We start from the raw sequence: 193,285 nt of genomic DNA on the forward strand, positions 1-193,285 counted from the left end.
ACCACCCACAATTTGCCGCTGACGTTTCTTATGCAGCAGCTGCGTGAGGATATCCCACAAATCACGTTTGTCGGCATTCAGCCGGACGTCGTCGCGTTTTATTACCCGATGAGCGACGCCGTGGAACAGGCCGTCATCCGTTTGCATCAGCTGTTACCGGCGCTGGAACAGGGCATGGGCATCGCGCCTTTTCAGGCCGAAACCGCCTGACCTTGCTGTCGACATAACTGTCGATGTGGTGACGACGCGGACATGACGTCAGTGACACGTGTCGTCACCGGCAGGCAAGGCAACCATTAACTCATTGAAATGCAGATATAAAAATTAAAATCTAAAACTGGCATGGTTTATGTATTACCTGTTCAGCAATGTCGTCAGGCCGGTGTCATCCGGCCCCATAAGAAAATCCGGAATCAGGAGATTTACATGAACCGGTTCATCATCGCCGACCCTAAAAAATGCATCGGCTGCCGTACCTGTGAAATTGCCTGCGTCATGGCGCACTGCGATTCTCAGGATATCTCGCTGCTGAATGCCGCCACGTTCGCCCCGCGCCTGCACGTCATTAAAGGCGTGAACCTCAGTACGCCGGTGATGTGCCGCCAGTGCGAAGACGCGCCCTGCGCCAACGTCTGCCCGAATGGCGCGATCCTGCGCACCGGCGACCATGTTCAGGTGATGCAGGAACGCTGCATCGGCTGCAAAACCTGCGTCGTCGCCTGCCCGTATGGCGCGATGGAAGTGGTCACCAAACCGATTTTCCGCCAGAACGGTGCCGCAATGGTCGCCACGTCGGACAAAGCCGAAGCGCATAAATGCGACCTGTGCCACTCCCGCGCAGAAGGCCCGGCCTGCATGGAAATCTGCCCGACCAAGGCGCTTTACGCCATCGACCGTAATCACTTACAGGAAATGAACGCAGAAAAACGCCGCCGCGCTGCGCTCGACAGCACATCTCCCTTGCTGTTTTAACTCCGGATAGAGGAAGTAATCACATGAAAAAAGTCACCACTGTCTGCCCGTATTGCGGGGCTGGCTGTAAATTGAATCTGGTTGTGGATAACGGAAAAATCATTCGCGCCGAAGCCGCCAACGGCGTCACCAACCAGGGCGAACTCTGTCTGAAAGGCTATTACGGCTGGGATTTCCTGAACGATACCAAACTGCTGACCCCGCGCCTGACGCAGCCAATGATCCGCCGTCAGAAAGGCGGAAAATTTGAAGCCGTCAGCTGGGATGAAGCCATTCGCTATACCGCGCAGCGCCTGAAAGAAATCAAACAAAAACATGGCCCGCGCGCCATCATGCACACCGGTTCTTCCCGCGGTACCGGCAACGAAACCAACTATGTGATGCAGAAATTTGCCCGTGCGGTCATCGGCACCAACAACGTCGACTGCTGCGCCCGCGTGTGTCATGGCCCGTCCGTCGCCGGTTTGCAGGCGACGCTCGGTAACGGCGCGATGAGTAACTCCATCGGCGATATCGAGAATTCAAAATGCCTGCTGGTGATCGGCTATAACTGTGCGGACTCCCACCCGATCGTCGCGCGCCGCGTGATCAAAGCCAAAGAAAAAGGCGCACAGATTATTGTCTGTGACCCGCGCCGCATCGAAACCGCGCGCATTGCCGATCAGCATCTGCAAATCAAAAATGGCTGCAACATGGCGCTGGTGAATGCATTCGCCCATGTGCTGATCGAAGAAAACCTGTATGACCACGACTACGTGGCGAAATACACGGAAGGCTTCGAGGAATACCGCAAAAACGTTGCTGATTATTCACCGGAAGCGGTCGCCGAACAGACCGGCGTTTCTGCACAGCAAATCCGTCAGGCGATGCGCACTTACGCCGCCGCCCCTTCTGCCACCATCATGTGGGGCATGGGCGTGACTCAGTTTGGTCAGGCCGTAGACGTGGTGAAAGGGCTGGCCGGACTGGCGCTGCTGACCGGTAATCTGGGCCGCGCCAACGTCGGTGTAGGGCCGGTTCGCGGACAGAACAATGTGCAGGGTGCCTGCGACATGGGCGTTCTGCCGAATGAATTCCCCGGCTATCAGGCCGTCACCGACGCAAAAGTTCGTGCGAAATTCGCCGATGCGTGGGGCATTGACGTTAACCAGATGGACGCTGAAGTCGGCCACCGCATCACCGAAATCCCGCATCTGGCGATTGAAGGTCACGTGAAAGCCTACTACATCATGGGCGAAGATCCGTTGCAGACTGAGGCCGATTTGGGTCTGGTGCGCAAAGGCTTCGAGGCGCTGGAATTTGTGGTTGTGCAGGACATTTTCATGACCAAAACGGCGGAACAGGCCGACGTGATTCTGCCTGCCACGTCATGGGGCGAACACGGCGGCGTGTTCTCTTGTGCCGACCGCGGCTTCCAGCGTTTTGAGAAAGCCATCGAACCGAAGTACAACGTCAAACGCGACTGGGAAATCATCAGCCTGCTGGCGACAGAACTCGGTTATCCGATGCATTACAACGATAACCAGGAAATCTGGGACGAAATGCGTGAGCTGTGCCCGCTGTTCTATGGCGCAACCTACGAAAAAATGGGCGAACTCGGGCACGTTCAGTGGCCTTGTACCACCCTCGAAAGCCCGGGGACGCAGTACCTTTACGCCGATAATCGGTTTGATACACCCACCGGCAAAGGCCAGCTGTTTGCCGCACCGTGGCGCGCACCGGCAGAAGTGCCGGATGACAGTTATCCGCTGGTGCTGTGTACCGTTCGCGAAGTCGGCCACTATTCCTGCCGCTCAATGACCGGCAACTGCGCCGCTTTGCAAACGCTGGCCGACGAACCGGGCTTTGTGCAGATGCACCCGCAGGACGCCGAAGCGCTCGGCATCCGCGACCAGCAACTGGTCTGGGTCGCCTCACGCCGTGGCAAAGTCATTTCACGCGCCAACTTCAATGAACGTATCAATATCGGCGCTGTGTACATGACCTATCAATGGTGGATTGGTGCCTGTAACGAACTGACGCAGGATAATCTGGATCCGGTCTCAAAAACGCCGGAAACCAAGTATTGCGCCGTTAACGTTCAGCAGATTGCCGATCAGCGCTGGGCGGAAAACTACGCACAGCAAACCTACAGCGACATGAAAGCGCGCCTGCGCAGTGCCGTTGAGGATGTGATCCCGGTGGTAGAAGTTTAGTTTTTTTAGCGCCTCCCCCTGCGAAGGGGGAGGAGCACACCCAAAATTTCATGAGGCTGTATGTTTGATTCTCACGTGATCCGCATCTGCGGCAAGGTTCAGGGCGTCGGTTTCCGGCCTTTTATCTGGCAACTGGCGGACCGGATGCAGCTTCGCGGCGAAGTGTGTAATGACAGCGCGGGCGTGGAAATCAGACTTTTTCAGCCGGTGGATATCGACGCATTTATCGCTCAGCTAAAACACGAATGTCCGCCACTGGCGCGCATCGACAGCGTCAGCGTGGGTCGTTTCGACTGGCAAACTCCCCCGCCCAATTTCTCCATCACAAACAGCCGACGCCAGCAGATGAGTACCCAGGTGGTCCCCGACGCGGCGACCTGTCCGGAATGTCTGAAGGAAATCACCCGCAGCGGCGACCGCCGTTTCGGCTATGCCTTTACCAACTGTACGCATTGCGGCCCGAGGTTCACCATTATCCGCGCGATGCCTTATGACCGCCCTTCCACCAGCATGGCGGAATTCATGCTGTGCCCGGCATGTTTGCAGGAATATCAAAACCCGGCCGACCGGCGCTTCCACGCACAGCCGGTCGCCTGCCCGGACTGCGGGCCACAAGTGCGCGCCACGCGGCAAAACGGCGAAGCGCTGGCGCAGGGGAATGCGGCGCTCAGCTATGCCGTTGACGCGTTGCAGGCAGGTGAAATTGTTGCGCTCAAAGGGCTTGGCGGTTTCCATCTGGCATGCGATGCCACTCAACAGAATGCAGTTATGCGGCTGCGGGAACGCAAAAACCGCCCGTCAAAACCGCTGGCGGTAATGCTGCCGGATATGAGCTGGCTGGCGCAATGCAGCGATGACAGCCCGCAGTTTGCGTTACGCGAACTGCTGAGTTCGCCTGCCGCGCCGATTGTGCTGACGGCAAAAAGCGCCACGTCACCTTTGTGCGCAGCGGTTGCGCCTGAGCTGGATGAAGTCGGGCTGATGCTGCCGTTTACGCCGTTGCATCATTTGCTGATGCAGGCCTGCGGCATGCCGCTGGTGATGACGTCGGGGAATGCGGCGGGACGTGCGCCGGTTTTAAATAATGACGATGCACTTCGTCAGCTCGGCAAAATTGCCGACGTCTTCCTGTTGCATAACCGCGACATCGTTCAGCGCGCCGACGATTCGCTGGTTCGCCTGACATCGCAGGGCACCGAAGTTCTGCGCCGTGCGCGAGGTTTTGTGCCGGACGCGCTGCCGCTGCCCGCCGGTTTCAACACCCAGCCGCCGGTGCTGGCGCTGGGTGGCGACCTCAAAAATACGTTCTGTCTGGTGCGCGGCAATCAGGCCATTCTCAGCGCGCATTTCGGATCGCTGGCTGACGATGATATTGCCCGCCAGCAACAGCAGGCCATTGAGCATTTCCAGCAGCTTTATGAATGCACGCCGGTGGCGATTGCCCGCGATGCGCACCCGGCTTATATCAGCCACGTTCAGGCCGAAAGCCACGGAATACGGGTCGTTGACGTATTTCATCATCACGCGCATCTCGCGGCGTGCCTGGCAGAAAACGGCTGGCCGCTGGCCGGCGGAAAAGTCATCGGGCTGGCGCTGGACGGGTTGGGTTACGGCATTCCGGCAGGCAAAAGCGGCGCGCTGTGGGGCGGTGAATGTTTGCAGGTGGATTATCTGCATTGCGAACATTTAGGGGGTTTACCCGCCGTCGCGCTGCCCGGCGGCGACCGCGCGGCGCGTGAACCTTGGCGCAATTTGCTGGCGCAGTGGCAGGCTTTCGTGCCCGGCTGGCAGTCGCTGCCCGAAGCGCGCGTGCTGGATGAACCCCCGTGGCTGCCGCTGTCGAAAGCCATCGCCGCCGGAGTGAATTCGCCGCTGGCGTCTTCCTGCGGGCGACTGTTTGATGCCGTCGCAGCCGCCCTCGGCTGCGCACCGGCGCAACTGAGCTGGGAAGGTGAAGCCGCCTGCCGGCTTGAAGCACTGGCTCACCGCGCGGAAGGCATTTCGCATCCGGTTACGCTCCCGCTGTGCCATACATCCGGCGGCGTTTTTCTGGATTTAGCCACTTTCTGGCAGCAGTGGCTCGCCTGGCAGGCACCGCCTGCCGCACGGGCTTTCGCTTTTCATGACGCACTGGCGCAGGGTTTTGCCGCCCTCGCCCGTTTTCATTGTGCCCGCACCGGTATCCGTACCGTCGCGCTCGGCGGCGGTGTTTTGCATAACCGCCTGTTGAGCCAGCGTTTGCACCATCATCTGTCGCCCTTGCGGGTGCTGATGCCGCAAAACATTCCGCCCGGTGACGGCGGGCTGGCGCTGGGTCAGGCCGTGGTCGCCTGTGCGCGCCTTCAGTTCTCTTCTTTAATTTCTGCTTCTGTTTCAGCTTCTGTTGCAACTTCTTTATCAAACAATAAGGATCCCCATGATTAGCCGTGACATTTTCCACACACACCGCCGCGCTTCCTGGCTTTTAACCGGTCTGGTGGCTATTAATTTACTGGCCTGGGCCTGGGCATTTCTGGTGTTTCGCCATCATGCGGCACTGATGGCGGCGGCGTTGCTGGCTTACGGCTATGGTCTGCGGCACGCGGTCGATGCGGATCACATCGCGGCTATCGATAACGTGACCCGCAAGCTGATGCAGCAGGGTCAGCGGCCGGTGGCGGTCGGGGCGTTTTTCTCACTCGGGCATTCCAGCATTGTGGTGCTGGCCTGCGTGGCGATCGCCGCCACATCACTGGTTTTCGGCAATAAAATCGGCTGGCTGCATGATTATGGCAGCACCATCGGCACGCTGGTTTCTGCACTGTTTTTACTGATGATGGCGCTGCTGAATGCACTGATTCTGCGGGACGTATATCGCCGTTTTCAGAAAGTAAAACAGGGGCAAACTTTCACGGATAAAGAAGAGCTGAATCAGGTTCAGGGCGGTATCATGAGCCGGATTTTCAGTTTCGCGTTTAATCTGGTGAATAAAAGCTGGCAGATGTATCTGGTCGGATTTTTGTTCGGGCTGGGGTTTGATACCGCCACGGAAATCGGTCTGCTGGGCATTTCCGCAGCGGGCGCGTCTTCCGGTATGTCCGTCTGGAGTATTTTAATTTTCCCGGCGCTGTTCGCCAGCGGCATGGCGCTCATCGACTCGCTCGACAATTTTGTCATGGTGGGCGCGTACGGCTGGGCGTTTGATAAACCGGTTCGCAAGCTCTATTACAATATGACCATTACGGCCACCAGCGTATTTATTGCCCTGTTTATCGGCGGCCTGGAAGCGCTCGGGCTGATGGCGGACAAGCTGGATTTGCACGGCGCATTCTGGCGCGTTGTCGGAGAACTCAATGACAATATGGGCAGCGTCGGGTATGCCGCCGTGGCAATTTTTGTGGTGTTCTGGGGCATTTCCGCCCTCAATTATCGCCGCAAAGGCTACGACAGTCTGGCGGTCTGACCCGTTTAAACGCCGTCTGCTTTATACGTTAACGGCTATGCGTCATTGGGCAGCGTCAGCTGTTTTTCCAGCCGCAGTTTATCGCCGTCCGTCACCGTAATCATGATTTGCGTTTTCCCGCCGGGTCTGACGGCAAAACGCATTTGCCCGAGCGGCTGCGCCTGGCTGGCGGAGAGATTCATGTTCTGGCTCTGGCGGCTGGTGCTGGTTCCGGCGGTGCTTTCCTGCGAAACGGACACCGCCACCTGACAGGCGCAGGCTTTAGTGAGGCTGACCATCGGCGTTACGGTGTAGGTTTGGGCGTCATTATGGGTGTCGAACCAGAGCTGGTTTGACATTACGGCGGCAATCAGAAGTAAGTGCATGACATTTATCCTCTGGATCCAGTCGAAAAAAAACAGGGCTCGTGCCCTGTTTTTATAGCACCTCCCCCGTGAAAGAGGGAGGTGACGATCAGTTCTGGTTGGCGTAAGCCAGGTTACCCGTACCAGACTGAGTAATGCTGGTCAAAGCACCGTTAGCACCTTGTGAAGCCTGAGCGTAGTTGCCAGTCCCACTCTGGGAAACCAGAATTTTACTGGCGTTAGCGCTCTGAGATGCATTGGTGGTGTTGTAATCACCTTTCTGCACGACGCTGAGCAGGCTGCCATCACCCGTCTGAGTTGTGTTCGCGGTGTTTCTGTAACCATTCTGGTCAATACTGGTCAGTGATTTTTGCGCGCCAGACTGAGTGGCGTTTGCCAGGTTAGACGTCCCCTGCTGGTAAATCTGAATTTCAGAATTCCACTGGGTGGCCGTGAATGTCGGCACCGTTGATGGTGGATTTGACGGAGGTGGATTGCCATGGTCATTACCACCACCATGGCTATTACCTGCAAATGCACTGCCACTGACGACTAAAGCGGAGACTGCCACAATTTTCCAAAGTTTCATGATGCTACCCCATTGGTTTAATATCGGATGTCATGTCATAAGAACGTATGTTTGTTAATGCTGTGTCACTCTAATCGCCATTCCTGACGAGTTTTGTACGACACCGCTGCTCTGGTTCGTACCATTCTGGCGAATTTCCGTCACACTCCGGCCTTTTTGCAGAATGTAAGCCGTATTGCCAAAATTTTGTTGCGTAATGGATGCATCCCCGCCGCCGCTTTGCGATATGTAGGCAAAATTATCGCTGCCGCTTTGGGAAATATCAGCGTTATTCCCATTACCTCTCTGATTTACCACTGCGGTATTTTCTGTACCTATCTGACGAATAACGCTTGAACTGCCGGAACCCGTCTGATTCGTATAGGCCGCATTACTGTTACCGTTCTGGTAAATCGTTGATGAATTCCCTGATGAATTTCTCGCGCCAGCAAAATACTGATCCGGACTGTCAGAATTTAAATCTGAGTAACCCATGTCAGATTGTTGTGCGTGAACGACCCAGGATATGGAAAGTAACGCCAGGGTCAGTAATGTCTTCTTCATTTCGTCACCTTTTTAAACCCGACGCCGGATAATTAGCTCGCCGGTTTTATTGCTGCTGACGAATTGATTATGGAGTTTCATCCGAATAAGAAACTCACCCGCACGTCGTATTTTAATTATCAGCTTCATCAAAAAGTATGAGGATGCACTTCTCATGCGGATTGACCAGAATATTTCAGTAAAAGGTCAGCGTGGCTAATCTACCCCATGGCATTAATCCTAAAGTGCTAAAAAATAGCCGTTCAAATAATCACACAAATGCAACTATTCTTAATAAAATACTGACACGCATTCGGCCATAAAGGAGATCTTTCGCACATTTCCACCCCTTAACATTGCCGGTCTGCCCCCTTTCCACCACGCGTCACACCGTTTTCCCTGCCTGTAAAAGGGCTTTAGTGAAGCCTCACCTAAGCTAAATCGAATGTATGAGAGGCTGATATTGGCTTTATTTACGATGAATCATGCAGACCATTGCTGTTTCCGGAAGGATATTTGCGTTAAGTAATCCTTAAATTCGCAGTCTTAACAAGGGTGAACGTTAAGATTATGTAAGTGCCTTACTTAAATTCCCTTTAAGCTGGGCGCGGGTAAATTAACGCAATACATTAAGAAAACTTTATACATTTTGAGTTACATTTTGAAACATAAATAAGCCTTGCGTAAGGGAAACCAAAAGCTAAATTGAGTCTGTACCGCACATAAAACGACCTGAAATATTATGTGCCTCAGGTTGCGTATATTTGCAGTTTTCAGATATACACAGCAAACATACAGCTATAGATTTAGCAAAATAAAATCACAGTCTATTTCCTGCCTGTTTTAATTATCAGGCATTGGCCGACTGTGGCGATAATAAATCAGGGCAGGGTTTCATTATGAGTAATGAAGCAGCAATCAATAATAATATTCTTTTATTAGTGACCAAACCATCATTACAAGCCAGTGCTTTATTGCAGCAATTAAAACAACAACTTTACGTTAATACCCGGTTGCACAATATTCATAAGTCTCTGGAGGATCAGTATCTTCAGGAGACGTTAATTCTCTTCGATATGATGGAGGCGGACCGCCGGACCATTGAATCCTGGCAGTCCGCCATTAACCGGTATCACAGCAGCGTGAAGTTATTGCTGCTGAATACGCCCGATAATTATCATTTCCGTGAAATCGAAACCTGGCCACGGATCAGCGCCGTTTTTTATCTTTCGACCGATGAAGAGCATCTGGTGGAAGGTATCCGAAGCGTGATCCGCGGGGAATGCTACTTCTCTCAGGGGTTCGCCAGCTATCTGATCAATCAGTCCGGCGCTTTCCGCCATCTTCACAGTGAAGACACCGGCCTGACCCACCGTGAAAAAGAGATCCTAAATAAGTTACGTGTTGGCGCGTCGAACACGGAAATCGCACGTCTGCTGTTTATCAGCGAGAACACCGTCAAAACGCATCTTTATAATTTATTTAGGAAAATTTCCGTCAAGAACCGTACTCAGGCGGCTTCCTGGGCTAACGACAATCTCAAGCGCTGACATCATGACTCCTTGTATGAAATCGTTCTGGCTCTGGCTGGCGCTGCTTTGTGCTACCTGCGTGCATGTCCAGGCCGCTGATGTACGGGATCCGGGGTTGATTACCGACCGCACGGTGACGTCGGTGGGCCACGATTTTTACCGTGGTTTTACCGACCGCTGGGATCAGAACTACCCGGAAACGATCACTATTTCAGAAAGACCCAGCGCCCGCTGGGGCAGTTGGATCACCATAAAAATAGGTCAGGACACCTTGTATCAGACTCTGCTGTTTCCGAACCGTCGCAATTTTAATAAGGACATCGATACCGCCATTGCCGGGGTCACGGAAGCCTTATCACGGCGGCAGCTAGACAAAGCACTACTTGGTACCGGGGATCTTGCCCATGACGAATTTTAATGCACAGCCTCTTTTAAGGAGAGCATCGTGAATATTCCAGTCTCTGTCCCGCGTTCGGTGATGCTGCTGGCATTGCTGACGGCGTCCCCGTTGTCCTGGGGCGGCAATATGGTTTTCCAGTTCATCAACCCGAATTTCGGCGGTAACCCGAATAATGGCGCGTTTCTGCTCAATGAGGCGCAGGCGCAAAACTCGTATAAAGACCCCGATGCGTATGATTTCGGCACGTCCAGTACTTCCGCGCTGGATAACTTTACCGCGTCTATCCAGTCGCAATTACTGGGCAGTCTGATGGGTAACGTGAATCAGGGGAAACCGGGGCGGCTGGTGACACAGGACTTTATTGTGGATATCCAGAATACCGACGGGCAGCTGGTGATGAATGTCACCGACCGCAAAACCGGCAAAATTTCCACTATTCAGGTTCAGGGTTTGTCTGCAACGACTAACTGATTCCGATGACCAATAAAAACAGGAACAACATCATGCGCAGCTATTTATTACTCATCGCAGTTTTTGTGCTGAGCGGGTGCCTCACAGCAGCACCGAAAGAAGCCGCCAAACCTACGTTATTGCCGAGAGCACAAAGTTATACGGATCTGACACATCTCCCGTCACCACAAGGGCGAATTTTTGTCTCGGTTTACAATATTCAGGATGAAACGGGCCAGTTCAAACCATATCCGGCAAGTAACTTCTCGACGGCGGTGCCGCAGAGCGCCACGGCGATGCTGGTTTCCGCATTGAAAGATTCGAAATGGTTTATTCCTCTGGAACGTCAGGGCCTGCAAAACCTGCTTAATGAACGCAAAATTATCCGTGCCGCACAGGATAACGGCAGCGTCGCCATCAATAACCAGCGCCCGCTGTCCTCTCTGGTGGCCGCGAATATCCTGATTGAAGGCTCGATCATTGGTTATGAAAGCAATGTGAAATCAGGCGGGATCGGGGCACGTTATTTCGGTATCGGCGCCAGCACGCAATATCAGCTGGATCAGATTGCGGTGAACCTGCGCGCGGTCGACGTCAATACCGGGGAAGTGTTGTCATCAGTAAATACCAGCAAAACGATTCTGTCCTATGAAGTGCAGGCCGGGGTGTTCCGCTTTATCGATTACCAGCGCCTGCTGGAAGGCGAACTCGGTTACACCACCAACGAACCGGTGATGCTGTGCCTGATGTCGGCCATTGAGTCGGGTGTGATTTATCTGGTGAATGACGGTATCGACCGCAATCTGTGGCAGTTGCAGAATCCTTCGGATATCAATTCTCCGATCCTGCAACGCTACAAAAACAGCGTTGTCCCTACCGATTCCTGATGTCGGTGGTTGGCGAAGGGAAGTGGCTGGTTGAAGCCACTTCCCTTCTTTTTTAAGATGCTTCAGCTTTCACTGTCTGCCGGTAATTGCTGACGCGCTTTTTGTCCTCAAGATTAAAGTCCGGATCCAGATAAATACTGACCCGTTTTATCAGCAAATCCTCGAACACAAACACCGTGCAGAAATGATGGCGCCCCGCTTCGGACGTCGGCCAGCGGTCGCCGTTTTGCATCACGCCGCGCATCTGTCCTTCCAGCACAATCGTGTCGCCATCACTCAGAAAGGCGAAAGCATCCTGAATATGCTGAATTTTGTCTATCTCCAGCGCAAAGCGTTTACCCAGTTCTCCCAATGACGATTTACCCTGGGCGGTACCAAATTTCGGGAAGAACAGCACGACGTCTTCGGCAAAGAGATCTAACAATGAAGCATCAGCCTGATCCAGTTTGGCGTAGAAATTCTTAACGATTTCAATGCGTTTTTCTTTCAGTTCGTGTTCAGCCATTTTCACCTCGAAATTCTCCATCCAATATTTAAGCCTAGTGACTGCCGCTGATTTTGCCAGTTATGCGGTGAAGCTCACAAAATTGCCGGCACCGTCCGGAGAAGAGTTTTCTGCACTCAGCCGCGGAATTCTCTACACTGACAAGAATTTTCTGATCATGTCCCCTTACACTTTGGAGAGTCACGGATGCCTCAGTTCAACCGGGCAGGCAGCGCAATGCCCCCTGTTCCTTCGCCCGCACGGGCTTTTATCATGGCGATATGCCTGTTGCAGGGCCTGCTGCTGTATTTCTTTTTCTCTGCCCCTGAAACGCCCGCGCTAATTCGCTTTACGCATAATATCTACGGGCAAACTATGGCACTGGTATTACCGGTGCTGATTTCGCTGTCGGTCACGCGGCTGAAAGACGGCCGGTTCTGGGCAAGCGTTATCGTCTTTACCCTGCTGCTGGCCGGGCTGGCGGCGTGGGCAAAAAGTAATATTTTTGGAAATATGACGGACAGCATTCTTGTTCCGTTCCAGCTGTCACTGGGGTTGCTGACGTTCTTTATTTTGCCGTGGCTTCAGGTTCAGGCTTTCCCGCCGGAGACGCGCTACCGCTACATCCATCTGGCGGCCTGTTACAGCCAGAATATTCTGTGCGTGATGTTAACCGTGTTGCTGATGCTGCTGGCCGTTGCGGTGGTCGCGCTGTGGGCGGCGCTGTTCCGGCTGATTGGCATCGAGTACTTCCACCAGCTGTTTTACGATACGCCGCTGGTCGGCTGGCTGCTTTACGGCGTGCTGCTGGGCATCAGTATTGTCACCTGCCGCACCCAGCCTTCGCTGATGAACACGACGCGCAACATCATCCGTTTTATCCTGAAAGGTCTGTTGCCGCTGGTGGCGTTTATCGCGCTGATTTTCCTGTTTGCGCTGCCGTTTACCGGCCTGAACGCGCTGTCTCAGGCGTGGTCGGCGGCAAGTCTGCTGACCACCATGGCGCTGAGCGTGCTGATCCTGGTGAATGTGGTGCGGGAAACGGACAGTCCGGTGAAGCCGTATCCGCGCGCCATCCGCCTGATGGTCAACGCCGCGATTTTGCTGCTGCCGGTGTATGCCGCGCTGGCGCTGTACGCCACCGGTCTGCGCGTCACGCAGTACGGCTGGACGCCGTCGCGGATCTGGGCGATGCAGATTATTGCCGTCACGCTAATTGCGTCGGTTTGCTACAGTTTTTCCGTTATCGATAAGCGCCCGGACTGGCTGCCGCGCATTACGCAGTTCAACAAACCGCTGTCGCTGCTGGTGGTTTTGCTGGTGATTGCCTGTAACAGTCCGCTGCTGGATCCTTACCGCATCAGCGTGAATAGCCAGATTGCGCGGCTGGACAGCGGGAAAACGCAGGCTAAAGATCTCTCGCTGAATCTGCTGCGTTTCGACACTGGTCGCCGGGGGAATGAGGCGCTGGAGAAGCTCCGGGAGAATCCGGCATTCACCAGCGATCCGCGTTTGCAGGCGTCATTGAAAAACATGCTGGCGCAAACTTCCCGCTGGGGTGCTTACAGCGTTAAAGAGGCTGAGAACGCCGCGAAAAACTACCGCATTGAAGACGCGAAAAAACAGATCCTGCTGGCCAAAGGCGCATCGCAGCCGGATGACTCCTGGTGGAAAAGCCTGCCAGAGCTGGAGAATTACCGCAGTACGCTGCGCGATTGTCTGATTTTAGAAGGCGCATGTATCATCAATACGCTGGATCTGAACAACGATAAGCAGAAAGAAATTTTCTTCTGTAATACGTTTGATGCGCCGTCCATCAACTGCCGGATTTTCGCCCGTCAGGCCGGAAAATGGGCACAAACCGGAGAGCTTTATCTGTATGAAGGGAAGGATAAAGACACGCTGATTCAGGCGCTGCGCAACGGTGAGGTCAGGCCCGTACAACGGAAATTGGCAGACGTGCAGATCGACGGCAAGCGTCGGGTGATCCACTACAACAGCGATAACGACTGATTGATTTCTTCACCGGCAGACGCCCTGCCGGTGAAGCTTCCCGCCTCAGAATTCCCCCGGACTATTTCCCCGGCAACATCCGCGTAAAGGTATCGTCTTTACGAAAATAGTGATGATAAATCGCCGCCACCGCGTGTAAGCCAATCAGGTAATACCCGCAGTTCGCCAGGAATTCATGGGCCGTGCGCACCGTGCGGCGCGCGGAAGGATCCGGCGAGATAAACTGCGGCACCTGCCAGCCAAATAAAACCCAGTCGCGCCCGCCAAATTCCAGCGTCAGCACGCCGAGTACCGGCAGCGAAAGAAACAGCAGATACAAAACACCGTGAACGGCGTGGGACGTCGCAATCTGCCATCGCGGCAGCGGCGGCGTGATGGCCGGTGTGGTATTTCGCGTGCGCAGAAAAATGCGCACCCACATCAGAAGCCAGACACAAATCCCGAAGTTGAAATGCAGCAATCGCACCAGCGGCTGATTATCTTCCGGGAAATAATCACGGGTCAGCATGGCGGCGTAAGTCAGAATAATCATGAGTAACGTCGCCCAGTGCAGGCTTATCTGGGAAAGCGAGTAACGGGTTTTCATAAATCGTTTCCTATCCGGAGATAAGTTTCAGGGAACCATCAGCACGAAAAATGAGTATAGGAAATAAATACGCAGACTTTATGAAGACCGCAGGACTCACCCTTCCGGTCATTATGACGGGAAAAGTGAATAATCTGACGGGATATGTCATTCTGCCGGAAGCACATCGCGATAGAATCTCTCCATACCCCAGTCCAACGACATGCAGAGGATTTTCCAATGAAATTGATCAGTCAGAATTTTGAGAACGGCGCACCGATGCCGGGCGAACTGGCATTTGCCGTTCAGGATGCACAAAACCACCTGGCGCTTTCCTCCAACCGTAACCCGCATTTAGCCTGGAGCGACGTACCGGAAAACACCCGTTCGTTTGCGCTGGTTTGTGTGGATCCGCATGTGCCGAGCCGTCCGGACGACGTCAATCAGGAAGGCAAAGTGGTTTCCGCATCATTGCCGCGTATCGATCTGTTCCACTGGCTGCTGGTGAATATTCCTGCTGATACCCGTGAGATTGCCGAAGGCAGCCACAGCGACAGCGTGACGCCAAAAGGTAAACCGGCGTTGCCCGCTGAAGCCGGAATGCGTCACGGCATCAACGGTTATACCGCGTGGTTTGGCGACGACGAAAATATGGGCGGCGATTATTACGGTTACGACGGTGCCTGCCCGCCGTGGAATGATGAAATTGCGCACGACTACGTGTTTACGCTGTATGCGCTGGATATTCCTTCACTGGAATTGCAGGATAAATTCTACGGCCCGGATGTGCTGGCCGCCATTGAAGGCCACGTTCTGGCGCAGGCCAGCCTGACCGGGACTTACACCTTAAATCCGGACGTGAAGTAAAGCCCGGCGGCAGGAGACACTATGCCCTCTGAAGGTCGCAGCAATGCAGGAAATCTTCTGCCAAACCAACTGCCGGTCATCCACGACCGGCTTTTTTCGCTGGCGCAGCCTTATCTGCAACAGCCGCATCAGGTGTCCAGTTTCCGGTTTTTCGAGCCATCGCTGCTGCGGGTGAATTCCGGGCAACTGACGCTGAGTCATGAGCACGACGCGCCGGTGAAGCTGGGGAACACGCCCCATCTGATGGTGATTTCGCAACATACGCAGGCGCACGTCAGCAAAACCGTCAGTGCGGAAAGCGGGATTTTCTCGTCGCTGTTTCTCGGGTTTTCGCCTGCGCTGATCGCCGGGTTTTACCGCGATAACGCCCCGCTTCTGTCGCCGCTCACGCCGCTTAACGGCTTTCAGATCGTACCGCTGGACGATGAATTACAGGAAACGCTGGATTATTGTCTGCACGGTCTGAAAAATCCGGCCAGCACGGCGGTACAGCAAAACCGTCTGACCGGCGTGCTGATCGCGCTGGCGGAGCGCGGAATTTTATTCATGCCGCGCGCCGGTGAACCGCTGGGCACCCGGCTGACCACGCTGCTGGCTTCCGCGCCGGAATTTGCCTGGACCGCCGCCAGCGCCAGCCAGCAACTGGCCATGAGTGAAGCTACGCTGCGGCGGCGGCTGGTGGAAGAGCAAATCAGCTTCCGGACATTGTTGCAGGATATCCGCATGCATCACGCCATGACCCTGCTGCAAACCACGCGCTGGAGCCTGTCACAAATCGCCGATGCGTGCGGCTATCGCGCCAGTTCGCGGTTTTCCCTGCGTTTTCGCGAGCGGTTTGGCTGTTCACCTGCTGACATCCGTTAAACAAAGAGTCGTGAATAAAAACCAGTGAATAAAAAAAGCCAGTCACCTCAGATGACTGGCTTTGATGTTTTTCGCTTTTAACGCGTCCGAAAATTATTCAGATTCAGCCGGCGGTTCGTTACCGGATTTTTTCGGTGCCAGCAGGCCATCGGCGCGGAACATCGCTTTAATGCCGCGCACCGCCTGACGGATGCGATCCTGATTTTCGATTAACGCGAAACGCACATGGGTATCGCCGTAATCACCGAAACCAATGCCCGGCGACACGCAGACTTTCGCATCCGCCAGCAGGCGTTTGGCGAATTCCAGCGAGCCTAAATGGGCATACGCAGGCGGGATTTTCGCCCAGACGTACATCGAGGCTTTCGGATTTTCCACCATCCAGCCCGCCTCGTGCAGCCCGCGCACCAGCACGTTTCGGCGCTGACGATACTGTTCGGCAATGTCTTTCACGCACTGCTGATCGCCTTCCAGCGCCGCAATCGCCGCCACCTGCAACGGGGTAAATGTGCCGTAATCGTGATAACTCTTGATACGCGCCAGCGCGCTGACCAGCTCAGGATTGCCGACCATAAAGCCGATACGCCAGCCCGCCATGTTGTAGCTTTTGGACAGCGTGAAGAATTCCACCGCGATATCTTTTGCGCCCGGTACCTGCATGATCGACGGCGCTTTCCAGCCGTCATACACGATATCGGCATACGCCAGATCGTGTATCACCAGTACGTTGTATTGTTTTGCCAGCGCCACCACGCGCTCGAAGAAATCCAGTTCCACGCATTGCGCCGTCGGGTTCGACGGGAAACCGAGGATCATCATTTTCGGACGCGGAATGGTTTCGCGAATGGCTTTTTCCAGCTCGGCAAAGAAATCCACACCTTCCGCCAGCGGCACGGAGCGCACCTGCGCACCGGCAATCACTGCGCCGTAGATATGGATCGGATAACTTGGGTTTGGCACCAGAACGGTATCACCGTGATCGAGCGTTGCCAGCATCAGATGCGCCAGCCCTTCTTTCGACCCGATGGTGACGATCGCTTCGCTTTCCGGATCGATTTCAACCTGATAGCGGTCTGCATACCAGCGGGAAATCGCCCGGCGAAGACGCGGAATGCCGCGGGATGTCGAGTAACCGTGCGTGTCTTCACGCTGCGCCACCTGCACCAGTTTTTCCACGATGTGTGGCGGTGTCGGGCCGTCAGGATTCCCCATACTGAAATCGATAATGTCCTCGCCACGATGGCGTGCGGCCATTTTCAGCTCAGCAGTAATGTTGAAAACATAAGGGGGAAGACGATCAATACGCGAAAAACGACGGGGTGAACTGGAATCAGCCATAATTTCCTCTGGGATACGTAAGCGCCCGGACCGTCCGAGCGACGCTGGCCGCGTTGCGGCCTTCAACGAACATATCGCAGAGGAAAAAATCTGTCGAGAGATTGAGCAACATTTTTTTAACTACGGGGATTTATCACTCAGCGCGCGTATCGCTGGCTAGCAGCCCCAGCAGCCAGTCGTTTTTCCATTCGTCGCCAATGCGGTAGCTGTCACGCAGCCGCCCTTCATACTGAAAACCGCATTTCTCCAGCACGCGTCGCGATGCGTCGTTACCTTCCAGCACGTTGGCCTGCAAACGGTGGAATCCGCACTGGTCGAAAGCAAAATTTAACACTTCGCGTAATGACTCGACCGCATAGCCTTTGCGCTGATGTTCCGGTGCCAGAATAAAGCCCACTTCCGCCTGCTGATATGGGCGCCAGTCGGGGAAAAATCCGGTCAGCCCCACCGCCGCGCCGGTTTCTTTTTCGCGGATCAGCAGGCAGAGCCAGAAATCGCAGTAGCGATCCCAGTTGCCAAGACGCTGCTCAAAACGGCTGTGAACCTGCGCGGGCGTTTCGATATCGCCGATAAAACGCATGACTTCCGGCGTCTGGTACAACCGCAAAAAGAACGCCCAGTCGTCAGTCTGGATTGGCTGCATGATAAGCCGCGGCGTTGATAACGAGATCATTTCTGGCTGTTCTCCATTTTTAGTTAGCATTCTGGACCTGAACCGGACCGCATTCCGTCCTTTGGTGGTGAATCTCTGACCTTTTATTTATAATAACGGCTGAATCCATTTGGCACAGATATGTATTACTGTGCAGAGAAATCACCATGCCTCACATGTTTGATATGCTGCTGGCGGTCTTTGACCGTGCGGCGCTGATGCTCATCTGTCTGTTCTTCCTCACGCGTACCCCGCTGTTCCGTAAATTGCTGCACAAAGAAAATGATAACCATACGGCGCTGGAACTGGCGGCGGTGACAGCGATTTTCTCGCTGTTTGCGATTTTCGGCACACTCTCGGGGATTAACGTTGAAGGCTCGCTGATTAACGTGCGGACTATCGCCATTATGTCCGGCGGCATTCTGTTCGGGCCGTGGGTCGGTATTATTACCGGCGTGATTTCGGGTACTCACCGTTTTCTTATCGACATTCACGGGCCGACGTCCATTCCGTGTCTGATCACCAGTATTACCGCCGGTTTTCTTTCTGGCTATATCAATAAAAAAGTCAAAAAAGCGCTGCACTGGAAAGTCGGTATTGTGGCCGGCATGCTGTGCGAAACGCTGACCATGATCCTGATTTTGCTGATGGCCCGCCCGTTTTCACTCGGGCTGGATATCGTGATGAATATCGCCGCGCCGCTGATCCTTGGTGCCAGCTCGATTGGTCTTATCGTGATTCTGGTGCAAAGCGTCGAGGATGAAAAAGAGGTGATTGCCGCCCGGCAGGCGCGGCTGGCGCTGGATATCGCCAATAAAACGCTGCCCTACTTCAGGAATATCAATGCTGAATCGTTAGACAGCATCTGCCGGATTATCCGCGATGATATCGACGCCGATGCCGTCGCCATTACCGATACCAGAAACATTCTTGCGTACGTCGGCACGGGCGCGGAAGAATACAATATCGGCCACGAAGCGCTCAGCGAGATGACCAAGGCCACGCTGGAAAGCGGCCAGATTACCGTCAAAAATAACGACGAGATGCACCGCACGCCACAAATTCACTCGCTGATTATCATCCCGCTGTGGGAAAAAGGCGAAGTGACCGGTTCACTGAAAATCTATTATTGCGATCCGCACCGCATAACCTATTCGCTGAAAGTCATGGCGATCGGGCTTTCGCAAATTATGTCGACGCAGATGGAAGTTTCGCGCACCGAGCAGCTGCGTGAAATGGCGAATAAAGCTGAAATGCGCGCCCTGCAAAGCAAAATTAACCCGCACTTTCTGTTTAATGCGCTGAATGCCATTTCGTCTTCAATCCGTGCCCGCCCTGACGTCGCGCGGCAGCTGATCATCAATCTTTCCCGTTATTTGCGTTATAACCTGGAACTGAATGATGAGCTGATTGATCTGCGCAAGGAACTGCATCAGGTGCAGGATTACATCGCCATCGAGCAGGCGCGGTTTGGCAGCAAGCTGACGGTGATTTATGACATTGATGACGATATTTCGGTGAAAATCCCCAGCCTGCTGATCCAGCCGCTGGTGGAGAATGCTATCGTCCACGGGATCCAGAAGTGCAGCGGGAAAGGTGTGGTGGTGATTTCAGTGAAACATCAGCCCGACGGCGTGGAGGTTTCAGTGAAAGACACCGGCCACGGCATCAATCAGGAAACCATTGACCGCGTTGAGCGCAACGAAATGCCGGGCAATAAAATCGGCCTGCTGAATGTGCATCACCGCGTTTCGTTGTTGTACGGTCAGGGGCTGACAATCCGCCGCCTTGAACCGGGGACGGATATTTCATTTTTAATTACCAGGGCCTCTTCCCCTGTGGCAAATGCCCCTGAGAGCAAAATAGCCTGAAGCGGAAGAACCGTGCAGTCACTGTTCGCTAATTATCATTTTTTTGAAGCATTTAACCTGCCGCCCGCGTTTCGGGCGAATGCATCGGGGAATATTCCATGAAAGCCATTATCGTCGAAGATGAAATACCGGCTCAGGAAGAACTGAGTTATCTGATTAACACGCACAGCAACATCAAAATTGAAGCGATATTCGATGACGGGCTGGATGTGCTGAAATATCTGCAAACCCATGAAGTCGATGCGATTTTCCTCGATATCAGCATTCCTTCGCTCGACGGCGTGTTGCTGGCGCAAAATATCAGTAAGTTTGCGCATAAACCTTACATTGTGTTTATCACCGCCTACAAAGAACACGCCGCGGAAGCCTTTGAAATCGAAGCGTTTGACTACATTCTCAAGCCTTATCACGAATCCCGCATCGTCACGATGCTGCAAAAACTCGAATCGCATTTCCAGCGCGACAGCCAGGATAAGCAGGAAGCTTCCGCGCCCGCGCCGAGTAACGCGCCGCGCGTCAGCCACAGCATTAATCTCATCAAAGATGAGCGCATTATCGTGACGGACATTAACGATATTTATTACGCGGCCGCGCAGGAAAAGGTGACGCAGGTGTATACCCGCAAAGAAGAATTCACCATGCCGATGAATATCACCGAACTGTGCAACCGCCTGCCGGAGGAGCATTTTTTCCGCTGCCACCGTTCGTATTGCGTGAATTTGTCGAAGATCCGCGAGATCGTGCCGTGGTTTAACAACACCTACATTTTGCGGTTAAGTGATCTGGATTTCGAAGTGCCGGTCAGCCGGAGCAAGGTAAAGGAATTCAGGCAGTTAATGCGTTTCTGATGCAGGACAGGGCATTTTTGAGGCGGAAAAAGTGCTCTGTCACTCTCTGAATCTGAATTATTACAAAAATGTCATCAACCCGTCATCTTGGGGTTAGTCAGTAAAAAGTAGACTTTGTTTCGTCAAGGCAGAGGATATTTTGTACTTTCTCATGTCTGTGATGAGGAAAACAAAAAATATAATTCTGCAAAATATTCTGCGTTATTAACAAATAACCTTGAGTTCAAAAGGACGAACATATGTTTAAAAAGAAAATATTACTCGCCGGTATAATCAATGCCCTGTGTCTGACATCTGCTTTTGCAGCAAATCCTCTCAGCGTCCATGTTTTAAACCTGCAAAACGGCCTGCCATCAGAAGGCGTAAGCGTATCTCTCGAGAAGCAGGAAGGTAACAAATGGGTGCAGTTAAGCAGCGGGGTAACTAATGAACAGGGAAGAATTCCTGCACTGTATCCCAATGAAAATGTGATGGAAAAAGGCAATTATAGGGTGACGTTTAAAACCGGAGAATGGTTTGAAAAGCATCATACCGCTTCTTTTTTCCCGGAGATCCCTGTTATTTTTAAAGCGGATGGCTCAGTGCCTCACTATCACATTCCTCTGCTTGTCAGTCCTTACGGTTTCTCGACTTATCGCGGGAATTAATAACAGAAAAGAAATAACGATTATCCAGGCTCTCCCTTCACAAGGGAGAGCCTGGATAGCATTAAATCGTCAAACCAATCGACTGACGAAGATAGGCACCCGCGCCCAGTAATCCCGGCTGATCGTGGGTGATCAGAAACACCGGAATATCCATCAGATAATCTTTGAAACGCCCTTTATCTTCAAACGCTGCACGGAAACCGGAGGCTTTGAAGAATTCCAGGAAGCGCGGCACAATCCCGCCCGCGATATATACCCCGCCAAACGTCCCCATATTCAGCGCCAGATTGCCGCCAAAACGCCCCATGATGACGCAGAATAATGACAGCGCGCGGCGGCAGTCGACGTTTTCGTCCGACAGCGCCAGCTCGGTGACATCTTTAGGTTTGAAGTTTTCCGGCACGCGGTTATCGGATTTCACAATGGCGCGGTACAGATTCACCAGCCCCGGCCCTGACAGAATGCGTTCCGCAGAAACGTGGCCCATTTCGGTGCGCAGCTGTTCCAGAATAATGTCTTCTTCTTCGCTGTTTGGTGCGAAATCAACATGACCGCCCTCGCCCGGCAAACTCACCCACTGTTTGTTGGCGTGGATCAGATGCGCAACCCCCAGACCGGTGCCCGCGCCGTAAATCACCGCCGGTTTGCCGTCCTGCGCTTTTTTGCCGCCAAACTGTAGCAAATCCGCCTCTTTGAGCATCGGGATCGCCATGGAAACGGCGGTGAAATCGTTAATCACTTCCAGATGTTTCAACCCGAGGCTTTTCTTCATTTCCGCAATGGAGAAGGCCCAGGTGTGGTTTGTCATCGCAACCCAGTCGCCGGTAATCGGGCAGGCAATCGCGATACATGCATCCTCAACTTCCTGCTGCTGCTGCGAAAGATACTCACGAACCGTGGCTTCGAGGCTGTCATATTCCAGCCCGGAGAAGGTCTTCGACTGAGAAATCTCACCGCTGTCCAAAGCGCAAAGCGCCAGGCGGCAGTTGGTGCCCCCGACATCGCCCACCAGGGAGTATTTGGTCATGTTATTCTCCACAAAAGTAAATTCGTTATGCTGCGCACCCGCGCAAAAGCTGCTGTGCTAAAGAGTACGCTGCCGGGCGCGCTGATGTAAGCTGCACATCACTTAACGACCGGCGAAAGCCTGCCAGCGGGGCAAAGCTTACAGATTCGTGTGGGCAAAATAGCGGTAATTGCTATACGCTGCAACGCAGTTTTGAACCAACGCACATTTATGCGGCATGTCACACAAAATAATGTCGACCGCCGGTAAACAGACCTTGCTGAGTTTCATCTAAGCTATTAGGGCAAACAAAACTATAAAATAAGGAAATACTTGCATGTTTCATCCCCGCGCCAGACTCATGCTGGCCTTTGCGTTGCCTGCGATCATTATCGGCGTGCTGTCGAGCCTGATTCTGGTCGCCATTATGATGCTTGCCGGTGCGTTACAAACTTTGCTTTGGCAAAACATTCCCGCGGTTTTAAATGTGAATACTCAGTCCGCCAGCTGGACGCTGTTTATGCTGACGCTGACCGGGATCGGCGTGGGCGCATTAATTAAATATATGCCGGGCCACGCGGGGCCAGATCCGGCGACCGAATCGCTGATTGGCGCGCCGGTTGCAGTCAGTTCACTGACCGGTCTGGCGTTAGCCTTAATGCTGGGGCTGGCCGGGGGCGTCAGTCTCGGCCCTGAATATCCGATTACCGTGATTAACATTGCGCTGGCCGCCGCGTTTGGCGCGCGGTTTATGCCGAAAGTACCGACCACCGACTGGGTGATTCTGGCTGCCGCGGGAACCATCGGTGCGTTGTTTGGTACGCCGATTGCCGCCGCGCTGATTTTCTCGCAAACGCTGGGCACCAATAAAGATGTGCCGCTGTGGGACCGGCTTTTCGCGCCGCTGCTCGCCGCGGGTGCGGGGGCGATTACCACCGATCAGTTTTTCCAGCCTGACTTCTCGCTGACCATTCCGCCTTATGACAGCTCGCGGCTGATTGATATTTTCAGCGGTTCGGTGGTGGTGTTAATTGCGATTGCGCTGGGGATGCTCGCCGTCTGGCTCTTTCCGCATATGCACCGGTTGTTTAACAGCATTCAGAATCCTGTGCTGCGGCTGGGTCTCGGCGGGTTTGTGCTCGGGCTGCTGGCGCTGATTGGCGGAGAGATCACGCTGTTCAAAGGGCTTGATGAGATGAAGGAGCTGGCGCATTCAAATCAGCTGTTTGAGATGGGGCCGCTGCTGGCGATCACACTTACCAAGCTGGCGGCGTTAGTGGTCGCGGCGGCCTGCGGTTTTCGTGGCGGGCGTATTTTCCCGGCAGTGTTCGTCGGGGTTTCACTGGGCCTGATGTTGCATCAGTACGCCCCGGATGTGCCGGCGGCGGTCACCGTTTCCTGCGCCGTGATGGGCATGGTTTTGGTGGTCACGCGCGACGGCTGGCTCAGCCTATTTATGGCGGCCGCCGTGGTACCGGGGCTTAAATTACTGCCGCTGCTGTGTATCGTGATGTTACCGGCCTGGCTGATGCTGGCCGGTAAGCCACTGATGCTGGTGGCGAAACAGCCATTACGCCGTCAGGATCCTGACGCTGATTAATGGTCTTTCAGGGCGAACTCGGCCGCTACCAGCGCGTGAATGGCGGTGGTGTCGAAAACGGGAACGCCCGCGTCTTCAGCGCCGACCAGCAGGGTGATTTCGGTGCAACCGAAAATAATACCTTCGACGCCCTGCTGTTCCAGGCTGGCAATAATCCGCCGGTATTCCTCACGTGATTCGTCCCGGATAATCCCCAGACAGAGCTCTTCGTAGATAATCCGATGGATGATTTCGCGGTCACCGGCGTCCGGCGTCACGACATCAATCTGATGCTGTTCCTGTAAGCGCCCGCGGTAAAAATCCTGTTCCATGGTGAAACGCGTGCCCAGCAGGCCAATTTTCTTCAGCCCCTGCGCTTTGATTTTTCCGGCGGTGGCATCAGCAATGTGCAGCAACGGCAGGCCGCCAATCCGCTCAATATCCCCGGCCACTTTGTGCATCGTATTCGTGCAGACCACAATGACATCAGCCCCGGCGCGCGCCAGCGAGTGGGCCGCGTTGCCAAGAAGTTCGCCCGCCTGCTGCCAGTCACCTGCCATTTGCAGCTTTTCAATTTCGTAGAAATCGACGCTGTAGAGAAACAGTTTGGCCGAGTGTAATCCACCCAGCTGTTGTTTCACGTGTTCGTTAATCATCCGGTAATACGGCACGGTGGATTCCCAGCTCATGCCGCCAATCAGCCCTAACATTTTCATTTTTTATTCCCTTTTGTCTGCGTGACAAAACCATAACCGACAAAAAGCCCGCAAACAAAGAAAATGTCTGCGGGCTTTTTTCGGGCGAAGGCCAGCGGGAATTAATGCCTTGTCGGGCAATCCTGAACCATTTCGCGGCGCTGCATCCAGCGCTGGCGCAGCGTGTCGTACAGCCAGTTATACGCCACGGTGTACGGAAGGAAGAACAGGAAGAACCCGATTTCCAGCATAAACGCGTCGAGCAGGCCGATACCCAGCCACAGCGCGGCAATCGGCAGACCAATCAGAATGAACCCGCCCTCGAAACCCAGCGCGTGAGCAATACGGATTTTCAGCGTTCGCACCACGCGGGTCACCGGCCAGAATTTGTCGAAGAAGGTGTTGTAAATAATGTTCCACACCATCGCCGTCGTCGACAACATGATAGCCAGCGCGCCCATTTCCCAGATCGGTTTATTCAGCGCCCATGCGGCGACCGGGGCGGAGATCAGGACGGCCAGCGTCTCGAAGCCGACGGCATGAAAGATGCGCTCGCCCAATGTTTTCTGAGATGAATTGCGTGTTTGCTTAGACATAAAAACCTGCCTGATTCCTGATAATTAATGGGTGACGGTTGTCACAGGCGGGCATTATCATCACTAAATGAGATGGATAAAAGATAGTAAGTATCGATAAAATAGATGGATTAAAATCACAGGAGAGTTGCTTATGCGCTATTCACCGGAAGCCCTGACGGCGTTTGTGGAGGCGGCCGACGCCGGATCTTTCTCCGCCGCCGCGCGCAAATTGCGCAAAAGCCAGTCGACGGTCAGCACGGCGATTGCCAATCTGGAAGTGGATTTAGGCGTGACGCTGTTTGACCGCCAGAGCCGCCATCCGGTGCTGACGCCCGCCGGACAGCGCGTTCTGAGCCACGTTCAGGCCATTCTGGCCGCCAGCGAGCGCCTCGATGAGCTGGCCGTGCGGTTATCCACGCAGCCTGAAACCCGCCTGACGTTTGTGCTTTCCGATACCTACCAGCCGACCCATCACGAAGCGCTGCTGCGCCGGTTTGAGCAGCGTTATCCGGATATCGAATTTGAATGTCAGATTGCCGAAGATCAGGACGTCATCGAGCTGTTGCAGTCAGGTCGCGCGCATATCGGCATGGTGGAAGCGCAGGCAAGTTATCCGCCGGATATTGGCGCGGCGCGTCTGCCCGAGCAGACGGATATGTCGATTTTTTGCAGCCGTGAACACCCGCTGGCGAAAATGGAGAGCCTGCAACCCGAGCAGTTACACACGTTTCGCGAGCTGTGTTTGCAGCCATACAGCCGTCGCGAAATGCCGCGCGCGCAGGGTCAGGTGTGGTCAGCGCCCAGTTATCTGATGCTTTTGGAAATGGCGGAACAGGGATTTGGCTGGGCGACGCTGCCGCACTGGCTGGTGAAACAGTTCGGGCATGACAAACTGGTGACGCTGCCGTTGCGCGGCTGGCCGAAGAAGATTTCCGTGGATGCGGTGTGGAGTAAAAATAATCAGCCCGGCCCGGCGGGAAGCTGGTTCATCGACCAGCTGATTGACCCGCCGGAAACGGACGACGATTTATTGCCCTGAGTTACGTTTCGCCAGCGATTTTGTCACCGAACTTAACAGTTCGGGGATGTCCATTTTCGGCAGAACCACTTCAATCCAGGCCATCTGGCGATGCGCACCGGCTTTCTCTATCGCCTCTTTCAGCGCCTGCGGAGAATCGGCCCGCGCGGTGAAAACATCTTTGCCGCCAAATGCCGACGGGAACTGCGTCCAGTTCCACTGCGCGATGTCGTTGTAGCGCTGCGTTTCGCCGTGGATCGCCCGCTCAACCGTGTAGCCGTCATTATTAATGACGAAAATCACCGGCGGTAAACCATAGCGGATCGCCGCGCCCAGCCCCTGCAAGGTCAGTTGTGCAGAACCGTCGCCGATGAGCAACACCACCCGGCGCGCGGGAGCCGCAATCTGTACGCCAAACGCGGCGGGCAGCGTGAAACCAATCGAGCCCCACAACGGCTGGACGACAAACTGGCAATCTTCCGGCAGGTTCAGCGCCGCCGCGCCGAAACATGCGGTGCCCTGCTCGGCGACCAGAATATCGCCCGGTTGCAGGAAATCCTGAATCTGCTGCCAGAATTCGTATTGCCCGAAATGTCCTTCGTGCGAGGCAGGCAGCGCCGTGCGTTTCACCGGGTAGGGTTGCCAGCCGGAAGCCAGTTCCGCGGTCAGACGATGCAGGACGCTGACGGTTTTAGCCATCGGTAACTGGTGGAAAATCTGATCGCCCACGCGGGCAGAAAATGGCTGGAGATCAATGCATTTGCCGTCGGGGAGTTGCTGGGTAAATCCGGCGGTGATCGTGTCGGTAAATTTCACCCCGACGTTAATCACCACATCCGCGCCTTCGATGGCCTCGCGGGTTGACGCCGCACTGCCTGCACCGGAATAGGTTCCGGCGAAATTCGTTTGCTGCTCGTTAAACAGCCCTTTGCCCATCAGCAAGGTGGCGTGCGGCAGCGGCACTTCTTCCATCCACTCTTCCAGCGCGGCTTTGACGTCAAAGCGGTCGGCAAGGAAATCCGCAAGCAGCGAAACGCGTCTTGCATCGCGCAACTGAATTTCAGCGGCGGCAACAAAAGCTTCCAGGGAAGATGGCGAAAATGGCGGCTGACGCGCCGGGAGCGCGTGGGCTCTGGTGCTGACCGGCAACGCAGCAACGTCGCTGGGCAGCAAAATATAGCCCGGACGCGAGTGGTAGATCACTTCTTCAATCACGCGGTCGATTTCAGACAGCGCATTTTCCGGCGTCAGCGCGGCTTGTGCGACGCTCACCGGTTGCGACATCCGCATGAAGTGGCCGAAATTGCCGTCGCCCAGCGTGTGGTGCATCAGTTCGCCTTTGCGCTGCGAGGCCAGCGCCGGTGATCCGACAATGTGGATCACCGGAACATATTCGGCAAAACTGCCCGCAACGCCGTTGAGCGCGCTCAGTTCACCCACGCCAAAGGTCGTCAGCAGCGCGCCGATTTTTTTGGTACGCGCATATCCGTCTGCGCCATACGCGGCGTTAAGTTCATTAGTGCAGCCCACCCAGGTGATTTGCTGATGATTAATCACGCTGTCGAGGAATTTCAGGTTGTAATCCCCCGGCACGCCAAACAGTTCGGAGATCCCGCTAAATGATAAGCGGTCTAAGAGATAGTCACCTACGGTATAGATATTATCCATGACGATCCTCTGTTAAAAATAGAGTAAACAGTTAATCCCACTAGACTAAGTATTACTCCAAACAGGGGAATAGGATATTTATTATTCGAAATAGGATGTGGAAACGCAGAGTTACAGCATTGCACTGAGATCACGCAGGCGTCTTTGTTCAGCAGTTACGGTAATAGATAAAAAATTCGGGAATTACGCCGCTGCGCCTTTATTCATGCAAACAAGCGCTACGTAAACAGGAAATAAGGATTGTTCCGGATGTGATCTGAATATCTGGAAATGCTTGTGAAAGCGCATACACTAAAAGGGCTTTTTACCTCATTCTTACATGATTCATACAATTTAAAAGAAAGGTCTCTATGCCGTATTTAGCGAGTCCCAACCGTTACGAGAAAATGGAATACCGCCGCTGTGGCCAGAGCGGGCTAAGACTCCCTGTCGTTTCCCTTGGCCTCTGGCACAATTTCGGGGATAACGCCCATTTTGAGAATGGCCGGAAGCTTATCCGCCATGCTTTCGACCACGGGATCACCCACTTTGACCTTGCCAATAACTACGGCCCGCCTCCGGGTTCTGCCGAACAGCATTTTGGCCGTATTTTGCAGGAAGATTTGCTGCCGTATCGCGACGAGCTGATCATCTCTTCCAAAGCCGGTTACACCATGTGGGACGGCCCTTACGGCGACTGGGGCTCGAAAAAATATCTGGTTGCCAGCCTGAATCAAAGCCTGAAACGTATGGGGCTGGATTACGTGGATATCTTCTATCATCACCGCCCGGATCCGGACACGCCGCTGGAAGAAACCATGGCGGCGCTGGATTTGATCGTGCGTCAGGGCAAAGCACTGTACGTCGGCTTATCCAATTATCCGGCAGACCGCGCCAAAGAAGCGTTTGATATCCTCAAACAGCTCGGTACGCCGTGCCTGATCCATCAGCCAAAATACTCGATGTTCGAACGCTGGGTGGAAGCCGATTTGCTCGATACGCTGGCGGATAACGGCGTGGGTTCGATTGCCTTCTCGCCACTGGCGGGCGGCGTGCTGACGGACCGTTATCTGGCGGGCATTCCTGAAGATTCCCGCGCGGCCAGCGACAGTAAATTCCTGACCGCCGACCAGCTGACGGAAGAGAAACTGGCGAAAGTGCGTAAGCTGAATGACATTGCGCAGGCGCGCGGGCAGAAACTTTCCCAGATGGCGCTGGCCTGGGTGCTGCGCGGCGACCGCGTGACGTCCGTGCTGATTGGCGCCAGCAAAACCGGGCAAATTGATGATGCGGTTGGCATGATTGCTAACCGTCATTTCAGCCCGGCAGAACTGGCAGCCATCGAAGCAATTCTAGTGTAAACGGTTACCCAATTACCCCCAAAATCATACGAATTGCGTCAAGGCGGCAATTGAAAGAATCCCGGGAGCTTACACTGGTAAGTGACCGGGGTGAATGAAAGCGGCCAACGCAGGGGCAGCTCGTATGATGACGGGGGAGGTTACGTAAGGTTTCCGTTAAGGCAGGTAAATCAATCAAAACAGGATTGTAAGCAATAGAACCCGCTCCCTCTTCCCCTTATAACTGTCAGCATAAATTATAAGGAATCTGGGGCCGTCTATGATTAAGCCAATACTTCTCGGAACATTGCTGTTCGCTTTGCTGCCTGCCGCCGCGCCTGCTGTACAGGCCAGCAACTTCAGCCTCAATACACCCGGTCTTTCCATCAGCATTGGCGACCGTGACCGTCGCGGTTATTACTGGGATGGGTACGACTGGCGCAACCCGAGCTGGTGGAACAGTTACCGTGGCCACAATTACGGTCATCGTGGCCCGCGCGGGGATTACTGGGACGGCTACCGCTGGCGCGATCAGGGCTGGTGGAATCATCGCCATCCGCCACGTCGTCCGATGCCGCCGCCGCGTTATTACCATGGCGACCACGGACGTCCGCATTATGACCACGGGCGTGGTCCGGACAGAGGTCGCGGCCATGACCGCGGACATGGGCACGATCGCGGGCATGACGGCCATCATCACTGATTCAGCGAATAGCAGAAACAAAAACGGGACAGCGCAACCTGTCCCGTTTTTTATGGCCTGAATCTTTCAGCCGGAAATTATTTCAGCATACCGATCAGCAGATAAAGGTTGAGGCTGACGACAATCAGCACAATGATGCGCCCCGCCCACTGCACGGTTTTGGTATTCACCATTTCGCCCATCAGGCTGCGGTTACCGGTAAACGCCAGCAGCGGCAACAGCGCCAGCGCAATCCCGAAGCTCAGCAGCACCTGGCTCATGACCAGAATTCGTGTGGCATCCAGCCCCATCAGAATCACGATAAAAGATGGCATCATGGTGACCGTACGGCGCACCCACAGCGGAATGTAGAATTTCACAAAGCCCTGCATCACCACCTGACCGGCCAGTGTACCGACCACGGTGGAAGATAAACCGGCGGCGACAAGGCTCAGGCCAAATGTCGTCGCGGCGGCGTGGCCGAGCAGCGGTTGCAGCGTCAGATAAGCTTCATCAAGTTCACTGATCCCGCTGTGTCCGCTGAAATGAAACGCGGCGGCGGCGGTCGCCATCATTGCCAGATTAACAAAACCGGCGATGGTCATTGCGATACCGACATCGAGTTTTGTCGCGGAATAGCGCTGTTCTTTCGATGCCTTACCGCCGCGCTGAGTCAGCGAAGAGTGAAGATAAATGACGTGCGGCATGATGGTCGCGCCCAGCACACCGGCGGCCAGATAGACGGAATCGCTGGTGGGCAGCGCAGGGATCAGCATGCCTTTGCCCAGCGCCACCATGCTTGGCTGCGAGAAGAACAGCTCAACGATATAGGCGGCGGCCACGAACAGCAGCAAACCGGCGATAACCAGTTCCAGCGGTTTTTGCCCGCGTTTTTGCAGCCCGAGGATAATAAAGGTGGCAATCCCGGTGAGCACGGCGCCCTGAAGCAGCGTAACCCCGAGAAGTAATTTGAAGCCGATCGCCGCACCGATAAATTCGGCGAGATCGGTCGCCATCGCGATGATTTCTGCCTGCACCCAGTAAGCCCAGACGGCAGGACGCGGGAAACGGTCACGGATGTGTTCGGCGAGGTTTTTTCCGGTGGCGATACCCAGTTTGGCAGACAAGAGCTGGATCAACATCGCCATGACGTTGGCCCAGACCACCACCCACAGCAACTGGTAACCATACGAGGCACCGGCCTGAATGTTAGTCGCAAAGTTGCCCGGATCGATGTAACCGATGGCGGCAATAAACGCCGGCCCCATCAGTGAAAGCTTCATCTTTCTGGCTGCGCGGCCTGAAGATTCGGCCCGGCTGTTCAGCATAGTCAGTTAACCCTTACGTTTGTTACGCTTACATAAATCATAGCTAATTGATAATGATTATCAAGTGCATTTAGAATGATCTGAGTAATTACTCTGATAGGCAGTAGCGTAAGCGGCAAAGTGTGAACTGAGTGGTTAATCATTCTGTGAGCTTTCAGAAAGACTTACAGAACGCTTTTTCCTAAAACAGACATTTACTGGCCAGATTCAGAACGCATTACGGCACATGATAAAACTAGCACAAGAATGCTAACTGTGCTTAGTTTTATTAACATCTTGATTTTTTGTGTGATAGGCCTCGATTTGTTGCAATTCGTGTCTGTAATTTCTATATTTGCAAGCGACTTCACGTTTTAAATGTACGCGTTACATAGAATGTCCGTCGAAATATAGCCTGCCTCTAATTTGGAGCACCCATGTCCCGAATATTGCACTTTGTATTAGCGTTGGCCGTTGTCGCTGCACTCGCTTTACTGGTGAGCCGTGACCGGAAGAATATCCGTTTACGTTTCATTGTTCAGCTGTTGGTCATCGAAGTCTTATTAGCCTATTTCTTCCTGAACTCTTCAATCGGTTTAGGTTTTGTGAAAGGCTTCTCAGACTTGTTTGAGAAATTATTAGGATTCGCTGCGGAAGGGACCGGCTTCGTATTTGGAGGCATGAGCGATAAAGGATTAGCGTTCTTCTTCTTGAAAGTCTTGTGTCCGATCGTGTTTATTTCCGCACTGATCGGTATTTTACAACACATTCGCGTACTGCCTTTCGTCATCCGTATCATCGGTACGGTCTTGTCGAAAATTAATGGCATGGGAAAACTGGAATCTTTCAACGCCATCAGCTCCCTGATTTTGGGTCAGTCAGAAAACTTTATCGCGTATAAAGATATTCTGAGCAAAATGTCTGAAAAACGTATGTACACCATGGCAGCCACAGCTATGTCGACCGTTTCTATGTCGATTGTGGGTGCGTACATGACCATGCTGGAACCGCGCTTCGTTGTTGCTGCGCTGGTGCTCAACATGTTCAGTACCTTCATCGTACTGTCGTTAATCAACCCTTATAAAGTTGATTCAGAAGAAGACCTGCAAATCGGTAACACGCATCAGGGTCAGAGCTTCTTTGAAATGCTGGGTGAATACATCCTGGCCGGTTTCAAAGTTGCGATCATCGTTGCAGCCATGTTGATTGGTTTCATCGCACTGATTTCCTGCCTGAATGCGCTGTTTGACGTAGTGTTCGGTATCACCTTCCAGGGCGTGCTGGGTTATGTCTTCTATCCATTCGCATGGATGATGGGCGTGCCAAGCCACGAAGCCTTGCAGGTCGGCAGCATCATGGCAACCAAACTGGTTTCCAATGAATTCGTTGCGATGCTGGATCTGCAAAAAGTCGCGACCGAACTGTCACCACGCGGCGTGGGCATCTTGTCCGTGTTCCTGGTGTCTTTCGCGAACTTCTCGTCTATCGGTATCGTTGCTGGCGCTATCAAAGGCCTGAACGAACACCAGGGCAACGTGGTTTCACGCTTCGGCCTGAAACTGCTGTACGGCTCAACGCTGGTCAGCGTGTTGTCAGCTTCTATCGCAGGTCTGGTACTGGCGTAAGTAAGCAGCAACAGAACGACAAAGAAAGGCGCTCCGGCGCCTTTTTTTATGTCTGCAATTCAGGGAACAGAAAGGGGCAGGACCGAAAGGGATAGAACAGAAAGCAAAAAACCCGCCGAAGCGGGTTTCTTTAATATTTGGTGGAGATAAGCGGGATCGAACCGCTGACCTCTTGCATGCCATGCAAGCGCTCTCCCAGCTGAGCTATACCCCCACACGAGGTCGTCCACATTGTACTTCTTGTGTTCCCTTTTGAGGAACAAACCAACTGACTCTGGTAAGAAAGTTGGTGGAGATAAGCGGGATCGAACCGCTGACCTCTTGCATGCCATGCAAGCGCTCTCCCAGCTGAGCTATACCCCCAATTCAGACCCGTAAAAACGAGTGAACGGGGCGCATAATATGAAACGCAGTCTGGCCTGTCAACGGCTAAATCCGTTTCTGGAATCAAGCGCTGAAAAAGCCGCCAAATCTCGCATTTCACAGGGAAAAAAGCCCTGCCCTTACGGAAATTTCCCGCAGGATGCATTGTTTTACAATTTGCCCGCCAGCCCGCATTCCGACTAGCTTTTTGATCTGCATAAGCATTTTCTTAACATCTATGTCCGAATGATTAATGGAATGTTAGCAGACTATGAAAATCGTCTTGTTTTGAGAGAAATCTCAGAATAGACTGCTCGCGCAATAATCATAACTTACACCATTCGAGCTATCTCATGTCCTTGTATTCACCTAAAGAAATCGCATCCATCGCTGTCACGGCGGGCGTTAATAAAAGCCATGCCTCCGTGTTGAATTTGTTAATTTTGGGCTTCCTGGCTGGCGCCTTCATCGCCACCGGTTTCCTGCTGGATCTGCACGTAATAGGGACGTTACCTGCATCCTGGGGTTCATTCAGTAACTTGCTGGGCGCTGCCGTATTCCCGGTGGGTATCATTCTGACCGTTTTAGCAGGGGGAGAACTGCTGACCGGTAACATGATGACCTTACCGATCGCCTGGTTTGCGCGTCAGATCAGCCTCTACGCCGTTCTGCGCAACTGGTTCTGGGTGACGCTCGCTAACCTGCTGGGCAGCCTGGCCGTGGCCTATTTCTTCGGTCACGTTCTCGGTCTGACCGAAGGTGCGTTCCTGAGCAAAACTGTCGCCACCGCCACCGCAAAAGTGAATGCAGACTTTATGCACGCCTTCATTTCCGGTATCGGCTGCAACTGGCTGGTGTGTCTGGCAATCTGGCTGGCCTTCGCCAGTAAAGAAGTCGGCGGCAAAGTGATCGGGATGTGGTTCCCGGTGATGGCGTTCGTGGCTATCGGCTTCCAGCACGTCGTTGCAAACATGTTCATCGTGCCTGCGGCAATTTTTGCCGGTGCGCTGAGCTGGTCACAGTACTTCCCGAACTTCGCGGCCGTATTCCTCGGCAACGCGGTCGGCGGCGCAGGCTTCGTGGGTCTGATGTATTTCCTGGCCTACCGCCCAACCGTTGCAGCACCTGCGACTGAACAACGTTAATTCGCTCTGACGTTTTTTACGCATTAAAAAAGCCAGCCGGTTTCCCGCGCTGGCTTTTTTTACTTCATCACTCTTGAGAGTGAATCAAAAGAAAACTTACTGCTGTTGGGTTTCACGCTCAGCGATAAAGGCTAACGCCATATCGATACGCGCCAGCACGCGGCTCTGGCCGATAGCGTGAACCGTGACGTCAACGCCCGGAGACTGACCGGCACCGGTAACAGCAACGCGCAGTGGCATCCCGACTTTACCCATCCCGACTTCCAGCTCATCCGCCGTGCCCTGAATCGCATGGTGAATATTTTCAGCCGTCCAGTCAGTAATCGCAGCCAGTTTCGCGCGAACCACTTCCAGCGGCTGACGAGCCACAGGACGCAGGTGTTTCTTCGCCGCATCGGCATCGAATTCTGCGAAATCTTCATAGAAGTAACGGCAGGACTCCGCCATTTCTTTCAGGGTTTTGCAACGTTCGCCCAGCAAGGTCACGATTTCAAACAGCTGCGGGCCGTTACGGGTTTCGATACCGGCCTGCTCAACGTGCCATAACAGGTGCGTCGCGACGTAATGCGGATCCATAGTATTGATGTAGTGATGGTTCAGCCATTGCAGTTTCTCAGTGTTGAACGCACTGGCAGATTTGCTGACGTTTTCCAGAGAGAACAGCGCTTTCATTTCGTCGCGACTGAAGATTTCCTGATCGCCATGGGACCAGCCCAGACGCACCAGATAGTTCAGCAGCGCTTCCGGCAGATAACCGTCATCGCGATATTGCATCACGCCGACCGCACCATGACGTTTGGACAGTTTCTTGCCATCGTCACCCAGAATCATGGAAACGTGCGCGTAAACCGGTACCGGTGCGCCCAGCGCTTTCAGGATGTTGATCTGACGCGGGGTGTTATTGATATGGTCTTCGCCACGGATTACGTGGGTGATTTCCATATCCCAGTCATCTACCACCACGCAGAAGTTGTAAGTCGGAGAACCGTCGGTACGGCGGATGATCAGATCATCAAGCTCGTCGTTACTGAATTCGATCGGGCCGCGGATCTGGTCGTCGAAAATAACAGAACCTTCCTGCGGGTTACGGAAACGCACCACGCAAGGCTCATCAGCGGCGTGATGTTCGTGGCTGTCGCGGCAACGACCGTCATAACGCGGCTTTTCGTTATTGGCCATCTGATGTTCACGCAGCGCTTCCAGACGCTCTTTAGAGCAATAGCATTTATACGCCGTGCCGTTTTCCAGCATTTCATCAATCACCGCGTTATAACGGTCAAAGCGTTTGGTCTGGAAATACGGGCCTTCATCCCAGTCCAGATTCAGCCAGTTCATGCCATCCATAATCGCGTCGATCGCTTCCTGAGTGGAACGTTCGAGATCGGTGTCTTCGATACGCAGCACAAACTCACCGCCAAGGTTGCGGGCAAAGAGCCAGGAATAGAGCGCGGTACGGGCGCCACCGACGTGCAGGTAGCCGGTCGGGCTTGGGGCAAAACGGGTTTTGATTTTCATCTGGGTGCAACCTTAATAACGCAACGCTGAATAACGTCGCTATCAATTAACAAAAAGTGGCTGACATTCTACCACTCTGCCCTGATTCCTCAACGCTGATACAGGGGCAGTGACCTTGTTTAAGGCCATGAATGCGTAAAGAATCGACTACGCGGGCGAGAAACGCGCCAGGTTGACTAAAAATAAGCCGAACGATCATTTTTGTTTTTAAAAAGCGTTGACGTTATTTCAAGTATCCCTATAATGCGACTCCATCACGACGGGGGCGATTAGCTCAGTTGGTAGAGCATCTCCTTTACACGGAGGGGGTCGGCGGTTCGAGCCCGTCATCGCCCACCACTCTTTAAGAGTGCCGCGTTGTGATAAGTAGGAAGAATTGAGAAATGGGCGATTAGCTCAGTTGGTAGAGCATCTCCTTTACACGGAGGGGGTCGGCGGTTCGAGCCCGTCATCGCCCACCATTTCTCAGCAAGTTTCTTCTTACATGGGGAAGTACCCAGAAGTGGGCGATTAGCTCAGTTGGTAGAGCATCTCCTTTACACGGAGGGGGTCGGCGGTTCGAGCCCGTCATCGCCCACCACTTCTGCGGGCCGTTAGCTCAGTTGGTAGAGCAGTTGACTTTTAATCAATTGGTCGCTGGTTCGAATCCAGCACGGCCCACCAATTCAGAGAAAAGCGCCTTTAGGCGCTTTTTTCGTTTCTGCGTTTTATGTTTCTAAACTCCCGCCTGTATTTCCAAAATTTCTCCCACTATTCCAGTTTAAACATCGGCACGACTTTATTGTGCAGCGCGGGATTATCGCTTTCATCTTTCAGATTCACCCCGGACAACTGGCGGTGGAACGATTGTTCGAGCAGCCACGCGAGTTTAAATGCCGCCTGCGGGTAGTTCAGCCCCTCCGGACGCACGTTTGAAATGCAATTGCGTTCTGATTCCAGCCTTTTGGTGTGCGGCCCCCAGGTCATGTAAATCCCGAGACTGTCCGGTGACGATAAACCCGGACGTTCTCCAATCAGAATCGCCACCGCTTTGGCTTTCATCACCTGCGCAATGTCATCACCCAGCGCCACACGCGACTGATGCGCCAGCACCACCGGTCCCGGCTTCAGCTCAAGCGTCTGTAAATACGGCAACAGTGCAGCGATAAGCGGCACAGCCTGTCGATGCACGGCCTTGGACGACAAACCGTCGGCGACGACCAGCACAATATCAGCCGGTTCATCCGCCCTTTCCTGCAATGCCTGACGGCTGCTTTGCGAAAGTTTACGCCCCAGATCTGGCCGGCACAGATACATTGCCCTGTCAGGCGCGGCGCTGGCGACGGTCAGCGTTTGCAGCCCCAGCGCTTCGAGTTCGGGTTCCAGCTGCTGGCTGTCAAAAGGCTGATGTACAGCGTCACGCGCCTGCGCATGCGCTAAACCAAAGCGCAGCAGTTCATCGGTGGGCAAACTTGAGCCTGTGCGCCCCAGCGCGATACGCGCCGCAGTAAACTGCCGCAGCGTTTCCCACGGGTTGTTATGCACCAGCGGCGAGAGTTCCTGCCCTTTTTCTTTACTCATCACAACGGGCCTCAGATTAATTGCGGTAACTGGCGCAGCAGCGGATGCGATGCGCGGGTGTCCTGCAATGCGCCCTGCGGATCAATAATTTTCATTTTCTCCAGCCAGACGGCAAATTCCGGTGCGTGTTTCAGCCCCAGCAGTTCGCGGATATACAGCGCGTCGTGGAAAGAGGTGCTTTGATAATTGAGCATGATGTCATCCGCGCCCGGCACGCCAATCAGGAACGTCAGCCCGGCGGTACCCAGCAACGTCAGCAGCGTATCCATATCGTCCTGATCGGCTTCGGCGTGGTTGGTGTAACACACGTCGCAGCCGAGCGGCACGCCCAGCAATTTTCCGCAGAAATGGTCTTCCAGACCGGCGCGGATAATTTGCTTGCCGTCATACAGATATTCCGGCCCGATAAAGCCGACCACCGTATTAATCAGCAGCGGCGAAAAATGGCGCGCGATGGCATACGCACGCGCTTCGCAGGTTTGCTGATCCACACCGAAATGCGCATTCGCCGACAGACAACTGCCCTGCCCGGTTTCGAAATACATGACGTTATCGCCCAGCGTGCCGCGTTTCAGACTGAGCGCCGCCTGCTGCGCTTCCGCCAGCAGCGCCAGATTAATACCGAAACCGCTGTTCGCCGCTTCGGTTCCCGCGATCGACTGAAAGACCAGATCGACCGGCGCACCGCGTTCGACCAGCTTGATGGTATTGGTGACGTGCGTCAGTACGCAGGATTGCGTCGGGATCTCGAACCGCGAAATGATGTCATCGAGCATGTAATTGAGATTTTCCAGCAACGGCAAACTGTCACTGGCAGGGTTAATGCCAATCACCGCGTCGCCAGAACCGTAAAGCAGACCGTCGAGCATGCTCGCAGCAATGCCCTGCAAATTATCGGTGGGATGATTGGGTTGCAGGCGCACGCTCATGTGCCCCGGCAATCCGATCGTGTTGCGGAACCGGGTAATCACCCGGCATTTTTTGGCGACCAGAATCAGATCCTGATTACGCATCAGCTTGCTGACCGCCGCCGCCATTTCCGGCGTAATGCCTCTTGCTACAGCGGCCAGCGTGAAGCTGTCGGTTTTTTCGCTGAGCAGCCAGTCGCGAAAATCCCCCACGGTCAGATGGGAAATCGCGGCAAACGCCGCGACATCATGCGTATCAACAATCAGCCGGGTGACTTCGTCCTCTTCATAAGGCACCAGCAGCTGTTGCAGGAAGGTCTTGAGCGGAACCTCCGCCAGCGCCATTTTTGCCGCCATACGCTCTTCCGCGCTGGCGGCCGCCACTTCGGCCAGATAATCCCCCGACCGTGCGGGGGACGCTTTCGCCATCAGCTCGCGTAAATCCGTAAACTGATAGCGGCGATGGCTCAATGTCGTCTGAAACATAGCACTCCTTAGCAGGCCGGATTATTTGCCACTTTTGGCCGGAACCGGCTGTAGCCCGCGTAATTGCAGATCTTCAGCGGCATCGGCACGAGCCTGATGGGTCAGGCGGAACCAGGCGTAAGCCAGCAACATCATGGCGGCGAAGATCATAAACAGTAAGGTGTTGTAGTAGATCATAGCGATAAGACAGACTACTGCCAGAACCAGCGCCAGTGCAGGCGCAAAAGGATAGAGTGGCGCACGGAACGGGCGGATCAGGTTCGGTTCGCTGCGACGCAGTTTGAACAACGCCGCCATCGAAATGATGTACATCACAATCGCGCCAAACACCGACATTGTCACGATATTTGCCGTCAGCGGTTGCCCGCCAATCACAATCAGGGAATCAGAGAAAATCGCCGCAATCCCGACCACACCACCGGCAATAATGCCCAGATGCGGCGTCTGGAAACGCGCATTCACACTCGACAGCCGTTTAGGCAGATAACCCGCCCGCGCCAGCGCAAAAATCTGTCGTGAATACCCCATGATGATGCCGTGGAATGACGCGATCAGGCCGAACAGCCCCAGCCAGACCAGCATGTGTAACCAGCCACTGTTGCTGCCGACAATCAGTTTCATCGCCTGCGGTAACGGGTCGTTGATGTTCGAAAGTTTGGTCCAGTCGCCCACGCCACCGGCAAACAGCATGACGCCCAGCGCGAGAACGGTCAGGGTCAGGATCCCGCCAATAAACGCTTTCGGAATGGTGCGCTGCGGATCTTTGGCTTCTTCTGCGGCCATCGACGCGCCTTCAATGGCCAGGAAGAACCAGATAGCGAAAGGAATGGCGGCGAAGATGCCGGAGAATGCTGCCGGGCTGAAGGTATCGCTGCCCGCCCAGCCGCCGTGTACAAAGTTCGACATCTCAAAGCCCGGCGCAACGACGCCCATAAAGACCAGCAATTCGAATATCGCCAGTAACGTCACCAGCAATTCGAACGTTGCCGCAATGCTGACGCCCAGTATGTTGAGCACCATAAAGACAATGTACGCGCCGACCGCCACCCATTTCGGTTCAATCGCCGGAAACTGCACGTTGAGATAGGCCCCAATCGCCATGGCTATCGCGGGCGGCGCAAATACAAATTCCACCAGCGTGGCAAATCCGGCGACAAACCCGCCCGTCGGGCCGAATGCGCGGTAAGCGTAAGCGAAAGGCCCGCCCGCATGCGGAATCGATGTGGTGAGTTCAGTGAAACTAAAGATAAAGGCGCAATACATGGCGGCAATCACCAGCGCGGTAATAAGAAATCCCAGCGTGCCCGCCTGCGCCCATCCGTAACTCCAGCCAAAATATTCGCCGGAAATAACCAGCCCGACGGCAATGCCCCAAAGTTTAAAACTGCCCAGCGTACGCTTTAAAACAGGTGTGACTTTCGTGGTTTGCATATGAGATCCCCTGCCCGGTGATAATGCAATTATTGTTCGAAGAGTATTTCAGCTGTCTTGCCCGCAGGGGATATTGCAAAGGCTGTACCACTTAAGAAAGGCAGAGCCCGCGCGGCCTGTAGCCTGGCCACGGGGCGGCTTGCTTCATTTTGGCGCGCCGAAGTAAAGGACATTGCCCGAAACGGTGCGTGGGAAAATGTCATCCACAGACGCTACACTTTGAGCTCAACAAAACGGGAGGTTTCGCGTGACGGAAATGGAACAACAAATTACAACCTGGCTGGCAGAGGAGCCGCTGCACCTGAAAGCGCTTTTGCAGGTCAGGGAGCTGGAACTCAATGATGCGTGGCTGGCGGCGGGGTTCGTCCGCAATTTGGTCTGGGACCGGCTGCATGGCTACGCGCAGGCCACGCCGCTCAATGACATCGACGTGGTGTATTTCAATCGCGAAGATTGCAGCGCGCAGGCCGACGAACGTTACGAACAGCGTCTGATGAAAGGCTCGCCCGAATTACCCTGGTCGGTGAAAAATCAGGCGCGCATGCATGAGCGCCACGGGCACGCGCCCTATTCTTCCAGCGCAGAGGCGATGAGCCATTGGGTGGAAGTGGAAACCGCCATCGGCGCGAGAATTAATGCCGGCGGGCAAATTGAACTGAACGCGCCACTAGGGCTGGAGGCGCTGTTTGCCTTTAGTATCACGCCGAATCCGCGCCACGCGATCCCGGCAGTTTTCGCGCAACGCGTGAATGGTAAAGGCTGGCTGGCGTTATGGCCTGAGCTGAAAGTGCAAGAAATACGTTAACACTGTAAGGAATATGAAAACTCAATAAAGCCGCGCTGCTGGCTGCCGATACCTGTTAAGCACTCTTACGTGCAAAATTTTATGGCAGCAAAGTTATGACAACACAGTGAGGTATTATGACTACTATCAGCGCCACCAGCAGTTCGGTGAGCACGGCGTCCACCAGTGACTCCGGCAGCTCAAGCCAGATTGCTCAGTTAACCAAACAGATTGCAAAGCTGACTGAACAGGTCAAAAACCTGAGCAGCTCAGGCGGCAGCACTGAAGACGTTCAGCAACAACAGGAACTTCTGCAACAACAGATCGAATTGCTGCAACAGCAAATTGCGCAAATCGAACAGCAGCAAGCTCAGAAAGCGCTTCAGCAGCAACAGCAGCAACAATCCGCCGCTGAAACGAAGAAAGAAGGCGTGAACAAACCGTCCGACACGAACGCCATTGATATCTACGTCTGATCGCAGTAAATATCCAAACAGCCAGCAAGGCGTCAGAAACCGAAAATGCCCTGCTGGCTGCGTTTTTCCCTCAGTAAATCCGCCTGTTCTTTCACGACCTGCCAGATGGCCTGCGCCGCCGGCGAGAGCGACCGGTTTTTGCGTTTCACCAGCATCAGTACGCGGTTAATTTCCGGCACCAGCGGTTTTATGACCAGACGGCTGCCCTCCGGCATCGGAAGCGCCAGTGCGGGCAACACGCTGATCCCAATCCCCGCTTCAACCATCGGAAATAACGTGGCCGGATGACCAATTTCCTGCGCGATTTCCGCCTTCACTTTCTGCGCTTTCAGCGCGCCGTCGATGAGTATCCGGCTGCCTGACGCGTAATCCTGCAACACCAGTTTGCAGCCGTTGAGCGAAGGCCAGCTGACAGCCGGTTGCGCAGCAAAAGGATGATCCTCGCGGCACAGAAGCAAAAAAGGCTCATGTAAGATCGGTTCACAGTCGAGATCCGTACTCTCACCGGGGTCGATCACAATGCCGAAATCCACTTCCGCATTTCTCACGCTGCTTAGCACCAGTTGCTGCGCTTGATCACGCAGCAAAATGCGAATATCGGGATATTGTGCCTGCCCGCTGGCGATACATTGCGGCATCAGTTGCGCGGAAATGGTCTGGCTGGAAGCGATTCTGACGCGGCCATTGTGCTGTGTTCCGAAGCTTCGGGTATCGAGCAGCATCGCGTGCAGTTCGTCGAGTAACGGCTCCACCCGCTTTGACAAACTCAGCCCCGCGCTGGTCAGCACAACTTCCCGCGTTGTGCGGTCCAGCAACCGGACACCCATTTCGGCTTCCAGCTCTTTCATACTGTGGCTGACGGCAGACTGTGAAAGACCGATCGCTTCCCCTGCCCGGCTAAAGCTGCCATAGCGCGCTACCGCAACAAAAACCCGAAGCTGCCTGAGAGAGTAATTCATGAATTTTCCACATCAATGGATTAAATAAATCAATTTTTTAATTGTATCGCAAACGCCCAAAATAGCGGAATTCCATTACGACTTCTCAGAGAATCCGCATGCGCTTCTTACCCGATCGTTTCACCTTAACCCTGATCGCCACCGTTTTACTCGCCACATTCTTTCCTGCCAGCGGGATGTTTGTCGCCTTTTTCAACAATCTGACCATTTTCGCCATCGGCCTGCTGTTCTTTATGCATGGCGCCAAGCTGTCGCGAGAAGCCATTTTTCAGGGCAGCAATAACTGGCGGCTGCATTTATGGGTGATGTTCAGCACGTTTATTCTGTTCCCGATCCTCGGCCTGCTGTTCCAGTGGTGGCATCCGGTTGACGTCAGCCCGCAGATTTACAGCGGATTCGTGTATCTGTGTATTTTGCCGGCGACCGTTCAGTCAGCAATCGCATTTACCTCTCTGGCGGGCGGAAACGTCGCGGCGGCAGTGTGCAGCGCCTCCGCGTCCAGCCTGCTGGGCATTTTTGTTTCGCCGCTGCTGGTCAGTTTGCTGATGCATGTTCAGGGGGAAACAGGCAACGGTCTGGAGCAGGTCGGGCACATTGTGCTGCAACTGCTGGTACCGTTTATCGCCGGTCATTTGCTGCGTCCGCTGATTGGCGGTTTTGTGGAGCGTCACCGTAAGATGATCGGCAAAACCGACCAGACGTCGATCCTTCTGGTGGTATATTCCGCGTTCAGTGAAGCCGTCACGCAGGGGATCTGGCATCAGGTGGGCATCGGTTCCCTGCTGTTTATCGTGGCTTTCAGTCTGGTGCTGCTGGCCTTTGTTCTGGTGATCAATACCTACGCCGCACGCTGGCTGGGATTCAGTAAACCGGATGAAATTACCATTGTGTTCTGCGGTTCCAAAAAGAGCCTGGCAAACGGTATTCCGATGGCCAATATCCTCTTCCCGGTCAGTGCGATTGGCATGATGGTTCTGCCACTGATGATTTTCCATCAGGTGCAGCTGATGACCTGTGCAGTGCTGGCGAAACGCTATCAGAAAAAACAGAAGGAAGTGGCGCCCAGACAGGCGCAGGTGACCGAGTAATGTCAAAAATAAAGGCGCTGAAATCAGCGCCTTTAGTCTCAGAATGAAACGTTGTTATTCGTCCGTGCCGCCCAAACCCGGCCCGTTACGGCGCAGCGGATTAATCAGGCTTTGCAGCCCTTCGCTTTTAATCGCCAGCGTCAGTTGCATCAGTTCGCCGAGTTTGCCCTCGGGAAATTCATCTTTGCGGGCAAACCACAGCAGATATTCCTCAGGCAAATCAATCAGCACCCTTCCGGCATATTTGCCAAAAGGCATCACCGTATTGGCGATTTTAATCAGATCTTCTTTTTCCATTTCAGTCGCCCAGCAGGCGGATCATCTCCGCTTCGTCGATGACTTCAATGCCCAGTTCCTGCGCTTTCGCCAGTTTTGATCCCGCCGCTTCACCGGCGATCACCAGATCGGTTTTCTTCGACACGCTGCCGGACACTTTTGCCCCCAGCGCAGTCAGACGATCTTTCGCTTCATCGCGCGACAAAATAGACAACGATCCGGTCAGCACCACGGTTTTACCGGCAAACGGGCTGTCGATTTCTTCCGGCACAATGACCTGAACTTCCGGCCAGTGAATATTAATTTCCGGGCTCAACAATTCGTCGATCACCTGCTGGTTATGTTCTTCTGACAGGAAATTCACAACGTGCTTCGCCACAACATCACCGACGTCCGGCACGGTTTTCAGCGATTCAATATCCGCGGCTTTCAGTGCGTCGACGGAGCCGTAATGCGCTGCCAGATTGGCCGCCGTGGCTTCGCCCACTTCACGGATGCCGAGCGCGTACAGGAACCGCGCCAGCGTGGTTTCTTTGGATTTTTCCAGCGCATTCACCACATTTTGGGCTGATTTCGGCCCCATTCGATCCAGCCCGGTGAGCTTGCCTGCGGTCAGACGGAACAGGTCCGCCGGATTTTTGACGTACTCTTTTTCCACCAGCTGATCGATAATTTTGTCGCCCATACCGTCGACGTCCAGCGCGCGGCGGGAAACAAAATGCTTCAGCGCTTCTTTACGCTGTGCGCCACAAATCAGGCCAGCGGTACAACGGGCGACGGCTTCGCCTTCGACGCGCTCAACGTCTGAATGACAGACCGGGCAATGCGTCGGGAAAACCACTTCACGGGCATCCTCCGGGCGTTCATCCAGCACGACACCCACCACCTGCGGGATAACATCACCGGCACGACGGACAATCACAGTATCGCCAATACGCAGGCCGAGGCGCTCAATTTCATCCGCATTGTGCAGCGTCGCATTGCTGACCATTACGCCTGCAACCAGCACCGGCTCCAGGCGTGCAACCGGTGTAATTGCGCCGGTACGTCCAACCTGAAACTCGACGTCTTTCACCAGCGTAATCTGTTCCTGCGCCGGGAATTTAAACGCCGTTGCCCAGCGCGGTGCGCGCGCCACAAAGCCCAGCGTTTCCTGAATATCCAGAGAATCAATTTTGACCACCACGCCGTCGATATCAAAACCGAGCGACGGGCGATCGGCTTCAACCTGACGGTAAAACGCCAGTACGTCGTCGCTGCCGGTACACACACGGACGCGGTCGCTGACCGGCAATCCCCAGGCTTTAAGTTGTTGCAGACGATCATAATGACTGCGCGGCAGTTCGCCGCCTTCCAGCAGCCCGACACCGTAGCAGAAGAAGGTCAGCGGGCGTTTAGCCGTGATACGCGGATCGAGCTGGCGCAAAGAACCTGCCGCCGCATTACGCGGGTTCGCGAACACTTTCCCGCCGGTGCGTCGTGCATCTTCATTCATCGCTTCAAAGCCCGGCTGCGGCATAAAGACTTCGCCACGCACTTCCAGACGCTCAGGAATATTGTCACCGTGCAGACGCAGCGGAATGGCGCGGATAGTGCGCACATTGGCCGTGATGTTCTCGCCGGTTGTGCCGTCACCGCGCGTTGCCGCCTGCACCAGTTCGCCATTTTCATACAGCAAACTGACCGCCAGACCGTCGAGCTTCAGCTCACAGCAGAATGTCAGCGGTTCAGTGGTTTTCAGCCGGTCCTGAACGCGCTTATAAAACGCCAGATAGCTTTCTTCATCGAAAACGTTGTCCAGCGACAGCATCGGCACACGGTGTTTCACCTGCTCAAAAGCCGATAGCGGCGCGGCGCCCACGCGCTGAGTCGGTGAGTCAGCGGTAATCAGCTCAGGATGCGCGGTTTCAAGTTCGCGCAGTTCACGCATTAAGCGGTCATATTCGGCATCCGGCACTTCCGGGGCATCCAGAACGTGATACTGATATTCGTGATGACGCAGCTGAGTGCGTAAATGATTGATCTGTTCTTCGATAGTGGCCATGACTCACCGTGGAGATAAAAAACCCCCGGCAAGCGGGGGTTAGGGGAATGGGTGTTTCACGAACGCCAGAATCAGGCGGTCGCCTCGAGGACCTCACGGATCCGCGCTTTGTACGTTTCCAGCTTCTGCGGCGTAATCATACGACGCTCATCATCAAGCACCATCGCACCGACATCATCGGCAATACGCTGGGCTGACTGCAGCAGCAATTTAAAGTTCTGATGCGCATCGCCGTAGCAAGGCACCATCATGAACAACGTAACGCCAGGGGTGGAGAAGTCGGACATATTGTCAGGATCAAACGACCCCGGTTTGACCATATTGGCCAGACTGAACAATACCGGACCGCTGCCAGCAGGGCTGACGTGACGATGGAAAATATTCATAGCGCCAAACTGGAAGCCGGACTGAAGCACGCTGTTAAGCAACACTTCGCCGCCAATCACACCGCCCTGATGCGCTGCAACGTGCAGAACCAGAACGGTTTCTTTCAGTTTAGCTTTCTCTGCCGGCGCTTCTTCAGCAGGCGCAAAAGGCGCTGGCTGAGGTTCTGCTTTCGCAGCCGGTGCGGCCTCGGCATGAATCTCCTGCGGTGGAACCGGCGCGTGCGGTTTTACCTCAGGGGTAAAATCAGCGACAGGTTCGCGACGCGGTGCCTCAGGTTCAGCGGCGGAATAGCCACTGAGCAACGGGTCTTCCTGCACAGCATGTTGCTGCGGGCGAACCGGTTGTTGAGGACGGGCAACAGGCGCTGGCTGCACAGGTGGAACCTGCGGCTGACGTGGCGGTGCAGACTGTTCCGGCTCGTCGTCATACTGACCGAAAGTCGGTTCATCCTGAGGATAAGCAGGACGCACGCGCACTTCACCCACTCCATCGACAAAATCGTCAGACGGAGATTGCTCCCGTTCTTTTTTCACACGTTTAGCTGGGCGATCACGAAAAAGCGAAGAGCGTTCTTTACGGCTGGTCCACAAACCGTGTAACAACAACGCTATTATGGCGATCGCGCCAACAACGATTAATATCAGACGCAAATCCTGCATCATTGCTATCTCTGTTGTTCTAATTCATTGCCACCACGGCAAACATTCACAATATTAACTCTATTTGCCCACGTAGATAAGTGCAAGTCTCGACTCTACTTTCTGCTAATAAATAGGGTAGTTGCACCTTTTTTTGCTGTTTTTTCAGCCAATCCACCGCTAGCCAGTGGAAAATCATACCGATATGATAGCCCATGTCATTCAACTCAGAGAGAAAATTTCGTTTATGACTTCATCGCAAAGCGCCAGACAAGAAAACGGCGTGCATTATTTCAAACAGGGCTGGACGCTCATTTCCTTACCCGGGATACGACGTTTTGTGATTTTACCGCTGGCCGTGAACGTTGTCCTGATGGGCGGCGCGTTCTGGTGGCTGTTTACCAAACTGGGAGAGTGGATCCCGGCGATGATGAGTAAAATCCCGGCCTGGCTCAGCTGGCTCGATTATCTGGTCTGGCCGATCGTCGTGCTTTCGGTGCTGCTGGTGTTCAGCTACTTCTTCAGCACGATTGCTAACTGGATAGCCGCGCCGTTCAGCGGATTACTCGCGGAGCAGCTCGAAGCGCGCCTGACCGGCAAACCACTCCCTGACAGCGGTATCTGGGACATCATGAAAGATCTGCCGCGCATCATGAAACGCGAATGGCAGAAACTGGCGTATTACCTGCCCCGCGCCGTGCTGTTGTTTGCATTGTATTTCATTCCGGTGATTGGCCAGACCATCGCGCCGGTGCTGTGGTTCTTCTTCAGCGCGTGGATGGTGGTGATTCAGTATTGCGATTACCCGTTCGATAACCACAAAGTCAGCTTTGCCGATATGCGCCGCTCGCTCGGCAGCAACAAAATCGACAACATGCAGTTTGGCTCGCTGGTCAGCCTGTTCACCCTGATTCCGGTGCTGAATCTGGTGATCCTGCCCGTCGCCGTTTGCGGAGCCACTGCCATGTGGTGCGACCGTTACCGCGCGGTGTATGTGAAAAATAATATCGACGTTAATACCACGCGAAAATAGTGGCACAATCTGCATTCAAACTGCATTTTTTTCTCAACAGCCGCCTCAGTGCGGCTGTTTGCTATGCTTGACTTTTTTATCCCAAACTTATTTCTTAATAACGGATCGGTATAGCAAATACCAAAACCTTACTTCACTCGGAAAGCCGTTCGCGTATGCTTTTCTGATTCCCACTAATTTCATAGTGTTGAAAGCTTCACACCGTGAATATTTCATACAGTTAAAGGACGGGTTATGAGCAAGATCTATGAAGACAATTCATTAACAATTGGCCATACGCCACTGGTTCGCCTGAACCGTATCGGTAATGGCCGGATTCTGGCTAAGGTCGAGTCACGTAACCCGAGCTTCAGCGTGAAATGTCGCATCGGCGCGAACATGATTTGGGATGCTGAAAAACGCGGCATACTGACCAAAGATATCGAACTGGTTGAACCGACCAGCGGGAACACCGGGATTGCGCTGGCGTACGTTGCAGCCGCGCGCGGTTATAAACTCACGCTGACCATGCCGGAAACCATGAGCGTTGAACGCCGTAAGCTGCTGAAAGCTCTGGGTGCAAACCTGGTTCTGACAGAAGGCGCGAAAGGCATGAAAGGCGCGATTGCGAAAGCCGAAGAAATTCAGGCCAGCGATCCGGATCGTTACCTCATCCTTCAGCAGTTCAGCAACCCGGCAAACCCGGCGATCCACGAACAAACCACCGGCCCGGAAATCTGGGAAGATACCGATGGCGCGGTTGACGTGCTGATTGCAGGCGTCGGCACCGGCGGCACCATCACAGGAACTGGCCGTTATCTGAAAAGTAAAAAAAGCAGCGTCACGCTGGTAGCCGTTGAGCCAACCGATTCTCCGGTAATTACTCAAACGCTGAATGGCGAAGAAGTGAAACCAGGCCCGCACAAAATTCAGGGTATCGGTGCCGGTTTTATTCCGGGCAACCTGGATCTGGAACTGCTGGATCGCGTCACGCTGATCACTAATGACGAATCTATTCAGATGGCACGTCGACTGATGGAAGAAGAAGGCATTCTGGCGGGGATTTCTTCCGGTGCAGCTGTTGAAGCCGCCGTGAAATTGTCAAAAGAACCGGAATTTGCCGATAAGACTATCGTCGTTATCCTGCCGTCCTCCGGCGAACGCTATCTGAGTACTGCATTGTTTGCAGATTTGTTTACGGAAAAAGAATTGCAACAATAATGCCACATCCTTAAAAGCGATTAAAAAAGCACCTTTCGGGGTGCTTTTTTGTGGGCTACGTCAAAGTTTATACCACTCCATCATTGATTTTACGCGCCAGGTTTAGTATTTAACCGGACAATTATTTCGCTGCGTGAAATTAATCGCTTCCATGACGCCGCCCGCTGAATCGATTTACCGATTTGTTACATGAGGGAAAAAAACGGCATAATGGCGGAATAACAGGAAAGCTTGGATCTAGGGCAAAGTGTTTTATCGCTGAGTGCGCTATTTTCTCTTTTCTGTTGCATCTGAACCTGCCCCTGAACCATAGTCAGGCGCTAATCTCTACAGGCTAAAGTGAAGCCTATAAGCTAAACTTTAGTCCCACAACATTACTTTAATAAGTTGGGGAAACAACAATGTTCCAGCAAGAAGTTACTATTACCGCTCCTAATGGTCTGCACACTCGCCCTGCTGCACAGTTCGTGAAAGAAGCCAAAGGTTTTGCTTCTGACATCACCGTGACTTCAAACGGTAAAAGCGCCAGTGCTAAAAGCCTGTTCAAACTGCAAACTCTGGGCCTGACCCAAGGTACCGTTGTGACCCTCTCAGCTGAAGGTGAAGACGAGCAAAAAGCCGTTGAACACTTGGTAAAACTGATGGCAGAGCTCGAGTAACAACAGCCGCTCTTATATAGTTTAAACCAGTCAAGAGAAAGGTAGGGTTATGATTTCAGGCATTTTAGTATCTCCCGGTATCGCTTTCGGCAAAGCTCTTCTGTTGAAAGAAGATGAAATTGTCATCAACCGGAAAAAAATCTCTCCTGATCAGGTTGATCAGGAAGTTGAACGTTTCCTTGCTGGCCGTGCGAAAGCATCAGCCCAGCTGGAAGTGATCAAGACCAAAGCCGGTGAGACCTTCGGTGAAGAGAAAGAAGCCATCTTCGAAGGCCACATCATGTTGTTGGAAGACGAAGAGCTTGAACAGGAAATCATAGCCCTCATCAAAGACGAGCACGCCTCTGCGGATGCGGCTGCTTTCTCTGTGATTGAAGGCCAGGCGAAAGCCCTGGAAGAGCTTGACGATGAATACCTGAAAGAACGTGCGGCTGACGTACGTGATATCGGTAAACGTCTGCTGCGCAACATTCTGGACATGGCTATCGTTGATCTGAGCTCAATCCAGGACGAAGTTATCCTGGTTGCAACCGATCTGACGCCATCAGAAACCGCACAGCTGAACCTGAACAAGGTTCTGGGCTTCATTACTGATTTGGGTGGCCGTACTTCTCACACCTCTATCATGGCCCGTTCACTGGAACTGCCTGCTATCGTCGGCACCAGTGATGTGACCAAACAAGTCAAAAATGATGACTATCTGATCCTCGACGCTGTAAACAATAAAATCTACGTCAACCCGACGGCAGACGTTATTGATGAGCTGAAAGCGGTTCAGAACCAGTACATCTCTGAAAAAGACGAACTGACCAAACTGAAAGATCTGCCGGCGATTACGCTGGACGGCCATCAGGTGGAAGTTTGTGCCAACATCGGTACCGTGCGCGACGTCGCCGGTGCAGAGCGCAATGGCGCTGAAGGTGTCGGCCTGTATCGTACAGAATTCCTGTTCATGGACCGTGACAGCCTCCCTACCGAAGAAGAGCAATTCCAGGCATATAAAGCCGTTGCTGAAGCGATGGGCTCACAGGCGGTTATCGTACGTACCATGGACATCGGCGGTGATAAAGACCTGCCGTACATGAACCTGCCAAAAGAAGAAAACCCATTCCTGGGCTGGCGTGCAATCCGTATCTGTCTGGACCGTAAAGAAATTCTTCACGACCAGCTGAAAGGTATTCTTCGCGCTTCTGCGTTCGGCAAACTGCGCATCATGTTCCCGATGATCATCTCTGTTGAAGAAGTGCGTGAACTGAAAGCAGAACTCGAAATGCTGAAAGTTGAGCTGCGCGAAAAAGGCCAGGCATTCGATGAAACAATCGAAGTCGGCGTGATGGTTGAGACTCCAGCGGCTGCTGTGATTGCTCATCATCTGGCGAAAGAAGTCGATTTCTTCAGTATTGGTACAAACGATCTTACCCAGTATACTTTGGCTGTGGATCGCGGTAATGAGCTGATTTCTCATCTGTACAACCCAATGTCTCCGTCTGTACTTGGTTTAATTAAACAAGTTATTGACGCATCTCATGCTGCCGGTAAATGGACAGGGATGTGTGGCGAGCTAGCCGGTGACGAACGTGCTACACTTCTTCTATTGGGCATGGGGTTAGATGAGTTCAGCATGAGTGCTATCTCTATCCCACGCATCAAGAAAATTATTCGCAATACAAACTTCGAAGATGTGAAAGCGCTGGCAGATCAGGCCCTGGCCCAACCTACGGCGCAAGAGTTGATGAACCTGGTTAACAAGTTCATTGAAGAAAAAACACTCTGCTAATTGCGCGATGCTGTAAAGCTGCCCAAATTAATGCTTAGGAGAAGATCATGGGTTTGTTCGATAAACTGAAATCATTGGTTTCGGATGATAAAAAAGACGTTGGCATCATTGAAATCGTGGCGCCGCTGTCTGGTGAAATTGTCAACATTGAAGACGTGCCTGACGTTGTTTTCGCTGAGAAAATCGTAGGCGACGGTATTGCTATCAAACCAGCGGGCAACAAAATGGTTGCTCCGGTTGACGGGACTATCGGTAAAATCTTCGAAACTAACCATGCTTTCTCAATCGAATCCGACAGTGGCATCGAACTGTTTGTTCACTTCGGTATCGACACCGTTGAACTGAAAGGCGAAGGCTTCAAACGTATCGCCGAAGAAGGTCAGCGCGTTAAGAAAGGCGATTTGGTAATCGAATTTGATCTGGCCCTGCTGGAAGAGAAAGCGAAGTCTACCCTGACTCCGGTTGTTATCTCTAACATGGACGAGATCAAAGAGCTGATTAAACTGACCGGTAGCGTGACTGTGGGCGAAACCCCAATCATCCGCATCAAGAAGTAATCAGCCCGAAGAACTAAGAAGTCAAAAAACGGCGCCTTGTGCGCCGTTTTTTATTGCCTGAATCTTTTGTAAGACGGGTAAGACTGAACGTTTAAATCTTCCAGTGCGGCACCATCAGGCTGATCACCAATCCGTGGGGTTGCGCGTTACGGGCATCAACTTTGCCATCATGTGCCAGCATCACTTTGCGGGTAATCGCCAGTCCCAGGCCGTAACCTTTGCCAGACAACGGCGATTTCACGCGCACAAACGGGTCAAAGATACTCGACAGCTTATCCTCTTCCACGCCCGGCCCCTGATCGGCCACTTCAATCTGTAAAAACTCTTCAACCTGCGCCAGAGAAACGCTGATGGTCTGCCCCCGGGCGGAAAAGCGCAGCGCGTTACGCACCACATTATCGACCGCGCGGCGCATCAGCTCAGCATTGCCTTTCACGGTGTAATCCATTTCGTCCGGCACTTCCGGGTGCATCGTGATATTCACGCCCGGCAGCTGTGCTTCGTAGCGGGCATCATTGACGACCGCTTCCACCAGCCCGTACAGATCAAAATACTCTTCGTCCGGGATTTCGCTGTTTTCCGTTCGCGACAGCGCAAGCAATTCGCCGATCATCTTATCCAGACGCCCCGCTTCGTGTTCAATACGGCTGAGAGAGGTTTCAACGTTAGACGGGTTTTGCCGCGCCAGACCAATCGCCAGCTGCAAACGGGCCAGAGGAGAACGCAGCTCATGCGAAACGTCGTGCAACAGCTCTTCACGCGCTTTCACCAGCACCTGCAAGCGTTCCGCCATTGAGTCGAAATCACGCGCCACCTCGGACAGCTCATCGTGCCGTTTGCCCATACTGGAAAACAGACGCACCGATAAATCGCCCTGCGCAACCCGCCCGAACGCTTTACGCATTTGCAGCATCGGCCTTGTCAGGTTCCAGGCCAGAACCAGACTGAATAGCAGACCGCCCAACCCGCCAAGCCAGAGCAACGGCGGCGGCATGTTCAGTAATTCCCGGTGTCTTCTTGGGCGGTACTCGTCCATCAGCCCGGCGACATCGTAACGAAGCCGGTAACCCTGCCCGTCCGGCCCCTGCACGAACTCCACCACTTCATGCGGTATCTTGCCCGGTTCCAGATCCTGCATCGTGCTGCCCTGTGCAGGAAGCAGTGAAGGCGCTACCGAGAAGAACTGACGATCATCTTCCGGCCAGTCGGCCATCATGGCATTCAGCGCGGGCAGACCACCGGAATGAAGCGTGGAAACCGCCGAGGTGATCTGGAGTTTCACAAAACGCCGGGCAATGCCACTTTCCGGCGGTTCATGCGGATTATAAAACGCAAAAACCACCCAGAGCCCCTGAGTGATTGCCACGAAGGTAAACCAGAATCCCAGCAGGATTTTCCAGAACAACCTTCCGCGCAGACGTTTAGCGGATTCGATAGCCAATGCTGCGCACCGTTTCAATAGTCAGAATATCGCCACCTTCCAGTGACCCCAGTTTCTGACGGATATTACTGATGTGCACATCAATACTGCGGTCGTAAGCTTCACGCGGACGCCCCAGGCCTTTTTCCGACAGCTCATCTTTTGACACCACGCGTTCAGGCGAACGCAGCAGCAGTTCCAGCAAATTGAATTCTGAAGCCGTCAGGTCAAACGGAACACCGCGCCATTCGCTGCTGCGGGTCGCCGGATTCAACGTCAGGTCGCCGTAATTAACCGATGAGGAATCAGAATGCGATTCCTGCTGCTCTTCCACACGACGCAGCACCGCACGCAGGCGCGCCACCAGTTCACGCGGATAACATGGTTTTGGCATGTAATCGTCAGCGCCCATTTCCAGGCCGATCACGCGGTCAATATTGTCGCCTTTGGCCGTCAGCATGATAATCGGCAGACGGCTGTTTTTGCGCACCTGACGCAGTACATCAATACCGCTCATGTCCGGCAGCATAATGTCGAGGATCATTGCGGTGTATTCGCCAGACATCGCGCCTTCCACGCCCGCTTTACCGGTCAGCACCAGAGAGGCGTCAAAACCTTCTGCGATCAGGTATTCACTGAGCATGGTGCCTAATTCAAGATCGTCATCGACTAACAAAATTTTCATTCTTTATTTCCGCCTGGCTAAAATTTTGGTCATTTTTACCACTAAGCCTGCATTACGCAGCCGCTTTTACTCTTTTTTTACACAGTCTCTGACAGAATTTCATCCCGCAGAAACCCGAGTGTAAGGAATAAAGGTAACGTGTTTTACGCTATCACTATTATAGAAGATTAAAATCAATCTGTTAGCGTTTAACAGAAAGCAAAAGGCAGGCGCAAAGGCCTGCCTGTTAAATGTGACCACGCTTTACGTCAGGAGTTCTTAGTCAGAGAAAACGCCCGTCGAGAGATAACGGTCGCCGCGATCGCAGATAATCGCGACCACCACGCTGCCCGGATGGCTTCTGGCAACGCGCAGCGCGCCTGCGACAGCGCCGCCGGAACTCACGCCGCAAAAGAGCCCTTCCTCACGCGCCAGTGCGCGCATCGTGTCTTCTGCTTCGCCCTGCCCCATGTCCATCACTTCATCCACCAGCTCAGGATTGAAAATGCCGGGCAGATACGCCTGCGGCCAGCGGCGGATGCCCGGAATACTGCTGCCTTCTGCCGGTTGCAGACCAATAATCTGCACGCCCGCATGCTGGCTGCGCAAAAAGCGGCTGACCCCGGTGATTGTGCCCGTGGTGCCCATACTGGAAACAAAATGCGTGACGCGCCCGTGTGTTTGTTGCCAGATTTCAGGGCCGGTGGTGGTGAAATGCGCCAGCGGGTTGTCCGGATTATTAAACTGATCCAGCACTTTACCCAGCCCCTGTTTTTCCATATCCAGCGCCAGATCGCGTGCGCCTTCCATGCCCTGTGCGCGGCTGACCAGCAAAAGCTCAGCGCCGTAAGCGCGCATCGACGCCTGCCGTTCCAGGCTCATATTCTCCGGCATCAGCAATTTCAGCTTATAACCTTTGAGCGCGGCAATCATGGCCAGCGCGATCCCGGTATTTCCGCTGGTCGCTTCAATCAGCGTATCGCCCGGTCGGATTTCACCGCGCTTTTCCGCCTGTTCAATCATAAACAGCGCAGCGCGATCCTTGACCGAACCGGCAGGATTATTGCCTTCCAGCTTGACCCAAATTTCACTGTCCAGATCTTTGGGCAATCGCTGTAATCTCACCAGCGGTGTATTACCGATGTAATGTTCGAGCGTACTCACGGGGCTTGCCTTATATCAAAACGAACTATGGACTGATAAAAATTACATAAAGAGATATCAGACGATAAAAAGGGCGGCTCAGAGACCGCCCGGAGAAACCTGCTGATTAAAAAATATCAGGCGCTCTTCGCTAACGCAACGGGTTGTAGCGGCTGATCGCCCGCATACAGGCGTCCGTTCAGCCCGCCGACATAAAAACGATCGCCGCGCTGCGGAGCCGCATTGCCGTGAGTATCAGAAAGCACCACGGAAAGCGGTTCGTCATGCCAGCCTTCGGCCTGCACAATCAGCTGCCAGAAGTGACCACGCGGGCTGACTTCCAGCACTTTCACCGGCAGCGGGCAACGTGGCGTACTCTGGGCGGTAATTTCCATTTCCCACGGACGCAGGAACAAATCCACCGCGCCCTGATGCAGCGGCGGGTTCTCCAGCGGCCAGTGATGCGCGCCCACATAAAGCTGTGAGCCACGAATGTCGCCGCTGATTTTATTCACTTCGCCCATGAATTCCAGCACGAAGCGGGTTGCCGGTTCACGCCAGATTTCCTGCGGCGCGCCGACCTGCTCAATATTGCCCTGACTCATCACCACGACGCGATCCGCCACTTCCATGGCTTCTTCCTGGTCGTGAGTCACGAACACGCTGGTGAATTTCAGCTCTTCATGCAACTGACGCAGCCAGCGGCGCAGTTCCTTACGCACCTGCGCATCGAGCGCGCCAAACGGTTCATCGAGCAGCAGAATTTGCGGTTCCACGGCCAGCGCACGCGCCAGCGCGACACGCTGTTTCTGACCACCGGAGAGCTGCGCCGGATAGCGGTTTGCCAGATGGCTTAACTGCACCATCTCCAGCAATTTTGAGACTTTCTGCTTAATCGCTTCGGCGTTCGGACGCTCGCGACGCGGCAAAACGGTCAGTCCGAAGGCGATATTGTCGAACACCGTCATGTGGCGGAACAGCGCATAATGCTGGAACACAAAGCCGACCTGGCGATCGCGGGCATGCACGCGGGTCACGTCTTTATCATGGAAACTCAGGCGACCGGCGCTCTGGTTCTCCAGACCGGCGATAATGCGCAGCAACGTCGTTTTGCCGGAGCCGGAAGGCCCGAGCAGCGCAACCATCTCACCGGAAGCAATATCGAGCGAAATATCATTGAGCACCTTCGTGCGGCCAAAGTATTTGTTGATACCGTTAATTTCAATGCTCATGATTTTCCTCCCGCTCAAGACGGTCGTTGTGGCGCTTCAGACGCCATTGCAGGCCGCTTTTCAGAAACAATGTGACAATCGCCATCAGGGTCAGCAGCGCGGCGGCAGTAAACGCGCCCGCGGTGTTGTAGTCCTGATGCAGTAATTCAACCTGTAGAGGCAGCGTGTAGGTTTCGCCACGGATAGAACCGGACACCACCGACACGGCACCGAACTCGCCAATCGCACGGGCATTGGTCAGCACCACGCCGTACAGCAAAGCCCAGCGGATATTGGGTAACGTCACGCGGCGGAACATCTGCCAGCCGGACGCCCCGAGCAACACCGCGGCCTCATCTTCGTGGCTGCCCTGGCTCAGCATCACCGGCACCAGCTCACGGATCACAAACGGGCAGGTCACGAAAATCGTTACCATCACCATGCCCGGCCACGCGAACATAAACTGAATGTTGTGCGCATCAAGCCAGCCGCCGAGCGGGCCGTTAGTGCCGTAGAACAGCAGATACAGCAAACCGGCCACCACCGGCGAGACGGCAAACGGGATGTCGATCAGCGTCAGAAGCAGCTGACGCCCCGGGAAGTTAAAGCGCGCCACCAGCCAGGCCAGCAGCGTGCCGAAAATCAGGTTAACCGGCACGGTAATCAGCGCCATCAGCACGGTCAGCCAGATGGAATGCAACATGTCGGAATCTGACAAATTCTTCCAGACCGCCGCGATGCCGTCCGAAAACGCCAGCACAAAAATGCTGATCATCGGGATCACCAGCAGCAGGATACAAATCAGCACGCCCGTGCCGATAAGCAGCCATTTTACCCAGTCGATACGCTGGCGGGTTTCACCTGCAAAAGCCGGAATATCAGACATTACTGGCCTCCCAGACGACGGCCATAACGGCTCTGTAAGGTGTTAATCGCAAACAGCAACAGCAGCGACGCCGCAAGGATCACCGACGCAATGGCGCTGGCCGCCGGATAATCAAATTCCTGCAAGCGGATGAAAATCATCAGCGAAGTCACTTCGGTCTTCCAGGCAATATTCCCGGCGATGAAAATGACCGCGCCAAATTCCCCCAGACTGCGGGTGAACGACAGCGCCGTGCCCGCCAGCAGCGAAGGCATCACTTCCGGCAACACTACGCGGCGAAAACTCTGCCAGCGCGATGCGCCCAGCGTCTCGGCCGCTTCCTCGTATTCCGGCCCCAGTTCTTCCAGAACCGGCTGCACGGTGCGCACCACAAACGGAATGCTGGTAAATGACATTGCCACAGCGATACCCAGCCAGGTATAGGCCACTTTGATATCAAAATGCGCCAGCCACTGGCCGTAAAAACCGGTGGTGGAAAACAGCCCGGCCAGCGTCAGACCGGCCACGGCGGTCGGTAACGCAAATGGCAAATCCATCAGGCCATCAATCAGGCTTTTGCCCGGAAATTCATAACGCGTCAGGATCCAGGCCATCAGCATGCCGAATAAACCGTTGAAAATACTCGCCACGCCCGCCGCCAGCAGCGTGACTTTATACGCCGCCACCACCTGACCATTAGTAATAACATCCCAGTATTGCGCCAGCGTCATTTGGGAAAGCTGCATGACCAGCGCACTCAGCGGCAGCAATAACACCAGACAGACGAACAGCAGGCTGCTGCCGAGGCTCAGGGTAAATCCGGGTAATACGCGTTTGCTCGTCAACAACATTACTGGTGACCTTGCTCTAACAGTTTGTCCAGCTCACCGCCGGTACTGAAATGGGTTTCCATCACTTGTGGCCAGCCGCCGAACTGTTCTTCAACCTTGAACAGTTTGGTGTCCGGGAACTGCCCTTTTGCGGCCGCCATCGCCGTTTTGTCATACACGCGGTAATTAAAACTGGTGATGATTTTCTGCGCCTGCGGGCTCCACAAGTAATTCAGATAATCTTTTGCTGCTTTCTCCGTGCCGTTTTTCTCGACATTTTTGTCGACCCAGGCCACCGGGAACTCAGCCAGAATGTCGACCTTCGGCACAATGACTTCGTATTTATCATCGCCATACTGCTTGCGGATGTTGTTCACTTCGGATTCGAAGCTGATTAACACATCGCCCAGACCGCGTTCCACGAACGTCGTTGTTGCGCCGCGACCGCCGGTATCAAACACCTGTACGTTTTTGAGGAAACTCGCCATTTTCGCGCGGGTTTGTGCGGTATTTTTGTTGTCTTCAATATTGTAAGCGCCCCATGCACCGAGATAGGTGTAGCGGCCATTACCGGACGTTTTCGGATTCGGGAACACCAGAGCGACGCCGGGACGCGCTAAATCATCCCAGCTGTGGATGTTCTTAGGATTTCCCTTGCGCACCAGAAACGCCATGGTGGAATAAAACGGAGAACTGTTATTCGGCAGACGGCTTTGCCAGTCAGCGGGGATCAGATTGCCTTTGTCATGCAGGATCTGCACGTCCGTCACCTGGTTATACGTCACCACGTCGGCTTTCAGACCCTGCAAAATCGCCAGCGCCTGTTTGGAAGAACCGGCATGCGACTGTTTGATTTCCAGCTTGTCGCCGTTGTTCTGATCTGCCCACTGTTTCTGAAAAGGCGGATTCAGCGCGGCAAAAAGCTCACGGGAAACGTCGTAAGAACTGTTCAGCAATTCGGTGGCAGACGCCGCCCCGCTGGTCAGCAACAGTGCAGCCAGCGAACCTTTCAGCAAATTTCCAGCAAAATCCGTCGTTTTCATGCTCAGCCTCAGGTGAATGAACCGATATGCGGCGTCAGAAAAGCCGCTCAATATCACACAGTGTATTTATAACTGAGGTTCAGGCTGTAACGGTTTTATATACCATTTGGTGATTTTCAAGCATGAAAAGCTATAAGGCATTCACAAACGCAGGGAGAAACACGAAGGGAAGGAATAAAGCGCGCCCGGATACGGACGCGCTGAACGCATATTTTTTACAGCACAGAGAGCTTACAGCGAAGAGAACTTACAGTGCAGCCAGACGGGTCAGGGACGGCGCGAAGAAATAGCTGCCGGTCACCGGACGGGTGAAACGCAGCATCGCGTCACGTTTGCCATCCAGATCGCCAAACATACTGAGCAGCTGTTTCTCAATATTCCATAAACGCGCGGCATAGCTGATGAAATACAGGCCGTGCTCGCCGCTGGCGGTGCCGTAAGGCAGGCTCTGACGCAGAATTTTCAGGCCTTTGCCGTCTTCTTTCAGATCCACACGGCTGACGTGGGAAGTTTCAGGGCGCGTTTCCGGATCCAATTCTTCGTCGGTATCTTTCGTGCGGCCAATCACTTCTTCCTGCTGCTGCACGGAGAAACGCGCCCATTGCACCAGATTATGTTTCCAGCGCTGAACCATCACATAGCTGCCGCCTGCGTCCACAGAACCTTCAGGAATGATGGCAACCTGCGCGCGGGCGTCGGCTTTCGGGTTTTCGGTGCCGTCGACAAAACCACTGAGGTCGCGTTCTTCGAGAGCGCGGAAACCATGAGTTTCTTCTTCCACCACAATCGCGCTGCCAAACGCTTTCAGCGCGGCCTGTGCAAGTGCGAAGTTAATATCATGACGCAGTGACTGAATGTGCAGCAGCATGTCGCGCTGCGTGGCCGGAGCCAGCCCTTTGCCCAGCGGCTCAAAGTTTTTCAGCTCGTCTGCGCCCTGATTACCGGACAGGTCGCGCCAGACGTCGTGGCCAAAAGCCACAACCGCGCCCACATGTTCAGCGGGGAATTTTTGCTGCATATCGTTTAATGCGGCCACAAATGCACGGCAGCCCTGCCGGAGCGCATCCAGGTCACCCTGAGCTTTCGCTTCAATGTAAATGGCGAAACGGCAATGTTCGGGCAAAATGCCGCTCTGAACCTGAGTCATTTTTCTCATCCTCGTTAAATTGACCGGCGCCATCATACCGGATGTCAATAAAAATGCCTTGCGCGAAGGCAAGGCATTGAGGACTTCTTTTGCAGGCTAAAGCGCCGGCAAGCGAAAAGCGGCGTTACTGCGCCTGACCGGTTTGCAGCGGATTCGCGCGCCAGACGATTTTGCTGACTTTCCAGTCTTTGAGGGCGTCGTCAGAAGGCATCAGGGATTCCGGACCGTGCCAGATCCCGCTAAACACATAAGTGACGTGTGCACTTTGCGGCGCTTTACACTCCACGTTCTGCGCATCGTCGCCTTCACCTTTCACGCACGAATCAAACGCTTTGGTATAGAGATCGCTGAACGACGTGCCAATTTTCACGCCCCACTCGCTCGCCACTTCAGGATCCATCACATCCACCCGCTGCACGTTCCCTTTCGGCTCGCCGCTGACGGACAATTTCACGTCTTTGCCGTCCATCGCCTGGAAGAAGCTCAGCATTTTGCCGTCACTCATCGACATACCGCTGCGCAGGGAATAGTTACCGTTGAGCCCGTCTTTGATGGCGGTTTCCGTCAGTGGCGTGCTGGCCGTGATACCGCCAACGCCCTGATCGGTCACGGTCAGGCTGCTGCCAAACCAGTTAAGCGGGTTCAGACCTGACCATGACATATGCGGCATGGACGGCATTGACGAGCAACCGGCGAGAAAAAGCGGTAACGCCAGCAACATCGGGCGGGCCCGTAAGCGAACAGTCATTCGGTACACTCCTTTCCTGCAAATTTCCGCAAACCGGGGCGGCCTGACGGATAAATCAGCAGCGTATTTATTATTTGGAAATCGTTGTTAAGCGCCAGTTCGAGTACTTTCTTTCCGAAAAAGTTCAGCGCGGGCCGGGAAATGGCATCAGGCCAGACGGCGCGCGGCATCAAAACAGGCGCGCAAACGGCGGCTGAGCAACCAGTACGCCAGCGCGGCAGCATCGAGCAGCGCCAGCAGGATATCCACCGCCGACAGCGTATCGGTACTTTGCCACACGCCTAAACCCTGTAAGGCAAAGGTCGCAAACATCCCCGCCAGCAACAGCCAGTAACCCGTCTGCCAGATGCGTGGCCACAGATGCCGGCGTCCGCTCAGCAGGAAAACCAGCGCGGGCGGTAAACCCAGCAACATGCCGGACCAGAAACTCTGCGGATCAGGGTAAAACAGCGACAGCATCTCGCTGCCCTGCTGACGCGAGGCGCCCGCCATGACGAACAGCAGCCACGTGCGGGCCTGCAAAATCAGGATTGTCCAGAACCACAGAGGTAACCGCAACATACCGTGATCGTTATAATCATCCGGATTCATAAACGTGAAACACATTCCTTCAAACAAAGTGAAATTGAACAATAATCAACGCAGCTTAAGAAACTGTTAAGAACAATCTGCTTTACTGTTTCTCAACGCGGCAACAGGCTTTAAAAATCTCACTGTTGCCGGAATGTACTCTGGAAACGTTAAATTAAGGACGACCTATTATGATGAAGAAGATCACTCTGGCAACCCTCATTACACTTTGTTCAGCGACAGCGTTCGCACAACAAACAGGCGGGTTCAGCGGCCCTTCAGCACAGGAAGCCCAAACACAGCCAGCGGCACAGGGCGGATTCACCGGCACTACCGCGCTCAGCACAGTGAAAGATGTGCAGACGATGAAAGACGATCAGTGGGTGATGCTTGAAGGCTTCCTCGATCAGCGCGTCGATCACGACAAATATATTTTCCGCGACAGCACCGGTACGCTCAACGTGGAGATCGACGGTAAACGCTGGCAGGGTCAGAACGTCTCGCCAAAAGATAAAATCCGCATTGAAGGTAAAGTCGATAAAGACTGGAACTCTGTGGAAGTGGACGTCAAAAGCGTAAAAGTGATCAAGTAATCGCCCGTTAAGCATTTGACGTAAAAAAGCCCCGGTGGTGAAGCATCCGCCGGGGCTTTTTATTATCTGTTTCTGTTATTGCAGGCATTCAACGGGGTTTCAGTATTCCTGATCCTCAATCAGACGTTTGCCGAGCAATAACGTATCTGAAATCTCGTAACCCAGTTTTTCATACATACTGACTACTGCATCATTTTCGGCGCGCACCATTAAATTCATTTTCGGGCAGCCACGTGCAATCAGTTTCTTTTCAAGACGATTTACCAGCGCGTTCGCAATCCCGCGCCCGCGATAATCCGGGTGAACCCCCAGATAATTCGCCGAGCCGCGATGGCCGTCGTAACCGCCCATCAGCGTGCCTACCACTTCACCACCGACTTCCGCCACCAGGAAAAATTCCGGGCTGTGGTTAATTTTGCGTTCAATATCCAGTTCAGGATCATTCCACGGACGCAGCAGATCGCAGCGCTCCCATAAGGTCAGAACTTCTTCGAAATCTTCTTGACGGTATACGCGAATTTCCATCACTGTTCGCCGCTGTTAATGAGGGTTTATTTAATTATCGCGTGATCTGCTTGATACGCAACATCAAAATCACAATCTGGCGAATAAACGACCGTGTTTTATCGATGAATTTCACCGGTAATGGATCTTATAAGCCATTCACTGAACAGATATTTATTCGTCGAAATATTCATTCGCGACACATTATTCATAAAAAGTAATAGTTCTCAGATCGAAACTATAAAATAGATACTCTATAACATAAGGCATTCTGCTTTTTTCTGACGGTAATGGACTGATGTTAAACCCCCTGAACAAATTTTTGCATTTCCAGCCTCTTCCCGCTGCCGCCACCCGTCGCCAATTGTTGCTGTCCGGCCTGGGGCTCGCGATTGCCGCGTTTGGTTCCCGCTCCGCCAGCGCCGCGCAGCAGGAACACATCACGAAATCCGCCCCGGCACCGAAACCGCCGGGCTCTAAAAAGCTGGTGATGATTGACCCCGGCCACGGCGGGATTGATTCCGGTGCCGTCGGCCATGAAGGCTCAGAAGAAAAACATGTGGTGCTGGAAATCGCCAACTACGTGCGTGAATTCCTCGGCGATCAGAGCCACATTGAGGTCCGGCTGACGCGCGATTCAGACCACTTCATTCCGCTTTATCAGCGTGTGGAACTGGCACATCAGCATCAGGCTGACTTGTTTGTTTCGATTCACGCCGACGGTTACACCAGCCCGAGCGCTTCCGGTGCATCGGTATTTGCGCTGTCAAACCGCGGTGCGAGCAGCGCCATGGCGCGGTATATGTCGAAAAAAGAGAACGACGCCGATCTGGTTGCGGGCGCGAAATACGCCAAAGAAGACAATAACTATCTGCAACAGGTGCTTTTCGATCTGGTCCAGACCGACACCATTAAAAACAGTCTGACGCTCGGCCATCACGTTCTCGAAAGGATCCGTCCGATCCACCATCTGCACAGCCAGCAGACAGAACAGGCGGCGTTCGCCGTGCTGAAATCCCCGTCAATTCCGTCGATTCTGGTGGAAACCTCGTTCATCACCAATCATCAGGAAGAACAGCTGCTCAGCACCACCGCGTTCCGCCGTGAAATCGCGCAGGCCATTTCTCAGGGAATTGTGAATTTCTTCAGCTATTTCGACGCCAACGAACGTAAGCCACGATAACCTTACTGCTTCGCGCCGCAGATGCGCGGGTTGTTCTGGGCGATCCGACGGGTTTTGGGGTTATAATAACCACCACTTTTTTATCATTCAGCGCCCGCAAGGCGCTGAATGTCTTTTCAGTCAACGTCTGTGAGTTTGCCCGTGAGCCAATCTATCCCCGACATACAACAAGTCAAAACCTTCCTGCTCAAGCTTCAGGACCACATCTGCCAGCAGCTGGCTGCCGCCGATGGCAAAGGCCAGTTCGCGCAAGACCAGTGGGTTCGCGAAGAAGGCGGTGGCGGCCAGAGCCGGGTATTGACCAACGGCGCAGTCTTCGAGCAGGCCGGTGTGAATTTCTCGCACGTTTCCGGTGCCACATTGCCCGCATCAGCCACCGCACATCGTCCCGAGCTGGCGGGCCGCAGTTTCCAGGCAATGGGCGTTTCGCTGGTTATTCATCCGCTCAGCCCTTACGTACCCACCAGCCACGCCAACGTGCGTTTCTTCATTGCGGAAAAGCCCGGTGAAGCGCCGGTGTGGTGGTTCGGTGGCGGTTTTGACCTCACGCCTTACTACGGTTTTGAAGAAGATGCCCGCCACTGGCATCAGACCGCACAACAACTTTGTCAGCCGTTCGGCGACGACGTGTATCCGAAATACAAAAAATGGTGTGACGATTACTTCTTTATCAAACACCGCAATGAAGCGCGCGGCATCGGCGGATTATTCTTTGATGACCTGAATACGCCTGATTTTGACACCTGTTTTTCGTTCATGCAGGCGGTGGGCAACGGCTTCACCGACGCCTATCTGCCGGTCGTCGAAAAACGCAAAGCGATGCCGTGGGGCGAGCGTGAACGCCAGTTCCAGCTTTACCGCCGTGGCCGCTATGTGGAATTCAATCTGGTGTGGGATCGCGGCACGTTGTTCGGCCTGCAAACCGGTGGCCGCACGGAGTCGATTCTGATGTCTATGCCACCGCTGGTTCGCTGGGAATATGGTTATCAGCCGGAAACGGGCAGCCCGGAAGCCGCGCTGTACACCGATTTTCTGCCGGTTCGCGACTGGCTGAACGGGGAGAAACGCTGATGCAAATCTGGGTTGATGCAGATGCCTGTCCGAACGTAATCAAAGAAGTGCTATTCCGCGCCGCCGAACGCACCGGCATGATGGTGACGCTGGTGGCGAACCAGACGATCCGCACGCCACCGTCGAAATTCCTGCGAACCCTGCGCGTCGAAGCGGGTTTTGACGTCGCCGATAACGAAATCGTCAAACGCACCGAACCCGGTGATCTGGTGGTCACTGCGGATATTCCGCTGGCGGCGGAAGTCATCGAAAAAGGGGGCGTTGCGCTGAACCCGCGCGGCGAGCGTTACACCACTGAAACCATAAAAGAACGCCTGAATATGCGTGATTTCATGGACACCATGCGCGCCAGCGGCGTGCAAACCGGCGGACCGCCCGCGCTTAATCAGCGTGACCGCCAGCAATTCGCCAATGAACTGGATAAGTGGCTGCAACAGGCCAAACGCTAAAATCCGGTCAGAGGAACCTGCTGTACCACTACATTTAAAGGAATAATAAAAATGGTCAAAAAGATCATACTGGATTGCGATCCGGGGCACGACGATGCCATCGCGATGTTACTCGCTCACGGAAATCCCGATATCGAACTGCTCGCCGTCACCACCGTGGTCGGCAATCAGACACTGGAAAAAGTCACCCGTAATGCGCTGGCCGTTGCCCGCGTCATCAACCTGACCGGCGTCCCGTTTGCCGCCGGAGCCACCCGCCCGCTGGTGCGGCAAATCGAAGTGGCCGACGAAATCCACGGAGAATCCGGCCTTGATGGCCCGGTTTTACCGGAAGCGGCCATCACGCTTGAACCCGTTCATGCCATCGACCTGATCATTGATTTGATCATGTCGCATCCGCCAAAAACCATCACGCTGGTCCCGACCGGCGGCCTGACCAATATCGCCATGGCCGTGCGAAAAGAACCGCGCATCGCCGAACGCGTGAAAGAAGTCGTACTGATGGGCGGTGGTTACCATGTGGGTAACTGGAGCGCCGTGGCTGAATTCAATATCAAAATTGATCCCGAAGCCGCGCACATCGTTTTCAACGAAAAATGGCCGCTGACCATGGTCGGGCTGGACCTCACGCATCAGGCATTAGCCACACCAGAAGTGGCCGCACGAATCGCCGACGTCGGCACGCAACCGGCAAAATTTGTCGGTGAGTTGCTCGATTTCTTCGGCCTGAGCTACAAAGATCGCCAGGGCTTTGACTCCCCGCCAGTTCATGACCCGTGCGCCGTGGCCTATGTCATCGACCCGAACGTGATGACCGTACAAAAAGTCCCGGTAGACATTGAGCTGACCGGCAACTTAACGCTGGGCATGACGGTAGCAGATTTCCGTTCACCGCCGCCGCCCGATTGCCATACGCAGGTCGCGGTAAAACTCGACCATCAGCGTTTCTGGGATTTAATCGTTGATGCACTCGAGCGTATCGGCGAAGTGAAATACTGATTTACTTAGGAAGAGAAGCTTTCCCCTAAATCATTCGTGCTGCAGAAAGGCGGCAATTGAGCGAACCCGATGAGCTGACACAGGTCAGTGATTCGGGTTCACGAGTGCAGCCAACGCATCTGCAGCGCGAAGGATGACGGGGAAATTATAGAGGCTCGGTTTGCGCTTCGACTACCGCTAAAGCCACCATATTCACAATGCGTCTGACCGAAGCGATCGGCGTCAGAATATGTACCGGTTTCGCCACGCCCATTAACACCGGCCCTACAGTAACCCCTTCCGAACTCGACACCCGCAGCAGGTTATAGCTGATACGCGCCGACTCCATGTTCGGCATGATCAGGATATTCGCCGCCCCTTTTAGCGGGCTGTCCGGCATGATGTCCTGCCGGATACTTTCAACCAGCGCTGCGTCGCCGTGCATCTCGCCGTCAATTTCCAGCGAAGGTTCACGCGCATTCACCAGTTCCAGCGTCCGCCGCATTTTGAGCGCCGCCGGGCTGTCGGATGTGCCAAAACTGGAGTGCGACAGCAGAGCCACTTTCGGTTCGATACCAAACCGCCGTACCGTTTCCGCCGCCATCAGTGTGATTTCGGCCAGCTGTTCTGCGGTAGGATCATCATTGACGTAAGTGTCCGCAATAAACGTATTCCCACTCGGCAGCAGCAACGCATTCATCGCGCCGGCAACATGCGTGCCCTCACGGAACCCGAACACGTTTTCAACAATATCGTAATGCTCGTGATAAGTGCCGACCGTTCCGCAAATCATTGCGTCAGCCTCACCGCGCAGCAGCATGATGGCGGAAATCAGCGTCGGATTGCCGATAACCGCCCGCCGCGCCTGCTCCTGCGAGACGCCGCGACGTTTCATCAACTCATAGTATTCACGCCAGTATTCGTTGAAACGCGGATCGGATTCGTTATTCACCACTTCAAAATCCCGGCCAGCTTCAATCTGCAAACCGAGTTTCTTGATACGCATCTCGATCACGCTTGGCCGCCCGACCAGAATTGGTTTTGCCAACCCCAGAGAAATCAGCTCCTGAGTCGCCTGCAAAACGCGCTCCTCTTCGCCTTCGGCCATCACCACCCGACGGGCGTCTTTTTTGGCCTGAGAGAAAATCGGCTTCATAAACAGATTGGTTTTGTAGACAAACTCCGACAGCTTTTCGACGTAGGCATCGAAATCCAGAATTGGCCGCGTTGCCACGCCGGAATCCATCGCCGCTTTCGCCACCGCAGGCGCAATTTTCACAATCAGGCGCGGGTCAAAAGGTTTGGGAATGATGTAATCCGGGCCAAACGAAAGCTCTTCTTCCCCGTAAGCCGACGCGACGACATCGCTTTGCTCCGCCATCGCCAGATCGGCAATCGCGTGCACACAAGCCAGCTTCATTTCCTCGTTGATCGTTGTTGCGCCGACGTCGAGCGCACCACGGAAAATGAACGGGAAACACAGGACATTGTTCACCTGATTCGGGTAATCCGAACGGCCTGTGCAGATAATGGCATCCGGACGTACCGCTTTTGCCAGCGGCGGCAGGATTTCCGGTTCAGGGTTTGCCAGCGCCAGAATCAGCGGGGATTTCGCCATGGTTTTCACCATGTCCTGCGTCAGTACGCCGGGGCCGGAACAGCCGAGGAAAATATCCGCACCGGGGATCGCATCCGCCAGCGTGCGCTTTCCGTTGTCCTCAATGGCATAGGCCGCTTTGGTTTCGGCCATGTTCTCTTCGCGGCCCTGATAAATCACGCCGCGGGAATCACAGGCCGTAATGTTGTGGCGTTTCAGCCCCAGCGCCACCAGCAAATTCAGGCAGGCAATGGCCGATGCACCGGCACCGGACACCACCAGCCGCACGTCCGAAATATCTTTCCCGACCACGCGTAAACCGTTGAGCACCGCCGCCGTACAGATGATTGCCGTCCCGTGCTGATCGTCGTGAAATACCGGAATATTCATCCGCTCGCGCAGTTTGCTCTCGATGTAAAAACACTCAGGCGCTTTGATGTCTTCGAGATTGATACCGCCAAACGTCGGTTCAAGCGCGGCGATCACCTCGATCAGTTTGTCGGGATCAAGCTCGTCGACTTCGATATCAAAAACATCAATACCGGCAAATTTCTTGAACAAAACGCCCTTACCTTCCATCACCGGTTTTCCGGCAAGCGCCCCGATATTGCCCAGACCGAGTACCGCCGTGCCGTTGGAAATCACCGCGACCAGATTTCCACGCGCGGTGTATTTATAGGCCGCAAGCGGATCTTTGGCGATTTCCAGGCAGGGCGCCGCCACGCCCGGAGAGTACGCCAGCGCCAGATCGCGCTGCGTGGCCAGAGGCTTGGTTGGCGAAACCTGAATTTTTCCGGGCACCGGGAACTCATGAAAATCGAGAGCGCTTTGCTTGAGTTGTTCGTCCATCGTAGGGTCCTTTTTTTGTTTCTTATTTTTTTAGAGAGACAGCAGGAAACGGATGCAACATCACCATCAGTTTTACCCGATGACAGTATAGATAACCTGCCACGATAAACGCCGGATAACGACCAAAACTTAGCCGTTACATTGTTTGCTTTTCGTTCACGGAAGACGTCTCGCAAATTTCGACTAAGCTTAAAGTTTGACCTTGCGCTTTCCTCTCTCGCCCCGCAGTCTGAGCTGCGACGAGGGCTGCCATTGTTATGACCCATCGCAACAATCAGAAAAAGCGCATTCAGTTTGTTAACAGAATGATGCAGGGTAGGAGCCCAACGAAATAGAGTCGTACGACCTTATTGCTGTATCGTTTTTTTCGCCAAGGAGCTAAGAGATGAACCAGTTAGACGCACTTAAAAAGGTAACGACCGTCGTTGCCGACAGTGGTGATATTGAATCTATCCGTCATTTCGAGCCTCAGGATGCGACCACCAATCCTTCGCTGATCCTCAAAGCCGCAGACCTGCCGCAGTACCAAAACCTGATCAAAGACGCCGTCGCTTATGCCCGTAAACAAGGGGGCAGCAAAGACGATCAGGTCATTAATGCCACCGATAAGCTGGCCGTGAACATCGGCGCAGAAATTCTGAAAAGCGTACCGGGGCGCATCTCGACCGAAGTCGATGCCCGCCTGTCATTTGACACCGAAAAATGCATCGCCAAAGCCCGTAAGCTCATTGGTCTTTATCAGGAACAGGGCATTGATAAATCACGGATCCTGATCAAACTGGCCTCCACGTGGGAAGGCATCAAAGCCGCTGAAGCGCTGGAAAAAGAAGGCATCAACTGTAACCTGACGCTGCTGTTCTCCTTTGCTCAGGCGCGTGCCTGTGCCGAAGCGGGGGTTTACCTGATTTCGCCGTTTGTGGGCCGCATCTATGACTGGTACAAAGCCAAAGAGCCGAACGCCGCGTATGACGTTGAGAAAGATCCGGGCGTGAAATCGGTCCGTGAGATTTACGAATACTACAAAGCGCATGACTACGAGACCGTGATCATGGGCGCCAGCTTCCGTAAAGTGGAACAAATTCTGGCGCTGGCCGGTTGTGACCGCCTGACCATTTCGCCAAACCTGCTTGAAGAGCTAAAAGCCAGCAGCGCGCCGGTTGAACGCAAGTTACAACCTTCGTCTCAGGGCAGTAAAAAGCCTGCACCGCTGACTCAGGCTGAATTCCTCTGGGAACATCATCAGGACGCCATGGCCGTCGAGAAACTGGCCGAAGGCATCCGCCTGTTCGCCGTCGATCAGAAGAAACTCGAAGACATGTTGTCTGCCCAACTGTAATTTCACCCCCCCCTTTTTTCGATGATCGCTGCACTGAGTCAGCGACCATTAAACCGGAGAAAAATATGCCTTCTCGCAGAGAGCTAGCCAATGCTATCCGTGCACTGAGCATGGACGCCGTCCAGAAAGCAAACAGCGGTCACCCGGGCGCCCCGATGGGCATGGCGGACATCGCTGAAGTGCTGTGGCGTGATTACATGAATCACAACCCCGCCAACCCGAAATGGGCAGACCGCGACCGTTTCATTTTGTCCAACGGCCACGGTTCGATGCTGATTTACAGCCTGCTGCATCTCACCGGCTATGACCTGCCGATGACAGAGCTGGAAAACTTCCGCCAGCTGCATTCCAAAACGCCGGGCCACCCGGAATACGGCTACACGCCGGGCGTTGAAACCACCACCGGCCCGCTGGGCCAGGGCATTGCCAACGCCGTCGGCTTTGCGATTGCAGAACGCACGCTGGCCGCGCAGTTCAACCGTGGTAATCACGACATTGTGAACCACCATACCTACGCCTTTATGGGCGACGGTTGCATGATGGAAGGCATTTCCCACGAAGCCTGCTCACTGGCTGGCACCATGAAACTCGGCAAACTGACCGCGTTTTATGACGACAACGGCATCTCCATCGACGGCCACGTTGAAGGCTGGTTTACCGATGACACGGCCAAACGTTTTGAAGCCTATGGCTGGCACGTGATCCGTGGCGTTGACGGCCACAATTCAGATGCCATTAAAGCGGCGATTGAAGAATCCCACAAAGTCACTGACCGGCCTTCCCTGCTGATGTGCAAAACCGTGATCGGCTTTGGTTCCCCGCATAAAGCCGGTACCCACGATGCGCACGGGGCAGCCCTGGGCGCAGACGAAGTGGCGGCAACCCGCAAGGCGCTGGGCTGGAATTATCCGGCGTTTGAAATCCCGCAGGATATTTATGCCGCATGGGATGCCAAAGAAGCCGGTAAGGCCAAAGAGAAAGCGTGGAATGATAAATTCGCGGCTTATGCCAAAGATCATCCTGAACTGGCGGCTGAATTTGAACGTCGTGTCAGCGGTGAACTGCCCGCGAACTGGGAAACTGAAGCGCAGAAATTTATCGAAGAATTACAGGCTAATCCGGCAAATATCGCCAGCCGTAAAGCTTCGCAAAATACGCTGGAACGCTTTGGCAAAATTCTGCCTGAGTTCCTTGGCGGCTCCGCTGACCTGGCTCCGAGCAACCTGACCATGTGGTCCGGATCGAAATCGCTCGGTGATGATCTGGCCGGTAACTACATTCATTACGGCGTTCGCGAATTCGGGATGACCGCGATTTCCAACGGTATCACCCTGCACGGTGGTTTCCTGCCTTATTCCGCGACCTTCCTGATGTTCGTCGAATACGCCCGTAACGCGGTACGTATGGCGGCGCTGATGAAAATCCGCAACGTTTTCGTTTATACCCATGACTCCATCGGTCTGGGCGAAGACGGCCCGACGCACCAGCCGGTTGAACAAATGGCCAGCCTGCGCGTCACACCGAACATGAGCCTGTGGCGTCCTGCCGATCAGGTCGAATCCGCCATCGCCTGGAAAACTGCGATTGAGCGTAAAGACGGCCCGACGGCGCTGATCTTCTCCCGCCAGAACCTGACGCAACAACCGCGTACTGCCGGGCAGTTGGCAAACGTGGCGCGCGGCGGTTATGTGCTGAAAGATTCCGATGGCACGCCGGAAATCATCCTGATTGCGACCGGTTCGGAAGTGGGCATTACGGTTGAAGCAGCGGACAAACTGGCGGCAGCGGGCACCAGAGTGCGCGTGGTTTCCATCCCGTCGACCGATACCTTTGACAAACAAGACGCGGCGTATCGCGAATCCGTACTGCCAAAAGCCGTGACCGCGCGTCTGGCGGTGGAAGCGGGTATCGCAGATTACTGGTACAAGTATGTCGGCCTGAACGGCGACGTTGTCGGTATGACCACCTTCGGCGAATCCGCTCCCGCAGAACTGCTGTTCAAAGAGTTCGGTTTTACCGTGGATAACGTGGTTGCAAAAGCACAGGCATTGCTGAAGTAATCTCCGGTACATTTCCCTCTCTGTAAAAAGAGGGGGAAATGCTGGCTAAAAATCTCACATCTGCCCCCTTCCTGCTTGATGAATGCCCCCCTCTCCGGTAAAGTCCCGTCCCTTCTTTGGCATGGGGATCAATAATGTTTATTGGATTTGACTACGGTACAGCGAATTGCTCAGTGGCAGTGATGCGCGATAATAACGCCCAGCTTCTGGCGTTAGAAAATAATGATCCTTATTTACCCTCCATGCTCTGTGCACCAACCCGTGAAGCCGTCAGCGAATGGCTGAACCGCCACGGACAGGTGCCGACAGGCAGTGATGAAAATCTGGCGCTGCTGCGCCGCAGTATCAGCTTTAACCGCGAGGAAGATATTCCGGTTAACGCCAACAGCGTGAACTTCGGTTTGCAGGCGCTGGCGACGTACATGGAAGATCCGGAAGAAGTGTATTTCGTTCGTTCTCCGAAATCGTTTCTTGGCGCAAACGGCCTGAAGCCACAGCAGATTGCCCTGTTCGAAGATCTGGTTTGCGCGATGATGTATCACATCAAACGCCAGGCAGAATCTGTTTTGCAGGAAAGCATTGAGCAGACGGTCATTGGCCGTCCGATCAACTTCCAGGGCATGGGCGGTGAGGAAGCGAACAGTCAGGCGCAGGGGATTTTACAGCGCGCCGCTGAACGTGCCGGCTTCCGTGATATTGCTTTCCAGTTTGAGCCGGTAGCGGCAGGTCTGGATTTTGAAGCCACCCTGACAGATGAGAAAACAGTGCTGGTCGTCGATATCGGCGGCGGAACGACCGACTGTTCCGTTCTGCTGATGGGCCCCCAGTGGCGCGATAAAGCGGAGCGCCAGAACAGCCTGCTCGGCCACAGTGGTTGCCGCGTCGGCGGTAACGATCTGGACATCATGACCGCGTTTAAACAACTGACGCCTCAGTTCGGTATGGGCAGCGAAACGCAAAAAGGTATCGCGATCCCGGCATTACCTTACTGGAATGCGGTTGCAACCAATGATGTTCCCGCACAGCTGGATTTCTACAGCGTGGCGAATGGCCGCATGTTGCGTGATTTGATCCGCGACGCCGCGCAGCCGGATCTCATTAAGCGCCTGCTGAAAGTACAGCAACAGCGCCTGAGCTACCGTCTGGTGCGTGCTGCCGAAGAAAGTAAAATTGCCCTCTCCGAGCGCGAAAGCGTGACGGCGGCAATGGACTTCATTGAATCTGGTCTGGCAGAAACCATCAGCCAGCAGCAGCTGAGTGACGCGATTTCTCAGCCGCTGGAACGCATTCAGGAACAGGTTGCTCTGGCACTGGCCAGCAGCGAAATTAAGCCGGATGTGATTTATCTGACCGGTGGCAGCGCCCGTTCCCCGCTTTTACGTGCCGCATTGCAGGCACAGTTGCCGGGGATCCCGCTGGTCGGGGGCAATGATTTTGGCTCGGTCACCGCCGGTCTGGCGCGCTGGGCACAAACGCTGTTCCGTTAATTTACGGCTTCACAAAAACTAAAACCGCCTGACGTTAAGGCGGTTTTTTTGTTTATGGCGATACGGCAAATTCAGTTTTACAAAGACTTCATTACCACGCGCTGGCGTCGTTAAGCGTACGGATATCGGCATCATCGAGTTTCAGCGTGGCGGCCTGCGCCAGTTCATCGAGCTGTTGCAGCGAGGTCGCGCTGACAATCGGGGACGTGATGCTCGGGCGCGCGATTTGCCACGCCAGTGCAATCTGCCCAGGCTGTGCGCCGTGTTTTTCCGCCACCTGATCCAACCCCTGCAACACTTTCAGACCGCGTTCGTTCAGGCAACGAGCAACCACGCTTTCCCCACGTTTACTTTTGCTGGCATCGGCTTTGGTACGGTATTTCCCGGTCAGGAATCCGGCAGCCAGCCCGTAGAAGTTGATCACGCCCAGACCGTTGTCCGTCACGACTTTTTCCAGCGCTTCTTCATACACTTTGCGGTCGTAAAGATTGTACTGAGGTTGCAGCGTTTCATAACGCGCCAGCCCGTTTTCCTTGCTGACTTTCAGCGCTTCGGCCAGACGTGGCGCGCTGTAGTTGGATGCGCCGATAGCGCGCACTTTGCCCTCTTTGATCAGCGCATCAAACGCGGCCAGACTTTCTGCCAGCGGCGTATCCGCATCATCGTCATGTGACTGATACAAATCGATATAGTCGGTTTGCAGGCGTTTCAAAGAGGCTTCCACCGCTTCTTTTATATAGCGCGGCGACAGGCCGACTTTTCCTTCGCCCATCGGTTTACCGACTTTGGTTGCCAGAATGATCTGGTCGCGCTTGCCGGTTTTTTTCAGCCAGTTGCCGATAATGGTTTCCGACTCGCCACCGTGATTGCCTTCGACCCAGCTCGAGTACACATCAGCGGTATCGATAAAGTTAAGCTTATGATCCAAAAGGGCATCGAGCAGATTAAAGGATGCTGCCTGATCGACAGTCCAGCCAAACACGTTGCCGCCGAAAGTCAGCAACGGCACCTGAATGCCTGAACGGCCCAGTTCTCTTTTACTCATCATTCTCTCCCTTTGAGAAGGTCAGATTAAACATGCTTTGCGTGCGAACGATTCGTGATCAAAGGTCAACCTTAGCATTTTGATATAAAATGTCAGGCTGAAACTCTATTCTTTATTGTCAGAAGAATTGTCAAAAAATGGGAAAGACTCTCCTTATTTCCTCCATTTTCTGCTGAAGCATTCTGGCTACACTGTAAGCCTGGTCTGAAGGTGGTACTCCCCCCTGAAATGCCGCGACAATGATTGTGCTGATGCGAACCCATGAAATCTGAAAACACTGACACCTTACCGCCTTCCGCCCCGCTGCCGCCCTCGGTACGCTGGCAATTGTGGATTGTCGCCTTTGGCTTTTTTATGCAGGCGCTCGACACCACGATTGTGAACACCGCGTTGCCGTCGATGGCCCGCAGCCTGGGTGAAAACCCGCTGCATATGCATTCGGTGGTGGTCGCCTATGTGCTGACTGTCGCCGTGATGCTGCCCGCCAGCGGCTGGCTGGCGGATAAAGTCGGGGTGAAATGGGTCTTCTTTTCCGCCATCGTTTTGTTCACCCTCGGTTCCCTGCTGTGCGCGCAGTCCGAAAGCCTGCGCGAACTGGTGCTGTCACGTATCGTTCAGGGGATTGGCGGCGCGATGATGGTGCCCGTCGGGCGGCTGACGGTGTTGAAAATCGTTCCGCGCAGCGAATACATGGCCGCAATGACCATGGTCACGCTGCCCGGCCAGGTCGGCCCGCTGCTCGGCCCGGCGCTGGGCGGTTTTCTGGTGCAGTACGCCAGCTGGCACTGGATTTTCCTGATCAATCTGCCGGTCGGCCTGGCCGGTTGTATTGCCACGCTGATGATTATGCCGAATTACAAAATGCAGACGCGGCGCTTTGATATCAGCGGCTTTGTCATGCTGGCGGTTTGTATGGCGACGCTCACGCTGGCGCTGGAAGGCAGCCGCAGCATGGGCCTCAGCGCCCTGGAATTAGTGCTGCTGGTCGTCGTCGGTTTAGGCGCGTTAGGCGTTTACTGGATGCACGCCCGTGGCAATCTTTCCGCGCTGTTTTCCCTGCGCCTGTTCCACACGCCAACGTTTAAAATTGGCCTGATCGGCAGCCTGCTAGGCCGTATCGGCAGCGGAATGTTGCCGTTTATGACGCCGGTATTTTTACAGCTGGGGATGGGTTTTACGCCGTTCCACGCCGGGCTGATGATGATCCCGATGGTGCTTGGCAGCATGGGAATGAAGCGCGTGGTTGTACGGCTGGTAAATCAGCTCGGGTATCGCGCCGCGCTGGTGACCGCTACTTTACTGCTCGCGCTGATTACGCTTATCTTCCCGCTGGTGGCGATTTACGGTGCCGTGTGGATGATTCCGCTGGTGCTGTTCTTCCAGGGCATGGTGAACTCCCTGCGCTTCTCCTCGATGAATACGCTGACGCTGAAAGATTTACCGCCGCGTCTGGCCAGCAGCGGCAACAGCCTGTTGTCGATGATTATGCAGTTGTCGATGAGTCTCGGGGTCAGCGTCGCCGGTTTGCTGATTGGCCTCTTCGCGCATCAGCAGGCCATAACGCCTGACAGCAGCACCATGCACACGGCTTTCCTGTATTGCTATATGTCGATGGCGCTGGTGATCGCCCTGCCCGCCTGGGTCTTTTCGAAAGTGCCGCCGGACATGCAGAAAAATGCCGTTATCGATCGCCGCCGTGCCGCGGCCGGATCTCCCGACCCGATGAGAAAATCATGAAACCAGGTATTACCGCCAAACTGTTTATGGCCATTTTCTGCACCTGCGCACTGGTGTTAATCACCATGAACTGGGGCGTGCGGATGAGCTTCGAACGGGGCTTTATCGATTACATCCGCCAGAGTAATGAATCGCGCGTTGAGCTGCTGGCCGACACCTTGCAGGATCAGTACAAACTGCACGGTAACTGGGATTTTCTGGAAAAAAATGACCGCCTGATTTATCAGCTGATGCGCTCGTTTGACCAGAACAGCAGCCAGAAAATGCCGCCGCAGGGATGGCGGACAAAGTTCTGGATCCTCGACAGCCATGACCGCCGGATCGGCGGTTACGATCAGCCGGTTCCTGCTGATCTTCAGGGGCCGCGCCGCGTAATGACCGTTGACGGTGTGATGATAGGCTCGGTGATTTCCACGCCTGCCGAGCGCCTGACCCGCGACGCAGACATCAATTTCGAGCACCAGCAAAGCCGCACAAGCTGGATTATTACGGCGTTCACCGCCCTCCTGGCCGCCGCCGTCACCTGGGTGCTTTCACGGGGAATGCTCGCGCCGGTTAAGCGTCTGGTCAACGGCACGCATCAGCTGGCTGCAGGGGATTTCAGCACGCGCGTTGAAGTCGACAGCGAAGACGAACTGGGCAAACTGGCGCAGGATTTTAACCAGCTGGCGATGACGCTGGAAAAAAACGAGCAGATGCGCCGCGCCTTTATGGCTGATATTTCCCACGAACTGCGCACGCCGCTGGCGGTGTTGCGCGGCGAGCTGGAAGCGATGCAGGACGGCGTGCGCAAAATGACGATGGGGTCGCTGGAATCCCTGCAATCTGAAGTCTCGATCCTCACAAAACTGGTGGATGATTTGCACCAGCTTTCGCTGTCGGATGCCGGTGCGCTGGCGTACCGCAAAGTCGAAACGGACGTTGTGCATCTGATTCAGCTGGCGGAAGCCGGTTCCCGCGACCGCTTCCACAGTAAACAGCTGACCCTGACCAGCCATCTGCCGGAAAGCGCCGAAGTCTTTGGCGACCCGCAGCGTCTGTCGCAACTTTTCAATAATTTGCTGGAAAACAGCCTGCGCTATACTGACCCCAACGGCGGCCTGGAAATCCTCGGCGAAATCCGTGATAAATCGCTGCACCTGAATTTCCAGGACAGCGCGCCGGGCATCAGTGATGAACAGCTGGTACGAATCTTCGAACGATTTTATCGCACCGAGGGCTCGCGTAATCGCGCCAGCGGTGGTTCTGGTTTAGGCCTGGCAATTTGCCAGAATATTGTCGAAGCGCACGGTGGGCAGATAAGCGCCAGCCACTCTCCGGCGGGTGGCGTTCGCATAACGATTGTCCTGCCGCTTTCTATTCCACATGGCCCGAGAAACTGAATGAACGACTCTGTATTGTCCGGCCCTGCGCCGTTAAAAATTCTGATCGTGGAAGATGAACCGAAACTTGCCCAGCTGCTGATCGACTATCTCGAAGCGGCGGGTTACGCGACACAATGGCTGCCTGACGGCCACGACGTGATCTCGCAGGTGAAGAGCCATCCTCCGGCGCTGATCCTGCTGGATCTGATGCTGCCGGGAAGCAGCGGCTTATCCATCTGCCGCGATATCCGTCAGTTTTCCGATGTGCCGATCATGATGGTCACGGCAAAAACAGAAGAAATCGACCGCCTGCTCGGGCTGGAAATTGGTGCCGATGATTACATCTGCAAACCTTACAGCCCGCGTGAAGTGGTAGCGCGCGTGAAAGTGATCCTGCGCCGCTGCGTGCGCCCTGACGAACATGTGGCAAAAGAGACCGGCCTGCATATTGATGAAGCCCGTTTTCAGGCGACGTTCCAGGGGCATGAACTTGAGCTGACACCGGCAGAATTTCGTCTGCTGAAAACGCTGTCGGTCAAACCCGGCTACGTCTTTACCCGCGAAATCCTGCTCAATAATCTGTATGACGATTACCGCGTGGTAACGGATCGCACCATCGACAGCCACATCAAAAACCTGCGGCGGAAACTCGAATCACTGGACGGCGAGAAGGCGTTTATCCGCGCCGTCTACGGCGTGGGATATCGCTGGGAGGCAGAGCCCTGCCATCTTGTGTAACGCGCAGGGTTGAATACCTGAAAGGCCGGCAGCGCAGATTTGTAAAGTTACTGAAAGTCTGTCGGCCAGTTCACATTTAATGTCTTAAATACTCCCTTTCCCCGCGAAAAAGTTTCTCTTAACTACACTTATCTCTGGAAAAACCCCTTCTACTGGAGATTACCTTTATGGCTAACGGTCACTATGATCTGAAAAAAGCGAAGAATGGACAGTTTCACTTTAACCTGAAGGCCGGGAACGGAGAGATTATTCTCACCAGTGAGATGTATGCCAGCAAAGCGTCGGCAGAAAATGGCATTTCGTCGGTGCAGACTAACGCGCCGCATGAGGCGCAATACGAAGTGAAACCGTCAAAAGACGGGCAATTTTATTTTGTGCTGAAGGCGAAAAACCACCAGGTCATCGGCGTAAGTGAAATGTACACCACGGAAAGCGCCGCGAAAAAAGGCATCCTGTCGGTTGTGAAAAACGGGCCAACGGCCGATATCCGCGATCTTACCCAGCAAACTGCCTGATTCCTCCTTTGCGGAGGTTGCGGCATTCTGCGCTGCAACCTCCCGATTCAAAAATTGATCTGACCCCATAAAAGCTGAAATACCCACACTAACCGGCTGCTTTTGATCAACTCAGACGTTACAATTCTGACCTTTCGTCGCCCCGCATCCGGGACGGCCCTGACCTGTGATCAGACTGAGATTGACTATGTTTACCCCCGATTCTTTTGTTCCGGAACTGCTTTCCCCTGCCGGCTCCCTGAAAAACATGCGTTACGCGTTCGCCTATGGCGCGGATGCCGTTTACGCCGGACAGCCGCGCTACAGCCTGCGTGTGCGCAATAACGAATTTAACCACCAGAATCTGGAAATCGGCATTAACGAAGCCCATGCTCTCGGTAAAAAATTCTATGTCGTGGTGAATATCGCGCCGCACAACGCCAAACTGAAAACCTTCATCCGCGATTTACAGCCGGTCATCGACATGGGGCCGGACGCGCTGATCATGTCCGATCCGGGCCTGATCATGATGGTTCGTGAAGCTTTCCCGCAGATGGATATTCATCTGTCGGTGCAGGCAAACGCGGTGAACTGGGCGACGGTGAAATTCTGGAAACAAATGGGGCTGACGCGCGTGATTTTGTCCCGCGAGTTGTCGCTGGAAGAGATTGCCGAAATCCGCACGCAGGTGCCGGATATGGAAATCGAGATTTTCGTCCACGGCGCGCTGTGTATGGCGTATTCCGGCCGCTGCCTGCTCTCCGGTTACATCAACAAACGCGACCCGAATCAGGGAACCTGCACCAACGCCTGCCGCTGGGAATATAAAGTTCAGGAAGGCAAAGAAGACGCCATCGGCAATATCGTGCATCAGTACGAACCGATCCCGGTCCAGCAGGTCGACGCGCCGGAACCGACGCTCGGCATCGGTCAGCCGACGGATAAAGTGTTTATGCTTGAAGAAGCTTTGCGCCCCGGCGAATACATGAGTGCGTTCGAAGACGAACACGGCACCTACATCATGAATTCTAAAGACCTGCGCGCTATTCAGCATGTTGAAGCACTGACCAAAATGGGTGTGCATTCCCTGAAAATTGAAGGCCGCACCAAGTCATTCTATTACTGCGCGCGTACTGCACAGGTTTACCGCCGCGCCATCGACGACGCCGTTGCCGGAAAACCTTTCGACCCGACGCTGCTTTCCACCCTCGAAGGACTGGCGCATCGCGGCTATACCGAAGGCTTCCTGCGCCGCCATACCCATGACGCTCAGCAAAACTACGAATACGGTTTTTCCGTCAGCGACCGTCAGCAATTTGTCGGCGAATTCACCGGCAACCGCGTGGACGGCTGGGCTGAAATCGACGTGAAAAATAAATTCAGCGTGGGCGACAGCGTGGAAATGATGACGCCACAGGGCAATATTCAGTTCAAGCTTGAAGCGCTGCGCAACAAGAAAGGCCAGCCGACGGAAGTCGCGCCGGGTAACGGGCATATTGTGTATGTCGCCCTGCCGGAAGACATCAGCCTGGAATTCGCCATTCTGCTGCGAAATCTGGAAGAAACGGATACACGCAATCCGCACCTGAAATAAGGCTTTTAGTGAAAATAAGAATCCGGTCACAACTCTTTTAATTTAAGTTGGCTAATATGCATTCGCAATTTACTTCGAATGCAAAATAATGCACCGGACTACACTAGGAACCACCTCCTTGGCCAGCTCAATCTCCCTTGAGCTGGCTTTTCTTTTTGTATTCAGTCTCTTTCGTTTTTCCTGTTATTGAGAAGAATAACGTTTTACTTTCCCTTCACTTTAATTAACTCCCGCCCGATAAATACGCCATTTTTTGAATTAATTTAACCGCAATTATTTAACAGACGATTAAATTATTAAGTGATTAATCCGATAGCCAAATACGGTCGTTATCATCTATTGTTAAAGTCTATGAATGATAAGGAGATGATATGAAGGACACGGGCGCTGCACTGCTGATCTTAAACGGAAAAGGTGCAGGGAATGAAGAACTGCGGGAAGCCGTTGGTGCGCTGCGTGAAGAAGGCGTGAAACTCAGCGTGCGCGTCACCTGGGAACACGGAGACGCCGCGCGCTATGTGGCAGAAGCCGTAGAGCTGGGCTGCGGGACGGTGATTGCCGGTGGCGGCGATGGCACGATCAACGAAGTGGCGGGTGCGCTGGCCCAGCTTGGCGCAGAGGCTCCGGTACTCGGTATTATCCCGCTGGGCACGGCCAATGATTTTGCGACCGGCTGTAATATTCCGCTCTCACCGGAACAGGCGCTTCAGCTGGCGGTGAAAGGCCGCGTCGTGGATATCGATCTGGCGAAAGTAAACGATCAGCACTTCTTCATTAACATGGCGACCGGCGGGTTTGGCACGCGGATCACCACCGAAACGCCGGAAAAACTGAAAGCCGCACTCGGCGGCGTTTCCTATTTTATCCACGGACTTTTACGCCTTGATACACTGAAAGCTGACAGCTGCGAAATCAAAGGGCCGGACTTCAGCTGGCAGGGCGACGCGCTGGTTATCGGTATCGGCAATGGCCGTCAGGCCGGTGGCGGGCAGCAAATTTGCCCGGACGCGCTGATTAACGACGGGCTGTTGCAGCTGCGTTTGCTGACCTCCGAGGAGCTGTTGCCCTCTTTCCTGCGCAGCCTGATCAACAACGAAGAGAATAAGAACATCGTTTCCGCCAGTCTGCCGTGGCTGGAAATCAACGCCCCGCACGACATGACGTTCAATCTCGACGGCGAGCCGCTGACCGGAAAACAATTCCGCATCGAAGTGCTTCCCAACGCAATTCAGTGCCGTCTGCCGCCAAACTGCGAGTTACTCGGCTAATTCCCCGAACTTCCCCTGCCCTGCCTGCTCATTCTCTGTACTGTGATCTGCCTTACAGTACAGAGGAAATTTGCGTTTATTTTTGTGATCCCTTCCGATAAATCCTGATTCACATACTTGTATGGTAGATGCCGGTTGCCTAGTTTTATTCTGCTGACGCCGGCGGAGTTTTAATTCCCGAATGTCTGCGGCATCCCAATAAGTTTGTTTTTCACGACTCTGACTTATCCGATATCGCCAAAAATAATACGGAACACAGGGGTATTATGATTAATCATCATAAAGAAAGACCGATATCACTCAAAAATATGCTGGCCTATGGTGGAGGAGATTTCTTCGGCGGCGGTTGTTTTGCGGTATTAGGTTTATGGATTATGTTTTTCTATACGACCTACGCCGGATTAAGTCCGGCGGAGGCCGGCGCCGTTATTGCTTCTGCCCGGTTGCTGGATGCTTTTTTCGATCCGCTGATGGGATATGTGACCGATAATTTTTACCGTAATCCTCTGGGCAAAAAGTATGGCCGCCGCGGGTTCTTCTTCTTATTTGGCGCTCCGCTGATTATGGTGACCTACATTATTATGTGGGTCAGCGGCATGGGATTCTGGTATTACCTGCTGACGTATATTTTATTTTATGCAGCTTACACGCTGGCGATTGTGCCTTATGAAACGCTGGCGGCTGAAATGACCTCCAGTTTTAAAATGCGCACTAAACTCACCGGTGTCAGAATGTTCTTTTCAACCGGCGCTGCAATATTAGCCGCCTGGCTTCCGGGACGAATTATTGCCTATCTCGGAGAGGATTCGTCTTCGTCATTTCTGATTATGGGCGTGATATTTGGCGTGCTGTTCGCTGTGGTGATCCTGCTGCTCTATTTCTATACCTGGGAACGCCCGATCCCCGTTGACGTGGCCACGCCGAAATTGTCTTTCCGCCGTGACATGAAGCACCTGTTTAAATCCCTCGTTTCAACCATGAAAGTGCGGACTTTTCGCCAGCACGTCGGGATGTATCTGGGCGGTTATGTCGCGCTGGATGTCCTCGGTGCCGTTCTCGCTTACTACATTATTTTTGTCCTCGGGCAAAATGCCGTAACGGCGTCGAATGCGATGACACTCATGACGCTCATTCAGTTTGTCTGCGTCGCCTTATTTATTTTCCTGTGTATGAAATTAGGTAACGGCTCAGCGTACCGGATTGCACAACTCTTTATGCTGGCGAGCGTCGGGTTATTTTTATCTATTCACCTGCTGCAACTGCCTTTTAATATGGCGCTGATTTATCTCTCCGTTATTTTAATGGGCGTCGGACGTTCCGGAACCAGTTATGTCTGCTGGAATATCTACAGTTTCATTCCGGATGTCGATGAAATGCTGACCGGGAAACGCCGCGAAGGTATTTTCGCCGGCGTAATGACTTTTATGCGTAAAGCCGTTCAGGCCGTAGCGTTATTTACCGTAGGCCTCTTATTGCAACATTATGGATTTACGCCGAAAAGCGCCACGCAACCCGCGGAAGCGGTCTACGGAATTACGCTGGTATTTGGCACAGGCTCGGTGGTCTTCCTGCTGATTGGCCTTTACAGCTCCATGAAGTTTCGTCTTACCCGCCATAACCATTCCCTGCTGGTCAATGAAATTGAACGCCTGAAAGCCGGTGGCAGTAAATATGATGTGACGCCGGAAACCCGTTTAATCGCCGAACAACTGACCGGCTGGCCTTACGAAAAATGTTGGGGTGATAATAATATTCTTAGCCAGACAGAAGACTATTCCCCGCTGACCTCACCTGAACTTTCCACCGGAGCCGACAATGCAAAGAATTGAATTCAGCCTGATGCAACAAACCATCCACCGCGCTTTGATCAAAGCGGGGCTGGATGAAGAAAGCGCGCGGACATGTGCGCGGATCCACACCGAATCTAGCTGCGACGGCATTGCTTCGCACGGCCTGAACCGGGTGGCACGCTTTGTCGATTACGTTCAGAAAGGCTGGATCAATGTTCGCGCCAAACCCGTGCAGGAAAAATCGCTCGGCGCCATCGCCATCTATAACGGCAACCGGGGGATCGGCATCACCAATGCGCTGTTTGCCGTCGAAAAAGCCGCCGAAATGGCAAGAGAATACGGCGTCGGGATTGTGGCGATGAAAAACAGCAGCCACTGGATGCGCGGCGGAAGCTATGGCTGGCACGCCGCCACACGCGGGTTGGCCGCTATTTGCTGGACGAATACAGAATCGTGCATGCCTGCCTGGGGCGGCAAAAATACCCGCATCGGCAATAACCCGTTTGTAATGGCGGTGCCAAGAGCCAAAGGCCCGATCGTACTGGATATGGCGATGTCGCAATATTCCTACGGTAAGTTGCAGGTCACACGGCTCAAAAACGAAAAATTGCCGTTTCCCGGCGGTTATGACAACCAGGGAAATCTCACTGACGATCCCGGCCCGATTGAGGCTTCCATGCGCATTTTGCCCGCTGGTTACTGGAAAGGTTCCGGTCTGGCGATTGTGCTCGACGCCATGGCCGCACTGCTCTCCGCCGGTTCGCCAACCAATGAAATCGATAAAATTGGCGAAGGCAGCTGCACCGGCGCCAGCCAGATTTTCATGGTCTTCGACCCGGCGCAGCTGGGCGGCACGCAATTCACCGAACACATGGCTGACAGCGTGGCGGATTACGTGAATCAGTCAGAACCCGCAGAAAACAGCCGCGATGTGCGCTATCCCGGCCAGACGGCGGCGTTAAACCGCGAACAAAACCGCCGTCTGGGCATTCCCGTCGACGATGCCGTCTGGGATGAAGTGATGCGGCTGGCCGAATAATCCTTCCCTGCTCCCCCTCTGGAACGCCTGCCTGTGCAGGCGTTTTCATTTCTGCCTGGCGGAGTTTTTCCGCATAAATCTCCGCTCAAAATGTGATCGCCTCCGGCAAAAACAAATTTACATACTTGTATGGTAGTTGGATTAAGGCGTATTTATAACCAAAGAAAATGCATCTAACTTTTACTGCAAAAGGTCGTAACCGATGAAAATCGTGAATGCTGAAGTCTTTGTCACTTGCCCGGGTCGCAACTTTGTGACGTTAAAAATCACTACCGACAGCGGTCTGACCGGTATCGGCGATGCCACCCTGAACGGCCGCGAACTGCCGGTCGCGTCTTATCTGAAAGATCACGTCTGCCCGCAGCTTATCGGGCGCGACGCACATCAGATTGAAGACATCTGGCAGTTCTTCTACAAAGGCGCGTACTGGCGTCGCGGTCCGGTCACGATGTCGGCCATTTCGGCGGTCGATATGGCGCTGTGGGATATCAAAGCAAAAGCCGCCAATATGCCGTTGTATCAGTTGCTCGGCGGCGCGTCCCGCACCGGCGTGATGGTTTACTGCCACACCACCGGTCATTCCATCGACGAAGTGCTCGATGATTATGCCAGACACAAAGAGCTGGGCTTTAAGGCGATCCGCGCCCAGTGCGGCGTGCCGGGCATGAAAACTACTTACGGCATGGCGAAAGGCAAAGGTCTGGCGTACGAGCCCGCCACCAAAGGCAACTGGCCGGAAGAACAGCTGTGGTCCACGGAAAAATACCTCGATTTCACGCCAAAACTCTTTGAAGCCGTGCGCAACAAATTCGGCTTTGATGAACATCTGCTGCACGACATGCATCACCGCCTGACGCCCATCGAAGCCGCGCGTTTTGGGAAAAGCATCGAAGAATATCGCCTGTTCTGGATGGAAGATCCGACGCCTGCCGAGAATCAGGAATGTTTCCGCCTGATCCGCCAGCACACGGTCACCCCCATTGCCGTCGGCGAAGTCTTCAACAGTATCTGGGATTGCAAACAGCTGATTGAAGAACAGCTGATCGACTATATCCGTACCACGCTGACCCACGCGGGCGGCATCACGGGGATGCGCCGCATTGCCGATTTCGCGTCGCTTTATCAGGTGCGTACCGGTTCGCACGGCCCGTCAGATCTCTCGCCAGTCTGCATGGCGGCTGCCCTGCACTTCGATCTTTGGGTGCCGAACTTTGGCGTGCAGGAATACATGGGCTATTCCGAACAGATGCTGGAAGTGTTTCCGCATAACTGGACCTTCGATAACGGCTACATGCATCCTGGCGAAAAACCGGGTCTGGGCATTGAGTTTGACGAAAAACTCGCCGCGAAATATCCGTATGAACCGGCCTATCTGCCGGTGGCCCGTCTTGAAGACGGCACTTTGTGGAACTGGTGAGGGAACGAAACATGAACAGCGTCGTTATACAAGAACCGGGAAAATTGGTCATCGAGCAACGTGCTTTGCCGGTACCTGCCGCCGGCGAGGTACGAGTTCGGGTGAGTTACGCAGGCATATGCGGCTCCGATGTTCACATCTATCACGGCCACAATCCGTTCGCGAAATACCCGCGCGTTATTGGCCATGAGTTCTTCGGCCATATCGACAGCGTCGGTGAAGGCGTTGATACCGCGCGCATCGGCGAACGTGTGGTCATTGACCCGGTGGTAAGCTGCGGGCATTGCTATCCGTGCTCCGTCGGGCGGCCTAATGTCTGTAACGAGTTGCAGGTGATCGGCGTTCACCGCGACGGCGGTTTCAGCGATTACGCCTGCGCCCCGGCGAAAAACGCCTATAACGTCCCGGCGTCCATTCCCGACAAACTCGCCAGCATGGTCGAACCTTTCACCATCGCCGCCAATATCACGGCGTTTTTGAAACCGACACCGCAGGATACGGCGCTGGTTTACGGCGCAGGCCCGATGGGGCTGACGGTGATCCAGGTGCTGAAAGGCGTCTACGGCGTTCAGAACGTGATCGTCACCGACCGCATTGAAGAACGTCTGCATATGGCACTCGACAGCGGCGCCGACTGGACCATCAATAACAGCGAACGCAGCGTGGCTGATGTGCTGTCCGCTGAAGGCGTGCGCCCGACGATAATCGTTGATGCTGCCTGCCATCCGGCGATTTTGCAGGAAGCCATTTTGCTGGCTTCACCGGCTGCGCGTATCGGCATGATGGGTTTCTCCGGCGAGCCGAGCACCATCACGCAACAAAGTATTACCAGCAAAGAAATTTCGTTGTTCTCTTCGCGCCTGAACAGTCACCGGTTCCCGCAGGTGATTGAATGGATGGAGCAGGGAAAAATCACGCCTGAAAAACTGGTGACGCACTGGATGCCCGCCGGAGATGTGGAAGCCGCACTGACGCTGTTTGAAAAAGATCAGCGTTCCTGCTGCAAAGTTCTGCTGACGTTCTGAAGACCGTTTTTATTTTAATTGTTTGAAACCGCGGGAGGATTTTTAAATCTTCCCGCAAACCGTACCTCATATTCTACCTACAAAGAACGCAACACTATTAAAACGACACCAAGTGGAGCACCTTACCTATGTTTAAGAACCTACGCTGGATCATCGTATTCCTGCTTTTTATGGTTTACATGATCAACTATCTCGACCGTGTAGCGCTGTCTATTACGGTACCGATGATAGAAAAAGAACTGACCATTAATCCTGAGCAGTTCGGGATAATATTCGGCAGTTTCTTCTTTGGTTACGCCATATTCAATTTCATTGGCGGTCTGGCCGTCGATAAATTCGGGCCAACGCTCGTGATGGGATTAGCCGTCGGGCTGTGGTCTCTATTTTGCGGAATGACTGCCATCGCCACCGGCTTTTATTCCATGCTGATATTGCGGGTATTATTCGGCATGGCTGAAGGCCCGATATGCGCTTCCGCCAATAAGATGATTAACGGCTGGTTCCCGAAGAAAAAAGCCGCCACCGCAATGGGGCTTCTCAGCGCCGGTTCGCCTCTCGGCGGCGCCGTTGCCGGGCCGATCGTCGGTTATCTGGCGCTGTCTTTTGGCTGGCGTCCGGCCTTTATGGTGATTGCCGCCATCGGGATTGTATGGATGGCAATCTGGTTCTTTACCGTGGCGGATAATCCGCTGAAAAGTAAACGCGTCTCGCCGGAAGAATTACGTTTAGTCGATGAGATGAAGAATGAAAATATCAGCGAAGAAGACGATCTGGCGCACGCCGCGCATGGTCTGGGATATTATTTACGCCAGCCGATTATTCTGGTCACGGCGTTCGCCTTCTTCTGCTACAACTATATTTTGTTCTTCTTCCTCAGCTGGTTCCCGTCTTATCTGGTTCAGGCACACGGTCTGAATATAAAAGAAATGAGCCTGACTACCGTGATTCCGTGGATTGTCGGATTCGTCGGTCTGGCGCTGGGCGGTTATATCTCCGATAAGATTTTCAATATTACCGGCCGCTTACTGCTGTCGCGCAAAATTATTCTGGTCTTCAGCCTGTCTGCCGCCGCTATTTGCGTCGCACTGGCTGGTATCGTCACCAGCGTGGTTCCGGCCGTAGTACTGATGTCTGTTTCTATTTTCTTCCTGTATACCACCGGCGCAATTTACTGGGCGATTATTCAGGACGTCGTGCATAAATCCCGCGTTGGCGGCACCAGCGGTTTTATCCATCTGGTCGGCAGCGTATCAGGCATCGTCGGGCCGGTCGTAACAGGCTTTATTGTGCAAAACACCGGTCATTTCGACAGCGCCTTTATTCTCGCAGGCGGCGTCGCCGCACTCGGCGCGATTCTGGTGTTCTTTGTGATTAAAGCCCCAAAGCATTCACCGGCCACTAAATTATCCCACGGCTGAAGTTCTGAATGAAAATGCCGCGCCCGGCTAAGAGGCGCGGCATTTTGCCGACACTGTTGCTGTATATCCGGAGCATTTCACCATGTCACAGATTTCATCGCAGCCTCTCTCTGAAGCCGCCGAAAAAGAACAGCGTGGATTATTAAGGCGCGTCGCAGGCGCTTCCGCAATCGGCACCGCTGCCGAATATTACGACTTTTTTGCCTACGGTACGGCGGCCGTTCTGTTTTTCGGTCAGCTGTTTTTCCCGAGCCACGACCCGCTGATCAGCACGCTGGCCGCTTTCGCCACATACGCCGTCGGGTTTCTTGCCCGTCCGTTGGGCGGCATTGTTTTCGGCCATATCGGTGACAAAGTCGGACGCAAAAAAGCGCTGGTGATCACCATTCTGATCGTCGGTTTAGGGACTTTCTGCATCGGCCTGCTGCCGACTTACGAAAAAATCGGCTTCTGGGCGCCGGTTCTGCTGATTTTAATCCGCGTATTGCAGGGGTTTGGCGTGGGCGGAGAACAGGCAGGCGCCGTGCTGATGACCGCCGAATATTCACCGCCGGAACGCCGGGGCTTTTTTGCCAGCTGGGTACAAATCGGCGCGCCGCTGGGCTTTCTTCTGCCGTCGGCCTTGTTTGCGCTGCTGACGTCGCAGTTATCGGCCGCACAAATGCTCGACTGGGGCTGGCGTATTCCGTTCCTGCTCAGCCTGCTGCTGGTGATCGTCGGGCTGTTCATCCGTCTGCGGATTGATGAATCGCCGGTGTTTGCTGAAATCCGTAAAACCAAAGCGGTGGAATCGCGTCCGGTCGTGGAAGTCATCAGATTGTATCCGGGGATCATCGTCAAAGGCGTGTGCGCCAAACTGATCGAAGCCTGCGCATTCGCCATGTTCACGGCGATTGTGCTGGCATTCGGTAAGGCCAATCACCTGAGCGAAAGCATTCTGCTGCAAACTATGATTGTTGCCGTCATTCTGGAAATATTTGCCATCCCGATGATGGGCAAACTTTCTGACCATATTGGCCGCAAGCCGGTGTATATGGCCGGTGCGATGTTGCTGGCGGTTGGGATTATTCCCTTCTTTCTGGCCCTGAAAATGGACACGTTCTGGATCACGCAAATTGCCATGATCCTCGCGCTGACCTTCGGCCACAGCATGTGTTATGCGCCACAGGCTTCGTATTTTCCCGAGCTGTTCCCGACGCGGATCCGTTGCAGTGGCATTGCGTTAATCTGGCAAATCGGATCACTCATCGGAAGCGGAATTCTCGGGCTGGTGGCGGTGAAAATCCTGCAAATGACCGGCGGCGATTATCACGGGCTGGCGATTTATATGATTGTTCTCGGCATCGTCTCAGTGATCGGCCTTGCCCTGCTGCCGGAAACCGCGCCGGGCAGAAGAAAGAGCGAATACCACAGCTGGAAACAGTAATCCCGCACGCCCCCTTCGGGCTGCACGTCACGGCAGCCCGAGGATGACGGGTTATACCTCGTCAACCCAGACGCGCATCTCCCCTTCTCCGCGGTTAGCCCAGGTAAAGTACGGCACAAACGTCATGGTTTGCGGCACGGTCTCTTCAGCGGCCGGGTTGAAACGGTAAAGCGGTTGCTGATCGGCGTGGTTTGACGGCCTTCGCTCACCCTTCGTTTGCAAAAGCGTTTTACCGGCAAACAATCCGTTCCCCGCTATCAGGCGGAACTGCGCATTTTGCGGCAAACGGAGGTTATGCAATTCGCTGCCGTTGTCAGCCTGCTCAAGGCAGTAAACCAGCGGCCCGCGCTGTACCGCGACTTTCCCGGCGACATGCCGCAGCAGCGCATTGCCTTTCACGCACGTGACCGGCATCGGTAACGTCATCTCAATGCGGTCCCCTTTTTGCCATTCCTGCGTCAGACGCAGATATCCGCGCGATGTCCGGGCGGCGACGTCCAGCGGTTTGCCGTTAAGCGTCACCTGCGGGCTGGCGCACCAGTCGGGCAAACGCAGCGCCAGCGTGGCTTCGAGAGGCTCGCCGGTGTCTACTTCAATCAGCACATTTTCAGCCCAGGGATAGCCGCCGGATTGCCTGAGGCGCAGCGGCTTACCGCCAATCGTGGCTTCGACATCACTGCCGATGTAGAGATTAATGTCCACACCGTCCGGCCGCTGGGTGTAAATATAATGACCGAGAGACGCCAGCAGCCGCGCGATATTGGGCGGACAACAGGCGCAGCCAAACCAGCGCTGACGGACCGGTTTTACATGGTCATAAATATGGTTGAAGGGAATGCTTTTCGGATGGACTTCCAGCGGATTGACGTAGAAGAAATGTTTGCCGTCGAGCGCCATACCGGCAAGCACCGTGTTGTAAAGCGCGCGCTCCATGACATCGCCGTAACGGCTGTCGGCCTCGAGCTGCAACATGCGGTTGGCAAACATCATCAGGCCAATCGACGCACAGGTTTCGGTATAGGCCGTATCGTTGGGCAAATCATAATCCGACGAAAACGCCTCGCCGCTGCTCTGCGAACCGACAGAACCGGTGATGTACATCTGCCGCTGCGTCATGTTTTCCCATAAGCGCCGACAGACTTCACGTTTTTCCTGATCCTGACTCAGCCGCGCCAGATGCGCGACGCCAGCGTATAAATACACAAACCGCACGGCATGCCCGATCGCCGTGGTCTGCAACGCCACCGGTAAGTGTGCCTGGCTGTAGGCTTTATCCTTCACCATCCACGCCGGACCGTAGGTATTCCAGTGCGACGTTTTTCCGCGTTTTTCATACTCGATATCGTAGAAATGCGGCTGCGCACCGCGCTGTTCGACGAAATAACACGTGAGTTCGAGATAGCGCGTTTCGCCGGTTTCTTCGTATAAACGCATTAATGCCAGTTCAATTTCCGGATGACCGGGATAGCCGTGCAGTTGCTTTTCACCCGGTCCGAAAACGTCACCAATATGGTCGGCGAGCTTACACACGATCTCCAGCAAACGCGTTTTTCCGGTGGCCTGCGCGTAGGCGACGCCTGCTTCAATCAGATGTCCGGCGCAGTAAAGCTCGTGACATTCCGCCAGATTTTTCCAGCGCTGCTGCGGCTCTTTGACCGTGAAATAGGTATTCAGATAACCGTCCGGTTGCTGCACCGCACCGACCAGCTCAATGACGCGGTCAGCGGTTTCTTCAAGCTCCGGATCCGGCGTTTTTGCCAGTAAATACCCCACAGCTTCCAGCCATTTGGCGACATCGCTGTCCTGAAAAACCATGCCGTAAAATTCTCCGTCGCTCTGCCCGGCCGCGATACGGAAGTTTTCAATGGCGTGGCTCGGCTCTGCATCCGCCACTTCATCGTTCAACGCTTTCCACTGATACGGCACGACCACATCTTTCACCAGACGCTGGTATTCCAGCCAGAATGCATCGGAAATATTCACCTTGTGCAAAGGCACTTCTAAAGAATCAACCGGAGAAAAAGACATACAACCTCCTGAATCGTTATCGTCAGTTAAATTTTGGCCGCCAGCTCACGCGACATACGCGTCAGCAATGTGTTGTTGAGCTTGCAGAAAATCAGGGTGCCCGCCAGCAGCAGATGCATCGCCGCAGGCAGCAGGGTTTCGAGAAGTGTGATCCCGCCGAGCGAAGCTGCGGTCTGGTGATCCGCACCGGCCTGATAAGAAACCAGCACGAAGACCAGGCTGATGATCCCGGCGCTGGATGCCCACGCGAGTTTGATGAAGAAAAGGTTGAAGGCGAAGTTCATGCCGGAAGAACGGATGCCGTTTTTCCAGTGGCCGTAGTCGTCGGCGAACGCCATCAGGGAAAAGTGCAGCGGCAGCGTAAAGCCAAGAATGACGCAATGGACAAAAATAATACCCAGCCAGAGCGTCTGCCACTGTTCGCCCACCGGCACGAACCACAACAGCAGGGAAAACACCGCCAGCACCAGATTGGTCAGCATGTAGAGACGCACGCTGTCGATGAACTTTGTCAGTTGATTGACGATCACCGCCCCGAGAATCGACGCCAGCGTCACCATACCGAAGAACATCGAGGCGTAACCTGCGCCGCCTTTCAGCACGTACGTGATGAAGTACATATAACCGCCGCCGCGCAGGTTAAACACGTTGATCAGCAGGAAAGACATCAGCAATACCAGCAAAAGCTGGTCATTTTTCAGCATTCCGCGAATGTGCTCACGGACGCTGAACTGCCCGAGCAGCGCCAGCGGCAGGCGTTCCCGCACGGCAAAGAAGCACCACAGGAACATCACAACGGCAATCGCACACAGCAAACCGACGCCCTGCTGATAACCCACCGCCGCATTGCCTTTTCCCAGCACCTGCACCAGCCACGGCAATCCGACCGACACCAGAAAACCGGCGACGCCGCACAAGACAAAGCGCCAGGACTGACATGACATCACCTCGCGGTGATCTGTCGTCATGGTGTTGATCAGCGCGCAATACGGCACGTTGATCGCGGTGTAAGAAATGGACAGCAGGAAATAGGTGAAAAATGCGTAGGCAATTTTGGCATCACCACTGAAACCCGGCACCGTAAACGTCAGGAAACCGACAACGCCGATCGGCAGCGCAATCCACAACTGCCACGGGCGAAAACGGCCCCAGCGGCTTTGCGTCCGGTCGGCCAGAACCCCCATTAACGGATCGGAAATTGCATCAATGACGCGCAGTGAAATAAACAACGTGCCGACAATAGCAGGCGTCAGCCCGAATACGTCGGTATAGAAAAAGGTGAGAAAACTGCCAATGAGACATGTAATTATCGTGCCTCCGGCATCACCTAATCCATAGCCAATTTTCTCACTGACCGAAAGTTTGGCGTTTGCAGACACAATGGCGTCAGTGCCTCTTACAGGCGATGAGCCGGTATTCATAGAATCGGTTGGCATTGTATTTTCCTCGCTTTTATATCGTTATTTATAAGCTTCAGGAACGTATTAAATAAGGCTGAAATTGAATATCAGCCGGGAGATAAATAAGGTACGCCTTCAATCTGGCACAGGGTTCTCAAACCAACAAGAGGCGGATAAAGTAGTTAAACGGGACAATTCCGACTCACAGACAGAATCTGTGAAGCAGATCAACCCCTCCTGTCTGCCTGCTGGCAGAGCGCGTCCGCTGTGCTAATGTCAGCTATCTTCCGCCCGATGAGTGCCTGAAATGCTTTCATTTCCCGTTAATTATCCGGTTAAAGTTCAGAATGGCGGTTTGTTTATTTCCCGCGGAATGGGGACACATCCGACCCGGCAACTCAGTTCGCACGAGCTGATTTACGTTGTACGTGGCACGCTTTCCCTTCAGGAAGAAAATACCCGTTTTGATTTACATGAAGGAGAAAGTTTACTGTTATTTCCCGACAGGGAACATAAAGGCGTGACGACGTTTGATCCTGAGTTAAAGTTTTATTGGCTGCACTTTGATATTGTGAAAAACACGACAATAATTAAATCACAGCAAATTAATCCCTCTTTACAGCTGGATATTCCACAACACTGTAAGGTCAGAGATACCGAAACAGTGTTAACCCTGTTCAGATTATTTTTATATGAGCAGGAGCGCGGCGGAAATTCGCTGGAGCTGTTTCTGATTTTATTGTTGCAGGAAGTCTCCCGCGCCTGGCCTGAAAATGTGGCACCCGGCGGGCCGGGTGTCGCGCTCGCCTATAAGGCACGTGAGCTGATTACCACCCAGTATCATCTGCCGCTCGGCGCCTCTGAGCTGGCAGACCGATTACACTGCAACGCTGATTATCTCGGGCGGGTTTTCCGCCTGACGTTTCAGATGACGCTGACAGATGCGTTGCATAAACAACGGGTTGCGGCGGCCGAAAAGCTACTGCTGAGTAATACTGGCAATGTTGCGGATGTTGCCCGGCAGACCGGTTTTAACGACGTGGCCTATTTTCGTCGGGTTTTCCGCAAACTGCTGGGGATTACGCCAGCGGCCTATAAAAAACTCTATTGCCGCGAGCATATTAATTCCCAATAATTTGATAAAACCTTGCGCTAACAATCTCAAAATCCTGAGAAAACTCATGTTAGTATTATCTTCTCCTGATTCTGAAGACAAATTTAGCCCATGACAGACTCCTTTGAATTTCTCAGTAATGTGCCGGTAAATCAGCAGATTTACCGCACCTTGCGTCAGGACATTGTCACCTGTGCCATCGCACCGGGGGCGTTCCTGTCGGAGAAAGAAATTTCCACGCGTTTTAATGTTTCCCGCCAGCCGGTTCGCGAAGCCTTTATCAAACTGGCCGAAGCCGGGCTGGTACAGGTTCTGCCACAGCGCGGCACTTACGTGATGAAAATTTCTTCCAAACGGGTGGCCGACGGCCGTTTTATTCGTGAAGCCGTTGAAACCGCCGTCGTCCGCCGCGCCGCCATGGTCGCGACGGATAAAGATCTCGCGCTGCTTGAGCACAATCTTGAACGGCAGACGCTGGCGGCAAAAAGCCAGCAAACGCAAGAATTCCTGTTACTCGACGATGAATTTCATCGCACCATCGCGCAGATTATTGACTGCCGGCTGGCGTGGGAAACCGTCGAGCACATCAAAGCCACGATGGATCGCGTACGGTTTCTGACGCTCAGCAAGGTATCGCCGCCGGAAAATCTCATCGCGCAGCATTACGCCATTTTTGACGGACTGAAAGCGCACGATCCGGACGCCGCCGAAAAAGCCATCCGCATTCATTTACAGGAAATGATTTCCACCATTACGCCGATTGCAGAGCAAAACAGCGACTGGTTTGATGCGGAATAGACAGGGCAAAACCCTTTTCCCCGCGTTTTAGCGCAATGCCAGCGCGGGGTCCAACGCGTTTCAGGGAAGTTTGGTCCAGTCCTTCGGCGGATGGTAGAAGGCTTCCGGCGGACCAAATGCGCCAAGTTTATCGTCATCCAGACCGCTGTAGTTCTCTTCACAATATCTCAAATACCCAACGAGCATATCGACCAGCTCAAGCTGGCGTGGGGTTAACTGAACGGGCTTGCCCATACACTTTTCCTTATATTCAGACGGTGTAAATTGATGTTTATTGGAATTCTATTAAAGCGTTCTATTATTTAATTTCGAATTCATATATTCGCTTAACAGAAAATAATTTGACTCGCATTCCATCTTTCCGGCAAGTTGTGCCAATGGCGCTTCAGACATATAAAAGCGCATTACGTCCTCATTAACAATATCTTTTATTAAGAATCTCGATTTTTCTTTTTCTAAGAAATTATTTTGATCGAGCCTTTCAGCATAAGTCACCATAATACACAGACTAAAGTACAGCATTTGTCCTTTTAACGGGTGTGTCGGCGTTTTACGATAAAAATTTTCCAGCGCATTGATTTCAAGATTATTTTCTTCAAACCAGCAGGATTTCAACAAGAAAGCCGCCCGCTCCTGAGGCGGATTTTTAAGACAAAACACGTAAGCTGTTTGCTCAACCCCAGACTCAGCGGGTTTGTTTTTACGGTATTCATTGAATAACCATTTCCAGTTAAGCTGATTCTTTTCCGGTTGCAGTAAATTACGTCTGGCTTTGCGCTGCTGCCAGATAATATCACTGCGGCGAATACGTCTGATAATAAGCGGGGTCTTTAATTTATCAAAGACGGCATTCATGATGAGAACCGTCTCGTTAATTACCTTTTCATGTAACGTTAAATATTTCATTTTGTTTATCGCTCCCTGATTTCAATGAGCGATAGAATAATCCTGGCAAAATGAATCACAACGCAGCATGCGCGTTTTTACGAGACGGCTCGGGAAATTTCGTTATCAGGGCTAACGCAACCCGAAAAAGATGCCCGTTTTGCGGGGTAGCCCCAAAATTTGTATGACAACTTGGTGTAAGCTGTAAACCACATCAATATCGTGGATACTTTTATGCCTGCTACAGCCCCCCTGAAAAAAAGCTATTACAGCGCAGATCAGTCGCTGTCCCTGTCTCAGCTCGATGTCGAGAAAATCAGCCAGGTCGTGCGCGATCTGGACGTGGCTGAAAGCGAAAAAGAGCATTACGTCACGGGCTGGATGGGCCAGAACAGTGTGGTACTGGTGAGGAATTATCAGGACAAACGCGGGACGTCTAACGGAATTGTCATGTCACGCGGCAACCGTTACAAACTGACCATTCAGGCCATTACCTTCCGCATTCCCAAATTTCTGTTGTGGATTACGTTCCGCCGCAAGCCCCGTACCATGACCGTAATTGCTTACAACAAGCTGGGTGAACAGGCCACCGGTCTGCAACAGTTTATGCATATTCAGGAACCTGAGCTGAAAGAGCAGCTGGAAAGCGACTGGCGTGAGCTGAATGATTATCTTGGCATGGCCTGCTGGCAGATGGAGAATAATCAGCCGCTGTGGCGCAAGCTGCGTGAAGAAATCACGCCACAGTCGCTGCTGATGCAGGCGGAATCGGCGTGGTTCAGCGGCAAGAAGCTGCAAAAAGACGGTGAATGCGAAGGATTGTGGCTGCACGAGCAGTTTATCGGGCGTCGTACCGGCGAGCACGCGGCGCTGTTGCTGTCGTGGAAGGATGAGGAAAATCAGGATATCGCCAGCTACCGGTTTGAGCGGGTTTCGGCCACAAAGATTCGTGTGATGCTGCGACCGCGCAAAGAAGCAAAATTCTACCCGCTGAACCCGTTTGACGCCGTGCATCTGCAGGAGGCGCTGACGATGTATCACCAGGCAGAAGAGGCGCTGAGCGAAACACAGCGCCGCGCCTGAGCGGTTTTACCACCAGCGGTGAAAATGATGCACGGGCCCGATACCGTGACCGACTTCCAGTGAGCCGGCCTGCATCAGCGCCTGTTGCAGATAGTTTTTGGCTTCCCGCACGGTATCCGCCCAGTGAGTGTGGCGCGGACGTAACGCCGCCAGTGCTGCCGACAATGTACAGCCGGTGCCGTGCGTATGTCGGGTATTCACCCGTGGCGCGGTAAAACGCTCGCGTGAATCCGCCATAAACAGCCAGTCCGGGCTTTCTTCATCACTCAGATGACCGCCCTTCATCAGCACCGCTTCACATCCCATTGCCAGTAGCGCTTCGCCCTGTTCACGCATTTCTGCCTCATTCACCGCCACCGGGCATTCCAGTAAGGCAGCGGCTTCCGGCAGATTGGGGGTAATAATTGAGACCTGCGGAATAAGCAGACGGCGCACGGCATCAACGGCCTCCGGCAACAGCAGCGGATCGCCACTTTTTGCCAGCATGACGGTATCAAGCACCACAAAAGGCGGCTGATAATGCCTGAGCCTTTCGGCGACCACTTCAACAATCTGGCTGTTCGCCAGCATGCCGATTTTAGTGCTGTCGATTCGCACGTCGCTGAGTACGGAATCGAGCTGCGCGGCCACGAAATCCGGCTCAATGTTGTAAACAGACTGCACGCCACGGGTGTTTTGCGCCACCAGCGCAGTGATTACGCTGGTGCCATACGCGCCAAGCGCCGAGAAGGTTTTCAGGTCTGCCTGGATCCCCGCGCCGCCGCTCGGGTCAGTACCTGCGATGGTCAGGGCATTGATTCTTTTCATCCGATGTTTTCCCCGTTCAGCCACTCTTCGCGCATTAAATACAGGTTATCGAGAAACTCCGGCGTGAAGCTGCCCGGCCCTTTCACCACCGCGCAGGCGCGCTCACCGGCACAAGACATGACGCGACATGCCGCGGCAACGTTATCCAGACGTTTGCCAGGCAATGCGGCAAACGCCGCAACAACCGCAGATAACGAACAACCGGTGCCGACGATGCGGGTCATCATCAGATGTCCACCGGGAACTGACCAGCTGCGCTCGCCGTCGGTGACGTAATCAGTTTCGCCGGTGACAGCCACCACCGCACCGGTTTCCAGCGCCAGTTGCTGTGCAGCCGGTAAGGCAGACAGCGAGTCATCGCCGCTGTCTACGCCACGTCCGGACGCACTCAGGCCGCTGAGCGCACGGATTTCAGAGGCGTTTCCGCGGATGGCGGCGGGTGTAAGTTTGATGAGTTCGAGGCAAAACTCCGTGCGCCAGCTCAGGCCGCCGACGGCAACCGGATCCAGCACCCAGGGTTTTCCGGCCTGATTTGCCGCGTGAATCGCTGCGTGAATCGCCTCAGCATGAGGGCGGGTCAGCGTGCCGACATTAATCAGTAAGGCATCGGCCACCGCGCTGAACTGCGCGGCTTCGGCCGGGTCAGTCACCATTGCCGGTGAGGCACCGAGCGCCAGCAGGACATTAGCCGTAAAGGATTGCACCACATCGTTGGTCAGACAATGAACCAGCGGCGCGGAGGCACGAAGTTGTCGTAAAGAAGCGGCGGCTGTTGCGCCGGGAAACACGGAAGGTCGGGTATTCATAGTTCTCCCCACCGGCGCTAAAGAAGGCGGTATCGGGAGAGATACCTGACTTCCCTACGCTGGCATAATCCAGATCAGGTAATACGGGTAAAATCTCAGCCGTTCTTTTGCAGGAGCGGCACCCCGAGTCAAGGAAGCATTATTGGTGGCGAGCCTGAGAAGGTCAATCAGGATTTTTCGTACAGCGCGTTATTTCACCGCCGACGCAATAAGGTTAATTTCCAGTAAAACATCGACCAGAAGTTCCACGCAAACTGTTGTCCGGGCAGGATATGGCGCGTTGAAATGTTTTACATATGCCTCGTTAAAGGCTTTGAAATCTTTCTTATCGGTCAGGTAAACATTCACGGAAACAGCATCATCGAGCGTCAGGTTATATTCTTTCAGAGACCCGGCTATTTTCGAAAATACCAGATGAGTCTGCGCTTCAATTCCGGCGGGCGTTGTGCCTTCCGCAGTAATCGGTACTTCGCCGGAAACAAAATAAAGATCGCCGCTTTTACGGACTTTGGGAAAAGGTAAGGTTCCTGTGAGCATAATGAATTCCTCGGTTCAGACGTAAAATCAGAAGCTTGATATCAGCAACATGCCGTAGAAAATAAAGACGACCGCCAGCGTGATATAAACTATCCGTGAATCACGGGGATCCACAGGTTTGTTTTTTTCTGTCATATAAGCAACTTAGCTATTTGAAATAAATTAATTGAGAGTACTTAAGCGATAGATTTTAATTAAGATAAATAGTACCGCGCATATACAGCGCCGCTTTGCCGCTGATAATCACCCGGTCATTTCCGCTCATTTCACATTGCAGTTCGCCTTTACGCGCGCCACCCTGCCGGGCGGTCATCTGCACTTTATTCAGACGTTTCGACCAGTACGGTGCCAGTGAGGTGTGGGCTGAACCGGTTACCGGATCTTCATTCACCGCCACGCGAGGCCCGAACCAGCGGGAGACAAAATCAAAATCATCGCCCGGTGCGGTAACCACCACGCCACGGGTATCAAAAGCATTGAGTGCTGCGAAATCCGGCGCGAGGGCTTCCAGCGCGGCCGCATCTTCAATCACAATGACGATATCATCGGTTTTAAGCACCGCTGTGATCGGTGCTTTCAGCCCAAGCGCCTGAGTGAGTCCGTCTGGCAACGCGAAAGACTCCGGAGATTTTACCGGGAAATCCATGTGGAAAACCTCACCCTGGCAGGTCACCCATAAATCTCCGCTGCGGGTAGAAAACCGCAGTGATGCGGATTTATCGCCCAGCGCCTGGCTAATCACCCACGCCGTCGCCAGCGTGGCATGACCGCATAAATCCACTTCGGTGCCCGGCGTGAACCAGCGCAGCTCATAATGGTCGCCGTTTTTGACGAAGAAAGCCGTTTCGGAAAGATTATTTTCACGGGCAATATTGCTTAAAACGCTGTCATCCAGCCAGTGAGGCAACGGGCAAACAGCCGCCGGGTTTCCGCTAAAACTTTGCGATGCAAACGCATCGACCTGATAAATTGATAATTCCATTTCAGACTCCTCGCTGTGAATGACCACTATTCATCGCCGCCGGATTTCTTAATTTCATCCAGATAGTTGTAGATGGTGTAACGGGTAACGCCCAGTTTGCTGGCCGCCTTTTCAACGCCGCCTTTGACGATAAACATCCCGCGATCCTGCATAACCCTGACGGCTTCCAGTTTCTCTTTTTTATTCATCGGCTTACCCGCACACCCTGACTGAGACAGGGAAGAATCAATGATTTCTTCCATCATGGACTCGAGATCGGTTTGGGCATTTTGCGGCGTATTTTCTGAAGAATACTGTCTGAGCAGACGCCCGAGCGCCGCATGCGCAATTTCAACCTCACTGAGATCAACGTTGATACACAGGCTGGCAAATGCAACGCCCGCCGCATCGCGGTAAACCGTCGTAGCGCTTTTCAGTTTTGTCCCCTTCGCGGTCACTGTCGTGTAATCCGCAATAACCAGCGGTTCTGAGGATGGAGAAGCCGCATTCCGGGCGTTGAGAAGACCGGCGAACCCTAAATCACCGTCCGGGCCGCTGAACATGGAATCCCCCACCGCCCGGCCGGAAACGTGACCATTGGCGATTTTCAGCACGGAAGACGACGGATTTGTCAGGTCATGAACCACGATTTCAGTATTGTTGCCGATGGCCGCCGCGAGAGCATCCACGGAGGCGAAGAGCGTTTTCAGAACGAGTGCTCTTTCGGCTGCGGCTTTTGGAGGAATTTTGGGCATGAGTACTGGAGTCCGGCATTGCATTTGATACGAACACAATATCAACCGAATGTTGAAATATCAATTTTTTGTTGATTAATTTACGCCCGCACCACAAACCAAATTGAACTCCCGTAAACTCGCTGGCAGTATGGCTCAGTGAAGTGAACGTACTCTGCCCTCATCTTTTCAAAGGAATTCACTCTTTGCCACCAGCACTCAACATCCGCCCTTACGAAGAAGCCGACCGTCCTTTTTTGCGCACGCTGTATCTGGCATCGCGCAAACATACCTGGACGTGGATGGAAGACGATTTTCAGCTCGAAGATTTTGACCGCGCAGTAATGGGCGAAACAATACTGGTTGCCGAACGTGACGGGCATCTGCTCGGATTCGCCTCAATTTTTACGCAGGAAAACTTCCTGCACAATCTGTTCATTGACCCGCAATATCAGGGCACCGGCGCAGGCAGCGCGTTGTTGCACGCCAGTGAAAAAATGTTCACCCGAACGGGTTCATTGAAATGCTTAGTTAAGAGTAAAAACTCTGTCGGATTTTATTTATCAAAGGGCTGGGAAATTATTTCTACCGGCGACAGTCCGAAGGGCGAATATTATCTATTTCATTCACCTAGCAAATGATTAAAAGATGAATGATTAACACGCGTGCGTAATTTTTCCCGTTCCTGACGAACATCAATTTTTCTTTGTAGTTAAGAGGTTAAATTCCACAGCAGTGCTATACATACTTTGTCTTCCGTAAACATTTTCGAGGGTAAGAATGAAAAAAACAAAACTGATGCAGGCAGCACTGATTACGGGTGCTCTGTTTTTGGCGGGCTGTACTAACCACGTCACACAAAAGGAAAAATTCTCAGGCTTCCTCGGTGACTATTCCAATCTGACTGAAGTAAAAACCGCATCCGGGAATCCTGTACTGCGCTGGATTGATCCTTCATTCAAAAAAGCCAATTATTCTTACCTGAAATACGAGCCTATTACGTTCTATCCGGAGCCTAAGCCAACGCCACAAATCAGCAAAGAAACCTTGCAAGGTGTACTGGATTACGCAAACAGCCGTTTGAAACCCGCGATGGCGGATCGTTTGCAGCTGACCGACCATGCCGGCCCGCGCACCCTGATTTTCCGTGGTGCGATCACCGGCGTGAATACTTCGGCGGAAGGTTTGCAGTTCTATGAAGTGATTCCGGTTGCACTGGTCATCGCAAGTGCTGAAACGGCCAGCGGACACCGTACACGCGATACCGAAGTGTATTTCGAAGGTGAGTTGATCGACGCCAGCACCGGCAAACCGGTCTTCAAAGTCGTACGTAAAGGCTTCGGCAAACAGGTTTCCAATGACACCCAGAAAGTCACCGCTAACGATCTGAAAGTCGTGATCGATGGTCTGGCAAACGACACCAAGCTGTTCCAGTCGAACTAAGTCAGACGCGTTAGTCAGCATTTTTGAGAGGCAGCCGAAAGGCTGCCTTTTTTATTGATAAGAATACTTTTTGATATCACATAGTGATATCATTTTTATGTTCTGGCGACTCAGCCATTATCGAAGGATCGACTAATCATGAACATGCTTAATAGCGGACACCTGAAAACGTTACATCTCATTTTTTCCTTGCCTACATCTTCAGCGGTGGAATGGAGAAAAATGGAAGTTTTGTTTATCGCCTTAGGTGCCAAAGTCAGTGAAGGGAAAGGGTCGCGGGTTCGTTTTGAAATCAATAATGTTGTTGCCTCTTTTCATCGACCGCACCCGGAGAAAGAAGCAAAAATTTATCAGGTGCGTGATGCCAAAACATTCCTTGAGGCTATAGGAGTAAAACCATGAGTACTATGACCTATCAGGGGTATGCTGCAAAAATTGAATACAGCGATGAAGACAAATGTCTGGTCGGTCGTATAGCCGGAATTCAGGATGTCATCGGTTTTCACGCTGATAATGTCACGGACCTTAGGCTTGCTTTCGAAGACGCCGTGGAGGATTACCTGAGCTATTGTTCGGAGCAAGGTCGCGAACCTCAGCGTCCGGCCAGCGGGAAAATAAGCCTGCGTATACAGCCGGAAGTTCATGCGGCAATCAATGTCGCCGCAGAAGTATCAGGTAAAAGTGTCAATCAATGGATTAACGACACGCTGATTCAGGCGGTTCACGGCTAAAGCTGTGCGTTAAATATCTGTTTCCAGGCAGCCAAAGGGCTGCCTTTTTTATTTTCTTATGCGGCGTTCTTCACACCGCACTGCTCATGAATTCCCGTAACCAGATATGCGCCGGGTCGCGGTGCGAGCGTTCGTGCCAGTACATGTGCATCTCAAAACCGGGAACTTTCACGGGCGGTTCGGTAAGGTGCAACGCGGGGTTGCCACGCACCAGACGCTCGGGAAGCATAGCGACCAAATCGGTGGTCAGCAGAACCTGAATGACAAACAGGAAATGCGGCACGGAAAGCACCACGCGCCGTGATAATCCGGCTTCTGCCAGCGCGCTGTCGGTGATGCCCTGAAATCCACCACCATCAGGCGAAACGATCACATGCTCAAGCGAGCAAAACACTGGCATAGTGACGGGCTTCGCCAGCTGCGGATGTCCTTTCCTGCCGACCAGCACATAACGTTCGGAAAACAATAGCGTGCTGTGCAAATCCTTCAGCACCGCTTCCCCCGTATGAAATGCCAGATCCAGTTCTCCACGCTCCATTTTCCGCATGATCCGCACCGGTGATGTCTCAAAAATCGCCAGTTTTGTTCCGGGCGCAACAGCCCGGAATGCCTGAAGCACAGGCAACACAATGGTGGATTCGCCATAATCCGCTGCGCCCAGATTCCAGGTATTGTCTGCCTTCGACGGATCGAAAACGTCACCGGCAGAAACCGCAGATGCCAGAGCGGCCAGCGCCTGTTGCAGAGGTTGACGTAACTCATCAGCCCGCGCTGTCGGACGCATGCCGCGCGGGCCCGGCAGCAGTAGCGGATCGTCAAAAAACTCACGCAATTTAGCCAGCTGAACGCTGATTGAAGGCTGGGAAAGATTCAGCCGTTGCGCCGCCCGCGTGACATTGTGCTCCGCGAGCAGAACATCCAGCGTGAGCAATAAGTTGAGATCCAGACGGCCGAAATTATTCATAGCTATACCTGGTATGTTTTAAATTCATTTTAACTATACCTGACGGCGGCCTACTCTGCTTTCATCACTTAACGGAGAGTTCGCCATGAATATTTTAATCGTCTACGCCCACCCGGAACCGAAATCCCTGAACGGTTCGCTGAAAAATTTCGCCGTAAAACACCTGGAGGCCGCCGGTCACAGCGTACAGGTTTCCGACCTCTACGCCATGCAATGGAAAGCTCCGCTGGACGCCGCTGACAATACATCGCCTTCGACGGACATGCCTTTCAATCCTTCTCAGGATTCACAGCGGGCATTCAAAAACGGGACGCAAAGCGCGGACATCACCGCCGAGCAGGAAAAACTGCGTTGGGCCGATACCGTAATTTTCCAGTTTCCACTGTGGTGGTTTTCCATGCCCGCCATCATGAAAGGCTGGGTGGAACGGGTTTACGCCTACGGATTTGCGTACGGCGTGGGCGAACATTCGGATTCGCACTGGGGCGACCGGTACGGTGAAGGGAATATGTCAGGAAAACGCGCCATGCTGATGGTAACGACCGGAGGCTGGGAACCGCATTACAGCCCGCGTGGCATCAACGGTTCCCTAGACGATTTACTGTTCCCCATCCATCACGGGATCCTGCATTATCCGGGCTTTACCGTGCTCCCGCCGCTGGTGTTCTACCGCACCGGCCGCACGGATGAAGCACGTTTTCATCAGCTTTGCGATGAACTGGCGACCCGGCTGGATACGCTGGAAACCACACCACCCATCGCCTTCCGCCAGCAAAACGGCGGTGACTATGATATTCCTTCACTGACGCTTAAAGCTGAAATCACGCCGGAGAAAACCGGGTTTGCGGCGCATTTGAAATAACATTCTGAGAGTTTCCGACATAAAAAAACGCCAGCCGATCTTGCGATCCTGCTGGCGTTTTTGTGGCGCTAAATTTTAGATTTCTCTAAAACTTATTCCCACTCAATCGTCGCCGGTGGTTTACCGGAGATGTCATAAACAACGCGGGAAATGCCGTTAACTTCGTTGATGATGCGGTTGGAGCAGCGGCCGAGGAAATCGTACGGCAGATGCGCCCAGTGCGCGGTCATGAAGTCGATGGTTTCTACTGCGCGCAGTGAAACCACCCAGTCGTATTTACGGCCATCGCCCATCACGCCAACGGAACGGACTGGCAGGAAGACGGTGAACGCCTGGCTGACTTTGTTGTACAGGTCGGCTTTGTGCAGTTCTTCGATGAAGATAGCATCAGCGCGACGCAACAGGTCACAGTACTCTTTCTTCACTTCGCCCAGTACGCGAACACCTAAACCTGGGCCCGGGAACGGGTGACGGTAAAGCATGTCGTACGGCAGGCCGAGTTCCAGACCGATTTTGCGCACTTCGTCTTTGAACAGCTCTTTCAGCGGCTCAACCAGACCCAGTTTCATCTCTTTCGGCAGACCACCCACGTTGTGGTGCGATTTGATGACGTGTGCTTTACCGGTGGCAGAAGCGGCGGATTCAATCACGTCAGGATAGATGGTGCCCTGCGCCAGCCATTTCACTTCATCCTGCTTACAGGCTTCTTCGTCGAAGACTTCAACGAACACGCGGCCGATAATTTTACGTTTTGCTTCCGGCTCATCAACACCGGCCAGCGCTGACAGGAAACGGTCTTCCGCAGCAACGTGAACGATGTTCAGACCGAAACGGTCGCCGAACATTTCCAGAACCTGATCCGCTTCGTTAAGACGCAGCAGGCCGTTATCCACGAACACGCAGGTCAGACGGTCGCCGATGGCGCGGTGCAGCAGCATGGCGGTCACGGAGGAGTCAACGCCGCCGGACAGGCCTAGGATCACATGATCGTCGCCAATCTGAACGCGCAGGCGCTCAACGGCGTCTTCGATGATTTTCGCTGGCGTCCACAGAGCTTCACACTCGCAGATGTCCATGATGAAACGTTCGAGCAGTCGCAGCCCCTGGCGGGTGTGCGTCACTTCCGGGTGGAACTGCACACCGTAGAAGCGTTTTTCTTCGTTGGCCATAATGGCAAACGGGCAAGTCTCTGTGCTGGCAACGGTCACGAAATCAGAAGGGATTGCGGTGACTTTATCGCCGTGGCTCATCCAGACGTCGAGCAGCGGTTTATTGTTTTCGCTCAGGGCATCCTGAATGTCGCGGATTAGCGCGCTTTCAGTCTGTACTTCAACCTGCGCATAACCAAATTCGCGCTCGTTTGAGCCTTCAACATGGCCGCCTAACTGCATCGCCATGGTTTGCATGCCGTAGCAGACGCCCAGAACCGGTACACCGGCTTCGAAGACATAATCAGGGGCGCGCGGGCTGTCATGCTCGGTGGTACTTTCCGGGCCGCCGGACAGGATAATCCCGTTCGGGTTGAATTCGCGGATTTGGGCTTCGGTTACGTCCCAGGCCCAGAGTTCGCAATAGACACCGAGTTCACGCACGCGGCGTGCAACAAGTTGGGTGTACTGGGAGCCGAAATCGAGGATCAGGATACGGTGCTTGTGAATATTTTCGCTCATGAGGGGGCGTTTTCCAGAAAGCAATAAAAGCGTTAAAACAACAGGTTAAATATTTCTTTATGCATTAAAAGCAGACAGCGAGCTATTTGCTCGCTGTCTCAGGGGATTAGGAACCCATGCGGTAGTTCGGTGACTCTTTGGTAATCGTCACGTCGTGCACGTGGCTTTCCTGAATCCCGGCACCGCTGATACGAACAAATTCAGCCTTGGTGCGCAGGTCGTCGATGGTAGCACAACCGGTCAGCCCCATACAGGAGCGCAGACCGCCCATTTGCTGGTGGATGATTTCTTTCAGACGGCCTTTATAAGCAACGCGACCTTCGATACCTTCCGGTACCAGTTTGTCAGCCGCGTTATCGGTCTGGAAGTAACGGTCAGAAGAGCCTTTGGACATCGCGCCCAGAGAACCCATACCACGGTAAGATTTGTATGAACGCCCCTGATACAGCTCGATTTCGCCCGGAGATTCTTCGGTACCAGCCAGCATACCGCCGACCATTACGCAGCTTGCGCCGGCAGCGATAGCTTTTGCAATGTCGCCGGAGAAGCGGATACCGCCGTCAGCGATAACCGGAATACCGGTGCCTTCCAGCGCTTCAACCGCGTCAGAAACGGCAGTGATTTGCGGAACACCGACGCCGGTGACGATACGGGTGGTACAAATTGAACCAGGACCGATACCGACTTTAACCGCGCTCACGCCCGCTTTAGCCAGTGCCAGAGCACCTGCGCCAGTCGCAACGTTACCGCCGATGATTTGCAGATCCGGGTATTTTGCGCGGGTGGCGCGAATACGTTCCAGAACGCCTTCGGAGTGGCCGTGTGAGGAGTCGATCAGCAGAACGTCAACACCCGCCGCAACCAGAGCATCAATACGCTCTTCGTTGCCAGCGCCTGCGCCAACCGCAGCACCGACGCGCAGGCTGCCCTGCTCATCTTTACATGCGTTTGGTTTACGTTCGGCTTTCTGGAAGTCTTTTACGGTGATCATACCGAGCAGATGGAATTGCGCGTCAACAACCAGCGCTTTTTCTACGCGTTTTTCGTGCATTTTTTGCAGGACGACTTCGCGGGCTTCGCCTTCTTTCACGGTAACCAGACGTTCTTTCGGCGTCATTACCGCGGTCACAGGCTGTTCCAGATCGGTCACGAAGCGCACGTCACGACCGGTAATAATACCGACCAGTTCGTTTTCTTCGGTCACAACCGGGTAACCGGCAAAACCGTTAATTTCAGTGAGTTCTTTAACCTGACGTAAAGTGGTCGCCGGAGTCACCGTTTTAGGGTCAGCAACAACGCCGCTTTCATGCTTCTTCACGCGACGGACTTCTTCCGCCTGACGCTCAATAGACATGTTCTTGTGAATGAAACCAAGGCCGCCTTCCTGCGCCAGAGCAATCGCCAGATTCGCTTCAGTCACGGTATCCATTGCTGCGGACAGCATAGGGATATTCAGACGGATTTTAGCGGTCAGTTGAGTACCGAGGTCGGCAGTATTGGGCAGAACTGTGGAGTGAGCTGGAACAAGGAGAACGTCGTCAAACGTTAGTGCTTCTTTTGCGATACGTAGCATGGGCAATATCTCACCAAGGTGGATGCGGAAAAGATAAAATATTGCAGCGGGAGTATACAGGTGAGTGTGCATCCAGACTAGCACTATTTGAAAAAACTTCTTGATTACCTTTTTAGGGTATGTAGTATCAGTCGATTAAGTCTCTGTTTTTGAATTTGATCTGGATCACATGCCACTACCTTCTTCGCCTCCTATTTTTACCGTAAGCCGCCTGAATCAGACGGTCCGACAGTTGCTGGAAAACGAAATGGGTCAGGTCTGGCTCTCCGGTGAGATCTCAAACTTCTCCCAGCCTTCTTCCGGTCACTGGTATTTCACGCTCAAAGATGACCGCGCGCAGGTCAAATGCGCGATGTTCCGCAATACCAATCGACGCACCACGTTTCGTCCGCAAAACGGTCAGCAGGTTTTGGTCCGTGCGACCATAACTTTGTATGAACCGCGCGGCGATTATCAGCTGATTGCTGAGAGCATGCAGGAAGCCGGTGACGGTTTATTGCAGCAGAAATTCGATTTACTGAAACAGCAGCTGGCCGCCGAAGGGTTGTTCGACACGCAGTTCAAACAGCCGCTGCCCTCGCCTGCGAAATGCGTCGGGGTCATTACTTCAGCCAGCGGCGCCGCGCTGCACGATGTGCTGAACGTGCTCAAACGCCGTGATCCTTCCCTGCCCGTCATTATCTATCCGACCTCCGTTCAGGGTGTGGATGCGCCGGGGCAAATTGTCCGCGCCATTGCGCTCGCCAATGCCCGCGAGGAAGTCGATGTGCTGATTGTCGGGCGCGGTGGCGGTTCGCTGGAAGATTTGTGGAGCTTTAACGATGAGCGCGTGGCGCGGGCGATTTTCGCCAGCCGCATTCCCATTGTCAGCGCCGTCGGCCATGAAACTGATGTAACGATTGCCGATTTCGTCGCAGATTTACGCGCCCCGACGCCGTCGGCCGCCGCAGAGTTGATCAGCCGTAATCAGCTGGAGTTGCTGCGCCAGATTCAGTCACAGCAGCAGCGTCTTGAAATGGCGATGGATTATTATCTCGCACAGCTGGCGCAGCGTTTTTCGCGCCTGAATCATCGCCTGCAACAACAGCACCCGCATTTGCGTCTCGCGCGCCAGCAAACCGCGCTGTTCAAACTGCGCCGCCGTCTGGATGAAGCGATGCAAAACCAGCTGCGCCAGATGCTGCGCCGTACCGACAGGTTGCAACAGCGCCTGAATCAGCAACAACCTCACCCCCGAATTCACCGCGCCCAGCAACGGGTTCAGCAGCTGCAATACCGGCTGCAACAGGCGATGTCATCGCAGCTGGCGGAAAGCCGTCAGCGTTTTGGTACGGCCTGCACGCAGCTTGAAGCGGTCAGCCCGCTGGCGACGCTGGCAAGGGGTTACAGCGTGACGACCACGCCAAAAGGCACTTTGCTGAAAAAAACGACCCAGACGGCACCCGGTGAGATGCTTAAAACACGGCTTGCCGATGGCTGGATTGAAAGTGAAGTTAAATCGGTAGTGGCGGAAAAGAAAACGCGGAAACGGGCTGTTAAATAAGCGTTGAATTGACCTCCCCTTCGCAGAGGAGGCATTCGGAAAAATTACAGATTATAGCTGTTCGTCTTCACTCCATTCACCCAAAGCTCACGCGCTTCGCCTTGCGGCAGAACAATGTTCAGGGTTTTCCACGCCGGTTTGAAATCGCCGCGCTGAGTCAGCGTGATATCAATACGTTGCGCGTTACTGGTAATTTCCCAGTTCACCCACAGCGCATGATTTTGCTCCCAGCGGTGACTTTCGCCATCATCCTCAAACAGCAAACCGCTCGATTTCGCCTGGCCTGCGGCCGGATAAACATGCAGTTCACGCAGCATATCGCGGCTGGCGTCAACGTGCGCAAGACGGGAAGATTGCGGCAGCGCAGCACCGGCGCGCACCAGCAGCGGCAGGCGATCCAGCGGCGCATCACGCGTGATTGTCTGACCACCGGCAAACCATTCGCCGGTATAGAAATCACACCAGCCGATACCGTTATCCGGCAAATAGACGCTGCGTTCGCGCTGGCCTTCTTCGACAACACTGGCGATCAGCAAGTCGCGCCCCATCATGAAATCATCGGTTTCAGCAAACGTATTTTTATCATGTTCGTGATCGAGGAACGTCGGACGCAGCATCGGTTCGTCTTCCGCATGCGCCTGCCACAGCAACGTGTAGAAATACGGCAACAGACGGTAACGCAGGCGGATTGCATCGCGGATCAGCGGCGTCACCTGCGGATACATCCACGGCTCATTCACGGTGTTATCGTCATTCCATGAGTGAATGGTGAAACGCGGATGCATCACGCCGTTTTGTACCCAGCGGACAAACAGCTCGGCTTCCGGTTTATCGCCGGAGAACCCGCCGACGTCATGCCCGACGTTATACAAACCGGACAAACTCATCCCGATGCCCATTCGTGTGTTGTAACGCAGCGTCTGCCAGTTAGTGCGGTTATCGCCACTCCACGTCTGCACATAACGCTGCATGCCCGCACAGCCGGAACGCGAAATCAGGTACGGACGGGTTTCCGGCGCAAAGTTTTGCTGCGCTTCAAATGACGCACGCATCATCAGCAACGGCATAACCGGGCGGATGTGTTTGATGGCAATCGATTTGCCGAAACCGTGGCAGCGCGCATCGCTGTCCCAGACTTCGTATTCGTTGTTGTCGTTCCAGGTCGAACCGATACCTTTTTCCAGTAGCTGCTGCGTCACGCCTTTTTGCCACCAGCGCACGGCGGACGGATGTGTAAAATCGAGATGCGAACCTTCGTCATCCCAGAAAACCGAGCGCTCAGGTACGTTGCTTTCGCTGTCGCGAATGAACAAGCCCTGCTCCGCCACCTGCCCGTACTGCGGGTGATCCTGCAACAAGCAAGGTTTGATGTTGGCGGCCAGACGAATACCGGCGTCGAGAAACGCTTTCGACATCACTTCCGGCTCAGGCACTTTGTCGTAGTTCCAGTTGAACACGTAACGTTTGTTGCCAATCGACGTGTAACCCGATGAAAGCTGGAAGGAATCACACGGGATTTCATGCTGCTGGCACAGCGTGATGAATTTCATCAGCTGCTGCTGGGCATCCGGCGCGTCGGTGTAATACATCGTCGAACCGCTGTAACCCAGACTCCATTTCGGGCCAAACGTGGTTTTACCGGTCAGCTTCACCAGCTTTTTGGTGACGTCCAGCGACGTCGGCCCGATAAACAGGTAGTAGTCCAGATCGCCCGCTTCGGCGCTGAAACGGCGGTATGGCAGATGGTAGTTATCCAGCTCGTTACCCAGATCCAGCCAGACATTGCTGAGATTGTCGTAGAACAGACCAAAACTGACGTCATTCCGGCGGGTCATCGTGAACGGAATATGTTTGTACAACGGGTCGGTACTGGCCGCGTTATAACCCATCGCGTCAAGATTGCGCATTTCGAAACGGCGGCCGCTGCGGTTGAGATCACCGGCCTTTTCACCCAGACCGTAAACACTATCCTGCTTTTCGCGAAGCTGATAATGCGCTGAGCCATCGCCTTTTACTGCCAGCATATACGCGCCGGTTTTGCGATCGCTGACCAGCGGCAGCCATTCACCCGCCGCATTTTTATGTTCCCACTCCAGCCACAGCGGCTGATGAACGGTGACGCGCAGCGCCTCAGTCGTTAAAGTCAGCGAGTCTTCATCTTGCGACAACTGGTAGCCCGGCTGCGAAAAACCTTCGTTACTCAGGCGGTCACGTCCTTCCCATGGCACATCGTTTTGTGGCGCGATGCTCCAGGTTCTGTCCAGCGCCAGTTCGCCGTTGCGCTGAATAAAGACGCGAACCAGCTCCTCTTCAAGCACCCGCAAACAAAACAGATGCTTACCTTCGACACGCAGATCCACACCTGCGTTATCCTGCCCGGCAAGCTCCCAGTGTTTTAACGTTTTCATACACTCTCCCTTTTTGCCGGATTGCGGCGTTCAGCGATCAGGGCAATCAGGAATACGGCCCCAATCAAATCAAAGAATCCCATGGCGATAAACAACGGATTAAAACCAATCGAATCGGCCACTGCGCCAATCAGCAGTGAGAACAGGAAGCTCGCGATCCACGCAGAAGATCCGCGCATTCCGTTGACGGTCGCAACCTGGCTTTTATCAAATGTTTCAACGACAACCGCACTGAGCATGCAGGAAATAACCTGATGGCCGAATCCGCCGATGGAAATCAGCGCGATGGCGGCATACGGGCTTTGGGTCACGGCAACCAGCGCCAGTGACAGCATCATGAATGCGCCGGTGACGGAGCTGGCCACGATGGAGTTAATGCGGGTGCAGCCGAAAACTTTGCGGTAAAGCGTGGTGAGATAGCCGCTGGCAATACTGCCCAGATCGGCGGCCAGGAACGGCAGCCAGGCAAACATTACGATGTGTTTTAAATCCATTCCGCGTTCGTTGGCCAGATACAGCGGAACCCAGAAACTGAAGACGGCCCACGCCGGTTCAGCCAGAAATGCCGGGATGGCGATGCCATAGAATTTCTTGTTCTTGCAGACAATTTTCAGGGATTTAATAAACGGCAGACGTTCCTGCTGGGGTTCGTTGTCCTGACGGATCAGCGCCAGTTCATCCTTGCTCAGGTTCGGATGCGTTTCCGGAGAATGGTAGAATTTCCACCACAACAGAACCCACAGCATCGACAGCACACCGCAAAACAGGAAAGCGCCGCGCCAGCCAAATGATATATGCGCCACCAGAATGATCGGCGGTGCCAGCATCGCGCCGATGGAGAAACCAACGCCCGCCCAGCCCGCAGCAACCGGGCGTTCCTTACGCGGGAACCAGTCGGAAATTGCTTTTGCGTTGGCCGGTGTGGCCGCCGCTTCGGCGCTCCCCATGAAGAAACGCAAAACCGCAAGCTGGATCCAGCTGCCCGCACCCGCGTGCAACATACAGACCACGGCCCAGATTGACGCACAAATCAGAAAGCCGAGTTTCAGCCCGATGACGTCAATTAGCCAGCCGCACAACGGCTGGAATATCGTATAAGCGGCCTGAAACGCCGCCACGATGTAGGAATATTGTTCAGTCGTCATATTCAGGCTGGTTTTAAGTTCAGCAGCCAGTAAACCCAGAGAATTTCGGGTGACGTAGTTAACCGTCACGCCGAGGAGGAACAGCGCCAGCATCCACCAGCGTAAAGCTTTTATTTTCCGACGTCCTGTAACGGCTGCCGATTCGGTGTTGATTTGAATTGTCATGCCTGTTCTCCCATCCGTCGGCCGTTGCCGCAGATGATGTGTTATTTGAGGTACTTCCGCAGAGTAGGCAGACGGATTTGTGAGCGAAACGTGATTTTTTGCAAAAGCTTTCACGCTATAACTTCGGGGCGAAACGAGAGCGGGCAAAAGCTTATGCAGAAGCCGTGTACGTGGGTGAAAAATTTTGCAGGAGCGATTTTGAAGGAGATCACAGTTTGAAAGGAAAGTTAAATATCCAGCAAATTGCCGACCAGACGGGGCTGTCGATCAGCACGGTTTCGCGTGTTCTGGCCGGAAAAAATAACACCAGCAGCAAAGCCCGTGACCTGGTGCTTGAATGCGCCAAATCGCAGGGCGTCTTTGACGAACTGTCCACCGGCAGGCTGATGCTCAACAATCTCATCATTTTCGCCCCGGCCCGCGCCTTTGATGTGCGCAGTGATATTTTTTACTACAAGGTTATCCAGGGCATTCTGGCGTCCACCGCCAGTCACGAAGTGCGTGTCCGCTATTGTGCGATGGAAGAAGAAAACGCCGATGCCGCGCTGTTCATCGCCAAAATGACCGATCCGCTGACTGAAGCCGTTTTGCTGGTCGGCATCGACGATCCGCATATTCATCAGTTGGCTGCCGAAATGGCAAAACCCTGCGTGCTGGTCAATTGCCATGACCGGCATATGCGTCACGACAGTGTCAGCCCCGATCACCAGACGATGGGCGATTTCGCCTGCGACTATCTTTTCGCGCAGGGTCATACCCATATCGTGACGGTGCAATGTCTGCGCCGTCATACCATGGAGCTGCGCCTGACCGGCATTAAACAGGCATTCGCCCGCAATCATCAGACGTTCAGCGACAGCCAGCATTTGCTGAATACGTCGGGATTTGGCGCACAGGAAAGTGAACAGGCACTGCTTGAGTATCTCGATTCACTGCCAGCGGAACAGCCGTTGCCAACCGCCATTTTGGCCGGTGGCGACTTTATGGCGTCGGGCGTGGTGGCCGCGCTGGCGAAAAGAGGGTTATCAGTACCGGGTGATATCAGCGTCATCAGCACCGACGGATTTAATCTGGCCGAAATTCACGATGTCCCGCTGACCGCCGTTCACGTTCCGCGTGACGAGCTGGGCGCGGAAGCCATCGCCCTGCTGCAACGCAGAATGTTGCGTCCGGATGCGCCTCACACCACTCAGCTTTTGCAGGGAAAACTGGTGGTACGCAATTCGGTGCGCAAAGCCACCGGGCGTGCCGTGACTCCGCGCCCGCATCTTTTGTATGACCCCCTGCCGGACAGATAAATCTCATCTTTCACGGACATCACGCAGCGCAGTCCTATACTGACAGGAGACGGCTAATCATTAGCCTCCTTTCAGTATCAGGCAGTCAGAACGCCTTTCTTTCACCCACGGGTGACTCTTGATAAGGAGATTCACGATGAATCACAGTTCAGCGAAGCGTTATTACAGCGTTATCCCGCCCTATATTCTCAACCGGATTATCGAGCACGGCACCGAGCCTCAGCGCAATTGCGCCAGACAAACGCTGGTGCATGTGAATACCCTGATGGCGCAGCCTTACGCCAAACCGCAAAAAATCACCACGGCCAGAGCCGGTCAGGCCGAACGTGATATTTATGACGCGAAAAATTCCACGAAGCTTCCCGGTGAATCAGTACGCAAAGAGGGTCAGGCCAGCAACGGCGATGTGGCCGTGGATGAAGCTTATGATTATCTCGGCGTCACCTATGATTTCTTCTGGCAGGCGTATCAGCGTAATTCTCTCGACAATAAAGGGCTGGCGTTGCTGGGCACAGTCCACTACGACAAAGGTTATCAGAACGCTTTCTGGAACGGTCAGCAGATGGTATTTGGCGACGGCGACGGTGAAATTTTTAACCGGTTCACCATTGCGATTGACGTTGTCGGCCACGAGCTTTCCCACGGCGTGACAGAAAGCGAGGCAGGTCTGGATTATAACGGGCAATCCGGCGCGCTGAACGAATCGCTTTCTGACGTTTTCGGCTCTCTGGTAAAACAGTTTCATCTGAAGCAAACGGCAGATAAAGCCGACTGGATTATCGGTGAAGGCCTGCTGGCAAAAGGCATTCACGGCACCGGTTTGCGTTCAATGTCACACCCGGGAACGGCCTACGATGACCCGCTGCTCGGTAAAGATCCGCAACCTGCCGACATGAAAGGGTATGTGAACACCCGCGACGATAACGGCGGTGTTCACATCAATTCAGGGATCCCCAACCGCGCATTTTATCTGGCAGCCACTACACTGGGAGGCAATGCTTGGGAGCGCGCGGGGTACGTCTGGTATGACACTGTGTGTGATAAATCCCTGCCAAAAAATGCTGACTTTGTAACTTTCGCCCAGCTCACGGTGCAACATGCCGGTAAACGGTTCGACGATACCGTTGCGCAGGCGGTTCGTGAAGCCTGGGAGCAGGTCGGAGTGATGTAAATGAAACCTTTAGATTCGCTGGAAAGCAATGCGGTCATCGAGATTTATCGCGAAGGCGGCATTGCCTTTATCCCCAAACTCAGCGGGCCGCGGCGGGTTGATCTTTCCGGAATGAGCGACGATAAGCGACAGGAAATCTGCCAGCTCATCAACAAAACGCTGCCCTATGCGCAGGAAAAAGAAAATGCCGGTCGCGGTGATCAGCGCTATTTCCGGCTGGAGATTTACTACGCTTCGGCGGAAACCACCGCCAGTCTGGTGGTGATCATCCCGGAAACGCAGGCACCGGAAGAATTGGTCGATTTATGGAAACAGGCGCCGCCAGATGAAAGTCACTCTTGCGAATAAGGGGAACAGGTAAACTGCACCCGTTTTTTAGAAATCATCCCATGCCCGTTTTGACAGAAATAATCAACCGCACCGCAGGCTTTCAGCTCCTGCAACGGCTGATGGCAATCCGGGCATAACGCCGTTTGGGTGTAACTCATCTGGCAGGGTTCACAGTGAAAGTGACCGCTCACCCAGTTCATGGGCTGACTGCAAACCGGACAAAGTGCTTCCATCGTTTTTATCCTCTAAATAACGCCCAGCGTCCGTAATAAATACAGACCCAGAGCGGTGGTGAAAAATGATCCTAACGTAGTCACCGCGATAATATTCGCCGCCAGCGTGGCGTTGCCGCCCATCGCGCGCGTCATCACATAGCTCCCTGCGGCCGTCGGTGTGCAGGAAAAGAGAAAAATCACACCCAGCGCGGCACCACGAAAACCGAACAGCCATGCGCCGAACGTCATCAGCGCAGGCACAAAAATAACACGCGAAGCCGAAGACCAGGCCGCCACGTTAGAACTGCGGAACATTGCACGCCAGTCCAGACTTGCACCGGCGCACAGCATCGCCAGAGGCAGCGCCATGCCGGAAATAAAATCACCGGTGCTGGCGATTGTTGCAGGCATCGGCAAATGGCTGTGCTGAAATGCCAGGCCGAGAACCAGACCAATAATCAGCGGGTTAGTCACTATTCCGTGCAAAATCGGATTCATCCCGATCCGTTTCCCCTGCCCGCCTTTCAGGCTGCGGGTCAGCGTAATAACGGACAGCACGTTGAAAAGAATGACCGTCACCGCCAGATACATCGATCCTAAGGCAATGCCTTCGTTACCAAACGCCAGCGAGGCATACGCAAGACCGGCGATACCGGTATTGGCACGGAATCCTCCCTGCACAAAGATGCCGCGTTCGCGGGGATCTTTCACCAGCCTGAGGGCGACCAGTTCCAGCAATAAGAATGAAACGACGGTGGCGACCCCGCCGTAAAGCGCCAGCGGCAGATTTGAGCCGGAGGAGTCGTGCCCCTGTGCGACGCTGAAAAAGAGCAGGCAAGGCAGCGCAATATTAAATACTAACCGGCTGGCTTTTTCGTTGAAATTGTCGTCCATCAGGCCGGTGCGGCGCAACATCACGCCCAGCAGTAAGATCAGTAAATTCGGAACAGTAACGCCAAACGCAAAACTCCAGGTCTGCCAGAACATCCAGCCAGCTCCTTGCAGGGTAAAATGAGACAAAAAAATGGGGCGCATTTTCATGCACCCCGTAAATCATTATTTGCTTTTTTTCAGGTGAGACATCAGACGCTTACGCTTACGCATCTGGTTTGGTGTCAGGGTATTACGCTTGCCTTCAAACGGGTTCTCACCCTCTTTGAACTGAATGCGGATTGGCGTACCCATCACTTTCAGTGAACGACGGAAGTAGTTCATCAGATAGCGTTTGTAGGAATCAGCCAGATCTTTCACTTGGTTACCGTGAATTACCACTATTGGCGGGTTATAACCCCCGGCGTGCGCATATTTCAGCTTAACGCGACGGCCATTGACCAGCGGTGGCTGGTGATCGTCTGCTGCCATTTGCATGATGCGGGTCAGTAAGGAAGTGCTCACACGCGTAGTCGCGCAGGTGTACGCTTCAATCACAGATTCGAACAGGTTGCCCACGCCGCTGCCGTGCAGAGCTGAGATGAAGTGAATACGCGCAAAGTCAACGAAGCCGAGGCGCAGATCCAACTGGTCTTTCACCTGAGCACGCGCTTCTTCACTCATTCCATCCCACTTGTTCACCACAATCAGCAGTGAACGACCGCTGTTGAGGATGAAGCCCAGCAGTGACAGATCCTGATCGGAGATACCGTCACGGGCATCAATAACCAGCATCACGACGTTAGCGTCTTCAATCGCCTTCAGCGTTTTGATAACGGAGAATTTCTCAACCGTTTCAGTCACTTTACCGCGTTTACGCACACCGGCGGTGTCGATAAGAACGTATTCCCGTTCGTCGCGCACCATCGGAATATAAATACTGTCACGCGTGGTGCCCGGCATGTCGTAAACCACGACACGCTCTTCACCCAGAATGCGGTTAGTCAGTGTGGACTTACCTACGTTCGGACGCCCGACAATAGCCAGTTTGATAGGCAATGTTGTCGGGTCGAAATTATCTTCTTCGTCTTCCGGGATTTCATCACCGGTCGCTTCCTGTTCAGCCCAGTAAGCGGCGTTGGCTTCTTCTTCAGTCAGCTCAACTTCTTCTGGTTTTTCACCAACAAACGGCACCAGAACGTGTTCAATCAGCTGCGCTACGCCACGGCCGTGGGAAGCGGCAATCGCGTACACTTCGCCCAGACCGAGGGAATAGAAATCGCCGGTGGCGCTGTCAGGATCTAAACCGTCAGTTTTGTTGGCGACCAGGAATGTCGCTTTTTCACGGCTGCGCAGATGCTGGGCAATGCCCTGATCGGCAGGCATCAGGCCCGCGCGCGCATCCACCATGAACAAGACGATGTCGGCTTCTTCGATTGCCAGCAGTGACTGCCCGGCCATACGGGTTTCAACGCCATCTTCGGTACCGTCGATACCGCCGGTATCAACGATGATGAATTCATTACCCTCAATTTCTGCACGACCATACTTGCGGTCACGCGTAAGCCCCGGGAAATCCGCAACCAGCGCATCACGCGTCTTGGTTAAACGGTTAAATAAAGTGGATTTACCCACATTCGGGCGCCCAACAAGCGCAACGACAGGTATCATTTTGAAGCCTCAGTTTTTATATATAGAGCTAAACGCAAATAGCCGGCACGTCTGTAAATTCAGACAAACCGCTATAATTCAATTTCTTACGCCGTAATGCTCAATGAGTCATTACGCTGTTTTCAGAATACGAAACGGCCCCTGAGCAATTCAGGAGCCGTTTTAAAGGCCGGGATCAACCGATCTCAAAGCCAGACGCGGGTCGCGATATCAGCGTGTAAAGGAGTAAACTTCGCCGCCTTTCGCCTGCACAACCAGCTTGTCGCTTGCCACAATCGGCGCGCTCAGGAAGCCATCGCTGTCAACTTTCTGCTGAGCAACAAAACGGCCATCCGTGGTGTTGATCCAGTGCAGATAACCTTCGGAATCGCCGACGACAAGGTAACCATTATACAGCACAGGTGCCGTCAGGTTACGGTGCAGCAATTCGCTTTGACGCCACAGGCTCACGCCGCCCTGTGTGTCGAGGGCCATGACGCGGTCATCCTGATCGACCAGGTAAATACGGCCAGCATCAACGATGATGTCATTCACGGAACCCACATCACGTTTCCACGCAATCTGACCGGAACGCAGATCCATCGCCACCAGATTGCCGTTGTAAGCCAGCGTATACACAACGCCATCAACGATAACCGGCGTGGTATCCACATCGCTCAGACGGTCGATTTCAGTCGTACCGGTAGTCTGAGAAATACGTTGCTGCCAGATCAACTGACCTTCTTTCATCAGCACGGCGCTTACGCGACCGTTATCACCGCCGACGATAGCCGCACCAAACGCAACCGCAGGCGCAGATTCACCGCGCAGGGAGAGCGTTGGCATATCAAGGTTAGCGGTCCACTGGATTGTACCATCGGACTCACTCAGACCCTGCAACATACCGTTGCCGGTGTGAACCAGAACCAGACCATCGCTGACGACCGGACGGGATAACGCTTCACCCGCCACTTTGGTCTGCCATGCCACTGTACCATCAGCCGTGTTCAATGCGTAAACCACAGCTTTTTCGCTGCCGACGTAAACATGAGAACCGGAAACTGTCAGGCCACCGGAAAGCTGAGCCGAGATATTGCTGGAGAAGAAACCCGTTTTTTCAGACAGGTTAACACTCCATTTTTCCTTCCCGCTGTCTGCATCCAGCGCTTTCACCACACCAAAGCGGTCAGCGGCATAGATGGTGTTGTCCTGCCAGGCAGGATGCAGGTTGGAATAGTATTCGCCTACGCCATTGCCGACAGACTTGCTCCAGACTTTCGTCGGAGTGAACTGGTTTTCAACTTTTGGCAGCGGGGACATTTTCACAACGTCTTCTTCGCTGTTAAACAATGAACAGCCACTCAGCAGGGCAACAGAAACCCATCCTACCAAGAGTGTTTTACGCAATTGCATCGGGGTTCCCCTTAGCTGGCTAAGTTGTTCAATTTCATACGCAGCATGGTTTGCAGCGTTTGAGAGGGTTTAGAATCAATTCCTTTGCTGTAGGCTTCGCGAGCGCCTTTTGCATCGCCTTTTGCCAGCAGAACATCACCGCGGATGCCTTGCTGCATTGCCACCCAGCCTTCACCCTTCACGCCGTCTAACGTTTTGAGTGCATCATCAAATTTGCCTTGCTGCATCTGGACACGAGCCAGACGTAAATTCACCAGCGAATGTAAATTGTCTTCTTTTGCAAAACCTTGCGCCTGAGCCAGCTGTTTTTCAGCATTCGCGAAATCTTTCGCTTCCACGAAATGATCGGCCAGTTGCAGGGCAGCAAACACCCCGTAATTGTTGTCATTGCTCTGCACAAATTTTTCGAGGTCAGCAACGCCCTGAGCGCTATTCGCGGTCAGCGACTGATTAGCTTTCTGGAAAGAGGCAGAGGCTTCCGTCAAGGCTGAGTCCTGATGGCTCTGCCAGAAACGCCAGCCACTCAGGGCTGCAATACCCAGAACCACGCCGATGGCCAGCGCTTTACCGTTCTCGGCAAAGAAGCGACGTACAGCATCAACCTGTTCATTCTCAGTGGTATAGACTTCCACAGTGTCCTTCTCCTTAACCCAACATCGAAGCCAGACGCGCGGCGAGTTCGCTTTGCGCCAGCGTTTCTTGCGTTCCACTTTGCAGATCTTTTACAACAACCTGCAGGTTTGCGACTTCATCTTCACCCAGTACCAGGGCAACGCGTGCGCCCCATTTGTCAGCACGGGCAAATTGCTTTTTGAAGTTACCGCCACCGTAGTTAGTCATCACTTTCAGTTCAGGCAGTGCATCACGCAGCGTTTCAGCCAGTTGCATCGCCGCACTTTGCGTACCCGCACCAGAGGAAATCACATAAGCATCTACCGTCGCAGGTGCTTTGAAATCTGGATTTACAGCCTGAACCAGTAAGACCAGGCGCTCCAGTCCCATCGCAAAACCGACAGCAGGTGTTGCACGACCACCCAATTGTTCTACCAGCCCGTCATAACGGCCACCAGCACACACGGTGCCCTGCGCGCCCAGGCTGCTGGTTACCCATTCGAATACGGTGCGGTTGTAATAATCCAAACCGCGCACAAGTCGCTGATTAACCGTATATGGGATACCAGACTGCTCTAAAAGTTCACACAGACCTGCAAAGTGTTCTCTTGATTCTTCATCAAGATAGTCTCCCAGCGCCGGTGCATCGTTCAATAATGCCTGAACATCCGGATTTTTGGAGTCCAGCACGCGCAGCGGATTGCTGTACATACGGCGTTTGCAGTCTTCATCCAGCTTATCTTTATGCTGCTCAAGGAAAGCCACCAGCGCATCACGATAATTAGCGCGGGCTTCCAGAGAGCCGATAGAGTTCAGCTCAAGCATAACGTGTTCAGCGATACCCAGCGCACGCCACCAGCGGGCGCTCAGGAGGATCAGCTCGGCATCAACGTCCGGGCCTTGCAGGCCAAAGACTTCCACACCCAACTGATTAAACTGACGATAGCGGCCTTTTTGCGGACGCTCGTAGCGGAACATCGGGCCGATGTACCACAGACGTTGCTCCTGATTGTACAGCAGACCATGTTCGATACCGGCGCGGACGCAGCCAGCTGTACCTTCAGGACGCAGCGTCAGGCTTTCACCGTTGCGGTCTTCAAAGATATACATTTCTTTTTCCACGACATCGGTCACTTCACCGATAGCGCGCTTAAACAATGGGGTCTGCTCTACAATCGGCATACGGATTTCACTGTAGCCGTAACCGCCGAGCACTTGTTTCAACGTACCTTCGATACGCTGCCATAATGCCGTGTCTTCAGGCAGATAGTCGTTCATGCCGCGAATGGCCTGGATATTCTTTGCCACGTCAGTTCTCTATCGTTTTATAAAAAATGAACCCGATTATAGGGGTTTTGTGCCCTGCGGTTCAACGCGCAGACACTTTCCCCTACCGGGTTCAATATAATGCAGGCGTCCGCAGACGCCCGCAACCGATGTTACTTTTCAAGATGATTGATAACGATACGTTTACTCTCATCCATAATCGCCGCTTTGGCGCGAATTTTTGCTTCTAACTGGTCAATCATATCTGTGTTGTCAAAACGCTCTCTCTGACGAACGCCATCTTCGTAGAAACCGCTTTTATTATGACCGCCCGTAACACCAATCGTCGAGACCAGCGCTTCTCCCGGACCATTCACCACGCAACCGATGATCGAAACATCCATTGGCGTAATGAGATCTTCCAGACGCTGTTCCAGCGCATTCACCGTACCGATGACATCAAATTCCTGACGCGAACAGGTCGGGCAGGCAATGAAGTTGATCCCACGGGAACGGATACGCAATGACTTCAGGATATCAAAACCGACTTTCACTTCTTCGACAGGATCGGCCGCCAGTGAGATACGCAGCGTGTCGCCGATACCTTCTGACAGCAGTAAACCCAGACCGATAGCCGATTTAACGGAACCGGCGCGCAGACCGCCCGCTTCCGTGATCCCAAGGTGCAATGGCTGAACAATTTGTTTGGCGAGCAGGCGATACGACTCAACAGCCAGGAAAACGTCAGAAGCTTTCACGCTGACTTTAAACTGGTCAAAGTTGAGGCGGTCGAGAATATCGACGTGACGCATCGCAGATTCCAGCAGCGCTTGCGGCGTAGGTTCGCCGTACTTTTCCTGGATATCTTTTTCCAGAGAGCCGCCGTTGACACCGATACGGATAGGAATATTTTTGTCGCGGGCGCAATCCACTACGGAGCGGATGCGGGATTCGTTACCGATATTGCCCGGGTTAATACGCAGGCAATCCACGCCGTATTCTGCAACTTGCAGCGCGATGCGGTAATCAAAATGGATATCAGCGACCAGCGGGACATTAACCTGCTGCTTGATAAGTTTGAACGCCTCAGCGGCATCCATTGTAGGCACGGAAACGCGGACAATATCGACACCCACGCGTTCCAGTGATTTGATTTGTGCGACTGTTGCCGCGACGTCTGTGGTGCGGGTGTTGGTCATCGATTGCACTGCAATCGGCGCTCCGTCACCTACAGGCACCTTGCCGACATAAATCCGGGTTGATTTGCGACGGGTAATGGGTGCTTGGTTATGCATTACTTCACTCTCCATCGTTACAAGCGTCTGACAAACTGCCGATTACTCGGCAGCTAAGGTCAGGCGTGCAACACGGCTTGATTTTACAAAACGACTTAAATCAACCGGTTTGCCCTGGAATTGGATATCCACCGCACCCGGAGCACCGATTTTCAGCTTATACGGCGCAGTGCCCTTAACGCTGAGAGACTCGCCGCCTTTTTTGATGCCGCTGAACAGGGTTTTACCTGATGCGTCATCGATTTGTAACCAGCAGTCAGCCTTGAAAGTCAAAGCAACCGCTTGTGGATCTGCACCTGCTGCAGCGGCAGTTTGTGCGTCACCCGTAGGCAGGCCATTCTCAGCCGTTGTTGCTGGCTGGCTGGTAGAAACCGCTGCCGGTTCCTGTGAACCCGTTACAGCCGGTGTAGTGCCTGCGGTAGTAGCAGGAGCCGGTGTAGTATTCAGCGGAATACTGTTTTGTGGCTGCGGCTCGGTCGCCTGCGCAGAAGACGTATCTTCTGTGGTCGGTGCAGAGTTCGCGTTATCGCCCAGTGGAACCGCTTGCCCCTGACCATTATCCTGATTCAGTTGCGCAGAAGACTGGTCAGCCATGGTGGCGATTTCCTGCTGCTGCGCCTGATGGTTTTGCCACCACCACGCACCGGTCAGGCCGATCACCACAAACACCACCAGCCAGGTAAAGCCCATCAGCCAGCCATCACGTTTTTTGCGAGACTTACCCAGGGAAAAACCCTGCATCGAAGCAACTTTCGGCACTTTGATGGGAGCTTGTTTACCAATCAGACCTAACAGTTCCTCTTCAGGAACGTGTACCAGCTTGGCGTAAGAGCGCAGATAACCACGCAGGAAAGTCGGCGCAAGATCGGCCGGCGTCGTTTCTTCTTCGATTTGGCGAATAGTCGAGACTTTCAGACACAGGCGTTCTGCAACGGCCTGATGACTGAGACCTAACTGTTCACGAGCCTGACGCAGACGTTCGCCTGTGGTCAGTTTTGCATTATTTTCTTGGGAGGCTTCAGTATTCATTAGCTAAGAACTGCTGGTACTGTTTAGATTGTGGATAACTACGCGCAAGCTGCTTACCGTAGCGTTGAACGCTATCCGGATTGCCCGCTAACGCAGCGAATCGAATTTGTAACATGATACTTTCAGCAGTGGCTGGCAGAACATGTTGATATACATCCAGTAATAGTTTCGCCTGAGCGCGGTTCCCTTCCCCAAATTCTTTGGTTGCCTCAGTCAGCAAGGGTGCGCCTTTATCGGGATCAACTTTTAATGCCCGGCTTAGTAACACTCGCGCTTCCTCATTCTGATTGGCCTTCAGAAAACAGTAGCCTGCATTTTCCAGACTGTCAGCTACCTGACCGTAATCAGGTGCATTAGCTGCGGCGCTAAACTGCTGTTGTGCGGGTACATACTGCCCTAAACTACACAAAAACGCACCGTAATTATTCATCACAGTGCCATTTTGCGGTGCCAGCTTCAGCGCTTGCTGGTAGCGGCTTTGCGCAGCTTTCTGATCGCCGTTTTTTTGCTCGTAAAGCGCCATTCCGAGCTGAGTGCGATAATCATTTGGCGCGCCATCCACGGCTTTCTGTAAATTTTGCTTTGCCGCGTCCATATTGCCCTGAGACAGATATTCCATCCCCAGCTCCAGACGCGTCTGCGCTGCGCCCGTGGCCTGTTGCGTTTCTTTCGGTGTACCGGAACACCCCGCCAGCAGCGCAACGGAGATTCCCGCTGCAATCAGCAACTTCACACTGCCATTCATTGTCATGCTTAATTCCCTTTATCTTGCCATCGACAACAAAACGGGGGCTTACCGCACTGCACAGTAACCCCCTCGCACTCTTTAAGGCTTATAGCGACTACACGGCTTTTACGGAAATCTGCTGCTCGCCTGCCATTTTTTTCTTCAACGTACGTTTAGTACGATCGATCACGTCGCCCGCCAGCTGCCCGCACGCAGCATCAATGTCGTCGCCACGGGTTTTACGCACAATCACCGTGAAACCGTAATCCATCAGCACTTTCGAGAAACGGTCAATACGGCTGTTGGAGCTGCGGCCATACGGTGCGCCCGGGAACGGGTTCCATGGGATCAGGTTGATTTTGCACGGCGTATTTTTCAGGCGTTCTGCCAGTTCATGCGCATGTTCAGTGCCATCGTTGATGTGGTCGAGCATAACGTATTCGATGGTCACACGGCCCTGATTGGCGTTGGATTTACCGATATAACGCTCAACGGCGGCCAGGAAAGTATCGATATTGTATTTGCGGTTAATCGGTACGATTTCGTCGCGAATGGTGTCATTTGGCGCGTGCAGGGAAATGGCCAGTGCCACGTCAATCATGTCGCCGAGTTTATCCAGCGCAGGCACAACACCCGAGGTGGAGAGCGTGACGCGACGTTTTGACAGACCAAAGCCGAAGTCGTCCAACATGATTTCCATTGCCGGAACCACGTTGTTCAGGTTCAGCAAAGGCTCGCCCATTCCCATCATCACCACATTGGTGATAGGACGCGTACCGGCCACTTTTGCGGCACCGATAATTTTCGCCGCACGCCACACCTGCCCGATGATTTCGGACACGCGCAGGTTACGGTTAAAGCCCTGCTGGGCGGTTGAGCAGAAAGTACATTCCAGCGCACAACCTACCTGAGAAGAAACGCAAAGCGTCGCACGGTCGCCGTCCGGGATATACACGGTTTCGACCAGCTGGCCGCCAACCTGAATCGCCCATTTGATGGTGCCATCGGTTGAACGCTGTTCGGACGCCACTTCCGGCGCACGAATTTCTGCAACGCGGGCCAGTTTTTCACGCAGCGGCTTGTTGATATCGGTCATTTGCTCGAAATCATCGCTGCAATAATGGTACATCCACTTCATGACCTGATCAGCACGGAACGGTTTCTCGCCCATGTTGATGAAAAACTCACGCATTTGTTTGCGGTTGAGATCAAGAAGGTTAATTTTTGCGGCAGCAGGCGGCACGACAGTGTTCACGGCTTCTGCGGAAACGGGAGTGTTCTCAGACAAGGTATGCTCGGGCGTGTTTGATTCTAACATGATGAAAAATGGCCTCGTTGTTACACGTTATGGCGTATTGGAAGTGCAGAGCCGAAACCTTTTCGGAAACTGGCGGCCTGCAAATAAATTGCGCCCCGACGAGGCTGGCTCATTCGGGGCGCAACATTGTACAAATTTTAGGGCAGTGTTGCCATGTTTGGAAGGCGCCTGTTACAAAATTCTTACGAATTTGCGGCCTGTCTTCCAGCAACCGGTGCCAAAAATCTTAACGCGGGCAGATTTCGCTTTCGGTGAAGAAGTAAGCGATTTCACGTTGTGCAGATTCTACAGCGTCAGAACCGTGAACAGCGTTAGCGGTGAAGCTGTCAGCGAAGTCTGCACGCAGGGTACCGGCCAGCGCGTTCTCAGGGTTAGTTGCGCCCATGATATCGCGGTTACGCTGAACAGCGTTTTCGCCTTCCAGAACCTGAACCATGATCGGGCCAGACGTCATGAACTCAACCAGACCATCAAAGAAAGGACGGCCTTTGTGCTCAGCGTAGAAGCCTTCAGCCTGCTCTTTAGTCAGTTTCAGCATTTTAGACGCGATGATGGTGAAACCAGCGCGTTCGAAACGTGCGTAGATAGCGCCGATGTCGTTGTTAGCTACGGAGTTTGGCTTGATGATGGAGAAAGTACGTTGGATAGTCATGAAAACCTCTGTCTGACTTTTATAGGTAGGGCCGGTTAATTTAATGTTATACCTGCCGTAAAATGGCGGTGATTATAGGGAGCGAAGTTACGATTGCCTACCTGAATCACAACATTTAATTAAAAAAATGTGTCATTGATTCACTATCACACCCAAACCGCCCATTTTTCGCAAACAAAGCGGAAGAAAACGGCATACCTCAGCCTCTCCCGCATACCTCTTACGCCTGACCCGAAGAGGGAATAATGTTGCGCAGCCAGCTGCCCCACTTGCGCTGATAGAAAGGCTGCGTATGGCTGATCAGATAATGGCTGATGCCACGCTCTTTTTCGGAAACGATACAGAAATCCACTGGGCGATCGTCCGGAGACGTTTCACTCGCCACATTCCCGGCTTCGCGGATCAGCGCGTCGATCTCCTGCTCATCACCGTCGGCTTCAACACCAATCAACAAATTGGGCTGGTCATCCACCGCTTTATCGTGGATCAGCGCCATAAAGGCACGGCGTACCGGCTTTTTCTGGGTAAAAAGCGTCGTTAGCGCATCAATCATGGCTGAAGGATATTCTTCCGGCTGACCAATCAGTAACTGACTTTCTTTGTCCAGCACCAGCTCTGACGGCGCATGTAATCCGCCGTTGCTCAGCAGCAGCGTGACTTCGTTTGGTGTGAATTCCTTTCCGTATTCGGATTTGGGATTCAGAAACAACTCATCGCCCTGTGTCATTTCAAACAACACACGGGCAGGCAGCGCAACAAACGCCTGCTCGTCGGGGCCTTCGCCCGCGCTGGCTTTTTCAAGCACATCAACTGAAGAGAAGAAAGGAATGACTGAGCTGCCGTCCTGTTTTTCCCAGTGCAGGATATTGAGTTCGCTACCGGCGGTGATCGCCACACTGCCCTGCTTTTCCGCGTCATCCTGACCTGCATCGCCCAGCACGAAAACGGTGGAATCCAGCAAGGTCTGGTAAAACGCCGGGCGCCAGGCAGGCGCGCTGACGGACAGGCGAAGCAGACGCTCCAGCTCATTTTCCCCGTTTACCGCTGCGGCTCCCGCAGGGAGATGATCGTGTGGGACACTCATAATACTGACTCCGGTAATGGTATAAAACGGGGCGCTAATCAGCGCCCCGTTATTCTTACTTAAACAAATGATTTTATTATTTAGACTTAGCTAACAGAAGGTTAGCGACGGTACGCACACCCAGACCGGTTGCACCGGCAGACCACTGGTCAGCCGCGCTTTTGCGGTAGGTTGCCGAACAGTCGATGTGCAGCCAGCCTTTCTTATATTCAGTGACGAAATGAGACAGGAAAGCCGCCGCCGTGCTTGCGCCCGCAGTGTGTGCAGGACCGGCGATGTTGTTCAGCTCTGCAAAATTGGAAGGCAGATGCGAACGGTGGAACTCTTCCAGCGGCAGGCGCCAGAACGGTTCATGTTCTTCTTTCGCACTTGCCAGCAGCTCTGCTACCAGCGCATCGTCAAAGCTGAACAACGCATGGTAATCGTTGCCCAATGCGGTTTTGGCCGCACCGGTCAGCGTTGCCGCGTCAATGATCAGCTCCGGATTTTGCGCAGAAGCGTCGATCAGGCCATCAGCCAGAACCAGACGGCCTTCGGCATCGGTGTTCATCACTTCAACCGTTTTGCCGTTGCGGTAACGGATGATATCGCCCAGTTTCAGGGCATTGCCGCTGACCATGTTATCCGCGCAGCACAGGTACAATTTCACACGTTTGTTCAGACCATTTGCCGCCGCCAGCGCCAGTGCGCCTGTCAGGGTAGCCGCGCCGCCCATGTCAGCTTTCATGGAGTCCATAGAAGCGCTCGGTTTCAGGCTGTAGCCGCCGGTGTCAAAAGTAATCCCTTTGCCGACCAGACAGGCATAAACCGGCGCTTCAGCGTCGCCGGTCGGGTTGTAATCGAGTGCCAGCAGAACCGGCGGACGGTCAGAGCCACGGCCCACAGTGTGGATACCCATGTAGCTTTGCTGACGCAGATCGTCACCTTTGGTGATGCGGTAGCTAACTTTCTCGTTGCCGAATTCACACATCAGATCGACTGCGCGGGTCGCCAGTTGCTCAGGCGACAAATCTTCTGCCGGGGTATTGATGGTGTTACGCACCCAGTCGATGATTTTCAGACGCTGTTGCAGCGCGGTGGTGTCTTCTTCAGACAACTCGGCCCATTCGACATTGCGCGTGCCTTTCGGGCCGCGGAAACCCTGCCAGAATGCCCAGCTATTTTCGAGATCCCAGCCTTCGCCTGCCAGCTTGACGTTTTTCACGCCCTGACCATCAATACGGCGTGCCGCACGGGCAATCGCAGGCAGCGCATCGCCCTCTTTCAGATGGATAGTCATGCCTTCAGAACCGGTGCTAAGCGTCGCTTTTTCACCCCAGCGGGCATCTGCTGGCTGGGAAGAAAGGAACACGGACATGGCTTCATTGGTGTTTACGTCGGAACTCATAACAGCACTCCTGATTTATTATTTTCAAAGACAAGTTTTATCTTCAATGAAAGTCTTTTCTTCAATGACAGGTAAATCGCCCTTTAAATAGGGTGGCACTTCACGGTAAATGTCAGGCTTTCGCCGTATAAACCGGTGGCAGTTCACGCAGGCGGCGAACAGATTTCACTACCAGCGCAATTGCATAATCAATTTCTTCTTCCGTCGTCCAGCGACCCAGCGAGAAACGCAACGAGGCGTGCGCCAGTTCTTCGTTAATCCCCAGCGCACGTAAAACGTAAGAAGGCTCGAGGCTGGCGGACGTACAGGCTGACCCGGAGGAAACCGCCAGATCTTTCAGCGCCATAATCAGAGATTCCCCTTCAATGCCGGCGAAACTGACGTTCAGAATATTCGGCGCAGCATGTTTGGCGGAACCGTTCATAAAGACGTGGTCCAGCGCCTGAATGCCTTTCCACAGACGGTCACGAAGCATAGTCAGACGTTCAACTTCCGTCACCCTTTCTTCTCTGGCGATGCGATAGGCTTCACCCATCCCGACAATCTGATGCACCGGCAGCGTCCCGGAACGCATGCCGCGCTCATGCCCGCCACCATGAATTTGCGCTTCGATGCGGACTTTCGGTTTGCGACGCACATACAGCGCGCCGATGCCCTTCGGACCATAAATCTTATGTGCGGAAAATGACATTAAATCGACCGGCAACTCGCTGAGATCAATATCAATTTTCCCCACGCTCTGGGTCGCATCCACGTGGAACAACACGCCACGGCTGCGGCACAGTTCGCCAATGGTCGCGATATCCTGCACCACGCCGATTTCGTTATTCACCTGCATGATGGACACCAGGATTGTGTCCGGACGCATCGCGGCTTCAATGGCCACCGGCGTGATAAAACCGTCAGCCTGTGGTGCCAGATACGTAACCTCAAAACCTTCGGTTTCCAGCTGATGGCAGGTATCAAGCACCGCTTTATGCTCAGTCTGGCTGGTAATAATGTGTTTGCCCTTCTCGCGTTGCGCGTGCGCCGCACCTTTGATCGCCAGATTATCGGATTCTGTCGCGCCGGAAGTGAATACGATTTCACGCGGATCGGCATTTATCAGTTCGGCAATCTGGTTGCGCGCCACATCCACCGCCTCTTCGGCCTGCCAGCCAAAACGGTGAGAACGTGAAGCCGGATTACCGAAAGTACCGTCCAGTGTCAGACACTGCATCATTTTCTCGGCGACGCGCGGATCAACCGGCGTAGTGGCAGAGTAATCGAGATAAATAGGTAATTTCATGGCAGGCAAGCTCCGGACTGCGCGTTCTGTTGCGAACGAAAGAATTAAAAAAACGACACCCAGTTTAAAACGGCTTCACGAATTCTTAAAAGGGAAATGACGTTTTGCGGGCACTAAACGGTAAGTATTGGCGTCTGAAAATGCAAAAACCCGCGGAAATGTGAATTCCCACGGGCTTCTTAAAACATAAATCTCAGCATTCCCTAAATCATTCATGTTGCATCAAGGCGGCAACAGAGCAAATCCCCGGGAGCATACAGTAGTATGTGACCGGGGTTTGCGACGGCAGCCAACGCCGAGGCGGCGCGAAGGATGACGGGGATTAGGCTCTGAGATTTACGTTGATCGTCTCCATCTGACGGCCATTCGGCTGACGACGGATTTCACCGTTCTGACGGTCGGCCACTTCCAGGATTTCCTGGTTGTTGACCAGCTCTGCCAGTGTGATGTTGTTGAGGAAACCGCTGATGCGCTCGCTCAGATCACGCCATAACGTATGCGTCAGGCAACGTTCGCCGTTCTGGCAGCCTTCTTTACCCTGGCAACGGGTCGCATCGACAGATTCGTCAACGGCAGTAATCACCGCGCCAACTGCGATATCACCGGAATCTTTGCCCAGCAGATAACCACCGCCCGGACCACGAACACTGGCAACCAAACCATTTTTACGTAAACGCGAGAACAACTGCTCCAGATAAGAAAGAGAAATACCCTGACGCTCAGAAATATCAGCCAGTGGTACTGGTCCTTCCTGTGAATGCAGTGCAACGTCGAGCATAGCGGTCACGGCATAACGGCCTTTGGATGTCAGTCTCATAGCATGGTTACCTGTTTTAAATGTCTTTTAAAAACGCACGAATGCGGTTGATGCAAATGAGTCTGACATTCCCGAGTAAATCAGTCAACTATTTAACCGAGTAATTTACTCAAGTATTACACAGAGGAAAAACAGGCGTTATTGCCTCCACAAGTGGAGGCACCGCAACACAATGATTCACATAACAAAAAATCGCCTTAATAACCCCAAAAACAGGCTTATTCTTTGTTGTTATGAGTCTTTTCAATCGACGTCAGAATGCCGCGCAGGATGTTTAATTCCTGAGATTCAGGTCGCGCACGGGTGAATAAACGGCGTAATTTGCTCATGACCTGACCCGGATGAGCCTGGCGAATGAAGCCGGTTTCCAGCAGCGTCTGTTCAAGATGCTGATAAAAACGCTCCAGATCATCGACCAGCGGATACGGCGATTCTTCGTATTCCACCTGCGGTTTTGCGGCTTCGAGTAAAGCCAGATGCGCGACGCGAACTTCATACGCAATAATCTGCACGGCCATCGCCAGATTCAGCGAGCTGTATTCCGGGTTCGCCGGAATGCAGACGTGGTAGTTACATTTTTGCAGCTCTTCATTGGTCAGCCCGACGCGTTCGCGCCCGAAGACCAGCGCAACCGGCGCGGTTTGTGCCGCTTTGGCGCTGTGCTCACCGCATTCACGCGGCTCAAGCATAGGCCACGGCAGCGTACGGGAACGCGCACTGGTGCCGATCACAAGGCTACAACCGGAAAGGGCTTCATCCAGCGTATCAACGATGGCGGCGTTGCCGATCACATCGCTGGCACCAGCGGATAAAGAGATGGCCTGAGAATCAGGTTTCACCAGCGGATTCACCAGATAAAGGCTTGATAAACCCATGGTTTTCATAGCGCGGGCAGTAGAACCCATGTTACCGGTGTGGGACGTTTCAACTAAGACAATGCGGATATTAGGCAGCATACAGACTCTGGGCAGACGGAAAATCACAACAGCCTAACACAACGGTAGTTAATTTTCAGAACCCCTGCTATACTGCGCGCCGTTTCCCGTATTCCCGTTCTTTAACATCCTAGTTGGAAGATATCCATGCATCCGATGCTCACCATCGCCGTGCGCGCTGCGCGCAAGGCCGGTAACCTGATTGCCAAACATTACGAAACGCCAGACTCTGTAGAAGCTACTCAAAAAGGTACCAACGATTTTGTTACCAATGTAGATCGCGATGCAGAACACATGATTATCGATGTCATTCGTAAATCCTACCCAAAACACACCATCATCAGTGAAGAGTGTGGCGAGCTGGAAGGCGAAGACAAAGACGTACAATGGATTATCGACCCGCTGGATGGCACCACCAACTTCGTTAAACGCTTCCCACATTTCGCTGTTTCTATCGCCGTGCGCATCAAAGGCCGCACTGAAGTCGCGGTAGTTTACGATCCAATGCGCAACGAACTTTTCACCGCAACCCGTGGTCAGGGCGCACAGCTGAACGGTTACCGTCTGCGCGGCACTAACGCGAAAGATCTCGACGGCACCATTCTGGCGACCGGTTTCCCGTTCAAAGCCAAACAACACGCAAAAAGCTACATGAACGTCGTGGGCAAACTGTTCACCGAATGTGCAGATTTCCGTCGCACCGGTTCTGCTGCGCTGGATCTGGCTTACGTCGCTGCTGGCCGCGTTGACGGTTTCTTCGAAATCGCCCTGAAACCTTGGGATTTCGCCGGTGGCGAGCTGCTGGTTCGTGAATCAGGCGGCGTTGTAACTGACTTCGTTGGCGGCCACAACCATTTCTCTTCCGGTAACATCGTTGCCGGTAACCCACGCGTCGTTAAAGGTATTCTGATGACCATGCGTGATGAACTGAGCGAAGCGCTGAAGCGTTAATTTCGCCGGTTTCGGGTCGTAAGGCCCAAAAAAAACGGACGTCCATTGATTGGGCGTCCGTTTTTTTATGTCTGCGGTTCAGGATTGGCAGCGAGAAGACTAACGCCCGAAAGGCCCGCCGGTGATCGGAGAAACGTCGCCGCCGCCGGTGCTGCAGAGCAAAATGCCCACCACCAGCAACACAATCCCGCCGGTCAGTGCCAGCAAAGACCAGGCGATGCGCTGCCACGCGGCAGGCGTCCGGCTTGCGCTCAGTTTTACTGCCAGCGAACGGCTGTAAAATACCAGTACACCGATGAGCGACACGGTCAGCGACGTGCCGATGGCCATCGTGATGGCAGAAATCACGCCCCAGCTGTAAACGCCGATCACTTTGGAGAACAGCAGAACCATAATCGCGCCGGAGCACGGGCGCAGGCCCATCGCCAGCACAATCGCGATTTGCGTACGTAAATCACCGCCCGCCTGAAGCTGCTGATCGCTCGGCACATGCTGATGCCCGCAGCCACAGTGTTCGTCATGAACGTGCGGCTGAGCGCCAGGCGGAGAAAGGCTCTGGATGCGCATGGCCGGTGCTGGCTGCAAACTTTTGATCGTCTGCCAGACCCGTTTAAGCGCCCGCCAGCACAGCAACAATCCGAGAAGAATCACCAGAATGAAACTGCCCCGCTCCATCCAGAAACTGCTCTGATGAAGCTGGCGTGAAGAAAGTTGTAAAACGCCAAGCACAACGCTGACCAGCAAAATCGCCACCAGCCCCTGCACAATGGCGGAGGCAAACGTCAGTTTCAGGCTATTTTTAAGGCGTGACGGATGCGTCGCCAGATAGGTCGTAATAACGATTTTTCCGTGCCCCGGCCCGATGGCGTGAACCACACCATAAATCAGACTGAAACCCGCCAGCGTCATGCCTGCCTGTAACGGATTTTCTTTCACCTGCCGCAAAAGCCCGGCCAGTTCCTGATGCAAATCCCGCTGCCAGATAATGCTGCTGAGCAGAATTCGCGGCCAGAAGTGGAACAGCGCAAACGCCCCGCCCGCCAGCAGGATCAGAAATACCGCCAGCGGCCATAAATCCCGCCAGGAAAAGGTTTTCGATGGCGTTGAAATTAATGACATTCGAGTGTGACCTTCTGGGCAAATTGCTGACCAAGATCCATGTCTTCCGGCGGCGCATCAGCCTTATCCAGCGACAACGCGTAACTTTGCAGCGAGGCGTCCGGTTTCGGAGTAAACAACGCGAGCGTACAGCGTTTTTCCAGATCCGGCGGAAGGTGCAGCGCAGTTTTGTCTTTGTACGTCATATCCACAAAATAGGAGGGATCGAAGGTCGAGAACTGCATCGGCTTGCCCGCCAGCGGTTGCGGGTGCGCCAGTGGGAGTACAAACTCCAGCACCGCCTGATCGCCTTTGCGGGAAAGCGCATATTCACTGGGTAGATCGAGATATTTCACCGGTTTTCCTTCACGGTAAAAATCGGTGAAATAGTGCTGGCTGAGCACCCGCGCCATGACTTCTGCCGCCAGCTTCTTCCAGATATCCGATCCCGCTTTGGCATTCTGCGCGTCATACAGCAGATCGGCGGAGGTGATTTCGTCCATCGTCCAGACCATTTTCAGCCCGGTCAGCGACGTTGCGTCAGCCACCAGTGTGGTTTGCATATCAATAAAACTGTGCGGATGCGCCAGCACACTGGCTGGCAGGCACATGAGCGCTAAACCCAGCCATTTCGCACAGCGGGAAACAGGCCGGTTCCTGGCTTTGTTCAAGTTCATCTCCCTGTAAAGCGCCATCATATTGTTACTTAGTAACAGTATTTTGCTGTGCATTTAAGCGGTCGTCAAAAATATCTGTGATCTGAGTTGTAAGCCGGAGTAAAACCCAATGCCGGTGCCTTATCGCGGGCAGTCGCTTTGCTATGCTTGACTAATAATTTCACACGCCATCATTACAGAAGGTGATATGACCCCAGAAAAACAGCCCTCTCCAGCGCTTTCCGCTACGCAACGTCGGTGCCACGTGTTGCTGATGCTGTACGCGCCGCTGACGGCGGTTCAACTGGAAATCATCAGCGAAATAAACGGCGTCGGGCTGAGCACGACGTGGGAAGATCTGGCCGAAGTCACCTGCGAAATCCAGCGGATCCACCATCTGGATGTGTTGCAGTACAGCGAAAAAGAGTGCCGGATCCAGGGCGATCAGCTCGCCCAGCGCCTGTGCCTGTTTCAGGGATTACGCCGCACATTGCGCATTTCTCCTGATTTCGTCTCCCGCCATTTTATCCCGTGGCTGCACATCGCCTTTGACGGCCAGACCTGCCCGAAGGTGGCACTGAGAAATGACATTCTCGGCGTCGTGATCGAAGACTGTTCGTCGCTGCTGCCGAAAGCGCTCAGCCAGCACGATCGCCAGCTGATGCAGATTTGCCTCCAGTATTGTTTATGGCAAAACGACCGGCCCACTGGCTTAAATTTCACGGAACAACAGCGCCGCTGGCTGCGGGAAAAACCGGAATACGCGGCAGCGCGTGAAATTTATGTTCAGCTGCAAAGCCTCAGTAACGGTTTGCTGGATGACTGCGAGTGCGAATTTTTTACCCTGATGCTGCGCATGCTAAAAAACCACAGTTACCAGAGTTCCGGTTCGACGGAAGATCAGCGTCTGCTGCTGGAAATTGAAAATATGGTGGCGCGCTTTCAGGAAATCGCCGGCATGAAATTCAGCAGCTACGAAGGGCTGGTCGGCCAGCTTTTCGCTCATCTCGGCCCGGCCATTGAGCGCTGCCATTTCGGTATTGGTATCGATAATCTGATGCAGGAAGAAGTGAACCGGATGTATCCGCGTCTGGTGCGCACCACCCGCGAAGCGCTGAAAGGGTTTGAACACGAATATCTGATCAGTCTTTCAGAAGATGAAATCGGGCTGGTGGCGATTACGTTTGGCGCCTGGCTGATGCAGGGCAATGCCTTGCAGGAAAAACAGATTTTGCTGCTGACGCACAACAATCCGCAGCTGGAAGAAGCGGTCGAGCAGCAACTGCGCGAAGCCACGCTGCTGCCGCTCAATATCAAGTATCAGACGCTTGCGGATTTTTATCAGTTCGGCGCGCCGGGCGGCGTGGCGATGATTGTCACGCCTTACGCCATCCGCAGCACCGACGCCGATCCTTTAGTCATCCACACTCAACTGCCGCTGGCGAAAGAGCAGCGAAAACGTATCCGCTCGCTGCTCGAAGCTCCCTAGCTGGCTGTCTCAGCCGGCGCTGAAGGTGTGACATTCGGGCGCAGGAAAATCGCCGGAACCGCCAGCACCGCCATCACCCAGAATAATCCAGCGTGAAGATGCTCGAACAGGAAGCCGGAAACCATCGTCATAATGGCCACTCCGCCGCCCATCGCCAGCGCGGAATAAACCGACTGCAACCGTATCACCTGATCGCGCGGGCGCGAAGCGATGAAGCGCATACCCGCCAGATGGCAAACGGTGAACGTGCCGCAGTGCAAGATCTGGATCACGATCAGCCATGGCAGCGCGGTAAATTCGCCCATCATGCCCCAGCGGACAACACCGCACACCGCGGATAACAACAGCAAGTCCCGCGCCGACCAGCGCCGGAACAGCTGATGGCTGAAGGTAAAGACAAGAACTTCCGCCACCACGCCCAGCGACCATAAATAGCCGATGGTCGTTGAGGAATAGCCGACATCCTGCCAGTAAATCGCGCTGAATCCGTAATACGCCGCGTGCGCGCCCTGCAATAACGTGACGCACAGCAGGAACCGCCAGACCGGCGTTTCGCCCAGTAACGCTTTCCACGAAATGGTCGGCGCTCCGCTTTCGCGCGGTTCCCCCACCGGCTTAACACTCGGGCGCAATAGCATGCCGAGCAGCATCGCCGCGATGCCCGCCGTCAGCGTATACAAAATCGCGTTATGGCCGTAAACCTCAACCAGCTTGCCGGTGACCGCAGAACCGATGACGAACGCAATCGATCCCCAGACGCGTACTTTGCCGTAATCCATATTGATCTGGCGTTGCAGCGTCCCCGCTAATGCATCCGTCAGCGGCACTAACGGCCCGAAGAATAAGCTAAAACCGGCAATGTTGATCATCAGCCATGCCCAACCGTTGCCAAACCAGAACCCGACGGCAAACGCCAGCGTGAGCAACGCAAGAATACGCAACCCGGTAATGAGATGAGACGGGTCTTTAATCGACGGAGAAATAATTAACGTGCCGAGAAAGCGGGCGACTAAACCGGCACCGAGCAACAGGCCGATGCTTTCGGAGGAAATCCCCTCGCCTTTTAGCCATAAGCCCCAGAAGGGAAGAAAAATGCCGTAACTGAAAAAATAGGTGAAATAACTGAGTGCAAGCCAGCGCGTGGAACGCAATTCCATAAATCCTCCGGTGTGAGGCCAATACTTTGACAAAGCTCACAATCGCTAGCAATCCGCAGACAAATTCTGACTTCCATAATGTCTGCCAGCTCACAAATTCTGATACATGCCCATAAAAAAACCCGCCGGAGCGGGTTTTAGCAGCTTAACGGCTCCGCAAATATTATGCGTAAACCGGGAAGCGTGCACAGATATCGAGAACTTTCTGTTTAACGCGTTCGATAGTCGCTTCGTCGTTCACGTTGTCCAGCACGTCACAGATCCAGCCAGCCAGTTCACGGACTTCAGCTTCTTTGAAGCCGCGACGGGTAACAGCAGGCGTACCGATACGTACACCAGAAGTGACAAACGGGCTCTTCGGATCGTTTGGCACACTGTTCTTGTTCACGGTGATGTTCGCGCGGCCCAGAGCAGCATCGGCTTCTTTACCGGTCAGGTTTTTATCGACCAGATCCATCAGGAACAGGTGGTTGTGCGTACCGCCGGAAACCACTTTGTAGCCACGATCCAGAACCACAGCAACCATCGCCTGCGCGTTTTTAGCAACCTGTTGCTGGTACGCTTTGAACTCAGGTTCCATCGCTTCTTTCAGTGCTACCGCTTTACCGGCAATCACGTGCATCAGCGGGCCACCCTGGCCGCCAGGGAAGACGGCGGAGTTCAGTTTTTTGTAGAACTCTTCGCTGCCGCCTTTCGCCAGGATCAGACCGCCGCGTGGGCCAGCCAGCGTTTTGTGCGTAGTGGTCGTGACGATGTGTGCATGTGGAACCGGGTTCGGGTAAACGCCCGCAGCAATCAGACCGGCAACGTGTGCCATGTCGACGAAGAAGTACGCGCCAACACTGTCTGCGATTTCGCGCATTTTTGCCCAGTCAACGATACCGGAGAAGGCTGAGAAGCCGCCGATGATCATTTTTGGTTTGTGTGTTTCGGCCTGACGTTTAACGTCGTCATAGTCGATGTCGCCGCTTTCGTCGATGCCGTAAGGCACCACGTTATACAGTTTACCGGACAGGTTGACCGGCGAACCGTGCGTCAGGTGACCGCCGTGCCCGAGGTTCATCCCCAAAATGGTGTCGCCCGGTTGCAGCAATGCGGTGTAAACCGCGAAGTTAGCCTGTGAGCCGGAATGTGGCTGAACGTTAGCGAAATCAGCACCGAACAATTCTTTTGCACGGTCGATAGCCAGTTGTTCAACGATGTCGACGTACTCACAACCACCGTAATAACGTTTGCCCGGATAGCCTTCGGCATATTTGTTGGTCAGCTGCGAACCCTGAGCCTGCATAACGCGCGGGCTGGTGTAGTTTTCTGACGCAATCAGCTCGATATGTTCTTCCTGGCGAACAACTTCTTTTTCCATTGCTGCCCACAGCTCAGCATCATAATCGGCAATGTTCATTTCACGCTTTAACATCCGCATCTCCTGACTCAACAAACTAAAAATAAACGCCCCTTCCGGGTTCTGCGCAACAGTGTAAATGTTTAGGCCGCCTTCGGATAGGGTCAGTTTCAGGTTTTTAAGCAAACGATTGGCTCCAGATGCAGCAAGGCTTTGATCTGCGAACCTCTGCCCATAATCAAGGGAATTTTATTCACCTGAACATGGTCAAATTTCAGCTTTGTGAGATACCGCTCACCGGAAAATAGCCCTACCCCTTAAGGGGGTGTTTACAGAAATTGTGGGTTTATATAAGATGCATTTAAAATGCATGTTATTATTTTTCATTCTAAATAGCCTCAAAGTCATTGGAGCTGCGGCAAGGCGGCAATCGAAAGAATTCCGATGAGCTGACCTGAGTCAGTAATTCGGATTCCTGAGGGCAGCTAACGCAGCAGCAGTTTCAAGGACGAAGAGGAAGGAGTTCACTATGCTAGATGCACAAACTATCGCAACCGTTAAATCCACCATTCCTTTGCTCGCGGCAACCGGCCCGAAACTGACGGCTCACTTCTACGATCGCATGTTCGCACACAATCCCGAGCTTAAAGACATCTTCAATATGAGCAACCAGCGCAATGGCGATCAGCGTCAGGCGCTGTTTGATGCCATCTGCGCTTATGCGGCGAATCTCGAAAATCTGGCGGCGCTTTTACCCGCGGTGGAACGTATCGCTCAGAAACACACCAGTTTTATCATTCAGCCGGAACAGTACAACATTGTCGGTGAACACCTGCTGGCAACGCTGGATGAAATGTTCAGTCCGGGTCAGGAAGTGCTGGATGCGTGGGGCAAAGCCTACGGCGTGTTGGCGGGCGTATTTATCAATCGTGAAGCAGAAATCTATAAAGAAAGCGCCGAAAAAACCGGTGGCTGGAGCGGCACCCGTGAATTCCGCATTGTGGAAAAACAGCCGCAAAGCGAACTGATCACCTCTTTCCTGCTGGAACCCGCTGATGGCAAGCCGGTGGCAGATTTCCAGCCGGGGCAATATCTGGCGGTCTATATCCGCGATGCTTCCCTGGAAAATCAGGAAATCCGTCAGTATTCCCTGACACAGGCACCGAACGGCAAAACGTACCGTATCGCGATTAAACGTGAAGGTCAGGGCGCGGTTTCTAATTTCCTGCATAACTTTGCGCTGCCGGGCGACATTATTCACCTCGCCGCGCCGCACGGTGATTTCTTCATGGATGTCAGCGAAACCACGCCGGTCTCGCTGATTTCCGCCGGTGTTGGTCAGACGCCGATGTTAGGCATGCTCAACACGCTGGCGCAGCGCGGCCATAACGCGCCGGTTCAGTGGCTGCACGCCGCCGAAAATGGCGCGGTTCATGCGTTTGCCGGTGAAGTGAAAGATGCGCAAGCGCATCTGCCGCAGCTGGAAAGCCATGTCTGGTATAACCAGCCGCAGGAAAGCGATTTACCGGGAGAAGATTTCGAGTTTCAGGGCTTGATGGATCTGAGTAAAGTCAGCGATAAAATCAGTAATCCGGCGATGCACTTCTACCTGTGCGGGCCGGTGGGCTTCATGCAGTTTGCCGCAAAACAACTGCTGGCACTAGACATTGCCGAAGCCAACATTCACTACGAATGTTTCGGCCCGCATAAAGTCATCTGACGTTGAGAATACCCGTGCTGAAAAGCAAAAAGGCTGACGCAATGTCAGCCTTTTCTGTTTCAGACTCTGAATGAAATCAGATAGCCTCTTCGTCCTGCTCGCCGGTGCGGATGCGGACTACGCGCGCCACGTCGAACACGAAGATTTTGCCGTCGCCGATTTTGCCGGTCTGCGCGGTGGTCATGATAGTTTCAACACAGGTATCCACGATGTCATCTGCCACAACAATCTCGATTTTTACTTTTGGCAGGAAATCGACCATGTATTCCGCACCACGGTACAGTTCGGTATGACCTTTCTGACGGCCAAAACCCTTCACTTCGGTCACGGTCATCCCGGTGATCCCAACTTCAGCCAGTGCTTCGCGGACGTCGTCGAGTTTGAATGGCTTGATAATCGCATCAATCTTTTTCATGGCGGACCCTTATAATCATTCGTTTGCTCTCCGCCTTCCTGAGCGGCAGCATGGTTCACAGTCTGGTTTCGGATGCCGGAGCATGCGAAGGCGCTAAAGGTATCATAGTTCAGCGGCAGGAATGTACCCGATGCCGCTGAAAGTAAATTCCCGTTACTCTTTAAAATCCGTGGCTTCCAGCTCATGGCGGGAAAGCAACTTGTAAAATTCGGTGCGGTTACGCCCGGCGATACGCGCCGCCTGCGTCACATTGCCTTTGGTTATCTGCAAAAGCTTACGCAAATAATTCAGCTCGAACTGGTTTCGCGCATCGGCAAAGGTCGGCAGCGCGGTGTTCTCGCCTTCCAGCGCCTGCTGCACCAGCGCTTCGCTGATGACCGGCGCAGAGGTCAGCGCCACACATTGCTCAATCACGTTCACCAGCTGGCGCACATTGCCCGGCCAGCTCGCCGCCATCAGCCGTTTTAGCGCATCGGTGGAAAAACTGCGGACAAACGGCTTGTGCCGCTGCGCTGCCACGCGAAGCAGATGGTTTGCCAGCAGCGGAATGTCTTCCGCCCTTTCGCTCAGCGCCGGCAATTTCAGGCTCACGACATTCAGACGATAAAACAGATCTTCGCGGAACTCGCCTTTTTCCATCGCTTTGGGCAAATCACGGTGCGTGGCAGAAATAATCCGCACATCGACGTCGATATCCTGATTGCTGCCCAGCGGACGAACTTTGCGCTCTTGCAAAACACGCAACAGTTTGACCTGCAATGACAGCGGCATGTCGCCGATTTCATCGAGGAACAACGTTCCGCCGTTCGCCGCCTGGAACAGCCCTTCACGGCTGCTGACCGCACCGGTAAACGCGCCTTTGGCGTGGCCGAATAATTCAGATTCCAGCAACTGTTCCGGCAACGCGCCGCAGTTAATGGCGATAAACGCATTCTTTCCGCGCGGGCTGGCACCGTGGATTGCCTGCGCCAGCACTTCTTTGCCCGTGCCGCTCTGGCCGTTAATCAGCACGCTGACGTCAGACTGCGCGACCATATTGGCCTGTTCCAGCAAACGCAACATCAGCGGGCTGCGGGTCACAATCGACTCGCGCCAGCTTTCATCCACCGACGGACTGGACTGCGCCAGCGCTTCATCAATGGCTTTATACAGCGCATCGCGATCGACCGGTTTGGTGAGAAACCCGAAAACGCCCTGCTGCGTGGCGGCAACCGCGTCGGGAATTGAGCCGTGCGCCGTCAGAATAATGACCGGCATTCCCGGCTGAAATTTCTGGATTTCAGCAAAAAGCGCCATGCCATCCATTTCATCCATGCGTAAATCGCTCAGCACCAGATCGATTCGTTCACGGTGCAATACGCGCAGCGCTTCGGCCCCGCTTTCGGCGGTTGTGACACGAAAACCTTCACTGGTCAGACGCATGCCCAACAGTTTTAACAGGCTGGGATCATCGTCCACCAGCAATAAACTGGCTGCTTTACGTATCGTCATTTTGCGTTCGATTCCTTTGGAGGCGGCACGTAGGTTTCTGCCGGTTTCACCGTGGATCCGGTGGCCGGTTTTGAAGACGAGGTCGCGTCGTTGTCCGGCAGATCGCCCTGGATCTGCTTACGCGAGGAAAGCTGACGCTCGATATCGGTCAGGTTTTCCAGCTTGCGGCGGGTATCGGCTAAATTATTTTCCAGCACCAGCTGTTCGGCAGTCATCTGCTGAAGTTTGTCTTCATTAACGGCCTGCTGGCGTGCGTTGCGGGCTTTTTCATCGCCGAGCACAACTTGCAGATTCTGACGCTCACGCCACAGCTGCACCAGCGGACGAATGGATCCCGGCATCTGGCCGCGGAATTCGCTCACTTTGGCCAGCAATGCGCGGCGCTGTTGTTGATCCGGTTCAGCGCCCGACAGCAGGATGCTTTGTTTGAATGCCTGCTGCCAGTGGGTCGCCGAAATCTGCTGCGCCTGGAAACGCGCCTGCGCATCGCTCATACGATCGGCGCAATCCATCGCCCGCAGCCAGTACAGCGAGTTGGTAATCGCTTCGCTGTCATCAAGCGTCCACAGGGTTTCGCAGGGTGCGATGCGGAAGTCGATTACTTTGCTGTCAGGGACAATCTGGTCGGAAACTTGCTGGTAATAACGGTTATCGGCGGATTGTGGCACACAGCCCGCCAGCGCCAGTGGCGCACTCAGAAGGAGAACCCGGCGGCGAGCCACGGCGCGCACAAGACGGGAAACGGATTTCGACATAAAGGTTAATGCGTTCATTGGCCGCACCAGCCTGCAAATAGGATCATTATCAGTTTTTCTCAGCCGTCAGGGGCAATTCAATGCGAAAACACACGTCCGCATCTTCAACGGCAACCAGTTGCAGCTCTCCATGCATGCGACGAATGCAGTCCTGAGCAATGCTCAATCCCAGACCGCTGCCTTTTACAGCCCCTTTTCGTTGCTGGCTACCCTGGTAAAAAGGTTCAAAAATCATCGCGCGCTCGGCTTCGGGGATCGGGGTTCCGGTGTTTGCCACCTCAATAACCACCCGCCCTGCTTCTTCCCGGCTGCGGACCCAAATAGTACCGGATTCAGCCCCGTAGTGCACCGCATTGGAATAGAGATTATCCAGCACGCGCTTAAGCAGTGTCGGTTCCGCCAGACATTGTGGCGCTTCGATAGCGACTTCGCTGCGGATCTTCTTGGCCCGCGCGGGCAGACTGTTAGCTATCACAACGTCATTCACTAAGATTTTCAGATCGACGGCCACGCTCAGCGCGGGCGCATCCGCCAGTTTGCGGTTGTAATCGAGCAGTTGTTCGATGAGCGTTTGCAGGTGACGGCTGCTGCTGTTAAGTATCGCCACCACGTCTTTTTGATCCGGCGTCAGCGGCCCGGCGACTTCATCGGCCAGCAGCTCCGTGCCTTCGCGCATGCTGGCGAGTGGCGTTTTGAGTTCATGGGAAATGTGACGTAAAAATTCGTGGCGCTGTGATTCCAGCCACGCCAGGCGTTCACTCAGCCAGACGATACGCTGCACCAGAGAACGGATTTCGCGCGGGCCTTTAAACCGCGTGACGTCCCCCAGATTACGCCCTTCGCCCAGCCGGTTGATCATTCTCTCCACGCCTTTCACCGGCCCGATAATCATGCGGGTAAACAGCACCACCAGCGCGCCGCTGAGCAGAAACAGCACCAGCGCCTGCCAGCCAAAGAACTGGCCGCGTTCGGCAATCGCACGCTGAAGTTGCTGGCCGCGGGAAAAGACCACTTCACGGGTCGCCTGAACCATTTCGGCATTCGTGCGTGAGAAGTTTTCCAGCCGCGCGGAAGAGTCATTATCCGGGGCATTATTGTGGCAGACGGGTTCGGTCAGCTGCGTCAGCAACGTGCGCAGCGTCTGGTAATAACGTAAATCCGGCAGGACAGAAGCGTGTGCATCCAGCAGCTGCGAATATTGTTTATGCTGATTCTGATAAAGGCGTGAAAGCGTCGGATCGTCGAGAACGCAATACTGGCGATAGCTGCGTTCCATTTCCAGCGCGATGCTGGACATGGATTCGCTGCGGCGCGCATCGCTTAATGTCGTGCGGTTAATGTGCGCCGCCTGACGGCTGAGCTGGTCGAGGCTGTCATAAGCCTGCCAGGCCAGCACCAGTAAAGGCAACAGGACTAACAGGAACGCCATCAATACCAGCTGGCGTAAAGAACCGGGGAATAAACGTCCTCTTTTCAACGCATTCATCTCATTTTCCGCAGATAAACCATGCTAACTGACAACGGTTTGAACAGCCAGTGTGTCACGGAGATAGTGAAAGAGGATTTGAAAGAAACAGGAAGTATTCGAAGAAGTGGTGTTGCTGGATATCCTGATGGATATCCAGCAAACCGGAAGAGGTGGTGCCTCACTCAACGTGTCGTTCGATGCTTGATAACGTGCTTGCGCAACGATTATCGGTCGGGTGAACGATAGGCACCGTTTCTTTGGCGTCATTCGGGCATTATGAGCATATCAACGCTTTCGCGTGTGCAAGTCATAATCAGGTGAATGAGCAACTGCCAGAATATAGCACGAACCGTGCCAGTTATAACATTTAAATTACATTACACTGATAAATAACAACTTTTATTTATCAGTGCAGATCTCATTCAAAAAATGGCTGCGATCTCTGCCTATAAATCACGCTTGCTGTCGTCATTTCCCAACATGTTTTTTACTTAAATATAAAGTTGTTTTTAATCAGTTGGTTAAATGTCGCCAAATGACGACACGATAAACCGCATCTGTCGCCATTTAATGACATCACGTTATCAGTGATTTATTAAGAGCCTGTCAGTGCTCGCTGAACCCCAGTGAATTCGGGGTGGGTACCGGTTGTTCACAGTCTGCCGGATTGTCTGCTTTCGCCGGGTCACACATCGTGGCCTGCGGCGGCAGGAAGATATGGTCAAGAATGGCACGCGCCGTCGGCCCGGCGACCACGCCATCGCCCCCGCCGTTTTCCATAATCAGCGCCATCACCACCGTCGGATGTTTATAGGGCGCAAATGCTGTATAGAAAATATGGTCACGCAAGCGGACAGGCGTCATTTTGGCGTTATAGACCTGATTCTCGCGCAGGCTGAATACCTGAGACGTCCCTGATTTCGCGGCTATCTGATAAGGCGCGGTGTGGAAGAGTTTATAACCGGTACCGTTCGGGAAATTCGCCATTCCGAACATACCGTTTTTCACTATTCCCCAGATTGGCGATTTGCCATCGGCAATTTGCTGGGTCGGCGGCATTTTATAGGGCGTGATCACTTTGCCGCTTTTTGAAGAATAGAGCAGATGCGGCGTTTCGAGTTTGCCGTTATTCACCAGCGCGCTGAGCGCACGCACCATCTGGATTGGCGTCGCAACCCAATAACCCTGGCCGATGCCCACCGAAACGGTATCCCCCTGATACCAGCCTTTTTTATGAACCTTCATTTTCCATTCGCGGCTTGGCAGAACGCCATTATATTGCTCGTCGAGATCGATGCCGGTGGACTGCCCGTAACCGAACTTGCTCAGCCAGGTATGAATGCGGTCGATGCCCATTTCATACGCCACCTGATAGAAGAACGTATCGGCGGATTCTTCAATAGCTTTGGTGACATTCAGCAAGCCGTGGCCGGTTTTCAGCCAGTCGCGGTAATGACGTTCGGTGCCCGGCAGTGTCCAGGTCGGTGCGCCGAAGAAAGTGGTTTGCGGCGTAATCACCCCTTCAAATAAGGCAGACGTTGCCATGAACGGTTTCACCGTCGAGGCCGGAGGATACAACCCCTGCGTCACGCGGTTAATCAGTGGCAGATCCGGGTTTTTCAGCAACGCGCTGTATTCCTTACTGGAAATTCCGTTCACAAACGGATTCGGATCATAACTCGGGCTCGACACCATCGCTTTGATGCCACCATCCCGCGGATCCATCACCACTACGGCGGCGCGCTGCCCTTTCAGAACTTTTTCGATGTACTGCTGTAAACCAAGATCCAGCGTCAGGTAGATATTTTGCCCGGCCTGCGGTGGCACTTCTTTGAGAAGGCGCACGACGTGCCCGTGGTTATCCACTTCCACTTCCTGATAACCCGTGCGGCCATGCAGGATATTCTCGTAATACTTTTCAACGCCCTGCTTACCAATATCGTGGTCAGCCGCGTAGTTCTCCGAGATGCCTTCTTCATCGAGACGTTTCGCGTCTTTATCATTGATTTTCGATACATAACCGACGACATGCGCCAGCTCCGCACCGTACGGATAACGCCGCTGCTGATAAGTGCTGATGGAAACACCGGGGAAATCAAACTGGTTCACCGAAAAACGGGCGACTTCGACGTCAGTCAGCGCCAGTTTTAACGGGATCTGCGCAAAGTGACGGCCATGGATCATCGCGTCATGGAAGCTGTCCAGATCGTCCTGCGTCAGATCGACAATCGGTTTCAGGGCATTCAGGGTCGCTTTGAGATCCGGCACTTTACCGGGGATTACCTGAATCTGGTAAAGCGTAATATTTTGCGCCAGCACCACGCCATTGCGGTCCATGATCAGCCCGCGGCTCGGGGCGATCGGCAGCATTTTGATGTCATTCTGATTCGAGCGGGTCTGGTAAAAATCATGCATTCCGACCTGCAGATGATACAGATTGAAGACCAGAGCGGCAGACATTAAGGCCACAACCAGAAACGCGATCACGGCGCGACGAACGAAAAGGACGGACTCGGCGGTATGGTCGCGGATTTCGTCGTTAAGTAAGGCCATAAGCGGGCAAATACCTTTATTGTCTGCTTCTTGAAGCGGGCGAAAAAAAGAAAAATTCGGGGCTGGAAAAGTGCGCAAGGATAGCCCGTCGGGAAACGGGCGACTATAAGAAGTGTGCTAATGAAGTGGCAGGAGTGTTTCTATTTATTTCGCTGTATTCACCTTGCAGTCGCCATACACATAACCTTCGGTTTGCGTCGCAACCACAAAGCTGTCTTTTACGTGGATATACATCAGGTTATCCTGCGCACCGGCTTTCATCGGCTGATTGTCTTTACCGATAATGTCCGTCAGTTCCGGGCTGGTCACCATTTTGCTGCCGTCCGGGGAAAAGCTGAACGTATTCCCGGCGTCATAAACACGCGCATCTTTATTCACAACTTCAGAAACATCATTGCCATCATCAGACTGCGTATGATGCGTTAAAACACATTGATACTGCGTAACAGCCGATGCTGGAAACGACGCCAGCGCCAAGACAACCGCCGCACAACCGCCTAACCTGACCATCAGATAAATCCATAAAGTGAGCAAGAGTTCCATGCTATCACTTGGCTGCCCGATGAAAAGAGCCCGCAAAAGATATTTTCACGGGCTAAATACTTTAAGGCAAATTCGGGACTGCACGCGGTTTGATCGGCGATTATTTAGACAAAAATGAAACTTCACGCAGATGTTCTGCTGACGGTTATCGCTACTGCAACCCTGCCGGAGGGGGGGAATATTCCAAAATTTAACTGAAACAGAAATCTGATAAATGAATGCGTGAGCACTTCGCAGTAAAACTAATGGGTTTGTTCGTTTACTTGTTTTTTGTACTGCTGCTCAGAAAAATCCTGCCTATAATCCGCAGATTGCACTTGAGCAGTTAACAAAGGATTGAGATGAAATCTTTCAAAGTACCCGGAACGGAAATGATCTTACGTTTCCATGAGTTGTCAGGTCTGGGCGTTCCGCTGGTCTTTATCCACGGCCTGGGATGCGCGGCATCCTGCGATTTCCCACGCGTCGCGACCGATGCATCACTGCGCCCGCGTCGTTCGTTTCTGCTGGATTTAGCCGGTTCCGGTTTCAGCGATAAACCACAGGATTTCAGCTACAGCCTGCAGGATCACACGCTGTGCATCATCGCATTACTGGAAAGCCTCGGGGTGCCGCAGGTGAATTTAATCGGCCACAGCATGGGCGGCAGTATTGCCATCATGGTGGCGGCGCAGCGGCCTGACCTGATTCAGCGCCTGATTGTTGCGGAGCCGAATCTCGATGCAGGCGGCGGAATATTCAGTCGTGCGGTCGCGGAATATTCAGAAGAAGACTATCTGGCTAAAGGCCACGCGCATCTGATTAATGTCGCCGTACGCAGCAATGATCCTGTCTGGGCAGGGTCGATGAGCGTGTCATCTCCGCTGGCCATTCACCGCCAAGCCGTCGGGCTGGTCAATGGAGAAGCGACGTCGTGGCGCGAACAGCTCTATAACCTGGAAATGCCGGCCACCGTTTTGTTTGGCGAGTTTTCACTGCCGGAACCTGATGTCGCGATTTTGCCGCAGCATGGCGTGCATACCGCCGTGGTACCGCAGGCAGGCCATTCGATGATGTGGGAAAATCCCACCGGCGTCGCGGCAGCAATCAATGCGGCGCTGAATGCAGAAGTTTTATAATCTTCCTGACGCACTGAAAAAAACGAGCCGTTTAAGACTCGTTTTTCATTTATGGCCCTGAGGAATACTCAAAACTCTCCCGCGATAATCTTCTCAGCTTCCTCTGGCGTCAGCGGATAATCGAAGAACCGGCGGTAGAAATCCTGCGTCGCTTTCACAATATCCAGCGTCGGGAAAAGCTGCGGATGCAGTTTTTGTGCGACCCACTGGATCTGTAATGCCGTTTCGGTACCGTAGCGATCCCACGGGAAAACGCCTGCCGGATTTCGCCACACACGCCCCGCTTTCACTGCGTCCAGCAATGCAAACTGGCTGGCATAAGCGGAGGTTGAAATATCCCCGGCGCTGGCCGCCAGAATGATCACATCCGGTTGCCACGCCAGCAGTTGCTCGGCAGAAACCGGCTGCATGTTGCCCTTCAGCCCTTCAGCGGCATTCCGGCCACCGGCGACGCGGATCCACTGATCAATCAGCGTATCGCTGCCATCCACTTTTAGCGGATTAAGTGACTGAATGTGCAGCACCCTCGGGCGTTGCTGTTGGGTCAGATTTACCGTTTTTGCGCTGATGGCCTGAAGATTGTCGTCAAGATAATGAATGTAATCTCCGGCACGCTGCGCCGCCTGAGCCGTTCCCAGCACCTGCGCTGTTGTGCGCAGGGAATGTTTCATTGAATCGAAATCGGTAAATTTCATTTCGACAACGGGTAAACCCGCCTGCCGCAAAGCCACTGCATCCCGGTTGCCTGCGCTGACAAACACCACATCCACTTTTTCCGCCAGCAAACTTTCGGCATTAAATGTGGTGCCTTTTACCGACAACGCCTGATTCAGCGAAGGCTGAACGCGGAACATCCACGGCTGGCTTTCCGGATGATTGACCGTCGCCACAATCTTGCCGCCCGCGCCCAGTGTCATCAGCAAAGAATGATGTGCGTACCAGGCGTCGGCGATCCGGTCAGTTTTCGCGGGCAGAATAACCTGATGCCCCGCGTCATCAGTCACTACACGGGTGGCGCTGTAGCCGCCCAGGCTTAACAGGCTCAGCGCGCCCGCCAGAATCAAACGTGTCGATAATTTCATTTTATCCTCAGAACTCGAGTTGCATGGAAACCTGCGCCATACGCGGTGCGCTCAGCTGGGCGGACGCATTGCCCGCGCCGCTGTAGCCGTTCAGGCCGCCCGGCACGATGTTGGTCCAGTAATGGCGGTTAGTCAGGTTGGTCAGGTCAAACCGGAACGTGGTGTTGGTATTGAACAGGCGCGTGCGGTAGCTGCTGCCGGCGTCAAAGACGGCGTAACTGCCGACCCAGTTGTCGTTGGCATTGTCTGTCGGACGTTTGCCGACGTAATGCACATTGGTATCCAGATCCAGACCTTCGACGGCTGGCACACTCCAGACGGTCAGCAGGTTTGCAGTCACGCGGGATAACCCGACGATCTGTTTGTTATCGCTTGAAGAGGACGCCGTATCGCGCAGTTTCGGATCGAGGATCGTCACGCCGCCGTAAATATGCACGTCGCGGCTAACGTTGCCGTCGGCCATCAGCTCAAGGCCACGGTTACGCTGATTGCCGTCGTTGGCGAATTCGCCGTCTTCCAGCGTGTACGCAAACGGGCGATCAATCTGGAACAGCGCCGCCGACAGATTGGTCTTGCCGACGCGCAGTTTGCTGCCGACTTCAATCTGTTTGCTGCGGTATGGCGCGGTGATTTGCCCGGCGTTGGTCGAGCCAGCCGGCGCCGTGTCGCCCTGCTGCAGGCTGTCAGCATAGGTTGTATAGAGCGTCAGATTTTCAACCGGCTTATACATCAGGCTGGCTGAACCGCTGAAACCGCTGTCGTTCGAATCGCTGTTGCGCTGACGGGTTTTTGCGTAGTTGGCAGAGGTGAGGAAACTTTCGCTGCCCGACACCAGCAGGCTCCATTTTGGCGAGAAGGTCAACGTGTCGCCGACGGAAAACGCCTGCTGGGTACTGGTTGCGGAGTGATAACGGTTAGAGAAGTCTGGATAGGTCGGTTCAGGGAAACTTTGCAGATTAGTAATGTTTCCGCTGCCCAGTGTCGCCGTTCCACCGTTGATCGGGTTATAGTTTTTCCACACAAAACCGCGCATACCGAAAGATAAATCATGCTGTAGCCAGCCGGTATTCACTGAACCGTTCAACGTCGCCATATAACTGTTGATCACAAAACGGGTCGCCGTGGCGCTGGATACCGTAGTTTTGTAATCCCCTTTGTTGCTGACCAGCGTATTGGTCACCGCCGTCGACTGACGGTCAGCCACCTGATGCAGGAAACCGATATCAGACTGCCAGTTGCCATCAAAATCGTGTTTAAGATGAGCGCTGTAAGTGCTGGTGTGGTTGTCATTCCCGGCATACGTTTGCCCCAGGTTACGCTGCGTCGGGTTCATGGCTTTCGGGAAGGCCACGCCACTTGCCAGCGCAAACGTGCCCGGCAAGCCTTTTTCCTCATAACGGTAATAGCTGAAATTGGTTTCCAGCACGGTTTGATCCGTCAACTGAAAATCCAGCGCCAGACTGGCAAGCTGACGTTTTTTGCGGCTGCCGGAGGCATAGCTGCCACCCTGATCGTTGAGCAGATTCAGCCGGTAGCGGACACGTTCGCCATCATCAAGCGGACCGCTTAAATCCAGCGCCCCCAGACCGGAAATCCCGGTGCCCATTCCCAGCGTAATGCTGTTTTTAGTGGTATATCCCGGGCGTTTGGAAACGAAGTTAAACATCCCTGCCGGGTTTGCCGGGCCGTAAAGCGATCCCGCCAGCCCGTTCAGCACGTCAATCTGCTGGAACTGCTCGGCCGGATAATCTGTGGTGGAGACGACGTTCAGGCCGTCGATCATAGAATTTTGCACCACACTGCCCTGGATCCCGCGCGTCTGCGGACGGGCACCGTCACCCTGTACGGACGGCAGATATTTATAAACGTCTTTGACGCTTTTTACCTGCTGGCGGGTAATGATACTTTCCGGCACAGAATGCACGGAGTACGGCGTATTCAGCACATCACGTTTGCCCAGAACGCCGACGGTCGCGGTTTGTGAATCTGAGGCCGAAGGGTCACCCGCCGCCGTTTCCGCATTTTTCGCATTGCCATTCACAGTTATCGTGTCGGACGTTATTGCGGCCAGCGCAGAACCTGCAGACAACAGAAGACCACAGGCGCCAGCCACTAACGGCGCTTTTATTTTTCTTTGCATTTGTAATCAATCCCTTAAGGAATAAAAAAACGATGTCCGCTGTTCAGGTCGATTTGTTGTACCTGTGCCTGATAAATGCGGGAAATCAGCGCGCTGTCCACCACATCGGACGGCGCACCGTCGGCTATCAGCCGACCTTCATGCAGCACCAATGCCCGGCTGGCGGCCATCAGTGCGTGTTCGGGTTGATGTGTAATCATCAGCAACGTGTAGCCCTGCGAGGCGAGAGTTTTCAGCTGCGAAAGCAGATGCAGCTGGTGGCCGTAATCGAGGCCATTCACCGGTTCATCAAGCAAAATCACCGGTGTGTCCTGCACTAATGCGCGGGTGATCAGCACGCGCTGGCGCTCACCGCCGGAAAGATGGGTGTAAATGCGCGAAGCAAGATGCGCAATACCGCTCTCTTCAAACGCATTTTCAACGCGGGAAATGTCCTGTGGCGAAGGGCTGCGAGCCAGGCCGTTCACCGGCAACCTGCCCTGCATCACGACCTGCCAGGCGGTAAACGGAAAATGCGGCTGATGATGTTGCGGCACATAAGCGATATGCCGGGCGATTTCACGGCGTTTCATGGTTTCCAGCGGTTTTCCCGCCAGCCGGAGACTGCCGCTTGCCGGTGATAACAGCCGCAAAAGCAGTTTCAGCAGCGTGCTTTTCCCGGCACCGTTAGCCCCGAGCAGCGCCACGCATTCCCCGGCATAAAGATCAAACGAGATATCGCTGAGCAGCGGGCGCTGAGGCAGTGAATAGCAGAGATTGCGTGCGGAGATAATCATAGCCAGCCCCGGCGGACGTATTTCAGCAAAGCAATAAACGCCAGCGCGCCGAGCAATTCGGTAATGATCCCCAGCGGAATTTCCCCCGGCGCCAGCGTGCGTGCCAGCCCGTCACACAGCAGCAAAAAACAGCCGCCGAGGCACACCGAAACCGGCAGCAGCCAGACGTTACTCGCGCCCACCAGCAGCCGCGCCAGATGTGGGATCAGCAAACCGACCCAGCCGACCATGCCCGCAATGCTGACGGTCAGGGCAGATATCAGCGTCGCCAGCACGATAATGCCGTAGCGATAAAAACGAACCGGAATACCGAGGCTGTAAGCTTCATCTTCGCTGAGCGTCATGACGTCCAGCACCCGTCCGAGCCCCGCCAGCAGCGCAATTGCGATAACCAGCACCGGAGCGGTCACCCATAGTGCGTGATTATCTACCGCACTCAGACTGCCCAACATCCAGTAAACAATGGTGGGCAGCTGATCCTGCGGATCGGCGACATACTTGACGATCGACAGCAATCCGGTGAACAACGCATTACTGATAATGCCGCCCAGAATCAGCATAAGAATGGACGGTGAAGCAAACAGGCTGGCAATCGCCACGCCCAGCATGACCGCCAGTAAACCGGCCACGCAGGCCAGCGCGGGGATCCACAAACCGTTCAGCCCGAACACAATGCTGAGCGACGCACCAAACGCACAGCCGCTCAGCACGCCGAGTAAACCGGGCGACACCAGAGGATTGCGGAAAACGGCCTGATAAACCGCGCCGGAAACGGATAAACCGGCACCGACCAGCACCGAAGCCAGAATACGCGGCAGACGAGAATCGAAAATGATGTTGTGCAACAGCCCATATCGCGGTGCTGATGCATCTGCGTGGAAAAAACCAATCAGCTCAACAAATGAAATCGGATATCGGCCAATCGTCAGTGAATACATGATTCCGCCCAGTAACAGCAGCAGGCTGAGAATAAAAATCCGCGATGGCGTCAGAATACGGGCACGCTGAAAATGTGACGCGCCCGCCCGTTCCGCTGAAGAAGTCATTTAATTAGCACTGAAAGTAAAAAGTGGAAGTGCCGGAAGGGTACGACCAAATGACCGTGAGCACAACGTTATGTACCAAATGATACAACGAAAGGTTTGTAACAAAACTTGTGAGAATGCACGAAAAGGTTAATTGAAGGATTAGTGATCCAGATCAACTAAAACCCGCGCCCCGCAAGGGCTGCAGCCACGTTTTAAGTCCAATTTCAGGGCGTTTTTGGCGCAAAAATGGCGACTCATACCTTGTGAGATGCATTTCATTCCACAACTCATGCATCTCACGCCGCAAATGAACTGCGTTTATTTGCGGGGACTATCATAGCGTCAGTTAATTGAATCTACTTCGCTCGGGAGAACCCGCTATGAGTGACAAATCTGACATGCAGAACACCAACCGTACCCGCTGGCTGACACTGGTCGGTACCATTCTTACTCAGCTTGCTCTGGGTTCCGTTTACACCTGGAGCCTGTTCAACGGTCAGTTGTCCGAGAAGCTGGGCGAACCTATCAGCCGCGTGGCACTGACTTTCGGGATCCTGAGCCTGTGTCTGGCCCTCGCCTCTTCTGTCGCCGGTAAACTTCAGGAGCGTTTCGGTGTACGTACCGTGACCATCGCCGCCGGTTTACTGATGGCCGCCGGGTTCTTCCTGACCGCGCATTCTGACAATGTGATCATGTTGTATATCAGCGCCGGTGTGCTGGTCGGCCTGGCGGATGGCGCCGGTTACCTGCTGACACTGACCAACTGCGTAAAATGGTTCCCTGAACGTAAAGGTCTGATTTCTGCCTGTTCAATCGGGGCTTACGGTCTGGGCAGCCTGTTATTCAAATTCGTTTGCGGGCATTTGCTGGCAACCGAAGGCCTGCAAAACACCTTCATGATTTGGGGTGGCGTGGCGATGGTGATGGTGATTGTTGGTGCGATGATGATGAAAGATGCGCCGAAACAGCAAACCGCCGATGTGACCCGCGAAGAAAACAGCCTGAACGACAACAGCAACGACAACCGAGATTTCACGCTGGCTGAAGCGGTGCGCGCTCCGCAATACTGGATGCTGGCGCTGATGTTCCTGACAGCCTGCATGAGCGGTTTGTACGTGATTGGTGTGGCAAAAGATATCGGCCAGAGCCTGGTTAAACTGGACGCACTGACCGCCGCGAACGCCGTGACCGTGATAGCGATTGCGAACCTGAGCGGCCGTCTGGTTCTGGGTGTTCTGTCTGACAAAATGCAGCGTATCCGCGTTATCTCCATCGCGCAGATTGTTTCCCTGGCCGGTATGAGCATGATGTTGTTCACCCACATGAATGAAACAATGTTCTTCATCTCCGTTGCCTGTGTGGCCTTCAGCTTCGGCGGTACCATCACCGTGTATCCTTCACTGGTCAGTGATTTCTTCGGCCTGAACAACATGACCAAAAACTACGGTCTGCTGTATCTCGGCTTCGGTATCGGCAGCATCTTCGCCTCTCTGGTGGCGTCTCTGTTCGGCGGCTTCGCGGTAACGTTCAGCATCATTACCGCACTATTGATCGTATCACTGGTTCTTTCTGCCACGATTCGCTTACCGAATAAATCAGAAGCCGGTCATAATACGCTCCAGCACGTGTAAAGCAGCAGCTGTACGCATCATAAATGATGAACGGGAGCATAATTTGCTCCCGTTTCTTATGAGTAAAGCATATAAAGCCGGCTGCTGATTCACGAAAACCCTATGAACAAATGTGAACAGACCGGACACCCGTTAATGAAACGCACCACCCTCGCTCTTTTCAGTCTTATGCTGGCGATGACCGCCATGAACAGTTTCGCCGTGTCTTACCCTTCCAGCGCACAGGAAGTGGCTTCTGAACTGAGCCGCAAAGCCAGCGAAAGCGGTTCCCGCCCGTCCACTACTCTGGACTCCAGCGCGCACAGCAAACTGACTTCCCGCAGCGACTACCTGAAATAAGATCACAAAATCCGCCCGTACTCCGGTAAAGTGTCTAAAATTAGAACAGATAATTATCCATACGGATTATATGTTTGTTATAATCACGGCTCGAAACCGATCATTCGGGCGATTTATTCCGCAACACGCACAAGGAGTGTGAAATGAAGGCAACAGCATTTTGGTTAATCATGGCGGGCGGTTCTGTCGGAATCGGCTACGTGATGGCATTGATGATGGAACTTTTCTAATCCAGCAACGTTGAACACCACGGATAAATAAGGACATTTTATGGCATTTTACAGCCCCAAACGCATCATCCTCTACACCGCTGCGGCGATTGCGCTGCTGGTCATCGTCGGCCTGGTCACTTACTTCACCGTCGGCCACTTAGGCGCTTAACGCCTTTCCAAGGTTTTGCCCTGCCCGGTGGCGATACTTCGCGTATCGCCGCATAATGCTGCCATTCACTGTAACAAACGGAAGGGAAAATCATGACCTGGAAAGGATTAATGATTGTTGCTGCGGTTATTGTGCTGGCGAGTATCGGCTCTGAGTCTCTGATACAGAAGGGAATTGCGATGGCTGACGCCAAAATTGATCAGATCATTGGTCATTACGCAGACAAATAAGGCTTACATCTACTGGAGTAACATTACCGGACAATGACAAAACCATACACAGCGTTTGTTATCTTAAATCCATCAAATGTTGTGTGATGTTCCTGTGTTAAGTCCCTGTGTAATACCCCTGTAGAACCCTGTTATTTTGCCCGCCGTGTGCGGGCTTTTTTTTGGCTTTTTTTCAGGAAATTTTTAGATTTTGAAACACAGACACCGTAGCCAGTTCCCGAAATCATTTTGGGTGGGATCAAGGCGGCAACGGAGCGAATCCCCGGGAGCATACAATAAGTAGGTGACTGGGGTGAGTGAAGGCAGCCAACGCAGAGCCAGCCCAAAGGATGAAGGGAATTTGCCGGTGCTTTCCCGGCTGTCACATTATGGCGTAAGCGTTCATCGTACACTCCAACATTACGCGGCCTGAGCGCGGCCTTGTCACAACAGAAAAAACGGCTAAATAAATAAAATAAGCGAACCGGCTTTTCTGTTGTGGCTCACGAAATAATTCTGGAAGCTTTTAAATAATAAACCCCGGCGTTGGCCAGGGCTTATTTTTGTCATTATTCATGTCGATATTGAATTAATTATTCTGTCTGCTCCGGGTTATCCCATCTTCGCTATTGCAGAGTGATTACTTTCAATATCTGGCGACATTACAGAACGACAACGTTACCGGCAGATGGGCCTTTCTGACCTTGTTCGATGGTGAACTCAACGTTCTGACCTTCGTCCAGGGTTTTGAAATCATTGCTCTGGATTGCAGAGAAGTGAACGAACACGTCTTTGCTGCCGTCTGCAGGGCTGATGAAACCGAAACCTTTACCAGCGTCGAACCATTTTACTAAACCAGTCATTTTAGTAGACATAGGAAATACCTTCTTCGTTTTTATTTTATGATGCCATAGGGCAATAGAGGTCTGTTTTTATTTGAAATACTTATGGATGCATCAGAGAAGGAAATTCGTCGGAGAAAGGATTTGCTATATCACTTGAACCAGGAACTACTTTACTAAAATGTCTTACATAAATAGGTCTTAACTACAAACCGTTGACGCTATTTACACACAGGGGGATTTATTAAGCAAGCTTTTATTTCATCGCTATTATATTGACGCAATTTATATTCGTCGGGAAATAACGCGCAGCCCGCCGCTGACGGTGGCTACAGGCTGATGATAAAACATAAAGCCTGCCGGAAATCAGCAGGCTTTAAGATTATTCTCCCGGCGGATTACCCGGCAGATGCGCGTTTCATGCAGTCCGCGCGACGTCCGTCTACCCGTTTTGCGAACCACGCAGTGGTCAGCTTGCGGGTGATTTTCGGGCTTTCCAGCGTAATCCCCGGCAGCAACTCGCGGGGCTGACGCTTACCGGTGGTTTTATCCGCCAGCGCATAAACCTGTTTGTACAAGCTGGTTTCCTCAAACTCCGGCTGCTCGCCCTTCTCCAGCGCTTTACGGATGGCGGAATGACTGATGTCCAGCCGCTTCGACAGCGTTCTCACCGCCAGCTCCGTGCCGCCCGGTTTATCGGTGCCGTAGTTAATCAGATCACCGTCCAGCGCCAGCGGAATCCCCGTCACCTTGCTCACCGCGCTCTGGAAAGCCGCGTTCCGGCTGGCGTACCACCCGGCATTAAAATCAGCAAAACGGTACAGCGGCTGGGAATAACTGGCCGGGTATCCCAGCAGATGCTTCACGCCGAAATAGACGCCGCCGCGACGGCTGAACACTTCATTGCGGATTGTGCCGTCAATTTTGTACGGATAGCCTTTGGCATGTTCTTCGGCAAACGCGATGCTGACCTGCATCGGCCCGCCGGTATGCACCGGATTCAGATTCCCGAACAACTTCTGCCCCATCGGCACCATGTTGATGAAATCATCAAAAATGGCGCTGAGCTGCTTCTCGGTTTTTACGTTATCCAGCCGCTCGCTGTAGGACTTTCCGTTCGGAGATTTAATCAGCAGCGCGGTGTGAACCAGGAAATTCGGCACATGAACCGCATCCGCGCGGCGATCGATTTCTTTCCACGCGATTTTTCCCAGCCCCGGCACCGGTGCATCGGCATTGAAATTCGATTCCTGCTGCGCCACCGCCAGCACCGAACAGATATTTTCCGTCGTCGCCGGAATACCCTGCGCGGTGAAAGCGGCGGTAATGTCCGTCGCCCAGCCTTTTCTGTCCGGTGCGGAAGAGGGCATCAGCCGCACGATATCGGCTTTGACGTCACGGGGATTTTGCACCGGCGCTTCGGTTTTCTTTCCCGTTGTACATCCGGCGAGGATCATCACAGCCAGCATCACGGCAGATTGGTCAATTGAAAATCGCTTTGCGTTCAACGTTAAACATTCCCTGAATCAATGGCTTTGCCGAAGACGTTAACGAAGATATCGGCAACTATCTAGCAAAAAATAGCCTTTCTCAGTAAGGTGAGGATCCTGATAACGGAGCTTACGGAGCAAGGAATTTATGCACAACTCACACTTTAGCCGCGCATTTCTGATGCCTTTTATGCTGCTGCTGATGATTTTTGTGGTCAGCGGATGCGGCGACAAAGAACCGGCCCAGCGCAAAGCCTTCATGGATTTTCTCCAGTCCCGCATTCTGAACAAGCCGGTTTTAGCCGTCCCGCAACTGACGCAGGCACAAACCAAAGAGTTTGGGGATTACAGCAAAGATTACGCGATCATTACCGGCTTCCATCATCAGATGAATATTGAGCTGGATTCCTCGCTGGTGCCGGTTTTTGCCGGAATGAACGGCGTTAACAGTGTGAATAACCTGTTTGATCAACGCGACGACCTGAAAAAAATGGCCGACAGCAGCGCGAACTGGAAAGAGAAAATCGTGCTGCTCAAAACGCAGGCCGACACGCAGCACGCGGCGCTCAAGCAGCCGGACGATCTGAAAAAAGTGTACGACCAGGCGTATGAGAAAACGATTAGCAAACCGGCCGCCGTCACCGAACAGGTCTTTGATTTGCTGCCGCAGGTGCTCAACCTGATTGTGGCAAAAGCCGACTTTATCAAAAGTCAGGGCAAAAATGTCACCATTACCGGCAATCGCCTGCAATTTGCCAACCAGAAGCAGCTGGATAAATACAACGCCATCCAGCAGCAGCTGGTGCCGCTGAATGCGCAGCTGATGCAACTGAGCCGCCAGATGCAGCAAATGGTGCGTTAATCCGGCAGACATCCCCTTCGCCGCCGCAAGGCGGTTTTTTCATGCCGGTGCTTTTGCTATGGTGTGCGGCAATTAAATAAGGAGACACCCATGAACGACGAAACCCTGACCAAACGTGTAGACCAGCTTGAACGCGTAAACCGTGAACTGCTGGTGCAGATTTCCGCCATGCGCCTGCTGTTTGGCAGCGTGGGTAACGTGCTGAACGCCAGTCAGGAAAATGCCTTTACCGTGGCCGTCAATCAGGCGCTGGAAGCTAACCGTGCCGACGCCGCCAATCAGGCCGATCTGGACGACGCTTCGCGGAAATTCCGTGAAGATGTCTTCAAATGTGCAGAATCGTTGCTGCCTGGCAGCCGCTAAGCGATACGCAATAAAAAAGGCCAGGTAAAAAAACCTGGCCTTCTTACAGCAACGATACCACAACGCCCTTCAGCGCATTAACGGCTCACCACGCGGTTCCGCCCGTCATTTTTCGCCTGATACAAAGCCTTGTCCGCCGATTTCAGCGCACTGTCGATATTTACTTTTGCAGGATTGAATTGGGTCACGCCCAGCGAAATCGTCACATTTCCGGCCCCGCTAAAGTTCTGGATTTCGACCTGACGCCGCAACCGTTCCGCCAGCTGAACCGCCCGTGTCAGCGAGGTGCCCGGCAGCAGCAACAGAAACTCTTCCCCGCCCATGCGGCACAGCAAATCGTCATCGCGCGAGTTTCCCAAAATAAGACGCGAAAGCTGCGTAATTACGCCGTCCCCCACGTCATGGCCAAACGTATCGTTGATCATCTTAAAGTGATCGATATCGAGGGTGATCACCCCAATCTGTGACTCCTCACCGAGCAATTTATCCACCTGTTCATACAACCCGCGCCGGTTCAGCAGGCCGGTCATCGGGTCGGTATGCGCCTGCGTACTGAGCTTTTCAATACGCTGATGCAGCAGGCGGATGCCCTGCAACATTACGCTTTTCAGCTTCGACGCTTCGTAATACCAGGCATTAATCTGCTGAATTTCTGCCGACACATCTTGTGAATCCATGGTGTCGGCCTTCGACGCGAGCTGGCGCAGCGGGCGGGAAATGTAGCGCGCCAGCAGCCAGATCCCGATAAACACCAGAAGCACAAATGGCAGCGTATAAATCAGAACCTGCAACATCACGTGGTACAGCAGCACGACGTCGGCTCGCGCCGGATGCAGCACCAGCACCGTCCAGCCTGAGATTTCCATCGTGGAGAACCCGGCCAGAGAATCTTCGCCCTGCAAATTTTTCATATGCAGGAAACCCTGATCGCGGCCTTCGAGCAGCGCTTTGTTCACGTTTCCCTGCGGCTCACTTTCCGTCCAGCCATCAGCGGCGCGGTACAACACGTCGCCTTCGTTGTCGATCACGTAGATATACGCATCTTTGCGGTAATTCCGGGCGTTGATCAGCGAATCAATAATGCCGCCCTGTTGCAGGGTAATTTCCGCCACCAGATAGCCGAGATACTTTCCCCGCGCATTACGGATCGGTACGGACATGGCAATAATGTGATTATTTTGTGCGGTGCGGAAAGGAGAACTGATCACCGGATTTTGCGTGGCCAGCGCCTGCGTGTTGGCGTCTGATACCAGCCTGAGACCGGTCATATTGGCGGCGTTTCTCGACGCCGCGCGAACCACGCCGGATTTGTCCACCACCAGAACAGAGCTGTAGCGCTTGCTCTGGATTTGCAAACGATCCGCTTCTTCGGCGACGGCGTAAAGATTATCGAACTCTTCACCCAGCAAACCGGCGCTGAAGATCAGCTGCTTTTGCGCCGCATTGAAGAAAAGATCGGCCGTCAGGGAAAGCCGCGCCGCATAGGACTGACTGGCGCGCAGCGAGGAATCGATAAGAAGTTTTCTCTCGACCTGAAAAATTGCCAGATAGCTGCTGAGCAAAATGATGAGCGTACTCACCAGAGCCAGAAGCAATATCAGTCTTTTAAGATTAAATGCAAACCGCCGGGGCTGATCCATTCTCTTTCCGTTGAGCTGATGACCATGAATACTACAGAGGATAGCAGCATGTTCAGCCGGAAATTTGATATGTCTCAGTCAGGGCGGTCTTCTTTGAATTTGCAGACAGCAATCTGTCCTATTTATGACACCCGCACATCACGGCTTGCGGATCAGTTTCTGTAAACGCGCTTTCTGCCAGCGTTCGACGGAGCCGCGAAACACAAAAATCCCCAGTCCGCGGATCAGCAAAATACCGCCCCAGATACACAGCGGCCAGACGAACCAGAGGGTATCGGGCGAGGTGTAATGATTAATTGCAAACAAACCGATATTAATCACCGCCCAGAAGACCACCGAACGGTAAAACCCGCTTTCTTCCTCAACCTGCTTTCTGGCTTTTTCGATTTGATCGTCCAGCGCCTGTTCGGGCGTCGCCCCAAATTGCGGATCGTTTTCTGTCAGTTCTGAGACCTTGATATCGAACGCTGCCGCAATCGCCCCGAGCGTTTCAAGGCTCGCCTGTTCGCCGTTTTCGATACGCTGAACGGTGCGAACGCTGAGTGAAGAAAGTTCTGCCAGCTGTTCCTGCGACCACGCACGGGAGATCCTGAGTTGTCTGATTTTGCTCTGATTCATATTCTTACCTTTACGTGAATGTTGAACACAGAAACAGCATGCAATACGTGACCGGCGACCAACACGTCAGCAACCTGACATCTGCACGACAGCTTAATGACAGCTTTTACAATCAGAAAGTTAGCTTATAGAACTTACTGTCTACAGCCATCCGTGGGAAAGCTTGCGGCAGTTCAGGTACTGTTACTTCCTCAAATCCGTTTTTTTCGTAAAAGCGATGCGCGGCCAGAAACTTGTCCGTTGTACCCAGAAAAATGTCCCTGACGTTTTCAGACTGCGCGTGTTGCAACAACGTATTCAGCAGCAAGGCAGCTACCCCGAATTCCCGACCACGGTAGGGTGCGCTGACAAACATTTTGCGCAACGCCGCCTGTGCGTTACCGATATCCTTCAGCCCCAGCGTACCAACAATTTTCCCGCAACATCTGGCCACCCAAAAATCGCCAGAGCCTTGCTGATAAAACTGCGGAATATCGCTCAGATCTGGCTGCTGGTGTTCAGTGATAGGAATACCAAACTCCTGATTCTGAATAGGCAAAATCACCTCTACCACGCCGAGCTGGTCAGCGGCAGAAAAGCGTTCAATTACAACAGCGTTGTTCATCAAAAAACCCCCGACATTACAGACACGGTTAATTAGGACAGAGTAAAGCCAGTTCCGGGATTTCAGGGAAAACCCGCTCGCTGAGAAAGTCGATCAGCACCCGCAGTTTCGGCGTCATATACCCGCCCGACGGCCAGAGAATGAAAAAGTCGGCGCTGCGGCTGACATACTCATCGAGCACAGTGACCAGTTGCCCCTTTGCCAGCTCTTTGCGGATGCTGAAATCCGGCAGACACGTAATGCCCAGGCCCTGCAACGCGAAACACTGGCGCGTCTCAATATTATTACAAACCATCGAAACCGGCAGCGCCAGATCCTGATATCCGGAAAGCGGCCAGGTTTCCAGTTTTCCGCTGTTTGGGAAACGAAAATGCAGACACCGGTGCCCCAGTAAATCAGGCGGTGAAGCCGGAACGCCGTGCTCTTTGAAATACGCCGGTGAGCCCACCAGCAAATGGTGAAACCTCCCCAGTTTACGCATCGACAGACGCGAATCCACCATCTGACCGGTGCGTACCACGGCGTCAAACCCTTCGTCCACCACATCCACAATGCGGTCGGTAAAATCCAGATCCAGTTCGATATCCGGGTAACGCCGCATAAATTCGCCCAACACCGGTAACAGCAGGGTGCTAACCTGCGGCAGGCTCAGCCGCAAACGGCCACGCGGGGATTCGGAAAGCTGCAACAATTCGCTTTCCGCCGCTTCCAGCTCCGCAACAATCCGGCGGCTGCGCTCGAGAAACAGTGCGCCTTCTGCCGTCAGCGTCACGCTGCGGGTGCTGCGGTGAAACAAGCGAACATTCAGTTTGGCTTCCATGCGCGCAATTGTTTTGCCCACCGCTGAGGCAGAAACGCCCAGCAGGCGACCGGCCGCGACAAAACTGCGGGTTTCCGCCACGTGTACAAACACATTCAGGCTGCTCAGACTTTCCACTGCCACCTCTCATTGCGGACGTTGGTGTCCGTATATTCTGGAAATCTACCCTACTTTTTCCGTACTGAGGAGTTCTCTATCGTGATTTAACACATTCAGAAACTGAGATAACACCATGAACTCCACCACGCTGAAATCCCAGCTCGACCTCGTTGTTGAACAGGCGATCGCCTCAAAACGCCTTGTGGGTGCCGTTGTGCTGGTCGCTAAACAGGGCGAGCTGATTTATCACCACGCCGCAGGGCTGGCTGACCGTGAGGCCGGGCGGGTGATGACAGAAAATACGCTGTTCCGTCTGGCATCAGTCAGTAAACCCATCGTATCAACCGTCGCAATGATCTTAATTTCACAAGGCAAGCTGGCGCCCGATGACAACATTCAGACATGGTTGCCGGAATTTTCCCCTTCCCTTGCCGGCGGACAGCCTGCGCAGATCACCGTGCGGAATTTATTAAGCCATATGGCCGGGCTGACTTACCGCTTTTTTGAGCCTGATGAGCAGGGTCCGTATGCGCTTGCCGGGGTTTCTGATGGCATGGATAACAGCGGAATTTCGCTGGCGGAAAACCTGCGTCGTCTGGCCGGAGTACCTTTGCTGTATGCGCCAGGCACCTCATGGGGATATTCCCTTGCCGTGGACGTGCTCGGCGCAGTGCTTGAGCAGGTTTGCCAGCAACCGCTTGGCGACGTGGTGAAAAGCCATCTTACCGGCCCGCTGGGCATGGACGACACCGCGTTTTATACCGCCAGTCCGGCGCGGCTGGCGACGCCGTATGTCAGCGATACCCCCGAGCCTCACCGCTTGCAGGAAGGCGAAAAGGTCGCCGCCTTCGAAGACACCGTGGGCATTGCGTATTCGCCTCTCAGGGCGCTGGATGCACAGGCTTTCCCGTCTGCCGGAGCCGGAATGATCAGCAGCGCGCACGACGTGCTGAAAATGCTGGAAATGCTGCGTCAGGGCGGACACCCGTTACTGACACCGGTGCAGGTGGATGAAATGGGTCGCGACCAGACCGGCGGCCTGGAACTGCCGGACATGCCGGGCACCGGTTTCGGGCTGGGTTTTTCCGTCCTGCGCGATCCGCAGGCGGCAGCGTCGCCGGAATCCGCGGGCACCTGGCGCTGGGGCGGCGCTTACGGTCACTCCTGGTTTGTCGATCGCACCGCCGGGCTGAGCGTTGTCGCCTTCACCAACACATTGTACGAAGGGATGTCCGGTGCCTTTGTGAATGACTTACGCGATGCGGTGTATGGAGTGAAGTCATGAATCAGATACCGAAAAAGACGCCGCTTCCGCTCTCTGCCTTGCTGGCGATGGCGCTGACCGGTTTCATTGCCATCATGACAGAAACGCTGCCCGCAGGATTACTGCCACAAATTGCCGGTGGCCTTGACGTGTCGCAGGCCATGGCAGGTCAGATGATTACCGCGTATGCCGCCGGTTCTCTGATGGCCGTGCTGCCGCTGGTTGCCCTGACCCGGGGCTGGAACCGCCGCACGGCGCTGCTGACGGCCATCGCCGGTTTCCTGATTTTCAACACGCTGACCACCTTCTCGACGAATTTTGCCCTGACGCTGTTTGCCCGCTGGATGGCCGGGGCCGCCGCCGGTCTGGCGTGGGGATTACTGGCCAGCTACGCGCGGCGCATGGTACCCGCGCATCAGCAGGGGCGCGCGCTGTCGGTTGCGATGCTCGGCGCGCCGGTGGCGCTGTCGGTGGGTGTGCCACTGGGAACCTGGATGGGTACGTTGCTCGGCTGGCGGATGGCGTTCGGAGTGATGTCCGCGATGACGTTGCTGCTGGTGGTCTGGGTGCTGCGCAAGGTGCCGGATTATCCCGGTCAGGAAGCCGGAGAACGGCAGTCGCTTCGGCAGGTCATTCTGATGCCGGGGGTGCGCAGCATTCTGGCGGTGATCCTGCTGTGGATGCTGACCCACAACCTGCTTTATACCTACATTGTGCCGTTCCTGCGGCTCTCCGGTCTGGCCGATCATGCGGATCAAATCCTGCTGGTATTTGGCATTGGCGCACTGGCGGGTATCGGGCTGACCGGCATACTGGTGGATAAACGTCTGCGCCAGACATTGCTCACCAGCCTCGCGCTGTTTGCGTTGATCTCACTGCTGCTGGCGCTCAGCAGCCATTCGGCGCCTATCGTGACGCTGTGCGTTGCGGTTTGGGGGCTGACATTCGGCGGCGCGGCGACCTTACTGCAAACCGCGATTGCCGATGCCACAGGTGAACATGCGGACATGGCGCAATCGATGGTCGTGGTGGCCTGGAATCTGGCCATTGCGGGCGGCAGTTTGTCCGGCGGAATACTGCTGGAAACTGCCGGGATCGGTGTCTTCCCGTGGGCGATGCAGATTCTGCTGGTCGCCGGTTTACTGATTGCCTGGTGTGCCAGAAAACACGGCTTCAGGCCCGGCCCGCGGCATTCTCACGCGCATCAGGCGCAGGATCAAAGTTTCGGAAAGGCACAAAAGGTATAATTTCTTAAACCTTTCCCGAACCAGACGCCTGAATTCTTCCCGGATCCCGGCCTGTTCTGGTAGAGTAAAAAACAGGCAAATCAGAAATAATGAGATCCATGGAAGCGCGTAAAAAAGCGGGTTTGTTCTTAACCGTTCTGGCCACAGCAGCCCTGCTGCTGATGGCCTTCGAATGGCTCGCCGATCAGACGGTGCCAGAACTCAAAGAACATGTTGTTCACTATGTCGATCAGCACATGGCGGGCTAAATGCCCCCCAAAACAGGGAGGAAAAATGGTGACAAAACGGATGATGGCCAAACACTGGAAAATGGTGGTGGTGCTTCTTTGCATCTGTGGTGCGCTGATGCTCCTCCGCTGGGCCGCCATGATCTGGGGATAATCTCCCCGGACAGGTTGTCCACACTATCAATTTGAGTTAAGTTATTTCCCGTGTGAATACAAGGAGGTAACGCGGCATGTTCCGTGTGGCAGAAGTTCTGTTAGTCCTGATCATGATTGTCTGGGGAATGGTTTTGTTTGATATCGGCAGCATCAGCCTGCGGATCAGCCAGTTCTTCATCTATCTGGAAGAAATGCGCCGCCCCTGACTTTATCCCGTATTTCAGTTTTCACTCCGCCCTTCCTGCCCCAATATCTTACCCTGATTCAGGCTAACCGCTGCGGTTCTGAACGTCCGCCAGTCAGGTCTTACTGATTAAATAAGCAACAAATCGGCCAGCGGGCTTGAAACCTGATGCCGTGCAGGCGAAAATATCCCCCGTGATGTTTAAGAGCCTGACCGTCTGCTTATGAATAACCGCAAACCGCGTCGTCCTCACGGGCGATGGACCTATTACATTATGTTCGAAGACATTCTGTGGCCCTGCCCTGTTCGCTGGGAGTGGGAGAATGGCTACGGCGGCTGGCTGCCTTTTTACTACTCGCCGACGCTGGAGTTTGTTGCGGGCGATCCGCACAAAGCCACGAAAGTCGCGGGCCCGAAAGCCCGCCCGCTGCGCAAAGCGGCAAAAATGCACGAGTACGAGTTTTAATTAATCAGCCCGCTGGCGCGCAGCACCCTGCGCTGAACGGCTTCCGGCAGCACCGCGTTAATTCCCCCCACACATCCCAGACTGAACCAGTGACGCGCACGGGTAATACCGGTGTAAATCAGCTCGCGGGTCAGGATCGGGCTGAGATTGTCTGGCAGCAGCAGCGCCGTATGGGTAAATTCAGAGCCCTGCGATTTATGCACCGTCATGGCAAACACCGTTTCGACCGCCTGTAAGCGCCCAGGCATCACCCAGCGGATGTCCTGAGTGCCGTCGCCAGTCAGAAATGCCACGCGCAGCACCGGCACCACGGAACCGTCCGCCAGCCGGTGAGGTATTTCGAGCGTGATACCGATATCGCCGTTCATCAGCCGCTGGCTGTAATCATTGCGCGTCACCAGCACCGGACGCCCCGGGAACCAGCCGACCGACGCTTTCAGCAGCCCGTCTTTATACAGAATTTCCGCGATCCGCAGGTTCAGCCCTTCCACACCCCAGCGTCCGCCACGCAAAGCGCACAACAACTGAAACTGACTGTACGCCAGCAGCACTTTCGCCGCCCAGGCGCTGAATGCTTCCGGCGGCGCATCATCGGCCGGACGTTCATGGGTCATCACGTTCAGATAATGGCGGTAACCCACCGGCGGCTCGACGCCTTTGCGGCTTTGTGCAGCCGGAAACCGCCCCGCCGCTCCGTTAATTACCCAGTCGCGCAGTTCGGTATCGTCATCCGCATTAAGCGTAAGCTGAGCCAGATCGGCATAACCCTGTTTCCAGACCTGTTTCAGCGCTTTAACGTCGCCGTCGTTGACCGCTTCCGCCAGCTGTCCGATGCCGCTTTGTGCATCAAAACGGTAGCTGTGGCGCAGCATCACCACTGCCTGATCCATCGCCGTTCCCGCCGGGTCGACCAGCGCATCCGGGATTTTTTCCCCCATCACGCTTTGCAGCCAGTCGCGGGTTTGCGGCAGATAATGCCCGCCGGTGGCACGCTGACATAACTCGCTGAGCAGCGCACCGGCTTCCACCGAGGCCAGTTGATCTTTATCGCCGAGCAGGATCAGCCGCGCGTTCTGCGGCAGTGCGGCCAGCAGCGCGGCCATCATTTCCAGATCGACCATCGACGCTTCGTCCACCACCAGCACGTCGAGCATCAGCGGATTGCCCGCATGATGCCGGAAATGCCGGGTATCCGGTCGGCTGCCGAGCAGACGGTGAAGCGTCACCACGTCGGTATTAATACTGTCGCGCACCACATCGCCGTTGTTCAGCGCGTGCAGATCTAACCGGGAAACCGCGCCGGCCACCGATTCGTTCAGACGCGCCGCCGCTTTACCGGTCGGCGCCGCCAGCCGGATACGCAGCGGCTGGCCGTTTTCTTCCAGCGCCAGCGCCTGCAATAACGCCAGCAGACGCACCACCGTGGTGGTTTTCCCGGTGCCGGGGCCGCCAGTAATAATGCTGAACGCACTCCCCGCCGCCAGCCCGCACGCCAGTTTCTGCCAGTTCACCTGCCCTGCATTTCCGGCCTGCGGGAACAGGGCATCGAGTGACGCGCGCAGCGATTCAGCGGGCAGCGCATTCAGTTGCGTGCGGCTCAGACGCTGTTCAACGGCCTCACGCACATTCTGCTCGTACTGCCAGTAACGCCGCAGATACAGACGATGTCCGGCGAGCACCAGCGGCGAGTTGCCGTCGCCGCTGCCCACCAGCTGCGGGTTCACCAGCGCCGCCATCCACGCTTCCAGACTCAGATCGTCAAGCACCGCCGACGGACGGGAAATCGCGCCATCGGAGTGATCGCCATCGGGCGGAAGCGAGAGCGAAAAAGCGCTGTCCGCCAGCGTGGCCTGCAAATCCAGACACACATGGCCGCGCCCCAGCTGGTAGCTGGTCAGCGCCGTCGCCAGTAATAAAAGCGGGTGTGCATCCGGCGCTTCTTTTGCCAGAAACGTCACCAGCGCGCGATCCAGTTCGCGCAGCCAGCCGCACTCCACCCAGCTGGCCAGCAGTTTTAAAATATCTTCACGGCTGTTGATTTTCATGCGCGTTCCTCAGTGCGGCTGAAAAGAACGTCGAGTTCTTCCATTAATGCTTTATCCGGACGCTGGACGCAGACCCCGTTGCCCGGCGCGTGGCTGCCGCGCAGGAATAAATACACCGCGCCGCCGATATGGCGATCGTAGTCGTAATCCGGCAAACGGGATTTCAGCAAGCGATGCAGCGCAAAAAGATAGAGCGTGAACTGCAAATCGTAACGGTGATCCCGCATCGACTGCGTCATGGCCGTCTGGTCATAACCGGTGGCGTCATCGCCAAGCCAGTTAGATTTGTAATCCAGCACGTAATAACGCCCGTTGTGCTCAAACACCAGATCGATAAAGCCTTTCAGCATGCCGTTAAGTTCTTCCGCCAGCAGCGGTGCGCGCTCTGCGCAATCAAGTGTGAAGTGCTGAACGACAGTATCAAGACGCCGCGTGGACACCTGCGACAGTGAGAACCAGAACTCCATTTCCACCTGATAGGGCGGCAGTGCGGCCAGCGTGAAACTCTCTCCGCCCGGCAACGCCAGCGGCTGTGTCAGCAACGAGGTCAGCCAGCCGGTCAGCGGAACAATCCACTGTTCCCAGCCACGCGTATTACAGCGCCGCGCCACCTGATCGGCGATTCGCTCCGGGTTTTCCGCCAGTGCGGCAAAACCTTCATCGCCCGCCCATTCCAGCAAACCGTGCAGGAAATTACCCGGCGCAGGCCCGCGCGGGAAAGCATATAAATTCTCACCGGTCATCGGCTGCAAAAGCCCGTCGGCAGGCTCTTTGTTCTCCGACTTCTTATCTTCTAAATAGCTGTCCTGCGCGGCACTTTCGATTTCAACCGGCGGTTCACGGTTCAGCGCTTCCGGCACGATATAAGTACCGGCCGGGGCGATTTGCAGGCCGGAAAAACTCGATACCCACCAGCGCGGGCCTTTGTGCGTGCGCAACGGCGGACGCGGCCCGAGCTCCGGCAACGCCTGCTCGCTGCGGTACACCACGCCGACCGGCACCGGCAGTGGCCACGCCTGAATATTTTCCGTCTCCAGCGCCTGCAAACTGGCGGGCAGCTCTTCAGCCTCAACCGGTTCACCGCCTTGGAAAAGATAGCCTGGTGCGCTTTTCTCAAACTCTTTCAGCGGCGCCATGCCGAGCCACAGCGAAAACTGCGAGCGGGTCAGCGCCACGTAGAATTTACGCAGATCTTCGCCCAGACGTTCGCGGTCTGCCAGCTCGCGCTGCTCTTCCGTGGCGCTCAGCGCGATTTCAAGTTCACCTTCCGGCGTATGCCATTTCAGCGGCGAATCCTGTTTTTTCACCGCGCGGAATGCGCAGGCAAACGGCAGGAACACCAGCGGATATTCCAGCCCTTTGGATTTATGCACGGTAACCACTTTCACCAGCGCCGCGTCACTTTCCAGACGCAACTTACGCGCATCGCCGCCCTGATTTTCATCCTGACACTGCTCCGCCAGCCAGCGGATCAGTGCGTGTTCGCCATCAAGCTGCACGCTGGCCTGTTGCAGCAATTCGGAAAGGTGCAGCAAATCAGTCAGCGCCCGTTCATCGCCGTGCGCGAGCAGATGACGCGGTACGTCAAACTCCCACATCAGACGCCGCAGCATCGGCAAAATGCCCTGCTTGCGCCAGCACAGACGCAGTTGTTGGAACTGCTGAACGTAGCGTTCCCACTCGTTTTCATCCTGATTCAGGCGGTCCAGCGCTTCCCAGCTTAAATGCAGTGAAGGCGTGCCCAGCGCGGCGCGCAGAAGACGGTCGTTTTCCGGCGCGGCGCAGGCCGCCAGCCAGAACTGCAATTCCCCTGCCTGCGCACTTTGAAAAATGGATTCTTTGTCAGAAAGGTACACACTGCGCACGCCGCGTTTGGTCAGAGCCGTGCGGATCGCCGCCGCTTCCCGTCCGGTATTCACCAGCACGGCAATGTCTCCCGGCGCGACCGGTTTAAACGGTTTTTCCGGCTGGCTGAAACCGGCCGCGCCCTGCTGCCCGAGGCGCAGCAGACGGACAATTTCCGTCGCGCAGCCTTCGGCCATCAGCTGGGCGTATTGCGTTTTCGGCAGCGCATCGGTCTGATTTTCCGGATACCACAACGTCATGGCCGCGGCTTCTTTACCGTCAATCTCCCAGGTTTCTTTGCGTCCCTGAGCCTCCACCGGCAGGAACGGCACCTGATTTTCATCGCCACGGCGGAACAGGAATGCACCTTCTCCGGCAGTACGGTCTTCGGCCAGCGAAAAGACGCTGTTCACCGATGCCACCATCGCACGGGTAGAACGGAAGTTAGTCGCCAGCGTGTAGTGACGCCCCCCGGTGTCGCGGCGGGCGCGCAGATAGGTATAAATGTCGGCACCGCGGAAGGCATAAATTGCCTGTTTCGGGTCGCCGATCAGGATCAGCCCCTGCTCCGGCGCGTTTTCGGCCACGCGGTAAACGGTGTCGAAAATCCGGTATTGCAGCGGATCGGTATCCTGAAATTCGTCGATCATCGCCACCGGGAATTGCGTGCGGATAATCTCCGCCAGCCGTTCGCCGTTATCGCTGCGCAGCGCGGCGGCCAGGCGGGTCAGCAAATCGTTGAAGCCCATCTGCGCCCGTTTTTTCTGTTCGACGTCAAAACGGTTTTCAATCCAGCGGCAGGCATGTTGCAGCAGGCCGCTGCGGGCATCGGGCAACGTTTCCAGACGCGCTTTCAGCGTTTCCATTGCCGTCAGCGCCGGATGCGCGGGCGGTTCGCCCTGCGTCCAGCATTCAGCCAGACCGTCTGGCGTCAGGCGCCCCCAGCCGGTGTTCAGCTCAGGAATGAGCTCATCGCTGGTCGCCCAGGCATAAAGTTTCTCCAGCCACGGATTAAAATACCGCGCCTGAATTTTCCGGCCGTTCACGACTTTTGCCGCCACCGCACCTTCGAGGAGGGTGCGCAGTTCCTTGGTCCATTCCGGCCAGCCCGCTTTCAGCTCGCTCAGCTCTGCGGCTTTTTGCTGATTCACCGTCTCAAAAATGACAGCGGGGGTTTCGTCGGTACCCAGCATTTCAGCGTATTCCAGCAGCGGAGAGACATTCTTGTGCAGGTCTTCCGGCGAACGCCACCACGCGCGCAGCGTCCTGATGTCAGGTTCCGGCAGGGAAAAATAGAAGCTGCGCCAGTAATCGCGCACCACGTTCATCAGCAGTTCGGTCTGGTCAGTTTCCAGCGTCTGGGTAAACAGGCTGTCGCTGTCAAAAGCGTGTTCACCGAGCATGCGGTTACACCAGCCGTGAATGGTGGAGACCGCTGATTCATCCATCCATTCCGCCGCCAGTTGCAGCTTACGCGCGCATCCCGCCCACTCTTCCGGCGGATATTCCGCACGCAGGTTCAGCAAAAATTCGTCGCCTGCCGACGGTTGGTCCGGATCCTCCAGAAAGCACGCCGCCGCTCTGGACAAGCGTTCGCGGATCCTGTCGCGCAGCTCTTTGGTGGCGGCATCCGTAAACGTCACCACCAGAATTTCCGGCGGCGTCAGCGGGCGGCCGAACGCGTTCCCGCCACCGTGGCCGAGCACCAGCCGCACATACAGCGCGGCGATGGTGAAGGTTTTACCCGTCCCGGCGCTGGCCTCAATCAGGCGGCTGCCGGTCAGCGGGAAATTCAGTACATTCAGCGCAGAGGGAAAAATGCGTTCCTTCATTCTTTCGCTCCTTTTTTGCTGCTGCGGGAAAGATGATTTTTCAGCGGTGCCAGCAGTTTATCCGCCAGTTCGGCGAATTCGCCGCCGGACCACAGGGTGGCGAAATCCGGCCATGCGCGCGCCAGATACGGGTTGCTGTCGCGTTCACCAAATTTCATATTGGCGGGATCGTGATTTTCATAGGCGTCGCGGGCCGCAAGCCCGGCATCGCTGTCCGGCGGACTTTGCGCGGTGCCGTCTTTTTTCAGCCAGACAAAAGCCGTTTTGACCGCCAGCGGCAACGGCCTTAATTGTCCCTGTTGCCAGGTTTCGATCAGTTGCTGCCAGAGCGCCTGCGCGTCGGCAATCTCCAGCGGCGGTAATTCTGCCGTGCCGTTTTTACTGATAATAATGCTGTGCATCGGCTGTCCGCCGAGGTGTCCGGCCAGATGCGCAACCCAGTAAGGAAGCAAACGGTCAAGGCGGTAATTGCGGTCTTTGATGATGCCGATGCTTTCCAGCACCACGCGGGCGCGATCCCCGCTGGCGTTCGCACGTAAATCACCGAGCCAGTCCGAGACAATCACGCCTGCGGTTTCAGCGCTCAGCGCTTCATTCGCCAGCGTCTGCGGCCATTCATCAAGCACGCTCTGATAACTGGCGAACAGCGTTTCCATCGGCTCGGCGAGATCTTCACTCAGCACGGCGGCAAATTCGCCCGGAGCCAGTTCACCGCGCCGTTCGATGCGTTCAAGCTGCTGACGCAGAATATCCTGACGCGACTCTCCGGCTTCCAGCGCCCATTTCTGCGCGCGGATCAGTTCATCCTGCAAACGCCAGTTTTCCAGCGCATTAATATCAAACGGCTCCTGATCTTCGCTGCCCGCATCTTCCAGTTCGAAGTAAATATTCAGCCGCTGGCGGAAGAAACTGCGCACCGGATCGGTCAGAAAATCTGCCAGCTGACGCAGCGTAAGCGCCCCTTCCTGCTCCACCGGCGGCAATGGCTGCGGGGCATCAGCGCTGATATCCGCGTCCATTCCGGCACGCCATTCGTGGGCGTAGCTGAAAAGCTCGCTGCCCATGCTGAAGTAATCGCGGTTAAACGGTTGCAGGCGATGTTCGGCGGTGAGTGCATGAATCAGATCGCCGTCGTTTTGCGCTTTCCAGCCCGCTGCCAGATGGTCGCGCAGTTGCGCCACCAGCACCGACGGCGGCCGTTCGGTATTATCGTGAATGCTGCGCCCGACCCAGCTGATATGCAGGCGTTCGCGCGCCGACAGCAATGCTTCTAGGAACAGATAGCGGTCATCTTCACGGCGCGAACGGTCGCCCGGCCGGTAATCACGCCCCATCAGGTCGAAATCCATCGGCACGCGGTTGCGCGGGTAATCGCCGTCGTTCATCCCGAGCAGGTAAACGTGGCGGAACGGAATGGCGCGCATCGGCATCAGCGTGGCAAACGTGACGGCACCGCCAAAGAACGGCTGCGTCAGGCCGGACTGGTCGAACTGCGCCAGCCAGTGTTCGCGCACGACAGACAGCGGCAGCCCGGCCTGAAGATCGACGCTTTCACAGGCTTCAAGCCAGGTTTCCAGCTCGGTATGCAGACGCACTAAAATAAAGCCGTCATCGCCGTCATCTTCGGCAAAATAACCGCTCAGCAACGCCTGCAAACGTTCGCCCCAGACGGGCGGAGACGCGGGCTCGCACAGCTGACGCCAGGTTTCATCAAGGCAATTTAAGAGATGCGACAGCGGGCCAATCAGCGCGGCTTCCAGCCCGCCGATTTCATCCAGCGGTTCAATGCCCTGCCAGGCGTCACCGCTGCCGACGGCGTAACCGAGCAGCATTCGTTGCAGGCCGAAGAACCAGCTGTTTTGTTCCGGCGATAACGGCAGTTCGAGACTCTGACGCTGTTCCGCATGCAGCCCCCAGCGCACGTTGGCGGCGCTAATCCAGCGGTGCAGCAGCGGCAACTGTTCTTCGCCGATGCCAAAACGCTGACGCACCGACGGCACATCCAGTAAATCCAGTAAATCGCTGACGGCAAAACGCGACTGCGGCAACGTCAGCAGGCTTTCGAGCGCACCAAGCAGCGGGTTATTCTGACGCGGCCCCTGATCGGCCACGGTGAACGGGATATAGCGCGGATCGCTGCGCTCCATCAGGCCAAACACCGCCTGAATGTGCGGCGCATAGCCATTAATATCCGGCACCATCACGATAATATCGCGCGCTTTCAGGGTCGGATCGGCGGCCAGCGCGGCCAGCAGACGGTCGTGCAACACTTCCACTTCCCGCTGGGCACTGTGCGTAATCGAGAAACGCAGGGATTCGTCATTCAGCGCATCAATCTCCGGCCATTTTTCCTGCGTTTCCGCCAGCGGCCGCAGTTGCAGAATATCTTCCTGCAACTGATGCAATAAAGTGTCTTCGCCGTTGGAGGTGAACAGGTCAATGCGCGGGATCACCGGCGCGAGCGTGGAAGCGTAGGATTCGTGGTTGTCATATTCATTGAGCAGGCCGATGTAATCGCGCCCCTGTTTGCCCCACGCTGCCAGCAGCGGATGTGCATGCTGATGTAAATCGCCTTCGGCAATCACCTGCGGCATACCCGGTTTACGCCGCTGACGCGCACGTTCGGCACGCAACAGATCTTTATCGGCAATAATATCGCTCCAGTCGTGCTCGCACGGGTTATGCACACACATAAAAATGTGCGTCCAGCGGCCCAGCACGGCCAGAACTTCTAAGGATTGTTGCGGCAGCGAAGAGATCCCGAAGACAATCAGGCGCGCAGGCAAACCGGCCGGACGCTCGTCTTCAGGAATGGTTTGGGCATGTTGCAGAAAACGCTGATGCAGCGCGGCGCGGCTGGTCCCCCGTTCGCTTTCAGGCACATCGGCCAGCAAAGCGCGCCACAATTGCGGCTGCCACAGCAGGTTTTCCGGCAACGGCTCGCTGCCTTTGCGGCTGGTGCGCAGCACGTCCAGCCCGTTGCCCCAGTCTTCCAGCCAGTCGGCGCGGTAAACCTGATACTGATCGAACAAATCCGCCAGACGCTGCGCCAGCTGATGCAGCTTACGCATATCGCCGTCGTCTTTTAAGAAACGCGCCAGCGGAGCAAAAACCGGTTCAGGCAGTAATTCCGGCAACAGGCGGATCAGCCGCCAGGTCAGCAGCGGGCGGTCAAACGGCGAGGAATCCGGCACCTGATCTTTACCCAGCACCGCGCGGTAAACCTGCCAGAAAAAGCGCGCCGGTAATTTGATATCCAGCGCCGCCGCAATCCCGCAGCCGCCTTCGGACACATCGCGCGCCAGCGCCAGTTTCAGCCACTGATTAATCCCGTTGCTTTGCACCAGAATCACTTCGTTTTCCAGCGGAGACAACGGATGCGCCGCCATCCACGACACCAGAATATCCCTCAGCGCCTCTGAGTGATTTCCGTGTAACACCATCAAACCTGAATTCACGCCCGCATCCCTTATTGTCGCCGCTCAAGAAGACAGATTTTGCGTTGATTTGGAAAGGATTGAAAGCAAAAGAGGCCGGTTCTGCCGGTGCGGAAAAGTCGTTACCTTATTTCGGAATAGCTCATGCTGGTAACTTATTTAATTGGCTTATCAATATTAAAATATCGTTCATTAAATAAAATCCGAACCGTAAATAAGATTTTTCCGGTCAGAAACTTTTTTAGGCGTTTTTTCAGAAACAACTTTGAACAATTAATCGCTTCCTGATATAAAGCGATTAAGTTTATCTGATTTCATAATTTAAAATAATAGATTCGTAAATAAGGATATTTACAGTGAATGTTAAGTTCTCATTTCTGGCAATAGTTTTTGCCGGATTTTCTGTGCATGCCGCTCCGCTCAGCCCGGCGGACAGAGATTCGATTGAGCAGCAACAACGCGGGCGGCTCCAGCAGGAACAGCTACAACGTGAAGATCTCGAACGTGGCCAACCGCTCTCCGCGCCCGTACAAAAACCCGCAGAACTGAACGACGCTCACTGTTTTACCGTTTCTACTATTACCGTTTCCGGGGCGGGACATTTGCCTGCGCGTAAAAAAGATGCGCTGACCGCGCCGTTTATTGGAAAGTGTTTAGGCATTAAGAATATTACCCAACTGGTGCAGGAAATATCTGATGAGTATATCAGGAAGGGTTATATCACCAGCCGCGCCTACCTGCCGGAGCAAGATCTCTCGCAGGGGCAATTAAATATCCGGGTGATGGAAGGAAAGCTTCAGGATATTCAGTTAGATCATCGCAATGACCGTATGCTGGCCATGGCGTTTCCCGGCCTGAAAGGCAAAATTCTTAATCTGCGCGACATTGAACAGGGAATGGAACAAATCAACCGGCTGCGGCAAAACCCGGTGCAGATTGAAATTTTACCGGCGGAGCAGCCGGGCTTTTCCGTGGTGAATCTGACGGCAACGCCGGAGTTCCCGATCACTGCCGGTGCAGGGTTTGATAACAGCGGCCAGAAAAGTACCGGAACCGGCCAGATGAACGGCTCTCTGACGGCCAGCAATGTATTAGGTCTGGCGGATCAATGGCTTGTCAGCGGTGCGCGCAGCAGTGATTTTTCCAGCTCTCACGATGCCCGCAGCGTGCAGGCGGGAATGAGCGTGCCTTACGGCTACTGGCTGCTCAATTACAGTTACAGCTACAGCGATTATCTCAGCACGGTCAGTTCGCGCGGCTTTGGCTGGCGCTCTTCCGGCGATTCGCAAACGCACCGGGTGAATCTTTCCCGCGTTTTGTTCCGTAACAGCGATATCAAAACCGGCGTTTCGCTGGGCATCAGCAACAACATGGCGCGCAATTATCTTAATGATGCACCGCTTGCCAGCAGCAGCCGCAAACTCAGCAACGTGAATGTCGGGATTAATCACAGCCAGAAAGTGTTCGGCGGCCTGTCGACGCTCAACCCGACCTTCTCGCGCGGCGTGCCGTGGTTAGGGGCGGAAAACGATCAGCATAAACCTGCGGATGCGCCCAAAGCAGAATTCTCCAAATGGTCGGTTTCCGGCAGTTTCTACCGGCCGGTCAGTCAGAAAATCACCTTTCTTTCCAGCGCCTACGGCCAGTGGACCGGCGACCGTCTGTACGGCAGCGAACGTCTGACGATTGGCGGCGAAAGCTCGGTGCGCGGCTTCAAAGAACAATACCTGTCCGGCGATAACGGCGGTTACTGGCGCAATGAACTCAATACCGCGCTGTTCACCGCGCCGCTGTTCGGGCAAATCACCGCCGTGGCCGCCATTGACGGCGGCTACCTGCATCACGACAACCACGACGTCAACGCAGCGGGCACGCTGTGGGGTGGCGCGGTCGGGCTGAACAGCAGCGCACGTTATTTTTCCAGCCAGTTTACCGTCGGCTGGCCCCTGCGTTATCCGGGTGATTTAGCCCCTGACCGCGTTGCCGTTTATTACCGCCTGAACTTCGTGCTGTAACCCCGATAAGGATATCGACCGTGAAAAACTCTACGTTACCGCCCGTTTCTGCGTGGCGTCGCCTGACCACTTATGCGCTCAGTTCGCTGCTTGTTTTCCAGCCTGTAATGCCCGCGCTGGCCGCTGGTATACAGGCGGCAACCGGGGCGACGCAGGTCGATCAGGCCGCCAACGGCGTGCCGGTTGTTAACATCGCCACGCCTAATCAGGCGGGCGTTTCGCACAACCAGTACCAGAATTTCAACGTGGGCAGCGAAGGGTTAATTCTTAATAACAGCACGGACCGCCTGGCCCAAAGCCAGCTCGGCGGTTTGATTCAGAACAACCCCAACCTGAAAGCCGGTAACGAAGCCAAAGCCATCATCAACGAAGTCACCTCGGCCAACCGCTCACAGCTCAACGGCTACATGGAAGTCGCGGGCAAAAGCGCCAGCGTGATGGTCGCCAACCCGTACGGGATCACCTGTAACGGCTGCGGATTTATTAATACGCCCAATGCCACGCTGACCACCGGCAAACCGGTTATGGGTGCCGACGGCAACCTTCAGTCCCTTGACGTCACGCAGGGCGCAATCACCGTCGAAGGCAAAGGGCTGGACGCCAGCCAGACCGGCTATTTCTCGCTGATTTCCCGCGCCACGGAAATTAACGCCAAACTCAGCGCCCGGGATCTGACCGTGATCGCCGGGGCCAACCGCGTCGATGCGCGCGGTAACGTCACGCCGGTTGCCGGTCAGGGCAATGCCCCGCACGTCGCCATCGATACCGGCGCGCTCGGCGGAATGTACGCCAACCGCATCCGGCTGGTTTCCAGCGAAACGGGCGTAGGCGTCAATCTCAATAATATCAACGCCCGCGAAGGCGATATGCAGCTGGATGCCAGCGGAAAACTGACGCTCAGCAACAGCGCCGCGGCGGGCAACCTCACCGCCACCGCACAGGAAATCCAGCTCAGCGGCAGCCATAAGGCACAGTCGGTGGCGCTCACCGGACGAGGCGACGTTCAGCTGCAAAACGCCACGATTGCCAGCAACGAAAATCTTACCCTCACCAGCGGCGGCAAGTTAGTGGCGAACGGCGCGCAGATGACAGCGGGCCAGAACGTGCGCCTTGCCAGTAGCGAACTGACCACCGATGCCGCAACGAAAATTGATGCACAGCGCGACGTCGAGCTGGCGCAGAGTAAAAACACCGACTGGAAAGGTCAGCTCACCGCCGGGCAGGATGTCCGTATTACCAGCCCGACGCTGATGAATCAGGGCAAGATCGCCGCCAACCGCAGCGTAACCCTGAGCGGAACGACGTTTAACAATCAGGGAAGTGTGCAGGCGCAAAGCGATCTGGCCCTGAATCTCGACACCTTCAATAACGGCGGACAAACGCTGGCGGGTGGCTCTCTGGCGCTCAATGCGAGGGATGTGCAGCTCGGCGGAATTCTCAGCGCACAGCAGGATCTGACGTTTTCCGGCAATGCGCTGACGGTGGCAAACACCGGGCAACTGCTTGCAGGCCGTAATCTTATTCTCAACACCGGTTCGCTCGCACTCGCGGGGATGGCAAAAGGCGGCCAGCACGTTTCACTCAATGGCGACCTTTTTACCAGCGCTAACGGCAGCTTACTCACCAGTGACGGCGACATCGCCCTGACCCTGACTGACGCGCAAATCGACGGACAACTCGCCGCACTGGGCTCACTGACGCTCAGCGCTGACAACCGCGTTATCACCGGTAAAACCGCGCAGTTGCAGGCGCAAAAAGACTTGTCTCTGACCGCAACCCAATCGGCGGATTTACAGGGCACGCAGGCCGCCAAAGGCGATATTACGGTTCACACCGCGACGTTAACGCACAGCGGCCAGACCGCCGGACACAGCGTCACCCTGAACGCGCAACAGATCAGCAACGACGGCAACGTGGTGGCCGATGACATCCATCTGACGGCGAAAAACCTCATCAATAACGGCATATTGCAGGGCAACCGCGCGCTGCAATTTGATACCGGCACGATCAGCAACCTGAGCCACGGGCAGATTGTCAGCGGCGGCCTGCTGAAACTGACGCTGCCGCAGTTCACCAACGCCGGTCTGGTACTGGCGGATGATTTTATTCTGAGCACGGAGCGCCTCGAGAATACCGGCACAATTCAGGGAACCGGCGGTCTGGCGATCAGCGCCACGACGCTCAGTAACCGGAGCAGCGGACGCCTGCTCAGCGGCCAGTCGCTGGCGCTAAACGCCAGCCAGCTCAGCAATGAAGGTATTGTTCAGGGCGACAGCGTCACCCTGACCGGTAACACGTTCAGCAATCAGGGCAGCGTACAGGCCAGCGCGCTGGATATCCGCAGCGACGCGGTGACCAATAGCGGCACGCTGATCGGGCTGAAAACCCTGGCCATGAACCTGTTACAGGATCTGAATAACACCGCGCAGGGCTCAGTTTTGTCGCAGGGCTCGCTGTCCGTGACGGCCAGAAACGTCAGCAACGACGGCATCTGGCAGGGATCAAACGTTCTGCTCAATGCGCAGGATTTCACCAATACCGGCACCGTACAAAGCGCTGATGCGCTGACGTTCAGTCTCGCCAATGCCTTCATCAACAGCACAAGCGGCAAACTGATCGCGAACGGCGCGGCGGCTATTCAGGCGTTATCGGCGGGTAATCAGGGGCAATGGATCGCCAGAAACCTGACGCTTACCGCCGGAACATTAACGAACAGCGGCGAAATCACCGGCGTCGACAGCCTGACCGCCACCCTGCAAAGTAACCTGACGCAACAGGCGTCCGGCAAAATGCAAAGCAACGGGCTGACCCGCATTGATGCCGCAACCGTGGATAACGCCGGGGAATTGCAGACCCGCGCACTTGCGCTGCACGCCGGTACGCTCGCCAACGACGGCACGCTTCAGGCCCGCGAAACTGCCAGTCTGGTGCTTTCCGGTCTGGCGGATAACCGCGCCAGCGGCCTGATGCTCAGTGACGGCTCACTGAACCTGAGCGCAGCCAGCTTCACGAACGCAGGTATCGCGCAAGGCACAACGGACGCTACGTTCAACCTGTCCGAAAGCGGGAATAACCTCGGACGCCTGCTGTCCGGCGGAGTACTCACCCTCAGCGCCCCGCAATTTCTCAACAGCGGATGGCTGCAAGGCGACAGCCAGAACCTCAATGTCGCGGGCACACTGACCAACAGCGGCACCCTTATTGCTCAGGGAAAATCACTCTTTACCGGCGGGAACCTGACGAACACCGGCTCCGTTCAGGCCGGGAATTTATCGCTGAATCAGTCCGTTATCGATAATCAGGGCACACTATTCGCCACACAAAGCCTGAATATTCAGTCGCAAAATCTCAGCAACGGCGCCGCAGCCAAACTGTTCAGCGCCGGTGACATCACGCTTAACAGTCGCGCCCTGACCCAGTCCGGTCAGATCGTCGCGCTGGGCAATATCACCCTCACCTTGCTGGATGCGCTGGCTCAGAACGGCACGCTGGCGGCGGGAAATAAACTTTCCGTCAGCACGGAAGGCGATTTCACGCAAAACGGTACATTGCAGGGGCAAAGTGTTGCCCTGAGCAGTAGCGGGATGTTCAGCAATCGGGGCATTCTGACCGGCGGCAACGGCGCGTTTACGGTAAATGCGGGCAGCATCACTCAGGCCAATAACGGCAGCCTGCAATCGGGTGGCGACGTCAGCCTGACAAGCCGCAGCGACATCACCAACAGCGGCTTTATCGGCACCACCGGCGACCTGCTGCTCAGCGCCGCCAGCACACTGACCAACAGCGCCCTGCTCTATTCCGCCAGCGACATGACGCTGCTCGCGGACGCCATCCGCAACCTGAAAGGCGACATTCTGGCGGGCAACAGCCTGTGGATGATGAAAGATGCCCGCGGCAATGCGAATACCGAAGTGGTTAACCGTTCTGGCAATATCGAGACCACTCGCGGTGATATCAGTATTTATACCGGGCATCTGCTTAATGAGCGGGACGGGCTGAGTTTCTCCAAAGAAACCCACGACTATGTTTCCGGGGATCAGGCTTATATCGATGTGTTATGGCGGGATCTCGACCCGGATTCCCTGAGTTTTGATAAGGAAACGCTGTGCGGCGGCGGCGTGAACGACCACTGCACAACCCGGTACTACGTTGTGGTCAGCCCGTCTCTGGCCGACCAGAAAGTATTAGTCAGTGACGAATCGGTCACCGCCCACGCTGATGGCAGCGCAGGCAGAATTGCGGCAGGCAGGGATCTTACAGTTCAGGCCAGCGTGCTGGATAACAACGCCAGCGATATTCTTGCGGGCGGTAACATTTCGCTGAGCGGCGGCCAGCTGAACAACAACTCTCTCGAGACCGGCACGGTTTCGAAGTACCAGACTTATTCCTATACGTGCACAAAAACTTCAGGCTGCCGTGAGGGAATTTCCGCCTCGGAATACGGTAATCAGTTCGCCTCTTCCGGCACAGTGCGTTTTGATCTTTCCGGCGCACCGGTTTATGAAACGAGCAACGGCGGATATTCCTACCGTGCCGTCATTCAGGCCGGTGGCAATCTGATGGCTAATTTCTCCAGCGACATCAGCAACACCACCACCACCGCCAGCGCGGGCAGCATCAGCCATAATCTGGTGGCTCCGGCGCTCAGCACCCTCAGCGCACCGACGGAATTTGCCGGTGAAAAAGCACAGGATTTACCGCAGACCTCCGGCTCGGATATCAATTCTCCGCAGTGGCGCGACCACGTTGCCGATGCAATTCAGGCACTGGGCGGCGGCACGGCGCTCAGTACTGGTGATTACCCGCTGCCGACCAGCAACAACGGTTATTTCGTCATTAATGCCGATCCGAAAAGCCCGTATCTGATCGTCACCAACCCGAAACTGGACGGACTCGGGCAACTCGATAACAGCCTGTTCAACGAAATCTATGCCATGCAGGGCATGACGGCGCCGGTTGTCCCGCGCGAGACGGGACGCCAGTACACCGATGAAAACAGCTTTATCGGCTCGGCGTATTTCCTCGACCGCCTCAACCTGCATCCGGACTACGATTACCGTTTCCTGGGCGATGCGGCTTTCGATACCCGTTACGTCAGCAACGCATTAATCAACGCCACCGGCAGCCGCTATATCAGCGGTTTCGGATCCGATCTGGCGCAGATGCAATACCTGATGGACAACGCCGCCAGCGCACAGCAATCCCTCGGGCTGGCATTTGGCGTCGCACTGACCCGCGACCAAATCACCTCGCTGGATAAAAGTATCCTGTGGTGGGAAAACGCCGTCGTAAACGGCCAGAACGTGCTGGTGCCAAGACTGTATCTTTCTCCGAAAGATGTCGCGCCAGCCAGCGGCAGCGTTATCGCCGGGAACAACGTCGGGCTGGCCGGTGGCAGCATCACCAACAGCGGTTCAACCCTGCAGGCCAACAGCGGCCTTTACGTCTCCAGCCAGAGCACGATTGACAACCTCGACGCAGGCCTGATGAAAGCCGGTGGCGATCTCAGCCTGTTTGCGACGGGCGATATCAGCAACATCGGCTCAGGTCTCAGCGGTCAGGGCGTACAGCTTATCAGCTACGACGGCAGCATCATTAACCAGACGCTGACCGACCAGTGGAGCATTAGCGGAAAATCCGGTCGCGACAGCCTTGCCTTCTCGCACACCGACATCGGCGATATTGCCTCAATATCCGCAGGCGACTCGTTGACGATGTACGCCGGTAAAAACATCGATATCACCGGGGCAAACCTCACTTCAGGCGGCGATCTCACCCTGCAGGCGCTGGGCAATATCAATATCACCGCGCCTGAAACCCGTGACCTCGAACAGCACAGTTCACGCGGTAAAAATACGCTGACCGTAAACAGCGACACGCAGGCCAGCCAGATTTCCTCCGGCGGCGATCTCGCGATGCAGGCCGGTCATGACCTGAATATTAGTGCCAGTCAGGTCACCGCAGAGGGCGACGCGGCGCTCAAAGCCGCGAATGACATCAACCTGCAATCGCAGGAACAGAACGCACACAGCAAAACCAACAAGACAGAACAGCGTCTCGATCTGGTGGATAACACCACGATTACTGCGGGCGGCGATTTAGCGCTGGTCGCGGGGCGTGACCTCAATTCTCAGGCAGCCAGCCTGAAAGCCGGGGAAGACGCCACGCTGGCCGCCGGTCGCGATATCAATCTCAACGCAGAAGAAATCAGCAGTTACAGCGAATCGCACGGCAACAAAAAGCAGCAGGTCGAAGAGACGATTCGCCAGCAAAGCACCGGACTGAGCAGCGGCGGAAACACCCGTATTCAGGCGGGCCAGGACGCGACCTTTAACGGCGCACAGGTCGATGCCACGGGCAATCTGGCGGTCACCGCCGGGCGCGACATCACCCTGAACAGCGTCACCGAAAGCGATTATTCCTTCTTCGAACAGACCAAAACCTCGGGCGGAATGTTCTCCAAAACCACCACGCATACGGTGCGCGAGGATTACGCCACGCACGAGAAAGGCTCGGAACTCGGCGGCGACAACGTTTCGATGACCGCAGGCCATGACCTCAACGTTAACGGCTCGGGCATTATCGGTGACCACAACGTCAGCCTGCTGGCGGGTAACGACATCAACATTCTGGCGTCCACCGAAGAGCAGTCGTCCTATCGTCTCGATGAGAAGAAAAAGAGCGGCCTGTTCAGCGGCGGCGGGCTGGGATTCACCATCGGCACCACTGAAACCAGCCACCGCGTCAACGAAGAAGGCACCACGCAAAGCCAGAGCGCCAGCTCCGTCGGCAGCCTTGGCGGCGACGTCACGATGATGGCGGGCAACAATGTCCACGTCAGCGGTTCAGACATTATCGCCAGCCAAGACATGCTGATCAGCGGCAAAAACGTGCAGATCGACCCCGGTCAGGACGCGCTTCACCGCAAAGAGACCTTCGAGCAAAAAACGACCGGCCTGAACATTACCCTCGCGGGTACCGCCGGTGGCGCCGTAAACAGCGGCTACACCGCCGCCCAAAGCGCCAGTGATGATGACAGCGGACGCATGGCAGCACTCGACGGCATCAAAGCCGCGCTGAACGGTTATCAGGCGTATCAGGGTACGCAACTCGACGGCAACAACGGCGGCAATAACAGCTTTATCGGCATTGCCGCCTCCATCAGCCATCAGGAAAGCCGCTCCGAGCAGATCACCGATCAGCACGCCGCCACCGGTTCCACGGTGATGGCAGGCGGCAACGCCACGATCGAAGCGCGAGACGGCGACCTCAACGTGACCGGCAGTAAAGTCAAAGCCGACGGCGACCTGAACCTGTTCGCCACCGACGACATCAACCTGCTGGCTGCGGATAACACCCAAAAAACCACCGGTAAAAACTCCAGCGCCGGTGGCGATATCGGCATCAGTTTTGGCGTCAGTAATGACAAAGCCGGATTCAGCGTCTTCGCCGACGTCAACGCCGCCGCAGGCAAAAACCACGGCGACGGCACCACCTGGACTAACTCGGAAGTGGGCGCAGGCGGGAACCTCAACATCAGCGCCGGTAACGACCTGAACATCAAAGGCGCGCAGGTGTCCGGTGAACAAATCACCGCCGACATCGGCCACAACCTGACCATTGAGAGTTTGCAGGACACCGACCACTACGACTCGAAGCAGCAAAGCGCCGCCGCGGGCGGCAGCTTCACCTGGGGCGGCGGCGGYGGCAGCGGCTACATCAGCCTGTCGCAGGACAAAATGAACTCGGACTACGCCAGCGTCACCGAYCAGAGCGGTATGTTCGCGGGCAACGGCGGGTTCGACATCACCACCGGCAATCACACCCAGCTCAACGGCGGCGTCATTGCCTCCGGTGCCAGCGCCGACRAAAACCKYCTCGACACCGGCACGCTCGGCTGGAACGACATCCACAACGARGCCAGCTACAGCGTCGACAGCAGCAGTATCAGCATGAGTTCAGGCGGCAACTCAGCGTCACAGTTCATGGGCAACATGGYCAACGCCATGCTCGCCGGGCTGAACGGCGACGGTTYCGCCTCCAGCACYACCGGCTCCGCCATCGCCGGTGGCACGATTGTTATCCGCGATCAGGACGCACAAAAACAGGACGTCGCCAGCTTAAACCGCRACACCGACAACGCRCACAGCACCCTCGCCCCGATTTTCGACGCCGCAAAAGAACAGCAGCGCATCGACGARAACCGCGCCATCGCGCAGATCGGCTCGCAGGTCGCGGACATCGTGCGCACCGAAGGCAAAATCGCCGCGCAGGAAGCCGCCAAAGAGCAGCTGGCAAAAGAAGGCAAAYTGCCGCCGAYGCCGRWMRAAGGCGCRRMGCAGRRYRAGTGGGAYRSMTAYAACRAAACGCTGGMAAACACCGACGCCTATAAAACRGCGATGAAYGAATACGGCACCGGCAGCAACAAACAGCAGGCGATTCAGGCCATCACCGCCGCCATACAGGGCCTGACGGGCGGCGACTGGAGTTCCGCYGTCGCCGGAGCCGCCGCGCCGTACATGGCCGAGTTCATCAAAAACAACACCGCCGAAGGTGCCGAACGCATCATCAGCCACGCCCTCGCCGGCGCCATCGTCGCCGAAATGCAGGGCGGAAATGCGGCAGCCGGGGCGGCAGGCGCGGGGCTTTCCGCCGCAGGTGCAAAATACATCGCCGACCAGCTCTATCCGGGCAAAGACATCAAAGACCTGACCGAGGAAGAAAAACAAGGCGTTGTGGCTCTGGCGACATTAGCTTCAGGGATCGCAGGCGGCGTGGTTGGCGGCGACGTTAACTCGGCGATTGCTGGAGGTAAGGCTGGGAAGAATGAGGTTGAGAATAATGCGCTGAGTGCTGATTCGTGTCCGAAAGGAAACCCGATGTTGATGGGAGCTTGTGGCGGATCGGGTAATAATATAATGGCGGGCGTAACAGGTGCTGCAATAGGTCTTGGGATCGCCGCTGGCATGACGAGTGATGACTCAGAATCAGAAAGCCAGCCGAATGCAGGTAAGAATCTGTCGGATGCCGATAAAGCCGAACTGGGTGGTACAGGTTCTGGAACGCCCCCCCCTCCAGAAAATGATCCTAAACATCAAGATGAAAAACCTGTAGAAAAGCTTAATCAGAAGCAAGAAAGTTCTATTAAGAAAATTGATAACACTATAAAAAATGCTCTGAAAGACCATGATATAACAGGAACTCTTAAAGACATGGATGGCAATCCGGTACCTAAAGAAACTGGTGGATATTGGGATCATATGCAGGAAATGCAAAATACTCTCAGGGGTCTAAGAAACCATGCTGATACGTTGAAAAATGTGAATAACCCCGAAGCTCAGGCAGCGTATGGCAGGGCAACTGATGCCATAAATAAAATAGAATCGGCCTTGAAAGGACATGGAATATGATTACTCTCCGTAAATTGTTGGGAAACATCAAAATAGTGAAGGAATCGAACCAACGATCCCCACTCGAAGTATGGTTCGAGCGAGTTGTTGATCTACCCATAGAAGAACTGGCAGTAGAAGATCTTTGTCGTGCCATTCGTCAAAAAGTGTGTGTTGATCAGTTGATGCCGAGGGTTTTGAATATTCTGGCAGAAGATCCTTTGGCTGGAGAATATTATGATGGTGAACTTATAGCTGCTTTGTCGACGATAAAAGAAGACGATTTGAAAGACCAAAAAATTATCTTCACCCAAATAAAGCAGCTTATAAATAAGCTAGACCCCTCCGAGATTAACGATGAATTAAAAAAAGACATATTAAAAATCAATAAAATATCTTTATAAAAAACTAAATTCTTCGAGGCTATCACCTGTTGGTGTTTCATTCGAGAATCGGGCATTACCGCCATCTTATGAAACAACCAAACCATATTTCCAATACGAAATTGTTAAGCCAATACCCGATGCCCCTAGATCAAAGATTTTGCCGTGGTTTGGATAAAAAGGCACAGGGACTCAATATGAACCACCTAACTCAGTACAATAGCAATTAGACAATAACTATATGAAAAATATGGACAAATGAAGGTTGATGAACTTGTAACACAATTGCATATTTTAGGTGTAAATAAGAATAGTTACTCCTTGGGAGCATTGAGAAACAGTGATTGTAACTGTGTTATCAGAGAAGCGGATCTTTGGGTGTCTGATAGGCCTTCTATGCTTGCTTCCTTCACTGATGAAAGTGATGCGTATGATTTTGTGTTAATGCAATTTAAAAAATGGTTATCGCGATTTTAACCTCGACTCGTGAAGAAAGCACGCTCAGGTCCTCCATCACCATAATGGGCAGCTAGCTCAGCACATCGTTCTTTAACAAAATAAAACAAACATCTGCTGGCTGCGGATAACACCCAAAAAAACACCGGTAAAAACTCCAGCGCCGGTGGCGATATCGGCATCAGTTTTGGCGTCAGTAATGACAAGGCGGGGATCAGCGTCTTCGCCGACGTCAACGCCGCCGCTGGCAAAAATCACGGCGACGGCACCACCTGGACTAACTCGGAAGTGGGCGCAGGCGGGAACCTCAACATCAGCGCCGGTAACGGCCTGAATATCAAAGGCGCGCAGGTGTCCGGTGAACAAATCACCGCCGACATCGGCCACAACCTGACCATTGAGAGTTTACAGGACACCGACCACTACGGACAGATAAACGCTGGCCTAAAGAAGAAGGCTGGGTAAAAATGGCGCAAAACATTAATAATGTCGAAGTCCATTATGTACGTAATACTGAAACAGGTCAGATTGATGATTTTAAATTCAAATAGGTGATAATAAAATGCTAGTTTTATGTATATCCATATCAGGTAGAGACTTGCCCAGTAAGGCAAGAGTTATGGGTGAAAACGAAGAAACCTTGTTCACACCTTTAAAAAGTGGAGTGGAATATAATGTTTATGGCCTTATGTTTTATTCAACCCGTACAGACTTTTTGATCTACGAAGAAGGTAGCTACCCTTTATGGGCACCTTCAAATTTATTTGAAATATTAGATGATACATTACCGGGTGATTGGGGGTGTGTCATTACAGAAAAAGCAGAAGGTTACTGCGAGCTGTACGATTCATTTGGAATTAATTCAATATGTGGTTACTTGGAATTAATAAGGTCATATGAGCACTATGTCGGAATTATTGAAGGGGCGGATAATGAGTTACAAAAACTTCATGCATACAGATTGCAACACTGAAAAAAACAATGTTTTTCCGTATCTCAGTTAGATAATGAGTAAAAAATAATTTCACGTGGCGAGAAAGGCGTTTCTATGAGGGTTAATGTCAAGGTTTGGTTGAATGAAAAAGATAAAAAATATTCTGGCGGGTTAGAACAAGTTCTAAATGATGCGAGAACCCAAGGTTTACCTGAAAACTGGCTACCAATATTCGAAAATAATGAAAGTTATTACTTTATTATTCCGACAGGTAGGATTAGATACTGGACCTTGGTATGGACGCAGGGAAGAAAGCTGACCTAAGTTACATATAAAATACATTTGGCTTAGACAACATTCATTATGATTAGAATAAACCCATTGATTTCTTATGAAGAATTTATCACTACAGGATATTGACAACCATAATTATTAAAGAAAAGCACACTTCTTTATCTTACCTATTAAGGTGTTACTTCAACCAAGATTATGTGGTATTATTTGGAAATGTGAATGAAACTTTAGCACATTATAAAGCAAATGAAAACTATTGAAGAGCAGTTGAGAACTCAGTCCGAAATAGATTATCTGTTAATGCTTTCGCTGCCGGATGCTGAACTACAGGATATACTACTTAACAAATTTGATTGTTATTATTATCCATATTAATGGCCTTCTTCTGGAGAATGGCTAAGGCATATACGTCGGGAAATAGGTTAAAACAATAAGACAGTAGTATTTAATAAATGTAAAAAAACCTCAGAGCTAATTACAACAGTACGTTGCAGTTGAGGATTTTTCCGCGTATCTGCGGCATCAAAAAAATAAAATTCAACACCCACAAAATCTATTTATAAGGATATAAAACATCATGCTTCATGCAAAATACTTAGTGCCGTTTGCTGTCTTGCTTTCAGGTTGTACCTTTAATCTAAACCCGGAACCCGATGAATATACCGGTTCCGATGCGGCACATATCAGGGTTGAAGATTCCGGCGTGACAACTTTCAGAGTTTATAATAAAGTCGGAAATTGCTATAAAAAGACATCAGAAAAACGCCTGACGTCAGCTATTACACTCATTGGACTTCCGACGACTACCGGTAAAAAAATACCTGGAATGAAGCCGTCTACTGATATTGGCGGATTAACCATGAAAGAGTATAGCATTCAACCAGGACAACGGTTGTCAGTTGTACACTATTATGACGAAGTACACACCTACGGCACTTATCAAAAAATTTTTTCAGCTTCTTTTATTCCCAAACCAAATCATGATTATGATTTGATCGTTGGAAATTACTCAATTAACATTAAAGACCTTACAAACCCAGATACAAAGGTTGAATCATGGAATGATAAGATTTGCGATTAGTTCCCTCCCAATATATTGACGTGACAATTAGGAAAATCAAGGATGAAAAATGGATGCTAAAATATGTAAGTTATGTAACGAACCCGTCACATACCATACTAAGTATTGCAATACCTGTGAAAATAAATCTCTTTCAAAAATCAACGGACTTCTTTACATACCGGCAATAAATGTCATCTTGTACCCTTTGATTATTTTTATCTCTTTATGTAATCCTTTATCACTAATTATACTCCCAGAGTATACATTTGAATTTACTTCAGAGTATTTCGGCGTGACTTTCGAAATTATAGGTACCCTTCTGTTGTTTGCCCTGTCATGTTATACGTTGAAAGTATTTTTCACTAAAAAGAAAAACGCACCCAGGTTTTTTATAATCATGTTAATAGCTTCCCTTGCCTACGATGTTGTTGACATTATCTGGGTGAGCGACCTCCTCAATATACCTCCAGAAATTGAAGATATAGTCTCACTATTCAAATCAGGGGTATTCAGTCTGGTCTGGATATCCTATTTTCTTTTATCCGGAAAAGTGAAAAAGGTCTTCGTTAACTAGTCCAGAGCTCCCTTCATTCACTCTGCATATCGGTTTACCCAGAGTGGATTAATAAATATCCTCCGGCATAGCCGGAGGTTTTTCATATGCGCCTATAAGGCTCTGTTACCAGCCGCGCCCTAACAGGCGCATCGCGATCTGACATTTGCATCTATGGATTACTTACTGCCCGTAAACGGGCTGCCCGGATATGGGATCGAGAGCTGCTCACCCATTTTATCCTCTTCCAGTTGGTGCTTTATGTATTCCTGTATCCTGGCCGTGTTTTTCCCAACCGTATCAACGTAATACCCTCGGCACCAAAACTCCCTGTTGCGGTATTTAAACTTCAAATCCCCAAACTGCTCATAAAGCATTAGGCTGCTCTTTCCCTTCAGGTACCCCATAAACCCCGATACACTCATCTTGGGCGGAATTTCCAGAAGCATATGG

171 protein-coding genes, 6 tRNA genes, 1 pseudogene and 1 riboswitch (1 of these 179 cut by a window edge) are annotated in these 193,285 nt (G+C 54.0%); of the genes and pseudogenes, 89 read left to right on the forward strand and 89 right to left on the reverse strand.

Annotated elements, in window-relative coordinates; all coding sequences use genetic code 11:
- From hycI to KWG64_RS03155, 5 genes are all read left to right on the forward strand, one after another.
- Window positions 1–210, forward strand: the end of a protein-coding gene (gene hycI / locus KWG64_RS03135; protein WP_218520888.1) for a hydrogenase maturation peptidase HycI. The gene continues 276 nt to the left of window position 1, outside the view; the window shows 210 of its 486 coding nt (coding positions 277–486); its start codon lies off the left edge, out of view; its stop codon occupies window positions 208–210.
- 216 nt (window positions 211–426) lie between these two features.
- Window positions 427–972: an electron transport protein HydN gene (gene hydN, locus KWG64_RS03140; protein ID WP_218520889.1), complete on the forward strand. Its 546-nt coding sequence runs from the start codon at window positions 427–429 to the stop codon at window positions 970–972.
- Window positions 973–995: 23 nt separating this feature from the next.
- The gene (gene fdhF / locus KWG64_RS03145) at window positions 996–3,167 is read left to right on the forward strand and encodes a formate dehydrogenase subunit alpha (RefSeq protein WP_195824763.1); all 2,172 of its coding nucleotides are present in this window, start codon (window positions 996–998) and stop codon (window positions 3,165–3,167) included.
- Window positions 3,168–3,227: 60 nt separating this feature from the next.
- Window positions 3,228–5,591 (forward strand): carbamoyltransferase HypF, encoded by a 2,364-nt coding sequence (gene hypF / locus KWG64_RS03150; RefSeq protein WP_218520890.1) that lies wholly within the window; start codon window positions 3,228–3,230, stop codon window positions 5,589–5,591.
- The gene (locus KWG64_RS03155; RefSeq protein WP_195824765.1) at window positions 5,584–6,609 is read left to right on the forward strand and encodes a HoxN/HupN/NixA family nickel/cobalt transporter; all 1,026 of its coding nucleotides are present in this window, start codon (window positions 5,584–5,586) and stop codon (window positions 6,607–6,609) included. Before hypF ends, KWG64_RS03155 begins: the two co-directional genes overlap by 8 nt.
- A 35-nt stretch (window positions 6,610–6,644) precedes the next feature.
- On the opposite strand, the gene csgC is transcribed toward KWG64_RS03155, so the two are convergent.
- The 3 genes from csgC to KWG64_RS03170 all read right to left on the reverse strand — a co-directional run bounded on the left by csgC (window position 6,645) and on the right by KWG64_RS03170 (window position 8,085).
- Window positions 6,645–6,974, reverse strand: a complete 330-nt coding sequence (csgC, locus tag KWG64_RS03160; RefSeq protein ID WP_165058397.1) for a curli assembly chaperone CsgC — start codon at window positions 6,972–6,974, stop codon at window positions 6,645–6,647.
- An 88-nt stretch (window positions 6,975–7,062) separates the two neighbouring features.
- Window positions 7,063–7,542 (reverse strand): curli major subunit CsgA, encoded by a 480-nt coding sequence (gene csgA / locus KWG64_RS03165; protein WP_218520891.1) that lies wholly within the window; start codon window positions 7,540–7,542, stop codon window positions 7,063–7,065.
- Window positions 7,543–7,596: 54 nt separating this feature from the next.
- Entirely contained in the window at window positions 7,597–8,085 is a 489-nt protein-coding gene (locus tag KWG64_RS03170) for a curlin (RefSeq protein ID WP_195816243.1), read from the reverse strand.
- An 878-nt stretch (window positions 8,086–8,963) separates the two neighbouring features.
- On the opposite strand from KWG64_RS03170, the gene csgD reads away from it, so the two are divergent.
- The 4 genes from csgD to csgG are packed head-to-tail and all read left to right on the forward strand — an operon-like array spanning window position 8,964 to window position 11,333.
- Window positions 8,964–9,614 carry a biofilm master transcriptional regulator CsgD gene (csgD, locus tag KWG64_RS03175; protein ID WP_195816242.1) on the forward strand — a complete coding sequence of 217 codons (651 nt, stop codon included), beginning with the start codon at window positions 8,964–8,966 and terminating at the stop codon, window positions 9,612–9,614.
- Between the two features lie 16 nt (window positions 9,615–9,630).
- Complete coding sequence (gene csgE, locus KWG64_RS03180) at window positions 9,631–10,014, forward strand: curli production assembly/transport protein CsgE (protein ID WP_152324480.1); 384 nt, start codon at window positions 9,631–9,633, stop codon at window positions 10,012–10,014.
- A gap of 60 nt (window positions 10,015–10,074) precedes the next feature.
- Complete coding sequence (gene csgF, locus KWG64_RS03185; protein ID WP_152324726.1) at window positions 10,075–10,467, forward strand: curli production assembly/transport protein CsgF; 393 nt, start codon at window positions 10,075–10,077, stop codon at window positions 10,465–10,467.
- 32 nt (window positions 10,468–10,499) lie between these two features.
- Window positions 10,500–11,333, forward strand: a complete 834-nt coding sequence (gene csgG / locus KWG64_RS03190; protein ID WP_152324481.1) for a curli production assembly/transport protein CsgG — start codon at window positions 10,500–10,502, stop codon at window positions 11,331–11,333.
- Window positions 11,334–11,385: 52 nt separating this feature from the next.
- On the opposite strand, the gene KWG64_RS03195 is transcribed toward csgG, so the two are convergent.
- The gene (locus KWG64_RS03195; RefSeq protein ID WP_195816241.1) at window positions 11,386–11,838 is read right to left on the reverse strand and encodes a nuclear transport factor 2 family protein; all 453 of its coding nucleotides are present in this window, start codon (window positions 11,836–11,838) and stop codon (window positions 11,386–11,388) included.
- A gap of 216 nt (window positions 11,839–12,054) precedes the next feature.
- On the opposite strand from KWG64_RS03195, the gene KWG64_RS03200 reads away from it, so the two are divergent.
- Window positions 12,055–13,830, forward strand: a complete 1,776-nt coding sequence (locus tag KWG64_RS03200) for a DUF4153 domain-containing protein (protein ID WP_255562068.1) — start codon at window positions 12,055–12,057, stop codon at window positions 13,828–13,830.
- Window positions 13,831–13,891: 61 nt separating this feature from the next.
- On the opposite strand, the gene KWG64_RS03205 is transcribed toward KWG64_RS03200, so the two are convergent.
- Entirely contained in the window at window positions 13,892–14,416 is a 525-nt protein-coding gene (locus KWG64_RS03205; RefSeq protein ID WP_195816239.1) for a cytochrome b, read from the reverse strand.
- Between the two features lie 219 nt (window positions 14,417–14,635).
- Here KWG64_RS03205 and KWG64_RS03210 point away from each other — a divergent pair, with 219 nt between their 5' ends.
- Window positions 14,636–15,262, forward strand: coding sequence for a YbhB/YbcL family Raf kinase inhibitor-like protein (locus tag KWG64_RS03210; RefSeq protein WP_195824769.1), 627 nt, complete (start codon window positions 14,636–14,638; stop codon window positions 15,260–15,262).
- A 21-nt stretch (window positions 15,263–15,283) separates the two neighbouring features.
- The gene (locus KWG64_RS03215; RefSeq protein WP_218520893.1) at window positions 15,284–16,126 is read left to right on the forward strand and encodes an AraC family transcriptional regulator; all 843 of its coding nucleotides are present in this window, start codon (window positions 15,284–15,286) and stop codon (window positions 16,124–16,126) included.
- A gap of 93 nt (window positions 16,127–16,219) precedes the next feature.
- Here KWG64_RS03215 and alaC read toward each other — a convergent pair whose 3' ends face one another.
- Complete coding sequence (alaC, locus tag KWG64_RS03220; protein ID WP_218520894.1) at window positions 16,220–17,464, reverse strand: alanine transaminase; 1,245 nt, start codon at window positions 17,462–17,464, stop codon at window positions 16,220–16,222.
- 133 nt (window positions 17,465–17,597) lie between these two features.
- Window positions 17,598–18,137, reverse strand: coding sequence for a GNAT family N-acetyltransferase (locus KWG64_RS03225; RefSeq protein WP_218520895.1), 540 nt, complete (start codon window positions 18,135–18,137; stop codon window positions 17,598–17,600).
- 146 nt (window positions 18,138–18,283) lie between these two features.
- On the opposite strand from KWG64_RS03225, the gene KWG64_RS03230 reads away from it, so the two are divergent.
- The 3 genes from KWG64_RS03230 (at window position 18,284) to uraH (ending at window position 21,482) form a co-directional block, all read left to right on the forward strand.
- On the forward strand, window positions 18,284–19,987 hold the full coding sequence (locus tag KWG64_RS03230) for a sensor histidine kinase (RefSeq protein WP_218520896.1): 1,704 nt from the start codon (window positions 18,284–18,286) through the stop codon (window positions 19,985–19,987).
- A gap of 98 nt (window positions 19,988–20,085) precedes the next feature.
- Window positions 20,086–20,835 carry a LytTR family DNA-binding domain-containing protein gene (locus tag KWG64_RS03235; RefSeq protein WP_195816233.1) on the forward strand — a complete coding sequence of 250 codons (750 nt, stop codon included), beginning with the start codon at window positions 20,086–20,088 and terminating at the stop codon, window positions 20,833–20,835.
- A 239-nt stretch (window positions 20,836–21,074) separates the two neighbouring features.
- The gene (uraH, locus tag KWG64_RS03240) at window positions 21,075–21,482 is read left to right on the forward strand and encodes a hydroxyisourate hydrolase (RefSeq protein WP_218520897.1); all 408 of its coding nucleotides are present in this window, start codon (window positions 21,075–21,077) and stop codon (window positions 21,480–21,482) included.
- A gap of 61 nt (window positions 21,483–21,543) precedes the next feature.
- Here uraH and glk read toward each other — a convergent pair whose 3' ends face one another.
- Window positions 21,544–22,509 (reverse strand): glucokinase, encoded by a 966-nt coding sequence (gene glk / locus KWG64_RS03245; RefSeq protein WP_218520898.1) that lies wholly within the window; start codon window positions 22,507–22,509, stop codon window positions 21,544–21,546.
- 316 nt (window positions 22,510–22,825) lie between these two features.
- Here glk and KWG64_RS03250 point away from each other — a divergent pair, with 316 nt between their 5' ends.
- Window positions 22,826–24,088, forward strand: a complete 1,263-nt coding sequence (locus KWG64_RS03250; RefSeq protein ID WP_218520899.1) for an ion channel protein — start codon at window positions 22,826–22,828, stop codon at window positions 24,086–24,088.
- On the opposite strand, the gene KWG64_RS03255 is transcribed toward KWG64_RS03250, so the two are convergent.
- On the reverse strand, window positions 24,085–24,783 hold the full coding sequence (locus KWG64_RS03255; protein WP_218520900.1) for an aspartate/glutamate racemase family protein: 699 nt from the start codon (window positions 24,781–24,783) through the stop codon (window positions 24,085–24,087). The two genes, KWG64_RS03250 and KWG64_RS03255, sit on opposite strands and share 4 nt — an antisense overlap.
- Window positions 24,784–24,884: 101 nt before the next feature.
- Window positions 24,885–25,358 carry a multidrug/biocide efflux PACE transporter gene (locus tag KWG64_RS03260; protein ID WP_195816229.1) on the reverse strand — a complete coding sequence of 158 codons (474 nt, stop codon included), beginning with the start codon at window positions 25,356–25,358 and terminating at the stop codon, window positions 24,885–24,887.
- 133 nt (window positions 25,359–25,491) lie between these two features.
- Here KWG64_RS03260 and KWG64_RS03265 point away from each other — a divergent pair, with 133 nt between their 5' ends.
- The gene (locus KWG64_RS03265; RefSeq protein WP_195816228.1) at window positions 25,492–26,379 is read left to right on the forward strand and encodes a LysR family transcriptional regulator; all 888 of its coding nucleotides are present in this window, start codon (window positions 25,492–25,494) and stop codon (window positions 26,377–26,379) included.
- On the opposite strand, the gene KWG64_RS03270 is transcribed toward KWG64_RS03265, so the two are convergent.
- On the reverse strand, window positions 26,368–28,026 hold the full coding sequence (locus KWG64_RS03270) for an alpha-keto acid decarboxylase family protein (protein ID WP_218520901.1): 1,659 nt from the start codon (window positions 28,024–28,026) through the stop codon (window positions 26,368–26,370). The genes KWG64_RS03265 and KWG64_RS03270 overlap by 12 nt on opposite strands.
- Window positions 28,027–28,376: 350 nt before the next feature.
- Here KWG64_RS03270 and mgrA point away from each other — a divergent pair, with 350 nt between their 5' ends.
- Entirely contained in the window at window positions 28,377–29,366 is a 990-nt protein-coding gene (mgrA, locus tag KWG64_RS03275; RefSeq protein ID WP_218520902.1) for an L-glyceraldehyde 3-phosphate reductase, read from the forward strand.
- Window positions 29,367–29,625: 259 nt separating this feature from the next.
- On the forward strand, window positions 29,626–30,048 hold the full coding sequence (locus KWG64_RS03280; protein WP_195816225.1) for a DUF2502 domain-containing protein: 423 nt from the start codon (window positions 29,626–29,628) through the stop codon (window positions 30,046–30,048).
- A gap of 77 nt (window positions 30,049–30,125) precedes the next feature.
- Here KWG64_RS03280 and KWG64_RS03285 read toward each other — a convergent pair whose 3' ends face one another.
- Window positions 30,126–31,355 carry an Nramp family divalent metal transporter gene (locus KWG64_RS03285; RefSeq protein WP_195824779.1) on the reverse strand — a complete coding sequence of 410 codons (1,230 nt, stop codon included), beginning with the start codon at window positions 31,353–31,355 and terminating at the stop codon, window positions 30,126–30,128.
- A gap of 416 nt (window positions 31,356–31,771) precedes the next feature.
- Between KWG64_RS03285 and KWG64_RS03290 the strand changes: the two genes are divergently transcribed.
- Window positions 31,772–32,959: a NupC/NupG family nucleoside CNT transporter gene (locus tag KWG64_RS03290; RefSeq protein ID WP_195816223.1), complete on the forward strand. Its 1,188-nt coding sequence runs from the start codon at window positions 31,772–31,774 to the stop codon at window positions 32,957–32,959.
- Between the two features lie 138 nt (window positions 32,960–33,097).
- Here KWG64_RS03290 and KWG64_RS03295 read toward each other — a convergent pair.
- Both KWG64_RS03295 and KWG64_RS03300 read right to left on the reverse strand, forming a co-directional pair.
- Window positions 33,098–33,173, reverse strand: a tRNA-Ala gene (locus KWG64_RS03295).
- 73 nt (window positions 33,174–33,246) lie between these two features.
- Window positions 33,247–33,322 (reverse strand) — tRNA-Ala (locus tag KWG64_RS03300).
- A gap of 353 nt (window positions 33,323–33,675) precedes the next feature.
- Between KWG64_RS03300 and KWG64_RS03305 the strand changes: the two genes are divergently transcribed.
- Window positions 33,676–34,467, forward strand: a complete 792-nt coding sequence (locus tag KWG64_RS03305) for a formate/nitrite transporter family protein (protein ID WP_165058420.1) — start codon at window positions 33,676–33,678, stop codon at window positions 34,465–34,467.
- A 96-nt stretch (window positions 34,468–34,563) separates the two neighbouring features.
- Here the strand turns inward: KWG64_RS03305 and gltX are convergent, their stop codons facing one another.
- Entirely contained in the window at window positions 34,564–35,982 is a 1,419-nt protein-coding gene (gene gltX, locus KWG64_RS03310) for a glutamate--tRNA ligase (RefSeq protein ID WP_195824780.1), read from the reverse strand.
- 263 nt (window positions 35,983–36,245) lie between these two features.
- On the opposite strand from gltX, the gene KWG64_RS03315 reads away from it, so the two are divergent.
- The 4 genes from KWG64_RS03315 to KWG64_RS03330 all read left to right on the forward strand — a co-directional run bounded on the left by KWG64_RS03315 (window position 36,246) and on the right by KWG64_RS03330 (window position 36,645).
- Window positions 36,246–36,321, forward strand: a tRNA-Val gene (locus KWG64_RS03315).
- A 46-nt stretch (window positions 36,322–36,367) separates the two neighbouring features.
- Window positions 36,368–36,443, forward strand: a tRNA-Val gene (locus KWG64_RS03320).
- Window positions 36,444–36,486: 43 nt separating this feature from the next.
- Window positions 36,487–36,562 (forward strand) — tRNA-Val (locus KWG64_RS03325).
- A 7-nt stretch (window positions 36,563–36,569) separates the two neighbouring features.
- Window positions 36,570–36,645, forward strand: a tRNA-Lys gene (locus KWG64_RS03330).
- An 87-nt stretch (window positions 36,646–36,732) separates the two neighbouring features.
- Here the strand turns inward: KWG64_RS03330 and eutC are convergent.
- The 3 genes from eutC to eat are packed head-to-tail and all read right to left on the reverse strand — an operon-like array spanning window position 36,733 to window position 40,367.
- Complete coding sequence (eutC, locus tag KWG64_RS03335; protein ID WP_218520903.1) at window positions 36,733–37,542, reverse strand: ethanolamine ammonia-lyase subunit EutC; 810 nt, start codon at window positions 37,540–37,542, stop codon at window positions 36,733–36,735.
- Window positions 37,543–37,553: 11 nt separating this feature from the next.
- The gene (locus KWG64_RS03340) at window positions 37,554–38,936 is read right to left on the reverse strand and encodes an ethanolamine ammonia-lyase subunit EutB (protein ID WP_218520904.1); all 1,383 of its coding nucleotides are present in this window, start codon (window positions 38,934–38,936) and stop codon (window positions 37,554–37,556) included.
- A gap of 21 nt (window positions 38,937–38,957) precedes the next feature.
- Window positions 38,958–40,367 carry an ethanolamine permease gene (gene eat, locus KWG64_RS03345; RefSeq protein ID WP_195816219.1) on the reverse strand — a complete coding sequence of 470 codons (1,410 nt, stop codon included), beginning with the start codon at window positions 40,365–40,367 and terminating at the stop codon, window positions 38,958–38,960.
- Between the two features lie 256 nt (window positions 40,368–40,623).
- Between eat and KWG64_RS03350 the strand changes: the two genes are divergently transcribed.
- Both KWG64_RS03350 and KWG64_RS03355 read left to right on the forward strand, forming a co-directional pair.
- Complete coding sequence (locus KWG64_RS03350; RefSeq protein ID WP_218520991.1) at window positions 40,624–41,172, forward strand: nucleotidyltransferase family protein; 549 nt, start codon at window positions 40,624–40,626, stop codon at window positions 41,170–41,172.
- A gap of 116 nt (window positions 41,173–41,288) precedes the next feature.
- Window positions 41,289–41,627, forward strand: coding sequence for a FlxA-like family protein (locus KWG64_RS03355; protein ID WP_218520905.1), 339 nt, complete (start codon window positions 41,289–41,291; stop codon window positions 41,625–41,627).
- Between the two features lie 32 nt (window positions 41,628–41,659).
- Here KWG64_RS03355 and KWG64_RS03360 read toward each other — a convergent pair whose 3' ends face one another.
- Window positions 41,660–42,586: a LysR family transcriptional regulator gene (locus tag KWG64_RS03360; protein WP_218520906.1), complete on the reverse strand. Its 927-nt coding sequence runs from the start codon at window positions 42,584–42,586 to the stop codon at window positions 41,660–41,662.
- A gap of 98 nt (window positions 42,587–42,684) precedes the next feature.
- Here KWG64_RS03360 and KWG64_RS03365 point away from each other — a divergent pair, with 98 nt between their 5' ends.
- On the forward strand, window positions 42,685–43,674 hold the full coding sequence (locus KWG64_RS03365) for a bile acid:sodium symporter family protein (RefSeq protein ID WP_218520907.1): 990 nt from the start codon (window positions 42,685–42,687) through the stop codon (window positions 43,672–43,674).
- 54 nt (window positions 43,675–43,728) lie between these two features.
- On the opposite strand, the gene KWG64_RS03370 is transcribed toward KWG64_RS03365, so the two are convergent.
- From KWG64_RS03370 to zipA, 3 genes are all read right to left on the reverse strand, one after another.
- A complete protein-coding gene (locus KWG64_RS03370; protein WP_152324510.1) occupies window positions 43,729–43,971 on the reverse strand; it encodes a DUF3820 family protein in 243 nt (80 codons plus the stop codon).
- 1 nt (window position 43,972) lies between these two features.
- Window positions 43,973–45,994: an NAD-dependent DNA ligase LigA gene (gene ligA / locus KWG64_RS03375; RefSeq protein ID WP_218520908.1), complete on the reverse strand. Its 2,022-nt coding sequence runs from the start codon at window positions 45,992–45,994 to the stop codon at window positions 43,973–43,975.
- Window positions 45,995–46,065: 71 nt separating this feature from the next.
- The gene (gene zipA / locus KWG64_RS03380; RefSeq protein WP_195816214.1) at window positions 46,066–47,043 is read right to left on the reverse strand and encodes a cell division protein ZipA; all 978 of its coding nucleotides are present in this window, start codon (window positions 47,041–47,043) and stop codon (window positions 46,066–46,068) included.
- A gap of 223 nt (window positions 47,044–47,266) precedes the next feature.
- Between zipA and cysZ the strand changes: the two genes are divergently transcribed.
- From cysZ to crr, 5 genes are all read left to right on the forward strand, one after another.
- Window positions 47,267–48,052, forward strand: a complete 786-nt coding sequence (gene cysZ / locus KWG64_RS03385; RefSeq protein WP_218520909.1) for a sulfate transporter CysZ — start codon at window positions 47,267–47,269, stop codon at window positions 48,050–48,052.
- A gap of 234 nt (window positions 48,053–48,286) precedes the next feature.
- Window positions 48,287–49,252 (forward strand): cysteine synthase A, encoded by a 966-nt coding sequence (gene cysK / locus KWG64_RS03390; protein ID WP_152324514.1) that lies wholly within the window; start codon window positions 48,287–48,289, stop codon window positions 49,250–49,252.
- Window positions 49,253–49,653: 401 nt separating this feature from the next.
- Window positions 49,654–49,911, forward strand: coding sequence for a phosphocarrier protein Hpr (gene ptsH, locus KWG64_RS03395; protein ID WP_013574433.1), 258 nt, complete (start codon window positions 49,654–49,656; stop codon window positions 49,909–49,911).
- A gap of 49 nt (window positions 49,912–49,960) precedes the next feature.
- On the forward strand, window positions 49,961–51,688 hold the full coding sequence (gene ptsI, locus KWG64_RS03400; RefSeq protein ID WP_195816211.1) for a phosphoenolpyruvate-protein phosphotransferase PtsI: 1,728 nt from the start codon (window positions 49,961–49,963) through the stop codon (window positions 51,686–51,688).
- Between the two features lie 47 nt (window positions 51,689–51,735).
- Complete coding sequence (crr, locus tag KWG64_RS03405; RefSeq protein WP_152324516.1) at window positions 51,736–52,245, forward strand: PTS glucose transporter subunit IIA; 510 nt, start codon at window positions 51,736–51,738, stop codon at window positions 52,243–52,245.
- A gap of 91 nt (window positions 52,246–52,336) precedes the next feature.
- Here crr and KWG64_RS03410 read toward each other — a convergent pair whose 3' ends face one another.
- From KWG64_RS03410 to KWG64_RS03455, 10 genes are all read right to left on the reverse strand, one after another.
- Window positions 52,337–53,686: an ATP-binding protein gene (locus KWG64_RS03410; protein ID WP_195816210.1), complete on the reverse strand. Its 1,350-nt coding sequence runs from the start codon at window positions 53,684–53,686 to the stop codon at window positions 52,337–52,339.
- Window positions 53,667–54,350 (reverse strand): response regulator transcription factor, encoded by a 684-nt coding sequence (locus KWG64_RS03415; protein WP_101076260.1) that lies wholly within the window; start codon window positions 54,348–54,350, stop codon window positions 53,667–53,669. Before KWG64_RS03415 ends, KWG64_RS03410 begins: the two co-directional genes overlap by 20 nt.
- A gap of 258 nt (window positions 54,351–54,608) precedes the next feature.
- On the reverse strand, window positions 54,609–55,493 hold the full coding sequence (gene cysM, locus KWG64_RS03420) for a cysteine synthase CysM (RefSeq protein ID WP_195816209.1): 885 nt from the start codon (window positions 55,491–55,493) through the stop codon (window positions 54,609–54,611).
- A gap of 116 nt (window positions 55,494–55,609) precedes the next feature.
- Window positions 55,610–56,704 carry a sulfate/thiosulfate ABC transporter ATP-binding protein CysA gene (gene cysA, locus KWG64_RS03425; protein WP_195824790.1) on the reverse strand — a complete coding sequence of 365 codons (1,095 nt, stop codon included), beginning with the start codon at window positions 56,702–56,704 and terminating at the stop codon, window positions 55,610–55,612.
- Window positions 56,694–57,569, reverse strand: coding sequence for a sulfate/thiosulfate ABC transporter permease CysW (cysW, locus tag KWG64_RS03430; RefSeq protein ID WP_218520910.1), 876 nt, complete (start codon window positions 57,567–57,569; stop codon window positions 56,694–56,696). The genes cysA and cysW overlap by 11 nt, the downstream gene beginning before the upstream one ends.
- Window positions 57,569–58,399, reverse strand: a complete 831-nt coding sequence (gene cysT / locus KWG64_RS03435) for a sulfate/thiosulfate ABC transporter permease CysT (protein ID WP_101076275.1) — start codon at window positions 58,397–58,399, stop codon at window positions 57,569–57,571. Before cysT ends, cysW begins: the two co-directional genes overlap by 1 nt.
- On the reverse strand, window positions 58,399–59,421 hold the full coding sequence (locus KWG64_RS03440) for a sulfate ABC transporter substrate-binding protein (protein ID WP_218520911.1): 1,023 nt from the start codon (window positions 59,419–59,421) through the stop codon (window positions 58,399–58,401). Before KWG64_RS03440 ends, cysT begins: the two co-directional genes overlap by 1 nt.
- A 247-nt stretch (window positions 59,422–59,668) precedes the next feature.
- On the reverse strand, window positions 59,669–60,568 hold the full coding sequence (locus tag KWG64_RS03445) for a Dyp-type peroxidase (protein WP_218520912.1): 900 nt from the start codon (window positions 60,566–60,568) through the stop codon (window positions 59,669–59,671).
- 124 nt (window positions 60,569–60,692) lie between these two features.
- Complete coding sequence (locus tag KWG64_RS03450; protein WP_165058440.1) at window positions 60,693–61,316, reverse strand: RpoE-regulated lipoprotein; 624 nt, start codon at window positions 61,314–61,316, stop codon at window positions 60,693–60,695.
- Window positions 61,317–61,463: 147 nt separating this feature from the next.
- Entirely contained in the window at window positions 61,464–61,907 is a 444-nt protein-coding gene (locus KWG64_RS03455) for a DUF2919 domain-containing protein (RefSeq protein WP_218520913.1), read from the reverse strand.
- A gap of 173 nt (window positions 61,908–62,080) precedes the next feature.
- Between KWG64_RS03455 and KWG64_RS03460 the strand changes: the two genes are divergently transcribed.
- A complete protein-coding gene (locus KWG64_RS03460) occupies window positions 62,081–62,479 on the forward strand; it encodes a YgiW/YdeI family stress tolerance OB fold protein (RefSeq protein ID WP_193333091.1) in 399 nt (132 codons plus the stop codon).
- A gap of 99 nt (window positions 62,480–62,578) precedes the next feature.
- Here the strand turns inward: KWG64_RS03460 and KWG64_RS03465 are convergent, their stop codons facing one another.
- Window positions 62,579–63,004, reverse strand: a complete 426-nt coding sequence (locus KWG64_RS03465; RefSeq protein ID WP_013574419.1) for a GNAT family acetyltransferase — start codon at window positions 63,002–63,004, stop codon at window positions 62,579–62,581.
- Window positions 63,005–63,281: 277 nt separating this feature from the next.
- Between KWG64_RS03465 and amiA the strand changes: the two genes are divergently transcribed.
- The 4 genes from amiA (at window position 63,282) to KWG64_RS03485 (ending at window position 66,685) form a co-directional block, all read left to right on the forward strand.
- Window positions 63,282–64,166, forward strand: a complete 885-nt coding sequence (gene amiA, locus KWG64_RS03470) for an N-acetylmuramoyl-L-alanine amidase AmiA (protein WP_104921115.1) — start codon at window positions 63,282–63,284, stop codon at window positions 64,164–64,166.
- A gap of 108 nt (window positions 64,167–64,274) precedes the next feature.
- A complete protein-coding gene (gene hemF / locus KWG64_RS03475) occupies window positions 64,275–65,237 on the forward strand; it encodes an oxygen-dependent coproporphyrinogen oxidase (RefSeq protein WP_195824794.1) in 963 nt (320 codons plus the stop codon).
- Window positions 65,237–65,686 carry a YaiI/YqxD family protein gene (locus KWG64_RS03480; RefSeq protein WP_101076283.1) on the forward strand — a complete coding sequence of 150 codons (450 nt, stop codon included), beginning with the start codon at window positions 65,237–65,239 and terminating at the stop codon, window positions 65,684–65,686. Before hemF ends, KWG64_RS03480 begins: the two co-directional genes overlap by 1 nt.
- 51 nt (window positions 65,687–65,737) lie before the next feature.
- Window positions 65,738–66,685: a nucleoside hydrolase gene (locus tag KWG64_RS03485; RefSeq protein ID WP_218520914.1), complete on the forward strand. Its 948-nt coding sequence runs from the start codon at window positions 65,738–65,740 to the stop codon at window positions 66,683–66,685.
- A gap of 145 nt (window positions 66,686–66,830) precedes the next feature.
- Here the strand turns inward: KWG64_RS03485 and maeB are convergent, their stop codons facing one another.
- On the reverse strand, window positions 66,831–69,110 hold the full coding sequence (maeB, locus tag KWG64_RS03490) for an NADP-dependent oxaloacetate-decarboxylating malate dehydrogenase (RefSeq protein ID WP_195824796.1): 2,280 nt from the start codon (window positions 69,108–69,110) through the stop codon (window positions 66,831–66,833).
- Between the two features lie 385 nt (window positions 69,111–69,495).
- Here maeB and tal point away from each other — a divergent pair, with 385 nt between their 5' ends.
- The 3 genes from tal (at window position 69,496) to yegD (ending at window position 73,993) form a co-directional block, all read left to right on the forward strand.
- Entirely contained in the window at window positions 69,496–70,446 is a 951-nt protein-coding gene (tal, locus tag KWG64_RS03495; protein ID WP_195824797.1) for a transaldolase, read from the forward strand.
- A 65-nt stretch (window positions 70,447–70,511) separates the two neighbouring features.
- Complete coding sequence (tkt, locus tag KWG64_RS03500; RefSeq protein WP_195816200.1) at window positions 70,512–72,506, forward strand: transketolase; 1,995 nt, start codon at window positions 70,512–70,514, stop codon at window positions 72,504–72,506.
- Between the two features lie 134 nt (window positions 72,507–72,640).
- Window positions 72,641–73,993 carry a molecular chaperone gene (gene yegD, locus KWG64_RS03505; RefSeq protein WP_195816199.1) on the forward strand — a complete coding sequence of 451 codons (1,353 nt, stop codon included), beginning with the start codon at window positions 72,641–72,643 and terminating at the stop codon, window positions 73,991–73,993.
- Window positions 73,994–74,084: 91 nt separating this feature from the next.
- Here yegD and KWG64_RS03510 read toward each other — a convergent pair whose 3' ends face one another.
- On the reverse strand, window positions 74,085–75,038 hold the full coding sequence (locus KWG64_RS03510) for an aldo/keto reductase (RefSeq protein ID WP_218520992.1): 954 nt from the start codon (window positions 75,036–75,038) through the stop codon (window positions 74,085–74,087).
- Between the two features lie 261 nt (window positions 75,039–75,299).
- On the opposite strand from KWG64_RS03510, the gene mdtD reads away from it, so the two are divergent.
- The 12 genes from mdtD (at window position 75,300) to KWG64_RS03570 (ending at window position 90,348) form a co-directional block, all read left to right on the forward strand.
- Window positions 75,300–76,775 (forward strand): multidrug transporter subunit MdtD, encoded by a 1,476-nt coding sequence (gene mdtD, locus KWG64_RS03515; RefSeq protein ID WP_218520915.1) that lies wholly within the window; start codon window positions 75,300–75,302, stop codon window positions 76,773–76,775.
- Window positions 76,772–78,157 (forward strand): two-component system sensor histidine kinase BaeS, encoded by a 1,386-nt coding sequence (gene baeS / locus KWG64_RS03520; RefSeq protein ID WP_195816196.1) that lies wholly within the window; start codon window positions 76,772–76,774, stop codon window positions 78,155–78,157. The genes mdtD and baeS overlap by 4 nt, the downstream gene beginning before the upstream one ends.
- On the forward strand, window positions 78,158–78,877 hold the full coding sequence (gene baeR, locus KWG64_RS03525) for a two-component system response regulator BaeR (RefSeq protein WP_218520916.1): 720 nt from the start codon (window positions 78,158–78,160) through the stop codon (window positions 78,875–78,877). It begins immediately after the preceding gene.
- A 167-nt stretch (window positions 78,878–79,044) separates the two neighbouring features.
- Window positions 79,045–79,392 carry a YegP family protein gene (locus KWG64_RS03530; protein WP_195816194.1) on the forward strand — a complete coding sequence of 116 codons (348 nt, stop codon included), beginning with the start codon at window positions 79,045–79,047 and terminating at the stop codon, window positions 79,390–79,392.
- 187 nt (window positions 79,393–79,579) lie between these two features.
- Window positions 79,580–80,965 carry a tRNA 5-hydroxyuridine modification protein YegQ gene (gene yegQ / locus KWG64_RS03535; protein ID WP_195824802.1) on the forward strand — a complete coding sequence of 462 codons (1,386 nt, stop codon included), beginning with the start codon at window positions 79,580–79,582 and terminating at the stop codon, window positions 80,963–80,965.
- A 371-nt stretch (window positions 80,966–81,336) separates the two neighbouring features.
- The gene (gene yegS / locus KWG64_RS03540; protein WP_218520917.1) at window positions 81,337–82,233 is read left to right on the forward strand and encodes a lipid kinase YegS; all 897 of its coding nucleotides are present in this window, start codon (window positions 81,337–81,339) and stop codon (window positions 82,231–82,233) included.
- 266 nt (window positions 82,234–82,499) lie between these two features.
- Window positions 82,500–84,062, forward strand: coding sequence for an MFS transporter (locus KWG64_RS03545; protein WP_218520918.1), 1,563 nt, complete (start codon window positions 82,500–82,502; stop codon window positions 84,060–84,062).
- The gene (yiaK, locus tag KWG64_RS03550) at window positions 84,049–85,062 is read left to right on the forward strand and encodes a 3-dehydro-L-gulonate 2-dehydrogenase (RefSeq protein ID WP_218520919.1); all 1,014 of its coding nucleotides are present in this window, start codon (window positions 84,049–84,051) and stop codon (window positions 85,060–85,062) included. The genes KWG64_RS03545 and yiaK overlap by 14 nt, the downstream gene beginning before the upstream one ends.
- Before the next feature lie 202 nt (window positions 85,063–85,264).
- Window positions 85,265–86,479 carry a starvation-sensing protein RspA gene (gene rspA / locus KWG64_RS03555; RefSeq protein WP_195824806.1) on the forward strand — a complete coding sequence of 405 codons (1,215 nt, stop codon included), beginning with the start codon at window positions 85,265–85,267 and terminating at the stop codon, window positions 86,477–86,479.
- A gap of 11 nt (window positions 86,480–86,490) precedes the next feature.
- Window positions 86,491–87,504 (forward strand): Zn-dependent oxidoreductase, encoded by a 1,014-nt coding sequence (locus KWG64_RS03560; RefSeq protein WP_218520920.1) that lies wholly within the window; start codon window positions 86,491–86,493, stop codon window positions 87,502–87,504.
- 128 nt (window positions 87,505–87,632) lie between these two features.
- Window positions 87,633–88,922: an MFS transporter gene (locus KWG64_RS03565; protein WP_218520921.1), complete on the forward strand. Its 1,290-nt coding sequence runs from the start codon at window positions 87,633–87,635 to the stop codon at window positions 88,920–88,922.
- A gap of 82 nt (window positions 88,923–89,004) precedes the next feature.
- Entirely contained in the window at window positions 89,005–90,348 is a 1,344-nt protein-coding gene (locus tag KWG64_RS03570; protein ID WP_218520922.1) for an MFS transporter, read from the forward strand.
- Window positions 90,349–90,399: 51 nt separating this feature from the next.
- On the opposite strand, the gene KWG64_RS03575 is transcribed toward KWG64_RS03570, so the two are convergent.
- Window positions 90,400–92,376 carry a glycoside hydrolase family 127 protein gene (locus KWG64_RS03575; RefSeq protein ID WP_218520923.1) on the reverse strand — a complete coding sequence of 659 codons (1,977 nt, stop codon included), beginning with the start codon at window positions 92,374–92,376 and terminating at the stop codon, window positions 90,400–90,402.
- 26 nt (window positions 92,377–92,402) lie between these two features.
- Window positions 92,403–93,797, reverse strand: coding sequence for an MFS transporter (locus KWG64_RS03580; RefSeq protein ID WP_255562079.1), 1,395 nt, complete (start codon window positions 93,795–93,797; stop codon window positions 92,403–92,405).
- 286 nt (window positions 93,798–94,083) lie between these two features.
- Between KWG64_RS03580 and KWG64_RS03585 the strand changes: the two genes are divergently transcribed.
- Together KWG64_RS03585 and KWG64_RS03590 are read left to right on the forward strand one after the other, a co-directional pair.
- Complete coding sequence (locus tag KWG64_RS03585; protein ID WP_218520925.1) at window positions 94,084–94,911, forward strand: AraC family transcriptional regulator; 828 nt, start codon at window positions 94,084–94,086, stop codon at window positions 94,909–94,911.
- A gap of 90 nt (window positions 94,912–95,001) precedes the next feature.
- A complete protein-coding gene (locus tag KWG64_RS03590; RefSeq protein WP_013574394.1) occupies window positions 95,002–95,688 on the forward strand; it encodes a GntR family transcriptional regulator in 687 nt (228 codons plus the stop codon).
- 60 nt (window positions 95,689–95,748) lie between these two features.
- Here KWG64_RS03590 and KWG64_RS03595 read toward each other — a convergent pair whose 3' ends face one another.
- Window positions 95,749–95,922, reverse strand: a complete 174-nt coding sequence (locus KWG64_RS03595) for a hypothetical protein (RefSeq protein ID WP_195824812.1) — start codon at window positions 95,920–95,922, stop codon at window positions 95,749–95,751.
- Between the two features lie 51 nt (window positions 95,923–95,973).
- Window positions 95,974–96,594, reverse strand: a complete 621-nt coding sequence (locus KWG64_RS03600; RefSeq protein WP_218520926.1) for a hypothetical protein — start codon at window positions 96,592–96,594, stop codon at window positions 95,974–95,976.
- A gap of 213 nt (window positions 96,595–96,807) precedes the next feature.
- Here KWG64_RS03600 and KWG64_RS03605 point away from each other — a divergent pair, with 213 nt between their 5' ends.
- Window positions 96,808–97,656: a hypothetical protein gene (locus KWG64_RS03605; protein ID WP_218520927.1), complete on the forward strand. Its 849-nt coding sequence runs from the start codon at window positions 96,808–96,810 to the stop codon at window positions 97,654–97,656.
- A gap of 6 nt (window positions 97,657–97,662) precedes the next feature.
- Here the strand turns inward: KWG64_RS03605 and thiD are convergent, their stop codons facing one another.
- The 5 genes from thiD to KWG64_RS03630 all read right to left on the reverse strand — a co-directional run bounded on the left by thiD (window position 97,663) and on the right by KWG64_RS03630 (window position 101,522).
- Window positions 97,663–98,463 carry a bifunctional hydroxymethylpyrimidine kinase/phosphomethylpyrimidine kinase gene (gene thiD / locus KWG64_RS03610; RefSeq protein ID WP_218520928.1) on the reverse strand — a complete coding sequence of 267 codons (801 nt, stop codon included), beginning with the start codon at window positions 98,461–98,463 and terminating at the stop codon, window positions 97,663–97,665.
- Window positions 98,460–99,269 (reverse strand): hydroxyethylthiazole kinase, encoded by an 810-nt coding sequence (gene thiM, locus KWG64_RS03615; RefSeq protein ID WP_218520929.1) that lies wholly within the window; start codon window positions 99,267–99,269, stop codon window positions 98,460–98,462. Before thiM ends, thiD begins: the two co-directional genes overlap by 4 nt.
- A 34-nt stretch (window positions 99,270–99,303) precedes the next feature.
- Window positions 99,304–99,405, reverse strand: a riboswitch (TPP riboswitch).
- A gap of 53 nt (window positions 99,406–99,458) precedes the next feature.
- A complete protein-coding gene (locus KWG64_RS03620; protein ID WP_218520930.1) occupies window positions 99,459–99,806 on the reverse strand; it encodes a RidA family protein in 348 nt (115 codons plus the stop codon).
- 190 nt (window positions 99,807–99,996) lie between these two features.
- Window positions 99,997–100,788 (reverse strand): PhzF family phenazine biosynthesis protein, encoded by a 792-nt coding sequence (locus KWG64_RS03625; protein ID WP_218520931.1) that lies wholly within the window; start codon window positions 100,786–100,788, stop codon window positions 99,997–99,999.
- A 26-nt stretch (window positions 100,789–100,814) separates the two neighbouring features.
- Window positions 100,815–101,522 carry a transcriptional regulator gene (locus KWG64_RS03630; protein ID WP_255562069.1) on the reverse strand — a complete coding sequence of 236 codons (708 nt, stop codon included), beginning with the start codon at window positions 101,520–101,522 and terminating at the stop codon, window positions 100,815–100,817.
- A gap of 185 nt (window positions 101,523–101,707) precedes the next feature.
- Between KWG64_RS03630 and KWG64_RS03635 the strand changes: the two genes are divergently transcribed.
- From KWG64_RS03635 to KWG64_RS03650, 4 genes are all read left to right on the forward strand, one after another.
- Window positions 101,708–102,142, forward strand: coding sequence for a GNAT family N-acetyltransferase (locus KWG64_RS03635; protein ID WP_218520933.1), 435 nt, complete (start codon window positions 101,708–101,710; stop codon window positions 102,140–102,142).
- A gap of 139 nt (window positions 102,143–102,281) precedes the next feature.
- Window positions 102,282–102,944 (forward strand): DUF3313 domain-containing protein, encoded by a 663-nt coding sequence (locus KWG64_RS03640; protein WP_195816176.1) that lies wholly within the window; start codon window positions 102,282–102,284, stop codon window positions 102,942–102,944.
- Window positions 102,945–103,082: 138 nt separating this feature from the next.
- Window positions 103,083–103,346 (forward strand): type II toxin-antitoxin system HicA family toxin, encoded by a 264-nt coding sequence (locus tag KWG64_RS03645; protein ID WP_152324555.1) that lies wholly within the window; start codon window positions 103,083–103,085, stop codon window positions 103,344–103,346.
- Window positions 103,343–103,675: a type II toxin-antitoxin system HicB family antitoxin gene (locus KWG64_RS03650; protein WP_218520934.1), complete on the forward strand. Its 333-nt coding sequence runs from the start codon at window positions 103,343–103,345 to the stop codon at window positions 103,673–103,675. Before KWG64_RS03645 ends, KWG64_RS03650 begins: the two co-directional genes overlap by 4 nt.
- 70 nt (window positions 103,676–103,745) lie before the next feature.
- Here KWG64_RS03650 and KWG64_RS03655 read toward each other — a convergent pair whose 3' ends face one another.
- Complete coding sequence (locus KWG64_RS03655) at window positions 103,746–104,639, reverse strand: LysR family transcriptional regulator (protein ID WP_218520935.1); 894 nt, start codon at window positions 104,637–104,639, stop codon at window positions 103,746–103,748.
- Between the two features lie 85 nt (window positions 104,640–104,724).
- Here KWG64_RS03655 and KWG64_RS03660 point away from each other — a divergent pair, with 85 nt between their 5' ends.
- On the forward strand, window positions 104,725–105,501 hold the full coding sequence (locus tag KWG64_RS03660) for an NAD(P)H-dependent oxidoreductase (protein ID WP_218520936.1): 777 nt from the start codon (window positions 104,725–104,727) through the stop codon (window positions 105,499–105,501).
- A gap of 92 nt (window positions 105,502–105,593) precedes the next feature.
- On the opposite strand, the gene guaA is transcribed toward KWG64_RS03660, so the two are convergent.
- Both guaA and guaB read right to left on the reverse strand, forming a co-directional pair.
- Window positions 105,594–107,171: a glutamine-hydrolyzing GMP synthase gene (gene guaA / locus KWG64_RS03665; RefSeq protein WP_101076328.1), complete on the reverse strand. Its 1,578-nt coding sequence runs from the start codon at window positions 107,169–107,171 to the stop codon at window positions 105,594–105,596.
- 106 nt (window positions 107,172–107,277) lie between these two features.
- A complete protein-coding gene (gene guaB, locus KWG64_RS03670) occupies window positions 107,278–108,744 on the reverse strand; it encodes an IMP dehydrogenase (RefSeq protein WP_152324560.1) in 1,467 nt (488 codons plus the stop codon).
- 169 nt (window positions 108,745–108,913) lie between these two features.
- On the opposite strand from guaB, the gene xseA reads away from it, so the two are divergent.
- Window positions 108,914–110,287, forward strand: a complete 1,374-nt coding sequence (xseA, locus tag KWG64_RS03675; RefSeq protein ID WP_218520937.1) for an exodeoxyribonuclease VII large subunit — start codon at window positions 108,914–108,916, stop codon at window positions 110,285–110,287.
- 44 nt (window positions 110,288–110,331) lie between these two features.
- On the opposite strand, the gene KWG64_RS03680 is transcribed toward xseA, so the two are convergent.
- Window positions 110,332–112,695 (reverse strand): TIM-barrel domain-containing protein, encoded by a 2,364-nt coding sequence (locus tag KWG64_RS03680; protein ID WP_218520938.1) that lies wholly within the window; start codon window positions 112,693–112,695, stop codon window positions 110,332–110,334.
- On the reverse strand, window positions 112,692–114,005 hold the full coding sequence (locus tag KWG64_RS03685; RefSeq protein WP_218520939.1) for an MFS transporter: 1,314 nt from the start codon (window positions 114,003–114,005) through the stop codon (window positions 112,692–112,694). The genes KWG64_RS03680 and KWG64_RS03685 overlap by 4 nt, the downstream gene beginning before the upstream one ends.
- A 215-nt stretch (window positions 114,006–114,220) precedes the next feature.
- Here KWG64_RS03685 and KWG64_RS03690 point away from each other — a divergent pair, with 215 nt between their 5' ends.
- The 3 genes from KWG64_RS03690 to KWG64_RS03700 all read left to right on the forward strand — a co-directional run bounded on the left by KWG64_RS03690 (window position 114,221) and on the right by KWG64_RS03700 (window position 116,822).
- Window positions 114,221–115,303, forward strand: coding sequence for a LacI family DNA-binding transcriptional regulator (locus tag KWG64_RS03690; RefSeq protein WP_195824826.1), 1,083 nt, complete (start codon window positions 114,221–114,223; stop codon window positions 115,301–115,303).
- Between the two features lie 136 nt (window positions 115,304–115,439).
- Entirely contained in the window at window positions 115,440–116,474 is a 1,035-nt protein-coding gene (locus tag KWG64_RS03695; protein ID WP_195824827.1) for a M4 family metallopeptidase, read from the forward strand.
- Window positions 116,475–116,822, forward strand: a complete 348-nt coding sequence (locus KWG64_RS03700; protein WP_195815506.1) for a protealysin inhibitor emfourin — start codon at window positions 116,475–116,477, stop codon at window positions 116,820–116,822. It begins immediately after the preceding gene.
- Here the strand turns inward: KWG64_RS03700 and KWG64_RS03705 are convergent.
- The 16 genes from KWG64_RS03705 to trmJ all read right to left on the reverse strand — a co-directional run bounded on the left by KWG64_RS03705 (window position 116,807) and on the right by trmJ (window position 133,383).
- Window positions 116,807–117,037: a zinc ribbon domain-containing protein gene (locus KWG64_RS03705; protein ID WP_218520940.1), complete on the reverse strand. Its 231-nt coding sequence runs from the start codon at window positions 117,035–117,037 to the stop codon at window positions 116,807–116,809. The two genes, KWG64_RS03700 and KWG64_RS03705, sit on opposite strands and share 16 nt — an antisense overlap.
- Before the next feature lie 12 nt (window positions 117,038–117,049).
- Window positions 117,050–118,006, reverse strand: a complete 957-nt coding sequence (locus KWG64_RS03710) for an AEC family transporter (RefSeq protein WP_218520993.1) — start codon at window positions 118,004–118,006, stop codon at window positions 117,050–117,052.
- 69 nt (window positions 118,007–118,075) lie between these two features.
- Entirely contained in the window at window positions 118,076–119,560 is a 1,485-nt protein-coding gene (gene der / locus KWG64_RS03715; protein ID WP_195824829.1) for a ribosome biogenesis GTPase Der, read from the reverse strand.
- 210 nt (window positions 119,561–119,770) lie between these two features.
- On the reverse strand, window positions 119,771–120,952 hold the full coding sequence (gene bamB, locus KWG64_RS03720) for an outer membrane protein assembly factor BamB (protein ID WP_195815503.1): 1,182 nt from the start codon (window positions 120,950–120,952) through the stop codon (window positions 119,771–119,773).
- Between the two features lie 11 nt (window positions 120,953–120,963).
- Window positions 120,964–121,584 (reverse strand): YfgM family protein, encoded by a 621-nt coding sequence (locus KWG64_RS03725; protein ID WP_218520941.1) that lies wholly within the window; start codon window positions 121,582–121,584, stop codon window positions 120,964–120,966.
- Window positions 121,585–121,597: 13 nt separating this feature from the next.
- Entirely contained in the window at window positions 121,598–122,872 is a 1,275-nt protein-coding gene (gene hisS, locus KWG64_RS03730) for a histidine--tRNA ligase (protein ID WP_218520942.1), read from the reverse strand.
- Window positions 122,873–123,003: 131 nt separating this feature from the next.
- Window positions 123,004–124,125 carry a flavodoxin-dependent (E)-4-hydroxy-3-methylbut-2-enyl-diphosphate synthase gene (ispG, locus tag KWG64_RS03735; RefSeq protein ID WP_104921069.1) on the reverse strand — a complete coding sequence of 374 codons (1,122 nt, stop codon included), beginning with the start codon at window positions 124,123–124,125 and terminating at the stop codon, window positions 123,004–123,006.
- Window positions 124,126–124,167: 42 nt separating this feature from the next.
- Window positions 124,168–125,154 (reverse strand): cytoskeleton protein RodZ, encoded by a 987-nt coding sequence (rodZ, locus tag KWG64_RS03740; protein ID WP_152324574.1) that lies wholly within the window; start codon window positions 125,152–125,154, stop codon window positions 124,168–124,170.
- Window positions 125,144–125,905, reverse strand: coding sequence for a type IV pilus biogenesis/stability protein PilW (pilW, locus tag KWG64_RS03745; RefSeq protein WP_195815500.1), 762 nt, complete (start codon window positions 125,903–125,905; stop codon window positions 125,144–125,146). Before pilW ends, rodZ begins: the two co-directional genes overlap by 11 nt.
- Window positions 125,906–125,996: 91 nt before the next feature.
- Entirely contained in the window at window positions 125,997–127,199 is a 1,203-nt protein-coding gene (locus tag KWG64_RS03750; protein ID WP_195815499.1) for a bifunctional tRNA (adenosine(37)-C2)-methyltransferase TrmG/ribosomal RNA large subunit methyltransferase RlmN, read from the reverse strand.
- A 226-nt stretch (window positions 127,200–127,425) separates the two neighbouring features.
- A complete protein-coding gene (ndk, locus tag KWG64_RS03755; RefSeq protein ID WP_101076359.1) occupies window positions 127,426–127,851 on the reverse strand; it encodes a nucleoside-diphosphate kinase in 426 nt (141 codons plus the stop codon).
- A 220-nt stretch (window positions 127,852–128,071) separates the two neighbouring features.
- Window positions 128,072–128,935, reverse strand: a complete 864-nt coding sequence (gene sseB, locus KWG64_RS03760) for an enhanced serine sensitivity protein SseB (protein WP_218520943.1) — start codon at window positions 128,933–128,935, stop codon at window positions 128,072–128,074.
- 76 nt (window positions 128,936–129,011) lie between these two features.
- Window positions 129,012–130,322, reverse strand: a complete 1,311-nt coding sequence (gene pepB / locus KWG64_RS03765; protein WP_218520944.1) for an aminopeptidase PepB — start codon at window positions 130,320–130,322, stop codon at window positions 129,012–129,014.
- A 112-nt stretch (window positions 130,323–130,434) separates the two neighbouring features.
- On the reverse strand, window positions 130,435–131,610 hold the full coding sequence (locus KWG64_RS03770) for an IscS subfamily cysteine desulfurase (protein ID WP_218520945.1): 1,176 nt from the start codon (window positions 131,608–131,610) through the stop codon (window positions 130,435–130,437).
- Between the two features lie 322 nt (window positions 131,611–131,932).
- Window positions 131,933–132,427 (reverse strand): Fe-S cluster assembly transcriptional regulator IscR, encoded by a 495-nt coding sequence (iscR, locus tag KWG64_RS03775; RefSeq protein WP_101076364.1) that lies wholly within the window; start codon window positions 132,425–132,427, stop codon window positions 131,933–131,935.
- A gap of 218 nt (window positions 132,428–132,645) precedes the next feature.
- Window positions 132,646–133,383, reverse strand: a complete 738-nt coding sequence (gene trmJ / locus KWG64_RS03780; RefSeq protein WP_218520946.1) for a tRNA (cytosine(32)/uridine(32)-2'-O)-methyltransferase TrmJ — start codon at window positions 133,381–133,383, stop codon at window positions 132,646–132,648.
- A 126-nt stretch (window positions 133,384–133,509) separates the two neighbouring features.
- On the opposite strand from trmJ, the gene suhB reads away from it, so the two are divergent.
- Entirely contained in the window at window positions 133,510–134,313 is an 804-nt protein-coding gene (gene suhB / locus KWG64_RS03785) for an inositol-1-monophosphatase (RefSeq protein ID WP_101076366.1), read from the forward strand.
- A gap of 99 nt (window positions 134,314–134,412) precedes the next feature.
- Here the strand turns inward: suhB and KWG64_RS03790 are convergent, their stop codons facing one another.
- Entirely contained in the window at window positions 134,413–135,432 is a 1,020-nt protein-coding gene (locus KWG64_RS03790) for a nickel/cobalt transporter (RefSeq protein WP_218520947.1), read from the reverse strand.
- Window positions 135,423–136,022, reverse strand: a complete 600-nt coding sequence (locus KWG64_RS03795; RefSeq protein WP_229893547.1) for a DUF1007 family protein — start codon at window positions 136,020–136,022, stop codon at window positions 135,423–135,425. Before KWG64_RS03795 ends, KWG64_RS03790 begins: the two co-directional genes overlap by 10 nt.
- Window positions 136,023–136,275: 253 nt before the next feature.
- Between KWG64_RS03795 and csiE the strand changes: the two genes are divergently transcribed.
- Window positions 136,276–137,556, forward strand: coding sequence for a stationary phase inducible protein CsiE (gene csiE / locus KWG64_RS03800; protein ID WP_218520949.1), 1,281 nt, complete (start codon window positions 136,276–136,278; stop codon window positions 137,554–137,556).
- On the opposite strand, the gene KWG64_RS03805 is transcribed toward csiE, so the two are convergent.
- Window positions 137,553–138,713, reverse strand: a complete 1,161-nt coding sequence (locus KWG64_RS03805) for a 3-phenylpropionate MFS transporter (RefSeq protein WP_218520950.1) — start codon at window positions 138,711–138,713, stop codon at window positions 137,553–137,555. The two genes, csiE and KWG64_RS03805, sit on opposite strands and share 4 nt — an antisense overlap.
- Window positions 138,714–138,876: 163 nt before the next feature.
- Complete coding sequence (glyA, locus tag KWG64_RS03810) at window positions 138,877–140,130, reverse strand: serine hydroxymethyltransferase (protein ID WP_195815491.1); 1,254 nt, start codon at window positions 140,128–140,130, stop codon at window positions 138,877–138,879.
- 400 nt (window positions 140,131–140,530) lie between these two features.
- On the opposite strand from glyA, the gene hmpA reads away from it, so the two are divergent.
- Window positions 140,531–141,775: an NO-inducible flavohemoprotein gene (hmpA, locus tag KWG64_RS03815; RefSeq protein WP_255562080.1), complete on the forward strand. Its 1,245-nt coding sequence runs from the start codon at window positions 140,531–140,533 to the stop codon at window positions 141,773–141,775.
- 76 nt (window positions 141,776–141,851) lie between these two features.
- Here hmpA and glnB read toward each other — a convergent pair whose 3' ends face one another.
- From glnB to KWG64_RS03845, 6 genes are all read right to left on the reverse strand, one after another.
- Window positions 141,852–142,190 (reverse strand): nitrogen regulatory protein P-II, encoded by a 339-nt coding sequence (glnB, locus tag KWG64_RS03820; protein ID WP_013574351.1) that lies wholly within the window; start codon window positions 142,188–142,190, stop codon window positions 141,852–141,854.
- Window positions 142,191–142,343: 153 nt separating this feature from the next.
- On the reverse strand, window positions 142,344–143,681 hold the full coding sequence (glrR, locus tag KWG64_RS03825; RefSeq protein WP_218520952.1) for a two-component system response regulator GlrR: 1,338 nt from the start codon (window positions 143,679–143,681) through the stop codon (window positions 142,344–142,346).
- On the reverse strand, window positions 143,678–144,454 hold the full coding sequence (gene qseG, locus KWG64_RS03830) for a two-component system QseEF-associated lipoprotein QseG (RefSeq protein ID WP_255562070.1): 777 nt from the start codon (window positions 144,452–144,454) through the stop codon (window positions 143,678–143,680). The genes glrR and qseG overlap by 4 nt, the downstream gene beginning before the upstream one ends.
- A gap of 31 nt (window positions 144,455–144,485) precedes the next feature.
- The gene (locus KWG64_RS03835; RefSeq protein WP_195824840.1) at window positions 144,486–145,922 is read right to left on the reverse strand and encodes a sensor histidine kinase KdpD; all 1,437 of its coding nucleotides are present in this window, start codon (window positions 145,920–145,922) and stop codon (window positions 144,486–144,488) included.
- 588 nt (window positions 145,923–146,510) lie between these two features.
- Window positions 146,511–148,457, reverse strand: coding sequence for a penicillin-binding protein 2 (gene mrdA / locus KWG64_RS03840; RefSeq protein ID WP_195824841.1), 1,947 nt, complete (start codon window positions 148,455–148,457; stop codon window positions 146,511–146,513).
- 144 nt (window positions 148,458–148,601) lie between these two features.
- Window positions 148,602–149,000, reverse strand: a complete 399-nt coding sequence (locus tag KWG64_RS03845; RefSeq protein ID WP_255562071.1) for a hypothetical protein — start codon at window positions 148,998–149,000, stop codon at window positions 148,602–148,604.
- A gap of 371 nt (window positions 149,001–149,371) precedes the next feature.
- Here KWG64_RS03845 and KWG64_RS03850 point away from each other — a divergent pair, with 371 nt between their 5' ends.
- Window positions 149,372–150,118 carry an alpha/beta fold hydrolase gene (locus tag KWG64_RS03850; protein ID WP_255562072.1) on the forward strand — a complete coding sequence of 249 codons (747 nt, stop codon included), beginning with the start codon at window positions 149,372–149,374 and terminating at the stop codon, window positions 150,116–150,118.
- A 68-nt stretch (window positions 150,119–150,186) separates the two neighbouring features.
- Here the strand turns inward: KWG64_RS03850 and KWG64_RS03855 are convergent, their stop codons facing one another.
- The 4 genes from KWG64_RS03855 to KWG64_RS03870 are packed head-to-tail and all read right to left on the reverse strand — an operon-like array spanning window position 150,187 to window position 155,162.
- The gene (locus KWG64_RS03855) at window positions 150,187–151,200 is read right to left on the reverse strand and encodes an ABC transporter substrate-binding protein (RefSeq protein ID WP_218520954.1); all 1,014 of its coding nucleotides are present in this window, start codon (window positions 151,198–151,200) and stop codon (window positions 150,187–150,189) included.
- A gap of 7 nt (window positions 151,201–151,207) precedes the next feature.
- A complete protein-coding gene (locus KWG64_RS03860; RefSeq protein ID WP_218520955.1) occupies window positions 151,208–153,340 on the reverse strand; it encodes a TonB-dependent siderophore receptor in 2,133 nt (710 codons plus the stop codon).
- Between the two features lie 14 nt (window positions 153,341–153,354).
- The gene (locus KWG64_RS03865; RefSeq protein ID WP_195824846.1) at window positions 153,355–154,116 is read right to left on the reverse strand and encodes an ABC transporter ATP-binding protein; all 762 of its coding nucleotides are present in this window, start codon (window positions 154,114–154,116) and stop codon (window positions 153,355–153,357) included.
- Window positions 154,113–155,162, reverse strand: coding sequence for an iron ABC transporter permease (locus KWG64_RS03870; protein ID WP_218520956.1), 1,050 nt, complete (start codon window positions 155,160–155,162; stop codon window positions 154,113–154,115). The genes KWG64_RS03865 and KWG64_RS03870 overlap by 4 nt, the downstream gene beginning before the upstream one ends.
- A gap of 362 nt (window positions 155,163–155,524) precedes the next feature.
- Between KWG64_RS03870 and KWG64_RS03875 the strand changes: the two genes are divergently transcribed.
- The 3 genes from KWG64_RS03875 to KWG64_RS03885 all read left to right on the forward strand — a co-directional run bounded on the left by KWG64_RS03875 (window position 155,525) and on the right by KWG64_RS03885 (window position 157,725).
- Entirely contained in the window at window positions 155,525–156,775 is a 1,251-nt protein-coding gene (locus KWG64_RS03875; RefSeq protein WP_218520957.1) for an MFS transporter, read from the forward strand.
- Window positions 156,776–156,910: 135 nt separating this feature from the next.
- Window positions 156,911–157,114 carry a hypothetical protein gene (locus tag KWG64_RS03880; protein ID WP_218520958.1) on the forward strand — a complete coding sequence of 68 codons (204 nt, stop codon included), beginning with the start codon at window positions 156,911–156,913 and terminating at the stop codon, window positions 157,112–157,114.
- A 473-nt stretch (window positions 157,115–157,587) separates the two neighbouring features.
- Window positions 157,588–157,725: a hypothetical protein gene (locus KWG64_RS03885; protein WP_165058520.1), complete on the forward strand. Its 138-nt coding sequence runs from the start codon at window positions 157,588–157,590 to the stop codon at window positions 157,723–157,725.
- 641 nt (window positions 157,726–158,366) lie between these two features.
- On the opposite strand, the gene cspA is transcribed toward KWG64_RS03885, so the two are convergent.
- Both cspA and KWG64_RS03895 read right to left on the reverse strand, forming a co-directional pair.
- A complete protein-coding gene (gene cspA, locus KWG64_RS03890; RefSeq protein WP_101076387.1) occupies window positions 158,367–158,579 on the reverse strand; it encodes an RNA chaperone/antiterminator CspA in 213 nt (70 codons plus the stop codon).
- A 365-nt stretch (window positions 158,580–158,944) separates the two neighbouring features.
- Window positions 158,945–160,015, reverse strand: coding sequence for a DUF1615 domain-containing protein (locus KWG64_RS03895; protein ID WP_195824967.1), 1,071 nt, complete (start codon window positions 160,013–160,015; stop codon window positions 158,945–158,947).
- Window positions 160,016–160,184: 169 nt separating this feature from the next.
- On the opposite strand from KWG64_RS03895, the gene KWG64_RS03900 reads away from it, so the two are divergent.
- On the forward strand, window positions 160,185–160,898 hold the full coding sequence (locus KWG64_RS03900; protein WP_218520959.1) for a DUF3053 domain-containing protein: 714 nt from the start codon (window positions 160,185–160,187) through the stop codon (window positions 160,896–160,898).
- Between the two features lie 90 nt (window positions 160,899–160,988).
- Window positions 160,989–161,261 (forward strand): hypothetical protein, encoded by a 273-nt coding sequence (locus tag KWG64_RS03905; RefSeq protein WP_218520960.1) that lies wholly within the window; start codon window positions 160,989–160,991, stop codon window positions 161,259–161,261.
- Window positions 161,262–161,338: 77 nt separating this feature from the next.
- Here KWG64_RS03905 and KWG64_RS03910 read toward each other — a convergent pair whose 3' ends face one another.
- From KWG64_RS03910 to KWG64_RS03925, 4 genes are all read right to left on the reverse strand, one after another.
- Window positions 161,339–162,901 (reverse strand): diguanylate cyclase, encoded by a 1,563-nt coding sequence (locus tag KWG64_RS03910; protein WP_218520961.1) that lies wholly within the window; start codon window positions 162,899–162,901, stop codon window positions 161,339–161,341.
- Between the two features lie 138 nt (window positions 162,902–163,039).
- Window positions 163,040–163,519 carry a 2TM domain-containing protein gene (locus KWG64_RS03915; RefSeq protein WP_195815475.1) on the reverse strand — a complete coding sequence of 160 codons (480 nt, stop codon included), beginning with the start codon at window positions 163,517–163,519 and terminating at the stop codon, window positions 163,040–163,042.
- Window positions 163,520–163,631: 112 nt separating this feature from the next.
- The gene (locus KWG64_RS03920; protein ID WP_195824851.1) at window positions 163,632–164,123 is read right to left on the reverse strand and encodes a GNAT family N-acetyltransferase; all 492 of its coding nucleotides are present in this window, start codon (window positions 164,121–164,123) and stop codon (window positions 163,632–163,634) included.
- A 28-nt stretch (window positions 164,124–164,151) separates the two neighbouring features.
- Window positions 164,152–165,060, reverse strand: coding sequence for a LysR family transcriptional regulator (locus KWG64_RS03925; RefSeq protein WP_218520962.1), 909 nt, complete (start codon window positions 165,058–165,060; stop codon window positions 164,152–164,154).
- Between the two features lie 115 nt (window positions 165,061–165,175).
- Between KWG64_RS03925 and KWG64_RS03930 the strand changes: the two genes are divergently transcribed.
- The 6 genes from KWG64_RS03930 to KWG64_RS03950 all read left to right on the forward strand — a co-directional run bounded on the left by KWG64_RS03930 (window position 165,176) and on the right by KWG64_RS03950 (window position 168,586).
- Window positions 165,176–166,327 (forward strand): serine hydrolase, encoded by a 1,152-nt coding sequence (locus tag KWG64_RS03930; RefSeq protein ID WP_218520963.1) that lies wholly within the window; start codon window positions 165,176–165,178, stop codon window positions 166,325–166,327.
- Window positions 166,324–167,553, forward strand: a complete 1,230-nt coding sequence (locus tag KWG64_RS03935) for an MFS transporter (RefSeq protein ID WP_218520964.1) — start codon at window positions 166,324–166,326, stop codon at window positions 167,551–167,553. Before KWG64_RS03930 ends, KWG64_RS03935 begins: the two co-directional genes overlap by 4 nt.
- 98 nt (window positions 167,554–167,651) lie before the next feature.
- Window positions 167,652–167,801 carry a hypothetical protein gene (locus tag KWG64_RS03940; RefSeq protein ID WP_165056865.1) on the forward strand — a complete coding sequence of 50 codons (150 nt, stop codon included), beginning with the start codon at window positions 167,652–167,654 and terminating at the stop codon, window positions 167,799–167,801.
- A gap of 25 nt (window positions 167,802–167,826) precedes the next feature.
- Window positions 167,827–167,934, forward strand: coding sequence for a small membrane protein YniD (gene yniD / locus KWG64_RS03945; RefSeq protein ID WP_095923072.1), 108 nt, complete (start codon window positions 167,827–167,829; stop codon window positions 167,932–167,934).
- Window positions 167,935–168,010: 76 nt separating this feature from the next.
- The gene (locus KWG64_RS25590) at window positions 168,011–168,142 is read left to right on the forward strand and encodes a hypothetical protein (protein WP_255562073.1); all 132 of its coding nucleotides are present in this window, start codon (window positions 168,011–168,013) and stop codon (window positions 168,140–168,142) included.
- Between the two features lie 201 nt (window positions 168,143–168,343).
- Entirely contained in the window at window positions 168,344–168,586 is a 243-nt protein-coding gene (locus tag KWG64_RS03950) for a hypothetical protein (RefSeq protein ID WP_195815472.1), read from the forward strand.
- Here the strand turns inward: KWG64_RS03950 and recD are convergent.
- The 3 genes from recD to recC are packed head-to-tail and all read right to left on the reverse strand — an operon-like array spanning window position 168,583 to window position 177,751.
- Window positions 168,583–170,631, reverse strand: a complete 2,049-nt coding sequence (gene recD, locus KWG64_RS03955) for an exodeoxyribonuclease V subunit alpha (RefSeq protein ID WP_218520965.1) — start codon at window positions 170,629–170,631, stop codon at window positions 168,583–168,585. The genes KWG64_RS03950 and recD overlap by 4 nt on opposite strands.
- Window positions 170,628–174,308, reverse strand: coding sequence for an exodeoxyribonuclease V subunit beta (recB, locus tag KWG64_RS03960; protein ID WP_218520966.1), 3,681 nt, complete (start codon window positions 174,306–174,308; stop codon window positions 170,628–170,630). The genes recD and recB overlap by 4 nt, the downstream gene beginning before the upstream one ends.
- Entirely contained in the window at window positions 174,305–177,751 is a 3,447-nt protein-coding gene (gene recC, locus KWG64_RS03965; RefSeq protein ID WP_218520996.1) for an exodeoxyribonuclease V subunit gamma, read from the reverse strand. Before recC ends, recB begins: the two co-directional genes overlap by 4 nt.
- A 350-nt stretch (window positions 177,752–178,101) precedes the next feature.
- Between recC and KWG64_RS03970 the strand changes: the two genes are divergently transcribed.
- The 9 genes from KWG64_RS03970 (at window position 178,102) to KWG64_RS25860 (ending at window position 192,853) form a co-directional block, all read left to right on the forward strand.
- Window positions 178,102–179,760, forward strand: coding sequence for a ShlB/FhaC/HecB family hemolysin secretion/activation protein (locus tag KWG64_RS03970; protein WP_218520967.1), 1,659 nt, complete (start codon window positions 178,102–178,104; stop codon window positions 179,758–179,760).
- 20 nt (window positions 179,761–179,780) lie between these two features.
- Window positions 179,781–189,170 (forward strand): hemagglutinin repeat-containing protein, encoded by a 9,390-nt coding sequence (locus KWG64_RS03975; protein WP_218520968.1) that lies wholly within the window; start codon window positions 179,781–179,783, stop codon window positions 189,168–189,170.
- Entirely contained in the window at window positions 189,167–189,553 is a 387-nt protein-coding gene (locus KWG64_RS03980) for a contact-dependent growth inhibition system immunity protein (protein ID WP_218520969.1), read from the forward strand. Before KWG64_RS03975 ends, KWG64_RS03980 begins: the two co-directional genes overlap by 4 nt.
- A complete protein-coding gene (locus tag KWG64_RS25850; protein WP_218520997.1) occupies window positions 189,537–189,710 on the forward strand; it encodes a glycohydrolase toxin TNT-related protein in 174 nt (57 codons plus the stop codon). Before KWG64_RS03980 ends, KWG64_RS25850 begins: the two co-directional genes overlap by 17 nt.
- Before the next feature lie 452 nt (window positions 189,711–190,162).
- Window positions 190,163–190,453: a hemagglutinin repeat-containing protein gene (locus tag KWG64_RS25855; protein WP_370628599.1), complete on the forward strand. Its 291-nt coding sequence runs from the start codon at window positions 190,163–190,165 to the stop codon at window positions 190,451–190,453.
- A 154-nt stretch (window positions 190,454–190,607) separates the two neighbouring features.
- The gene (locus KWG64_RS03995; RefSeq protein ID WP_218520970.1) at window positions 190,608–190,961 is read left to right on the forward strand and encodes a hypothetical protein; all 354 of its coding nucleotides are present in this window, start codon (window positions 190,608–190,610) and stop codon (window positions 190,959–190,961) included.
- A 75-nt stretch (window positions 190,962–191,036) separates the two neighbouring features.
- Window positions 191,037–191,246 (forward strand): SMI1/KNR4 family protein, encoded by a 210-nt coding sequence (locus KWG64_RS04000; RefSeq protein ID WP_218520971.1) that lies wholly within the window; start codon window positions 191,037–191,039, stop codon window positions 191,244–191,246.
- A gap of 547 nt (window positions 191,247–191,793) precedes the next feature.
- Complete coding sequence (locus KWG64_RS04010) at window positions 191,794–192,297, forward strand: hypothetical protein (RefSeq protein ID WP_218520972.1); 504 nt, start codon at window positions 191,794–191,796, stop codon at window positions 192,295–192,297.
- A 49-nt stretch (window positions 192,298–192,346) separates the two neighbouring features.
- On the forward strand, window positions 192,347–192,853 hold the full coding sequence (locus KWG64_RS25860) for a DUF2569 domain-containing protein (RefSeq protein WP_218520973.1): 507 nt from the start codon (window positions 192,347–192,349) through the stop codon (window positions 192,851–192,853).
- A 158-nt stretch (window positions 192,854–193,011) separates the two neighbouring features.
- Here KWG64_RS25860 and tnpA read toward each other — a convergent pair.
- A pseudogene (gene tnpA, locus KWG64_RS04020) lies at window positions 193,012–193,285 on the reverse strand (IS200/IS605-like element IS1541A family transposase); the annotation flags it as partial.

This window comes from Rahnella sp. PD12R (assembly GCF_019200965.1).
In the GTDB taxonomy this organism is placed as follows: domain Bacteria; phylum Pseudomonadota; class Gammaproteobacteria; order Enterobacterales; family Enterobacteriaceae; genus Rahnella; species Rahnella laticis.

Bases quoted from the DNA above. Each gene is read 5' to 3' on its own strand.
- hydN (WP_218520889.1), top strand. From the start codon at position 427: ATGAACCGGTTCATCATCGCCGACCCTAAAAAATGCATCGGCTGCCGT.
- fdhF (WP_195824763.1), top strand. From the start codon at position 996: ATGAAAAAAGTCACCACTGTCTGCCCGTATTGCGGGGCTGGCTGTAAA.
- hypF (WP_218520890.1), top strand. From the start codon at position 3,228: ATGTTTGATTCTCACGTGATCCGCATCTGCGGCAAGGTTCAGGGCGTC.
- KWG64_RS03155 (WP_195824765.1), top strand. From the start codon at position 5,584: ATGATTAGCCGTGACATTTTCCACACACACCGCCGCGCTTCCTGGCTT.
- csgC (WP_165058397.1), bottom strand. From the start codon at position 6,974: ATGCACTTACTTCTGATTGCCGCCGTAATGTCAAACCAGCTCTGGTTC.
- csgA (WP_218520891.1), bottom strand. From the start codon at position 7,542: ATGAAACTTTGGAAAATTGTGGCAGTCTCCGCTTTAGTCGTCAGTGGC.
- KWG64_RS03170 (WP_195816243.1), bottom strand. From the start codon at position 8,085: ATGAAGAAGACATTACTGACCCTGGCGTTACTTTCCATATCCTGGGTC.
- csgD (WP_195816242.1), top strand. From the start codon at position 8,964: ATGAGTAATGAAGCAGCAATCAATAATAATATTCTTTTATTAGTGACC.
- csgE (WP_152324480.1), top strand. From the start codon at position 9,631: ATGAAATCGTTCTGGCTCTGGCTGGCGCTGCTTTGTGCTACCTGCGTG.
- csgF (WP_152324726.1), top strand. From the start codon at position 10,075: ATGCTGCTGGCATTGCTGACGGCGTCCCCGTTGTCCTGGGGCGGCAAT.
- csgG (WP_152324481.1), top strand. From the start codon at position 10,500: ATGCGCAGCTATTTATTACTCATCGCAGTTTTTGTGCTGAGCGGGTGC.
- KWG64_RS03195 (WP_195816241.1), bottom strand. From the start codon at position 11,838: ATGGCTGAACACGAACTGAAAGAAAAACGCATTGAAATCGTTAAGAAT.
- KWG64_RS03200 (WP_255562068.1), top strand. From the start codon at position 12,055: ATGCCCCCTGTTCCTTCGCCCGCACGGGCTTTTATCATGGCGATATGC.
- KWG64_RS03205 (WP_195816239.1), bottom strand. From the start codon at position 14,416: ATGAAAACCCGTTACTCGCTTTCCCAGATAAGCCTGCACTGGGCGACG.
- KWG64_RS03210 (WP_195824769.1), top strand. From the start codon at position 14,636: ATGAAATTGATCAGTCAGAATTTTGAGAACGGCGCACCGATGCCGGGC.
- KWG64_RS03215 (WP_218520893.1), top strand. From the start codon at position 15,284: ATGCCCTCTGAAGGTCGCAGCAATGCAGGAAATCTTCTGCCAAACCAA.
- alaC (WP_218520894.1), bottom strand. From the start codon at position 17,464: ATGGCTGATTCCAGTTCACCCCGTCGTTTTTCGCGTATTGATCGTCTT.
- KWG64_RS03225 (WP_218520895.1), bottom strand. From the start codon at position 18,137: ATGATCTCGTTATCAACGCCGCGGCTTATCATGCAGCCAATCCAGACT.
- KWG64_RS03230 (WP_218520896.1), top strand. From the start codon at position 18,284: ATGCCTCACATGTTTGATATGCTGCTGGCGGTCTTTGACCGTGCGGCG.
- KWG64_RS03235 (WP_195816233.1), top strand. From the start codon at position 20,086: ATGAAAGCCATTATCGTCGAAGATGAAATACCGGCTCAGGAAGAACTG.
- uraH (WP_218520897.1), top strand. From the start codon at position 21,075: ATGTTTAAAAAGAAAATATTACTCGCCGGTATAATCAATGCCCTGTGT.
- glk (WP_218520898.1), bottom strand. From the start codon at position 22,509: ATGACCAAATACTCCCTGGTGGGCGATGTCGGGGGCACCAACTGCCGC.
- KWG64_RS03250 (WP_218520899.1), top strand. From the start codon at position 22,826: ATGTTTCATCCCCGCGCCAGACTCATGCTGGCCTTTGCGTTGCCTGCG.
- KWG64_RS03255 (WP_218520900.1), bottom strand. From the start codon at position 24,783: ATGAAAATGTTAGGGCTGATTGGCGGCATGAGCTGGGAATCCACCGTG.
- KWG64_RS03260 (WP_195816229.1), bottom strand. From the start codon at position 25,358: ATGTCTAAGCAAACACGCAATTCATCTCAGAAAACATTGGGCGAGCGC.
- KWG64_RS03265 (WP_195816228.1), top strand. From the start codon at position 25,492: ATGCGCTATTCACCGGAAGCCCTGACGGCGTTTGTGGAGGCGGCCGAC.
- KWG64_RS03270 (WP_218520901.1), bottom strand. From the start codon at position 28,026: ATGGATAATATCTATACCGTAGGTGACTATCTCTTAGACCGCTTATCA.
- mgrA (WP_218520902.1), top strand. From the start codon at position 28,377: ATGCCGTATTTAGCGAGTCCCAACCGTTACGAGAAAATGGAATACCGC.
- KWG64_RS03280 (WP_195816225.1), top strand. From the start codon at position 29,626: ATGATTAAGCCAATACTTCTCGGAACATTGCTGTTCGCTTTGCTGCCT.
- KWG64_RS03285 (WP_195824779.1), bottom strand. From the start codon at position 31,355: ATGCTGAACAGCCGGGCCGAATCTTCAGGCCGCGCAGCCAGAAAGATG.
- KWG64_RS03290 (WP_195816223.1), top strand. From the start codon at position 31,772: ATGTCCCGAATATTGCACTTTGTATTAGCGTTGGCCGTTGTCGCTGCA.
- KWG64_RS03305 (WP_165058420.1), top strand. From the start codon at position 33,676: ATGTCCTTGTATTCACCTAAAGAAATCGCATCCATCGCTGTCACGGCG.
- gltX (WP_195824780.1), bottom strand. From the start codon at position 35,982: ATGAAAATCAAAACCCGTTTTGCCCCAAGCCCGACCGGCTACCTGCAC.
- eutC (WP_218520903.1), bottom strand. From the start codon at position 37,542: ATGAGTAAAGAAAAAGGGCAGGAACTCTCGCCGCTGGTGCATAACAAC.
- KWG64_RS03340 (WP_218520904.1), bottom strand. From the start codon at position 38,936: ATGTTTCAGACGACATTGAGCCATCGCCGCTATCAGTTTACGGATTTA.
- eat (WP_195816219.1), bottom strand. From the start codon at position 40,367: ATGCAAACCACGAAAGTCACACCTGTTTTAAAGCGTACGCTGGGCAGT.
- KWG64_RS03350 (WP_218520991.1), top strand. From the start codon at position 40,624: ATGGAACAACAAATTACAACCTGGCTGGCAGAGGAGCCGCTGCACCTG.
- KWG64_RS03355 (WP_218520905.1), top strand. From the start codon at position 41,289: ATGACTACTATCAGCGCCACCAGCAGTTCGGTGAGCACGGCGTCCACC.
- KWG64_RS03360 (WP_218520906.1), bottom strand. From the start codon at position 42,586: ATGAATTACTCTCTCAGGCAGCTTCGGGTTTTTGTTGCGGTAGCGCGC.
- KWG64_RS03365 (WP_218520907.1), top strand. From the start codon at position 42,685: ATGCGCTTCTTACCCGATCGTTTCACCTTAACCCTGATCGCCACCGTT.
- KWG64_RS03370 (WP_152324510.1), bottom strand. From the start codon at position 43,971: ATGGAAAAAGAAGATCTGATTAAAATCGCCAATACGGTGATGCCTTTT.
- ligA (WP_218520908.1), bottom strand. From the start codon at position 45,994: ATGGCCACTATCGAAGAACAGATCAATCATTTACGCACTCAGCTGCGT.
- zipA (WP_195816214.1), bottom strand. From the start codon at position 47,043: ATGATGCAGGATTTGCGTCTGATATTAATCGTTGTTGGCGCGATCGCC.
- cysZ (WP_218520909.1), top strand. From the start codon at position 47,267: ATGACTTCATCGCAAAGCGCCAGACAAGAAAACGGCGTGCATTATTTC.
- cysK (WP_152324514.1), top strand. From the start codon at position 48,287: ATGAGCAAGATCTATGAAGACAATTCATTAACAATTGGCCATACGCCA.
- ptsH (WP_013574433.1), top strand. From the start codon at position 49,654: ATGTTCCAGCAAGAAGTTACTATTACCGCTCCTAATGGTCTGCACACT.
- ptsI (WP_195816211.1), top strand. From the start codon at position 49,961: ATGATTTCAGGCATTTTAGTATCTCCCGGTATCGCTTTCGGCAAAGCT.
- crr (WP_152324516.1), top strand. From the start codon at position 51,736: ATGGGTTTGTTCGATAAACTGAAATCATTGGTTTCGGATGATAAAAAA.
- KWG64_RS03415 (WP_101076260.1), bottom strand. From the start codon at position 54,350: ATGAAAATTTTGTTAGTCGATGACGATCTTGAATTAGGCACCATGCTC.
- cysA (WP_195824790.1), bottom strand. From the start codon at position 56,704: ATGAGCATTGAAATTAACGGTATCAACAAATACTTTGGCCGCACGAAG.
- cysW (WP_218520910.1), bottom strand. From the start codon at position 57,569: ATGTCTGATATTCCGGCTTTTGCAGGTGAAACCCGCCAGCGTATCGAC.
- cysT (WP_101076275.1), bottom strand. From the start codon at position 58,399: ATGTTGTTGACGAGCAAACGCGTATTACCCGGATTTACCCTGAGCCTC.
- KWG64_RS03440 (WP_218520911.1), bottom strand. From the start codon at position 59,421: ATGAAAACGACGGATTTTGCTGGAAATTTGCTGAAAGGTTCGCTGGCT.
- KWG64_RS03445 (WP_218520912.1), bottom strand. From the start codon at position 60,568: ATGACTCAGGTTCAGAGCGGCATTTTGCCCGAACATTGCCGTTTCGCC.
- KWG64_RS03450 (WP_165058440.1), bottom strand. From the start codon at position 61,316: ATGACTGTTCGCTTACGGGCCCGCCCGATGTTGCTGGCGTTACCGCTT.
- KWG64_RS03455 (WP_218520913.1), bottom strand. From the start codon at position 61,907: ATGAATCCGGATGATTATAACGATCACGGTATGTTGCGGTTACCTCTG.
- KWG64_RS03460 (WP_193333091.1), top strand. From the start codon at position 62,081: ATGAAGAAGATCACTCTGGCAACCCTCATTACACTTTGTTCAGCGACA.
- KWG64_RS03465 (WP_013574419.1), bottom strand. From the start codon at position 63,004: ATGGAAATTCGCGTATACCGTCAAGAAGATTTCGAAGAAGTTCTGACC.
- amiA (WP_104921115.1), top strand. From the start codon at position 63,282: ATGTTAAACCCCCTGAACAAATTTTTGCATTTCCAGCCTCTTCCCGCT.
- hemF (WP_195824794.1), top strand. From the start codon at position 64,275: ATGTCTTTTCAGTCAACGTCTGTGAGTTTGCCCGTGAGCCAATCTATC.
- KWG64_RS03480 (WP_101076283.1), top strand. From the start codon at position 65,237: ATGCAAATCTGGGTTGATGCAGATGCCTGTCCGAACGTAATCAAAGAA.
- KWG64_RS03485 (WP_218520914.1), top strand. From the start codon at position 65,738: ATGGTCAAAAAGATCATACTGGATTGCGATCCGGGGCACGACGATGCC.
- maeB (WP_195824796.1), bottom strand. From the start codon at position 69,110: ATGGACGAACAACTCAAGCAAAGCGCTCTCGATTTTCATGAGTTCCCG.
- tal (WP_195824797.1), top strand. From the start codon at position 69,496: ATGAACCAGTTAGACGCACTTAAAAAGGTAACGACCGTCGTTGCCGAC.
- tkt (WP_195816200.1), top strand. From the start codon at position 70,512: ATGCCTTCTCGCAGAGAGCTAGCCAATGCTATCCGTGCACTGAGCATG.
- yegD (WP_195816199.1), top strand. From the start codon at position 72,641: ATGTTTATTGGATTTGACTACGGTACAGCGAATTGCTCAGTGGCAGTG.
- KWG64_RS03510 (WP_218520992.1), bottom strand. From the start codon at position 75,038: ATGAGTAAAAGAGAACTGGGCCGTTCAGGCATTCAGGTGCCGTTGCTG.
- mdtD (WP_218520915.1), top strand. From the start codon at position 75,300: ATGAAATCTGAAAACACTGACACCTTACCGCCTTCCGCCCCGCTGCCG.
- baeS (WP_195816196.1), top strand. From the start codon at position 76,772: ATGAAACCAGGTATTACCGCCAAACTGTTTATGGCCATTTTCTGCACC.
- baeR (WP_218520916.1), top strand. From the start codon at position 78,158: ATGAACGACTCTGTATTGTCCGGCCCTGCGCCGTTAAAAATTCTGATC.
- KWG64_RS03530 (WP_195816194.1), top strand. From the start codon at position 79,045: ATGGCTAACGGTCACTATGATCTGAAAAAAGCGAAGAATGGACAGTTT.
- yegQ (WP_195824802.1), top strand. From the start codon at position 79,580: ATGTTTACCCCCGATTCTTTTGTTCCGGAACTGCTTTCCCCTGCCGGC.
- yegS (WP_218520917.1), top strand. From the start codon at position 81,337: ATGAAGGACACGGGCGCTGCACTGCTGATCTTAAACGGAAAAGGTGCA.
- KWG64_RS03545 (WP_218520918.1), top strand. From the start codon at position 82,500: ATGATTAATCATCATAAAGAAAGACCGATATCACTCAAAAATATGCTG.
- yiaK (WP_218520919.1), top strand. From the start codon at position 84,049: ATGCAAAGAATTGAATTCAGCCTGATGCAACAAACCATCCACCGCGCT.
- rspA (WP_195824806.1), top strand. From the start codon at position 85,265: ATGAAAATCGTGAATGCTGAAGTCTTTGTCACTTGCCCGGGTCGCAAC.
- KWG64_RS03560 (WP_218520920.1), top strand. From the start codon at position 86,491: ATGAACAGCGTCGTTATACAAGAACCGGGAAAATTGGTCATCGAGCAA.
- KWG64_RS03565 (WP_218520921.1), top strand. From the start codon at position 87,633: ATGTTTAAGAACCTACGCTGGATCATCGTATTCCTGCTTTTTATGGTT.
- KWG64_RS03570 (WP_218520922.1), top strand. From the start codon at position 89,005: ATGTCACAGATTTCATCGCAGCCTCTCTCTGAAGCCGCCGAAAAAGAA.
- KWG64_RS03575 (WP_218520923.1), bottom strand. From the start codon at position 92,376: ATGTCTTTTTCTCCGGTTGATTCTTTAGAAGTGCCTTTGCACAAGGTG.
- KWG64_RS03580 (WP_255562079.1), bottom strand. From the start codon at position 93,797: ATGAATACCGGCTCATCGCCTGTAAGAGGCACTGACGCCATTGTGTCT.
- KWG64_RS03585 (WP_218520925.1), top strand. From the start codon at position 94,084: ATGCTTTCATTTCCCGTTAATTATCCGGTTAAAGTTCAGAATGGCGGT.
- KWG64_RS03590 (WP_013574394.1), top strand. From the start codon at position 95,002: ATGACAGACTCCTTTGAATTTCTCAGTAATGTGCCGGTAAATCAGCAG.
- KWG64_RS03595 (WP_195824812.1), bottom strand. From the start codon at position 95,922: ATGGGCAAGCCCGTTCAGTTAACCCCACGCCAGCTTGAGCTGGTCGAT.
- KWG64_RS03600 (WP_218520926.1), bottom strand. From the start codon at position 96,594: ATGAAATATTTAACGTTACATGAAAAGGTAATTAACGAGACGGTTCTC.
- KWG64_RS03605 (WP_218520927.1), top strand. From the start codon at position 96,808: ATGCCTGCTACAGCCCCCCTGAAAAAAAGCTATTACAGCGCAGATCAG.
- thiD (WP_218520928.1), bottom strand. From the start codon at position 98,463: ATGAAAAGAATCAATGCCCTGACCATCGCAGGTACTGACCCGAGCGGC.
- thiM (WP_218520929.1), bottom strand. From the start codon at position 99,269: ATGAATACCCGACCTTCCGTGTTTCCCGGCGCAACAGCCGCCGCTTCT.
- KWG64_RS03620 (WP_218520930.1), bottom strand. From the start codon at position 99,806: ATGCTCACAGGAACCTTACCTTTTCCCAAAGTCCGTAAAAGCGGCGAT.
- KWG64_RS03625 (WP_218520931.1), bottom strand. From the start codon at position 100,788: ATGGAATTATCAATTTATCAGGTCGATGCGTTTGCATCGCAAAGTTTT.
- KWG64_RS03630 (WP_255562069.1), bottom strand. From the start codon at position 101,522: ATGCCCAAAATTCCTCCAAAAGCCGCAGCCGAAAGAGCACTCGTTCTG.
- KWG64_RS03640 (WP_195816176.1), top strand. From the start codon at position 102,282: ATGAAAAAAACAAAACTGATGCAGGCAGCACTGATTACGGGTGCTCTG.
- KWG64_RS03645 (WP_152324555.1), top strand. From the start codon at position 103,083: ATGAACATGCTTAATAGCGGACACCTGAAAACGTTACATCTCATTTTT.
- KWG64_RS03650 (WP_218520934.1), top strand. From the start codon at position 103,343: ATGAGTACTATGACCTATCAGGGGTATGCTGCAAAAATTGAATACAGC.
- KWG64_RS03655 (WP_218520935.1), bottom strand. From the start codon at position 104,639: ATGAATAATTTCGGCCGTCTGGATCTCAACTTATTGCTCACGCTGGAT.
- KWG64_RS03660 (WP_218520936.1), top strand. From the start codon at position 104,725: ATGAATATTTTAATCGTCTACGCCCACCCGGAACCGAAATCCCTGAAC.
- guaA (WP_101076328.1), bottom strand. From the start codon at position 107,171: ATGAGCGAAAATATTCACAAGCACCGTATCCTGATCCTCGATTTCGGC.
- guaB (WP_152324560.1), bottom strand. From the start codon at position 108,744: ATGCTACGTATCGCAAAAGAAGCACTAACGTTTGACGACGTTCTCCTT.
- xseA (WP_218520937.1), top strand. From the start codon at position 108,914: ATGCCACTACCTTCTTCGCCTCCTATTTTTACCGTAAGCCGCCTGAAT.
- KWG64_RS03680 (WP_218520938.1), bottom strand. From the start codon at position 112,695: ATGAAAACGTTAAAACACTGGGAGCTTGCCGGGCAGGATAACGCAGGT.
- KWG64_RS03685 (WP_218520939.1), bottom strand. From the start codon at position 114,005: ATGACAATTCAAATCAACACCGAATCGGCAGCCGTTACAGGACGTCGG.
- KWG64_RS03695 (WP_195824827.1), top strand. From the start codon at position 115,440: ATGAATCACAGTTCAGCGAAGCGTTATTACAGCGTTATCCCGCCCTAT.
- KWG64_RS03700 (WP_195815506.1), top strand. From the start codon at position 116,475: ATGAAACCTTTAGATTCGCTGGAAAGCAATGCGGTCATCGAGATTTAT.
- KWG64_RS03705 (WP_218520940.1), bottom strand. From the start codon at position 117,037: ATGGAAGCACTTTGTCCGGTTTGCAGTCAGCCCATGAACTGGGTGAGC.
- KWG64_RS03710 (WP_218520993.1), bottom strand. From the start codon at position 118,006: ATGTTCTGGCAGACCTGGAGTTTTGCGTTTGGCGTTACTGTTCCGAAT.
- der (WP_195824829.1), bottom strand. From the start codon at position 119,560: ATGATACCTGTCGTTGCGCTTGTTGGGCGCCCGAATGTGGGTAAATCC.
- bamB (WP_195815503.1), bottom strand. From the start codon at position 120,952: ATGCAATTGCGTAAAACACTCTTGGTAGGATGGGTTTCTGTTGCCCTG.
- ispG (WP_104921069.1), bottom strand. From the start codon at position 124,125: ATGCATAACCAAGCACCCATTACCCGTCGCAAATCAACCCGGATTTAT.
- rodZ (WP_152324574.1), bottom strand. From the start codon at position 125,154: ATGAATACTGAAGCCTCCCAAGAAAATAATGCAAAACTGACCACAGGC.
- pilW (WP_195815500.1), bottom strand. From the start codon at position 125,905: ATGACAATGAATGGCAGTGTGAAGTTGCTGATTGCAGCGGGAATCTCC.
- KWG64_RS03750 (WP_195815499.1), bottom strand. From the start codon at position 127,199: ATGTTAGAATCAAACACGCCCGAGCATACCTTGTCTGAGAACACTCCC.
- ndk (WP_101076359.1), bottom strand. From the start codon at position 127,851: ATGACTATCCAACGTACTTTCTCCATCATCAAGCCAAACTCCGTAGCT.
- sseB (WP_218520943.1), bottom strand. From the start codon at position 128,935: ATGAGTGTCCCACACGATCATCTCCCTGCGGGAGCCGCAGCGGTAAAC.
- pepB (WP_218520944.1), bottom strand. From the start codon at position 130,322: ATGAGTTCCGACGTAAACACCAATGAAGCCATGTCCGTGTTCCTTTCT.
- KWG64_RS03770 (WP_218520945.1), bottom strand. From the start codon at position 131,610: ATGAAATTACCTATTTATCTCGATTACTCTGCCACTACGCCGGTTGAT.
- iscR (WP_101076364.1), bottom strand. From the start codon at position 132,427: ATGAGACTGACATCCAAAGGCCGTTATGCCGTGACCGCTATGCTCGAC.
- trmJ (WP_218520946.1), bottom strand. From the start codon at position 133,383: ATGCTGCCTAATATCCGCATTGTCTTAGTTGAAACGTCCCACACCGGT.
- suhB (WP_101076366.1), top strand. From the start codon at position 133,510: ATGCATCCGATGCTCACCATCGCCGTGCGCGCTGCGCGCAAGGCCGGT.
- KWG64_RS03790 (WP_218520947.1), bottom strand. From the start codon at position 135,432: ATGTCATTAATTTCAACGCCATCGAAAACCTTTTCCTGGCGGGATTTA.
- KWG64_RS03795 (WP_229893547.1), bottom strand. From the start codon at position 136,022: ATGTGCCTGCCAGCCAGTGTGCTGGCGCATCCGCACAGTTTTATTGAT.
- csiE (WP_218520949.1), top strand. From the start codon at position 136,276: ATGACCCCAGAAAAACAGCCCTCTCCAGCGCTTTCCGCTACGCAACGT.
- KWG64_RS03805 (WP_218520950.1), bottom strand. From the start codon at position 138,713: ATGGAATTGCGTTCCACGCGCTGGCTTGCACTCAGTTATTTCACCTAT.
- glyA (WP_195815491.1), bottom strand. From the start codon at position 140,130: ATGTTAAAGCGTGAAATGAACATTGCCGATTATGATGCTGAGCTGTGG.
- glnB (WP_013574351.1), bottom strand. From the start codon at position 142,190: ATGAAAAAGATTGATGCGATTATCAAGCCATTCAAACTCGACGACGTC.
- glrR (WP_218520952.1), bottom strand. From the start codon at position 143,681: ATGACGATACGTAAAGCAGCCAGTTTATTGCTGGTGGACGATGATCCC.
- qseG (WP_255562070.1), bottom strand. From the start codon at position 144,454: ATGAACGCATTAACCTTTATGTCGAAATCCGTTTCCCGTCTTGTGCGC.
- KWG64_RS03835 (WP_195824840.1), bottom strand. From the start codon at position 145,922: ATGAATGCGTTGAAAAGAGGACGTTTATTCCCCGGTTCTTTACGCCAG.
- mrdA (WP_195824841.1), bottom strand. From the start codon at position 148,457: ATGGCCTTACTTAACGACGAAATCCGCGACCATACCGCCGAGTCCGTC.
- KWG64_RS03845 (WP_255562071.1), bottom strand. From the start codon at position 149,000: ATGGAACTCTTGCTCACTTTATGGATTTATCTGATGGTCAGGTTAGGC.
- KWG64_RS03850 (WP_255562072.1), top strand. From the start codon at position 149,372: ATGATCTTACGTTTCCATGAGTTGTCAGGTCTGGGCGTTCCGCTGGTC.
- KWG64_RS03855 (WP_218520954.1), bottom strand. From the start codon at position 151,200: ATGAAATTATCGACACGTTTGATTCTGGCGGGCGCGCTGAGCCTGTTA.
- KWG64_RS03860 (WP_218520955.1), bottom strand. From the start codon at position 153,340: ATGCAAAGAAAAATAAAAGCGCCGTTAGTGGCTGGCGCCTGTGGTCTT.
- KWG64_RS03865 (WP_195824846.1), bottom strand. From the start codon at position 154,116: ATGATTATCTCCGCACGCAATCTCTGCTATTCACTGCCTCAGCGCCCG.
- KWG64_RS03870 (WP_218520956.1), bottom strand. From the start codon at position 155,162: ATGACTTCTTCAGCGGAACGGGCGGGCGCGTCACATTTTCAGCGTGCC.
- KWG64_RS03875 (WP_218520957.1), top strand. From the start codon at position 155,525: ATGAGTGACAAATCTGACATGCAGAACACCAACCGTACCCGCTGGCTG.
- KWG64_RS03880 (WP_218520958.1), top strand. From the start codon at position 156,911: ATGAAACGCACCACCCTCGCTCTTTTCAGTCTTATGCTGGCGATGACC.
- KWG64_RS03885 (WP_165058520.1), top strand. From the start codon at position 157,588: ATGACCTGGAAAGGATTAATGATTGTTGCTGCGGTTATTGTGCTGGCG.
- cspA (WP_101076387.1), bottom strand. From the start codon at position 158,579: ATGTCTACTAAAATGACTGGTTTAGTAAAATGGTTCGACGCTGGTAAA.
- KWG64_RS03895 (WP_195824967.1), bottom strand. From the start codon at position 160,015: ATGCTGGCTGTGATGATCCTCGCCGGATGTACAACGGGAAAGAAAACC.
- KWG64_RS03900 (WP_218520959.1), top strand. From the start codon at position 160,185: ATGCACAACTCACACTTTAGCCGCGCATTTCTGATGCCTTTTATGCTG.
- KWG64_RS03905 (WP_218520960.1), top strand. From the start codon at position 160,989: ATGAACGACGAAACCCTGACCAAACGTGTAGACCAGCTTGAACGCGTA.
- KWG64_RS03910 (WP_218520961.1), bottom strand. From the start codon at position 162,901: ATGGATCAGCCCCGGCGGTTTGCATTTAATCTTAAAAGACTGATATTG.
- KWG64_RS03915 (WP_195815475.1), bottom strand. From the start codon at position 163,519: ATGAATCAGAGCAAAATCAGACAACTCAGGATCTCCCGTGCGTGGTCG.
- KWG64_RS03920 (WP_195824851.1), bottom strand. From the start codon at position 164,123: ATGAACAACGCTGTTGTAATTGAACGCTTTTCTGCCGCTGACCAGCTC.
- KWG64_RS03930 (WP_218520963.1), top strand. From the start codon at position 165,176: ATGAACTCCACCACGCTGAAATCCCAGCTCGACCTCGTTGTTGAACAG.
- KWG64_RS03935 (WP_218520964.1), top strand. From the start codon at position 166,324: ATGAATCAGATACCGAAAAAGACGCCGCTTCCGCTCTCTGCCTTGCTG.
- KWG64_RS03940 (WP_165056865.1), top strand. From the start codon at position 167,652: ATGGAAGCGCGTAAAAAAGCGGGTTTGTTCTTAACCGTTCTGGCCACA.
- yniD (WP_095923072.1), top strand. From the start codon at position 167,827: ATGGTGACAAAACGGATGATGGCCAAACACTGGAAAATGGTGGTGGTG.
- KWG64_RS25590 (WP_255562073.1), top strand. From the start codon at position 168,011: ATGTTCCGTGTGGCAGAAGTTCTGTTAGTCCTGATCATGATTGTCTGG.
- KWG64_RS03950 (WP_195815472.1), top strand. From the start codon at position 168,344: ATGAATAACCGCAAACCGCGTCGTCCTCACGGGCGATGGACCTATTAC.
- recD (WP_218520965.1), bottom strand. From the start codon at position 170,631: ATGAAAATCAACAGCCGTGAAGATATTTTAAAACTGCTGGCCAGCTGG.
- recB (WP_218520966.1), bottom strand. From the start codon at position 174,308: ATGAAGGAACGCATTTTTCCCTCTGCGCTGAATGTACTGAATTTCCCG.
- recC (WP_218520996.1), bottom strand. From the start codon at position 177,751: ATGGTGTTACACGGAAATCACTCAGAGGCGCTGAGGGATATTCTGGTG.
- KWG64_RS03980 (WP_218520969.1), top strand. From the start codon at position 189,167: ATGATTACTCTCCGTAAATTGTTGGGAAACATCAAAATAGTGAAGGAA.
- KWG64_RS03995 (WP_218520970.1), top strand. From the start codon at position 190,608: ATGGGTGAAAACGAAGAAACCTTGTTCACACCTTTAAAAAGTGGAGTG.
- KWG64_RS04000 (WP_218520971.1), top strand. From the start codon at position 191,037: ATGAGGGTTAATGTCAAGGTTTGGTTGAATGAAAAAGATAAAAAATAT.
- KWG64_RS04010 (WP_218520972.1), top strand. From the start codon at position 191,794: ATGCTTCATGCAAAATACTTAGTGCCGTTTGCTGTCTTGCTTTCAGGT.
- KWG64_RS25860 (WP_218520973.1), top strand. From the start codon at position 192,347: ATGGATGCTAAAATATGTAAGTTATGTAACGAACCCGTCACATACCAT.